General features: G+C 72.0%; 206 protein-coding genes, 1 tRNA gene and 2 pseudogenes (1 of these 209 running past the window's edge). 93 read left to right on the plus strand and 116 right to left on the minus strand.

The genetic code is table 11. The features are described 5' to 3' along the window. The 7 genes and pseudogenes from OG514_RS01065 to OG514_RS01095 form a co-directional block, all read left to right on the plus strand. On the plus strand, positions 1–646 hold the 3' portion of the coding sequence (locus OG514_RS01065; protein ID WP_266889829.1) for a metalloregulator ArsR/SmtB family transcription factor. 230 nt of this gene lie to the left of the window's left edge; 646 of the gene's 876 nt are visible here — the last part of the coding sequence; its start codon lies off the left edge, out of view; its stop codon occupies positions 644–646. Between the two features lie 8 nt (positions 647–654). Then, positions 655–1,266 (plus strand): dihydrofolate reductase family protein, encoded by a 612-nt coding sequence (locus tag OG514_RS01070; protein WP_266889831.1) that lies wholly within the window; start codon positions 655–657, stop codon positions 1,264–1,266. Positions 1,267–1,446: 180 nt separating this feature from the next. After that, on the plus strand, positions 1,447–2,901 hold the full coding sequence (gene argG / locus OG514_RS01075; protein ID WP_266889833.1) for an argininosuccinate synthase: 1,455 nt from the start codon (positions 1,447–1,449) through the stop codon (positions 2,899–2,901). Between the two features lie 302 nt (positions 2,902–3,203). Continuing rightward, a complete protein-coding gene (locus OG514_RS01080) occupies positions 3,204–4,538 on the plus strand; it encodes a M48 family metallopeptidase (RefSeq protein ID WP_266889836.1) in 1,335 nt (444 codons plus the stop codon). 87 nt (positions 4,539–4,625) lie between these two features. Then, complete coding sequence (locus tag OG514_RS01085) at positions 4,626–5,471, plus strand: sigma factor-like helix-turn-helix DNA-binding protein (RefSeq protein ID WP_266889839.1); 846 nt, start codon at positions 4,626–4,628, stop codon at positions 5,469–5,471. Continuing rightward, positions 5,456–5,629: pseudogene (locus OG514_RS01090) on the plus strand (ABC transporter ATP-binding protein); the annotation flags it as partial. The gene OG514_RS01085 and the pseudogene OG514_RS01090, both read left to right, overlap by 16 nt. A gap of 341 nt (positions 5,630–5,970) precedes the next feature. Continuing rightward, positions 5,971–6,375 carry a VOC family protein gene (locus OG514_RS01095; protein WP_266889841.1) on the plus strand — a complete coding sequence of 135 codons (405 nt, stop codon included), beginning with the start codon at positions 5,971–5,973 and terminating at the stop codon, positions 6,373–6,375. 115 nt (positions 6,376–6,490) lie between these two features. On the opposite strand, the gene OG514_RS01100 is transcribed toward OG514_RS01095, so the two are convergent. The 4 genes from OG514_RS01100 to OG514_RS01115 all read right to left on the minus strand — a co-directional run bounded on the left by OG514_RS01100 (position 6,491) and on the right by OG514_RS01115 (position 10,443). Continuing rightward, positions 6,491–7,654 carry a methyltransferase gene (locus OG514_RS01100; protein WP_266889844.1) on the minus strand — a complete coding sequence of 388 codons (1,164 nt, stop codon included), beginning with the start codon at positions 7,652–7,654 and terminating at the stop codon, positions 6,491–6,493. 141 nt (positions 7,655–7,795) lie between these two features. Beyond that, the gene (locus OG514_RS01105) at positions 7,796–8,371 is read right to left on the minus strand and encodes a histidine phosphatase family protein (RefSeq protein ID WP_266889847.1); all 576 of its coding nucleotides are present in this window, start codon (positions 8,369–8,371) and stop codon (positions 7,796–7,798) included. Positions 8,372–8,440: 69 nt separating this feature from the next. Next, positions 8,441–8,893, minus strand: a complete 453-nt coding sequence (locus OG514_RS01110; protein ID WP_266889850.1) for a GNAT family N-acetyltransferase — start codon at positions 8,891–8,893, stop codon at positions 8,441–8,443. Between the two features lie 113 nt (positions 8,894–9,006). Next, positions 9,007–10,443, minus strand: coding sequence for a PLP-dependent aminotransferase family protein (locus tag OG514_RS01115; protein WP_266889853.1), 1,437 nt, complete (start codon positions 10,441–10,443; stop codon positions 9,007–9,009). On the opposite strand from OG514_RS01115, the gene OG514_RS01120 reads away from it, so the two are divergent. Both OG514_RS01120 and OG514_RS01125 read left to right on the plus strand, forming a co-directional pair. Continuing rightward, positions 10,442–11,467 carry a DMT family transporter gene (locus OG514_RS01120; RefSeq protein ID WP_266889856.1) on the plus strand — a complete coding sequence of 342 codons (1,026 nt, stop codon included), beginning with the start codon at positions 10,442–10,444 and terminating at the stop codon, positions 11,465–11,467. The genes OG514_RS01115 and OG514_RS01120 overlap by 2 nt on opposite strands. Positions 11,468–11,595: 128 nt before the next feature. Then, positions 11,596–11,799, plus strand: a complete 204-nt coding sequence (locus OG514_RS01125) for a DUF1918 domain-containing protein (RefSeq protein WP_189832405.1) — start codon at positions 11,596–11,598, stop codon at positions 11,797–11,799. A 13-nt stretch (positions 11,800–11,812) separates the two neighbouring features. On the opposite strand, the gene OG514_RS01130 is transcribed toward OG514_RS01125, so the two are convergent. Next, positions 11,813–13,066 carry a glycoside hydrolase family 10 protein gene (locus OG514_RS01130; RefSeq protein WP_266889860.1) on the minus strand — a complete coding sequence of 418 codons (1,254 nt, stop codon included), beginning with the start codon at positions 13,064–13,066 and terminating at the stop codon, positions 11,813–11,815. Between the two features lie 198 nt (positions 13,067–13,264). Here OG514_RS01130 and OG514_RS01135 point away from each other — a divergent pair, with 198 nt between their 5' ends. After that, positions 13,265–14,125 (plus strand): 3-hydroxybutyryl-CoA dehydrogenase, encoded by an 861-nt coding sequence (locus OG514_RS01135; RefSeq protein ID WP_266889862.1) that lies wholly within the window; start codon positions 13,265–13,267, stop codon positions 14,123–14,125. 72 nt (positions 14,126–14,197) lie between these two features. On the opposite strand, the gene OG514_RS01140 is transcribed toward OG514_RS01135, so the two are convergent. The 10 genes from OG514_RS01140 to infC all read right to left on the minus strand — a co-directional run bounded on the left by OG514_RS01140 (position 14,198) and on the right by infC (position 25,732). Continuing rightward, positions 14,198–14,728 (minus strand): NUDIX domain-containing protein, encoded by a 531-nt coding sequence (locus OG514_RS01140; RefSeq protein ID WP_266900708.1) that lies wholly within the window; start codon positions 14,726–14,728, stop codon positions 14,198–14,200. A 62-nt stretch (positions 14,729–14,790) separates the two neighbouring features. Further along, positions 14,791–16,131 (minus strand): transcriptional regulator, encoded by a 1,341-nt coding sequence (locus OG514_RS01145; protein ID WP_266889864.1) that lies wholly within the window; start codon positions 16,129–16,131, stop codon positions 14,791–14,793. Between the two features lie 351 nt (positions 16,132–16,482). Beyond that, a complete protein-coding gene (locus OG514_RS01150) occupies positions 16,483–17,550 on the minus strand; it encodes a PP2C family protein-serine/threonine phosphatase (protein ID WP_266889866.1) in 1,068 nt (355 codons plus the stop codon). Positions 17,551–17,949: 399 nt separating this feature from the next. After that, the gene (gene pheT / locus OG514_RS01155; RefSeq protein ID WP_266889868.1) at positions 17,950–20,478 is read right to left on the minus strand and encodes a phenylalanine--tRNA ligase subunit beta; all 2,529 of its coding nucleotides are present in this window, start codon (positions 20,476–20,478) and stop codon (positions 17,950–17,952) included. After that, positions 20,478–21,605, minus strand: coding sequence for a phenylalanine--tRNA ligase subunit alpha (gene pheS / locus OG514_RS01160; RefSeq protein WP_189832412.1), 1,128 nt, complete (start codon positions 21,603–21,605; stop codon positions 20,478–20,480). Before pheS ends, pheT begins: the two co-directional genes overlap by 1 nt. Positions 21,606–21,782: 177 nt before the next feature. Next, positions 21,783–22,997, minus strand: a complete 1,215-nt coding sequence (locus OG514_RS01165; RefSeq protein WP_266889872.1) for an ATP-binding protein — start codon at positions 22,995–22,997, stop codon at positions 21,783–21,785. 81 nt (positions 22,998–23,078) lie between these two features. After that, positions 23,079–23,918 (minus strand): RNA methyltransferase, encoded by an 840-nt coding sequence (locus OG514_RS01170; RefSeq protein ID WP_209493914.1) that lies wholly within the window; start codon positions 23,916–23,918, stop codon positions 23,079–23,081. A 320-nt stretch (positions 23,919–24,238) separates the two neighbouring features. Further along, positions 24,239–24,625, minus strand: a complete 387-nt coding sequence (rplT, locus tag OG514_RS01175) for a 50S ribosomal protein L20 (protein WP_187622715.1) — start codon at positions 24,623–24,625, stop codon at positions 24,239–24,241. Positions 24,626–24,731: 106 nt separating this feature from the next. Further along, on the minus strand, positions 24,732–24,926 hold the full coding sequence (gene rpmI / locus OG514_RS01180) for a 50S ribosomal protein L35 (protein ID WP_024760685.1): 195 nt from the start codon (positions 24,924–24,926) through the stop codon (positions 24,732–24,734). Between the two features lie 122 nt (positions 24,927–25,048). Further along, a complete protein-coding gene (gene infC / locus OG514_RS01185) occupies positions 25,049–25,732 on the minus strand; it encodes a translation initiation factor IF-3 (protein WP_266900709.1) in 684 nt (227 codons plus the stop codon). A gap of 354 nt (positions 25,733–26,086) precedes the next feature. On the opposite strand from infC, the gene OG514_RS01190 reads away from it, so the two are divergent. Next, positions 26,087–26,473, plus strand: coding sequence for a DUF1844 domain-containing protein (locus tag OG514_RS01190; protein WP_266889881.1), 387 nt, complete (start codon positions 26,087–26,089; stop codon positions 26,471–26,473). A gap of 164 nt (positions 26,474–26,637) precedes the next feature. Here the strand turns inward: OG514_RS01190 and OG514_RS01195 are convergent, their stop codons facing one another. From OG514_RS01195 to OG514_RS01205, 3 genes are read right to left on the minus strand one after another with little or no spacing between them, the layout of a single operon-like run. Beyond that, a complete protein-coding gene (locus OG514_RS01195; protein ID WP_266889883.1) occupies positions 26,638–27,369 on the minus strand; it encodes an SseB family protein in 732 nt (243 codons plus the stop codon). 46 nt (positions 27,370–27,415) lie between these two features. Then, complete coding sequence (gene mycP, locus OG514_RS01200; protein WP_266889885.1) at positions 27,416–28,594, minus strand: type VII secretion-associated serine protease mycosin; 1,179 nt, start codon at positions 28,592–28,594, stop codon at positions 27,416–27,418. Then, a complete protein-coding gene (locus OG514_RS01205) occupies positions 28,591–29,556 on the minus strand; it encodes a hypothetical protein (protein ID WP_266889887.1) in 966 nt (321 codons plus the stop codon). The genes mycP and OG514_RS01205 overlap by 4 nt, the downstream gene beginning before the upstream one ends. A 688-nt stretch (positions 29,557–30,244) precedes the next feature. On the opposite strand from OG514_RS01205, the gene OG514_RS01210 reads away from it, so the two are divergent. Beyond that, complete coding sequence (locus tag OG514_RS01210; protein WP_266889889.1) at positions 30,245–31,447, plus strand: amino acid deaminase/aldolase; 1,203 nt, start codon at positions 30,245–30,247, stop codon at positions 31,445–31,447. Between the two features lie 7 nt (positions 31,448–31,454). Here OG514_RS01210 and OG514_RS01215 read toward each other — a convergent pair whose 3' ends face one another. From OG514_RS01215 to OG514_RS01230, 4 genes are all read right to left on the minus strand, one after another. Beyond that, positions 31,455–32,744 carry a haloacid dehalogenase-like hydrolase gene (locus tag OG514_RS01215; RefSeq protein ID WP_266889891.1) on the minus strand — a complete coding sequence of 430 codons (1,290 nt, stop codon included), beginning with the start codon at positions 32,742–32,744 and terminating at the stop codon, positions 31,455–31,457. A gap of 108 nt (positions 32,745–32,852) precedes the next feature. Next, a complete protein-coding gene (locus tag OG514_RS01220; protein ID WP_266889893.1) occupies positions 32,853–33,641 on the minus strand; it encodes a 3-oxoacyl-ACP reductase in 789 nt (262 codons plus the stop codon). 6 nt (positions 33,642–33,647) lie between these two features. Beyond that, complete coding sequence (locus OG514_RS01225) at positions 33,648–35,003, minus strand: aldehyde dehydrogenase (protein ID WP_266889895.1); 1,356 nt, start codon at positions 35,001–35,003, stop codon at positions 33,648–33,650. Positions 35,004–35,041: 38 nt separating this feature from the next. After that, the gene (locus OG514_RS01230; RefSeq protein WP_266889897.1) at positions 35,042–36,406 is read right to left on the minus strand and encodes a glutamine synthetase family protein; all 1,365 of its coding nucleotides are present in this window, start codon (positions 36,404–36,406) and stop codon (positions 35,042–35,044) included. 89 nt (positions 36,407–36,495) lie between these two features. Between OG514_RS01230 and OG514_RS01235 the strand changes: the two genes are divergently transcribed. The 3 genes from OG514_RS01235 (at position 36,496) to OG514_RS01245 (ending at position 39,545) form a co-directional block, all read left to right on the plus strand. Continuing rightward, on the plus strand, positions 36,496–37,224 hold the full coding sequence (locus tag OG514_RS01235) for a FadR/GntR family transcriptional regulator (RefSeq protein WP_266889899.1): 729 nt from the start codon (positions 36,496–36,498) through the stop codon (positions 37,222–37,224). A 118-nt stretch (positions 37,225–37,342) separates the two neighbouring features. Continuing rightward, positions 37,343–38,788: an ethanolamine permease gene (gene eat / locus OG514_RS01240; protein WP_266889901.1), complete on the plus strand. Its 1,446-nt coding sequence runs from the start codon at positions 37,343–37,345 to the stop codon at positions 38,786–38,788. Positions 38,789–38,855: 67 nt separating this feature from the next. After that, positions 38,856–39,545 (plus strand): gamma-glutamyl-gamma-aminobutyrate hydrolase family protein, encoded by a 690-nt coding sequence (locus OG514_RS01245; protein ID WP_266889903.1) that lies wholly within the window; start codon positions 38,856–38,858, stop codon positions 39,543–39,545. A 53-nt stretch (positions 39,546–39,598) separates the two neighbouring features. Here OG514_RS01245 and OG514_RS01250 read toward each other — a convergent pair whose 3' ends face one another. Next, entirely contained in the window at positions 39,599–40,690 is a 1,092-nt protein-coding gene (locus tag OG514_RS01250; RefSeq protein WP_266889905.1) for a C45 family peptidase, read from the minus strand. Next, positions 40,687–42,141, minus strand: coding sequence for a cytosine permease (locus OG514_RS01255; RefSeq protein WP_266889907.1), 1,455 nt, complete (start codon positions 42,139–42,141; stop codon positions 40,687–40,689). Before OG514_RS01255 ends, OG514_RS01250 begins: the two co-directional genes overlap by 4 nt. Positions 42,142–42,210: 69 nt before the next feature. On the opposite strand from OG514_RS01255, the gene OG514_RS01260 reads away from it, so the two are divergent. Both OG514_RS01260 and OG514_RS01265 read left to right on the plus strand, forming a co-directional pair. After that, positions 42,211–42,924 (plus strand): TetR/AcrR family transcriptional regulator, encoded by a 714-nt coding sequence (locus OG514_RS01260; protein ID WP_266889909.1) that lies wholly within the window; start codon positions 42,211–42,213, stop codon positions 42,922–42,924. Between the two features lie 67 nt (positions 42,925–42,991). Beyond that, positions 42,992–44,620 (plus strand): amidohydrolase, encoded by a 1,629-nt coding sequence (locus OG514_RS01265; RefSeq protein WP_266889911.1) that lies wholly within the window; start codon positions 42,992–42,994, stop codon positions 44,618–44,620. Positions 44,621–44,692: 72 nt separating this feature from the next. Here OG514_RS01265 and OG514_RS01270 read toward each other — a convergent pair whose 3' ends face one another. Then, complete coding sequence (locus OG514_RS01270) at positions 44,693–45,694, minus strand: LysR family transcriptional regulator (protein ID WP_266889913.1); 1,002 nt, start codon at positions 45,692–45,694, stop codon at positions 44,693–44,695. A 70-nt stretch (positions 45,695–45,764) separates the two neighbouring features. On the opposite strand from OG514_RS01270, the gene OG514_RS01275 reads away from it, so the two are divergent. Then, positions 45,765–46,937: a TDT family transporter gene (locus OG514_RS01275; protein WP_266889915.1), complete on the plus strand. Its 1,173-nt coding sequence runs from the start codon at positions 45,765–45,767 to the stop codon at positions 46,935–46,937. On the opposite strand, the gene OG514_RS01280 is transcribed toward OG514_RS01275, so the two are convergent. The 4 genes from OG514_RS01280 to OG514_RS01295 all read right to left on the minus strand — a co-directional run bounded on the left by OG514_RS01280 (position 46,864) and on the right by OG514_RS01295 (position 51,238). Beyond that, a complete protein-coding gene (locus OG514_RS01280; protein ID WP_266889917.1) occupies positions 46,864–47,604 on the minus strand; it encodes a helical backbone metal receptor in 741 nt (246 codons plus the stop codon). The genes OG514_RS01275 and OG514_RS01280 overlap by 74 nt on opposite strands. Next, on the minus strand, positions 47,601–48,152 hold the full coding sequence (locus OG514_RS01285) for a helix-turn-helix domain-containing protein (RefSeq protein ID WP_266889919.1): 552 nt from the start codon (positions 48,150–48,152) through the stop codon (positions 47,601–47,603). Before OG514_RS01285 ends, OG514_RS01280 begins: the two co-directional genes overlap by 4 nt. 175 nt (positions 48,153–48,327) lie before the next feature. Continuing rightward, a complete protein-coding gene (locus OG514_RS01290; protein ID WP_266889921.1) occupies positions 48,328–50,139 on the minus strand; it encodes an ABC transporter permease/substrate binding protein in 1,812 nt (603 codons plus the stop codon). After that, positions 50,132–51,238 (minus strand): glycine betaine/L-proline ABC transporter ATP-binding protein, encoded by a 1,107-nt coding sequence (locus tag OG514_RS01295; RefSeq protein WP_266889923.1) that lies wholly within the window; start codon positions 51,236–51,238, stop codon positions 50,132–50,134. Before OG514_RS01295 ends, OG514_RS01290 begins: the two co-directional genes overlap by 8 nt. Before the next feature lie 357 nt (positions 51,239–51,595). Between OG514_RS01295 and OG514_RS01300 the strand changes: the two genes are divergently transcribed. Then, on the plus strand, positions 51,596–52,516 hold the full coding sequence (locus tag OG514_RS01300; RefSeq protein ID WP_266889925.1) for a 5'-3' exonuclease: 921 nt from the start codon (positions 51,596–51,598) through the stop codon (positions 52,514–52,516). Between the two features lie 172 nt (positions 52,517–52,688). Then, positions 52,689–53,522 (plus strand): siderophore-interacting protein, encoded by an 834-nt coding sequence (locus tag OG514_RS01305; protein WP_266889927.1) that lies wholly within the window; start codon positions 52,689–52,691, stop codon positions 53,520–53,522. 164 nt (positions 53,523–53,686) lie between these two features. Here the strand turns inward: OG514_RS01305 and OG514_RS01310 are convergent, their stop codons facing one another. Beyond that, positions 53,687–54,319, minus strand: coding sequence for a MerR family transcriptional regulator (locus OG514_RS01310; protein WP_266889929.1), 633 nt, complete (start codon positions 54,317–54,319; stop codon positions 53,687–53,689). Between the two features lie 115 nt (positions 54,320–54,434). On the opposite strand from OG514_RS01310, the gene OG514_RS01315 reads away from it, so the two are divergent. The 3 genes from OG514_RS01315 to OG514_RS01325 are packed head-to-tail and all read left to right on the plus strand — an operon-like array spanning position 54,435 to position 56,828. Continuing rightward, positions 54,435–55,424 carry a hypothetical protein gene (locus OG514_RS01315; RefSeq protein WP_266889931.1) on the plus strand — a complete coding sequence of 330 codons (990 nt, stop codon included), beginning with the start codon at positions 54,435–54,437 and terminating at the stop codon, positions 55,422–55,424. Continuing rightward, positions 55,421–55,876, plus strand: a complete 456-nt coding sequence (locus tag OG514_RS01320; RefSeq protein ID WP_266889933.1) for an ABA4-like family protein — start codon at positions 55,421–55,423, stop codon at positions 55,874–55,876. Before OG514_RS01315 ends, OG514_RS01320 begins: the two co-directional genes overlap by 4 nt. A gap of 4 nt (positions 55,877–55,880) precedes the next feature. Then, positions 55,881–56,828, plus strand: a complete 948-nt coding sequence (locus tag OG514_RS01325) for an ADP-ribosylglycohydrolase family protein (protein WP_266889934.1) — start codon at positions 55,881–55,883, stop codon at positions 56,826–56,828. A 120-nt stretch (positions 56,829–56,948) separates the two neighbouring features. On the opposite strand, the gene OG514_RS01330 is transcribed toward OG514_RS01325, so the two are convergent. The 14 genes and pseudogenes from OG514_RS01330 to OG514_RS01395 form a co-directional block, all read right to left on the minus strand. Then, positions 56,949–57,203 carry a hypothetical protein gene (locus OG514_RS01330; protein WP_266889936.1) on the minus strand — a complete coding sequence of 85 codons (255 nt, stop codon included), beginning with the start codon at positions 57,201–57,203 and terminating at the stop codon, positions 56,949–56,951. 89 nt (positions 57,204–57,292) lie between these two features. Beyond that, a complete protein-coding gene (locus OG514_RS01335) occupies positions 57,293–58,714 on the minus strand; it encodes a cytochrome P450 (protein ID WP_266889938.1) in 1,422 nt (473 codons plus the stop codon). 190 nt (positions 58,715–58,904) lie between these two features. Beyond that, the gene (locus OG514_RS01340) at positions 58,905–61,733 is read right to left on the minus strand and encodes an RNA helicase (protein ID WP_266889940.1); all 2,829 of its coding nucleotides are present in this window, start codon (positions 61,731–61,733) and stop codon (positions 58,905–58,907) included. A gap of 44 nt (positions 61,734–61,777) precedes the next feature. After that, a pseudogene (locus OG514_RS01345) lies at positions 61,778–62,806 on the minus strand (diacylglycerol kinase). A 40-nt stretch (positions 62,807–62,846) separates the two neighbouring features. Beyond that, complete coding sequence (gene tatC / locus OG514_RS01350) at positions 62,847–63,749, minus strand: twin-arginine translocase subunit TatC (RefSeq protein ID WP_266900710.1); 903 nt, start codon at positions 63,747–63,749, stop codon at positions 62,847–62,849. Between the two features lie 105 nt (positions 63,750–63,854). After that, entirely contained in the window at positions 63,855–64,151 is a 297-nt protein-coding gene (tatA, locus tag OG514_RS01355) for a Sec-independent protein translocase subunit TatA (RefSeq protein WP_266889942.1), read from the minus strand. Positions 64,152–64,337: 186 nt separating this feature from the next. Next, positions 64,338–64,535 (minus strand): hypothetical protein, encoded by a 198-nt coding sequence (locus tag OG514_RS01360; protein ID WP_266889944.1) that lies wholly within the window; start codon positions 64,533–64,535, stop codon positions 64,338–64,340. A 51-nt stretch (positions 64,536–64,586) separates the two neighbouring features. Continuing rightward, positions 64,587–64,850, minus strand: coding sequence for a hypothetical protein (locus tag OG514_RS01365; protein WP_266889946.1), 264 nt, complete (start codon positions 64,848–64,850; stop codon positions 64,587–64,589). Between the two features lie 105 nt (positions 64,851–64,955). Continuing rightward, positions 64,956–65,909, minus strand: coding sequence for a YafY family protein (locus OG514_RS01370; protein ID WP_266889948.1), 954 nt, complete (start codon positions 65,907–65,909; stop codon positions 64,956–64,958). Between the two features lie 16 nt (positions 65,910–65,925). Then, the gene (locus tag OG514_RS01375; protein WP_266889950.1) at positions 65,926–66,882 is read right to left on the minus strand and encodes a YafY family protein; all 957 of its coding nucleotides are present in this window, start codon (positions 66,880–66,882) and stop codon (positions 65,926–65,928) included. Positions 66,883–67,034: 152 nt separating this feature from the next. Next, positions 67,035–67,415 (minus strand): FKBP-type peptidyl-prolyl cis-trans isomerase, encoded by a 381-nt coding sequence (locus OG514_RS01380; RefSeq protein WP_266889952.1) that lies wholly within the window; start codon positions 67,413–67,415, stop codon positions 67,035–67,037. A 43-nt stretch (positions 67,416–67,458) separates the two neighbouring features. After that, the gene (locus tag OG514_RS01385) at positions 67,459–68,397 is read right to left on the minus strand and encodes an FKBP-type peptidyl-prolyl cis-trans isomerase (RefSeq protein ID WP_266889954.1); all 939 of its coding nucleotides are present in this window, start codon (positions 68,395–68,397) and stop codon (positions 67,459–67,461) included. A gap of 117 nt (positions 68,398–68,514) precedes the next feature. Next, positions 68,515–69,876, minus strand: coding sequence for a Pup--protein ligase (pafA, locus tag OG514_RS01390; RefSeq protein ID WP_266889956.1), 1,362 nt, complete (start codon positions 69,874–69,876; stop codon positions 68,515–68,517). 69 nt (positions 69,877–69,945) lie between these two features. Beyond that, entirely contained in the window at positions 69,946–71,226 is a 1,281-nt protein-coding gene (locus OG514_RS01395; protein ID WP_266889958.1) for an MFS transporter, read from the minus strand. A gap of 134 nt (positions 71,227–71,360) precedes the next feature. Here OG514_RS01395 and OG514_RS01400 point away from each other — a divergent pair, with 134 nt between their 5' ends. Beyond that, a complete protein-coding gene (locus OG514_RS01400) occupies positions 71,361–72,386 on the plus strand; it encodes a LacI family DNA-binding transcriptional regulator (RefSeq protein ID WP_266889960.1) in 1,026 nt (341 codons plus the stop codon). Positions 72,387–72,453: 67 nt separating this feature from the next. On the opposite strand, the gene prcA is transcribed toward OG514_RS01400, so the two are convergent. From prcA to arc, 5 genes are all read right to left on the minus strand, one after another. Beyond that, positions 72,454–73,206 carry a proteasome subunit alpha gene (prcA, locus tag OG514_RS01405; protein WP_266889962.1) on the minus strand — a complete coding sequence of 251 codons (753 nt, stop codon included), beginning with the start codon at positions 73,204–73,206 and terminating at the stop codon, positions 72,454–72,456. A 46-nt stretch (positions 73,207–73,252) separates the two neighbouring features. Then, positions 73,253–74,092: a proteasome subunit beta gene (gene prcB, locus OG514_RS01410; protein WP_266889964.1), complete on the minus strand. Its 840-nt coding sequence runs from the start codon at positions 74,090–74,092 to the stop codon at positions 73,253–73,255. A gap of 160 nt (positions 74,093–74,252) precedes the next feature. Then, the gene (locus OG514_RS01415) at positions 74,253–74,465 is read right to left on the minus strand and encodes a ubiquitin-like protein Pup (protein WP_030213091.1); all 213 of its coding nucleotides are present in this window, start codon (positions 74,463–74,465) and stop codon (positions 74,253–74,255) included. A 159-nt stretch (positions 74,466–74,624) separates the two neighbouring features. Further along, the gene (gene dop / locus OG514_RS01420) at positions 74,625–76,136 is read right to left on the minus strand and encodes a depupylase/deamidase Dop (protein WP_266889968.1); all 1,512 of its coding nucleotides are present in this window, start codon (positions 76,134–76,136) and stop codon (positions 74,625–74,627) included. Positions 76,137–76,316: 180 nt separating this feature from the next. Beyond that, positions 76,317–78,083: a proteasome ATPase gene (gene arc, locus OG514_RS01425; RefSeq protein WP_266889970.1), complete on the minus strand. Its 1,767-nt coding sequence runs from the start codon at positions 78,081–78,083 to the stop codon at positions 76,317–76,319. A gap of 254 nt (positions 78,084–78,337) precedes the next feature. On the opposite strand from arc, the gene OG514_RS01430 reads away from it, so the two are divergent. Further along, complete coding sequence (locus OG514_RS01430) at positions 78,338–78,649, plus strand: ferredoxin (RefSeq protein ID WP_266889972.1); 312 nt, start codon at positions 78,338–78,340, stop codon at positions 78,647–78,649. Positions 78,650–78,653: 4 nt separating this feature from the next. Here OG514_RS01430 and OG514_RS01435 read toward each other — a convergent pair whose 3' ends face one another. The 3 genes from OG514_RS01435 to OG514_RS01445 form a co-directional block, all read right to left on the minus strand. Further along, a complete protein-coding gene (locus OG514_RS01435) occupies positions 78,654–79,226 on the minus strand; it encodes a hypothetical protein (protein ID WP_266889974.1) in 573 nt (190 codons plus the stop codon). 241 nt (positions 79,227–79,467) lie between these two features. Then, positions 79,468–80,355 carry a tRNA (adenine-N1)-methyltransferase gene (locus OG514_RS01440; protein ID WP_015032448.1) on the minus strand — a complete coding sequence of 296 codons (888 nt, stop codon included), beginning with the start codon at positions 80,353–80,355 and terminating at the stop codon, positions 79,468–79,470. Between the two features lie 18 nt (positions 80,356–80,373). Next, on the minus strand, positions 80,374–81,507 hold the full coding sequence (locus OG514_RS01445; RefSeq protein ID WP_266900711.1) for a site-2 protease family protein: 1,134 nt from the start codon (positions 81,505–81,507) through the stop codon (positions 80,374–80,376). A 180-nt stretch (positions 81,508–81,687) separates the two neighbouring features. Here OG514_RS01445 and OG514_RS01450 point away from each other — a divergent pair, with 180 nt between their 5' ends. Together OG514_RS01450 and OG514_RS01455 are read left to right on the plus strand one after the other, a co-directional pair. Beyond that, positions 81,688–82,590, plus strand: coding sequence for a PD-(D/E)XK nuclease family protein (locus OG514_RS01450; protein ID WP_266889980.1), 903 nt, complete (start codon positions 81,688–81,690; stop codon positions 82,588–82,590). 43 nt (positions 82,591–82,633) lie between these two features. Beyond that, positions 82,634–83,311 (plus strand): response regulator transcription factor, encoded by a 678-nt coding sequence (locus OG514_RS01455; RefSeq protein WP_266889982.1) that lies wholly within the window; start codon positions 82,634–82,636, stop codon positions 83,309–83,311. A 75-nt stretch (positions 83,312–83,386) separates the two neighbouring features. Here the strand turns inward: OG514_RS01455 and OG514_RS01460 are convergent, their stop codons facing one another. The 4 genes from OG514_RS01460 to metH all read right to left on the minus strand — a co-directional run bounded on the left by OG514_RS01460 (position 83,387) and on the right by metH (position 91,487). After that, positions 83,387–84,967: an ABC transporter substrate-binding protein gene (locus tag OG514_RS01460; RefSeq protein ID WP_266889984.1), complete on the minus strand. Its 1,581-nt coding sequence runs from the start codon at positions 84,965–84,967 to the stop codon at positions 83,387–83,389. Positions 84,968–85,043: 76 nt separating this feature from the next. After that, positions 85,044–86,636, minus strand: a complete 1,593-nt coding sequence (locus tag OG514_RS01465; RefSeq protein WP_266889987.1) for an ABC transporter substrate-binding protein — start codon at positions 86,634–86,636, stop codon at positions 85,044–85,046. Positions 86,637–87,099: 463 nt separating this feature from the next. Next, on the minus strand, positions 87,100–87,798 hold the full coding sequence (locus tag OG514_RS01470; protein WP_266889990.1) for an HAD family phosphatase: 699 nt from the start codon (positions 87,796–87,798) through the stop codon (positions 87,100–87,102). Between the two features lie 176 nt (positions 87,799–87,974). Further along, positions 87,975–91,487, minus strand: a complete 3,513-nt coding sequence (gene metH / locus OG514_RS01475; protein ID WP_266889993.1) for a methionine synthase — start codon at positions 91,485–91,487, stop codon at positions 87,975–87,977. Between the two features lie 244 nt (positions 91,488–91,731). Here metH and OG514_RS01480 point away from each other — a divergent pair, with 244 nt between their 5' ends. The 6 genes from OG514_RS01480 to OG514_RS01505 all read left to right on the plus strand — a co-directional run bounded on the left by OG514_RS01480 (position 91,732) and on the right by OG514_RS01505 (position 99,114). Continuing rightward, positions 91,732–92,496, plus strand: coding sequence for an IclR family transcriptional regulator (locus OG514_RS01480; RefSeq protein ID WP_266889995.1), 765 nt, complete (start codon positions 91,732–91,734; stop codon positions 92,494–92,496). A gap of 267 nt (positions 92,497–92,763) precedes the next feature. After that, a complete protein-coding gene (locus OG514_RS01485; RefSeq protein ID WP_266889997.1) occupies positions 92,764–93,522 on the plus strand; it encodes an MIP/aquaporin family protein in 759 nt (252 codons plus the stop codon). Positions 93,523–93,557: 35 nt separating this feature from the next. Continuing rightward, positions 93,558–95,084, plus strand: coding sequence for a glycerol kinase GlpK (gene glpK / locus OG514_RS01490; protein ID WP_266889999.1), 1,527 nt, complete (start codon positions 93,558–93,560; stop codon positions 95,082–95,084). 5 nt (positions 95,085–95,089) lie between these two features. Continuing rightward, positions 95,090–96,694 carry a glycerol-3-phosphate dehydrogenase/oxidase gene (locus OG514_RS01495; protein WP_266890002.1) on the plus strand — a complete coding sequence of 535 codons (1,605 nt, stop codon included), beginning with the start codon at positions 95,090–95,092 and terminating at the stop codon, positions 96,692–96,694. Between the two features lie 101 nt (positions 96,695–96,795). Further along, complete coding sequence (locus tag OG514_RS01500) at positions 96,796–97,857, plus strand: LLM class flavin-dependent oxidoreductase (RefSeq protein WP_266890004.1); 1,062 nt, start codon at positions 96,796–96,798, stop codon at positions 97,855–97,857. Positions 97,858–97,998: 141 nt separating this feature from the next. Then, positions 97,999–99,114, plus strand: coding sequence for a PAC2 family protein (locus OG514_RS01505; protein WP_266890006.1), 1,116 nt, complete (start codon positions 97,999–98,001; stop codon positions 99,112–99,114). A gap of 81 nt (positions 99,115–99,195) precedes the next feature. Here OG514_RS01505 and OG514_RS01510 read toward each other — a convergent pair whose 3' ends face one another. The 5 genes from OG514_RS01510 to OG514_RS01530 form a co-directional block, all read right to left on the minus strand. Continuing rightward, positions 99,196–102,282: an NPCBM/NEW2 domain-containing protein gene (locus OG514_RS01510; RefSeq protein WP_266890007.1), complete on the minus strand. Its 3,087-nt coding sequence runs from the start codon at positions 102,280–102,282 to the stop codon at positions 99,196–99,198. A gap of 116 nt (positions 102,283–102,398) precedes the next feature. Beyond that, positions 102,399–103,628: a cysteine--1-D-myo-inosityl 2-amino-2-deoxy-alpha-D-glucopyranoside ligase gene (gene mshC, locus OG514_RS01515; protein WP_266890009.1), complete on the minus strand. Its 1,230-nt coding sequence runs from the start codon at positions 103,626–103,628 to the stop codon at positions 102,399–102,401. Between the two features lie 150 nt (positions 103,629–103,778). After that, on the minus strand, positions 103,779–104,585 hold the full coding sequence (locus tag OG514_RS01520; protein WP_266890011.1) for an SCO1664 family protein: 807 nt from the start codon (positions 104,583–104,585) through the stop codon (positions 103,779–103,781). Next, complete coding sequence (locus tag OG514_RS01525) at positions 104,582–105,172, minus strand: DUF3090 domain-containing protein (protein WP_266890013.1); 591 nt, start codon at positions 105,170–105,172, stop codon at positions 104,582–104,584. Before OG514_RS01525 ends, OG514_RS01520 begins: the two co-directional genes overlap by 4 nt. Before the next feature lie 68 nt (positions 105,173–105,240). Beyond that, the gene (locus tag OG514_RS01530) at positions 105,241–105,930 is read right to left on the minus strand and encodes a histidine phosphatase family protein (RefSeq protein WP_266890016.1); all 690 of its coding nucleotides are present in this window, start codon (positions 105,928–105,930) and stop codon (positions 105,241–105,243) included. A 108-nt stretch (positions 105,931–106,038) separates the two neighbouring features. On the opposite strand from OG514_RS01530, the gene OG514_RS01535 reads away from it, so the two are divergent. Further along, a complete protein-coding gene (locus OG514_RS01535; RefSeq protein ID WP_266900712.1) occupies positions 106,039–107,031 on the plus strand; it encodes a magnesium and cobalt transport protein CorA in 993 nt (330 codons plus the stop codon). A 99-nt stretch (positions 107,032–107,130) separates the two neighbouring features. Here the strand turns inward: OG514_RS01535 and OG514_RS01540 are convergent, their stop codons facing one another. Both OG514_RS01540 and OG514_RS01545 read right to left on the minus strand, forming a co-directional pair. After that, positions 107,131–107,916 carry a ferritin-like domain-containing protein gene (locus OG514_RS01540; protein WP_266900713.1) on the minus strand — a complete coding sequence of 262 codons (786 nt, stop codon included), beginning with the start codon at positions 107,914–107,916 and terminating at the stop codon, positions 107,131–107,133. Between the two features lie 237 nt (positions 107,917–108,153). Next, positions 108,154–109,203: an LLM class F420-dependent oxidoreductase gene (locus OG514_RS01545; protein WP_266900714.1), complete on the minus strand. Its 1,050-nt coding sequence runs from the start codon at positions 109,201–109,203 to the stop codon at positions 108,154–108,156. Between the two features lie 130 nt (positions 109,204–109,333). Between OG514_RS01545 and OG514_RS01550 the strand changes: the two genes are divergently transcribed. Together OG514_RS01550 and OG514_RS01555 are read left to right on the plus strand one after the other, a co-directional pair. Next, positions 109,334–110,311 (plus strand): aldo/keto reductase, encoded by a 978-nt coding sequence (locus tag OG514_RS01550; protein WP_266890018.1) that lies wholly within the window; start codon positions 109,334–109,336, stop codon positions 110,309–110,311. Further along, a complete protein-coding gene (locus OG514_RS01555; protein ID WP_266890020.1) occupies positions 110,308–112,614 on the plus strand; it encodes a helix-hairpin-helix domain-containing protein in 2,307 nt (768 codons plus the stop codon). The genes OG514_RS01550 and OG514_RS01555 overlap by 4 nt, the downstream gene beginning before the upstream one ends. Positions 112,615–112,685: 71 nt before the next feature. Here OG514_RS01555 and OG514_RS01560 read toward each other — a convergent pair whose 3' ends face one another. Next, the gene (locus OG514_RS01560; protein ID WP_266890023.1) at positions 112,686–113,360 is read right to left on the minus strand and encodes a hypothetical protein; all 675 of its coding nucleotides are present in this window, start codon (positions 113,358–113,360) and stop codon (positions 112,686–112,688) included. Positions 113,361–113,407: 47 nt separating this feature from the next. Between OG514_RS01560 and OG514_RS01565 the strand changes: the two genes are divergently transcribed. After that, on the plus strand, positions 113,408–113,596 hold the full coding sequence (locus OG514_RS01565) for a DUF5703 family protein (protein WP_015032473.1): 189 nt from the start codon (positions 113,408–113,410) through the stop codon (positions 113,594–113,596). A 117-nt stretch (positions 113,597–113,713) separates the two neighbouring features. Here the strand turns inward: OG514_RS01565 and OG514_RS39310 are convergent, their stop codons facing one another. From OG514_RS39310 to OG514_RS01585, 3 genes are all read right to left on the minus strand, one after another. Beyond that, positions 113,714–114,559: a chaplin gene (locus tag OG514_RS39310; RefSeq protein WP_323181463.1), complete on the minus strand. Its 846-nt coding sequence runs from the start codon at positions 114,557–114,559 to the stop codon at positions 113,714–113,716. Positions 114,560–114,699: 140 nt separating this feature from the next. After that, positions 114,700–114,933 carry a chaplin ChpH gene (gene chpH / locus OG514_RS01580; RefSeq protein ID WP_030218232.1) on the minus strand — a complete coding sequence of 78 codons (234 nt, stop codon included), beginning with the start codon at positions 114,931–114,933 and terminating at the stop codon, positions 114,700–114,702. Between the two features lie 129 nt (positions 114,934–115,062). Continuing rightward, positions 115,063–116,388: a M20/M25/M40 family metallo-hydrolase gene (locus OG514_RS01585; protein ID WP_266890028.1), complete on the minus strand. Its 1,326-nt coding sequence runs from the start codon at positions 116,386–116,388 to the stop codon at positions 115,063–115,065. Positions 116,389–116,596: 208 nt separating this feature from the next. Between OG514_RS01585 and OG514_RS01590 the strand changes: the two genes are divergently transcribed. Both OG514_RS01590 and OG514_RS01595 read left to right on the plus strand, forming a co-directional pair. Further along, positions 116,597–116,684 (plus strand) — tRNA-Leu (locus tag OG514_RS01590). A 69-nt stretch (positions 116,685–116,753) separates the two neighbouring features. Further along, complete coding sequence (locus tag OG514_RS01595; protein WP_266890029.1) at positions 116,754–117,680, plus strand: pseudouridine synthase; 927 nt, start codon at positions 116,754–116,756, stop codon at positions 117,678–117,680. Here the strand turns inward: OG514_RS01595 and OG514_RS01600 are convergent. The 4 genes from OG514_RS01600 to OG514_RS01615 form a co-directional block, all read right to left on the minus strand. Then, positions 117,664–118,293, minus strand: a complete 630-nt coding sequence (locus OG514_RS01600; RefSeq protein WP_266890032.1) for an MBL fold metallo-hydrolase — start codon at positions 118,291–118,293, stop codon at positions 117,664–117,666. The two genes, OG514_RS01595 and OG514_RS01600, sit on opposite strands and share 17 nt — an antisense overlap. Continuing rightward, positions 118,293–119,378 carry an S-(hydroxymethyl)mycothiol dehydrogenase gene (locus tag OG514_RS01605; protein ID WP_266890034.1) on the minus strand — a complete coding sequence of 362 codons (1,086 nt, stop codon included), beginning with the start codon at positions 119,376–119,378 and terminating at the stop codon, positions 118,293–118,295. The genes OG514_RS01600 and OG514_RS01605 overlap by 1 nt, the downstream gene beginning before the upstream one ends. Before the next feature lie 120 nt (positions 119,379–119,498). After that, the gene (locus tag OG514_RS01610) at positions 119,499–120,956 is read right to left on the minus strand and encodes an amino acid permease (RefSeq protein ID WP_266890036.1); all 1,458 of its coding nucleotides are present in this window, start codon (positions 120,954–120,956) and stop codon (positions 119,499–119,501) included. A 248-nt stretch (positions 120,957–121,204) separates the two neighbouring features. Further along, on the minus strand, positions 121,205–121,906 hold the full coding sequence (locus OG514_RS01615) for a FadR/GntR family transcriptional regulator (protein ID WP_266890038.1): 702 nt from the start codon (positions 121,904–121,906) through the stop codon (positions 121,205–121,207). A gap of 147 nt (positions 121,907–122,053) precedes the next feature. Between OG514_RS01615 and OG514_RS01620 the strand changes: the two genes are divergently transcribed. Genes OG514_RS01620 through OG514_RS01630 form a run of 3 tightly spaced genes read left to right on the plus strand, consistent with a single transcriptional unit; the run spans position 122,054 to position 124,517 of the window. After that, positions 122,054–122,581, plus strand: coding sequence for a gluconokinase (locus OG514_RS01620; protein ID WP_266890040.1), 528 nt, complete (start codon positions 122,054–122,056; stop codon positions 122,579–122,581). Positions 122,582–122,629: 48 nt separating this feature from the next. Then, positions 122,630–124,027, plus strand: coding sequence for a GntP family permease (locus OG514_RS01625; protein ID WP_266890042.1), 1,398 nt, complete (start codon positions 122,630–122,632; stop codon positions 124,025–124,027). Positions 124,028–124,082: 55 nt separating this feature from the next. Continuing rightward, on the plus strand, positions 124,083–124,517 hold the full coding sequence (locus OG514_RS01630; RefSeq protein WP_266890045.1) for an ASCH domain-containing protein: 435 nt from the start codon (positions 124,083–124,085) through the stop codon (positions 124,515–124,517). 112 nt (positions 124,518–124,629) lie between these two features. On the opposite strand, the gene OG514_RS01635 is transcribed toward OG514_RS01630, so the two are convergent. Continuing rightward, positions 124,630–126,285 carry an FAD-binding dehydrogenase gene (locus OG514_RS01635; RefSeq protein ID WP_266890047.1) on the minus strand — a complete coding sequence of 552 codons (1,656 nt, stop codon included), beginning with the start codon at positions 126,283–126,285 and terminating at the stop codon, positions 124,630–124,632. 104 nt (positions 126,286–126,389) lie between these two features. Between OG514_RS01635 and OG514_RS01640 the strand changes: the two genes are divergently transcribed. The 5 genes from OG514_RS01640 to OG514_RS01660 are packed head-to-tail and all read left to right on the plus strand — an operon-like array spanning position 126,390 to position 129,120. Beyond that, the gene (locus OG514_RS01640; protein WP_266890049.1) at positions 126,390–127,019 is read left to right on the plus strand and encodes a TetR/AcrR family transcriptional regulator; all 630 of its coding nucleotides are present in this window, start codon (positions 126,390–126,392) and stop codon (positions 127,017–127,019) included. 20 nt (positions 127,020–127,039) lie between these two features. Then, complete coding sequence (locus tag OG514_RS01645) at positions 127,040–127,804, plus strand: glucose 1-dehydrogenase (RefSeq protein ID WP_266890050.1); 765 nt, start codon at positions 127,040–127,042, stop codon at positions 127,802–127,804. 39 nt (positions 127,805–127,843) lie between these two features. Further along, complete coding sequence (locus OG514_RS01650) at positions 127,844–128,377, plus strand: NUDIX hydrolase (RefSeq protein WP_266890052.1); 534 nt, start codon at positions 127,844–127,846, stop codon at positions 128,375–128,377. Positions 128,378–128,401: 24 nt separating this feature from the next. Then, the gene (locus OG514_RS01655) at positions 128,402–128,797 is read left to right on the plus strand and encodes a YidH family protein (RefSeq protein ID WP_073915163.1); all 396 of its coding nucleotides are present in this window, start codon (positions 128,402–128,404) and stop codon (positions 128,795–128,797) included. Then, positions 128,794–129,120, plus strand: coding sequence for a DUF202 domain-containing protein (locus tag OG514_RS01660; protein ID WP_266890056.1), 327 nt, complete (start codon positions 128,794–128,796; stop codon positions 129,118–129,120). Before OG514_RS01655 ends, OG514_RS01660 begins: the two co-directional genes overlap by 4 nt. Before the next feature lie 27 nt (positions 129,121–129,147). On the opposite strand, the gene OG514_RS01665 is transcribed toward OG514_RS01660, so the two are convergent. Then, positions 129,148–130,077: an NADP-dependent oxidoreductase gene (locus OG514_RS01665; protein WP_266890058.1), complete on the minus strand. Its 930-nt coding sequence runs from the start codon at positions 130,075–130,077 to the stop codon at positions 129,148–129,150. A gap of 151 nt (positions 130,078–130,228) precedes the next feature. On the opposite strand from OG514_RS01665, the gene OG514_RS01670 reads away from it, so the two are divergent. Next, positions 130,229–131,140: an MBL fold metallo-hydrolase gene (locus tag OG514_RS01670; RefSeq protein WP_266890060.1), complete on the plus strand. Its 912-nt coding sequence runs from the start codon at positions 130,229–130,231 to the stop codon at positions 131,138–131,140. 150 nt (positions 131,141–131,290) lie between these two features. Here the strand turns inward: OG514_RS01670 and OG514_RS01675 are convergent, their stop codons facing one another. Continuing rightward, positions 131,291–132,631 carry an enolase C-terminal domain-like protein gene (locus tag OG514_RS01675; RefSeq protein WP_266890063.1) on the minus strand — a complete coding sequence of 447 codons (1,341 nt, stop codon included), beginning with the start codon at positions 132,629–132,631 and terminating at the stop codon, positions 131,291–131,293. Positions 132,632–132,763: 132 nt separating this feature from the next. Here OG514_RS01675 and OG514_RS01680 point away from each other — a divergent pair, with 132 nt between their 5' ends. Beyond that, positions 132,764–133,783: a phosphotransferase gene (locus OG514_RS01680; protein WP_266890065.1), complete on the plus strand. Its 1,020-nt coding sequence runs from the start codon at positions 132,764–132,766 to the stop codon at positions 133,781–133,783. Between the two features lie 6 nt (positions 133,784–133,789). Beyond that, positions 133,790–135,004, plus strand: a complete 1,215-nt coding sequence (locus tag OG514_RS01685; protein WP_266890068.1) for an acyl-CoA dehydrogenase family protein — start codon at positions 133,790–133,792, stop codon at positions 135,002–135,004. Positions 135,005–135,027: 23 nt separating this feature from the next. On the opposite strand, the gene OG514_RS01690 is transcribed toward OG514_RS01685, so the two are convergent. From OG514_RS01690 to OG514_RS01700, 3 genes are all read right to left on the minus strand, one after another. Then, entirely contained in the window at positions 135,028–139,458 is a 4,431-nt protein-coding gene (locus OG514_RS01690; protein ID WP_266890069.1) for a hypothetical protein, read from the minus strand. A gap of 40 nt (positions 139,459–139,498) precedes the next feature. Then, positions 139,499–140,092 carry a TetR/AcrR family transcriptional regulator gene (locus tag OG514_RS01695; RefSeq protein WP_266890071.1) on the minus strand — a complete coding sequence of 198 codons (594 nt, stop codon included), beginning with the start codon at positions 140,090–140,092 and terminating at the stop codon, positions 139,499–139,501. A 118-nt stretch (positions 140,093–140,210) separates the two neighbouring features. Further along, the gene (locus OG514_RS01700; RefSeq protein WP_266890073.1) at positions 140,211–140,987 is read right to left on the minus strand and encodes an SDR family oxidoreductase; all 777 of its coding nucleotides are present in this window, start codon (positions 140,985–140,987) and stop codon (positions 140,211–140,213) included. A 190-nt stretch (positions 140,988–141,177) separates the two neighbouring features. Here OG514_RS01700 and OG514_RS01705 point away from each other — a divergent pair, with 190 nt between their 5' ends. From OG514_RS01705 to OG514_RS01725, 5 genes are all read left to right on the plus strand, one after another. Then, positions 141,178–142,428: a DUF1343 domain-containing protein gene (locus OG514_RS01705; RefSeq protein WP_266890074.1), complete on the plus strand. Its 1,251-nt coding sequence runs from the start codon at positions 141,178–141,180 to the stop codon at positions 142,426–142,428. A 74-nt stretch (positions 142,429–142,502) separates the two neighbouring features. Then, on the plus strand, positions 142,503–143,882 hold the full coding sequence (locus OG514_RS01710; RefSeq protein ID WP_266890075.1) for an erythromycin esterase family protein: 1,380 nt from the start codon (positions 142,503–142,505) through the stop codon (positions 143,880–143,882). A 237-nt stretch (positions 143,883–144,119) separates the two neighbouring features. After that, on the plus strand, positions 144,120–145,337 hold the full coding sequence (locus tag OG514_RS01715) for a serine-threonine protein kinase (RefSeq protein WP_266890076.1): 1,218 nt from the start codon (positions 144,120–144,122) through the stop codon (positions 145,335–145,337). Positions 145,338–145,539: 202 nt separating this feature from the next. After that, positions 145,540–146,154, plus strand: a complete 615-nt coding sequence (locus OG514_RS01720; protein ID WP_266890077.1) for a hypothetical protein — start codon at positions 145,540–145,542, stop codon at positions 146,152–146,154. Positions 146,155–146,189: 35 nt separating this feature from the next. Further along, entirely contained in the window at positions 146,190–146,933 is a 744-nt protein-coding gene (locus OG514_RS01725; RefSeq protein ID WP_323181653.1) for a 3-keto-5-aminohexanoate cleavage protein, read from the plus strand. On the opposite strand, the gene soxR is transcribed toward OG514_RS01725, so the two are convergent. Beyond that, positions 146,930–147,412, minus strand: coding sequence for a redox-sensitive transcriptional activator SoxR (gene soxR / locus OG514_RS01730; RefSeq protein WP_266890081.1), 483 nt, complete (start codon positions 147,410–147,412; stop codon positions 146,930–146,932). The two genes, OG514_RS01725 and soxR, sit on opposite strands and share 4 nt — an antisense overlap. 105 nt (positions 147,413–147,517) lie before the next feature. On the opposite strand from soxR, the gene OG514_RS01735 reads away from it, so the two are divergent. After that, positions 147,518–147,979, plus strand: a complete 462-nt coding sequence (locus tag OG514_RS01735; protein WP_266890083.1) for a MaoC family dehydratase — start codon at positions 147,518–147,520, stop codon at positions 147,977–147,979. Here the strand turns inward: OG514_RS01735 and OG514_RS01740 are convergent. The 3 genes from OG514_RS01740 to OG514_RS01750 form a co-directional block, all read right to left on the minus strand. Continuing rightward, the gene (locus tag OG514_RS01740; RefSeq protein ID WP_266890085.1) at positions 147,970–148,596 is read right to left on the minus strand and encodes a TetR/AcrR family transcriptional regulator; all 627 of its coding nucleotides are present in this window, start codon (positions 148,594–148,596) and stop codon (positions 147,970–147,972) included. The two genes, OG514_RS01735 and OG514_RS01740, sit on opposite strands and share 10 nt — an antisense overlap. Before the next feature lie 153 nt (positions 148,597–148,749). Then, the gene (locus tag OG514_RS01745; RefSeq protein ID WP_024758619.1) at positions 148,750–149,037 is read right to left on the minus strand and encodes a YiaA/YiaB family inner membrane protein; all 288 of its coding nucleotides are present in this window, start codon (positions 149,035–149,037) and stop codon (positions 148,750–148,752) included. A gap of 68 nt (positions 149,038–149,105) precedes the next feature. After that, positions 149,106–150,263, minus strand: coding sequence for an acyl-CoA dehydrogenase family protein (locus OG514_RS01750; RefSeq protein WP_266890090.1), 1,158 nt, complete (start codon positions 150,261–150,263; stop codon positions 149,106–149,108). Positions 150,264–150,334: 71 nt separating this feature from the next. Between OG514_RS01750 and OG514_RS01755 the strand changes: the two genes are divergently transcribed. From OG514_RS01755 to OG514_RS01770, 4 genes are all read left to right on the plus strand, one after another. Further along, positions 150,335–151,018 (plus strand): TetR/AcrR family transcriptional regulator, encoded by a 684-nt coding sequence (locus OG514_RS01755; protein ID WP_266890092.1) that lies wholly within the window; start codon positions 150,335–150,337, stop codon positions 151,016–151,018. Positions 151,019–151,036: 18 nt separating this feature from the next. Next, positions 151,037–151,732: a helix-turn-helix transcriptional regulator gene (locus OG514_RS01760; protein WP_266890094.1), complete on the plus strand. Its 696-nt coding sequence runs from the start codon at positions 151,037–151,039 to the stop codon at positions 151,730–151,732. A 118-nt stretch (positions 151,733–151,850) separates the two neighbouring features. Continuing rightward, positions 151,851–152,765 carry a DMT family transporter gene (locus OG514_RS01765; RefSeq protein ID WP_266890096.1) on the plus strand — a complete coding sequence of 305 codons (915 nt, stop codon included), beginning with the start codon at positions 151,851–151,853 and terminating at the stop codon, positions 152,763–152,765. Between the two features lie 214 nt (positions 152,766–152,979). Then, the gene (locus tag OG514_RS01770; RefSeq protein WP_266890098.1) at positions 152,980–153,654 is read left to right on the plus strand and encodes a TetR family transcriptional regulator; all 675 of its coding nucleotides are present in this window, start codon (positions 152,980–152,982) and stop codon (positions 153,652–153,654) included. A gap of 217 nt (positions 153,655–153,871) precedes the next feature. Here the strand turns inward: OG514_RS01770 and OG514_RS01775 are convergent, their stop codons facing one another. After that, a complete protein-coding gene (locus tag OG514_RS01775) occupies positions 153,872–154,534 on the minus strand; it encodes a TetR/AcrR family transcriptional regulator (protein ID WP_266890100.1) in 663 nt (220 codons plus the stop codon). A 122-nt stretch (positions 154,535–154,656) separates the two neighbouring features. On the opposite strand from OG514_RS01775, the gene OG514_RS01780 reads away from it, so the two are divergent. The 10 genes from OG514_RS01780 to OG514_RS01825 all read left to right on the plus strand — a co-directional run bounded on the left by OG514_RS01780 (position 154,657) and on the right by OG514_RS01825 (position 163,634). Next, entirely contained in the window at positions 154,657–155,595 is a 939-nt protein-coding gene (locus OG514_RS01780) for a DMT family transporter (RefSeq protein WP_266890102.1), read from the plus strand. A gap of 62 nt (positions 155,596–155,657) precedes the next feature. Further along, positions 155,658–156,458, plus strand: a complete 801-nt coding sequence (locus OG514_RS01785; RefSeq protein ID WP_266890104.1) for an MBL fold metallo-hydrolase — start codon at positions 155,658–155,660, stop codon at positions 156,456–156,458. Positions 156,459–156,519: 61 nt separating this feature from the next. Then, positions 156,520–157,221 (plus strand): DsbA family protein, encoded by a 702-nt coding sequence (locus OG514_RS01790; RefSeq protein WP_266890106.1) that lies wholly within the window; start codon positions 156,520–156,522, stop codon positions 157,219–157,221. Between the two features lie 221 nt (positions 157,222–157,442). Continuing rightward, entirely contained in the window at positions 157,443–158,621 is a 1,179-nt protein-coding gene (locus tag OG514_RS01795) for an aminotransferase class I/II-fold pyridoxal phosphate-dependent enzyme (protein ID WP_266890108.1), read from the plus strand. Continuing rightward, a complete protein-coding gene (locus tag OG514_RS01800) occupies positions 158,611–159,126 on the plus strand; it encodes a DUF6190 family protein (RefSeq protein WP_266890109.1) in 516 nt (171 codons plus the stop codon). The genes OG514_RS01795 and OG514_RS01800 overlap by 11 nt, the downstream gene beginning before the upstream one ends. 83 nt (positions 159,127–159,209) lie before the next feature. Then, positions 159,210–160,016, plus strand: a complete 807-nt coding sequence (locus OG514_RS01805; RefSeq protein ID WP_266890111.1) for a dihydrodipicolinate synthase family protein — start codon at positions 159,210–159,212, stop codon at positions 160,014–160,016. Beyond that, entirely contained in the window at positions 160,013–160,900 is an 888-nt protein-coding gene (locus OG514_RS01810) for an iron-containing redox enzyme family protein (protein WP_266890113.1), read from the plus strand. The genes OG514_RS01805 and OG514_RS01810 overlap by 4 nt, the downstream gene beginning before the upstream one ends. After that, positions 160,897–161,262 (plus strand): Rieske (2Fe-2S) protein, encoded by a 366-nt coding sequence (locus tag OG514_RS01815; RefSeq protein ID WP_266890115.1) that lies wholly within the window; start codon positions 160,897–160,899, stop codon positions 161,260–161,262. Before OG514_RS01810 ends, OG514_RS01815 begins: the two co-directional genes overlap by 4 nt. Beyond that, entirely contained in the window at positions 161,259–162,710 is a 1,452-nt protein-coding gene (locus OG514_RS01820; protein ID WP_266890117.1) for a cytosine permease, read from the plus strand. The genes OG514_RS01815 and OG514_RS01820 overlap by 4 nt, the downstream gene beginning before the upstream one ends. A gap of 3 nt (positions 162,711–162,713) precedes the next feature. Then, positions 162,714–163,634: a PDR/VanB family oxidoreductase gene (locus OG514_RS01825; protein ID WP_266890119.1), complete on the plus strand. Its 921-nt coding sequence runs from the start codon at positions 162,714–162,716 to the stop codon at positions 163,632–163,634. Between the two features lie 53 nt (positions 163,635–163,687). On the opposite strand, the gene OG514_RS01830 is transcribed toward OG514_RS01825, so the two are convergent. From OG514_RS01830 to OG514_RS01875, 10 genes are all read right to left on the minus strand, one after another. Beyond that, positions 163,688–164,770, minus strand: a complete 1,083-nt coding sequence (locus OG514_RS01830; protein ID WP_266890121.1) for a Zn-dependent alcohol dehydrogenase — start codon at positions 164,768–164,770, stop codon at positions 163,688–163,690. Positions 164,771–164,805: 35 nt separating this feature from the next. After that, positions 164,806–166,197 (minus strand): aldehyde dehydrogenase family protein, encoded by a 1,392-nt coding sequence (locus tag OG514_RS01835; protein ID WP_266890123.1) that lies wholly within the window; start codon positions 166,195–166,197, stop codon positions 164,806–164,808. Between the two features lie 859 nt (positions 166,198–167,056). After that, complete coding sequence (locus OG514_RS01840) at positions 167,057–167,833, minus strand: class F sortase (RefSeq protein WP_266890124.1); 777 nt, start codon at positions 167,831–167,833, stop codon at positions 167,057–167,059. Next, on the minus strand, positions 167,820–168,557 hold the full coding sequence (locus OG514_RS01845; protein ID WP_266890126.1) for a hypothetical protein: 738 nt from the start codon (positions 168,555–168,557) through the stop codon (positions 167,820–167,822). The genes OG514_RS01840 and OG514_RS01845 overlap by 14 nt, the downstream gene beginning before the upstream one ends. Positions 168,558–168,746: 189 nt before the next feature. Next, positions 168,747–170,180 (minus strand): CitMHS family transporter, encoded by a 1,434-nt coding sequence (locus OG514_RS01850; RefSeq protein ID WP_266890128.1) that lies wholly within the window; start codon positions 170,178–170,180, stop codon positions 168,747–168,749. A 119-nt stretch (positions 170,181–170,299) separates the two neighbouring features. Continuing rightward, on the minus strand, positions 170,300–172,501 hold the full coding sequence (locus OG514_RS01855) for a molybdopterin-dependent oxidoreductase (RefSeq protein WP_266890130.1): 2,202 nt from the start codon (positions 172,499–172,501) through the stop codon (positions 170,300–170,302). Positions 172,502–172,578: 77 nt separating this feature from the next. Beyond that, positions 172,579–173,301 (minus strand): TetR/AcrR family transcriptional regulator, encoded by a 723-nt coding sequence (locus OG514_RS01860; RefSeq protein WP_266890132.1) that lies wholly within the window; start codon positions 173,299–173,301, stop codon positions 172,579–172,581. 19 nt (positions 173,302–173,320) lie between these two features. Beyond that, the gene (locus OG514_RS01865; RefSeq protein ID WP_266890134.1) at positions 173,321–174,637 is read right to left on the minus strand and encodes a hypothetical protein; all 1,317 of its coding nucleotides are present in this window, start codon (positions 174,635–174,637) and stop codon (positions 173,321–173,323) included. Further along, the gene (locus tag OG514_RS01870; RefSeq protein WP_266900715.1) at positions 174,634–175,461 is read right to left on the minus strand and encodes a hypothetical protein; all 828 of its coding nucleotides are present in this window, start codon (positions 175,459–175,461) and stop codon (positions 174,634–174,636) included. Before OG514_RS01870 ends, OG514_RS01865 begins: the two co-directional genes overlap by 4 nt. 53 nt (positions 175,462–175,514) lie before the next feature. Beyond that, positions 175,515–177,614, minus strand: a complete 2,100-nt coding sequence (locus OG514_RS01875; protein ID WP_266890136.1) for a right-handed parallel beta-helix repeat-containing protein — start codon at positions 177,612–177,614, stop codon at positions 175,515–175,517. A 175-nt stretch (positions 177,615–177,789) separates the two neighbouring features. Here OG514_RS01875 and hmgA point away from each other — a divergent pair, with 175 nt between their 5' ends. The 3 genes from hmgA to OG514_RS01890 all read left to right on the plus strand — a co-directional run bounded on the left by hmgA (position 177,790) and on the right by OG514_RS01890 (position 181,318). Next, positions 177,790–179,103: a homogentisate 1,2-dioxygenase gene (gene hmgA, locus OG514_RS01880; RefSeq protein ID WP_266890138.1), complete on the plus strand. Its 1,314-nt coding sequence runs from the start codon at positions 177,790–177,792 to the stop codon at positions 179,101–179,103. A 40-nt stretch (positions 179,104–179,143) separates the two neighbouring features. Then, entirely contained in the window at positions 179,144–179,893 is a 750-nt protein-coding gene (locus tag OG514_RS01885; RefSeq protein WP_266890140.1) for a GntR family transcriptional regulator, read from the plus strand. 180 nt (positions 179,894–180,073) lie between these two features. Beyond that, the gene (locus OG514_RS01890) at positions 180,074–181,318 is read left to right on the plus strand and encodes a type ISP restriction/modification enzyme (RefSeq protein ID WP_266900716.1); all 1,245 of its coding nucleotides are present in this window, start codon (positions 180,074–180,076) and stop codon (positions 181,316–181,318) included. On the opposite strand, the gene OG514_RS01895 is transcribed toward OG514_RS01890, so the two are convergent. Next, a complete protein-coding gene (locus OG514_RS01895) occupies positions 181,305–182,042 on the minus strand; it encodes a TetR/AcrR family transcriptional regulator (protein WP_266890141.1) in 738 nt (245 codons plus the stop codon). The genes OG514_RS01890 and OG514_RS01895 overlap by 14 nt on opposite strands. Before the next feature lie 63 nt (positions 182,043–182,105). Between OG514_RS01895 and OG514_RS01900 the strand changes: the two genes are divergently transcribed. The 3 genes from OG514_RS01900 (at position 182,106) to OG514_RS01910 (ending at position 185,132) form a co-directional block, all read left to right on the plus strand. Next, a complete protein-coding gene (locus tag OG514_RS01900; RefSeq protein WP_266890142.1) occupies positions 182,106–183,044 on the plus strand; it encodes an ATP-binding cassette domain-containing protein in 939 nt (312 codons plus the stop codon). After that, positions 183,041–183,859 (plus strand): ABC transporter permease, encoded by an 819-nt coding sequence (locus tag OG514_RS01905; RefSeq protein WP_266890144.1) that lies wholly within the window; start codon positions 183,041–183,043, stop codon positions 183,857–183,859. The genes OG514_RS01900 and OG514_RS01905 overlap by 4 nt, the downstream gene beginning before the upstream one ends. 76 nt (positions 183,860–183,935) lie before the next feature. Continuing rightward, positions 183,936–185,132: a CaiB/BaiF CoA-transferase family protein gene (locus OG514_RS01910; protein ID WP_266890146.1), complete on the plus strand. Its 1,197-nt coding sequence runs from the start codon at positions 183,936–183,938 to the stop codon at positions 185,130–185,132. A gap of 215 nt (positions 185,133–185,347) precedes the next feature. Here OG514_RS01910 and OG514_RS01915 read toward each other — a convergent pair whose 3' ends face one another. Next, complete coding sequence (locus OG514_RS01915) at positions 185,348–185,620, minus strand: hypothetical protein (protein WP_266890148.1); 273 nt, start codon at positions 185,618–185,620, stop codon at positions 185,348–185,350. A gap of 312 nt (positions 185,621–185,932) precedes the next feature. Between OG514_RS01915 and OG514_RS01920 the strand changes: the two genes are divergently transcribed. Beyond that, positions 185,933–186,988: a serine/threonine-protein kinase gene (locus OG514_RS01920; protein WP_266890150.1), complete on the plus strand. Its 1,056-nt coding sequence runs from the start codon at positions 185,933–185,935 to the stop codon at positions 186,986–186,988. Here the strand turns inward: OG514_RS01920 and OG514_RS01925 are convergent. Beyond that, on the minus strand, positions 186,972–187,778 hold the full coding sequence (locus OG514_RS01925; RefSeq protein ID WP_266890152.1) for an SGNH/GDSL hydrolase family protein: 807 nt from the start codon (positions 187,776–187,778) through the stop codon (positions 186,972–186,974). The two genes, OG514_RS01920 and OG514_RS01925, sit on opposite strands and share 17 nt — an antisense overlap. A gap of 637 nt (positions 187,779–188,415) precedes the next feature. On the opposite strand from OG514_RS01925, the gene OG514_RS01930 reads away from it, so the two are divergent. The 4 genes from OG514_RS01930 (at position 188,416) to OG514_RS01945 (ending at position 192,308) form a co-directional block, all read left to right on the plus strand. Continuing rightward, positions 188,416–189,246: a glycosyltransferase family 2 protein gene (locus OG514_RS01930; protein ID WP_266890154.1), complete on the plus strand. Its 831-nt coding sequence runs from the start codon at positions 188,416–188,418 to the stop codon at positions 189,244–189,246. After that, complete coding sequence (locus OG514_RS01935; protein WP_266890155.1) at positions 189,243–190,298, plus strand: glycosyltransferase family 2 protein; 1,056 nt, start codon at positions 189,243–189,245, stop codon at positions 190,296–190,298. Before OG514_RS01930 ends, OG514_RS01935 begins: the two co-directional genes overlap by 4 nt. Then, positions 190,295–191,104, plus strand: coding sequence for a polysaccharide deacetylase family protein (locus tag OG514_RS01940; protein ID WP_266890157.1), 810 nt, complete (start codon positions 190,295–190,297; stop codon positions 191,102–191,104). The genes OG514_RS01935 and OG514_RS01940 overlap by 4 nt, the downstream gene beginning before the upstream one ends. Positions 191,105–191,189: 85 nt before the next feature. Beyond that, complete coding sequence (locus OG514_RS01945; RefSeq protein ID WP_266890159.1) at positions 191,190–192,308, plus strand: DUF5925 domain-containing protein; 1,119 nt, start codon at positions 191,190–191,192, stop codon at positions 192,306–192,308. Between the two features lie 15 nt (positions 192,309–192,323). Here the strand turns inward: OG514_RS01945 and OG514_RS01950 are convergent, their stop codons facing one another. After that, positions 192,324–192,698 (minus strand): GntR family transcriptional regulator, encoded by a 375-nt coding sequence (locus tag OG514_RS01950; protein WP_266890161.1) that lies wholly within the window; start codon positions 192,696–192,698, stop codon positions 192,324–192,326. Positions 192,699–192,772: 74 nt separating this feature from the next. Here OG514_RS01950 and OG514_RS01955 point away from each other — a divergent pair, with 74 nt between their 5' ends. Together OG514_RS01955 and OG514_RS01960 are read left to right on the plus strand one after the other, a co-directional pair. After that, positions 192,773–193,696: a GNAT family N-acetyltransferase gene (locus OG514_RS01955; protein WP_266890163.1), complete on the plus strand. Its 924-nt coding sequence runs from the start codon at positions 192,773–192,775 to the stop codon at positions 193,694–193,696. Beyond that, positions 193,677–194,156 (plus strand): DUF402 domain-containing protein, encoded by a 480-nt coding sequence (locus tag OG514_RS01960; RefSeq protein WP_266890164.1) that lies wholly within the window; start codon positions 193,677–193,679, stop codon positions 194,154–194,156. The genes OG514_RS01955 and OG514_RS01960 overlap by 20 nt, the downstream gene beginning before the upstream one ends. 44 nt (positions 194,157–194,200) lie before the next feature. Here OG514_RS01960 and OG514_RS01965 read toward each other — a convergent pair whose 3' ends face one another. The 4 genes from OG514_RS01965 to OG514_RS01980 all read right to left on the minus strand — a co-directional run bounded on the left by OG514_RS01965 (position 194,201) and on the right by OG514_RS01980 (position 197,879). Further along, positions 194,201–194,641 carry a DUF6299 family protein gene (locus OG514_RS01965; protein WP_266890165.1) on the minus strand — a complete coding sequence of 147 codons (441 nt, stop codon included), beginning with the start codon at positions 194,639–194,641 and terminating at the stop codon, positions 194,201–194,203. Positions 194,642–194,823: 182 nt separating this feature from the next. Further along, entirely contained in the window at positions 194,824–196,320 is a 1,497-nt protein-coding gene (locus tag OG514_RS01970) for a tripartite tricarboxylate transporter permease (protein WP_266890167.1), read from the minus strand. 3 nt (positions 196,321–196,323) lie between these two features. Then, on the minus strand, positions 196,324–196,854 hold the full coding sequence (locus OG514_RS01975; protein ID WP_266900717.1) for a tripartite tricarboxylate transporter TctB family protein: 531 nt from the start codon (positions 196,852–196,854) through the stop codon (positions 196,324–196,326). Between the two features lie 41 nt (positions 196,855–196,895). Further along, positions 196,896–197,879, minus strand: coding sequence for a tripartite tricarboxylate transporter substrate binding protein (locus OG514_RS01980; RefSeq protein WP_266890169.1), 984 nt, complete (start codon positions 197,877–197,879; stop codon positions 196,896–196,898). Positions 197,880–198,014: 135 nt separating this feature from the next. Between OG514_RS01980 and OG514_RS01985 the strand changes: the two genes are divergently transcribed. Further along, positions 198,015–198,683, plus strand: coding sequence for a response regulator (locus OG514_RS01985; RefSeq protein WP_266890171.1), 669 nt, complete (start codon positions 198,015–198,017; stop codon positions 198,681–198,683). Positions 198,684–198,702: 19 nt separating this feature from the next. Here the strand turns inward: OG514_RS01985 and OG514_RS01990 are convergent, their stop codons facing one another. Beyond that, complete coding sequence (locus OG514_RS01990; RefSeq protein WP_266890173.1) at positions 198,703–199,353, minus strand: hypothetical protein; 651 nt, start codon at positions 199,351–199,353, stop codon at positions 198,703–198,705. 172 nt (positions 199,354–199,525) lie between these two features. Here OG514_RS01990 and OG514_RS01995 point away from each other — a divergent pair, with 172 nt between their 5' ends. After that, positions 199,526–200,536 (plus strand): lytic polysaccharide monooxygenase, encoded by a 1,011-nt coding sequence (locus OG514_RS01995; RefSeq protein ID WP_266890175.1) that lies wholly within the window; start codon positions 199,526–199,528, stop codon positions 200,534–200,536. 59 nt (positions 200,537–200,595) lie between these two features. Here OG514_RS01995 and OG514_RS02000 read toward each other — a convergent pair whose 3' ends face one another. Then, on the minus strand, positions 200,596–201,477 hold the full coding sequence (locus tag OG514_RS02000) for a triacylglycerol lipase (protein WP_266890177.1): 882 nt from the start codon (positions 201,475–201,477) through the stop codon (positions 200,596–200,598). Positions 201,478–201,842: 365 nt separating this feature from the next. Continuing rightward, on the minus strand, positions 201,843–202,685 hold the full coding sequence (locus tag OG514_RS02005; protein WP_266890179.1) for a flavodoxin family protein: 843 nt from the start codon (positions 202,683–202,685) through the stop codon (positions 201,843–201,845). A 51-nt stretch (positions 202,686–202,736) separates the two neighbouring features. Here OG514_RS02005 and OG514_RS02010 point away from each other — a divergent pair, with 51 nt between their 5' ends. Further along, the gene (locus OG514_RS02010) at positions 202,737–203,621 is read left to right on the plus strand and encodes a LysR family transcriptional regulator (RefSeq protein ID WP_266900718.1); all 885 of its coding nucleotides are present in this window, start codon (positions 202,737–202,739) and stop codon (positions 203,619–203,621) included. 23 nt (positions 203,622–203,644) lie between these two features. On the opposite strand, the gene OG514_RS02015 is transcribed toward OG514_RS02010, so the two are convergent. Further along, positions 203,645–204,652, minus strand: a complete 1,008-nt coding sequence (locus tag OG514_RS02015) for a hypothetical protein (RefSeq protein ID WP_266890181.1) — start codon at positions 204,650–204,652, stop codon at positions 203,645–203,647. 173 nt (positions 204,653–204,825) lie between these two features. On the opposite strand from OG514_RS02015, the gene OG514_RS02020 reads away from it, so the two are divergent. Then, positions 204,826–205,035 carry an HTH domain-containing protein gene (locus OG514_RS02020; protein WP_030315760.1) on the plus strand — a complete coding sequence of 70 codons (210 nt, stop codon included), beginning with the start codon at positions 204,826–204,828 and terminating at the stop codon, positions 205,033–205,035. Next, positions 205,035–205,589 carry a Clp protease N-terminal domain-containing protein gene (locus OG514_RS02025; protein WP_266890189.1) on the plus strand — a complete coding sequence of 185 codons (555 nt, stop codon included), beginning with the start codon at positions 205,035–205,037 and terminating at the stop codon, positions 205,587–205,589. The genes OG514_RS02020 and OG514_RS02025 overlap by 1 nt, the downstream gene beginning before the upstream one ends. A 46-nt stretch (positions 205,590–205,635) precedes the next feature. Here the strand turns inward: OG514_RS02025 and OG514_RS02030 are convergent, their stop codons facing one another. Further along, complete coding sequence (locus OG514_RS02030) at positions 205,636–209,085, minus strand: DNA polymerase III subunit alpha (RefSeq protein ID WP_266890191.1); 3,450 nt, start codon at positions 209,083–209,085, stop codon at positions 205,636–205,638. 170 nt (positions 209,086–209,255) lie between these two features. Between OG514_RS02030 and OG514_RS02035 the strand changes: the two genes are divergently transcribed. Together OG514_RS02035 and OG514_RS02040 are read left to right on the plus strand one after the other, a co-directional pair. Then, on the plus strand, positions 209,256–210,305 hold the full coding sequence (locus OG514_RS02035) for a DUF3533 domain-containing protein (protein ID WP_266890192.1): 1,050 nt from the start codon (positions 209,256–209,258) through the stop codon (positions 210,303–210,305). 84 nt (positions 210,306–210,389) lie between these two features. Continuing rightward, complete coding sequence (locus OG514_RS02040; protein WP_266890193.1) at positions 210,390–211,331, plus strand: GNAT family N-acetyltransferase; 942 nt, start codon at positions 210,390–210,392, stop codon at positions 211,329–211,331. Positions 211,332–211,440: 109 nt separating this feature from the next. Here OG514_RS02040 and OG514_RS02045 read toward each other — a convergent pair whose 3' ends face one another. From OG514_RS02045 to OG514_RS02085, 9 genes are all read right to left on the minus strand, one after another. Beyond that, positions 211,441–212,289, minus strand: a complete 849-nt coding sequence (locus tag OG514_RS02045; protein ID WP_266900719.1) for a S1 family peptidase — start codon at positions 212,287–212,289, stop codon at positions 211,441–211,443. Positions 212,290–212,513: 224 nt separating this feature from the next. Next, the gene (locus OG514_RS02050) at positions 212,514–213,332 is read right to left on the minus strand and encodes a DUF1684 domain-containing protein (protein ID WP_266890195.1); all 819 of its coding nucleotides are present in this window, start codon (positions 213,330–213,332) and stop codon (positions 212,514–212,516) included. A 5-nt stretch (positions 213,333–213,337) separates the two neighbouring features. After that, positions 213,338–214,618 carry an NtaA/DmoA family FMN-dependent monooxygenase gene (locus OG514_RS02055; protein WP_266900720.1) on the minus strand — a complete coding sequence of 427 codons (1,281 nt, stop codon included), beginning with the start codon at positions 214,616–214,618 and terminating at the stop codon, positions 213,338–213,340. Positions 214,619–214,641: 23 nt separating this feature from the next. After that, the gene (locus OG514_RS02060; RefSeq protein WP_266890196.1) at positions 214,642–215,706 is read right to left on the minus strand and encodes an LLM class flavin-dependent oxidoreductase; all 1,065 of its coding nucleotides are present in this window, start codon (positions 215,704–215,706) and stop codon (positions 214,642–214,644) included. Positions 215,707–215,752: 46 nt separating this feature from the next. Next, a complete protein-coding gene (locus OG514_RS02065; RefSeq protein WP_266890198.1) occupies positions 215,753–216,724 on the minus strand; it encodes an ABC transporter substrate-binding protein in 972 nt (323 codons plus the stop codon). Between the two features lie 29 nt (positions 216,725–216,753). Then, positions 216,754–217,560 carry an amino acid ABC transporter ATP-binding protein gene (locus OG514_RS02070; RefSeq protein ID WP_266890200.1) on the minus strand — a complete coding sequence of 269 codons (807 nt, stop codon included), beginning with the start codon at positions 217,558–217,560 and terminating at the stop codon, positions 216,754–216,756. Further along, positions 217,557–218,444, minus strand: a complete 888-nt coding sequence (locus tag OG514_RS02075; protein WP_266890202.1) for an amino acid ABC transporter permease — start codon at positions 218,442–218,444, stop codon at positions 217,557–217,559. Before OG514_RS02075 ends, OG514_RS02070 begins: the two co-directional genes overlap by 4 nt. 45 nt (positions 218,445–218,489) lie before the next feature. Then, entirely contained in the window at positions 218,490–220,295 is a 1,806-nt protein-coding gene (locus OG514_RS02080) for an FAD/NAD(P)-binding domain-containing protein (protein ID WP_266890204.1), read from the minus strand. Next, positions 220,292–221,140: an amino acid ABC transporter permease gene (locus tag OG514_RS02085; RefSeq protein WP_266890206.1), complete on the minus strand. Its 849-nt coding sequence runs from the start codon at positions 221,138–221,140 to the stop codon at positions 220,292–220,294. Before OG514_RS02085 ends, OG514_RS02080 begins: the two co-directional genes overlap by 4 nt. A 445-nt stretch (positions 221,141–221,585) precedes the next feature. On the opposite strand from OG514_RS02085, the gene OG514_RS02090 reads away from it, so the two are divergent. Both OG514_RS02090 and OG514_RS02095 read left to right on the plus strand, forming a co-directional pair. After that, on the plus strand, positions 221,586–222,065 hold the full coding sequence (locus tag OG514_RS02090; protein WP_266890208.1) for a GNAT family N-acetyltransferase: 480 nt from the start codon (positions 221,586–221,588) through the stop codon (positions 222,063–222,065). Beyond that, entirely contained in the window at positions 222,062–223,039 is a 978-nt protein-coding gene (locus OG514_RS02095; RefSeq protein WP_266890210.1) for an ABC transporter substrate-binding protein, read from the plus strand. Before OG514_RS02090 ends, OG514_RS02095 begins: the two co-directional genes overlap by 4 nt. A gap of 47 nt (positions 223,040–223,086) precedes the next feature. On the opposite strand, the gene OG514_RS02100 is transcribed toward OG514_RS02095, so the two are convergent. Further along, the gene (locus OG514_RS02100; protein WP_266890212.1) at positions 223,087–224,331 is read right to left on the minus strand and encodes a DUF5685 family protein; all 1,245 of its coding nucleotides are present in this window, start codon (positions 224,329–224,331) and stop codon (positions 223,087–223,089) included. Positions 224,332–224,654: 323 nt separating this feature from the next. On the opposite strand from OG514_RS02100, the gene OG514_RS02105 reads away from it, so the two are divergent. Further along, a complete protein-coding gene (locus tag OG514_RS02105; protein WP_266890214.1) occupies positions 224,655–225,089 on the plus strand; it encodes a cell division protein SepF in 435 nt (144 codons plus the stop codon). Between the two features lie 42 nt (positions 225,090–225,131). Here OG514_RS02105 and OG514_RS02110 read toward each other — a convergent pair whose 3' ends face one another. Beyond that, positions 225,132–226,874, minus strand: coding sequence for an MFS transporter (locus OG514_RS02110; RefSeq protein ID WP_266890216.1), 1,743 nt, complete (start codon positions 226,872–226,874; stop codon positions 225,132–225,134). Between the last annotated feature and the right edge of the window lie 84 nt (positions 226,875–226,958).

Genomic DNA, 226,958 nt, shown 5'->3' on the forward strand with positions numbered 1-226,958 from the left:
CCTGGCGGCCACGCTCGCCCGGCTCGCCGACACCGTGGACCGGGCCGGCGGGCCACGCGAGACGTACGACCGGTACGGACTCAGCCTGGAGAGCGAGCGGCTCGCGGCGGAGGAGCCGGGGTGGGCGGACGACCGCTCCTTCCGGTTCCACCGACCCCTGGCCGGGGACCCCGAGGCGGTCTGGCGCCACCTGACCCAGACCGCGCCGCTCTCCCACTGGTGGACGCCCGACGACCTGCGCGTCTCCGAGCTCACCTTCGAGGCCCGGCCGGGCGGGCGGATCCTCCTGGAGTACCGCGACGCCGAGGACACCGAGGGCTCCGACCCGGTCGCCGGGCGCGGGGAGGGTGTCGTCGACGTCGCCCGACCGGGCGAGCGCCTCGCCTACCGGCTCTCTCCCCGGCTCCCCGACGGCAGCCCGGCCTTCACGGCCCACGTCGACTTCGCCCTCCGGCCGACCGACACCGGCACCGACCTCGACGTCCACTACCGGATCACCGAGAGCACGGTCGACTCCGCCGACTTCGTCGCGGGCATCGAGATCGGCTTCGGCCAGTGCCTCGACAAGCTCGTCACCGCTGTCGCCACCACCGCCGACACGGCCCACGTCACGCCCGACACCTCAGCCCGCACCGAAGGAAAGTAGGCACAGCCATGTCCCACTCCACCGGACGCAAGGTGACCGCCAACATCGCCCTCACCCTCGACGGGCGCTACAACGGCCCCGGCGGGCCCGGCGACATCGCCGCGATCCTCCCGTACGCGACCACCGAGGTCGCGCGGAACCACCTCACCCACATCTGGGAGAACGCGACGACCGCACTGCTCGGCCGCGTCAACGCCGAGGGATTCCTGGGGTACTGGCCGACGGTCGCGGCGGACGAGGACGCCGACCCCCGCGATCGCGGATACGCGAAGTGGCTCGTCGACACGGAGAAGGTGGTCCTGTCGACCACCCTGACCGAGGCCCCGGCCGACAGCGCATGGGAACGCGCGCGCGTGGTGAACGCCCCCGCCGCCGACGTCGTCGCCGAGCTCAGGGCCGACGGCGAGGGCGACATCCTGGTCAACACCAGCGCGAGCGTCATCAAGGCGCTCCTCGCGGCGGATCTGCTCGACCGGCTGTACCTGCTGATCTGCCCGGAGATCGCCGGGGGCGGGCAGCGGCTGTTCGAGGACGGCCTGCCCGGCTCGCGGTGGAAGCTCACCCGCCAGGAGACCGGCGAGCTGGGCGAGACGGCCCTGATCTACGACCGGATGCGCTGAGCGCCACCACCGCGCATGCTGGCCCCAGGACCGGCAGACGCATGCACCGCGTCCACGCCGACCCTACGGCCGGCGACCGGCCCTGAGGCACGGGCCCCACGGGGTGCCGGACGAGGCGGTTCCACACTCGCCCACCGGCACCCCTTTGCATGACCATGCGAGATGATGCATACTCTTCCTATGTCCAAGGTCCTCACCTCCCTGCCCGCCGGCGAGCGCGTCGGCATCGCCTTCTCCGGCGGCCTCGACACCTCCGTCGCGGTCGCATGGATGCGCGACAAGGGCGCCATCCCGTGCACCTACACCGCCGACATCGGCCAGTACGACGAGCCCGACATCGCCTCGGTGCCCGGTCGCGCCAAGACCTACGGTGCCGAGATCGCGCGCCTGGTCGACTGCCGCGCGGCGCTGGTCGAGGAGGGTCTTGCCGCACTCACCTGCGGGGCGTTCCACATCCGCTCCGGCGGCCGCGCCTACTTCAACACCACCCCGCTCGGCCGTGCCGTCACCGGCACTCTCCTCGTCCGGGCGATGCTCGAGGACAACGTCCAGATCTGGGGCGACGGCTCGACCTTCAAGGGCAACGACATCGAGCGGTTCTACCGCTACGGTCTCCTCGCCAACCCGCACCTGCGGATCTACAAGCCCTGGCTGGACGCGGACTTCGTGACGGAGCTCGGCGGCCGCAAGGAGATGTCGGAGTGGCTGGTCGCCCACGACCTGCCGTACCGCGACAGCACCGAGAAGGCGTACTCCACCGACGCCAACATCTGGGGTGCCACCCACGAGGCCAAGACGCTGGAGCACCTCGACACCGGCGTGGAGACCGTCGAGCCGATCATGGGCGTGCGGTTCTGGGACCCGTCGGTCGAGATCGAGACCGAGGACGTCACGATCGGCTTCTCGCAGGGCCGGCCCGTGTCCATCAACGGCAAGGAGTTCGCCTCCGCCGTCGACCTCGTCATGGAGGCCAACGCCATCGGCGGCCGCCACGGCATGGGCATGTCGGACCAGATCGAGAACCGGATCATCGAGGCCAAGAGCCGCGGCATCTACGAGGCGCCCGGCATGGCCCTGCTGCACGCGGCGTACGAGCGGCTGGTCAACGCGATCCACAACGAGGACACCCTCGCCCAGTACCACAACGAGGGACGGCGCCTCGGCCGGCTGATGTACGAGGGCCGCTGGCTGGACCCGCAGGCACTGATGGTGCGGGAGTCGCTCCAGCGCTGGGTCGGCGCGGCCGTCACCGGCGAGGTGACGCTGCGGCTGCGGCGTGGCGAGGACTACTCGATCCTCGACACGACGGGCCCGGCGTTCAGCTACCACCCGGACAAGCTGTCCATGGAGCGCACCGAGGACTCGGCCTTCGGTCCGGTGGACCGGATCGGCCAGCTCACCATGCGCAACCTCGACATCGCCGACTCCCGCGCCAAGCTGGAGCAGTACGCCGGTCTCGGCCTGATCGGCACCGGCAGCCCCACCATCGGTGCCGCCCAGGCGGCCGCGGCCGGACTGATCGGCACCCTGACCGAGCTGCCCGAGGGCGGCGCGGAGGCCATCGCCTCCCGCGGCGAGGCCGCCGAGGACGACGAGATGCTGGACCGCGCCGCGATGGAGTTCGGCACGGACTGACCCGCCGCTGCCGAACGCGGCGCTCGACACCTCCTTCGAGCGCCGTGCCCGGCACACCCCGCCGAGTGCCCTGTGCTCGACACACCCCGTCGAGCACCACGCTCGGCACCCTCCGTCGAGCGCCACGCTCGACGCCCCGGAAGGCCGGCCCGACGTCCCCCGCGTCGAGCCGGCCTTTCCGTCGTCCCGGGCCCTTGCCTCCTCCGTACTCCGCACGGAAATAATGCGTGGGGCTCCGATTGTGGAGACCGGATGAGCGGAACAGGGTGGAGCCGTGAACGGCCTGCCCAGGGGGGTACGGAATGACAGACACGGCACCTGCGGTCGCGACAGCGGTACGGGACTGCCCCGAGTGCGGCGCCCACGTGGCGGACGGCGGGCGGTACGTCACCTGGTGTGCCGCGTGCGACTGGAACGTGGACCCCGAGGTGCGGGACGAAGAGGCGCCCGGGCGCGTCGAGCGGCTGCGGCGGCGCCTGGCCCAGCGGGACGGGGAGCAGCTCCTCGCGGAGCTCACGGAACTCGGTGAGTTCCAGGACTCCCGGGAGCTCGGGGAACCAGGCGCACACCGCCCCACGTCCCGGCGCGGGGTGGCCGGCGGCCTCGCCGTGGGGCTCGCGGTGGCGGTGCACGGTGTGACGCTCGCGCTGCTCGCGGGCGGACTGTGGCTGATCGTCGCGGGCTGGGGAGAAGGCTTCCTGCCCGCCTTCGGGGCGCTGGCGCTCGGCCTCGCCGCCGTGCTCCGGCCCCGGTTCAGCAGTCTCGCGAAGGCCGGGAAGCACCAGCCGGTCCTGCGCAGGCCGGACGCGCCCCGGCTCTTCGCCCTCCTCGACGAGGTCGCGGAGGGCGTCGGCACGACGGGGGTGGTCGCCGTGGTGATCGACGCCGACGCGAACGCGTCGGTCAGCACGTACGGCGTGCGACAGCGTCGCGTGCTCCACATCGGTCTCGGCCTGTGGCAGATCCTGACCCCGCAGGAGCGCATCGCGCTGCTCGGCCACGAGTTCGGGCACTACTCCCACGGGGACACCCGGCGTTCCCTCCTCGTCGGGAACGCGTTCCACTCCCTCGGCACCTGGCGCTACACCCTGGCCCCGCAGCAGGCCGAGAGCCTGATGGACAGTTTCGTGAACCTGGTGACCGCTCCGCCCCGGCTGCTCGTCGACGGCGTCCTCGTCCTCCTGGAGCACCTGACCCTGCGCGACTCGCAGCGCGCCGAGTACCTCGCCGACTCCGCCGCCGCGCGGGCGGCGGGCACGGAGGCGGCGGCCGGGCTCATGGACCGGCTACTGATCGCCGAAAGCGTCGCCGGCGAACTCGCCCGGGAGTCCGTGGCGGCGCGGACCCGGCTCGGCGGCGCGCGCCGCGAGGATCCGGCCGAGGGGCTGTGGGAGCGCCTCGCCGCCCATGCCGCGTCGGTGCCCGAGCACGAGTACGAGCGGCTGCGCCGGGTCGCGGAGCGGCGCGGGCACCAGGTGGACTCCACGCATCCGCCGACCCATCTCCGCCACCGGAGACTGACCCGGGGCACGCGGGTCGAGGCCGGGATCGTCTTCGCCCCACCGAGGGCCGCGGAGGTGGACGCTGAGCTCGCCGAGGTCCGGCGCAGCGTCGCCCGGGAGCTCGTACGGGGCTGACTCCGTCGCCGGCGGCGGCCGGTTCTGTCACATCGCGGCGGGCCCTCACGTCAAAGCGGTGACGGACCCGACGAGGAGTGAGGCGCCATGCACGACGACACCTTCCAGACCGCCCTGACCGGGCGTTTCGACGTCCACGAGGAGCAGTTGCGGCATGTTGCGCTGCGGATGACGGGCTCGCCGGCCGAGGCCGAGGAGGCGCTCGCGGCGGCGCGGGCGGACCTGGGACGGGACGACGGGGCGTCGGTACGGGTCTGGCTCACCGCGCTGGTGGCGCAAGAGTGTGTGCGGGTGCTCCAGGAGCGGCAGGCGGGCGGCGGGCCCGGCCGTCGACGCGCGGCCGGAGAAGCGACCGGGGCGGGGGCCGGGGCCGGGGGCGGGCTTGAGGCCGCGTGGCTGGCGCTGTTCTTCGTACTGGAGTCCCTGGGGGTCGAGGAGCGGCTCGCCTACGTCCTGCACGACGTGTTCGGGTTGCCGCCGTACGAGACGGCGCGGATCACCGGTGGCTCCCCCGAGGAGGTGGCACGGCTCGCCCGGCGGGCCCGGGAGCGGGTCCGGGGCCAGGGGACCGCCCGTACCGAGGGGGGCGCGGGGCGGCAGCGGGCCCTGGTGGACCGCTTCCTGGCCGCCGCACGCGCGCGTGACGCCCGTGAGCTCGCGGCCGTCCTCGACCCGGACGTGATCGCTTATTCCGAGCGCGGCCCCGTGCACGGCGCCCCGGCCGTCGCCGAGGGGGCGGCCGCCTTCGCGCGATTCGCGGATGTGGCCCGGCCCGCGCTGGTCGACGGGGCCGTCGGAGCCGTCGCCTTCCTCGACGGACGGCCGGTCTCCGCCGTGGCGTTCACCCTCCGCCGGGACCGGATCGTCACCGTCTCCGTCACCACCGGGGAGGACCGGGTGCGTGCGCTGGACCTGGCCTTTCCCGATGGGTGACGGGGGCGGAGCCCGACTTCGGGCGGGTGGTGCGGGGGCACGGGCTGCGGCTCGGCCACTTCGCCCAGGAGCACGACACGCTCGATCCGGGCCGCACGGTCCGGGAGAACCTCGCCGACGCGGCTCCGCACCTGACGGACGGTGAGGTACGGGCGGTGTGGAGCGAGGAGTGCCGGGGGCTCGTGAGCCTGGCCTGCCGGTCGGCCGGACCGTAGACCCTGACCCGCGCGTCGGGGTCAGGTCCGTGGGAAGGCAGGGGGATCCCGGAGAGCCGGCGGAGGTGGCACGGCCCTAGGGGGTGTCTTGTCGATCAGGCCGGATCAGGGAGCGGCGTCTGGTGCATGGGGTCTCCCCAGGCCCGCAGGGGCCGAGGGGACGCATCGCAAGGCGGAGGAGGGAGGCATGGCGGAGCCATGCCGACCGACGACAACGCGGCGAGGCGCGGTGCCAGACGTCGCGAGCCCGGCCTGATCGACAAGACACCCCCTAGCCTGGAGACATGATCATCAATGCGCAGACCCATGTGCGGATCGCCCGCCCGTCACGGGACCTGGCCGCCGCCGAGCGGTTCTACGTCGACGGGCTCGGGCTCGACGTGCAGTGGCGGACCACCGAGCGGGTGTCGGGCAAGCACGATCTGCTCATGGTCGGTCCCAAGGGCGGCGGTTGGCACTTCGAGCTGACCCGTGATCCCGAGCATCCCGTGGAGCCGGACCCGACCGTCGAGGACCTGTTCGTGGTCTATCTCGGGGCGCCCGTCGAGGAGGAGCAAGTGGAGCGGCTGCTCACCGCCGGTGGCACGCGGGTGGCGGCGCACAACCCGTACTGGGACGAGTACGGCGTGACCGTCGAGGACCCCGACGGCTATCAGCTCGTCCTGTGCTCGCGCAGCTGGGGCAGATGACGGCGGGGCGCGGCCGGAAAGGCCGCGCCCCGGTCCTGGGGTCCTGTGGAGCCAGGTCGTGTCCGGAGAGTAGCGCCGTCTGCCCGCAGGCCGGGCGGGACGCTCCGGACGCGACCTAGGCCTTCCGCACCGCGCGCAGGACGACGAACTTGGAGTCGCTCGCGACCAGTTCGCTGTTGCCGAAGATCCGGCGCAGGGTGACGTGGTAGCCGAGGTGGCGGTTGCCGATGACCCACAGTTCGCCGCCCGGCCGCAGCGCGCGCCGCGCGTCGCCGAACATGCGGCGGGCCGTGCGGTCGGTGGTGGCCTGGTGGGTGTGGAACGGCGGGTTGTTGAGGACGAGGTCCACCGAGCCGTCGGGCACGTCGGCGAGCCCGTCGCCGACGAGGAACTCGGCCTTGCGCCCGTCGCCCACGTGGGTACGGAAGTTCTCCTCGGCCGAGGCGACCGCCTGGTACGACTCGTCGGTGAAGATCAGTTCCGCGTCGGGTTCGTGCAGCGCGATGGCGAGGCCGACCACGCCGTTGCCGCAGCCGAGGTCGGCGACGCGGACCCGGCCGATGCCGCCGGGCAGGTTCGCGAGGAGGAAGCGGGTGCCGATGTCGAGGCGGTCGGCGCAGAAGACCCCGGCGTGGTTGGTGACGGTCAGACCGGGGAGACCGGGTGCGGGGGTGTCCGCCGGAAGGTCGTACCGGTGCGGCCAGGGGTTCGGACGCGGGGTGATGGCGGGGTCGGGCGTGGTGTGGATCAGCCGCGCCTTCTTCACCGCGAGCGAGGTCCGGGTGGGCCCCAGGATCCGCTCGAAGAGCCGCAGGGTGGAGGTGTGGATCTCCTTGACCATGCCGGTGCCGACGACCACGGTCCCCTCGTGCACGGCGGGTGCGAGCCGGTGCAGCTGGTCCTCCAGGAGCGCGAGGCTCTTGGGGACGCGGACGAGGAGGACGTCGATCCGCTCGGGCGGCGGGTCCTGGGTGGTGAGGAGCCGGACGGCGTCCGGGGCGGCGCCGGCGCGCGCGAGGTTGGCCCGCGTGGCCTGGCGGCCGAGGTACGAGTCGGAGATCTGGACGAGCTCCCCGGGCACGGCGGCCTGGAGTGCGGTGACGAGGGCTCCCCAGCGGTCGCCGAGGACGGCGACGGTGCCGGACAGGTCGGTACCGCTCTCGGCCAGCTGGCCCAGGAGGTACTCGTCGGACGCGTCCCAGGCGCGCAGCTGATCGCGCGGGTCCTCGGGATGGCGGGTCAGCGTGAAGGCGCCCCATGACGTGGTCAAACGGTTCATCGTGCCCTCAGGCTAGCCGGTCCCGGCCACTCTCTCCCCCCGCGACGTGCTCGTCGGCGGCCGCGTCGGCGCCCTCGTGGAGCGCGACGGAGAGGTTCCGGGCGTGTCCGGGGTCGCGTCGGGGCCGCGGTGGCGGACGGTTCAGCGCAGGGCCGCGTCGAGCTGGAGGTGCCAGAGGCCGGGGCGGCCGGTGAGGGTGACGGTGGAGAGGGGGCGGACGTCGACGTTCCAGTACGTGGCGGGCGGCGCCTTCAGGGCGTACACGAGGGCGGCCCGTACGACGGAGGGTTCGGCGACGGCGACGATGGCGCCGTCGTCGGCGGGGCGGGTGTCGAGCCAGTTCCCTATTCGGGTGATGAAGGCGAGGAGCGGTTCGCCGCCGTGCGGGGCGGTGCGGGCGTCGGTGAGCCAGGCGTCGACGGCGGCCGGTTCGAGGGCGGCGACCTCGGCGAGGGTCAGGCCTCGCCAGCGGCCCATGTCGCAGTCTCGGAGGGCGGGCTGGGCGAGGGGCGCGTAGCCGAGGGCGGTGCCGGTGGCGCGGCTGCGCGGGGTCGGGGAGCAGTAGCGGAGTTCGGCCGCGCCGAGCGGGATGAGCGCGGGCGCGGCCTGCTGCACCTCGTACCAGCCGGCCTCGTCCAGTGGCCGGTCGTCGTCGAAGCGTTCGGCGAGCAGGGAGGAGCTGCGTGCCGCCGTGACGAGCGTCACCCGAAGACTCATGGGCGCGATCGTGAGGCCGAAGGCTCCGCAGGTCAAGGGGTCATTCCCCGGGGCGGGAGGGGCTCCGGTTCACTGCTGCCCGAGAGCCATCCACTTGTCCGGATTCTGGAGTGGCGTGAAACCGACCTTCTCGTACACACCGTGCGCGTCGGCGGTCGCGAGCATGATGCGGCGCAGTCCGTACGGGGCGAGGTGGTCGCGAACGGCGGTGACGAGCGCGGTGCCGAGGCCGGTGCCACGGGCCGGGCGGTCGACGTAGACGTCGCAGAGCCAGGCGAAGGTGGCGTAGTCGGTGACGACGCGCGCGTAGGCGGCCATCTCGCCGGTCTCACGGTCGTAGGCACCGAGGTTGAGCGACCCGGCGATGGCCAGGTCCTGCTTCTCCCGAGGTCGGCCGTGGGCCCAGTAGGAGTCCGTGGACAGCCAGTGGTGCACACGGGCGGTGTCGATCCGCGCGGGGTCGGCTGAGATCTCGTACGTCCCGTGCATGACGGGGTGGTCCGCGGGCGCGCTGTCGCTCATGACTGAAGCGTTCCAGTGACTCCGGGGCTTGTCAGGTGAATTTGCCGGGGGCCGGGAGCCCGGCAAGGCCGGGCGGGGACGGGCGAGGTCGCCGCGCGGCCCGCCCCGGCCGCTCAGGCGGTGAGCTCGTCGACCGCCGCCCGCAGGCGGCGCACGCCCTCCGCGATCTCGGTGGGGCCCGCGACACCCGCGAAACTCAGCCGGATGTGCCCGGCAGGCGGTTCCGCGCAGAAGTACGGGCGGCCGGGGGCCGCGGCCACGCCGGTCCTCAGGGCGGTGGCGAGGAGGGCCGGCTCGGGGACGTCGTCGGGGAGGCGCGGCCAGAGGTGGTAGCCGCCGTAGGGAATGTGCGGCAGGGCGAACATGGGGAGCTGGTGGGCGACCGCGCCGGCCAGCACGTCGCGGCGGCTCTTGAGCTCCTGGGCGACGGCCCGCAGATGGCGGTGCCAGGCGGGCGAGCCGACGAGTTCGAGGGCGGCCTCCTGGAGCGGCCGCGGGACGAAGAAGCTGTCGACGACCTGGATGGCGCGGAGCCGTTCCAGGACGGGGCCGCGGGCGGCGAGGGCGCCGACCCGCAGGTTGGGCGAGGTGGCCTTGGTGAGCGAGCAGACGTGGACGACGACGCCGTCGGGGTCCTCGGCGGCGAGCGGGGCGGGCAGCGGCGGCGCGTCCTCGTGGACGAGACGGCGGGCGAAGTCGTCCTCGACGACGAAGGCTCCGGCGGCCCGGGCGATACGGACGACCTCAAGGCGCCGCTCGGGGGCGAGCACCGCGCCCGTCGGGTTCTGGAAGAGCGGCTGGCAGACGAAGACCCGGGCGCCGGTGGCTCGGAACGCGGCCTCCAGGAGTTCGGGGCGGACTCCGTCGGCGTCGACGGGTACGGGGACGGGGCGCAGTCCGGCGGCGCGGGCGACGGCGAGCATGCCCGGGTAGGTGGGCGACTCGACGAGGACCGGGGTGCCGGGCGGGGCGAGGGCGCGCAGGGCGGTGGTGATGGCGGACTGTCCGCCGGCGGTGATGAGGAGGTCGGCGGCCGTGACGCTGCCGCCGATCTCGCGGGCGAACCACTCGCGCAGTTCGGGCAGGCCGTCGGTGGGCGGCCTGCCCCAGGCGCCGGGGCGGCGTCCCGCTCGGGCGAGGGCGTCGGCGAGGGCCCGCTCGGGCTGGAGGGAAGGGTGGAGGTAGCCGCCGTTGAACTCGATCACGCCGGGCGGGGGCGTGGCCAGGGTGGCGAGGACGCCGGAGGCGTCGACGGCCCGGGGAACGAGTTCGGTGGCCGTGTCGGCGCTGAGGGCGACCTCCTGCCAGGAGGTGTCGCCCACGACGGGGGTGGCGGCGCGGGGCTCGGCACGGAAGGCACCGGCGCCGGGGCGGGTGACGACGAGCCCCTCGGCGGCGAGCTGCGCGAGGGCCCGGGTGACGGTCACCGGGGAGACCCGATAGCGCTCGACGAGTGCGCGACTCGACGGCAGCTTTCCACCGGGAGAGTAGCGGTTGAGTTCCGCCCTCAATGAATGCGCCAGTTCCGCGACACTGCTACGCTCGATCATGAGAGCACAGGATAGCGCTACTGCCGCCATGACGATAGCGGTCACCGCGACGGACGGAAGCACCGCCGGTGATGGCGGAGGCGCCCGCACGGCAGGCACCGGCAGCTCCGCGGCGAGCACCCCCGCCGGGACCGCCCCGGCCGCCCCCGCCGACAGCCGTACCGACCCGCTCCCCCGGGGCACCCTGCTCGCCGTCCTCGGCGTGGTCTCCTTCTCGCTCACGTTCCCGTCGACCGCCTGGGGCCTGGAGAGTTTCGGCCCCTGGTCCCTCGTGGCCGTGCGTTCCACGCTCGCCGCCCTCATCGCGGGCGCGTTCCTCCTCGTCGGCCGGGTGCCGCTGCCGGAGCGGCGCCACTGGGCGGGCCTGGCCGTGGTCGCGGGCGGTGTCGTCATCGGCTTCCCGCTCCTGACGACCCTGGCCCTGCAGACCTCCACCACCTCGCACGCCGCCGTCGTCGTCGGTCTGCTGCCGCTCACCACGGCGACCTTCGCCGCCCTGCGGACCAAGCGCCGGCCGTCCCGCACCTTCTGGTTCGCGGCCGTGTCGGGTGCCGTCGTCGTGCTCGCCTTCACCGTCCAGCAGAGCGGCGGGGCCGTGTCGCAGGGCGATCTGTACCTCTTCGGCGCGCTCCTCGTGTGCGCGGCCGGATACACCGAGGGCGGCCGTCTCGCCCGGCTCATGCCGGGCTGGCACGTCATCGGCTGGGCTCTGATCCTCTGCCTGCCGCTGATGGTGGTCGGATCGGTCGTGGCACTGTCCGTGGAGCCGGTCAGCCTGAACGCCCACGGCGTGATCGGCCTGGTCTGGGTGGCGGCCGGCTCCACCTTCTTCGGCCTGTACGTCTGGTACCGGGGCATGGCCTCCATCGGCATCCCCAAGGCGAGCCAGCTCCAGCTCGCGCAGCCGCTCCTCACCCTGTTCTGGTCGGTGGTCCTGCTCGGCGAGACCCTGCCGCTGGCGGCCCCGATCGCGGCGGTGGCGGTGCTCGTCTGCATCGCGGTGACCCAGCGGGCGAAGAGCTGACCCGGGGAGTCGACGGGCCGACCCGGGAAGACGGGGGGGGCTGACGCGACGGATCGGGGTGACTCACGTCACAATGGCAGACATAGACCCCGAACAGCACATGCCGGGTCGCGAGGAGGTCACCCCCCATGCAGGCGAACGTGGGCGACAAACTGCTGGTGCACGGCCGGACCGTCGGTCACCACGACCGTACGGCCGAGGTCCTTCAGGTACTGGGGGAGAACGGCACGCCCCCGTACCGCGTGAAGTTCGACGACGACGGTCACGAGGCCCTGATGTCACCGGGCCCCGACACCGTCGTACGCCATCACCCCGAGGCAGGCGCGAGCTGAGCCCCTCCCCAGGTCAGCCCTGTCCCGGCGGCCGGACCCGGGTCGGGTAGTGATCGGCCACCACGGTGGTCATCGCCCCGATCGGGTCCGCCGCGACCTCCTTCGCGGAGAAGTAGCAGTGACCGCCGACGGCCCGGTAGCCGGCGGCCAGCTCCAGGTGCCGTGACAGCTCCTTCGGGTCCTGCCAGGCCGCGGGCTGGGCGGGATCACCCGCCTTGTAGAGGGCCTCGCCGATGTAGAGGCCGACGCCGGTTCCCCGGACCACCGCGTCCCACCAGGGCAGCAGCTTGGCGTAGTCGGCGGCGGGCAGGCCGATGTTCCAGTACAGCTGCGGTACGACGTAGTCGATCCAGCCCTCCCGGATCCATTTCCGGGTGTCGGCGTACAGGTCGTCGTAGGTCTGGACACCCGCGCGGGTGTCCGAGCCCTCCGGGTCGGTGGCGATGTTCCGCCAGACCCCGAAGGGGCTCACCCCGAAGGCCACGTGCGGCTTGAGTGCCTTGATCCGGGCCGCGGTCCCGGAGACCAGCAGATCGGTGTTGTTCCGCCGCCAGGACGCCTTGTCGGGGAAGTCCCCGCCGTACCGCGCGTACGCCTCGTCGTCGGCGAAGACCTGCCCGGCCACCGGGTACGGGTAGAAGTAGTCGTCCCAGTGCACGGCGTCGATGTCGTAGCGCCGCAGCGCGTCGAGCATCGCGTCCTGGACGAACGTCCGGACTTCCGGCAGCCCGGGGTTGTAGTAGAGCTTCCCGCCGTAGGGCAGCACCCACTCGGGGTGGACCCGGGCCGGATGGCCGGCGACGAGCCGGGTCGGGTCCGTGTGATTCGCCACTCGGTACGGGTTGAACCAGGCGTGCAGTTCGAGGCCCCGCGCATGGGCCTCCTCGACGGCCGTGCCCAGCGGGTCCCAGCCGGGATCGCGGCCCTGCGTCCCCGTGAGGTACTGCGCCCACGGCTCGTACGGCGAGGGCCAGAGCGCGTCGGCGGTAGGCCGGACCTGGAGGACCACGACGTTGAGCCGACGCTCGACGGCGGTGTCCAGGTGGGCGACGAGCTCGGCGCGCTGCTCCTCGGCGGTCAGGCCGGGACGGGAGGGCCAGTCTCGGTTGGCGACCGTGGCGATCCACATCCCCCGGAACGCGCACCGGGGACGCGGTCGCCTCGGCGCCTGGGCGTCCCGCGCCTCCGGTACGGCTGCGGCCGTACCGCCGCCCGTCACCGCTCCCCCGCCCGTCACCGCGAGCGCCGCCCCGGCCGCCCCCGTCACGAATCCTCTTCTGCCGATAGGCCGCACTTGTACCCCTCCCGTGTCGGATACGTCACACGCACCCGGACAGCATGCCCGCCCCGGACGATCGATCATCGGTTAATGAGCGGTAACGTCGTGGGGTCGAGGCGGACGCACCGGAATCACACGGAGGCCCCGCCGCCAGAGAAGAGCGAAAGGCACGAGGTGACGGACTCCATGGCCGACATTGAGCGCGTCGGAGTGGTGGGCTGCGGCCAGATGGGCGCGGGCATCGCAGAGGTGTGTGCCCGGAGCGGCCTTGAGGTGAAGGTCGCCGAGACCACCGGCGAGGCGCTGGAGATCGGCCGCACACGGCTCTACAACTCGCTGGCGAAGGCCGCCGAACGCGGCAAGATCAGCGAGGAGGAGCGGGACGCGACGCTCGCCCGCCTCAGCTTCACCACCGACCTGGGCGAGTTCGCCGACCGCGACCTCGTCATCGAGGCGGTCGTGGAGAACGAGCAGGTCAAGACCGAGATCTTCCAGATCCTCGACCAGGTGATGACCCGGCCGGACGCCATCCTGGCCTCGAACACCTCCTCCATCCCGCTGGTGAAGCTGGCCGTGGCGACCTCCCGCCCCGACCACGTCATCGGCATCCACTTCTTCAACCCGGCCCCGGTGCAGAAGCTCGTCGAGCTGATCCCGGCCCTCACCACCTCCGAGGGCACGATCAGCCGCGCCCAGGCCTTCGCCGAGAAGGCCCTCGGCAAGCACGCGATCCGCGCGCAGGACCGCTCCGGCTTCGTGGTCAACGCCCTGCTCGTGCCGTATCTGCTCTCCGCGATCCGGATGTTCGAGTCGGGCATCGCGAGCCGCGACGACATCGACAACGGCATGGAGTTCGGCTGCGCCCACCCGATGGGCCCTCTGAAGCTCTCGGACCTGATCGGTCTGGACACGATCGCCTCGATCGCCGACTCGATGTACGCCGAGTTCAAGGAGCCGCTGTACGCCGCTCCCCCGCTGCTCCAGCGCATGGTGGACGCGGGCCGGCTCGGCCGGAAGACGGGCTCGGGCTTCTACCCGTACGCCTGATCTCCCCAGGACCCCGGACGGCCCGTACACACGCACAGGTACGGGCCGTCCGGCATGTCCGCGGCCAGGAGGTCAGCCCAGCCGCAGATGGTGGAGCATCAGCAGCCCGGCGGCCATGTTGGCGGCCGGGATCTCGCCCCGGGCGATCATGTCGGGGACCTGTTTCAGCGGCACCCAGGCCCGCCGTGAGGACTCGAAGGCGTCCTCGGGCGGTCCGGTGTACGTGGCCTGCTCGGCCCAGTAGAGGTGGTGGCGGGCGTCGGTGAGGCCGTTGGACGGCTCGACGGTGAGGAGATGGCGCAGCGGCCCCGGCCGCCAGCCGGTCTCCTCCTCCATCTCGCGGGCGGCGGCGGCCTCGATGTCCTCGCCGTCCTCGACGACACCGGCGGCCAGTTCCCAGCCCCAGCTGTCGGTGATGAAGCGATGGCGCCAGAGCATCAGGACTTCGTCGGCCTCGTTGAGGGCGGTCGCGACGGCGACCGGACGGAGCCGGATCAGATAGTGGTCGAGGTGGCGGCCGTCCGGGAGTTCGACGTCCGCGAGGTTCACCCGGAACCAGCGATTCTCATAGACAGAGCGTTCGCTCAGTTTCGTCCACTGCACGTTCTTGCCACCTTCCGACTGGTCGGTGCTTGTTTGGTGGCAATATCGCAGCAGTTCGATGCTCACAGGGGAACGCGTAGCGCCCCGTCAATAAGAGCCGCCGCCTCCCGGGCATCACCTCCACCGCTCGCGAGGAGGTGCTCCCGCACCTGCCGCAGCCGGTCCCGCAGCCGCCGCGACTCCATCCCCCGCGCCCGCTCGGTCATCTCGACGGCCGTACGCGCCGCCCCGTCCACCTCCCCCCGCCGCAGCTCGATCTGACACAGCATGGCGAGCCGGTGCACCCGGCCCCGGTCGTGCGAGGGCGTCCCGACCGCCATCGACGCGTGCTCATGGGCGGCGGCGAGATCACCCAGACTGAGCAAGGCCTCGGCGACCTGGACGTTGACGAGCCCCGGCTGGACGTAGCCCGTCTCCGCCGGTTCGTCCCCCGGGCTGATCCGCTCCGCCGCGTTCTCGGCCCGCCGGATACAGGCCAACGCGGCCGCCCCGTCGCCCAGATGCGCGTACGCCTTCGCCTGCATCGCCGTCAGATCGGCGGCGAGCGCCGGAGTGATCTGCCGTCCGGCCGCCCGCAGCGCCGCCTCCGCGAACGCCACCGCCTGCCGGTACTCCCCCATGAACAGCGACTGGTTGACGAGGAGCGCGATCACATAGGCGCCGAGCCCCCGGTCCCCGCTCGCCTTCGCGAGCCGCAGCGCCTGGTGGAAATAGCGCTGGGCGAGACCGTGCGCATCGGCGTCGTACGCGCAGATGCCGGCCACCGCCACCAGTCCGCCGGTGGCCCGGTGCAGCCGCCGGCCGAGGGCATCGCTGTACGAGCCCCGCAGCAGCGGCGCGGTCTCGGTGGTGAGGAAGCCGACGATCCGGGCGCGGGTCGCGATGCCCCCGGCCTTGCGGTACATCTGCTCGTAGTGCGAACGAGCGGCGCTCAGCACGCTGATGTCGGCGGCGGAGACCGTCGTCCGGCCCGCGCGGGAGACGTCCACGTCCTCCGGCGGGTTCTCCCACTCCCACACTGGCATCACCGCCGGGGTCCCGGTCACGGCGGGAGCGGCCACTATGTGCGGCCGCTGCTGCTCGTCGGAGCGCCACAGGGCGGCCGCCCGCTCCACGAACCCGCAGAGCGGCGAACCGACCGCGAGGACGGGCCCGTCCGGCATCCCGAAGCCGATGTCGTCCAGGGTCACCTGCCGGTGCAGCCGCGCGGCGAGCACCTCGCAGATCAGGTCGGGCACCTGGCCGCGCGGCCGCTGGCCCTTCAACCAGCGGGCCACGGCGGTGTGTTCGTAGCGCAGGGTGAGACCCCTGGTCCGGCCCGCCCGGTTCACATGGGCGGCAAGGCCGGCGTTCGAGACACCCGCTTCGTCGAGCAGGGCGTCGAGCAAGGTGTTGGGCTGCATGACCGCTCCGGTCGCTCGGCTCGAGCTCGGTGAACTCAGCGTAGCGGTGGCCGATTTCGTACGGGCCGAACCACTGCGGAGAACCCCCTTCGGGTCAACCCCCGCACGACGGCGCCGGCCAGGAACGGGACGATTTCGCACGGGGTGTGAATGAAGTACTCGTTCTCCCGGTCCGCGTACTCTGCCGTGCTCGTCCCCGTACCGCTTGACTGTGCTTCTCGCCGCAAGGCGACGACCGGGCCGCCGGCTCCCCCCTCAAACAGTGCGGCCGCCCGGTCAGCGTCGCCCGCCCCGCTGATCTGCCCGACACTCCGTGGCGGGGCGGGCGACGCCGGCCCCGACCTCCTCCGCTCAACAGTGGGAGGAGGGGGCGGGCCGGGGGCGGCGCAGCCCGGGTTCGGCGGGCTGCGCCGGCACCCGGACACGGTCGTTGCGTACGACCAGCAGCGCGACGTCGTCGCCGAGCCGGCCGCCCGTGTGGTGCAGCAGAGCGGTGTGCACCCGGCGGACCAGCGCGGCGGGCGCCTCTCCGGACATCCCGGCCAGCGCGGTGTCGAGCGCGAAGAACCGGCCACGGTGGTCGCGGGCCTCCTCCGCGCCGTCGGTGTGCAGGACGAGGGTCTCGCCGGGCATCAGCCAGGCCGCGGTGTACGGCGCGAGGACGCCGGGCAGCGGCAGGACGCCCAGCGGGGGCAGCGGATCGCCGACCGGGAGCCGTTCCACCGTCCGCCCGAGCCGGTACGGGCCGGGGTGGCCGCAGTTGAGCACGGAGAGCCGCCCGTCCGACCGGACTTCCAGGAGCAGCAGGGTCACGAACTCCTCCGCCGCGGGATGCGCGGGCTCCACCCCCGACCTCGCCGGGTGCTCGTCCCGCGCCCGCTCCCGCAGATGCCGCTCCAGCGCCCGCTCGAGACGCCGCAGCACCCCACCGAGTTCGGCCTCGTCGTGGGCGGCCTCGCGAAAGCTCCCCAGCACGGCGACCACCGCACCGAGGGCGGCGAGACCGTGCCCCCGGACGTCCCCGATGACGATCCGCACACCGTAGGGGGTGGCCACCGCCTCGTACAGATCCCCGCCGACGGAAGCGCCCCGGGAGGCGGACAACTGCCCGGCGGCCAGCGCGAGTCCGTCGAGGCGGGCGGGCGGCGGGCGCAGCAGCACCTGCTGGGTGGCGTCCGCGACGGCCCGCACGGCCGCCAGCTCCCGCGCGAACCCGCGCCGCAGACCGAGCACGAGACCGGTCCCGACGGTGAGGAAGACGACACTCGTGGCGATCCTCATGGGCAGCCCCGGCTGCCGGGCCAGCGGACAGCCGAACTTCCACGCCACGGCCACCGCACCCCACACGGTGGGAAGAGCCAGCGGGCCCAGCCGGCGGAGCCGGGAGCCATCGGAGACGAACGACCTCGTACGGATCATGCACGGCCCTTCCCGAGCCCCGACAGCGCCCGAAGGCCCTGCGGCACACAGGTCCGCCCCTGCGGCCGCGTCGATTCTGCCGACCGGGCACCCCGCCGGGGAACACCCCCGGACGATCTCACCCGAAGGAGTGAGCACCCCCCACGCGCCGCCCTCCGCCAGGGCTCCGCCACGCGCACGCGTGGTCGGGCCCCGAGCGGACGACCGACCATGACAGGGGGTCGGCGTCTGCGACCGGCCGCGCGACCTGGTGCGCGAGCGTGCGGCGGAAGGCCGGCTCGGCCATCTCGATTCTGTTCGTCGGACACCGGATGTCCGCCTGATCGGCTCCGGAACGGCGGAGGGCCGCCCCGGGGAATCCCCGGGGCGGCCCTCCTGGTGCTGTTTCCGCTACGGCGCTCAGGCGCCGCGCAGGACGGCGCCCGTGCGCTCGGACGCCAGGGCCACGGCCGCGTCGCGGGCCGCGGTGGCCTCGTCGACGGTGAGCGTGCGGTCCTCGGCGCGGAACTTCAGCGCGTACGCCAGGGACTTGGTGCCCTCGTCGAGCTGGTCGCCGGTGTAGACGTCGAACAGCCGGATGGACTCCAGGAGTTCACCCGCGCCCTCGGCGAGGGCGGCCTCGACCTCGGCGGCCGGGACGTCGTCCGCGACGACCAGGGCGACGTCCTGGGTGGCGACCGGGAAGGAGGAGATACGGGGGGCCTTGAGCGGGCCCTCGTTCGCCTTCTCCAGGAGGTCCAGGTCGATCTCCATCGCGCAGGCGCGGGCCGGCAGGCCGAACGCCTTCACCACGCGCGGGTGGAGCTCGCCGGCGTGGCCGACGAGGACCTTCTCGCCGTCCACCTCGACGTGGAACGCGGCGCAGCGGCCCGGGTGCCACGGGGCGTGCTGGTCGGCGCTGATGATCAGCTCGACGCCCGCCTCGGCGGCCACGGTCCGACCGGCCTCGACCGCGTCCGCCCAGTCGGACGGACGGCCCTTGCCCCACCAGCCGGCCTGCTCGCGCGCACCGGCGAGGACGACGGCGGCGCGGCGCGGCTGCGCGGGCAGCGCGGCGTTGACCTCGGCGATCTCGGCGTCGCTGGGGCGGCGGTCGACGGGCAGCCGGACGGCGACGCCGGGCTGTCCCTCCGGCCGGAAGACCAGACCGGTCTCGAAGAGCGCCAGGTCGTGGCTGCCGCGGCTGTCGTTCCGGCGGAGCGCACCGAGCAGGCCCGGGAGCAGCGTCGTACGGAGCGCGGGCTCCTCGTCCGAGAGCGGGTTGACCAGCTTCACGAGCCGACGACGGGCGTCGTCCGCGTCGAGACCGAGGTTGTCGAGGGCCTGCTCGCCGATGAACGGGTAGTTCAGTGCCTCGACGTAGCCGGCGCCGGCCAGCGCGCGGCCCACCCGGCGGTGGACGCGCTGGCGCTCGGTGAGCCCGCGGCCGGCCGGGGGCTTGGGCAGCGTGGAGGGCAGGTTCTCGTAGCCCTCCAGCCGGATGACCTCTTCGGCGAGGTCGTTCGGCTCGTTGAGGTCGGGGCGCCACGAGGGCACGGTGACGACGAGCTCGTCCTGGCCGTAGACGTCGCAGCCGACCTCCTGGAGGCGGCGGACGACGGTCTCGCGGCCGTAGTCGACGCCCGCGACCTTGTCCGGGTGGTTCGCCGGCATGGTGATCGTGCGCGGCGCGGACGGGGCGCTGATCTCGGTGACGCCGGCCTCTGCCGTGCCGCCCGCGAGCAGCACGAGCAGGTCGACGCAGCGCTGCGCGGCGGCCGCGGCGGCCTGCGGGTCGACGCCGCGCTCGAAGCGCTTGGACGCCTCGGAGGACAGCTTGTGGCGGCGCGCGGTGCGGGCGATCGAGATCGCGTCGAAGTGCGCGGCCTCGATGACGACCTCGGAGCTGCCGGTGACGATCCCGGTCTCCGGGTCGGTCTCCGGGTCGGAGATCTCCGTGTTGGCACCGCCCATGACGCCCGCGATGCCGATCGGACCGCGGTTGTCGGTGATGACGAGGTCGGCGGCGTCCAGGACGCGCACGGTGCCGTCGAGGGTGGTGATCTTCTCGCCCGCCTCGGCACGACGGACCCCGATCGGGCCGTCGAGACGGCTGCGGTCGTAGGCGTGGATCGGCTGACCGAGCTCCAGCATCACGTAGTTGGTGACGTCGACGGCCAGCGAGATCGGACGCATGCCGGCCTTCTGGAGGCGGCGGCGCAGCCAGATCGGGGACCGGGCCTCGGGCTGCAGACCGACGACCGTACGCGCGGTGAAGCGGTCGCAGCCGATCGGGTCGGTGACCCGGACCGGGTAGCCGTAGGAGTTCGGCGCGGGCACGTCGAGGAGCGCCGGGTCGCGCAGCGGCAGGCCGTACGCGGTGGCGGTCTCGCGGGCGACGCCGCGCATCGAGAGGCAGTAGCCGCGGTCCGGGGTGACGGCGATGTCGAGGACCTCGTCGTACAGCTCCAGGAGCTTCGTGGCGTCGATGCCGATCTCGAGCTCGGGCGGCAGCACGATGATGCCGTGCGTGCCGTCGTCGCCCATGCCGAGCTCGTCGCCGGAGCAGATCATGCCCCGGGAGACCCGGCCGTACGTCTTGCGCTCGGCGATCCGGAAGTCACCGGGGAGGACGGCGCCGGGCAGGGCCACGACGACCTTGTCGCCGACGGCGAAGTTCCGGGCGCCGCAGATGATCTCCTGGGGCTCGCCGGTGCCGTTGGCCTGGCCGACGTCGACGGTGCAGAAGCGGATGGGCTTCTTGAACTCCGTCAGTTCCTCGATGGTGAGGACCTTGCCGACCACCAGCGGGCCGGTCAGGCCGGCGCCGAGCTGCTCGACGGTCTCGACCTCGAGGCCTGCCGAAATGAGCTTGGCCTGGACGTCGCGGCCGGTCTCCGTCGCCGGCAGGTCGACGTACTCCCGCAGCCAAGAAAGCGGGACCCGCATCAGATCTCCATCCCGAACGGCCGGGTGAACCGGACGTCACCCTCGACCATGTTTCGCATGTCGTCGACGTTGTGGCGGAACATCAGCATCCGCTCGATGCCGAACCCGAAGGCGAATCCGCTGTACTTCTCGGGGTCCACACCGCAGGCGACGAGCACCTTCGGGTTGACCATGCCGCAGCCGCCCAGCTCGATCCAGCCCTCGCTGCCGCAGGTGCGGCAGGGGCGGTCCGGGTTGCCGACGGACTCGCCGCGACAGACGTAGCAGAGCATGTCCATCTCGGCGGACGGCTCGGTGAACGGGAAGAAGTTCGGGCGCAGCCGGGTCTTCATGTCCGGGCCGAAGAGCGCCTGGACCATGTGGTCCAGGGTGCCCTTGAGGTCGGCCATGGTCAGGCCCTCGTCGACGGCGAGCAGCTCGATCTGGTGGAAGACCGGGGTGTGCGTGGCGTCGAGCTCGTCGGTGCGGTAGACGCGGCCGGGGCACACGACGTAGACCGGGGGCTCCCGGTCGATGAGCGTGCGGGCCTGGACCGGCGAGGTGTGCGTACGCAGCACGACACCGGACTCGTCGCCCGTGGTGCCTTCCGGCCCCTCGACGAAGAAGGTGTCCTGCATCTGGCGCGCCGGGTGGTCCGGGACGAAGTTGAGGGCGTCGAAGTTGAACCACTCCGCCTCGACCTCGGGGCCCTCGGCGACCTCGTACCCCATGGAGACGAACACGTCGGAGACGCGCTCCATGAGCGTGGTCAGCGGGTGCCGGGCGCCGGCCGGGACGCGGTCGTACGGCAGGGTGACGTCGACGGCCTCCTCGACGAGGACGCGCGCGTCACGCTCGGCCTCCAGCTCCGTCTGGCGGGCGGCGAGCGCCTTGGAGACGATGCCGCGGGCCTGGCCCACGATCTTTCCGGCGGCGGCCTTGGCCTGCGGGGGCAGGGCACCGATCTCCCGGTTGGCGAGCGCCAGCGGCGAGGTGCCACCGGTGTGCGCGGTCTTCGCGTGTGCGAGCGCGTCGAGGTCGCCCGCGGCGGCGAAGGCGGCGAGCGCCTCGTCCCGCATGCGCTCGATCTCTTCCGGTTTCAGTGCCTCGACCTCAACCGGGTCGTACGACTTATTGGGTGCGGACATCTCTTCCCGTGCTTCCGTTGGCTTGGCTGGGCGGCCCCGCTCGACGTCAAGGGCGCAAACGTGCCAAAGGACGAGTCTAACGGGGTGGGGGGATGCGAATGAGCCCGTGGGCAGGCCGGGCGGCCTCAGATCTCGCCTGATCCTGTCGGATTCCTCTCGGATTCCTGCTGGATCTCGTCAGATGAGATGGGCCGGGGTGCCGACGGGCAGGATAAATCGGAACTCGGCCCCGCCTCGGGGGCCCCTTCCGACGGTGATGGTTCCGCCGTGGGCCTCGACGACGCCCTTGACGATGTAGAGGCCGAGTCCGGTGCCGCCGCGCTTGCTGCCCCGCCAGAAGCGGGTGAAGACGCGGCTCATCGACTCCTCGGGGATGCCGGGGCCCTCGTCGCTCACGGTGACCTCCGTCCCCTCTTCGCCGTCGTCGCCCGTCCGGGCGGGTGCCACCTCGATGGTGACGGTTCCGTCCCCGTGGCGCACCGCATTTTCGAGCAGGTTCCCGAGGATCTGGTCGATCTTGTCGGGGTCGGCCCAGAGCGCGGGCAGCTGGGGCCTGATCCGTACGAAGAAGCGGTCAGGGGACTGGCCGCCGGTGGTGTGCACCTGGACGTGCCGGCCGATGGCGGCGGCGATGTCGACGGGCTGGCGGCGCACTTCGAGCCGGCCGGAGTCGATCCGGGAGATGTCGAGGAGTTCGGCGATGAGCCGCTTGATGCGGCCCGCGTCGGCGTCGACGGTCTCCAGCATCAGCCGCTTCTGCTCGTCGTTGAACCGCTCCCATTTGGCGAGGAGGGTGGCGGTGAAGCCCTTGACGGAGGTGAGCGGGGAGCGTAGTTCGTGGGCGACGGTGGCGATGAGTTCGGCGTGGCTGCGCTCGGTGCGGCGGCGGGCCTCGGTGCCGCGCAGGCTGACCACGACCCGGCGGACCGGTCCGGTGGGGCGCTCGCGGACGTACCGGGCGGAGACGAGGACCTCACGGCCGCCGGGCAGCAGCAGATTGCGCTCGGGCTGGCCGCGGCGGGTGGCGAGTCCGCCGTACGGGTCGGTCAGGGCCCACCAGCGGCTTCCCTTGAGGTCTTCCAGGGGCAGTGCCTGGTCGAGGGGGAGGCCGAGGGCCCGGTCGCCGGGGACGGCGGTGATACGGCTGGCGGCGGCGTTGAAGCAGACGACCCGGCCGGTCTCGTCGGCGACGACGAGACCGTCGGGGAGGTCGTCGGGATGGACCCCGGCGAAAGCGTCGGACGCGGTGGACGCGTCGGAATCCTTGACCCCGTCGGAGTCGGTGGCCCCGTCCGCGCCCGGCGATTCCTGTGCGCCCGGGTCCGGCGGCGGCTCCGGGGCGTGCGGCGCGGCGCTCCGTGCCTGTGCGGGACTGTCCGTGCCGACCGTCATCCCCGTACCCCACCCCTCCGTGTAGCGCAGTGGGCCCCCGAGTGCGTCACTCTACTGGGCGGGGAGGGCGGAATGGACCCCTCAGGCGGAGGTTCGGGGCCGCTGGGCGCGGGCGGAGGCGTAGAGGCAGACCGCGGCGGCCGTCGCGAGGTTGAGGCTCTCGGCCTTGCCGTGGATCGGGACGCGGACGACGGCGTCGGCGAGGGCCCGGGTCTCCTCGGGCAGCCCCCAGGCCTCGTTGCCGAAGATCCAGGCGGTGGGGCCGCCCATGGTGCCGGCGTCCAGCTCCGCGTCGAGGTCGTCCTGGCCCGCCCCGTCGGCGGCGAGGATCCGTACGCCCGCGCTCTTCAGTCCCGCGACGGCCTGCTCGACGGGGACGCCGACGGCGACCGGCAGGTGGAAGAGGGAGCCGACGGAGGCGCGGACGGACTTGGGGTTGTACAGGTCGACGGAGGCGTCGGTGAGGACGACGGCGTCGGCGCCGGCCGCGTCGGCGCAGCGCAGCACCGTGCCGGCGTTCCCGGGGTCGCGTACGTGGGCGAGGACGGCGACCAGCTTGGGGCGGGCCGCGACGATCTCCTCGAACGGCGAGTCGAGGAACCGGCAGACTCCGACGAGCCCCTGCGGGGTGACGGTCTGGGAGACCTCGGCGAGGACGGCGTCGGAGGCGTGGTGGACACGGGCTCCGGCGGCGAGGGCGGCGTCGATGATGGCGCTGTAGCGCTCGGCGGCCTCGACGGTGGTGAAGAGCTCGACGAGCGTGGGCTCTCCGGTGGAGCCGCGGTGCTCGACGGCCTCACGGACGGCCTGCGGGCCCTCGGCGATGAAGAGGCGGTCCTTGCCCCGGAAGTTGCGCTTGGCGAGCCGCCGGGCGGCGACGACGCGCGGGGAACGCGGGGAGATCAGCTCGGGGGTGACCATGAGGTGCGGCGGTTCTCTCTTCGGTGCCGGGGGCTTCGGGATCCGGGGCTTCGGTGACCGGTTTCAGCGGCGGGCTTCGGTGACCGGCTTCAGCGACCGGCTTCAGCGACCGGTTTCGATGACCGGATTCGACGACCGGTTTCGACGACCGGTTGTCGGTGACCGGGCTTCGTGACCGGCGCGGCTTCGGTGACCGGGGACGGCTGCTTCGGGCCTGCACGACCCACCTCCACCGAACACCCTCCAGGGGGCAGACGCACCCGGACCCGCCGACGCGTGCGCGCCTGCGGGTCCGGGCAGAAGTACTGCGGCCTGGAAGATCAGGCGGCGGCCTTCGGGGCGTTGACGTCGGCCGGCAGAGCCTTCTGCGCGACCTCGACCAGCGCGGCGAACGCGTTGGAGTCGTTGACGGCCAGCTCGGCGAGGATCTTGCGGTCCACCTCGATGTTGGCGGCGTTCAGACCCTGGATGAGGCGGTTGTACGTCATGCCGTTCTGGCGGGCAGCGGCGTTGATGCGCTGGATCCACAGCCGACGGAAGTCGCCCTTGCGCTTCTTGCGGTCGTTGTAGTTGTAGACCAGGGAGTGGGTGACCTGCTCCTTGGCCTTGCGGTACAGGCGCGAGCGCTGACCGCGGTAGCCGGAGGCCGCCTCGAGGATCGCCCGGCGCTTCTTGTGGGCGTTGACTGCCCGCTTGACGCGTGCCACTTGTTAACTCCTTGTAGCGGGGTCGTGGTGGTCCTCACACGACCCGAAAAACGGATGGTTCCCGGTCTTGGCCGGAAGCTCTCGTCGCCGAGAGCGGGAGATCAACTCAGATGCCCAGCATCTTCTTGATCTTGGCGGCGTCACCCGGGGCCATCTCGGCGTTGCCGGTGAGGCGACGCGTCAGCTTGGACGACTTGTGCTCGAGCAGGTGGCGCTTGCCGGCGCGCTCGCGCATGATCTTGCCGGTGCCGGTGACCTTGAAGCGCTTCTTGGCACCGGAGTGCGTCTTGTTCTTCGGCATCGCGCCGTATCTCCTCGTCAGTGGCGCTCCCCCGGTGCGGGCACCGGACATCCGGGAGCGTCAAATCTTCGTTTGGTGGTTCCGGGCGGGGCCCAGGGCTGCCTGGTTGGCAGCCCGTCGGGTCACGCCTCGGGGGTCTCGACCGGAGCCTCGACGGCCTCGGCCTCGACGACCGGAGCCTCAGCGGCCTCGGTCTCGGCGGCCGGAGCCTCGGACGTCTCCTCGGAGGCGACGCCCTGACGCTCGGCCTTGCGTGCGGCCTGGGCCTCACGCGCCTCGGCCATGGCCTCGGTCTTCTTCTTGTGCGGGCCGAGAACCATGATCATGTTCCGGCCGTCCTGCTTCGGGTTGGACTCGATGAAGCCAAGCTCCTCGACGTCCGACGCCAGCCGCTGCAGCAGCCGGAAACCAAGCTCGGGACGGGACTGCTCACGACCACGGAACATGATCGTGATCTTGACCTTGTCACCCTGCTTGAGGAACCGGACGACGTGACCCTTCTTGGTGTCATAGTCGTGCGGGTCGATCTTCGGCCGGAGCTTCATCTCCTTGATGACCGTGTGCGCCTGGTTCTTGCGCGCCTCACGGGCCTTCATGGCCGACTCGTACTTGAACTTCCCGTAGTCCATGAGCTTGCACACGGGCGGACGGGCGTTCGCCGCGACCTCGACCAGGTCGAGGTCGTACTCCTGTGCGAGCTCCAGGGCCTTGGCAAGCGGAACAATCCCGACCTGCTCGCCGCTGGGTCCGACAAGTCGCACCTCGGGAACGCGAATCCTGTCGTTGATGCGGGGCTCGGCGCTGATGGATCCTCCTCGGTAGCACCACGCGACCGCCTGGCGGACGGACGCGCATGTCTGTTTCTTTGGACCAACCGAGCCGAAACGCAAAAAACGCCCCGGACGGGACACAGGCGGGGCTCCACGGAAATACCGGAGCACCGCCGCGGTCAACCGCGGGGCGCACATCGGGCGGCTCCATCGTCCGTACGGAACGATGGTCGCCACCTGACCGGTGACCCGCCACCCGTGAGGGTGGTCAGGTGGGAGTACGGAGCCTCCACTTGTGGGCCGGGCACACACGTGTCCGGCCGGTCGTTACACAAGGTTAGCAGGACCCGGCGGTCTTCGCTAACCGAGGACCGGCATATCGTATGAGGCATGAGCGAGACGCCCCAGAACGAGTCCCCGGACTCCCCCGACTCCGCAGAGTCCCCCGACTTCGACGCCATGACCCGCGACATCGCGGAGGTCCCCGCGGTCGAGGTGATCGTGACCGTCGCCGTCAACCTGATGAGCGCCGCCGCGGTGAAGCTCGGGCTCACCGAGGAGGGCGACAAGTACAAGGACCTCGACGAGGCCCGCAAGCTGGTGCACGCGCTCGCGGGCCTGCTGGACGCCGGCGCGACGGAGGTCTCCTCCTTCCACGCGGCTCCCCTGCGGGACGGCCTGAAGTCCCTCCAGCTCGCCTTCCGCGAGGCTTCCCTGATCCCGGACGAGCCGGGCCAGGGACCGGGCGAGAAGTACACGGGGCCGGTGTACGGCTAGGACTCTTCCGGGGGTACGGGGGTCGCCCCCCGGAAGACAACGGCCACGGGGCCGGTGTACGGCCAGGCCTTGGCCGGGGGTACGGGGGTCGCCCCCCGGAAGACAACAGCCACGGGGCCGGTGTACGGCCAGGACGTGGACTTGATCGGTAGGTACGTACGTACCTACTTCTTTACGTAGAAGGGCTCGCCGGGAGGCGTGGCCGAGGCCGGCAGGAGTGCCAGGTCGAGGCCCCGCACCAGGCGGGCCCTCAGTGTTTCGTCGGCGGCCAGGGCGCGGGCCACGCGCTGGGCGGCCTCCGCCGGGGAGCCCCCCTCGGCGAGGACCAGGGCGAGGGTGCCGTCGGCGGCGCCGGGGCCCAGGTGGGCGCGGAGCACCGCGGGCTCGGCGGCGACGGCGGCCCGTACCGCTTCGCGTACGGCGGGGTCGTCGAGCGGGTCGGTGCTGGTGCGGCCCTCGGCGAGGGCGAGCAGGGCCGGTCCGGTCAGCTGGTACGGCACCGGGCCCGCGAGGTCCAGGACGACCGTGTCGGCCTTCTCGTGCGCGGCCGCCTGGAGCGCCTGGTGGAGCGGGACGGCGACGGGCCGGGCCTCCGGGTCCCAGAGGGCGAGCGAGGCGATCGAGGTGAAGGCGGGCAGGGCGCGCCGGTCACCGGCCGTGAGCGTGGGGACCGCCATGTCGCTGGTCTTCTCACGGCGCAGGCCGTTCTCGTCGGTCTCGACCTCGCCGAGGACGGCGACCACGGGGACGAGCAGCCGGGCCTCCCGCAGCGCGTCGAGGACGGGGCCGTGGGCGGTTCTGTCCTCCGCCCAGGCCGCGAGGGCCGCGGCGAGCCGCGGGTCGGCGGTGCCGTCGTCGTCGGAGAAACCGGGGTCCGGGATGTTCTTGAGCGCCACGCACCGAGCCTAACCGCCGGGCGGGGAGGCTCGGCCCGCCGGGTCGTCAGGAGGTCCGGCGGGCGCGCCGGAGGATCACCGCGGTGAGGAGGAGCAGGGCGCCGAGGCCGCCCGCGAGGGGGGCGAGGAGGCCGATGGGGTGGCTCTCCTCGGGGGCGGGCAGCGGTCCCGGGCCGAAGTACCGGCCCTGGTAGCCGGTGGCCGTGTTCTTGGGGTCGCCGCCCTTGATCTTCGCGCCGGCCTCGATCGCGGCGGCGGGGTCGACCGTCCCGTATCCCTTGGCGTCGCTGCGGCCGCCCTTCGGACGGCTGCGGGCGGTGTCGATCAGGAGCCGCTTGACCTGGGCCGGGGTGAGGTCGGGGTGCGCGGAGCGGACGAGGGCGACGGCTCCGGAGGCGAACGCGGCGGCGGCGCTGGTGCCCCAGCCCTCGTAGTAGCGGCGGTCGGGGTCGGCGATGGCGATGTCGACGCCGGGGGCGCTGACGGTGGCGTACCAGCGGCGGGTGGAGAAGGAGGCGTGGGTGCCGTAGCGGTCGACCGCGGTGACGGCGATGACGCCGGGGTAGGCGGCCGGGTAGGAGATGTGGTCGCCCTTCTCGCCGCCGTTGCCGGCGGAGGCGACGACGGAGACGCCCTTCGACAGCGCGTACTGGACGGCGGCGTCCTCGCCCGCGTCCGGGTGGGCGGACTTGGAGTCGTCGCCGAGGGACATGTTGATGACGTCGGCGCCGTGGTCGGCGGCCCAGCGGATGCCTTCGGCGAGGGCGGTGCCCCGGGTCTTGCGGGCCTTGTCTCGGGACTTGTCGGCGCCTTCGAGGATGACCCGGACGGGCAGGATCCTGGCGTCCGGGGCGATGCCGAGGACGCCGTCGCCCCCGTCGGGGCCGTGGCCGTGCCCGGCGATGATCCCGGCCATGGCGGTGCCGTGCCGGGCCCAGGCGCGGTCGCCCCGGGAGGCGCCGAAGCCGATGAGGTCGCGGCCGGTGAGGACCGAACCCGCCAGGTCGGGGTGTTCGGCGTCGACGCCGGTGTCGAGGACGGCGACCGTGACGCCCTCGCCCTTGGTCGTACGCCAGGCCTCCGAGGTGTGCATCGCTTCGAGGCCCCACTGACGGGCCCGGATGGTGTCGGCGTACGCGGGCGTGGTGGTGGCGGGCAGGACGGCGAAGGCGGTGGCGAGGAGGACGGCCGCGGGCGTACGGAGGCGGGTTCGGGGACGGATCACCGGGCGTCCTTCTCCTTGGCCGGCGGGGCGACGGCCGTGCGCAGCAGCTGCTCGAAGCGGACGGTGATGTTCTTGGCCTCGTGGCCGAGGCCGGACTGCGCGGTGGCGTCGGTGCGGCCCGCGGCCATGGCCCGGTCGGCGGGCTGCGGGCCGTCGACGGCCCGGCCGTCGGCGAATCCGGAGACGGCGGTGACGACGACGGGGAGGTCGACGGGGGCGTTCAGCCACCAGCTCGCGCGCTGCTTCGCGCCGAAGCGGGCGGCGACGGTGCCGGGGCCGGGGAGCGACGGGGGGACGTCCGCGCCGACGCGGGCGGTGAGGCCCTGGCCGAGGGTGCGCTGGGTGGTGGCGTCGGCGCGGGTGAAGACGAGACCGACGGTGATCACGCTGCTGGCGGTGGCGTCGGTGTACGTGGCGCGCAGGACGCGCTCGCAGCCGAGCGGCCGGAGGGTGGCGAGCAGGTTCTTGGCCAGAACGGCGGGCGTGCAGGTGGTGTCCGGGGCGACGACGATCCGGGTCCAGGTGCGCGCGGCGGCGCCCGGGCCGGCGCCGGGGCCGGACAGGGTGCGGGGGAAGAGGGTGTCGACGGGGGCGTTGTGCCAGAGGTCCTTGGCCTCGGTGTACCCGGCGGGTTCCGCGGGCTCCCCCGGCTCGGCGGCGGCCAGCCACACCCCGGCGAGCGCCCCGCCGATGAGCCCGATCCCGAGCACGGCGCAGACGCCGACGGCGATGGCCCGCCCGGTCCGCCGCTCCCGCACGGGCCGCAGCCGCGTGGTGGTCTCGACGGGAGCCTCGGGCGGCAGGGCGACGGCCCGGTGACCGTGGGTGTGGCCGTACGGGGTGACGGACGGCGCGTGATGCGGGACGGCCCGCGCGGCGGGCGCCGGGGCGGCGGCGGGGAGGGGACCGGCGGGTGCGTGACCGGCGTGCGCGGGAGCGGGGACCACGGGCGCCGGAGTCACGGGGTGGGGTGTCGACCGGGGCGGGGCGGGGGCTACGGGCGCGGAGGGTGCCGTCGGCGCGCTCCCCGGGCGGGGCGGAGTGGCGGGCGCCGGGCGGGGCGGAGCCGCGGGCGCCGGAGCCGCGGGGCCCGGCGCCGGACGGGACGAAGCCGGAGGCGCCGCAGTCGCCCGCGGTGGAGCCACCGGGCCGGACGCGGGCCGGGACGATGCCGCCGGTCGGGTTGTCGGGCGGGACGGAGACACGGGCGAAGCCATGGGCCCGGACACCGGAGGAAGCGGAACCCCGGGCGACGGAGCGGCCGCGCCGGAGGCCGGGAGAGGCGGAGTCGGAGCCGCCGGAGCGGCCGCGCCGGACACCGGACGAGGCGGAGCCGCCGCACTGGAGGCCGGAGCCTTCACGTCGGGCGTCGGGCGAGGCCGTGTCGTCGGCCTCGGGGGTGCCATGTCGTCCGGGCTGATCGCGCGGAGGCGGGTGGTGGTCTCCAGTTCGGACGGTTCCGGCGTGGGGTCCGGGCGGAGGCCGGGAAGCAGGGCTTCCGTGATGCGGGAGGTCGTGCCGGGGCGCTGTTCGCCGGTCATCCCCGTCCCCCCGCTCGTGTCGACAATGCCCGTCACTCTACGGGCTGTTCCCCCTGGCACGGGAACCCAGGGGCTACCCACTCGTAAACCTGTCTGGCAAGCTCGGGCCATGACTCCCCGTGCCGCCGACCGGGCCCGATACGACCGGGCCACCGCTCATCTCGACGCGCCCGTGGCGATCGTCGACCTGGAGGCCTTCGACGCCAACGCGGCGGACCTGGTTCGCCGGGCGGGCGGCAAGCCCGTCCGCGTCGCGAGCAAGTCCGTGCGGTGCCGGGCGCTCCTGGAGCGGGTGCTCGCGCGGCAGGGCTTCGCCGGGATCATGTCGTTCACGCTCGACGAGTCGCTGTGGCTGGCCCGCGCCGGGTTCGAGGACGTTCTCCTCGCGTACCCCTCGGCGGACCGCTCCGGGTTCGGCGAGCTGGCTCGGGACCCCAAGCTTGCCGCGGCCGTGACCGTGATGGTCGACGACGTGGCCCAGCTGGATCTGATCGACGCCTCCCGGGCGGGCGGGACCGAGGAGGTCCGGGTCTGCCTGGAACTGGACACCGCGCTCAGTCTCCTCGGCGGCCGGATACGGGTCGGTGCCCGCCGTTCCCCGCTGCGCGAGCCCGCGCAACTGGCGGAGCTGGCCCGCTCGGTGGTGCGCCGTCCCGGGTTCCGGCTGGTCGGGATCATGGCGTACGAGGGGCATGTCGCGGGGGTCGGGGACGCGGTCGCGGGCCGGCCGCTGCGTTCGCGGGTGATCCGGCTGATGCAGGCGGCGGCCCGCCGGGAGCTGGCCGAGCGCAGGGCGGCCGTGGTGCGTGCCGTCCGGGCGGTGGCGCCGGACCTGGAGTTCGTGAACGGCGGCGGCACCGGCAGCGTGCAGCACACGGCCGCCGAGGACGCGGTGACGGAGATCGCCGCGGGTTCGGGTCTCTTCGTGCCGCGGCTCTTCGACAACTACACCTCGTTCCATGGCCGGCCGGCCGCGCTCTTCGCGCAGCCCGTCGTCCGTCGGCCGGGGGTCGGGGTGGTGACCGTCCTCGGGGGTGGCTATCCGGCGTCCGGGGTTGCCGGGCCGGATCGGCTGCCCGTGCCGTATCTGCCCGAGGGGCTGAAGTACGACCCCCAGGAGGGTCCCGGCGAGGTGCAGACCCCGCTGATCGGCTCGCCGGCCGACGATCTGCGGATCGGCGACAAGGTGTGGTTCCGGCACGCGAAGGCCGGCGAGCTGTGCGAGCGGTTCGAGAGCCTGCAGCTGATCGAGGGCGATCGGATCACGGACACCGTGCCGACGTACCGGGGCGAAGGCCAGACCTTCCTCTAGGAGACGTTCAGAGGACCTCGGCCGACGGGAAGACCTTGTCCCGCTGGTCCGGGATCACGCTTCCGTCGGACCGCCGGACGGGCTCCGCCGTGCCGTCGCCCGCCGTGTAGCCGGTGGTGGCGCAGGGGTACGGGGTGGCTTTCCGCTGCTTCGGCTCGATGAACATGGGGTTGACGATCCAGCGGCCGTCGCCGTTCTCGTACGCCCGGCACATGAGTTCGTTCTTGTTGCGGTTGAGGACCAGACGCAGGCCGGTGGCGTCCCGCAGGAACGAGATGTCGGTGTCGGAGTCGCCCGCGGCGAACACCTGGCGCCGGGAGGCGGGCTGTACGCGCTCGGCGGCGGGGCCGCGGACGCCGAAGATCTCCTGGTTGATCCAGCAGCGCTTGCCGTCGATGTAGGTGATCGTCGTGTCTTCGCCGTCCCGTACCGTCCCACAGCCCTTGAGGTGGGCGGTGAGCCGGCCGTGGTCGGTGGTGTTCCGGATGCCGAGGGCGTGGGAGGGCGCGACGCCGACGCCCTTCGCCCAGACGTCGACGACGGGTTCGGGCGAGGCGGAGACGATCCAGACGTCGAAGCCGGCGTCCTGGAGGGTACGGATCAGGTCGCGCTGCTGTGGGTAGTAGCGGACCCAGCCGGTGACCTGGGCGGTGCCGACGCGCTGGGTGGCGCCCTGCGGGGCCGCCAGGTTCTCGGCGCGGGCGGCCGCGGCGAACGACTCGACCTGGCGGGTGGTCCAGCCGTGCAGGAGCTGGGCGAGCCAGGCGTACTGGGGTTCCATGCGGCGGTGATCGAAGCCGCCGAAGGCGGTCGCGCCTCCGGTCGTGGTGCCCGAGCCGTAGACCGAGAGGAGCTCGTCGGCGCAGCGGGTGTCGGTGGACGTGGGGAGGGTGCGGCCGCCGGTGGGACAGGCCTCGCCGAGGGCGGTGGCGGCCGCGGGGGTGAGGTGGCGACTGGTGGTGGACCAGTCGCCGTGCCGGGGCGGGCGCATGCGGTCGTTGCGGAGGAGCCAGTAGAAGGTGGCGTCTCCGACGTCGTTCTTGATGACGGTGTTGTCCCAGTCGAAGACCGCGACGGGCTTCCTCCTCTTGTCCCGGCAGTGGTCGGCCACGAGGGCGTCGATGCGGGCCTTGTTGTCGCCGTACCAGCCCTCGGAGATCTTCAGGGTGGGGCAGGGGCGAGGCGTGCGGTGCTCCCGGGGCTCGGCCTCGGCGGTGGTGGCGGAGACGAGGCTCGTCGCGGCGAGGGCGAGGGCGGCGGTGACGGCGGATGTACGGAGCCGGGCACGCTGGTTCATGATCACTCTCCTGTCGGGGGCTGCTGCGGACGCCGAACAGCCGGGCGCCTTGCGACGCCCGGCTGCCGGGTGGGGATGTGGGGGGGGTGTGGGGGGTGTGGCGGCGGTCTAGAGCGGGGTCACGTACGCGCCCGCGATGCCTCCGTCGACCAGGAAGTCGCTGGCGTTGACGAAGGAGGAGTCGTCGCTCGCGAGGAAGGCGACCGCGGCCGCGATCTCCTCGGGCTCGGCGAAGCGGCCGACGGGGATGTGGACGAGGCGGCGCGCGGCCCGCTCGGGGTCCTTGGCGAACAGTTCCTGGAGGAGCGGGGTGTTGACGGGCCCGGGGCAGAGGGCGTTGACGCGGATGCCCTCGCGGGCGAACTGGACGCCCAGCTCGCGGGACATCGCGAGCACGCCGCCCTTGGAGGCGGTGTACGAGATCTGGCTGGTGGCCGCGCCCATGATCGCGACGAAGGACGCGGTGTTGATGATGGAGCCCTTGCCCTGGCGGCGCATGTACGGCAGGGCGGCCTTGCAGCACAGGTAGACGGAGGTGAGGTTGACGTCCTGGACGCGCTTCCAGGCCTCCAGGCCGGTCTCCAGGATGGAGTCGTCCTCGGGGGGCGAGATGCCGGCGTTGTTGAAGGCGATGTCGACGGAGCCGTAGGTGTCGAAGGCGGTCTTGAAGAGCGCCTCGACCTGCTCGGGGTCGGTGACGTCGACCTTGACGAAGGTTCCGCCGACCTCCTCGGCGGCGGCCTTGCCGGCCACCTCGTCGATGTCGCCGCAGACGACGTGGGCGCCCTCGGAGGCGAAGCGGCGGGCGGTGGCGAGGCCGATTCCGCTGCCGGCTCCGGTGATGACGGCGGTACGGCCGACCAGGCGGCGGCAGACGTTCTCTTCGGTGCTGGTCATGGGTGCTCAGGCCTCCGTGCTGATGAAGACGTTCTTGGTTTCGGTGAAGGCGGTCAGGGCGTCGGGGCCGAGTTCGCGGCCGAGGCCGGACTGCTGGTAGCCGCCGAACGGGGTCCAGTAGCGGACGCTGGAGTGGGAGTTGACGGAGAGGTTGCCGGCCCGGACGGCGCGGGAGGCGCGCAGGGCGCGGCCGACGTCCCGGGTCCAGATGGAGCCGGACAGGCCGTACTCGGTGGCGTTGGCGAGGCGGATCGCGTCGGCCTCGTCCTCGAAGGGGAGGACGACGGCGACGGGTCCGAAGATCTCCTCGACGGAGCAGGGGGCGTCCTCGGCCACGCCGGTGAGGACGGTCGGCGGGAACCAGAAGCCGGGGCCCTCGGGGGCCTTGCCCCGGATGCCGGGGAGGTCGGCGGTGACGTAGGAGCGGACCCGGTCGAGTTGGGCGCGGGAGATGAGCGGGCCCATCTGGGTGCGCTCGTCGGCGGGGTCGCCGACGACGATCTCCTCGATCGCGGGGGTGAGGAGCTCCATGAAGCGGTCGTACGCGCTCCGCTGGACGAGGATGCGGGTGCGGGCGCAGCAGTCCTGGCCGCTGTTGTCGAGGAAGGCCATCGGCGCCGCGGCGGCGGCCGCCTCGATGTCCGCGTCGGCGAAGACGATGTTGGGGCTCTTGCCGCCGAGTTCGAGGGTGACCCGCTTCACCTGGTCGGCGCACTTCGCCATGATCGACTTTCCGACCCTGGTGGAGCCGGTGAAGACGATCTTGGCGATGCCTGGGTGTTCGACGAGGGCGTTTCCGGCGACCGGGCCGGTGCCGGGGAGGACCTGGAAGAGGCCTTCGGGCAGGCCCGCCTCCAGGGCGAGTTCGGCGAGCCGGAGCGCGGTGAGCGGGGTGGTCTCGGCGGGCTTGAGGAGGACGGCGTTGCCGGCGGCGAGGGCGGGTGCGGTGGCCCAGGCGGCGATCGGCATGGGGAAGTTCCAGGGGGCGATGACGCCGACGACCCCGAGCGGTTCGAGGATCGTGATGTCCAGGCCGCCGGCCACCGGGATCTGCCGTCCGTTGAGGCGTTCCACTCCCCCGGCCGCGAAGTCGAGGAGGTCGCGGACGTTTCCTGCCTCCCAGCGGGCGTTGCCGATGGTGTGGCCGGCCTCGGTCACTTCGAGCCGGGCCAGTTCCTCGACGTGCTCGTCGACGACGGCGGCGAAGCGGCGGAGCAGCCGGGCCCGGTCGGCGGGCGCCGCGGCGGCCCAGCCGCGCTGGGCGGCGGCGGCCCGGGCGACGGCGGCGTCCACGTCGGCGGGGGTGGCGGCGGGGACGGTGGCGACCGGCTCCTCGGTCGCCGGGTTCAGTACCTGGAGCAACTCAGTCCTCTCAGAGGCGTACGCGGGGGAGGTCCGGATCAGAGGCGTTCGAAGGAGCGGCGCAGTTCCCAGTCGGTCACGGCCGCGTCGAAGGCGTCGAGTTCGACCCGGGCCATGTTGCGGTAGTGGGCGACGACCTCGTCCCCGAAGGCGGCCTTGGCGATCTCGCTGGTCTCCCAGAGTTCGGCGGCCTCGCGCAGGGTGGTGGGCACGTGCGCGTACTCGGCGGTGTAGGCGTTCCCGGTGCAGGGCTCGGGGAGTTCGAGCTTCTGCTCGATGCCGTACAGACCGGCGGCGACCAGGCCGGCGACGGCGAGGTACGGGTTGACGTCGCCGCCGGGGAGGCGGTTCTCGAAGCGGGTGGAGCGGCCGTGGCCGACGACCCGGAGCGAGCAGGTGCGGTTGTCGTGGCCCCAGGCGACGGCGGTGGGCGCGAAGGAGCCGGGCTGGAACCGCTTGTAGGAGTTGATGTTGGGGGCGTAGAGGAGGGAGAAGTCGCGGAGGGCGGCGAGCTGTCCGGCGAGGAAGTGCCGCATGGTCGCGGACATGCCGTGGGCGTCGTCCCCGGCCATCACGTTCGTCCCCTCGGCGTTCTGGAGGGAGAGGTGGATGTGGCAGGAGTTGCCCTCGCGCTCGTTGTACTTCGCCATGAAGGTGAGCGAGTAGCCCTCCTGGGCGGCGATCTCCTTGGCGCCCGTCTTGTAGACGGCGTGCCCGTCGCAGGTGGCGAGGGCCTCGTCGTATTTGAAGGCGATCTCGTGCTGTCCGGGGTTGCACTCGCCCTTGGCGGACTCGACGGTGAGTCCGGCGCCGGTCATCTCGTTGCGGATGCGGCGCAGAAGGGGTTCGATGCGTCCGGTGCCGAGGACGGAGTAGTCGATGTTGTACTGGTTGGCGGGGGTGAGGCCGCGGTAGTTCGCGTCCCAGGCCTGCTCGTAGCTGTCCTGGAAGACGATGAACTCGAGTTCGGTGCCGACGTGGGCGGTGAAGCCGTGCTCCGCGAGACGCTCCAGCTGGCGCCGGAGAATCTGGCGGGGCGCCGCGACGACGGGGGTGCCGTCGCCCCAGGCGAGGTCCGCCGTCACCATGGCGGTGGCCTCGTTCCAGGGGAGGCGGCGGAGGGTGGTGAGGTCGGGGTGCATCGCGAAGTCGCCGTAGCCGCGGTCCCAGGAGGACATCTCGTAGCCGTCGACGGTGTTCATCTCGGTGTCGACGGCCAGAAGATAGTTGCAGCCCTCGGTGCCGTGGCCGAGTACCTCGTCCAGGAAGAACGGGGCGGCGAACCGCTTGCCCTGGAGCCGTCCCTGCATGTCGGGGAAGGCCAGGACGACGGTGTCGATCTCGCCGCTCGCGACGAGGGCACGGAGCTCCTCGACGGTGAGCGGGGGTTTGCGGTCTGCCACGGGATTGCTCCTCCTTCGGCCTGCCGGAAGCCATAAGGTATTGCGGAAGACCATTGCTTGGGAAGTGCTGACGAAGGGGAATCGAGAACGTGGCCAGTACGAGTGAATCGGCGGACCGGCTGACGCCCGTGCTGCGGCCGGTCCGGGCGGGCAACGGCTTCGAGGAGGCCCTGGAGCAGATCCTCCAGGTGGTGAGGCTCGGACTCGTGCCCGACGGGGAGCGGCTGCCCGCCGAGCGGGAGCTGGCCGACCGGATGGGGATCAGCCGGGTCACCCTGCGCGAGGTCCTGAAGGTCCTCCAGGAGCAGGGGCTCGTGGAGAGCCGGCGCGGCCGCTACGGCGGCACGTTCGTGCTGCCCCGCGTCCAGACCGCCGACGAGGACGAGCTGCGCCGCCGGATCGCCACCGTCGACATGGAGGACACCCTGCGCTTCCGTGAGGTGCTGGAGGTGGGGGCCGCCGGGCTCTGCGCGGCGCACGGCCTCGACGCGGCGGGCGCCGAGCGGCTGCGGACGGCCGTGGCGGCGACCCATGACGCCCCGCTGGCCGATTACCGCCGCCAGGACACCCTGCTCCACCTGACGCTGGCCGAGCTCTCCGGTTCGCCGACGCTCACCGCCCAGTACGCCGCCGTCCGGGCGACCGTGAACGACCTGCTCGACTGCATCCCCCTGCTCGTCCGCAACCTGGAGCACTCCCAGCACCAGCACACCGCACTGGTGGAGGCGGTCCTCGACGGGGACGCGGACGCGGCGCGCGAGGTGATGCGGGAGCACTGCTCGGGGACGGCGGCACTGCTGCGCGGGTTCTTGACATGAGGCGGGCGTCCCCGGGTACGTAACCCGAAAGTAACGCACGGGGGTTGCGCTCTCCCCTCGGCACCGCAAAGGTATGGCTCCAATCCATTGGGCCCGTTTGCGGGGAGCTGACGCTGCCATGACGCTCGAAGAAACCACCGGGAGCACCACCCCACCGCAGGACGACTATCTGGAGCGCCGCGCCCTGCGCCGCGGCAGCGCCGGGTGGCTGCTGCTCACCGGGCTCGGCGTCGCCTACGTCGTCTCCGGGGACTTCTCCGGCTGGAACATCGGCCTCTCCAAGGGCGGCTTCGGCGGACTCGCCGTCGCCACCGTCCTGATGGGCGCGATGTACGCCTGTCTGGTCTTCGCCCTCGCCGAACTCTCCGCCATCCTGCCCACCGCGGGCGGCGGCTACGGCTTCGCCCGCCGGGCGCTCGGCACCTGGGGCGGGTTCCTCACCGGCACCGCGATCCTCATCGAGTACATCCTGGCGCCCGCCGCGATCTCGATCTTCATCGGTGACTACGTCGAGTCCCTCGGCCTCTTCGGCCTGACCTCCGGCTGGCCCGTCTACCTGGTCTGCTTCGCGCTCTTCATCGGGATCCACCTCTGGGGCGTGGGCGAGGCCCTGCGCTTCAGCCTGATCGTGACGGCGATCGCGGTCGCCGCGCTCGTCATCTTCGCGCTCGGCGCCTTCACCGACTTCCACGTCGACGGACTGAACGACATCCCCGTCGACGGCGAGGCCTTCGGTGCCAACTCCTGGCTGCCGTTCGGTCTGCTCGGGATCTGGGCCGCGTTCCCCTTCGGCATGTGGTTCTTCCTGGGCGTCGAGGGCGTGCCACTCGCCGCCGAGGAGGCGAAGGACCCGGTGCGCTCGATGCCGAGGGCCCTCGCGATCTCCATGGGCATCCTGGTGCTGCTCGCCGTGATGACCTTCTTCGCCGCGACCGGGGCGCGCGGCTCGGCCGCCGTCCAGGAGGCGGGCAACCCACTGGTCGTGGCGCTCCAGGGCGACGGGGACCCGACGGCGCTCAGCCGGTTCGTGAACTACGCGGGTCTCGCCGGCCTGGTCGCGTCCTTCTTCTCCCTCATCTACGCGGGCTCGCGCCAGCTCTTCGCCCTCTCCCGCGCGGGCTACCTGCCCCGCTTCCTCTCCCTCACCAGCCGCCGCAAGTCGCCGTACCTGGGGCTGCTCATCCCGGGTGCGATCGGCTTCGCACTCGCCGCGGGGACCGGGGACGGGGCCCGGATGCTGAACATCGCCGTGTTCGGCGCCACCATCTCGTACGCCCTGATGGCGCTCTCCCACATCGTGCTGCGGCGCCGTGAGCCGGGCCTGCACCGGCCGTACCGCACGCCCGGCGGCGTCGTGACCTCGTCGGTGGCGTTCGTCCTCGCCCTGTCGGCCCTGGTCGCGACCTTCCTGGTGGACCGGACGGCGGCCTTCATGGCACTCGGGGTGTACGCGATCGCCCTCGCCTACTTCGCGTTCTACAGTCGACATCATCTGGTGGCCAGGGCGCCCGAGGAGGAGTTCGCGGCACTCGCGGCCGCCGAGGCCGAACTCGAACGCGACTGACCGCCCGTACCCGCCCACTCCCCCACAGCCCCGCTCCTGCACACCCCGCTCTCCCGGAGGACGTTCCGTGTCCAAGCCGCTCATCGGCGTGACCACCTATCTGGACCAGGCCCGCTGGGGCGTGTGGGACATGCGGGCCGCGCTGCTCCCCGCGCCGTACCCGCGGCTCGTCCAGGAGAGCGGGGGGATGGCGGTGATGCTGCCGCCCGACGCGCCGGAGGCCGCCGCGGCGGTCGTGGCCCGGCTCGACGGACTGGTGATCGCGGGCGGTGCGGACGTGGAGCCCGTACGGTACGGGGCCGAGCGTGACGACCGGACCGGCCCGCCGGCCCGGGAACGCGACGCGTGGGAGCTGGCCCTGATCGACGCGGCCCTGGCCTCCGGGACCCCGTTGCTCGGCATCTGCCGGGGCATGCAGCTCCTGAACGTGGCCTTGGGCGGGACGCTGGTCCAGCACCTGGACGGGCACGTCGAGGCGGTCGGGGTGATCGGCCGGCATGCGGTGAAGCCGGTGCCGGGAAGCCGGTACGCCTCCCTGGTGCCCGAGCTCACCGAGGTCCCGACCTACCACCACCAGGCCGTGGACCGGCTGGGCACGGGGCTCGCGGTCTCCGCCCACACGGAGGACGGCACGGTGGAGGCGGTCGAGCTGGCCGCCCCGGCCTGGGCCCTCGGCGTCCAGTGGCACCCGGAGATGGGCGAGGACCTGCGGGTGATGCGGGGTCTGGTCGAGGCGGCGGGGGTACGCCGGGACTGACGGTCCCCGCGCGGCACCGGTCCGCGGTGGTGGAGGGCGCACCGCCCCCGTCGTCAGCGCCGGGGCGCGGTGAGCGGGATCCAGGTCTCCCGTCCCGCCGAGCAGGGACCGCCTTCGTGCACCAGGAGGCGCCGCTCGGCGGGGTCGACCGCCACGGTGGCGAGGGTCGCCCACCGGCTGCCGAGGCGGCCTTCGGCCGGGGCGTGACAGCACACCTCGGCACCGTCTTCCCGGTGGGCGGTGAGCAGGCCGACGAGCGCGTCGGCATCGGGTGTCTCGCCGTCCTGCTCGACCGCCCGTGCAGTGAGCAGCCGGTGGCGGTCGTACGTCTCCGGCTCCCGGCGGCCGCGCAGTTCTCCGGCGACGAGGGCCGGCGCGAGGAAGTGGTTGGTGCGCACCAGCCAGCCCCGGTCGTCCGGGGCGACCACGGCCGAGCCGGCCGGGGCGAGTTCCACGGACGCGGCCCGGTCCGCGGTCACCACGGTGATGACCGTGGAGGCCGAGACGGGTGCGCCGGTCAGCATGCCGACCGCCTCGGCGAACGACCCCGCCGTGCCGAGCACCTGACGGGCCACCAGATGGACGGGGACACCGGTCGCCGCGTCGTCCGCGTGACCGAGGATGTTGAAGAGCACGCCCACCCCGGCCTCGTTGACGCCGATCTTCGCGAGGATGCCGTGTTCGGTGATCCCGGCGAAGCCCCGGACGTCCCCGGTGACGGTCTGGAGGTGCCAGGCGTCGGCGAGTTCCCGGTGCCAGTCCCAGCACTGTCCGCCGGTGGTCCGGGGACCCGTGCGGACGAGGGTGGAGCACTCGCCCGTGCGGGGCGCGCCCGCCTCGGCGAGGATCTCGGTGCGGGCGTTGAGCGCGGCGATCGTCCAGAACGGCATTCCCGCGCCCTCGGCGACCCCCTCCATCTCCTCGACGAGTTCCGGCGCCCAGGCCCGGGTCGCGTGGACGGTGCGGAGGGCGAGTGCGGGTACGTCGAGCGTCCGGCCGTTGCCGGCGGCGACGGTCGCGAAGAGCTCCTCGTACACCCGCCACGCGCGCGTGATGGCGGCGCGGGCCTGCCGGCCCCGGTCCTGGCCGCGTCGCCGGGGTGTGTCCCCCGCGATCCGGAGGGTCGTACGGCGAGGGCCGTTCACGCCTCCGCCCGGGCGGCGAGCAGGGTGCGGTCCTTGCGCATGAGGAGGGCGTAGAGGGCGGCGGAGACGATCATGCCGGAGGGGAGGGAGAGGTCGATGCCGTCGAGGGCGGCGGCGATCGGGCTGGTGTAGAGGGTGTTGACGCAGAGGGCCGCCGCGGTGACGCCGGCGACGAGGGCGAGGGCACCTGCCCGGTTGACGCCCGCGGCGTACCAGAAGGGGCTTCCGGGGGTCTCGTCCGAGAGTGCGAGGCCGTCGTAACGGGCGCGTCGCAGGAGGACGTCGGTGGCGTAGACCGCCATCAGGGGGCCGATCAGGACGACGATCATCTGGAGGGCGTTGCTGACGGTGTCCAGGAAGTTGGAGACGAGCAGCCCGTAGAGGGTCAGGGCGACGGCGACGGCCCCGTCGAAGAGGACGCTGACGGAACGGCGGATGCGGAAGCCGACGGCCTGGAGCGCGAGTCCGGCGCTGTACGCGGTCAGGGCGTTGATGGCGATGGTGCCGAGGACCAGGGCGAGCAGGAAGACCGGGACGAACCAGCCCGGCAGGATCTCCTGGAGCGCGGTCTGCGGGTCGGTCATGTCGACGGCGGTGGCGGCGAAGACGCCGAGCGAGCCGACGACGACACTGGGCAGGAAGGCGCCCAGCGCGGTCCAGCCGATGATCGCCTTCTTCGAGGCCGTGCGGGGCAGGTAGCGGGAGAAGTCGGCACTCGTCGTGTACGAGAGGGGTCCCGAGGCGATCATCGCGGTACCCGCCAGGAGCAGGGCCCAGAGGTCGACTCCGGCGAGCCGCTCGGCGGGGGCGTACGAGAAGTCGGCGTGCCGGAGGACGGCGAACGCGACGACGGTGAACGCCCCGGCGAGGACCAGGGTGATCGGCAGGTACAGCTTGATGATCAGGGCGTGCCCGTAGACGCTGATGATCAGTGTGAGCGCGGCGATGACCACGACGACGGCCACCTTGACGGGGGTGGTGGCCGTGATGCCCGCCTTCTCGACGAGGGCGAAGGCGGCGGTCGCCGCGGCGGCGAGGTTGAGGGCGAAGTAGCAGACGGAGACCAGCCAGCCGCCGACCGCGTTGTTGACACGGTTGCCGACGACGCCGTACACGGCCCGGGTGATCACCTCGCTGGGCGCGCCGGCGGCCGGTCCCGAGACGGCGAGGAGGCCGGGGAACAGCCAGAGGAGGTTGCCGACGACGGTCACGGCGACGGCCTGCCAGAGGCTCAGGCCCATCAGGACGAGGGCGCCGCCGACGACGAGGCTGAGGTAGTTGACGTTCGCCGCGGCCCACACGGAGAACAGCTCACGGGGGTGTCCGTGGCGTTCGGAATCGGGGATGTGATCGATGCCGTGGGCCTCGATCCGGCCGGGCCGGTCAGTGGCCGACGGGGTGACCGATGCGGCCGTGGAGCCTGGGAGCGGGTCGGGGATCGTGGAAGCCATGCGGCCCTCCGGAAGCGTGTGGTGCCCACCTGGTTGCTTATTGGTCGCACACTCAATAGCATCCCGGGTATGTCGTCAAGCGTCCAGCGCAAGCGAATTCGGAAGACCCCGGAAGCCCGGCGGGCGGAGATCGTGGAAACCGCCGCACGCGTGGCCCTCACCGAGGGGCTCGAATGCGTCACCCTCCGGCGGATCGCCGAGGAGCTCGCCGTAAGACCCGGTCTGATCAGCCACTACTTCCCCTCGGCGGAGGATCTGGTCGGCGAGGCGTTCAGCGTGGCCGCCACCGGCGAGCTCGACGCCCTGCTGCCCGCGGACCGCCCCCACGGGACCCCCACGCAGTACCTCGCGCGCTACTTCGCGCTCTCCGCGGGCGAGGCGTACGACGACATCAGCCGCCTCTGGATCAACGCCCGGCACCTCAGCCGCTACCGGCCCGTCCTGCGCGACCGGGTCGCCGAGCAGGAACTCGCCTCCGACGACCGCCTTGAGCGGCTGATCCACGAGGGCGTCGAGCGGGGCGAGTTCCGTACGGACGACCCGCGCGCCACCGCCATCCAGATCCTGGTGGTGCTCGACGGCCTCGGCGCCCACGCCAACACCGACCGGACCAACCGTCCGGAGGCCGTGACCCGCATGGCCCTCACCACGGCGGAACGCGAACTCGGCCTGCCGCACGGCGCGCTGACCGACGTACCGGCGCCCGCTGACCCCGCCGAGCCTGCCGAGGCCGCCGAGTCCGCTGAGCCCACTGACCCCGCCGAGCCCACCGAGCCCGCCTGACCGTCCCTCTCCCCCGAGGCCCCGCGGGCCTCTTCCCCCGTCCCCTTCCTGGAGCCCTGGAGCCACCGTGCGCACCCGACTCGTCCTGCTCTCCGCCCGTCTGCTCGACCCCGGCACGGGGGCGTTCCTGCCGGAGACCGCGCTCGCCGTCTCCGACGACGGCCGGATCGCCGCCCTGGGCGACGACCGCGAGATCCGCGCGCTCGCGGGCCCCGCCACCACCGTCGTGGACCTCAAGGGAGCCGTCGTCACCCCCGGTCTCGTCGACGGGCACATCCACCCGGTGTCCGGCGCCGAACTGACCCACGGCCTCGACCTGTCGCACTGCGCGAACCTCGACGACGTACGCGAGGCCCTCGCCGGCGAGGTCCGGATCCTCGGCCGGGGCGACTGGCTCTTCGGCTGGGGTCTCGACCCGAACGTCTTCGGCGACCGGCCCGTCGGCATCGCCCCCTTCGACGCCGTTCTCGACGGGATCCCGGCCTTCCTGCTGCTCTTCGACGCCCACTCGGCGCTCGCCAGCCGACGGGCGCTCGAACTCGCCGGGGTCGACGGGCCCCGCGCCTTCGACCAGGCGTCCGCCGAGGTCGTCTGCGACGCCGCCGGGCGCCCGACCGGACTGCTCCAGGAGGACGCCGCCTGCGAGCTGGTCGAACGGGTCGCCCCGCGTCCGACGCCCGAGGAGAGCCGGGAGCGGCTCGCGGCGGCCCTCCGGTCCATGGCGGCGGCCGGACTCACCGGCGGTCACGCCATGGACGCCAACGGCGAGAGCCTCGCGCTGTACGGGGAGCTCGACGCGGCCGGTGAGCTGGCGCTGCGGCTCCGCGTGGCCCCCTGGTGCCAGCCCGGCGCCGACGCGGACGCCGTGAGGGCCCTCATCGCGGGGCAGGGCACGGGCGGGGACCTGTGGCGGGTCGCGGGCGTGAAGCTCTTCATGGACGGGACCATCGACAACGGCACCGCGTGGCTGGAGCAGCCCGACTGCCACGGCGAGTCCACGCACGCGTTCTGGCCGGACCCCGCCGCGTACACCCACATCGTCGGGGAGCTGCACCGGGCGGGAATCGCGACCGCGACGCACGCCATCGGCGACGCGGCCGTCCGGCACGTCCTCGACGCCGTCGAGAAGGCGCGCACGTCCGGCGGGAGCGAGGTGCGGCACCGGGTCGAGCACATCGAGACCGTGCCCGACGACACCCTGCGCCGCTTCGCGGACCTCGGCGTCCTCGCCTCCATGCAGCCCACCCACTGCTGCGACTTCACCCGCGCCGACCACACCGACAACTGGTCGCGCCGCCTCGGCGAGGAGCGCGCCTCGCGCGCGTGGCGCTGCCGGGACCTGGCGGACGCCGGGGCCACGGTGGTCCTCGGCTCCGACTGGCCGATCGCCCCGTTCCCGCCGCTCGGCGTGATGGCCGGGGCCCGGCACCGGCGTCCGAGCCGCGACCTCGGCCAGGCGCCGCACGGTCCCGAGCAGGCGCTGACGGCGCTCGAAGCGCTGCGGGGCATGACGACGGCACCGGCGTACGCGGCGGGCGAGGAGCACGAGGCGGGCCGCCTCACGCTCGGCTTCCGCGCCGATCTGACGGTCTTCGCGGACAGCCCGCTGACGACGGCGGCGACGGACCTGCCGGACCTCCCGGTACTGCTCACGGTCCTGGACGGGCGGATCACGCACCGGGCGGCCGGGGTCTGATCGCCTCTCGGCGCTGTCTCTCGGCGCTGTCTCTTGCCTCTGCCTCTCGGCGCTGCCTCCCGGCTCCGATGTTCAGCCCGTCGGGCGAGCCCGGGTCAGGGACAACAGGTCGCGGGCCGGGCCCGTCGGACGGTGGCCGGTGGGCCAGACGGCCCGGAGGTCGCGGCGCAGCCGGACCCCCTGGACGGGGATCTCGACCAGCCGACGGGAGGCGAGCTCCTCGGCGATCGCCAGTTCGCTGAGGACGGCCGGGCCCGCCCCGCTCACCGCGGCGGCCTTCACCGCGGTGGTGGAGGCGAGTTCGAGGAGCGGCTGCGCGAGGCCTCCGTGGCCGGAGAGCGCCGCGTCCAGGACCTGACGGGTGCCGGAGCCGCGTTCCCGCAGGACCAGCGGAGTCGCCGCCAGCTCCGCCGGGTCCAGCGGGCTTCGGCGGCGGGCCCAAGGGTGCGAGGGTGCGGCGACGATCGCGAGCCGGTCGTGCGCGACGACGACCCCGTCGAGGCCGTCCGGCACGGCGAGCCCCTCCACGAAGCCGATGTCCGCCTCGTTCGCGAGGAGTCGTTCCGCGACCACCGCCGAGTTCCCGGCCTGCAGCGACACGGCCGTGTCGGGGCGCTCGGCGCGCAGCGCGATCAGCCAGCCCGGCAGCAGGTACTCGGCGATCGTCATCGACGCCGCCACCCGCAGTCGGGAGTCCCGCCGCCCGCGCAGCGCCTGGGCACCGGCGTCGAAGGCCTCGGCCGCCTCCACGATCCGGCGCGCCCAGTCGGTGACGAGCGCTCCGGCGTCGGTGAGCCGTGAGCCGCGCGGCGAACGGTCGACCAGGGCCACGCCGAGCTGCCGCTCCATCGAACGGATGCGGCTGCTGGCGGCGGGCTGGGTGATGCCGACCTCGCGGGCGGCGGCGCCGAGGCTCCCGTGCCGGGCGACGGCGAGGAGCAGTTCGAGCGCGCCGAGGTCCGGGACCCGGTGGTGGAGCTGGGCCCTGACCTCGGCGCCGTACGCCTCGGCCCGGCGCCCGCCCGTGGGCTGCTCCCCGTACTGATCCCCGTGCCGCTCCCCGTTGCTGCTCATAAAGCCAGCTTATGACGTCATAGCCGCAAGATCCCTGGTGGGGGCAGAGGAATCGGACGACGGTGGAGCCATGGCAAGCCTCGCACCTCCCCTTCCGGCCCTCCGCGCCACCACCCCCGGCGCCCGGCCGACGGCCTCCCCGGCCCGTTCCGTCCGTCACCTCGGACCCAACTGGTACGCCTCCGTGATGGGTACCGCCATCGTGGCCAACGCGGGCGCCGCGCTCCCCCTGGACCTTCCCGGTCTCCGTACCGCCTGCGCCGCGGTCTGGGCCCTGTCCCTCGCGATGCTGCTCGTCCTGGTCACCGCACGCACGGCGCACTGGATCCACCACCGCGACCAGGCCCGCGCCCACCTCCTGGACCCCGCCATGGCGCCGTTCTACGGCTGCCTCTCGATGGCGCTGCTCGCGGTCGGCGGCGGGGCGATGATCGTCGGCAGGGACTGGATCGGGCTCCCGGCGGCCGTGGCGCTCGACACCGTCCTGTTCACCGCCGGAACCGTGATCGGCCTGGCGGCCGCGGTGGGCATCCCGTACCTCATGGTCGTGCACCACCGGATCGAGAACGCGTCCCCCGTGTGGCTGCTGCCGGTCGTCGCCCCCATGGTCTCCGCCGCCCTCGGCCCGCTGCTCGTGCCCCATCTGCCCGCCGGTCAGGCGCAGGAGACCCTGCTCCTCGCCTGCTGGGCGATGTTCGGCGTCAGCCTCCTCGCCACCCTGGTCATGCTGCCGCTGGTCTTCGGCCGGCTCGTCACCGGCGGCCCGCTGCCCCTCGCGCTCACCCCCACCCTCTTCCTCGTCCTCGGCCCGCTCGGCCAGTCGACGACCGCCGCGAACAAGTTCGCCGATGTGGCCCCGGGCGTGCTCCCCGCCCCGTACGCCCACGGCTTCGCCTCCTTCGCCGTCCTCTACGGCGTGCCCGTCATGGGCTTCGCGCTGCTCTGGCTGGCACTCGCCGGGGCGATGGTGCTGCGGGCGCGCCGCCAGGGCATGGGCTTCGCGATGACCTTCTGGGCCTTCACCTTCCCGGTCGGCACGTGCGTGACCGGCGCCGAGGGGCTCGCCCAGCACACCGGCCTCGCCGCCTTCCGGTGGCTCGCGATCGGTCTGTACGTGATCCTCGTCGCGGCCTGGCTGGTCGCCGGGACACACACCGTGCGCGGCCTGGTCAGCGGTGCGCTGCTCGCAGGGCCCGCGCCAGCGCCCGCGGCGCCTCCGCGAGCGACGGCCCGTACCAGGTGAGGTGACGACCGTCGACGAGCGCGGCGGCGGTCCCGGGAAACGCCTCGGGACCGTCGTCGCGCGTGAAGCGGTACGGCTCGTCGGGCAGGACGACCAGGTCGGGCGCGGCGGCGCGGAGCTCGTCGAGCGGAAGGCGCGGGTAGCGCTCCGGGTGATCGGCGTACAGATTGCGGACCCCGAGGCGGGCGAGCAGGTCACCGGCGAAGGTGTCGCGGCCGAGGACCATCCAGGGGCGGCGCCAGATCGGCACGACGGCGGTGTACGTCCCCTCCGGGGTCACCGCCGCCCACGCGGCTTCGGCCTCGTCGAGCCAGCGGGGCCGCCGGGGCCCGCCGCAGGCGGCGAGGACCCGCTCCAGCTCGCGCAGGCCCTCGTCGAGGGTACGGATCTCGGTGACCAGGACGTCGATCCCGGCGGCCCGCAGCTCGGCGAGGTCGGGGGCACGGTTCTCCTCCTCGTTGGCGAGGACGAGGTCGGGACGGAGGGCGACGATCGCGCGGACGTCCGGGTTCTTGGTGCCGCCGACGCGTACGACATCGAGGTCGGCGGGGTGGGCGCACCAGTCCGTGGCGCCGACGAGTACGCCGGGCGCGGTGACGGCGACGGCCTCGGTCAGGGACGGCACGAGGGAGACGATTCTCCTCACCGTCCCGCGACCCGCGCTCATTCCTCTTCGGCCTCGACGTGCTCGGCGACGGCGACGACGAGCAGCCGGGTGCCCGCCTCGGTGGCCCGCCAGCGGTGCCGTACCCCGCCGGAGAGATAGAGGGTGTCGCCCCGGCCGAGCCGGTACGCGCGGCCCTCGGCCTCGACCTCGGCGGCGCCGTCGGCCACGTACAGCAGCTCGTCGTTGCGGTGCTGGAACTCGCGTCCGGCGTCCTGCTCGCCGGTGAACTCCAGGGCGTGCAGCTGGTGGCGGCCGCGGACGATCGCCCGGACGCCCGGGGGCAGCGCCGGGGACAGCTCCTCGGCCCGTACGACGTCGACGGTACGCGAGGCCTCGGCGGCGGCGAGGAGTTCGCCGGCGGTGGTCTCCAGAGCCTTGGCGACGAGTTCCAGGGAGCGGTGACTGGGTCTGGCGCGGTCGTTCTCGACCTGGCTCAGGAAGGGCACGGAGAGACCGCTGCGGGAGGAGACGACGGCCAGGGTGAGCTGGAGCGCTCTGCGTCGCCTCTTGACGGCCGCGCCCACGCGGGGTGATTCCTTCTCATCCATGTCGGCTCCCTCCCTCGTGCCTCGTGCGTACCCGTACCGGGCGGTTACCTGAACCTTACGCAGCTTTGGGGCGGGGTTTCGCGTCGTGACGAAAAGGGGTGGCCGCCGAACACGTTCGGCGACCACCCCTTTTCGGACAGGAGCCGCTCACCGGTCTCCGTCCGTCGTCGTGCGGCTACTGCGGGGCGAGCTTCTCCGCGAGGCCGGGGTTGCCGTCCAGCCAGGTGCGGACGGCCTGCTGCTCCTTGCCCTTACCGGTCTCCTGGATGACGGCTTCGAGGTCCGTGAGCTGCTTCTCGGTCAGCGAGAAGTTCTTCAGCCAGGCGCCGACCTCGGGGTTCTCGGCGGCGAACCCCTTACGGGCCAGGGTGTGGACCCCGTCGCCCTTGCCCCAGGAGCCCTTGGGGTCGGCGAGCTTCTTCAGGTCGTGGGCGGAGTAGGCCCAGTGCGGCGACCAGAGGGTGACGACGACCGGTTCCTTGCGCTCGTACGCCCGCTTCAGCTCGGCGAGCATGCCGGGCGTGGAGCCGTCGACGACCTTGTACTCGCCCTCCAGGCCGTACTCCTTGAGGACCTTGTCCTTGAGGATGCCCATCATTCCGGCGCTGGGCTCGATGCCGATGATCCGGCCCTTGAACTGTCCGGCCTTGCCCTTGAGGTCGTCGAGGGAGTCGACGCCCTTCACGTACGAGGGGACGGAGAGCTCCAGGGAGGTGGGGCCGTACCAGGAACCGAGGTCCTCCAGCTTGTTCTTGTACTTCTCCCAGTACTGGGCGTGGGTGACGGGGAGCCAGGAGTCCGTCTGGAAGTCGAGCTGGCCGCCGGCCAGGCCCGTGTAGAGGGCGCCGGCCTCCAGCTGCTTGGTGTCGACCTCGTACCCCCGGCGCTCCAGGAGTTCCTTCCAGAGGTACGTGGAGGCGATGCCCTCGTCCCAGGGGATGTAGCCGATGCTGATCTTCTTGCCGTGACCGCCGTTCGGGCCCGATGCGGTGGTGGAGCTCGCGCCGCCGGAGCCGAGGAAGCCGGTGCCGCCGGCGACCAGGGCGAGGACGACGACACCGACGAGGGCGGTGACGGGCTGCGGGCGGTGCGCCCAGATCTTCGCCCCGGGCCGCTTCGCGCTCAGCGCGGCGCGGGCCTTGGCGGCGGCGCGGCGGCCCAGCGGGGAGACCTGGCGGCCGAGGGCGCCGGTCATCCGGTCCAGGTACATGGCGAGGACGACGATGGAGACGCCGGCCTCGAAGCCGAGGCCGATGTCGACGTTGCCGATGGCGCGGTAGACGGCGCCGCCGAGCCCGCCGCCGCCGACCATGCCGGCGATGACGACCATGGACAGGCCGAGCATGATGACCTGGTTGACACCGGCCATGATCGTCGGCAGGGCGAGCGGCAGCTGCACGCGCAGCAGGGTGTTGCGCGGGGTGGTGCCGAACGCCTCGGCGGCCTCGACGAGTTCGCCGTCGACCTGCCGGATGCCCAGCTCGGTCATCCGGACGCCCGGAGGCAGCGCGAAGACGATGGTGGCGATGATGCCGGGGACGACGCCGACGCCGAAGAAGATGATGCCGGGGATGAGGTAGACCATCGCCGGCATGGTCTGCATGAAGTCGAGCACCGGCCGCAGCACGGCGCTGACGGTCTTGGACCGGGCCGCCCAGATGCCGAGCGGTACGGCGATCACGAGGGTCACCAGGGTGGCGACGAGGACGAGCGAGAGCGTCGCCATGGCCTCGTCCCACAGCTGGACCGAGTCGACGAGCGCGAAACCGGCGAAGGCGAGGACACCGGCGGCGAGCCCGCGCAGCCACCAGGCAACGACGGCGAGGATGCCGGCGAAGAGCAGCGGCTGGGGCGCGGACAGGACGGCGTCGATGCCGTCGTAGAGACCGGTGACACCGGTGCTGATGGCGTCGAACAGCCAGGAGAACCGGGCCTGGAGCCAGTCGACGGAGCTGTCGACCCACTCGCCGAGGGGGAGCCTAGGCACGGGCGGTCACCTCCTTCTCGTCCTTGGCGACCCGCACGGTCTCGGGGTCCTTCGCGTCGTCGGCGCTCCTCGCGCCGAGCCCGCCCATGACGGCGAGCAGTCGTTCCGTCGGTACGACTCCGAGGACGGCGCCGTCGGAGTCCTCGACGGTCACGGGGTGCGGGGCGCGGGCGGCGACGGCGCACAGGTCGGCGACGAGCGTGTCGGGCCCGACGGCCTGGCAGGCGCAGTCGGCGGGGCAGTCGGCCGGGGTGGCGCCGCCCGTCATGACGGCGGAGGCGGTGAGCACCCGGGAGCGGTCGACGTCCTGGATGAAGGAGGCGACGTAGTCGTCGGCGGGGCGGACCAGGATGTCCTCGGCGGTGCCGAGCTGGACGATCCGGCCGTCGCGCATCACGGCGATCCGGTCGCCGAGGCGCATGGCCTCGTTGAGGTCGTGGGTGATGAAGACGATGGTCTTCTTCAGCCGCTGCTGGAGGACGAGGAGCTGGTCCTGCATGTCGCGGCGGATGAGCGGGTCGAGCGCGCTGAAGGACTCGTCCATGAGGAGCAGGTCGGCGTCGGTGGCGAGCGCGCGGGCCAGGCCGACGCGCTGCTGCATGCCGCCGGAGAGCTCGTCGGGCCAGGACTTCTCCCAGCCGGCGAGGCCGCACAGTTCGAGGGCCTCGGTGGCCCGGGTCTCGCGCTCGGCGCGCGGGACGCCCTGGACCTCCAGACCGTAGGCGGCGTTCTCCAGAACGTTTCGGTGCGGGAACAGCGCGAAGTGCTGGAAGACCATGCTGATCTTGGTGGAGCGGACGGCGCGCATCTCGCGGGGGGAGAGCGCGGTGAGGTCACGTCCGTCGAAGAGGACCCGGCCGGCGGTGGGTTCGAGCAGGCCGTTGAGCATGCGGAGAAGGGTGGACTTGCCGGATCCGGAAAGCCCCATCACGACGAAGATCTGGCCGGGTTCGACGGTGAAACCGGCGTCCACGACGGCTGCTGTCGTCCCCTCGGCGCGCAGCTCCTCGCGGTCGGCGCCGGCGGCGAGCCTGCGGACGGCTTCGTCGGGTCGTCTTCCGAACACCTTGTACAGGTGGTCGGCCTGGAGCCTGGACACATAAACCTCACGGGTAGCGACGAGAACGGCCCCCGCCACCCCCGCGTGGTCGGGCCGTGGAGCGGGCGGGATCTGCCCGCGGGCCCGTCGCGTACGGGGATCCTTTTGTTGAATCCCGTACCGGGTTCCGCTCCGGGCTCGCGCCTGCCCGGCTTCACAGCGTGCAAACGCAAACGTGACGGGGGTCACGTACGGGGGTGGGGCTTCCGCCGCCCCGGGTGGTCGCGGGGCGGGGCCCGGGTGGTCGCGGGGCAGAGCCCAGGGGTTCGCGGGGCGGAGCCTGCGTGGTCTCGGGGGCGGGCCTGCGCCCCGGTTCGAAAGCGCCCCGGGAGCGACCCGAGCCCTAAAATCAGGGGGGTGACTCGACGCCTGATGCTCCTCGACACCGCCAGCCTCTACTTCCGCGCCTACTTCGGCGTGCCGGACTCCGTCCGGGCCCCCGACGGCTCACCCGTGAACGCCGTGCGCGGGCTGCTCGACTTCATCACCCGGCTCGTACAGGACCACCACCCCGACGATCTCGTGGCCTGCTGGGACAACGACTGGCGGCCGCAGTGGCGGGTGGACCTGATCCCCTCGTACAAGGCGCACCGGGTGGCCGTGGAGACGGAGACCGGCCCGGACGAGGAGGAGATCCCGGACACGCTCTCCCCGCAGGTGCCGGTGATCGAGGAGGTCCTGGCCGCGCTCGGCATCGCCCGGATCGGCGCGGCGGGCTACGAGGCGGACGACGTGATCGGGACGCTCGCGGGACACGCTTCGGGGCCCGTGGACATCGTCACGGGCGACCGGGACCTGTTCCAGCTGGTGGACGACGCGCGGGGCGTACGCGTGCTGTACCCGCGCAAGGGCGTCGGCGACTGCGACCTCGTGGACGCGGAGCTGATCCAGTCCAAGTACGGCGTGCGCCCCGACCAGTACGCGGACTTCGCGGCGCTGCGCGGGGACGCCAGCGACGGCCTCCCCGGGGTGAAGGGCATCGGCGAGAAGACGGCCGCGCAGCTGATCACGGAGTACGGGGATCTGGCCGGAGTGCGGGCCGCGGCCGAGGACCGGACGTCGAAGCTGACGCCGGCCAAGCGGCGCGGGATCGTGGAGGCCGCCGCATACCTGGACGTGGCGCCGACGGTGGTGCGCGTCGCCGGGGACGTACCTCTGCCGGAGTTCGACGCGACCCTGCCGAAGGCCCCCCGCGACCCGGCGGCGCTCGACGCCCTGGTGAAGCGCTGGGGTCTCGGCGGGGCGGTCGGCAGGCTGCTGCCGGTCCTGGAGCGCTGACGGGAACACCGGCGAGACGGCGATGGAGCCGGAAAGCCGACGGGAGTGGCGACCGGAGCACCGGCGAAAAGCTGGCGGAGTCGTACCGGCGAGAACAGGCCACGCTGGGTCGACACGGCTTCGGGATGCTAGCTTAGGCATACCTAAGTACGTCGAGTCAGGAGAGCCCCTCGTGGCAGAGCAGACCCGCAAGGCACCGAAGGCCACCGAAGCGCGTGTGGTGCGCACCGAGCGCATCACCCCGCACATGGTGCGGGTCGTCCTGGGCGGCGCGGGTCTCGACGCCTTCGAGGTCGGCGCGTACTCCGACCACTACGTGAAGCTGCTCTTCGCCCCCGAGGGCGTCGCCTACCCGGAGCCGTTCGACATGGACCGGATCCGGGAGGAGTTCCCCCGGGAGCAGTGGCCGACGACCCGGACGTACACGGTACGGGCCTGGGACCCGGTCCACCGCGAGCTGACCATCGACTTCGTGGTCCACGGCGACGAGGGCCTCGCGGGCCCGTGGGCGGCGCGCGCCCAGGCGGGCGACACGATGCGCTTCCTCGGCCCCGGCGGCGGCTACACGCCGGACCCGGCGGCGGACTGGCACCTGCTCGCGGGCGACGAGAGCGCGCTCCCGGCGATCGCGGTGGCGCTGGAGCGGCTGCCCGCGGGGGCGCGGGTGCACGCGTTCGTGGAGATCTCGGACGCCGCCGAGGAGCAGAAGTTCGCGACGGAGGACGGCGTCCACGTCACCTGGCTGCACCGGGGCGACCGACCGGCGGGCGAGGCCCTCGTCGAGGCCGTGCAGACCCTGGACTTCCCGGCGGGCGACGTGCACGCCTTCGTCCACGGCGAGGCGGGCTTCGTGAAGGACCTCCGCCGCCACCTGCGGCTGGACCGCGAGATCCCGCGCGAGCGGCTGTCGATCTCGGGCTACTGGCGCCAGGGGAAGTCGGACGAGGCGTGGCGCGCGATCAAGCGCGAGTGGAACGACCAGGTGGAGCGCGAACAGGAGAACTGAGGCGCTGAGCACGGAAGATGCTTGAGGTGCGTGGGGCCCGGGGGTGAACCCCCGGGCCCCACGCCGTTCCCCGGGCCCCACACGGGTTCCCGGGCCCCACACGGGTTCCCGGGCCCCACGCCGTTCCCCGGCCCCACGCCGTTCCCGGGCCTTCAACGCCCTGGTTACGTCGCCTGCCCGTACATGCGGTCCGAGGTGTCCGTCTGGGCCAGGCGCCGCAGCGCCGAGAAGATCGCGTCGCCGATGACCGTGCCGACGACCACGCTCTCCACGAGTTTCTCGCGCTCCACATTGCGCGCCACGTACTCCAGGTCGGCTCGCGCCACCTGCTCAGCCGCGTCCGCGTACACGTCCAGGACCTCGACGAACGTGCCGTGCCCGGCCTCTTCGACAGCTGCGAGGGCCACGGCCAGCGCCTCCGAGGCCGGGCTGCCCGGGTTCGCGCGCCAGCCGCGCGCGGCGATCAGCTCCGCGACCTGCTTCCGCGCCTCCTCGATGCCGGCACCCGGCTCGCGTGCGTAGCGCGGGACCAGCCCCGAGGCCACCGTGCCCAGCAGTTTGTGCACCGGCCGTTCGGGGTCGTCGACCTCGACGATCACCTCGCGGATGTTCGCGACCGACAGACCGCCCACGTCGAGAAGCGCCCGGATCAGGCGGAGGCGCTGCACATGCGCCTCCCCGTACGAGGCCTGGTTCGGGCTCGTCAACTCCCCGGCCGGCAGTAGTCCTTCCCGTACGTAGAACTTGACCGTCGGCACGGACACCCCGGTCCTGCGACTCAACTCTCCGATGCGCACGGCGTATTCACCTTCCTGGTCCTGCAACGGCCTTGCCGACCGACACCCCCATCATAGATAGTGGCGCTATCAGATAGCGGCTAGTGCCGCTATCCATACTTCACGGGGGATCCGTATGTCCTCGCTCAACCCACCCACCACCCGGCTCCACCGACCACTGGTCTGGTTCGCCGGCTCCATGGGCGCGCTCGCCCTGGTCTCCGCCGTCGGCATCTTCGTCGACGACCGCGTCCTGGTCGGCGTGCCGATCTGGACCAAGCCGTTCAAGTTCTCGGTCTCGTTCGTCGCGTACGCGCTGTCGCTCGCCTGGATGCTCTCGTTACTGCCCCGGGGCCGCCGGGTCGGCTGGTGGGCCGGGACCGTGATCACCGTCGCCAGCGTCGGCGAGATGGTGCTCATCACCCTCCAGGTGATCCGCGGCAAACGGAGTCACTTCAACCAGGCGACTCCCTTCGACAGCACCGTCTTCCAACTCATGGGCGCCACCATCGTCGTGCTGTGGCTGGGCGCGCTGGTCATCGCAGTCCTCCTGCTGCGCGCCAGGATCCTCGACCGGGCCATGGCCTGGGCCGTCCGGCTGTCCTCGCTGATCGCCCTGGCGGGCGCCGCCTTGGGCTTCCTGATGGTCCAGCCGACCCCCGAACAGCTGACGGTCGACGACTCCCCGATCGTTGGCGCGCACGCCGTCGGAGTACCGGACGGCGGCCCGTCGATGGGGCTGACCGGCTGGGCGAGCAACGGCGGGGACCTGCGCATACCGCACTTCTTCGGCATGCACGCCCTCCAACTGCTCCCCCTGCTGCTGCTCGTCCTGAGCGCACTCGCACCGCGCTTCGCCCGCCTCGCGGACGAACGGGTACGGCTCCGGCTCACCCTCACGGCCTCGGCCGCCTACACGGCGACCTTCGTCCTGCTGACCTGGCAGGCACTGCGCGGCCAGGCGCTGTTCGCACCGGACGGAGCGACGCTGGGGGGCGCGGCGGCGATCGTGCTGCTCGGCGGAGCAGCCGCGACACTCTCCCTCCGGGGGCCCTCCTCCCCCTCCCCCTCCGCCCCTCCCTCCCCCTCCCCCTCGCGCGCCCCCTCGGAGGACGTCACCTCATGACAGGCTTCCTCTTCGAGCTGACGTTCTTCCTCGCCGCGCCGGTCTGGCTGCTGATGATCCTCGCGCCGGCGTGGCGGATCACCGAACGTGTCGCGGGCTCGCCCCTGACCGTGCTGCCGATCCTGGCCGTCTGGGCGGTCCTGGCCGCCCCGGTCGCACCCGAACTGTGGACGGCGGTCAGCAGTCCCGACATCGACACCTTCCGCGATCTGATGGACAACGCGAACGGCGCCGGGGCGATCTGGGCCCAGATCATCGCCTGGGACCTGCTGCTCGGTCAGTGGATGTACCGAGAGGCCCGTCGCCTCTCGGTACCACCCCTGCTGATGGCTCCTCTCCTCGTCCTGACGATCCTTCTCTCCCCCCTCGGCCTGCCCCTGTTCCTGGTGGTCCGGGCGCTGTGGACGACCAGGGCGCGACAACGACGGCCCGAACCGGCTGTTCTACGCTGACCGGATGCGAGACACCGACCGGTCCGTGGGCGCCGTCCTCGGCTCCGCCGCGGGCGACGCCCTCGGCGCCCCTTTCGAGTTCAGGCTCCCGGGGGTCTTCCGGGAGCACTTCCCGGACGGTGTCGGGGAGTTGTGCGGGGGCGGCGGCTGGGATCCGGGCGAGGCGACCGACGACACGCAGATGGCCGTCCTCGTCGGCGAGTCACTCCTCGAACAGGGCGGCCTCGACCTGCCGGACATCTTCGACCGGTTCCGCCGCTGGGCCGCCGCCGACCCCAAGGACATCGGTCTCCAGACCGAGCAGGTGCTGCTCGGCGGTGACCCCTGGGACCTGGCCGCCGCGATGCACTTCCAGATCAACGCGCGGGCCGCGGGAAACGGTTCGTTGATGCGGGCCTCGACCTCCGCCGTGTACTTCGCGGCCCGTGGACGGGCGGAGACGATGGACGCGGCCCGCCGGATCAGCGCGCTGACCCACGGCGACGGCGCCGCCTGGGAGGGTACGGCGATCCTCCACGAGCTGATCCGTGTCGCCCTCCTCGGCGAGGACCCGGTCGCCGCCCTGCCCGCGACCCTCGCCGAGGTGGCCCCGGCGCACCGGGAACGCTGGGCGAAGGTCCTGGCACCCGGCTGGCATCCGGACGACGCCACCGAGTTCAACGGCGCGGTCTGGCCCTGTCTCGGTTCGGCGGTGTGGGCGCTGCGCACGACGTCCACCCTCGAAGAGGCCGTCGTGGCGGCGGTCGACCTGGGCGGGGACACCGACACGGTCGCGGCCGTGACCGGCATGCTGGCCGGCGCCGTCCACGGCGCCGCCGCGATCCCCGCCCGCTGGACGTCCACCCTCCACGTTCCCCTGCCCGGCTTCGGCGACCGGGTCCTGGCGGCCGACGACCTCCGGGACCTGGCCACGGCCCTGGCGAGTCGCGGTCGTGCGGCGGGGACTCTCTAGCGGTCAAGTCCCGCGTCCGGGTGGGGCGGCGTGCACTCGCGCTGCCTGCCGAGCCGTCCTGGAGCGCCTCGACCCCAGCGTCACCGGTCCCCGGAACAGGCGCGGGCACCACCCGTTCCGTCAGCCGCGGCGGGCGGCCCGTCCGTCGGTCCCACCCCCGGAGTCGGTGCGCTTCCGTGCCGTCAGTTGGAACAGTCGCGCGGTGTGCATGTACGGCGCTCGCGCGGTGGTGGCGAGTTCCAGTCGCTCCAGGTCGTCGTAGTAGGTCTGGTCGTACCTGCGGGCGTCGTCGGTGATGTAGTCGCAGAAGCTGCGGATGCCGTAGTGCCGGACGTCGTGGCACCCCAGGTCCTCAAGGACCGGGCCTCCTGCCATTCCTGCCAGGCGGTCATCGCGGTGTCGAACTTCTCGGGATCTGCAGACATCCGGTGACGATAGCCGCACCCGGAAGCCCGGACGGTGCGTCAGCCCCGTGCCCGCACCGTCGCCAGGACGTCGCGGTCCGGTTGGAGGGTGAGGCTCGGGACCGGGAGGATCTCGTCGGTGGTGAGGTCCAGGTGGTAGCGGCGGGCCAGGACCGCGAGGACCAGGACGGCTTCGACCAGGGCGAAGCGGGTGCCGAGGCAGACGCGGGGGCCGCCGCCGAAGGGGAACCAGGCGTACTCGGGTATCTCCTCGGCGGGTTCGTCGTCCCGTTCGATCCAGCGCTCCGGGCGGAACGCCTCGGCGTCGCCGTACCAGCGGGGGTCCCGGTGTGTGGCCCACTGGCTGGACCAGACGCGGGTGCCTGCGGGGACGGGTGTTCCGCCGAGGGTGGCGCCTTCCTTCGCGAGGCCGGTGATCAGCCAGATCGTGGGGTAGAGGCGGAGGGTCTCCTTGATGACCGCCTGGGTGTAGGTGAGGGAGGCGTAGTCGTCGTAGCCGGGTTCGTGGTCGGCGAGGACCCGGTCGAGTTCCTCGGTGAGGGCGTCGCGGACCTGGGGGTTCCGGGAGAGCAGGTACCAGGCCCAGACGAGCGTGGAGCTGGTCGTCTCGTGGCCGCCGATGTAGAGGGTGACGGTCTCGTCGCGGATCTCCTGGTCGGAGAGGGGTGCGCCGGTCTCGTCGCGGGCGGCGAGCAGCCGGCTGAGGAGGTCCGGGCGTTCGGTCTCGCCGTCGCGGTGGCGGGAGACGACGCGGGAGACCTCCGCGTCGATGACGGTGGTGGCGCGCTTGATGCGGGCGCGTCCGGGGGTCGGAAGCCAGTCGGGCAGTACGGCTCCGATGCCGCTGAACTCGGCGCCGATCTCCTTCTGTGCGACGTCCATGGCCTGCCCGATGGCTTCGGCGTCGGCGGCGGTGTCGACGCCGAAGATGGTGCGGACGGCGATGAGTTGGGTGAGGGCCGCCATCTCCTTCTTGATGTCGATGGGCTGCCCGTCGGTCCACCGGTCGGCGAGGGCGACGGCGCATTCGGTCATGGTCGACGCGTAGGAGCGGACCTGCTTGGGCCGGACGGAGGGCTGCACCAGGGAGCGCTTGCGGCGCCAGTCGGCGCCCTTGGAGACGATGACACCGTTGCCGAGGAGGGTGCGGAAGGCGATGCCCAGGTCCGGCTGGTCGAAGGAGCGCTCGACCTCGGTGAGGAGTTCGCCGACGGTGTCGGGGTGGGCGATGAAGAGGGAGGGCTTGCGGCCGAAGCGCCAGCGGACGAAGTCGCCGCGGTCCCGGAGCTGTTCGAAGAAGGCCAGCGGGTTCTTGCCGAAGGCGGGCAGGCTGCCGAGGAGGGGCACGCCTCGCGGCCCGTCGACGACAACCGGAATCGCTGCCGGCGCCACTGCCCGCGCCTCCGTCGGCTGCCCCTCGCCCTGTGTTCCGGCGTGCGGATGACCGGCTTGCGTGGTCATGAACGTCCCCTCCCCAACTGGCCTTCCCTGCTTGTGAGTCCATGCAATCGGAATGCCCCTGCCTGCGCCACCCCTGTGGACGACGGCCTGTGGACAACCGCGTTCCGGCGTCCGGAAAAGGCCGAGTGCCCGTGGCGTGATCGCCACGGGCACTCGGCCTGAAGGGAGGGAAGGGAGGGATCGGGAGCCGTCAGCCCACCGAGCTGTAGGCGACGACACCTCGCAGCAGCGCGTCCACTGCCTTCCTGGCGTTCTTGGCGACGGTGCTGTTCTCCCTGGGCGCCGCCGCGGCGATCTGTCCGAGGACGTCGATGACCTGCTTGCACCAGCGGACGAAGTCACCGGCGGGCATCTCGGCCTCGCGCAGTACCTCGTCGAGGCCCTTGTCGGAGGCCCACTGGTAGGCGGCCCAGGCGAATCCGAGATCGGGTTCGCGCTGGCCGACCCCCTCCGCCTGGTTGATCTTGAATTCCTCTTCGAGTGCGTCGAGGCGGCCCCAGATCCTGACCATCTCGCCGAGCGCCGCCTTGGCGTTGCCCGCGGGCAGCTTGGGTGCGACGGCGTCGTCGGACTGGCGCGCCTCGAACACCAGCGCCGAGACGCAGGCGGCCAGTTCGGCCGGGGTCAGGCCCTCCCAGACACCGTCGCGGAGGCATTCGCTGGCCAGCAGGTCGAGTTCGCCGTAGAGCCGGGCGAGCCGCTTGCCGTTCTCCGTGACCTCGTTGCCGCGCAGGTAGTCGAGCTCGGTGAGGAGCGCGACGATCCGGTCGAAGGTGCGCGCGATGGTGTTGGTGCGGCCCTCGATGCGCCGCTCCAGCTGCTGGGTGTCGCGCTGGAGACGGTGGTAGCGCTCGGCCCAGCGGGCGTGGTCCTCGCGCTCGTCGCAGCCGTGGCAGGGATGGGCGCGGATCTCGGTGCGCAGCCGGGCGATCTCGCGGTCGTCGGCGGCGGCGGAGCGCTGCTTGTGGTGACGCTCGGGGTTGATGTGTCCGGCCTTGCTCCGCAGCGCGGAGGCGAGGTCGCGACGGGACTGCGGGGAGCGCGGGTTGAAGGACTTGGGGATCCTCATCCGCTCCAGCGCCTCGACCGGGACGGGGAAGTCGATGGAGGCGAGTCGCTTGACCTGCCGCTCGGCGGTGAGGACGAGGGGGCGTGGCCCGTCGTGGTGCTCGAAGCCGCGGTGGCCGTTGGTGCGGCCGGCCGGGATGCCCGGGTCGAGGACGAGGGCGAGTCCGGCGAACTTGCCGGTGGGGACGTGGATGACGTCGCCGGGCTTGAGCTTCTCCAGGGAGCCGGCGGCCTGGGCGCGGCGCTGTGCGGCGCCCTGGCGGGCCAGTTCGGTCTCGCGGTCCTTGAGGTCGCGGCGGAGCCGCGCGTACTCCTCGAAGTCTCCGAGGTGGCAGGTCATGCCCTCGCGGTAGCCGTCGAGGCCCTCTTCGTTCTTCTGCACCTGCCGGGAGATGCCGACGACGGAGCGGTCGGCCTGGAACTGGGCGAAGGACGTTTCGAGAAGCTCGCGGGAGCGGTGTCGGCCGAAGCCTTCGACGAGGTTGACCGCCATGTTGTACGACGGCTTGAAGCTGGAGCGCAGCGGGTACGTGCGCGTGCCGGCGAGTCCGGCGAGGTGGTCCGGGTCGAGACCGCGCTGCCAGAGGACGACGGCGTGGCCCTCGACGTCGATGCCGCGGCGGCCGGCACGGCCGGTGAGCTGGGTGTACTCGCCGGGGGTGATGTCGGCGTGCTGCTCGCCGTTCCACTTGACGAGCTTCTCCAGGATGACGGTGCGCGCGGGCATGTTGATGCCCAGGGCGAGCGTCTCGGTGGCGAAGACGGCCTTGACGAGGCCCTTCACGAAGAGGTCCTCGACGACCTCCTTGAAGGTCGGGAGCATGCCGGCGTGGTGGGCGGCGATGCCCCGCTCCAGGGCTTCGAGCCACTCGTAGTAGCCGAGGACGTGGAGGTCCTCGCTGGGGATGGCGGCGGTGCGCTCCTCGACGATCTCGCGGACGCGGCGGCGCCCCTCGTCGTCGTTGAGCCGGAGTCCGGCGTAGAGGCACTGCTGGACGGCGGCCTCGCAGCCGGCGCGACTGAAGATGAAGGTGATGGCGGGCAGGAGCCCTTCGGCGTCGAGGCGCTCGATGACCTCGGGGCGGCCGGGGGTCCAGATGCGGGAGCGCTGGCGGCGCTCGCGCTCGCGGTCCGCCTCGCGGACCATCTTGCCGCGTCGCCGGTCGCGCGGGTTGTACGTGCGCGTGTTCTCGGTGCGGGCGAGGCGCTGGAGGTCGGGGTTGACCTCGCGCCGGGAGGCGCCGCGGCCGCCGTGGTCGGTCTCCTCCTCGAAGAGGTCGTACATCCGGCGTCCGGCGAGGACGTGCTGCCAGAGCGGGACGGGGCGGCTCTCGGAGACGATGACCTCGGTGTCGCCGCGGACGGTGTCGAGCCAGTCGCCGAACTCCTCGGCGTTGGACACGGTCGCGGAGAGCGAGACGAGGGTGACCGACTCGGGGAGGTGGATGATCACTTCCTCCCAGACGGCGCCGCGGAAGCGGTCGGAGAGGTAGTGGACCTCGTCCATGACCACGTAGCCGAGGCCGGAGAGGGCCTGGGATCCCGCGTACAGCATGTTGCGGAGGACTTCGGTGGTCATGACCACGATGGGCGCATCGCCGTTGACGCTGTTGTCACCGGTGAGCAGGCCGACCTTGTCGTTGCCGTACCGCTTGACGAGGTCGGCGTACTTCTGGTTCGACAGCGCCTTGATCGGGGTCGTGTAGAAGCACTTGCGGCCCTGGGTGAGGGCGAGGTGGACGGCGAACTCGCCGACGATGGTCTTGCCGGAGCCCGTGGGCGCGGCGACGAGTACGCCCTTGCCCGACTCGAGCGCCCGGCAGGCCTCGATCTGGAAGGGGTCCAGATCGAACTCGTACATCTCGCGGAAGGGGGCCAGCGCGGTGGCCGCTTCGGCGTTGCGGGCTTTCGCGGCCGCGTACGCCTGGGCTGGTGTGAGGTCCTCTGTCATCTTGATATCGAGCCTACCCGCCCCCTGTGACAGTGACGCGATCTTTATCGAGGGGATGTGGAGGGCCCGGTTCCGGGGTCCTCGGCGGCTCCCTCGGCGGAGGCGGGAGCAGGGAGCGGGGCCAGGACGCGCAGGGCGCCCGGGACGCAGAAGACGGTGAGGGGCAGCGGGCCGAGGGGCTCGCCGTCGGCGTATCCGGTGGTGTCGGGGGCGTCGAGGGTGAGGGAGCGGACCCGGTACGTGGTGACCTTCGGGTGGCTGAGGTGGGTGCCCTTGTAGACGCGGGGGAAGACCTTGATCAGGGTCCTGCGGTCACAGTCGCCGACGACGGTGACGTCGAGGAGTCCGTCGTCGGGGCGGGCGTCGGCGCAGATCCGCATGCCGCCGCCGTAGGAGCTGCCGTTGCCGACGGCGACGAGGGTCGCGTCGGTCTCGACGACGCGTCCGTCGTCGAGGGTGAGGCGGTACGGGACGGGGCGGAAGCCGGCCAGTTAGGCGAGGATCGCGAGGTCGTACTTGAAGCGTCCGGCGGGGATGCGCATGCGGTTGCCACGGTCGTTGACGCGGGAGTCGAAGCCGGAGGCGAGGACGGTGCCGTACCAGCGGCCGACGGCGGAGTCCCCGGCAGCCTCCTGGACGTCGTCGGATTCCTCGGCGTCCTCGGCGTTCTCCGCACGGCCGATCCGTCCGAGGTCGATGCTCCGGGCGCCCGTGGACCGGAGGAGCTGTGCGGTGACGCGTGCCGCCGCGGCAGGGTCGCGGACGGGCAGGCCGAGGGTCCGGGCGAAGTCGTTGCCGGTCCCCGCGGGGATGATTCCGAGGGGGGTACGGGTCTCGGCGACGGCCTGGAGCGCGAGGGAGATCATGCCGTCCCCGCCGACGGTGACGAGGGCTTCGGTGCCTGCGGCGACGGCTTCACGCGCGCGTAGCAGGGCGTCGGCGGCGTCGTGCCCGAGGACGGTACGGACGGAGAATCCGGCGTCCCGGAGGATGCGGGCGGCGGATTCTGCGGCGTGGGCGCCGCGGCCGCGGCCCGCGGTGGGGTTGACGAGAAGGGTGAGCTCGCTGGTCATGGGGGTCCCCCCGGACGGAATCTGGGGGGACCCGACAAGATCAGGTGATGTCGTCGTAACCGTTGGCCCGGTGCGCGATGGTCCCGCCCGGCTCTCCGGTGGCCTGCTCGGGCAGGGCCCGGGAGGCGCCGACCGGTTCGATGGCCCCGACGGTCTCGGGGGTCAGGTCCAGCGCCGAGGCCTCGTCGTCGTCGAGTTCGGCGTCGGGGTTGTTGCGCTTGCGTCGCCGGTCGTTGAGGAGGGCGAAGCCGACGGCCCCGAAGTACAGCACGGTGATGGGCCCGGCGAGGGCGATCATGCCGACGGGGTCGGTGGTCGGGGTGATGACGGCGCCGAAGACGAAGACGCCCATGATCACGCCGCGCCACCAGCCGGCCATCCGGCGTCCGGTGAGGACACCGGTGAGGTTGAGCATCACCAGGACGAGCGGCAGCTCGAAGGCGAGGCCGAAGACGAGCACCATGCGCAGGGTGAAGTCGAGGACGTCACCGAGCGAGAGGAGGTTCGCCGAGCCGGCGGGCGTGAGGCTGATGAGCACCTTCACGCTGATGGGGAGGATCAGGTACGCGAGGTAGGCGCCGGCGGAGAACAGCGGCACGGCCGCGCCGACGAAGGCGTACGTGTACTTCTTCTCGCTCTTGTGCAGTCCGGGCGCGACGAAGGCCCACAGCTGGTAGAGCCAGACGGGGCTGGCGATGACGAGTCCCGCGGTCAGCGACAGCTGGATCGTCGTGCTGAAGGGGGCCATCAGCGTGTTGAAGACGACCTGCGCGCAGTTGCCGCCGTCACTGGTGACGCCATCTGGGCACTTGGGCACCGGATCCGCCAGGAACTGCATGAGCTCCTCGCTGTACACGAGGGCCACGATCGTCACCGCGGTGATGGCGAGGAGTCCCTTCGCCATGCGGTTGCGGAGTTCGCGCAGGTGCTCCACGAGGGGCATCCGGCCCTCGGGATCCTTCTCCTGCTTGCGGGCAGACTTGGGCAACCCACGTCCTCATCTCGTGCGGCAGGCCGCCGCAGGGTGCGGCGGCCGCGGCGGACCGGGTCAGCGCTTGGTGGTGTCCGAAGGCTCGGTCACGGGACGCGAGCTGGTCACGTCTCCGGGAGCGGCCTGGATGGTGCGCGCGGCGGGCTGGTCCTGGGCGGTCGTCCCGGTGCCGGCGTGCGGCGGGTCGGCGGGGGCGCTCTGCTGGTCGTCCGACTTCATCGCCTTCGCCTCGCTCTTGAGGATGCGGGCGGACTTGCCGAGCGAGCGGGCCATGTCCGGAAGCTTCTTGGCGCCGAACAGCAGGATGATGACGACGAGGATGAGAATGATCTCGGTGGGGCCGAGCCTACCCATAGCTGTTTACCTTCTTCACCGAGGCGACATGGAGTGCGGTGCCCGGCGGGTCGGACAAGCGTCCGGCCACCGCGCTGTCTGCGATCGTAACCCGCAGGAGTAAACGCAGGGCAATGCCCTTGCATACTCCCGATTGCGTCCCGCGAGCCCGGTTCAGGGCCACTTCAGGCAGCGTACGGCACCGATTCAGCGCAGGGACTCGCCGGTTCGGGCCAGACCGGTGGCGGCTGTTTCGAGGTCCTCGGCGGCCTGATTGATCCGCTGTGTGGTGCGGGCCACTTGACGGCCGAGGCGCTGGACCTCGACGAAGACCCTGATGGCGAGGACGCCGAGGACGGCGATGCCGAGGAACCCGAGGGCGATGGCGAGCATGGGCCAGAACATGAGCTGAGCCTAGACGTTGGGCGCGGCGGACCCGGTGGCCGGGCCGCGCGCTCAGACGGTCGTGTGGAGCCTCAGGGTCCGGACGCCGCCCCCGGTGAGGAGTTCGACGATGCGCTCGCCGGCGGGCTTGCGGACGGAGCTGCCGCACTCGGGGCAGGTGAAGGAGTAGAAGGTGGTGCGGCGGCTCGCCCCGATGGCGAGCCGCAGGGCGCTCGCGGAGAGTTCGAAGCGGGAGCGGCAGTCGGGGCAGGCGGCTTTGAAGAGGACCGGGGCCATCGCCGCCGAAAAACCGTGCATCACGGACATTTCCCTCATCTCTCGACTCCCGCGCCCCTCGTACGTCCGCGCCCGCCTCGGCGCGCCGCGTCCGTCTCCGGGCCGGTCACTACGTCAGTAACAGCGTCTCCCGAGCGGGGAACGTCACTCGCTCTCGTACGCGGCCAGCGCGGCGGCGGCCGCGGTCCTGGCGTTGTCGGCGAGCTCCTGCGGCGCGACGATCCGCCCGTCGCTGCCCAGCCGCAGCGCCAGCCGGCGCAGCGAGGCCGGGTCCGGCGTGCGCAGCGTGATCCGCAGCCCGCCGCCGGTCAGCTCCTCGGCCCGGTCGTGCGGGTAGTACTCGGCGACCCAGCGCCCGCCGGGGCCGACCTCGACCACCACCTCGGGGTCGTCGGCGGAGGGCTGGACCAGACCCGCGGAGAGGTCGCGCAGCTCCAGCTCCGGCGGCGCCGCGTGCTCGTCGAGGATGCGGATCTCGGCCACGCGGTCGAGCCGGAAGGTACGGCGCGCCTCGGAGAGCCGGCACCACGCCTCCATGTAGGTGTGGCCGACGGCGAACAGCCGGATCGGGTCGACCTCGCGCTCGGTGAGCTCGTCGCGCGCGGGCGAGTAGTAGCGCACCCACAGGCGGCGGCGCTCGGAGATCGCCCGGTCGACCTCGGCGAAGACCCCGCCCTCGGACTCGAAGGTCACCGAGAGCCGGGAGCTGGCCCCGGCGGCCTCGCCGGCGGCGGCCTCCAGCTTGGCGGTGGCGCGGAGCAGCGCCTCCCGGTCGCTCTCGCGGAGCCCCGGGAGGGTGGCGACGGCGCGGGCGGCGACCAGGAGGGCGGTCGCCTCGTCGGCGGCGAGCCGCAGCGGCGCGGCGACGTCGTCGGGGTTGTGCCACCAGATCCGGTCGCCGTCGGTGTCGATGTCGAGGAGGTCGCCGCCCCGGAAACTGGTGCCGCACATGGGCAGCACGTCCAGGTCGGAGATCAGCTCGTCCTCGGTGATCCCGAAGGCGCGGGCGACATCGGTGACGTGGGCGCCGGGGCGCTCACGGAGATAGGTGACGAGCGAGAGCATCCGCCTCGTCTGGTCGATCGCGTTGGCAGCCATGCGGTACGTCTCCCCCTCAGCCCTTGGCCACGGCACGCAGCCGGTCCACCACATCGGCGCGCAGATCGGCCGGTTCCAGTACGACGACATCGGGGCCGAACTCGACGAGCCAGGCGTCGAGCCCGTGCCCGTACGGGATCTCCAGCTCGTCCCAGCCGTCGGTGCCCTCGCTCACGGACTGGGCGCGGGCCCGCAGCGGATAGCCGCAGCCGGTGCGCAGCCGGATCCGGGCCGAGCGGGTGGCGGTCTCGCCCGCCCAGCTCTCCACGGTCTCCCGGACGGTGACGACATCGGGCACGGGTGCGGTGAAGGCGCCGGCCCGGGAGCGGACCTTGCCGGTGATCCGGGAGAGCCGGAAGACGCGCTCGGCGCCGCGGTCGCGGTCCCAGCCGGCCAGGTACCAGTGGCCGCGCCAGCATTCGAGGGTCCAGGGCTCGACCTGCCGGGCCTCGGGGCGGGCGGCGTTGGCCTTGCGGTAGTCGAAGGCGACGGGCCGGCGGTCGCGGCAGGCCAGCATCAGCGGCTCGAAGGCGGCCTCGTGGACGGGGATCCGCGGTTCGAGGGCGCTGGGCTGCGTGTCGTACGAGTCCTCCGCCTCCGGCATGCCGGCGGCGCGGAGCTTCTGGAGGGCGCCGCTGGCGGCGCCGGCGAGGCGGGCCTGCTGCCAGACCTTGGCGGCGAGGCCGAGCGCGGCGGCCTCTTCGGCGTCCAGGGTGATGGCCGGCAGCCGGTTGGAGTCGCGGCGGGCGAGGTAGCCGGTCTCGCCCTCCAGGTTCTCGACGGTCTCGATGACGAGGCCGAGCTCGCGCAGATCGTCCTTGTCGCGCTCGAACATCCGGTTGAAGGCGTCGTCGCCGCTCGCTTCGAGGTAGGCCTCGATGGAGCCGCGGAGTTCCCGCTTGCTCAGGGGACGGCGTGTCCCGAGCAGGCACAGCGCGAGATTCATCAGCCGCTCGGACTTGGCAATCGCCATCGACGCCCTGCACCCTTCCGCCGGATCCACTTCTCGGACGTCCGACCGTACCGCCCCGGGGTGTCGCGGCCAAAGCCGAGGGCCCCCGCCAGGGATGGCGGGGGCCCTCGGACGACCTTCACCGGCCGGGACAGCGCCCGGCCGGTACCGGGTCAGCGCTTCTTCACGTCCACGAGGTCGCAGACGAAGATCAGCGTCTCGCCCGGGGCGATCTTGCCGCCGGCGCCGCGGTCGCCGTAGGCGAGGTCCGCGGGGATGACCAGCTGGCGGCGACCGCCGACCTTCATGCCCTGGACGCCCTTGTCCCAGCCCTGGATGACCTGGCCGGCACCGAGGTGGAAGTCGAGCGGGGCGCCACGGTTCCAGGAGGCGTCGAACTCCTCGCCGGAGTCGAAGGACACACCGACGTAGTGGACCTTCACGAAGTCACCGGCTTCGGCGAGCTCGCCGTCGCCCTCCCAGATGTCCTTGATCTCCAGGTCCTTCGGCGGCTCGCCACCCGGGAAGTCGATCTCGGGCTTCTCGATGCTCACTGAACTGCTCCTCATACTGATGAACTACGCGATCGGGACAGTCTTACATCTTCGTCAGGATGTCCACGGCGAACACCAGCGTGGAGTTCTTGGGAATGCCCTGCTTCTCCTCGTTGCCGAACGCCAGGGCCGGCGGGGCGACGATGAGGACGCGGCTGCCGATCTTCTTGCCGACGAGACCGTCCTTGAGACCCTTCAGCGTGAGCTGCGGGAGCGGGAAGTTCGCGGGCTTGCCCGTGGTGTACGTCGAGTCGAAGACCTTGCCGTCCTTCCAGAGGGCGGCGACGTAGTTCACGACGACCGTGTCGGTGGCCTTCACGACCTCGCCCTTGGACTCGAGCACGTAGTTCGAGACGAGCTTCGTCGGCGGGTCGACCTTGGGAACGGTCAGCGAGGGCGCCTTGCCGTCGGTGTTCGTACCGACCTTCGGCAGGTCCTTGTTGTCCTGCGCGACCGGGGTGCCCGTGGCGGACTTCGGGATCGTGACGGACTTCAGGATGTCCACGACGAAGACGAGGGTGGCGTTGGGCTTGATGTCGCCCTGGCCCTGCGCGCCGTAGCCGAGCTCCGGCGGGATGCCGATCTCGACACGGCTGCCGACCTTCTGACCCACCAGGCCCTGGTCCCAGCCCTTGATGACCTGGCCGGCGCCGAGGGTCAGGTCGAACGGCTGACCGCGGTCGAAGCTGTTGTCGAAGGGGGTCGTGGAGTCCCAGGCCTGACCCAGGTAGTTCACCTGGATCGCGTCGCCCTTCTTCGTCACCGCGCCCTTGCCCTCGCTGATGACGTTGACCTTGAGTTCCTTGGGCGGGTTTCCCTCACCCTTGGCGAGGGTCGGCTTCTCCCCGAACTTCTCACCCGCGGTGATGGCGGGCAGTCCGTTCTTCATCGAGGCGGAATCGGAGCCCTTGTCGTCGCTGCCGCACGCCGCTGTCGAGAGCAGCAGCAGCGGGACGACGAGAAGGCCGGCAAGTCGGCGCACGTGTTCCTCAGATCTCAGACGGCACAGTAGTTGTCCCGACACTCTAGGGGACCCTCCTGTCACGCCGAAGGGCTCCGCACGTTTGACGTGCGGAGCCCCATGACCGGTATGACCTGCTTACATTCCCGCGATCAGCTTTTCGACCCGGTCGTCGACGGAGCGGAACGGGTCCTTGCACAACACCGTGCGCTGTGCCTGGTCGTTCAGCTTGAGGTGGACCCAGTCGACGGTGAAGTCCCGCCGCTGCTCCTGGGCGCGGCGGATGAAGTCGCCGCGGAGCCGGGCCCGAGTGGTCTGCGGGGGCACCGACTTGCCCTCGAAGATCTTCATGTCGTTGCAGATCCGGGCCGCCTGGCCGTTCTTCTGCAGCAGGTAGTAGAGCCCACGCCGGCGGTGGATGTCGTGGTAGGCGAGGTCTATCTGCGCGACCCTCGGGTTCGACATGGTCATGTTGTGCTTGGCCCGGTAGCGCTCGATGAGCCGGTGCTTCATGACCCAGTCGATCTCGGTCTCGATCTTGTCGAGCCGCTCGCTCTCGATCGCGTCGAGCGTACGGCCCCACAGCTCCAGGACCTGGGCGACGGTGCCGGACCGGATCCCGCGGCGGTCGACGAAGTCGACGGCCTTCTCGTAGTACTCGCGCTGGACCTCCAGGGCGGACGCCTCGCGGCCGCTGGCGAGCCGGACCTTGCGCTGGCCGGTGATGTCGTGGCTGACCTCGCGGATGGCCCGGATCGGGTTCTCCAGGGTCAGGTCGCGCATCACCGTGCCGGCCTCGATCATGCGGAGCACCAGGTCGGTGGCGCCGACCTTGAGCAGCATGGTCGTCTCGGACATGTTCGAGTCGCCGACGATGACGTGCAGCCGGCGGTAGCGCTCGGCGTCCGCGTGCGGCTCGTCCCGGGTGTTGATGATGGGGCGCGAGCGGGTGGTCGCGGAGCTGACGCCCTCCCAGATGTGCTCGGCGCGCTGGGAGACGCAGAACACCGCGCCCCGCGGGGTCTGGAGGACCTTTCCCGCGCCGCAGATGAGCTGGCGGGTGACCAGGAACGGAATGAGGATGTCCGCGAGCCGGGAGAACTCTCCGTGCCGGGCGACGAGATAGTTCTCGTGGCAGCCGTAGGAGTTTCCGGCCGAGTCCGTGTTGTTCTTGAAGAGGTAGACGTCGCCCGCGATTCCCTCCTCGTGCAGGCGGCGTTCGGCGTCGACGAGAAGGCCCTCGAGAATGCGCTCACCGGCCTTGTCGTGGGTGACCAGTTCGGTCACGTCGTCGCATTCCGGTGTGGCGTATTCCGGATGCGATCCCACGTCCAGGTACAGGCGGGCGCCGTTCCGCAGGAAGACATTGCTGCTGCGGCCCCATGACACGACACGGCGGAAGAGGTAGCGCGCCACTTCGTCAGGGGACAGTCGGCGCTGTCCCCTGAACGTGCACGTGACGCCGTACTCGTTCTCCAGCCCGAAAATGCGGCGGTCCATGTCTGAACATTACGCCTGACGGCCTGTGCTGAAACCGGGTTGGACGTTCCCGTTTCGATCATTTTCCGATCAGTGCGTGTTCTTTTCGCTGTGTACGGAGGTGGGGGCGCCTGCTCCGACGGCGTGTCGCGGCTCGGTCCCGGGGGTTTCCGGGGCGGCGGGCGCGGCGAGGACGCGGCCGGTGGCGAGCAGGACGAGGAGGGCGACCAGGCCGCCCACCCCGGCGACGGCGAATCCCGCGACCGTCCCGGCGAGTTCGACGGCGGGTCCGGCCACGGCGGAGCCGAGGGCCGAGCCGACACCGAAGGTGGTGACGAGCCAGGAGAAGGCCTCGGTGACCGTGCCGCGCGGCGCGTGCCGGTCCACGACGATGAACGCGCAGGCGAGGACGGGCGCCAGGAAGAGCCCGGAGAGGGCCGCGAGGCCGGTCATGGCGACGGGGCCGGGCGTGAGCACCAGCGGCAGGTAGCAGACCGCGAGCAGCAGCACGAGGACGCGCAGCCGCCGCTCGGGCGGTCCGGACCACCGGCGGGCGCCGTAGGTGACGCCGCCGAGGAGGGCGCCGAGGCCGAGCGCGGCCATCAGCCAGCCGTAGACGGACGGGTTGCCGCGGTCGTCGGCGTACGCGACGGCGGCGACGGTGATGGAGCCGAGCGCGAGGCCGACGAAGAAGAACGAGCCGAGGAGGGCGAGGAGCCCGGGTGAGCGCAGGGCGCCCAGCCAGTGGGCCTCACGGGGCGCGGAGCGCCAGGTCCGGGAGGGCTCGGAGAGGACGACGGCGAGGGCGCCGAGGACGCCGAGGACGTTGATGACCAGGAGGGCCGCGGCGGGCGACCGGAGGGAGACGAGCAGGGTCAGCAGCAGCGGGCCGACGGTGAACATGACCTCCTGCGCGACCGCGTCCATGGCGTACGCCCGGTGGACCCGGTCCTCGCTGCCCAGGACGCTCGGCCACAGGGCGCGGAGGCCGCCCTCCAGGGGCGGCGTGAAGAGCCCGGCGACGACCACGGCCGCGTAGGCGAGGCCGAGGTGGCCGATGCCGGTGAGGGCGAGCAGGGCCATGCCGAGGGCGGAGAGGACCGCGGCGGGCAGCTGGACCCGGGGCTGGCCCTTGAGGTCGACGGCTCGGCCGAGGAGGGGCTGGCCGACGGCGGTGGCGACGCCGTAGGCGGCGATGAGGCCGCCGGCCAGGGTGTAGCTGCCGCCCTGGTCGCGGACGAAGAGGGTGATGGCGATGGGACCGACGCCGTTGGGCAGGCGCCCCACGAGGGTGCCGGCGAGCAGCCGGGCGGCGTGCGGCGCCCGGAGTATGTCGAGATAGCCGCCTCGTGCCGGGGCCTCGGTGGCCATGTGGTCTCCCCTCGCCTCGGAGCGCCCCGAGGTTTTACGTATAACTTCCGTGGTCATACGTACCATGTCAGCTGTATCCCGGTCCACCCCGCGTACAGTGACCGGCTCGTGGACCGCCCGACGCGGAGGCTTGTGTGCAGACCCCGGAGCCGCTCGGCGGCACCCGCCCCACCAGCCGGGACGTCGCCCGGACCGCCGGCGTCTCCCAGGCCACGGTCTCCCTCGTCCTCGGCGACAAATGGCGCGGCCGTGTGTCGGAACGCACGGCCGGGACCGTGCGGGAGGCCGCCCGGGCCCTCGGCTACCGGCCCAACCTCGCCGCCCGCAACCTCCGCCTCGGCCGCACCCGGACCGCGCTCCTGGTCGTCCCGGCCCTGACGAACGAGTTCTTCGCCCGGGTCTACACGGGCGCGGCCACCGTCGCCGCCCGGCACGGCTTCGGCGTCGTGCTGTACCCCTCCCCCGACGGCGTCGGCCCCGCCCGGGACCCCTTCGCCTCGGCCCGCGCCGCCCTCGACGGCGTCATCGCCTCCTCGATGGCCTCCGACGCCCTCAGCGCCTTCCGGGGCACCGACCTGCCCCTGGTGATGCTCGACAGCGACCCGGCGGACAACGGGGCCGCCGCCCACGTCAACCTCGACATCGCGGACGGCATGCGCCAGGTCACCGGGCACCTGCTCGCCCTCGGCCACCGGCGCTTCGTCCACCTCGCGTCGGCCGTGCCCTCCTGGACCTTCGACGTCCGGGCCGCCGCGCTCGCCGAGTGCCTCGCCGGGGTCTCCGTACGGACCGTCCGGGCACCCCTGGACGTGCACGGCGCCATGGCCGCCACCGAGCGCGCCCTCGCCGCACCCGGCCCGCGCCCCACCGCCATCGTCTGCGACGACGACATCCTGGCGGCCGGCGCCTGCAAGGCCCTGCGGCGCATCGGGCTGCGGGTCCCCGAGGACGTCTCGGTCACCGGCTTCGACGACCTGGCGCTCGCCACCGCCGTCGAACCCGAGCTGACCACCGTCGCGCTGCCCGCCGAGCGCATCGGGGAACGGGGCATGGAGGCCCTCCTCGCCGTTCTGACGGGCGAACCCGGGCGTCCGGACCAACTCCCCGTCACCCTGGTCGAACGCGGCTCCTCGGGCCCGGCACCGGCCTCGGACGACTGAGCCGCCGGAAACGGCTCAGGGCCCCGGTGCGCCGAAGCGCACCGGGGCCCTGAGGCGGAATCGGGGACTACTCCTCGGGAGCCTCGTCCGAGGGCTCGTCCGTCTTCGCGACCGCCGCGTTGTCCGCCTGCAGGAGACGCGACAGCTGACGGCCGATGATCCGCTTGAACTTGCGCTGCTGCGGGCGCGTACGGTCCAGGACCGCCACCTCCAGGCGCTCCGCGGGGATCTCCCGCTCGCTGCCGTTGGTGTCCCGCGACAGGGCCTGTACGGCCAGCTTCAGCGCCTCGGCGAGGGACATGCCGTCGCGGTGCCGCTGGTCGAGGAAGGTACTGATCTGCTCCGCGTTCCCGCCCACCGCGACCGAGCCGTGCTCGTCCACGATCGAGCCGTCGTGCGGCAGCCGGTAGATCTGGTCGCCCGACGGCTCGGTGCCGACCTCGGCGACGACCAGCTCCACCTCGTACGGCTTCTCCCCCGCGCTGGAGAAGATCGTGCCCAGCGTCTGGGCGTACACGTTGGCCAGGCCGCGCGCGGTGACGTCGTCCCGGTCGTAGGTGTAGCCCCGCAGGTCGGCGTAGCGCACACCGCCGATGCGGAGGTTCTCGTACTCGTTGTACTTGCCGGCGGCCGCGAAGCCGATCCGGTCGTAGATCTCGCTGAACTTGTGCAGTGCGCGCGACGGGTTCTCGCCGACGAAGACGATTCCGTCGGTGTACTGGAGGACGACAAGGCTGCGGCCTCGGGCGATGCCCTTGCGGGCGTACTCCGCCCGGTCGGCCATGGCCTGCTGGGGTGAGACGTAGAACGGAGTGGACACCGGCGGTCCGTCCCTTTCTTCTGGGCTTCAGTCGGGCGACGAGTGGTCAGAGCAGGGCGGCGCGGGGCCCGTCGGGCTCCTCGAGACGCCTCTCGGTGACCGCCCGGGCCAGCGCGGAGGACTCGTCCTCCGTGAGCCTGCGGTAGCCCTCGTCCGTGATGACCGTGACGATCGGGAAGATCCGGCGCGCCATGTCCGGACCGCCGGTCGCCGAGTCGTCGTCCGCCGCGTCGTAGAGCGCCTGCACGACCAGCGTGGTGGCCTGCGGCTCGGTCAGATCGGCACGGTAGAGCTTCTTCATCGAGCCGCGCGCGAAGATCGAGCCGGAGCCGGTGGCGGCGTACCCGTGCTCCTCCGAGCGGCCGCCGGTCACGTCGTAGGAGAAGATCCGGCCCTTCTCCTTGCCCTCGTCCCAGCCCGCGAAGAGCGGCACGACGGCGAGACCCTGCATGGCCATGCCGAGGTTGCCGCGGATCATGGTGGAGAGACGGTTCGCCTTGCCCTCCAGGGAGAGGGTGACGCCCTCCACCTTCTCGAAGTGCTCCAGCTCCAGCTGGAAGAGCTTGACCATCTCCACGGCGAGTCCGGCGGTGCCGGCGATGCCGACGGCGGAGTACTCGTCCGCGGGGAAGACCTTCTCGATGTCCCGCTGCGCGATCATGTTGCCCATGGTGGCCCGCCGGTCACCGGCGAGCACGACCCCACCGGGGAACGTGGCCGCCACGATGGTCGTCCCGTGCGGGGCCTCGACGATCCCCTCGGGCAGCTTTCGCCCGCCCGGCAGCAGATCCGGCGAGTGGCTCGCCAGGAAGTCGATGAACGAGGACGAGCCCGGCGTCAGGAAGGCCGCCGGTAGACGCCCGGTGCTACGAGGGTTGGCTTCCACGCGATTCCTTCCGGGTGGGAGAGTCGGCCCGCCGTGGGAAGCGCCGGCCGATCTTGCTTGCTGTGCACGGACCTTACCCGTGCCACCGCTTGTCATCCGTCCCCGGGCCCACGGCTTTCGCCGGGGCTCCGGGGACGGAGACGACAGACGCGTGGGGCGACTACTCGCCGCCCTTTTGCACAAATGACCGAACGAAGTCCTCGGCGTTCTCCTCAAGGACGTCGTCGATCTCGTCCAGGACGGAGTCCACGTCCTCGCTCAGCTTCTCCTGGCGCTCCTGGAGGTCTGAGCTCGCCTCCGTGGTGGTCTCCTCGACCTCCTCCGTGGAACGCGTCGCCTTCTGCTGTCCGCCGCCGGTGTCCTTGGTCGCCATATCCCTCACCCCGCTCGAATCGGCCCGCTCGGTTGAGTCCGTACAAGATCAGACCCTATAGGGCGGGTCCGATATCGGCCCCGCAGTTTCCACAACGTCCGAGCACTGTTTCCATGATTCCCAGCGCCGGAGCATTTCAGGCCCGTGTCGGGCCCCCGATCAGCCGCCGGACAGCACCCGCACCAGTTCCTCGGCCGTGCGGCAGCGGTCCAGGAGCGACTTCACATGGGCCTTGGTGCCGCGCAGCGGCTCCATGGTCGGGACGCGCTGGAGCGAGTCCCTGCCCGGCAGGTCGAAGATCACCGAGTCCCAGGAGGCCGCCGCGACGTCGTCGGCGTACTGCTCCAGGCACCGGCCCCGGAAATAGGCCCTGGTGTCCTCGGGAGGCGCGGTCTCGGCCCGCTCCACCTCGGTCTCGTCCAGGAGCCGCTTCATGCGCCCACGGGCCACCAGACGGTTGTAGAGGCCCTTCTCGGGGCGTACGTCCGCGTACTGGAGGTCCACCAGGTGCAGGCGCGCGGCGTCCCAGTCCAGACCGTCCCGGCGCCGGTAGCCCTCCATGAGCTCCCGCTTGGCGATCCAGTCGAGCTCGCCGGCCAGGCTCATCGGGTCGTTCTCAAGCCGGTTGAGCGTGTCCTCCCAGCGGATCAGGACGTCCTTGGTCTGCTCGTCGGCGTCCGCCCCGTACCTCTCCTCCACGTACTTCCTGGCCAGCTCGAAGTACTCCATCTGAAGCTGCACCGCGGTGAGTGTCCGGCCGCTGCGGAGCGTGACCAGGTACTGGAGGGTCGGGTCGTGCGAGACCTGGTGGAGGGTGCGCACCGGCTGGTCGACGGCGAGGTCCACGGTGATGAACCCGTCCTCGATCATCGAGAGGACCAGGGCGGTGGTGCCCAGTTTGAGGTAGGTGGAGATCTCCGAGAGGTTCGCGTCGCCGATGATCACGTGCAGCCGGCGGTACCTCTCGGCGTCGGCGTGCGGCTCGTCCCGGGTGTTGATGATGGGCCGCTTGAGGGTGGTCTCCAGGCCGACCTCCACCTCGAAGTAGTCGGCGCGCTGGCTGATCTGGAAGCCGTTCTTCCGCCCGTCCTGGCCGATGCCGACCCGCCCCGCGCCGGTCACGACCTGACGGGAGACGAAGAAGGGGGTGAGGTGGCGCACGATGTCCGAGAAGGGGGTCTCCCGCTTCATCAGGTAGTTCTCGTGCGTGCCGTAGGACGCGCCCTTGTTGTCCGTGTTGTTCTTGTAGAGGTGGATCGGCTGGGCCCCGGGGAGCTGGGCGGCCCGCTCGGCGGCCTCCGCCATGATCCGCTCGCCGGCCTTGTCCCAGAGGACGGCGTCGAGCGGGTTGGTGACCTCGGGCGAGCTGTACTCGGGGTGCGCGTGGTCCACGTAGAGGCGGGCCCCGTTGGTGAGGATCACGTTGGCCAGGCCGATGTCCTCGTCGGTGAGCTGGCTGGAGTCTGCGGCCTCGCGGGCGAGGTCGAAGCCGCGGGCGTCCCGCAGCGGGTTCTCCTCCTCGAAGTCCCAGCGGGCGCGGCGCGCCCGGTGCATCGCCGCCGCGTAGGCGTTGACGATCTGGGACGAGGTGAGCATGGCATTGGCGTTCGGGTGTCCCGGGACGGAGATCCCGTACTCCGTCTCGATGCCCATTACTCGCCGTACGGTCATGCGGCCCTCCTTGCCCGGCGGCGCTCACTGTGCGCGACTCGGCGGTACCGATGAGCCTAGAGCGGCTCCGCGCTGGTGGGGAGATCAGTTGCGTATTTCCCTGTGATGCCGGGGGAAATGCTGGATGAATGCGTCGGCTGCGGATGCCCGGTTTCCGGACATCCGCAGCCGGTGGGCGTTTTACAGGTACTGACCGGTATTGGCCACCGTGTCGATGGAGCGTCCGGTGTCCGCGCCCTGCTTTCCGGTGACGAGCGTGCGGATGAACACGATCCGCTCGCCCTTCTTTCCGGAGATTCGGGCCCAGTCGTCGGGGTTGGTGGTGTTGGGCAGGTCCTCGTTCTCCTTGAACTCGTCCACGCACGCCTGGAGGAGGTGGGAGACCCGGATGCCCTTCTGGTTGTGGTCGAGGAAGGCCTTGATGGCCATCTTCTTGGCCCGGTCGACGATGTTCTGGATCATCGCGCCGGAGTTGAAGTCCTTGAAGTAGAGGACTTCCTTGTCGCCGTTGGCGTACGTGACTTCGAGGAAGCGGTTCTCCTCGGATTCGGCGTACATCTGCTCGACGACGGACTGGATCATTCCGTGGGCGGCGGCGGCCTTGGAGCCGCTGTGCTCGGAGATGTCGTCGGAGTGCAGCGGCAGGGTGGCGGTGAGGTACTTCGCGAAGATGTCCTTCGCGGCCTCGGCGTCCGGACGCTCGATCTTGATCTTGACGTCGAGTCGGCCGGGTCGCAGGATCGCGGGGTCGATCATGTCCTCGCGGTTGGAGGCGCCGATGACGATGACGTTCTCCAGGCCCTCCACACCGTCGATCTCGGCGAGCAGCTGGGGGACGATGGTGTTCTCCACGTCCGAGCTGACACCGGAGCCGCGGGTGCGGAAGAGGGATTCCATCTCGTCGAAGAAGACGATGACGGGGGTGCCCTCGCTCGCCTTCTCCCGGGCACGCTGGAAGACGAGGCGGATGTGCCGCTCGGTCTCACCGACGTACTTGTTGAGGAGCTCGGGGCCCTTGATGTTGAGGAAGTAGGACTTCCCCGCGGGCTGGCCGGTCACCTCGGCGACCTTCTTGGCCAGGGAGTTGGCCACGGCCTTCGCGATCAGCGTCTTGCCGCAGCCCGGCGGCCCGTAGAGCAGGATGCCCTTGGGCGGCCGCAGTTCGTGCTCCTTGAAGAGGTCCGGGTAGAGGTACGGAAGCTCGACCGCGTCGCGGATCAGCTCGATCTGGTTGCCCAGACCGCCGATCTTCGTGTAGTCGACGTCCGGGACCTCTTCAAGAACGAGCTCTTCGACCTCGCTCTTGGGGACCACTTCGTAGACGTAGCCGGACCTGGAGTCGAGCAGCAGGGCGTCGCCGGGGCGGATGGTCACGTCCAGCAGAGGCTCGGCGAGCCTCACCACCCGCTCCTCGTCGGTGTGCCCGACCACCAGGGCGCGCTCGCCGTCCTCGAGGATCTCCTTGAGGGTGACGATGTCCCCGGCGCGCTCGTACTCCATGGCCTCGACCACGTTGAGCGCTTCGTTGAGCATGACTTCCTGGCCGCGCTTGAGCTCTTCGAGCTCGATGCTCGGGCTGACGTTCACCCGGAGCTTGCGGCCCCCGGTGAAGATGTCGCACGTGCCGTCCTCGTTGGCCTGCAGGAAGACACCGAAGCCGGCCGGCGGCTGTGCGAGCCGGTCGACCTCCTCCTTGAGTGCCACGATCTGGTCGCGGGCTTCACGGAGCGTGTTCGCCAGTCGTTCGTTCTGGGTGGACACGCCGGCCAGGTTGGTCTGCAGCTCGACGATCCGCTCTTCGAGAATCCTCGTGTGTCGCGGAGAGTCGGCGAGCTTGCGGCGCAGGACGGCGATTTCCTGCTCGAGATAGGCAACCTGACCGGCGGGGTCTTCAGACCCCCGCCCCGGCCGGATGCCGCGGTTGATGTCGTCGTCGTGGGCTGCCACGGTCCTCACCTCCTCCAAGGGGAGCTGGACGCTTCCTGACCCTACCTGCGTGGGTGGTGATTGAAACCCCTAGATCAAAAAGACTCCGAGGTGTGTCCGATCTTCACCCTTGCGCTTCCCCTGTCGACAGGGGAATACCCACCCTTTCACTGCTTGAAAGCGGGCGGTTGTATCGTCGTCATGGGTCAACACCCGTCAGAGGTGGCCCGACTTACCCGCGAGAAGCGATACGAGAAGCAGAAACGGCAGGAGATATGACCGTGCAGCACGAGGCTCCGTCCACGGGCGCCGCAGAGGCGCTGGAGGTCTGGATCGACCAGGACCTGTGCACCGGGGACGGGATCTGTGCGCAGTACGCTCCCGAGGTCTTCGAGCTGGACATCGACGGGCTCGCGTACGTGAAGAGCACCGACGACGAGCTTCTTCAGGACGCCGGTGCCACGACGCCGGTCCCGCTGACGCTGCTCCAGGACGTGGTGGACTCGGCGAAGGAGTGCCCGGGCGACTGCATCCACGTGCGCCGGGTCATGGACAAGGTCGAGGTGTACGGCCCCGACGCGGAGTGACGGTTCAGACGCCGCGCGCGTCGGCCTGTCCGGCGCGCACGAAGGCGCCGCCCTTCCAGCGCCAGCTGACCTGCTCCTTCTCGTCGGGGCAGCAGCTGGGGACGTCGGGGGACGAGTAGCCGAGCAGGGTGGCGTGCACGGCTCCGTCGCGTACGGCGAAGTCGGTGACGGTCCTGAGGAGCTCGGGTGCGACGAGCGTGGCCACCACGCGCGCGGGTGCGCCGGCCTCCTTGCCCCGGGTGAGGACGTAGACGCCGCTCGGTGGGGTGCCGGAGCCCGCTTCGCAGTGCACGACCGCAACGGTCTCGGGGTTCCCGTCCCCGTCCAGGTCCCCCGCGGCCCGCTTGGCGACCTTGTGGGCCACTCCCCCGCAGTCGATGGGGTAGTCGGCTCCGGTGGCCTCGGGTGCGGGGCGCGGGGCGGCGGTCGGGGCCGCGGTGGCTCCGGCGGGGCCGGGCTGCAGCAGGCCCGCGAGGGCGACGACCGCGGCGGTCGCGGTGGCGGTGGCCAGCCAGTGGGCCGACCGGGCGTGGGTGTGTGCGAGGTCCGCGAGGTCCGGGGCGGCGGAGGGCTGCACGCGAGACGTCTCCTGTGGGGGTGGTGCGGCGGGTTTCCGGCATCGTGCCACACGTCACAGGGGGACGGAACAGCTGGGGTCGCCTCGTACGAGGGGGATGCCCGCCGAACACGCACGGTCCGCCGAAGACGCACTGCGCCTGTCGAACACTCACGGCGCTCGCCGAACATGAGGACGCCGCCGTCGAGTTCCCTCCCGCGGGTGGGGAACTCGACGGCGGCGCACCGTGGGTGTCGGGACGTCAGCCCTTGTTGGGGCCTTCGTAGTCCTCGCCGTAGGCGCCCTTGGCGGGGCGGCGGCGGCGCATCGGGGGCTCGACGCCGTCCGCGAGGCGGCGGGCGGTGACGAGGAAGCCGGTGTGGCCGATCATGCGGTGATCGGGGCGGACGGCGAGGCCCTCGACGTGCCAGTTGCGGATCATGGATTCCCAGGGCTGCGGCTCGGCGTAGCAGCCGAACTCGCGGATGGACTCCACGGTGCGGGCGAGCTGGGTGGTGGTCGCCACGTAGCAGCAGAGGATGCCGCCGGGGACGAGGGCCTTGGAGACGGCCTCCAGGCACTCCCAGGGGGCGAGCATGTCCAGGATGACGCGGTCGACGTCGGTGTCGGACAGGTTGTCCTGGAGGTCGCCGACGGTCAGCTGCCACGCGGGGTGGGGACCGCCGAAGTAGCGCTCGACGTTGCCCTTCGCGATCTCGGCGAAGTCCTCGCGGCGCTCGTAGGAGTGCAGCATGCCGCTGTCTCCGATGGCGCGCAGGAGGAAGCTGCTCAGCGAGCCCGAGCCCACCCCGGCTTCCACGACGCGGGCGCCGGGGAAGATGTCGGCGAAGGCCAGGATCTGCCCCGCGTCCTTGGGGTAGACCACGGCGGCGCCGCGGGGCATGGACAGGACGTAGTCGGGGAGCAGGGGGCGCAGCGCGAGGTAGGCGACGTTTCCGGTGGTGCGGACAACGCTGCCCTCGGGGGCGCCGATCAGTTCGTCGTGCGGGAAAGAACCCTTGTGGGTGTGGAAGTTCTTTCCCTCTTCGAGCGTGAACGTGTAGTGACGGCCCTTGGGGTCGGTCAGCTGAACCTGGTCCCCGACCTTGAAGGGCCCGCGTCGGCGGGCGGCACCGGTCGGTTCGGACATGTGACCAGAGTACAAGGACTACGACGAGGGTCGTGCCATGGCCTGGACGAAGGCGCGCTCGACGTCGGTGGTGGAGAGGACTCCGTAGATCTCGCCGGTCTCCTCGACGACCAGGTATTCGGTGGCCGGGCTGGCGCGGAGGTGGTCGAGGAGGGGCTGGCCGGTGAGTTCGGCGGGGACGCGCATGCCGGCGGCGAGGTCCTGGGCGAGGGTGCTGACGGCGACCCAGGGGCGGCGGTGCTGGGGGACGGCGGCGATGGCGGCCTCCCGGACGATGCCGGTGGGGTCGCCGGTGGGGTCGACGACGACGAGGGCGCGGGCGCCCGCCTCGTTGGCGCGGCGGAGGGCCTCGGAGAGCGGGGTGGCGGGTTCGACGGGGATGGCACGGCGGGTGAGGCTGCGGGCGCGGAGCTCGGGGAGGTGTTCGCGCAGCCGGGCCATGCGGAGGCTGTTGCCGGCGCCGGTCCAGATGATCGCGGCGAGGATCGCGGCGAGCAGGGCGTCGGTGACGGTGTCGAGGCCGCTGATGTCGTCGGTGGAGTTGCCGAGGAGGCCGGTGCGGGTGAGCAGGGGCAGTCCGACGAGGACGAGGACGGCGAGGGCGCGGCCGACCCAGGCGGCGGCGATGGTGCCGCTCATGGGCTTGCCGGTGATCTTCCAGACGACGGCGCGGAGCATGCGGCCGCCGTCGAGGGGGAGCCCGGGCAGCAGGTTGAAGATCGCCACGATGAGGTTGGAGATCATCAGGCCGGCGAGGAGGACGCCGGGGACGGTGCCGGGCTCGACGGCGTACATGGAGAGATAGAACACGCCGGCGAGGGCGAGGGAGAGGAGGGGGCCGACGAAGGCGAGGACGAATTCGCGGCCGGGGGTCTCGGTCTCCTTCTCGATCTCGGAGACACCGCCGAAGAACTGGAGCTGGATGCGGCGCACCGGGAGTTTGAAGCGGAGCGCGGCGATGGTGTGGGCCAGTTCGTGGACGAGCACGGAGGCGTAGAAGGCGACGGCGAAGAACAGGGAGACGAGGTAGCGGGCGGCCCCGAGTTCGGGCAGGACGCGCTCGATCTGGTCGCCGAAGACCCAGGTGATGAGGGCGGCGACGAGGAACCAGCTGGGGGCGACGTAGACGGGCACGCCGAAGGGCCGGCCCATGAGGATCCCGCCGCCGGGCTCCTCGGTCCGCTGCGGCTTGGGCTCGTCCTGGTTCACGGGTTCCTTTCGTCGCGAGGTGTGACCCACGTCGGTGTGTCACGGTTCGATCATGCAGTGCGACGGGGTCCCAGGTCGATGGTATTCCGCTCGCTGTCGGTGGCGGGTCGTAGGGTCTTCGTCATGAGTACGAGCGAGCAGGTGCCGGCGGAGCCCCGGGCGCCCATGTCGTTGTCGCCGTCGCGGGCGAGCGATTTCATGCAGTGTCCGCTGCTGTACCGGTTCCGGGTGATCGACCGGCTGCCGGAGAAGCCGAGTGCGGCGGCGACGCGGGGCACGCTGGTGCACGCGGTGCTGGAGCGGCTCTTCGACGATCCGGCGGTGGAGCGGACGGCTCCGCGGGCGCGGGCGATGGTTCCGGGGCAGTGGGACCGGCTCCTGGAGTCGAAGCCGGAGCTGGGCGAGCTGTTCGCGGAGGACCCGGACGGCGAGCGGCTCGCGGGCTGGCTGGCGGAGGCGGAGCGGCTGGTCGAGCGGTGGTTCACGCTGGAGGACCCGACGCGTCTGGAGCCGGCCGAGCGTGAGCTCTTCGTGGAGACCGAGCTGGATTCGGGGCTGCGGTTGCGCGGAGTGATCGACCGGATCGATGTGGCGCCCTCGGGCGATGTCCGGATCGTCGACTACAAGACGGGCAAGGCGCCCCGGCCGGAGTACCGGGACGGCGCGCTGTTCCAGATGACGTTCTACGCGCTGGTGGTGTGGCGGCTGAAGCAGGTGATCCCGCGGCGGCTGCAGCTGGTGTATCTGGGCAGCGGGGAGGTGCTGTCGTACGACCCGGTGGAGGCGGATCTGCTGCGGGTGGAGCGGAAGCTGCTCGCCCTGTGGGAGGCGATCCGGCTGGCGACGGAGACGGGTGACTGGCGGCCGCGTCCGACGAAGCTGTGCGGCTGGTGTGATCACCAGGCGGTGTGTCCGGAGTTCGGGGGGACTCCCCCGGTCTATCCGCTGAAGATCGTTCCCGCGCGCCCGCCGGAGTCGGGCGAATCGGGTCAGGGCAGAATGGACCTGGCCCCGCCGGCGCCGTAGCGCCGGCGTACCTCGTGAGCTCAGGTCCTCTGAAGGAGCCCTTGTGACGATCCGCGTCCTCTTGGTCGACGATCAGCCGCTGCTGCGCACCGGCTTCCGGATGATTCTGGAGGCGGAGCAGGACATCGCGGTGGTGGGTGAGGCCGGGGACGGTCTCCAGGCGCAGGACCAGGTGCGGGCGTTGCAGCCGGACGTGGTGCTGATGGACATCCGGATGCCGCGGATGGACGGGGTCGAGGCGACCCGGCAGATCACGGGTCCGGGCCGGGACGGTCCGGCGAAGGTCCTGGTCCTGACGACGTTCGACCTGGACGAGTACGTGGTGGAGGCGCTGCGGGCGGGGGCGAGCGGTTTCCTCCTGAAGGACGCCCCGGCGACCGAGCTGGTGCAGGCGATCCGGGTGGTGGCGGCCGGTGAGGCGATGCTGGCGCCGTCGATCACGCGCCGGCTGCTCGACAAGTACTCGGCGCATCTGCCGACGGGCGAGGAGCAGATGCCCGACACGCTGAACACCCTGACGGACCGTGAGGTCGAGGTGCTGAAGCTGGTGGCGCGGGGTCTGTCGAACGCGGAGATCGCGGCGGACCTGTTCGTCAGCGAGACGACGGTGAAGACGCATGTGGGGCATGTGCTGACGAAGCTGGGCCTGCGGGACCGGGTGCAGGCCGCGGTGTACGCGTACGAGAGCGGTCTGGTGCGGCCGGGCGCCAACGGGCAGTAGTCCTTACGGGTACGACGAGAGGGGCCCGGTGCGCGTGACGCGCGCCGGGCCCCTCTCGTCGTGTCCTGAGGCGGGTCAGCCCTTGCGGATCTCCCAGAAGCGGAAGACCGTCGAGGAGTCGAGCGTCCATTCCAGGCCCGTGACGTCCTGGCGGGCGACGGCGTACTGCTTGCCCTGCCAGAGCGGCAGGAGGGGCAGCTGCTCGGCGACGAGGTCCTGGAGCTTGCCGTACTCGTCGGCGGTCGCGGCGCGGTCCGTGACGGCGGCGGTCCCGGGAAGGAGCCTGCCGGTGATGGTGGCGTTCTCGTAGTGGTTGCCGAGGACGTTGCCCTCGCCGAAGAAGGGGGCGGTGAAGTTGTCGGCGTCGGGGTAGTCGGGGACCCAGCCCTTGACGTAGACGCCGTACTTGCCGGCCGCGATGTCCTTCTCGTACTCGTCGTAGGCGACGGACTTGACGTCGGCGTCGAAGAGGCCGCTGGCGTTGAGCTGCTCGGCGATGGCCTTGAGCTCCTCGTCGGTGGACGGGCCGTAGCGGCTGGGGGTGGACCAGAGGGTGAGCTTCACCTTGTCGGTGATGCCGGCCCCGCGCAGGGCCTTCTTGGCCTTCGCCTTGTCGGGGGTGCCGTAGGTGTCGAAGAAGGCGGTGTTGTGTCCGGCGATGCCGGCCGGGACGATCGAGTACAGCGGCGTGGCCGTCGACTTGTAGACGCCTTCGACGAGGGCCTCGCGGTCGACGAGGTGGGCGATGGCCTGGCGGACGCCGAGCTTGCCGACGACCGGGTCCTTCATGTTGAAGACGAGGTGCTGGACCTCGGCGCTGCTGCCCTGGATGACCTGGATGCCCTTGTCGTCCGTGGTCTCGGAGGTTTCGAGGGCGGCGATGTCCTCGGCGGAGAGGCCTCGGTAGGCGACGTCTATCTCTCCGTCGGTGAGGGCCTTGGAGAGGGCGGAGCGGTCGCCTCGGTAGAGCTTGAGGGTGATGCCGTCGTTCTTGGCCTTCGCGGTGCCCCGGTAGCCGGAGTTGGCGGAGAAGGTGGCCTCGGTGTCGCCGAAGGAGTCCAGCTTGTAGGGGCCTGAGCCGGTCGCCTTGCCGTCGGTGCGCAGGGCGTCGGCGGGGTACTCGCGGTGGTCGACGATGGAGCCGGCGCCGGAGGCGATCTTGCTGGGGAAGGTGGCGTCGGGGACCTTGAGGTGGAAGACGACGGTCCGCTCGTCCGGGGTCTCGATGCTCTTGATGGTGGAGAGCAGCGGTGCGGGGCCGGAGGGGTCGGCGATCCTGAGGGCCCGCTCGAAGGAGAACTTGACGTCCTCCGAGGTGAGCTTGTTGCCGTTGGAGAAGGTGAGGCCGTCCCGCAGGGTGCAGGAGTACACCGTGCTGCCGGTGGAGAAGCCGCACTTGTCGGCGGCCTCGGGCTCGGGGACGGAGCCGCCCTTGGGGAAGGCGAGCAGGGACTGGAAGACGTTGTTGAACAGCAGCCAGGAGCCGGGGTCGTAGCCGGCCGCCGGGTCGGTGGCGAGGATCTCGTCGGACATGCCGACGCGTACGCCGTTGACGGAGTCGCCCGAGCCACCCTGCTCGGTGCCGCAGCCGCTGAGGAGGGCGGCGGACAGGCCGGCGGCGAGGGGGGCCGTCAGCCACTTGTTGTGCGTCTTCACAGAACGTGCCTCGTGATCTCTTGTCAGGCCGGCCGCGCGCGGGTGCGCGGCCGGTGTAACCGATCCAGTCGACGGGTTATGCGGTGGTGCCGCGGCCCAGTTCCCAGAGCAGGAGGTCGGAGGACGTGTTGAGGGCGTACTCGACTCCGTTGAGGTCGTCGCGGGCGGCGACGTACTGCTTGCCCTGCCACAGGGGCAGGACGGGTACGTCCTTGGCGACGATCTTCTGGATCTGGTTGAAGACGGGGCTCGCGGCGGTGCGGTCGGCCTGTCGGCGCGAGCGCGGGATGAGCTGGTCGCGGACGACCTTGTTCACGTACGGGGTGTTGAGGAAGTTGTCGCTGTCCAGGAACGGCGCGATGTAGTTGTCCGGGTCCGGGTAGTCCGGGAACCAGCCGAGTCCGTAGACGGCGTAGTCGCCGCGCTTCTGGGCGGTGCGGAACGTCGACCACTCGGCGCCCTGGACGGTGGCGTGGAAGAGTCCGCCGGCGCCGAGCTGCTTCTTGAGCGCCTCGAACTCCTGGGCGGTCTCGGCGCCGTAGTGGTCGGTGGTGTAGTTCAGGGTCAGCTCGACCGGGGTCTTGACGCCCGCGTCCTTGAGGAGCTTGGCGGCCCGGGCGTGGTCGGGCTCGCCGTACTCGTCGAAGAAGGGGGTGGCGTGGCCGGTGATGCTGGAGGGGATCAGCGAGTACAGGGGCTCGGCGGTGGGGCCGTAGACCCCGTTGACGAGGGCGCCTCGGTCGACGACGGCGGCCATGGCCTGGCGGACGGCCTTCTCCTTGACGGAGGGGGCGTCGGTGTTGAAGCCGAGGTAGCGGATCTCCAGGCCGGGGACCTCGGAGACCTTGATGCCTTCCGTGGGCTTCTCGGTGAGGTCCTTGATCTGCTGCCGGGTCAGGGAGCGGGCCATCATGTCGATGTCGTCGCTCTCCAGGGCCTGGCCCATGGAGTTCGCGTCGGCGTAGGGGCGCAGTTCGACCTTGTCGTTGCGCAGGGTGATGTCGCCCTTGTAGGCCGGGTTCTTGCTGAAGACGAAGCGGGTGGCCTTCTCGCCCTCGCGCTCGACCTTCATGGTGTACGGGCCGGAGCCGTCGACGTCGAAGCCGTCGCGGAGCTTTCCGGCCTCGTACTTGTTCTTGCTGAGGATGCCGGCGACCGGGGTGGAGAGCTTGTACGGGAAGGTGGCGTCGGGGGTCTTCAGGTGGAAGACGACCTCGTCGGTGCCCTTGGTCTCGACGGTGTCGATGTTCGCGAGGAGGGCGGCGGTGCCGTTGTCCGACTTGATCTTCAGCACGCGCTCGATGGAGAACTTGACGTCCTCGGCGGTGATCGGGGTGCCGTCGGAGAAGGTGAGTCCGGCGCGGAGCTTGCAGCGGTAGCTCTCGCTGGCCTTGTCGGAGAATCCGCAGCTCTGTGCGGCCTCGGGGACGGGCTCGCCGCTCTCGCGGGGCACGTGCATCAGGGTCTGGACGGTCTGACGCAGGATGTTCCAGGCGCCGGTGTCGTAGGCGAAGGCCGGGTCGAGCGGGGCGGGGGCGTCCGCCGTGGCGATGAACTGGTCCGTGGTGCCGACGACGATCGCTCCACCGTCCTCCGTTCCGCCACAGGCGGCGAGCAGGGGGGCGAGCAGTCCGGCCACGGCCGGCAGCACCAGGGTCTTGCGGTTCATCAGGGACGATCTCCTCATCCGGCACTGGGATACAGCGGTCAGTGGAACTCCGCCGCCGGCCGCCCGGTCGGGGCGGGAGCGATCGGGCCGGGTGTTGCGATCGGTCCTGTGTTCACGGCGACTTGGGTGTGCGCCGGTGCACGCGGGTTATGCGGCGAAGTACTCGCGAAAGATTAGTGGGCGGCGCCGCTATTGCCGGACCACGGGCGGCAGCGGGGGTAATCGCAGAGTGATCATGAATGCGGGGGCCTCGATAGTCATGCGTCGGATGATGCGGACGGTGGCGTCCGAATCGGGACACAAGGGGGCGCCGAAACGTGCACTTTTCGGTCATGGAACGCACGAAGGCCACCCACCGTCAGGCACTCTGCGTGACCAAGGTCACGCAGAGGCCTTTTCGGCGAATGGCCTGATCGTTTTCCCCGGGCGAAAGCGCATTCCGCGGGGGAACCTCAGGTAAAGCTCAGATTCCGGTGATCAGTGTGCGAAGGAAGGGCACGTCGACCTCTTCCAGGGAGCGCACGACGACCCGGCCCGGGGAGGCCGCGATCGGCGCGACGGAGGGCACCGCGACGACCCGGCAGCCCGCCGCCTCCGCGGCCGCCACTCCGGTCGCCGTGTCCTCGACGACGGCGCAGAGCGTGGGGTCGGCCCCGACGCCGCGGGCGGCCGTCAGATACGGCTCGGGGTGCGGCTTGGTCCGGGCGACCTCGTCCCCGGCGATGGTGAGGGTGAAGCGGTCACGGCCGAGCGAGTGGAGGACCCGGTCGATGATCCGCCGGTGCGAGGCGGAGACCAGTGCGGTCGGGATGGAGTGCTGGGCCAGCTCGGCGAGCAGCCGCTCGGCGCCCGGCATGAGGGGCACTCCGCGCGCGATGCGGTGCTCGAACTTCTCGTTGAGCAGGACCGTCAGCTCGGCGACCGTGATGTCGGCGCCGGTGGACTCGATGAGGTAGCCCGCGCTGCGGGTCATCGGGCCGCCGACGACGACGTCCTTCCAGGCCTCGTCCAGCCGGTGCCCGAGGTCGGCGAAGACCTCCACCTCCGCGTCCCACCAGAAGCCCTCGGTGTCGACGAGGGTCCCGTCCATGTCGAGGAAGACCGCTTGCAGGGCGGAGCTGCCGTTGGTACGGAACAGGGACGCGGGGACCGTACTGGTCATCCGGCACACCTCCATGGAGGGACGAGAAGGCCGGCCCCCCTCCCCGGTACGGGGAGGAAGACCGGCCTGCACTGGACCGATAAGTGTACGTCCGGATCACCGAAGAAGCGCGGATTTACCGTGGCGGGTGTCTTCTCCGGTCACCGAGCGTGTCGACGGGGGTGCCGACGGGCATGTCACCGGGCGTTGAAGTACTTCGCCTCGGGGTGGTGGATCACGATGGCGTCGGTGGACTGCTCGGGGTGGAGCTGGAACTCCTCCGAGAGGTGCACGCCGATCCGCTCCGGACGCAGCAGCTCCGCGATCTTCGCGCGGTCCTCCAGGTCCGGGCAGGCACCGTAGCCGAGCGAGAAGCGCGCGCCGCGGTACTTGAGGTCGAACATGTCCTCCACGTTCGCCGGGTCCTCGCCGCCGAAGCCCAGCTCGGCGCGGACGCGCGCGTGCCAGTACTCGGCGAGGGCCTCCGCGAGCTGCACGGAGAGGCCGTGCAGCTCCAGGTAGTCGCGGTAGGAGTCGGAGGCGAACAGCTCGGCCGTGGCCTCGCCGATCCTCGAACCGACGGTGACGACCTGGAGGCCGACGACATCGGTCTCGCCGGACTCCTCCGGGCGGAAGAAGTCCGCGAGGCAGAGGCGGCGGCCCCGGCGCTGGCGCGGGAACGTGAAGCGGGTCTGCTCGTTTCCGGCCTCGTCGAGGATGATCAGGTCGTCGCCCTTGGAGACGCACGGGAAGTAGCCGTGGACGACGGCCGCCTCCAGGAGGTTCTCCGTGTGGAGGCGCTCCAGCCAGCCGCGCAGCCGCGGCCTGCCCTCGGTCTCGACGAGCTCCTCGTACGAGGGTCCGTCACCGGCCCGGTTCTGCTTGAGGCCCCACTGGCCCTTGAAGAGGGCGCCCTCGTCGAGCCAGGAGGCGTAGTCCTTCAGCGGGATGCCCTTGACGACCCGGGTGCCCCAGAACGGCGGGGTCGGCACCGGGTTGTCGACGGAGACGTCGGAGCGGCCGCCGGGCTCCGGTTCGGCGACCTGGAGGGCGGCGGTGTCCCGCTTGACGACCCGGCGCTGCTTGAGCTCGGGGAGTACGGCCCCGGGGACGCCGCGCTTGACGGCGACGAGGGCGTCCATGAGGCGCAGGCCCTCGAAGGCGTCGCGGGCGTAGCGGACCTCGCCCTGGTAGATCTCGTGGAGGTCCTGCTCGACGTACGCCCTGGTGAGGGCGGCGCCGCCGAGGATCACCGGGTACTTGGCGGCCAGCTCGCGCTGGTTCAGCTCCTCCAGGTTCTCCTTCATGATCACGGTGGACTTCACGAGGAGGCCGGACATGCCGATGACGTCCGCCCGGTGTTCTTCCGCCGCCTCCAGGATCGCGGAGACCGGCTGCTTGATGCCGATGTTGACGACGTTGTAGCCGTTGTTGGAGAGGATGATGTCGACGAGGTTCTTGCCGATGTCGTGGACGTCACCGCGGACGGTGGCGAGGACGATCGTGCCCTTGCCGTCGGCGTCCGTCTTCTCCATGTGCGGTTCGAGGTACGCGACCGCCGTCTTCATGACCTCGGCGGACTGGAGCACGAACGGCAGCTGCATCTGACCGGAGCCGAACAGCTCGCCGACCGTCTTCATGCCGTCGAGCAGGATCTCGTTGACGATCTCCAGAGCGGGACGGATCGTCAGGGCCTCGTCGAGGTCGGCCTCCAGGCCGTTCTTCTCGCCGTCGATGATCCGTCGCTTCAGACGCTCGTCCAGCGGCAGGGCGAGGAGCTCCTCGGTCTTGCCGGCCTTCATCGACTTGGTGTTGACGCCCTCGAAGAGGGCCATCAGCTTCTGCAGCGGGTCGTAACCCTCGGCGCGCCGGTCGTAGATCAGGTCGAGCGCGGTGGTGACCTGCTCGTCGCTGAAGCGGGCGATCGGCAGGATCTTCGAGGCGTGGACGATCGCCGAGTCGAGGCCGGCCTTGACGCACTCGTCGAGGAAGACGGAGTTGAGCAGGATGCGCGCGGCCGGGTTCAGGCCGAAGGAGATGTTGGAGAGACCCAGGGTGGTCTGGACGTCCGGCCGGCGGCGCTTCAGCTCGCGGATCGCCTCGATCGTGGCGATGCCGTCCTTCCGGGACTCCTCCTGACCGGTGCAGATGGTGAAGGTCAGGGTGTCGATGAGGATGTCCGACTCGTGGATGCCCCAGTTGCCGGTGAGGTCCTCGATGAGCCGCTCGGCGATGGCGACCTTGTGCTCGACGCTGCGGGCCTGGCCCTCCTCGTCGATGGTGAGGGCGATGAGCGCGGCGCCGTGCTCCTGGGCCAGCCGGGTGACCTTGGCGAAGCGGGACTCGGGGCCGTCGCCGTCCTCGTAGTTGACCGAGTTGATGACGGCCCGGCCGCCGAGCTTCTCCAGGCCGGCCCGCAGGACCTCCACCTCGGTGGAGTCCAGGACGATCGGCAGGGTGGAGGCGGTGGCGAAGCGGCCGGCGAGCTCCTCCATGTCGGCGACGCCGTCGCGGCCGACGTAGTCGACGCAGAGGTCGAGCATGTGCGCGCCCTCGCGGATCTGGTCGCGGGCCATCTCGACGCAGTCGTCCCAGCGCGCCTCCAGCATGGCCTCGCGGAACTTCTTGGAGCCGTTGGCGTTGGTGCGCTCGCCGATCGCCATGTACGCGGTGTCCTGCCGGAACGGCACGGTCTGGTAGAGCGAGGCGGCGCCGGGCTCGGGGCGCGGGTCGCGGGTGCCGGGGGTGAGGTCCCGGACGCGCTCGACGACCTGGCGCAGGTGCTCGGGGGTCGTACCGCAGCAGCCGCCGATCAGGGAGAGGCCGTACTCGCGGACGAAGGTCTCCTGGGCGTCGGCGAGCTCGCCGGGGCCGAGCGGGTAGTGGGCGCCGTCGGAGGTGAGGACGGGCAGGCCGGCGTTGGGCATGCAGGAGAGCGGGATGCGCGAGTGGCGGGCGAGGTAGCGGAGGTGCTCGCTCATCTCGGCGGGGCCGGTGGCGCAGTTCAGGCCGATCATGTCGATGCCGAGCGGCTCCAGGGCCGTCAGGGCGGCTCCGATCTCGGAGCCCAGGAGCATAGTGCCGGTGGTCTCGACGGTGACGGAGACGATGAGCGGCAGGTCGATGCCGAGGACGTCCAGGGCGCGGCGGGCGCCGATGACGGAGGCCTTGGTCTGGAGCAGGTCCTGGGTGGTCTCGACGAGCAGGGCGTCGGCGCCGCCGGCGATGAGGCCTTCGGCGTTCTGCTGGTAGGCGTCGCGCAGCAGGGGGTACGGGGCGTGGCCGAGGGTGGGGAGCTTGGTGCCGGGGCCGATGGAGCCGAGGACCCAGCGCTGGCGGCCGGTGGTGGCGGTGAACTCGTCGGCGACCTCGCGGGCGATGCGGGCGCCGGCCTCGGAGAGTTCGTGGACGCGCTCGGGGATGTCGTACTCGCCCAGGGCGGCGTGGTTGGCGCCGAAGGTGTTGGTCTCGACGCAGTCGACGCCGGCGGCGAAGTACTCCTGGTGCACCGAACGGACGATGTCGGGCCTGGTGATGTTCAGGATCTCGTTGCAGCCTTCGAGGTTCTGGAAGTCCTCAAGGGTGGGGTCCTGTGCCTGGAGCATGGTGCCCATGGCGCCGTCGGCGACGACGACTCGGCTGGCGAGTGCCTCGCGGAGGGCTGCGGCGCGGTTCCGGCTGTCAGCGGAAGGGGTCGGCAACGAGGCCATGGATGAGCTCCCTGGGATGCGACGGCTGTCGGCTTTGCACCTTCGGAGGAGGGTGCACGGGGTCAGCGTAACCGCGCAGGGGCCGGGGTGGACACGGCGTCTCGCGGGGCGGACGGCATCCTGTGTGCGGGGACTCCCGGTTCGGCCCGTTCTTGACTGACACTGTCATGTGTAACGCAAGGTCGGCATCGACCGATAGTGTTCAGCATTGTCGAACAGCGTGAGAGGGAGAAGGGGTCGGGCGATGGCGAAGAACATCCAGTCGCTTGAACGGGCGGCGGCCATGCTGCGACTGCTCGCGGGCGGCGAGCGCCGGCTCGGACTGTCCGACATCGCGTCCTCGCTGGGGCTCGCCAAGGGTACGGCCCACGGCATCCTGCGCACCCTCCAGGCGGAGGGCTTCGTGGAGCAGGAGGCGGCCTCGGGCCGCTATCAGCTCGGAGCGGAGCTGCTGCGGCTCGGCAACAGCTATCTGGACGTGCACGAGCTGCGCGCGCGGGCGCTCGTCTGGACGGACGACCTGGCGCGGTCCAGCGGCGAGAGCGTCCACCTGGGGGTGCTGCACCAGAAGGGCGTCCTGATCGTGCACCACGTCTTCCGGCCGGACGACAGCCGCCAGGTCCTGGAGGTGGGGGCCATGCAGCCGCTGCACTCCACGGCCCTGGGCAAGGTCCTGTCGGCATACGACCCGGTGGCCCACAGCGAGGTCCTGGAGATCGAGCGGGAGGCGTTCACGCCCCGTACGACCACGATCCTGGGGGACTTCGAGTCCCTGCTCGACATGACGCGGGCCAAGGGGTGGGCGGCGGACGTGGAGGAGACCTGGGAGGGAGTCGCCTCGGTGGCGGCGCCGATCCACGACCGGCGGCGGATGCCGGTGGGCGCGGTGGCGGTGACGGGCGCCGTGGAGCGGCTGTGCCCGGCCGGGGAGCTGCGTCCCGAACTCGTCGCGGCGGTACGGGACTGCGCCCGCGCCGTCTCCCGGGATCTGGGAGCCGGGCGCTTCTGACCCTGGGCGACCACGCCCCTCGACCTGAGTGAACCCGCCGGTAACGATCGCGTTATCGGCGGGTTTTTCGCTTCCCGGGGCCTTGACGTGCTGTTAACCCGAGGGCAAAACTTCCGTTCATCGGTCGGCAATGCCGAACACCTAACGGCAATAGACGCTAGAGTGTGGCAGTGCCAAGGGCCGGAAACAGCCCTCACACGAGGGTGCGGACCTCCGGAGGGACCCGGGGTTCGCCGTTCCCCTGGACGAAGGACAAAGGAGTCGCGGGTGTCCAGCTCCGACATCTTCCTCGGCGAGACCATCGGTACCGCCGTTCTGATTCTGCTCGGCGGCGGCGTGTGCGCCGCCGTCACGCTCAAGGGCTCCAAGGCCCGCAACGCGGGCTGGCTCGCGATCACCTTCGGGTGGGGCTTCGCCGTCATGACGGCCGTCTACATGACGGCTTCCCTCTCGGGCGCCCATCTGAACCCCGCCGTCACGGTCGGAATCGCGATCAAGGACGGCGTCTGGGACAACGTCCCCGTCTACATCGCGGGCCAGATGCTCGGCGCCATGATCGGTGCGGCACTGGTCTGGGTGGCCTACTACGGCCAGTTCCAGGCTCACCTCACCGACGCCGAGGCCGCCGCCAAGACGCCGATCGAGGGCCCCGGCCCGGTGCTCGGCATCTTCTCCACCGGCCCCGAGATCCGGAACACCTGGCAGAACCTGGCAACCGAGATCATCGGCACCGTGGTGCTCGTCCTGGCCGTGCTCACCCAGGGCCTCAACGACAGCGGCAAGGGCCTCGGCGTCATCGGCGCCCTGATCACCGCGTTCGTCGTGGTCTCCATCGGCCTCTCGCTCGGTGGGCCGACCGGCTACGCGATCAACCCGGCACGTGACCTCGGCCCGCGCATCGTGCACGCCCTGCTCCCGCTGCCGAACAAGGGCGGCTCCGACTGGAGCTACGCCTGGATCCCGGTCGCCGGTCCGCTGATCGGTGGAGCCATCGCGGCGGGTATCTACAACATCGCGTTCGCCTGAGCCGTCCTTCTCCCAGACCTCCCTTGGAGCACACCGTGACCGACGCACACACCTCCGGCCCGTTCATCGCGGCCATCGACCAGGGCACCACGTCCTCGCGCTGCATCGTCTTCGACAAGGACGGCCGGATCGTCTCGGTCGACCAGAAGGAGCACGAGCAGATCTTCCCGAAGCCGGGCTGGGTCGAGCACGACGCCGCCGAGATCTGGACCAACGTCCAGGAGGTCGTCGCCGGCGCCCTGACGAAGGGCGGCATCGCCGCCTCCGACGTCAAGGCCATCGGCATCACCAACCAGCGCGAGACCACGCTGCTCTGGGACAAGAACACCGGTGAGCCCGTCCACAACGCCCTCGTCTGGCAGGACACCCGCACCGACGCCCTCTGCAAGGAGCTCGGCCGCAACGTCGGCCAGGACCGCTTCCGCCGCGAGACCGGCCTGCCGCTGGCGAGCTACTTCGCCGGCCCGAAGATCCGCTGGATGCTCGACAACGTCGAGGGCCTGCGCGAGCGCGCCGAGGCCGGCGACATCCTCTTCGGCACCATGGACTCGTGGGTCATCTGGAACCTCACGGGCGGCACCGACGGCGGCGTGCACGTCACCGACGTCACCAATGCCTCGCGCACCATGCTGATGAACCTGCACACGCTGGCCTGGGACGAGAAGATCGCGGAGTCGATGGGGGTCCCCCTCAACGTCCTCCCCGAGATCCGGTCCTCCGCCGAGGTCTACGGCCACGTCAAGGACGGCGCCCTCGCCGGTGTCCCGGTCGCCTCGGCGCTCGGCGACCAGCAGGCCGCCCTGTTCGGCCAGACCTGCTTCGCCGAGGGCGAGGCCAAGTCCACGTACGGCACCGGCACCTTCATGCTGATGAACACCGGTGACAAGATCATCAACTCCTACAGCGGCCTGCTGACCACGGTCGGCTACCAGATCGGCGACCAGAAGCCGGTCTACGCCCTGGAGGGCTCGATCGCCGTCACCGGTTCGCTGGTGCAGTGGATGCGCGACCAGATGGGCCTCATCAAGTCCGCCGCCGAGATCGAGACCCTCGCGTCCTCGGTCGAGGACAACGGCGGCGCCTACTTCGTGCCGGCCTTCTCCGGCCTGTTCGCCCCGTACTGGCGCTCCGACGCCCGCGGTGTGATCGCCGGCCTCACCCGGTACGTCACCAAGGCGCACATCGCCCGCGCCGTCCTGGAGGCCACCGCCTGGCAGACCCGCGAGATCACCGACGCCATGACGAAGGACTCCGGCGTCGAGCTGACCGCGCTCAAGGTCGACGGCGGCATGACCTCCAACAACCTGCTGATGCAGACCCTCTCGGACTTCCTGGACGCGCCCGTCGTGCGTCCGATGGTCGCCGAGACCACCTGCCTCGGTGCCGCCTACGCCGCCGGCCTGGCCGTCGGCTTCTGGCCGGACACCGACGCCCTGCGCGCCAACTGGCGCCGCGCGGCGGAATGGACCCCTCGCATGGACGCCGACAGGCGTGACAGCGAGTACAAGAGCTGGCTCAAGGCCGTGGAGCGGACCATGGGCTGGATCGAGGACGAGGAGTAAGACACATGACCACCCTGCAGAGCGTCCCTGCCCTTGGGACGCACCCGGCGTCCGGCTCCCTCCCGAGCCGCGCCGAGACCCGGGACCAGCTTTCCAAGGCGACGTACGACCTCCTGGTGATCGGCGGCGGCATCCTGGGCATCTCCACCGCCTGGCACGCCGCACAGTCGGGCCTGCGGGTGGCCCTGGTGGACGCCGGCGACTTCGCCGGCGCCACCTCCTCCGCGTCCTCGAAGCTGCTCCACGGCGGTCTGCGCTACCTGCAGACCGGCGCGGTGAAGCTGGTCGCGGAGAACCACTTCGAGCGGCGTGCGGTCTCCCGTCAGGTGGCACCGCACCTCGCCAACCCCCTCACCTTCTACCTGCCCGTCTACAAGGGCGGCCCGCACGGCGCGGCCAAGCTCGGCGCCGGTGTCTTCGCCTACAGCGCCCTCTCGGCGTTCGGTGACGGCGTCGGGCACCTGCTCTCCCCCGCCAAGGCCGCACAGGACGTGCCGGAGCTGCGCACCGACAACCTGAAGGCCGTGGCCGTCTACGGCGACGACCAGATGAACGACGCCCGCATGGCGCTGATGACGGTCCGCGCGGCGGTCGACGCCGGTGCCACCGTCCTCAACCACGCCGAGGTCACCGGGCTGCGCTTCACCAAGGGCCGGGTCACCGGTGCCGAGCTCAAGGACCGCACCAGCGGCGACGAGTTCGGCGTCACCGCCCGTCTCGTGCTCAACGCGACCGGCCCGTGGGTCGACCACCTGCGCAAGATGGAGGACCCGAACGCGGCCCCCTCCATCCGCCTCTCCAAGGGCGCGCACCTGGTCCTCAAGCGGACCTCGCCGTGGAAGGCCGCCCTGGCCACCCCGATCGACAAGTACCGCATCACCTTCGCCCTCCCCTGGGAGGACATGCTGCTGCTCGGTACCACCGACGAGGAGTACGAGGGCGACCCCGGCCAGGTCGAGGTCACCGAGAAGGACACCGCCCAGATCCTGGACGAGGCCGCCTTCTCCATCCGCGACCAGCAGCTGTCGCGCGATCTGATCACCTACGCCTTCGCCGGTCTGCGGGTACTCCCGGGCGGTCCCGGCGACACCTCCAAGGCCAAGCGCGAGACGGTCGTCACCGAGGGCCGCGGCGGCATGCTGTCGGTGGCCGGAGGCAAGTGGACGACCTTCCGCCACATCGGCCGTACGGTGATGAAGAAGCTGGAGCAGCTCCCCGGCCACCCGCTGGGCGAGGACTACGAGTCGGTGTCGACCCTGCCGAAGCGGCTGCCGCTGCCCGGCATAGCCAACCCGAACGCGGTCGCGCACCGGCTGCTCGTCGACGGTCCGGCGCCCGGCCCCCGGATGGCCGCCGACACCGCCAAGCACCTGGCGACGCACTACGGCTCGCTCTCCTTCGACATCGCGCGCATGGCGAACGAGAACCCGGACCTGGCCCGCCGCATCCACCCGGACGCGCCGGAGATCTGGGCGCAGGTCGCCTACGCCCGCGACCACGAGTGGGCCGAGACGGCGGACGACGTGCTGCGCCGCCGTACGACGCTGACCATCCGCGGTCTCGCGACGGACGAGGTCCGCGCCGGCGTCGAGGCGATGCTGAAGAAGTAACTCTGCTGGTTTCAGGGGCGGTTCCTCTTCGAGGAGCCGCCCCTGAGGCGTGCCACACGCCGTCCACACCGCCGCAACACTCGGCACGCAGAGTGGAACGCATGAAGTTTCAGGTGCTCTCGATCGTCCACCACTCCCCGCACCCGCTGACCGGCGAACTCCTCTCCGCCGCCGACCGGTTGGAGCAGGTCGTCACGCTCGGCGAGACCGCCGAGCGGCTCGGCTTCGACGCGTACGCGGTCGGCGAGCGGCACGCGGGCGCGTTCCTCTCCTCCGCCCCGACCGTGCTGCTCGCCGCGCTGGCCGCCCGCACCACCCGGATCAGGCTGCTCACCGGCGTCACCGTGGTCGCGATCCTCGACCCGGTCCGGGTCGCCGAGGACTACGCCACCCTCGACCAGCTCTCCCGAGGCCGGCTCGAAATCGTGGTCGGCAAGGGTGCGGAGGCCGGCCACTTCGACCTCTTCGGCCTGGACGAGGAGCGTCAGTGGGACCTGCAGAAGGAGAAGTACGAGCTGCTCCGCAGGCTCTGGACGGAGGAGGGCGTCGACTGGGAGGGCGAGTTCCGGCCCCCGCTGAAGGGCGTCACCACGGTGCCCCGCCCGTACGACGGTCCGCCCCGGATCTGGCACGGCTCGGCCACGAGTCTCCACTCCCCCGAACTCGCGGCGAAGCACGGCGACCCGCTCTTCACCGCCAACGCGATCCAGCCCCGTGCGGCGTACGCGAAGCTCATCGCCCACTACCGGGAGAAGTTCGAGGAGTACGGGCACGACCCGGCCCACGCGCGCGTGGCGGCCGGTTCCGGGGGCCTGCTCATCGCCGACACCGCCGAGGAGGCGGTCTCCCGTTACAAGGACCTGTACGAGGCGAAGGTGCGGCAGAGCTTCAAGCCGCATCTGGAAGGAAAGGCCGGTTACAACACCCCGTTCCGCACGATCGAGGACGCCGTCGCGGACGGTCCCCAGCTGATCGGTTCGCCACAGCAGATCATCGACAAGATCCTCGGCTACCACGCCCATTACGGGCACGACCTGCAGTCCGTCACGGTCGACACCTTCGCCCAGTCGACAGCCGAGCAGATCGAGACGCTCCAGCGCTTCGCCGAGGAGATCGCGCCGGTGGTCCGGAGGGAGGCGCCGAGCACGCTCTGGGAGGAGTGAGACCGCCGTGTGCGGAGGCGAGTTCCTGGGTAGTCGATCAAGGCCGCACGGGTTTTCGGGGATGTCCGGGGGCTGCGGACGGACCTGAAGAAAGCCGTAAGGTTGGTCCGTACGACAGGAACTTCGAAAAGGAGGCGCTGGGTGATCGAGCTCGAGGGGGTACCCGAGCTGATCGACCCGGTCATGGTGGCCGCGTTCGAAGGCTGGAACGACGCCGGCGACGCCGCCTCCACCGCGGTCGCCCACCTGGACCGGGAATGGAAGGGCGAGGTGTTCGCGGCGCTCGACGCCGAGGACTACTACGACTTCCAGGTCAACCGGCCCACGGTCTTCCTGGACAACGGCGTCCGGAAGATCACCTGGCCGACGACGCGGCTCTCCGTGGTCCGGGTCGGCGGCGACAAGCCCCGTGACCTGGTGCTGGTGCGCGGGATCGAGCCGTCGATGCGCTGGCGCTCCTTCTGCAACGAGATCCTCGCCTTCGCCCACGAGCTGGGCGTGGAGATGGTCGTGATCCTGGGCGCGCTGCTCGGGGACACCCCGCACACACGGCCGGTCCCGGTCAGCGGAGTGACCTCCGACCCGGACCTGGCGCGCACGATGGACCTGGAGGAGACCCGGTACGAGGGCCCGACGGGCATCGTGGGCATCCTCCAGGAGGCGTGCACCCACGCGGGCGTGCCGGCGGTGAGCCTGTGGGCGGCGGTGCCGCACTACGTGTCGCAGCCCCCGAACCCGAAGGCGACCCTGGCGCTGCTCAACCGTCTTGAGGACCTGATCGGTCTGCGCATCCCGCTGGGTGAGTTGCCCGAGGACGCGCGGGCCTGGCAGGTGGGCGTGGACCAGCTGGCCGCCGAGGACAGCGAGGTCGCCGAGTACGTGCAGACGCTGGAGGAGGCCCGAGACACGGCGGAGCTGCCGGAGGCCTCGGGCGAGGCGATCGCCCGGGAGTTCGAGCGGTATCTGCGGCGGCGCGAGCCGGGCACGGGGCCGGGCGGCCCGGGGGTGGCGATGGAGGGCGGCGACACGCCGTTCCTGCGGGACACCGGGAGCGGCCGTACGCGCCCGCCGAAGCCCGAACGGCCGGGACCGGAGGCGGTACCGGGGACGGACGCCGCCGAGGGCGCCGAGGACCCGGAGGGAGCGGAGACCGAGCCGACCGCGGAGGCCCCGGAGGCCCCGGAGGCCCCGGAGGCAGCCTCCGACGCCGTCGACGGGGACACCGACACCGACACGGACGGCGAGTCCGAGAAGTAGCGGCGCGCGGCAGGCAGGACGGAACGGGAGGGGTGCCACGAAGGCACCCCTCCCGTCGTCGCGTCGGACGCGGATCAGGTGTCAGGCGCAGCCGAACCGGGCCGCCGCCCAGTCCCCGTGGTCGCCGCTCTTGGACCCGTTGGTGTCCGTGATCTTCAGCCGGACGTGCCGCGCGCCGGTCACGTCGACGTTCACGGGCAGGGTCGCGGAGGCGCCGGTGAGCCGGGGCGAGGTCCACAGGACCTTGCCGTCGGCCTCGACGGAGAAGGCCACGTCGCCGTAGCCGTTGATCTCGTCGTCGATGCCGACGTCGGCGGTGAAGGTGGTGCAGCGGCCGCCGAGGTAGACCTCGATGTCGGAGTCGGCGTGGCCGCCGATGCCCTTCTCGTAGGTCGTACCGGCCAGGGTGAGGGTCCGGCCGTCGGTGGCGCCGGACTCGCCGTTGGAGCGGTCGCGTTCGGGCGGGCCCCAGCCGTTGGTGGAGCGCAGCCAGACGAGGTCACTCGCCCAGGCGTCGCCGGTCGGCGGCGGGGGCATCACGCCGACCGCGAACCGCTGGGTGGCGGTGCGGTCGGTGCCGGCCGCGCGGTGCCGGGCGGTCGCGGTGAGGGTGGCCTCGCCGGGCTTCGCGTCCGGAGCGGGGGTGACGGTGACCTCGACCCGGCGGGTGGTGCCGGCCGGGACGCGGCCGATCGGTGCCGCCGGGGTGACCTGCCAGCCGGCCGGGGCGTCCAGGGAGACCCGTACGTCGGTGGCGTCGCGGGTGCCGGCGGTGACGTCCACGGCGACGGTGCCGGGGGCCCCGGCGCCGAGCTCCTGCGCCGAGGGGACGGCGAGGGCCGCGGAGGCGCCCGGTACGGCACCGCCGACCGCGCTGGTGTCGGTCAGCTTCAGTTCGAAGCCGCGGCCGGTGGACAGGGCGGCCGTCTTGACCCGGACCACTCCCCCGCGCTCGTCGCGGTCGTACCACCAGCCCTGGCCGGCGGCGTCGAAGGCGGCACGGGAGGCGAGGGCGGGCAGCTTGCGCCCGTCGAGCTTCACGTTGCCGGGGGCGTCGCCGGTGTGGACGGTGAAGGCGTACGGCCGGGCGGCCGCCTTGCCGGTGTACGAGCCCTTGCTCGCGCCGATGAGGACGGTGACGTCGCCGGGGCCGCCGTTCGGGGCGCTGACCTCGGCGCGCTGGGTGGCGTACCGGCCGGTGCGGTGTTCGCGGGTGACGCCGTCGTCCTCGTACAGATCGAAGGAGGAGCTGCCCTTCGGGTAGATGTCCCAGGCGATCGGGTCCCCGGGGGCGCGGTCGGTGTACGAGCGGATGTCGCCGGGCCACATCGGGACGGCCGCCCCGGCCCGTACGAAGAGGGGCAGGGTGTCGAGCGGGGCGCTGTAGTCGTCGACGGTGACGGGACCCTGGTAGGTGCGGCCGGACCAGTAGTCGATCCAGGTGCCCTTGGGGAGGTAGATGCCGTCGCGCTCCACGGCGTCCTGGTAGACGGGGGCGACGAGGAAGTCCTCGCCGCTGAGGAACTCGTACTTGGCGGCGTCGGTGGAGGCCTTGGGGTCGTCCGGGTACTCCAGGGCCAGCGGCCGGGCGAGGCCGACGCCGGTCTTCGTGGCCTGGTGGGCGTGGCTGTAGATGTACGGGAGCAGGGCCTCGTGGAGCTTGAGGGAGGCGCGGTTGATGCTGGTGTAGGGCTCGCCGTAGCGGAAGGGCTGCTTGTCGTTGGCGGCCCATCCGTCCATGGTCATCGTGACCGGCAGGAAGGTCTTCCACTGGAGGTCGCGGGTGTACGTCTTGGCGCTGCCGCCGAAGATGCCGTCGACGTCACCGGTGGTGTAGGCGAGTCCGGACATGGACGCGCCCGCGTAGGTCGGGATCTGCCAGCGGATGTACTCCCAGGTGCCGGACTGGTCGCCGGACCACTGGACGCCGCAGCGCTGGGCGCCGGACCAGCTCTCGGGGGCCCAGGTGAAGCCGCGGGCGTCGCTGTGGGCCTCGATGCCGGCGTGGGCGTCCTTGCAGCCGTCGAGGGCGAACTTGTAGCCCTCGCCGACCCAGGCGACGTCGAGCTTGGCGACCCGCTGGCCGGCCTTGACCTGCTCTTCGAGCTTGTCGATGCCGTCCTCGGTCCACAGGCCGAGCTTCATGCCGCGCTCGCCGAGTCCGGCGGAGGCCTCGGCGAGGTTCTCGTAGCCGCAGCCGTAGCCGTCGTTGACGAGCATCCAGCCGTTGGGCATGTCGTTGGCGACGTAGCCGTCGGCGACCTTCAGGGCGTCGAGGGTGCGGCGCTCGCCCCGGTTGGCGTTGTGGAGGTAGCAGTCGGCGTCGCCGATCTCCAGGCCGTACACGGGCGGCATGAAGGGCTTGCCGGTGAGCCGGGTGTACTGGCCGATGACGTCCTTGGCCGCGTCGCCGCCGGTGCCGGCGAAGTAGTAGGCGTCGAAGCGCTGTTCCTTCGCGCTGGTGGTGACGGGCTCGGTGAAGGCGTAGGTGTTCGGCGCGTAGGTGTTGCGGTAGACGCCGTATCCGGCGGAGGAAAGGTAGAAGGGGACGGAGTTGGGGTGGCCGCCGTCGTTCCAGTTGTAGTCGACCCCGACCTCGACGGTCTTGTCGCGGTGGGAGGTGTTGCCGCGGCCGTTCTGCATGCCGGCGCCGTAGAACTGCTCGTCGGCGCCGCGGGCGAGGGTCTGGGTGGTGCGGTCGGCGGTCCAGCTGAGGCCGCGGGCCTCGCTCCAGAGCGGGGTGCCGTCGGCGCGTACGGCGGCGAAGCGGAGCGGTGACTTGAAGGCGCGCAGGGTCACCTGGCTGCTGCTCAGTTCGTAGCGGTCGCCCAGGTCGCGCCAGCGGGTGGCCGGGGGCGGGCCCTGGGGCAGCGTGATGTCGGTGCCGGTGGGGTCGGTGAACTTCCCGTCGGGGGCGAGTTCGATGCGGAAGGTGTCGGCGGTGACGAAGCTGACCCGGGCCTGGGCCCGGCCGGCGGTCAGCCGGTAGACGGACCCGTCGGCGGCGAACCCGGTGAGGTCGCCGACCGTGGTGTCGGGCTCCTGTGCCGTGGTGTCGGCCCTGTCGGTGGGGAGGGCCGACGCGGTGGTGCCGGGTCCCGCGAAGGCCGCGAGGAGCCCGAGGACGGCTCCGGCGAGTGCAACTTTCATGCGTGATGATGATTGCATGGAGCTTATTTAGCGCAGGAACGAGCATTCCCGCCAGGACAAAACGGAACCGCCCTTGGACTTCGGCAAGAAGTCCAAGGGCGGTTGCCTGAAACGGAGTTGTTCGGTCGTGCTCGTTACAGTGCCACACCGAGCAGCGCGTCGACGGCACGGGAGACGAGACCGGGGGCGGAGTCGTCGGCACCGCCCTCGGCCGTCTGGAGCGCTGCCCAGCGGTCCACCGCGGCGAGCGCGGTGGGGGTGTCGAGGTCGTCGGACAGGGCCTCGCGGAGCTCCTCCACGAGCGCGTCCGCGGACGGGCCGTCGGGGCGCGAGACGGCGGCGCGCCACCGGCCGAGGCGCTCCAGGGCGTCCTGGAGGACCCGGTCGGTCCACTCCCAGTCGTCACGGTAGCGGTGGGAGAGGAGCGCGAGCCGGATGGCGGCCGGGTCGACGCCGTCACGGCGGAGCTTCGAGACGAAGACGAGGTTGCCGCGGGACTTGGACATCTTCTCGCCGTCGAGGCCGACCATGCCGGCGTGGACGTACGCCTTGGCCATGGGGAACTCGCCGGTGAGCGCCTGCGCGTGGGAGGCGCCCATCTCGTGGTGCGGGAAGATCAGGTCGGAGCCGCCGCCCTGCACGTCGAAGCCCATGCCGAGGTGGTCCAGGGCGATGGCGACGCACTCGATGTGCCAGCCGGGGCGACCCGCGCCGAGGCTCGCGCCGTCCCAGCTCGGCTCGCCCTCGCGGGCGGCCATCCAGAGCATCGGGTCGAGCGGGTTCTTCTTGCCGGGGCGCTCCGGGTCCCCGCCGCGCTCGGCGGAGAGGTGGCGCATCAGCTCATTGGTGTAGTTCGAGACCTGCCCGAAGTGCGGGTCGGCGTCGACGGAGAAGTAGATGTCGCCTTCGAGCTCGTAGGCGGCGCCGGCGTCCCGGAGTCGCTCGACGAGCGGGACGATGCCGGGTATGGCTTCGACGGCGCCGATGTAGTGCTGCGGGGGCAGCATCCGCAGGGCGGTCATGTCCTCGCGGAAGAGGGCGGTCTCCCGCTCGGCGAGGCCGACCCAGTCGATGCCGTCGCGGATCGCGCGCTCAAGGAGCGGGTCGTCCACGTCCGTGACGTTCTGGACGTAGTGCACCTGCCGCTTGGTGTCGAGCCACACGCGCTGAACGAGGTCGAACGCGTTGTAGGTCGCCGCGTGACCCATGTGGGTCGCGTCGTACGGCGTGATGCCGCAGACGTAGATACGGGCGACGGGGCCGGGGGCGAGGGTGACTCGTCCGCCGGTCGCGGTGTCGTGGATCCGGAGGTCGCGGCCCTTGCCAGGAAGGGCGGGGACCTCAGAAGCGGGCCAGGCATGCATGACCCGAGCGTAACCGGACAGGTGTTCCGGATACGAACCGGATCCGGGATCTTGACCGATTAGGCGCTCTTGCGGGTCGGAGGCTTGCATGCATACCCCCCAGGGGTGCATGCCCCTCGGCGAGGGGTTGGCCGAAAGCTTTCGGCCCGGTCAGACCGGCGGCCAGGGGATCGACGGCCACTGACCCGAGGGCTCCGGGTGCCGTCCGGTGGCCCGCAGCGCCTCCACACGGGCGCGTACGGCCGCGACCTCGGCTTCGGTGAGCAGTTCGGCCAGACGGGCGGTGAGAGGCGCTCCCGGCGCCAGGGAGCGGTCGAGGGCGTCGAGCACCCCGGCCGCCTCGGCGGGCAGCTCCTCGCCCGCCCAGCCCCACAGCAGGGTGCGCAGCTTGTCGTCGACGTGGAAGGTGACCCCGTGGTCGATGCCGTAGAGCCGGCCGTCGGGGGCGGGCAGCAGGTGTCCGCCCTTCCGGTCGCCGTTGTTGATGACGGCGTCCAGGACGGCGAGCCGGCGCAGCTCGGGGGTGTCCGCGTGGACGAGGAGCGCGGTGCGGTCCTCGGCGACCTGGGCGGGTCCGACGGCCTTCCAGCCCTCGCCCGCCTCGTCGTCCTCGGTGAGGGCGAGGAGACGCGCTTCGGGGTCCGCCTCGATCCACAGCTGGACCATGCCCTCCCCGTACGGCCCGTCGCGGAGCACGGTCGGCGGGACCAGGCCCCAGCCGGTGGCCTCGGAGATCTCGTACGCGGCGACCTCGCGCTGGGCGAGCGTGCCGTCGGGGAAGTCCCACAGCGGCTGCTCACCCGCGACCGGCTTGTAGACGCAGGCCGCTTCCCGTCCCCGGTAGGCGACGGAGCAGTAGAGCACGGCGTTGGAGGCCTCGCGGACCCGGCCGCGCACGGTCAGTTCACCGTGGGCGAGCAGCTCGGCGTCCGGGGGCGTCGTGAGGCTGCTGCTCATGCTCCGCGGCGGTATCCGTTCTGGCGCGGGCAGACGTGGCCCTCGGGGTCGAGCGGCAGGCTGCACAGCGGGCAGGGCGGCCGGCCGGCGTTGACGACGTCGAGGGCGCGCTTCGCGAAGGCGCGGGCCGCGGCGCCGCTGAGGCGGACGCGGAGCATCGGCGGGCCGTTCTCCTCGTCCTGGAGCAGCCGCTCCTCGGCCTCGGCGAGGTCCTCCTCGGAGTCCACGTCGAGTTCGACGAGCGCCTGCGCCTCGACGATCATGCGCTGCTCCTCGCCGTCCCAGGCGAGGGCCATGGTGCCGACCCGGAACTCCTCCTCGACGGGTGCGTCGAGGGGGGCGGTGTCGGAGACCTCGGCGGGGGCGACGGCGGGGACCGGCGCGTTGCCCCCGGTGCGGCGGACGACCTCGTCGAGGAGTTCGTCCATGCGCTCGGCGAGGGCGGCGACCTGTGTCTTCTCCAGGGCGACGCTGGTGACCCGGCCGCCGGCGGACGCCTGGAGGAAGAACGTACGGCGGCCAGGCAGCCCGACCGTACCGGCCACGAAACGCTCCGGTGGGTCATAGAGGAACACCTGACGGGACACGTTTCCCGGCTCCCTTGCGTCTCGACAGTCGTACTACAGCGGCGCGTCCACCCTACTGCGCGTAGGGATCACGGTGCGCCCGCACCACCCCCGACCTCGGCGGTCCCGCTGGTGTCGGGGTGCTCGCGGGGCGCGAAACCGGCGAAGTCCCCGGTGTCGCCGAGGCGGACGAGGAAGGGCCGCAGGCGCGTGTAGCGGATCACGGTGACCGAGCAGGGGTCGACGTGGATGCGCTGGAAGAGGTCGAGGTGGAGTCCGAGCGCGTCCGCCACGATCGACTTGACGATGTCGCCGTGGGAGCACATGACGTAGGCGGCGTCCTCGCCGTGCTCGGCCTCGATCCGCGCGTTCCAGTCGTGTACGGCGTCGACGGCGCGGGCCTGCATCGCGCGCATGGACTCGCCGCCGGGGAAGGCCGCGGCGGAGGCGTGCGCCTGGACGACCTCCATCAGCGGTTCGTCGTTGAGTTCGGCCAGCTTGCGGCCCGACCAGTCGCCGTAGTCGCACTCGTTGATCCGGTCCTCGACGTGCAGCGGGAGGTCCGGCCGGGCGTCGAGGAGGGGTCGCACGGTCTCCCGGCAGCGCTGGAGGGGGCTGGAGACGACGGCGGCGAGCGGGACGTCCGCGAGGCGCCCGGGAAGCGCGGCGGCCTGGGCGGCACCCCGCTCGTCGAGGGAGACCCCGGGCGTGCGCCCGGCGAGGACCCCGGAGGTGTTGGCGGTGGAGCGTCCGTGCCGGACGAGGATCAACGTGGCCATGCCGGCCAGCCTAGGCGGTGCCCCGGGGAACCCGGTGGGCCCGGCCGGATGGGGTCGGACGGCCTCGGGCCGGATCCACGCGTGCGTGGTGGGGCCGTTCGATGGAGAATACGGCCCGTGATCGTGGACTCTGCCATCTACCGGGACGGGCGCCGTACGGACGGACCCGCCGACCTCTCCGACGCGCTCGACGAGGCGCGGGCCACCGGGGACGCCTTTCTGTGGGTGGGGCTCCACGAGCCCACGGAGGCCGAGTTCGACCATGTCGCCTCGGAGTTCGCGCTGCACCCGCTGGCCGTCGAGGACGCCCTCAAGGCCCACCAGCGCCCCAAGCTGGAGGTCTACGACGACTCCCTCTTCGCGGTGCTCAAGCCGATCGTCTACGAGCCGGAGAGCGACCGGGTCTCCTCCGGCGAGCTGATGCTGTTCATGGGCGACTCCTTCGTGGTGACGGTCCGGCACGGCGAGGGCGCGCCCCTCGCCGAGGTGCGCCGGCGCCTCGAAGCCGATCCCGAGGTGCTGAAGCACGGTCCGACGGCGGTGCTGTACGCGGTGAGCGACGCGATCGTGGACCACTACCTCGATGTGACGGGCGAGCTCCAGGTCGACCTGGAGGAGCTGGAGGCGGACGTCTTCGCGCCCACCGGAGGCAATCCGGCGAACACCGCGGAGCGGATCTACACGGCGAAGCGGCAGGTCCTGGAGTTCCGGCGGGCCAGCGGTCCGCTCGCCGGACCGCTGGCCCGGCTCACGGCCGGTTCGGTGCCGTTCGTGAACGAGGAGGCGCACCCGTTCTTCCGGGACGTCAACGACCATCTGCTGCGCGCCAACGAGCAGGTGGAGGGGCTGGACCGGCTCCTGTCCGACGTGCTGTCGGCCCATCTCGCGCAGATGGGGGTCCGGCAGAACGACGACATGCGGAAGATCTCGGCGTGGGCGGCCATGGCCGCGGTCCCCACGATGGTCGCGGGCGTCTACGGCATGAACTTCGAGCACATGCCGGAGCTGCACTGGGTGGCGTCGTACCCCGTGGTGATCGTGGTGATGGCGGGCATCGTCATGACCCTGTACCGGATGTTCAAGCGGCGCGGCTGGATGTGAGGACCGGCCCCGCCCGGAAGGCAGGGCCGGGGACAGGGCCGGACCGGGGACAGGGGCGGACCGGGGACAGGGCCGGGGACAGGGGCCTCTCGGAAGGTCTCAGAAGGCCGGAGCGGGGGTCGCGGGCCCGCCGAGGGCGTCGAGGCGTGCGGGCATCTTCAGGCCGACCATCCGGTGCCAGCCGGCGGCGCGCTCGTACGCGTACATCCCGCGGATGCCCGCGGCGAGGACGGCCGCCTTGGGCCGGGGCCAGCGCAGGATCCGTCCCATGTGACCCATCACGGCGAGGCTGACGTCGCGGTAGACCTGGATCTCGACGAGGGCCGATTCACGCAGGGTCCGCTGGATGAGCCGGCCGTGTCCCTCGCGCGCGAGGCGGAGGAGTTCCTCGTGGCAGTAGGCGAGGTGGTTCGCCTCGTCGTTGTCGATCATGTGGATGGCCTTGCCGAGTTCGGGGTGGTCCCCGAAGTACGTGACGAGCATGTCCATCTGGTCGGCGGCCCGCTGCTCGGTGACCCGGCTGTGGGCGAGGTAGACGATCACGTCGTCCTCGGTCAGCGGCTCGTCGCGGCGCAGCTTGTCGTGCGCGAGGCCGATGCCGCGCTGTTCGAGCAGCATCGTGTAGTCGGTGCCGGGCGGTACGGGGACGGGTTCCAGGCCGCGCTTCTTCATCAGGGCGTTGAAGATCCGGCCGTGCTTGTCCTCGTCGGCACCGTGCCGGGTGATCTTGGGCGTGAGCTCGCTCATACCGGGCGCGACGAGGGCCGCGATCCGGCCGTTCTCCCAGCCGCCCTGGGTCTCGCCGCTCGCCGCGATCGAACAGAAGAGCCGGAAGGACTCGTCGTTGTCGATGATTTCCTGGAACAGACCCTTGGCCGTGAGCATCGCCGCCACCTCCGTGCGCATGTCCGCACTCCGTCCGGCCCCCGGGAGAACGAGTCAAATGCGGTCCGGGGCGAGGGGCAACAGGAGGGCCGGGCGACTCGGCCGAAAGAGTGAGTCCCCAGGGCGTAACCGGGGGCCCCGTGGAGCCGTTGTGCTGCATGACGGCCGTGGCGGGGAAGACCCCCGAGCCCCCACCACGGCCGCGGAAACCTCTCGGTCCCGCCGACGGCGGAACCGCTACGCGAGGCCCGCCCGCTCGGCCGCCTCCACGCCCGCCCGCAGGGCCGCCAGCCGCTCGTCCAGGGTGAAGCCGGCCGGGGCGAGGGTCAGGGTGGTGACACCGGCCTCCGCGTAGGCCGTCATCCGCTCGGCGATCCGCTCGACGGAGCCGAGCAGCGAGGTCTGGTCGATCAGGCTCTGCGGTACGGCCGCGGCGGCACCCGCCTTGTCGCCGGCCAGGTACTTGTCCTGGATCTCGGCGGCCTCCTTCTCGTAGCCCATGCGCTGCGCGAGCTGGTTGTAGAAGTTCTGCTTGCGGCTGCCCATGCCGCCGACGTACAGCGCGGTGTACGGGCGGAACACGTCGGCGAGCGCGTCGACGTCGTCCCCCAGGGCGAGCGGGACGGTGGGACAGACGTCGAAGCCGTCCATCGTCAGCCCGGCCTTCTCGCGGCCCGCGCGGATGTGCCGGAGCGCCGTCTCCTCCAGATGGGCGGCGGAGGGGAAGATCAGCAGCGCGCCGTCGGCGATCTCGCCGGTCTGCTCCAGGTTCTTGGGACCGATCGCGGCGATGTAGAGCGGGATGTGCTCGCGCTCCGGGTGAACGGTGAGCTTGATCGGCTTGCCGGGGCCGCCGGGGAGCGGCAGGGTCCAGTGCTCGCCCTCGTAGCTGAGGCGCTCCCGGGTCATCGCCTTGCGGACGATCTCGACGTACTCGCGGGTCCGGGCGAGCGGCTTGTCGAACTTCACGCCGTACCAGCCCTCGGAGACCTGCGGTCCGGAGACGCCGAGGCCGAGGCGGAAGCGGCCGCCGGTGAGCGAGTCGAGGGTGGCGGCGGTCATCGCCGTCATCGCCGGCTGCCTGGCCGGAATCTGCATGATCGCGGAGCCGACGTCGATCCGCTCCGTCTTCGCCGCGACCCAGGCGAGCACGGTGGGCGCGTCGGAGCCGTAGGCCTCGGCGGCCCAGCACACGTCGTAGCCGAGGCGGTCCGCCTCCTGGGCGACGGCGAGATTGTCGCCGTCCATGCCCGCACCCCAGTAGCCGAGGTTGATGCCGAGCCGCATGTCCACGCACCCCTTACCCATCGGTAACGTCCTTGTGGGCGGGACTCTAGCGCGCGGTCGGGGCTTCCGTCAGGAAGCGGTTGTCCACAGGCTCTCTCCGCGTGGTGCCATGGCCAGTAATCTCGCGCCCATGGAGCAGAGGCATCTCGGACGTACCGGCCTGCGTGTGTCGCGCATCGGACTCGGCACCCTCACCTGGGGCCGGGACACCGACGAGCACGACGCCGCCGAGCAGTTGAAGACGTTCTGGGACGCGGGCGGCACGCTCGTGGACACCGCCGACGTGTACGGCGGGGGCGAGGCGGAGTATCTGCTCGGGCGCCTCATGGAGCGGCTCGTGTCCCGGCAGGACCTCGTCCTGTCGACCAAGGCGGGCAGCGTCCCGGACCCCGACCGGCGGACGGACGGCTCGCGCGGGCATCTGCTCGCCGCGCTCGACGCCTCCCTCGCCCGGCTCGGCACGGATCACGTGGACCTGTGGCAGCTGCACGCCTTCGACCCGTACACGCCCCTTGAGGAGTCCCTCCAGGCGCTGGACATCGCCGTACGCAGCGGGCGCGCCCGGTACGCGGGCGTGGCGAACTTCTGCGGCTGGCAGCTCGCCAAGGCGGGCACCTGGCAACTCGGCGGCGACCGGACCCGGCTCGCGGGGGCGCAGCTCGAGTACTCGCTGCTCCAGCGGGGTGTGGAGCGCGAGGTGCTGCCGGCCGCGCAGGACCTCGGGATAGGTCTGCTGCCGTCCTCGCCGCTCGGGCGCGGGGTCCTGACGGGCAAGTACCGCAGCGGGACCCCGTCCGACTCGCGGGGCGCGTCCGAGACCATGGCGCCGTTCGTGGAGCCGTACCTGGACGAGGCGGCGAGCCGGATCGTGGACGCGGTCACGACGGCGGCCGACGGGCTGGCGACGACCCCGCTGCACGTGGCGCTCGCCTGGGTCCGCGACCGGCCCGGGGTGACCGCCCCGATCGTCGGCGCGCGCACGGCACGGCAGCTCACAGCCGCGTTGTCGGTGGAGACCCTTAGTCTTCCTGACGAGATCTGTCGGGCGCTGAACGATGTGTCGGCGCCCGTGCACCGCTATCCGGATCACGACTGGAGCACCTTGTGACCGAGCCTTCCGGGGAGACCGCGCCCGAGGCACCCGAGGACGTGGAACCCACCGAGGACGTCCAGGAGGACGTACAGGAGGGAGCCGCCGAGCCCGAGGGGCCGGGGACGGCCGAGGAGCCGACGACGGCCGAGGAGCCCGCACCGGCCGAGGAGCCGGCGACGGCTCAGGAGCCCGACGCGGCCGAGGCGTCGGAGGAGTCCGGCACGCCCGAGCCGGCCGAGGAGCCCGAGGAGTCCGCCACGGCCGATTCTGCCGACGCCGATGCCGATGCCGATGCCGACGAGGAGTCGGGCACGGTGGGCGAGGCCGACGCCAAGAGCTCCGACACGCCCGAGTTGAGCGACGCTCAGGCCGAACTCGCCGCGCAGCGGGAGCTGCGGGCCAGGATCGAGGCGCGGAAGGCCGAGAAGGAAGGGCCCCTGGCGAGCGGCGCCAAGCTGAGCGGCACGGCGGCCGACCTGCTCGCGGCCGTCCGGGCCGTGGAGGGCGGCGCGTCCTCGGGCAGCACGTTCTACGAGGCCCCCGAGCCCGCACCCCGGCGCCCCGCCCCCGAGACGGCCCAGGTCGCGACCGTGCGCCCCGCCGTACCGGCGCAGGCGCCCGTACCGGCGCCCGGCACCACGGCCGCCGTGCGGGAGGTCCTGGCCAAGGGCGGCGCTCCCGAGGCGCTGGCCGGGCAGGTGGCCGCCGCGCTCGGCGAGGGCGCGGCCCAGGCCCTGCTCGACGACCCGTGGCAGCTGCTCGCGGTCCCCGGGGTGCGCCCCGAGCAGGCCGACGGCTTCGCGCGGGCGCTGCTCGGCGCCGCGTGCGGCCCCGACGACCCGCGCCGGACGGTCGCCCTGACGGTGTGGCTCCTGGAGCGGGCCGCGCTCCAGGGACACACGGCACTGGAGATCGGGACCGTGCGCGCCGGACTCACCGGGCACGCGGTGCCCGATCCGGAGTCTGCGGTCGACGAGGCCGTGTCCGCGGGCGCCGTCCTCGTCTTCCAGGAGGAGGCCGAGGAGGAGCCCGAAGGGGACGAGGAGCCGACGGAGGCCGCAGAGGCCGTCGCCGAGGAGCCGGCCTCGCCCGTGCTGCTCGGACTCGACCGCTACGCGATGGCGGAGGAGAGCCTCGCGGACGGCCTCGCCCGGCTGGTCAAGACGGCGACGGCCGACACCTGGGAGGGCTCCGAGCTCGAACGCGCCGTCGGCGCGCACGGACTGGTCCTGCACACGGGCGGCGAAGCCTCCCGCGCCGAGCCGGTGGCGCTGGCCACCGCGGCCCGCGAGCGCGGGCTGCGCGCCCTGGTCGCCGTCCACGCGGACGGAGGGCGGCGCGCGCTGGGCCCCGCGGGGGCGGACGCGGTGACGGTCGCCGCGCTGCTCTCCGGGGCGGCCGGGCCCGGCCGGGACGAGGAGGGCGCGTTCGCCCTGGACCTCCTGGTGGTGCTCGACGCGCCGCAGCTGGACGTGGAGACGGCCGCGGTGCTCGTGGAGTCGCTGCCCGACGGCTGCCGTCTGGTGCTGAGCGGTGACCCGGCGGTGCTGGGCGCGCCCGGTGCGGGCCAGGTCTTCGCCGATGCCCTGGCGGCCCGGGTGTGCCCGCGGATCGCCTCGCGGGTGCCCGACCCGGGGCCCCTCGGCGAGCTGGTCTCGGGCATCGGCGCCGGGGAGCTGAACCAGGTCGAGGCCCCCGGCAAGGAGATCGTGATCGTCCCGGTGCGGGACGCCGGCGAGGCCGTGCACCGTACGGTCCAGCTGGTGGCCGACTCGGTGCCGCGGGCGATCGGAGTGCCGTCCGAGCAGACGCAGGTCGTCACGGTCGGCCACGGCGGCTCGGCCGGTACGCGTGCGCTGAACGCGGCCCTCAAGCAGCGGCTGAACCCCGGCCCCGGCCGGTTCGGCGGCTACGACCCCGGGGACCGGGTGGCGTACGCGCCCGTGCCGGGGCGGACGGTGACGGGCACGGTCCTGTCGGCCGACGCCGAGGGGCTGCGGCTGCGGTGCGGGGACGAGGAACTCCTCGTACCCAAGGAGCGGGTGGAGTCGGCGCTTCGGCACGGCTGGGCGCTCACCGCGCACCAGGCAACCGGGGCGCGCTGGCCCGCGGTGGTCGTGGTGCTGCCGGGGGACGCCGCCGGCGGTCTGAGCAGGCCGTGGGTGTACACGGCCTTCGGCCGGGCGGAGCGCCATCTGTCGGTCGTGCACGGCGTGGACCAGGCATTGGCCCGCGCGGTGGCCGAGGGCGTGGCGCCGCAGCGCACGACGCGGCTGCGGCCGCTCCTGGAAGCGCTGCTCGCCACGCCCGAGGAGTAAGGGCCCGGAGAGCGGAACGGCGGAGGGCCGGGACACCGATCGTGGTGTCCCGGCCCTCCGCCGTCTCCCCCTCAGGAGTCGGAGCCGCCGGCCCCTTCCTCCTCGTGATCGTCGTCGCCGTCTCCGTCCTCGTCCTCGTCGAAGACGGAGCTGACGTCGAAGCGGCAGATGATCCGCTCCGGATCGGCGTGCTCGAAGGGGGTGTTGAGCCACTCCCCCGGTTCCGGAAGCTCCTCGGCCGCGGTGACCCAGAGCGTGGAGTCGCCCTCCTCCAGGCCGAACTCCTTGTGCCGGGAGGCGATCTCGTCCGGTTCGTACTCGCCGAAGAGCACCCCGAGCGCGGCGAGCGGCGAGACCCCGGCCCTGGCGGCGGGGCCGGTGGTGTCCGCCTCGCCGTCGATCTCGGCGACGCGGCGGGCCTGGGCGAGCAGACGTTGCGGTTCCGCCACGGCGTAGTCGCGACGGATCAGCAGGCTGAGGGCATGGGGTTCGTCAGGTCCGGCGTACGGCGGCAGCGCGCCGTCCGCTCCGGGGATCTCGAAGGGAGTGACCTCGTCGTAGCGGTCGTAGAGGATCTCGTCGTACTCCTCGGCCGCCGCGGCAAGGGCGTTGAAGGCTTCGTAGACGGCCGTGTCGTCGTCCCCCGTGCGGCGTTCGACCGCCGCGAGGTGACGGTCCAGTGCGGCTTTGACCGCCTCGGCGGCGGCACGTACCTCGGCAGCGGTGGGCTGCGCAGCATCAGACATGGGACGCACGCTATCCGTAGCGGGCCGGTGCCCGCACAATAGATGCGATGCCGGAATACGAATTTGTCGACGTGTACGTGCCGCGCGGTGTCTCCCGCAAGGAGGCGACGCGGCTGCTGACCGACCATGCCGAGTACGGACACTGGGAGTTGGACCGTCTGAGCCTGCACCGGGACGGGAGCCGCAGAGTGCGGTTGAAGCGGCGGATCATCCGCCAGGTCCGGGCGACCTGGTAGGAGCGACGAGAAGGGGCCCCGCGGTCTGCGGGGCCCCTGTGCGTGGTGCGTCGTACGGGTTCGGTCGTACGGGGTGTGCCTCGACCACCCGTCGTGCGCCTCGGTCGGCGCGACGGGTCAGGCGGCGCTGCGGGCGCGGCGGTAGATCAGCGAGCCGGCGAGCAGCAGACCGGCACCGGCGGGGACGATCACGCCGAGGGGACCGGAACCGGTCTCGGCGAGCTCCTCGACGGCACGGGGCGGAGTGACGCTGTGCGCACCCGGGGTGTTCGGCCCGCCCTCGTCGCCGGGGGTGCCGGGAGTGCCCGGGTTACCGGGCGTGCCGGGCGTACCCGGGGTGGTGGGCGTGCCGGGGTTCCCAGGAGTACCGGGGTTGCCGGGGTTACCCGGATTCCCAGGGTTGCCCGGATTCCCGGGGTTGCCGGGGTTACCGGGGTTACCAGGATTGCCCGGATTTCCAGGGTTCCCGGGGTTCCCAGGGTTCCCGGGGTTGCCCGGATTCCCGGGGTTGCCCGGATTCCCCGGATGCGTCGGCTCGATGCCGCTGCCGCAGTTGTTGCCCGCGGCGGCGTTGCCCAGGCCGATGCCCGTGACGCTGTTGCCGCACACGTTGACCGGGGCGTCGATCGGCACCTGGACGGTGTTGCCCGAGCCGACCCCGGGAGAGTTACTGGTGTGCCCACCGGCGGAGGAGCCGCCGCCCGGCTTGCCCGGCTTGGAGGTGTTGGCGCACTTGTTGCCCATCGCCGGATTGAGCAGTCCGACGACGTTGACGGTGTTTCCGCAGGCGTTCACCGGTACGTGCACCGGAACCTGGACGGAATTTCCGGACGCGACGCCCGGGGAATTCGTGGCCGCACCGTTCGCACCGGAATCGGCGTGCGCATAACCGCCGCCCACAGCGGCGAAAACGCCTCCGGCTGCCGCAAAGGTGACCAGACCCTTGCGCGTGACCTGTCGCATAGCTTGTTCCCTGCCTGCTCGGCTTCGAAAGAGTGCCACCGGGCGGAACACCCGGGGCGGAAATGGCCACCGGCCCCGGAGTGCATGGCACGCACTCCGGGGCCGGACCGGCTCACACCCTCACGGGGCGAGGCACAACGTCAGGCGTTGACGCAGGTGTTGCCGAAGGCGGGGTTCAGCAGGCCGATCACGGAGACCGTGTTGCCGCACAGGTTCACCGGGACGTGAACCGGCACCTGGACGACGTTGCCCGAGAGGACACCGGGGGAACCGATGGCGGCACCCTGGGCACCCGCGTCGGCAACGGCCATGCCCGCACCCGCGAGAACGAGACCGCCAGTGGCAGCCGCAGCAGCGACGACCTTCTTGATCATTATTCCTCCTAGTTGGCAATGCGGCCCCAGCCGCGGACCGCACCACCTGTAACGAGGGGGAATGGAGGGGGCTACGAGCCCCCGAGTTCATTCACTCTTTCCGGGCACATGCAAACGCGCGGACGAATTTCAGCAGGCGTCGATGAAACGGTCCAGGACGCGGGCGCCGAACTTCAGGCCGTCCACCGGAACCCGCTCGTCCACGCCGTGGAACATGCCGGCGAAGTCGAGCTCCGGCGGCAGCTGCAGCGGGGCGAAGCCGAAGCAGCGGATGCCGAGGTCGTCGAAGGACTTCGCGTCGGTGCCGCCGGAGAGCATGTACGGCACGGCACGGGCGATCGGGTCCTCGGCGCGCAGCGCCAGCTGCATGGCGTCGACCAGGGCGCCGTCGAAGCTGGTCTCCAGGGCCTTGTCGCCGTGCACGTCCTCGCGCTTCACGTTCGGCCCGAGGATCCGGTCGAGGTCGGCGAGGAACTCCTGCTCGTACCCGGGCAGGAAGCGGCCGTCGACGTGCGCGGTGGCCTGGCCGGGAATGACGTTCACCTTGTAGCCGGCGCCGAGCATGGTCGGGGCGGCCGAGTTCCGCAGGGTGGCGCCGACCATCTTGGCGATGCCGCCGAGCTTGGCGAGGGTGCCGTCCATGTCCTCGGGGTCGAGGGGGGTGCCGAGCGCGTCGGAGAGCTCGTCCAGGAAGGAACGGACGGTCTTGGTGACCCGTACCGGCCACTGGTGGCGGCCGAGCCGGCCGACGGCCTCGCAGAGCTCGGTGATGGCGTTGTCGTCGTTGGTCATCGAGCCGTGACCGGCCGTGCCCTCGACGGTCAGCCGCATCCAGTGCATGCCCTTCTGGGCGGTCTCGACCAGGTAGAGGCGGAGGTTCTCGTTGACGGTGAAGGAGAAGCCGCCGACCTCGCCGATGGCTTCGTTGACCCCGTCGAACAGGTCCCGGTGCTTGTCGACCAGGTGCCGGGCGCCGTAGGTGCCGCCCGCCTCCTCGTCGGCGAGGAAGGCGAGGACGATGTCGCGCGGGGGCTTGCGGCCGCTGCGCAGCCGGTCCCGAACGACCGCGAGGGTCATCGCGTCCATGTCCTTCATGTCGACGGCGCCGCGGCCCCAGACGCAGCCGTCGGCGATCTCCCCGGAGAAGGGGTGGTGGGTCCAGTCCTCGGCGTTGGCCGGGACGACGTCGGTGTGGCCGTGGATGAGCAGGGCGGGCCGCGACGGGTCCTCACCCTCGATGCGGGCGACGGTGGAGGCCCGCCCCTGGTGCGACTCGATGATCTTCGGCTCGAGTCCGACCTCAGCGAGCTTCTCGGCGATGTACTCCGCCGCCGCCCGCTCGCCCGGGCCGGAGTGGTCGCCGTAGTTGCTGGTGTCGATGCGGATGAGGTCGCGACAGAGGTCCACCACCTCGTTCTCGGCGGTGACGCTTCGGCCGGTGTTCGACTCGCTCACGCTGCTTCCTCCCACTACGTGCCCCACGTGATTGCTTCGGTGCTCGTCCCATCCTCCCGCGTGCCCCCCTCCCGACCCAAGGGCGGCCCTCGGCCGACATGCGGCTGTCACACGACGGGGGCGACCGGGGGTGGTGATCGGCCACCCCGAATGTTTGCTATGGTTTTCCTCGTCGGAAGGGCCCAGCGGCACGGAAGACAGACACCTTGTCCGGGTGGCGGAATGGCAGACGCGCTAGCTTGAGGTGCTAGTGCCCTTTATCGGGCGTGGGGGTTCAAGTCCCCCCTCGGACACCACACGAAGTCCCGGTCGATCTCATCGACCGGGACTTTCGGCATGAGTACGTGCAGTCATGAGGCGGAGCCGTGAGACGGAGAGCGAAGGCGCCGGTCGCGCCGTTGCCGCAGCGGGACGGGGTCGATCCCGTGCGACTTCGGCTGCCGGAGGACCCGGGCGGGTCCTGGGAGACCGTACGGGAGCATCTGCTGGAGCGGTACGGGGCGGCCGTCGGGGTCGGGCGGGTCGAGGAGATGCTCGGCGAGGGCCGGTTCGTCGGGGTCGACGGGCCGGTGGCCGGGGACGATCCGTACACCGCGGGCCGGTACCTCTGGTTCCACCGGGACTTTCCCGTGGAGGAGCCGGTGCCGTTCCCGATCGGAGTGGTGCACCGGGACGAGCGGATCGTGGTCGCGGACAAGCCGCACTTCCTCGCGACCATGCCCCGGGGGCGTCATGTCACGGAGACGGCGCTCGCGCGGCTCCGGCGGGAGCTGGGGCTTCCGCACCTCCAGCCCGCGCACCGGCTGGACCGGCTGACGGCGGGGCTGGTGCTCTGCGTCGTACGGCCGGAGGACCGGGGGGCGTACCAGACGCTGTTCCGGGACCGCCTGGTCGGCAAGGAGTACGAGGCGGTGGCACCGTACGACTCCGGGGTGGAGCTGCCGATGACGGTGCGCAGCCGGATCGAGAAGGAGCGCGGGGTGATGGCCGCCCGGGAGGTGCCGGGCGAGCCGAACAGCGAGAGCCGGATCGCGCTCGTGGAGCGGCGGGGCGGGCTCGGGCGGTACCGGCTGGTGCCGGAGACCGGGCGGACGCATCAGCTGCGGGTGCACATGAACGCGCTGGGGTTGCCGATCCTGCACGATCCGATCTATCCGGTGGTCCGTGAGGACGGGTCGGAGGACTTCGGGCGTCCGCTGCAACTGCTGGCGCGGACGCTGGAGTTCACCGACCCGTTCACGGGTGCGGAGAGGCGCTTCGAGAGCCGGTTGCGGCTCAGTGACCTCGGCTGATCCATTCCTGGAGGTGCGGGGCCTCGGCGCCGATCGTGGTGCTGTCGCCGTGGCCGGTGCGTACCACCGTCTCCGGCGGCAGGGTGAGGAGCTTCTCCCGGATCGAGTCGACGATCGTCGGGAAGTCCGAGAAGGACCGGCCGGTGGCGCCGGGGCCGCCCTGGAAGAGGGTGTCCCCGGTGAAGACCGTGCCCAGGTCCGCGGAGTACAGGCAGACGCCGCCGGGGGCGTGGCCCGGGGTGTGGAGGACCGTGAGGTCCGTGCCGGCGATGGTGAGGACCTGACCGTCGGCGAGATCGCCGTCGGGGCTGTGGTCGGGGTGGGTCTGCTTCCACAGCGGCTGGTCGGCGGGGTGGAGCAGGATGCGGGCGCCGGTGGCGGCCGCGAGCGCCGGGGCCGCGTCGATGTGGTCGTTGTGGGCGTGGGTGCAGACGATGGCGCGCAGGGCGCGGCCGTCGAGGGCGGCGAGGATGGCGTCGGCGTCGTGGGCGGCGTCGATGACGATCGCCTCCGTGTCGTCGCCGACGATCCAGACGTTGTTGTCGACGTCCCAGGTGCCGCCGTCCAGGCTGAAGGTACCGGAGGTGACGACGTGGTCGATGCGGGCGGCCATCAGAACACCACCACCGAACGGAGGACGTCGCCCTCGTGCATGCGGGCGAAGGCCTTCTCGACCTCGCCGAGGCCGATGGTCTCGGTGACGAAGGCGGCGAGGTCGATGCGACCCTGCTGGTGCAGGTCGACGAGCATCGGGAAGTCGCGGGAGGGAAGGCAGTCGCCGTACCAGGAGGACTTGAGCGCGCCGCCGCGGCCGAAGACGTCGAGGAGCGGGAGTTCGAGCTTCATCTCGGGGGTGGGGACGCCGACGAGGACGACGGTGCCGGCGAGGTCGCGGGCGTAGAAGGCCTGCTGGTAGGTCTCGGGGCGGCCGACGGCCTCGATGACGACGTCGGCGCCGAAGCCGTCGGTGAGTTCGCGGATCGCCTCGACGGGGTCGGTGGAGCGGGAGTTGACGGTGTGGGTCGCGCCCATCGCCTTCGCCGTCTCCAGCTTCCGGTCGTCGATGTCCACGGCGATGATCTTCGCGGCTCCGGCGAGGCGGGAGCCGACGATCGCGGCGTCGCCGACGCCGCCGCAGCCGATGACGGCGACGGTGTCGCCGCGGCCGACGTTTCCGGTGTTGATGGCGGCGCCGATGCCGGCCATCACACCGCAGCCGAGGAGGCCCGCGACCTCGGGGGCGACGGCGGGGTCGACCTTGGTGCACTGGCCGGCGGCGACCAGGGTCTTCTCGGCGAAGGCGCCGATACCGAGGGCCGGGGAGAGCTCCGTGCCGTCGAGCAGGGTCATCCTCTGCTTGGCGTTGTGGGTGTCGAAGCAGTACCAGGGGCGGCCGCGGCGGCAGGCGCGGCACTGGCCGCACACCGCGCGCCAGTTGAGGATCACGTAGTCGCCGGGCTCGACGTCGGTCACGCCCTCGCCGACCGACTCGACGACTCCGGCGGCCTCGTGGCCGAGGAGGAAGGGGAACTCGTCGTTGATCGCGCCCTGCTTGTAGTGGAGATCGGTGTGGCAGACGCCGCAGGCCTGGATCTTCACGACGGCCTCACCGGGGCCGGGGTCGGGGATCACGATCGTCTCGACGCGTACGGGTTCGTTCCTGCCGGGGGCGATGACCCCCTGGACGTGCTGCGGCATCGCGAACTTCCCTTCCTCCGACCGGATCTTGTAAGGCTCTTGCGTACCACTATCTCCTGACAAAAGGCGAGTCCCCCGCAGGCCGTGCCTGTGGGGGACTCGCCGTTCCCGTGGGGGAGGTCAGTCGCGGTTCGCCGCTGCGGTCGTACGGACCCGCTTGCGGACGAGGAACCAGCCGCCGACGAGGGCCGCCGCGATGAGCGGCAGGCAGTTGACGGTGGTGCGGCTGATGCCGCCGTCCATCCACATGAGGACGAGGACGGAGCCGAGGAAGACCAGGGTCACGATCTGGGTGTACGGGGCCCAGGGGAGGTTGTAGCCGGGGCGGGTGAGCTTGCCCTGCTCAGCGTTGCGCCAGAAGAGGAGCGAGCAGACCATGATCATGGCCCAGGTGCCGATGATGCCGATGGAGGCGAAGTTGAGGACCAGCTCGAAGGCCTCGCCGGGCATCACGTAGTTGAGCGCGACACCCATGACGCCGAAGGCGGCGGTGAGCAGGATGCCGCCGTAGGGGACGCCGCCCTTGTTCATGACGCCGGTGAACTTGGGCGCGGAGCCGGAGAGCGACATGGAGCGCAGGATGCGGCCGGTGGAGTAGAGGCCCGAGTTGAGGCTGGAGAGCGCGGCCGTCAGGACGACGAGGTTCATCACGCCGGCGGCGCCGGGGATGCCCAGCTTGTCGAAGACGGTGACGAAGGGGCTCTGGTCGCCGGAGTACGCGGTGTACGGGAGGATCAGCGCGAGCAGGACGACGGAGCCGACGTAGAAGAGGCCCACGCGCCACATGATCGAGTTGATCGCCTTCGGCATGATCTTCTCGGGGTTCTCGGTCTCGCCGGCGGCGACGCCGCAGAGCTCGACGGAGGCGTAGGCGAAGACGACGCCCTGGATGAGCAGCAGCATCGGCATCATGCCGTTGGGGAAGATGCCGCCGTTGTCGGTGATGTTGGCGAGGCCCGGGGTGCTGCCGCCGACGTCGTGCGAGGTCACGACGAGGAAGATGCCGATCAGCATGAAGGCGACGAGGGCGCCGACCTTGATGATCGCGAACCAGAACTCCATCTCGCCGAAGTACTTCACGGAGATGAGGTTGGCGGCGAGGACGACCGCGAGGGCGATCAGGGCGAGGATCCACTGCGGGACGTCGCTGAACATCGACCAGAAGTGGGCGTACGTCGCGGCCGCGGTGATGTCGGCGACGGCGGTGGTCGACCAGTTGAGGAAGTACAGCCAGCCGGCCGTGTAGGCGCCCTTCTCCCCCATGAACTCACGGGCGTAGGAGACGAAGGCGCCGGACGAGGGGCGGTAGAGCACCAGCTCGCCGAGGGCCCGCACCACGAAGAAGGCGAAGACGCCGCAGACCGCGTACGCGATGAAGAGGGAGGGGCCCGCCTGGGACATCCGGCCACCGGCGCCCAGGAAGAGGCCGGTGCCGATCGCGCCACCGATGGCGATCATGTTGATGTGGCGGGACTTGAGGTCCTTGCGGTATCCGGCGTCGCCGGCGTCGACGTGGGGGGCGGCCGGGTTCGCCTTGGCGGCGGACAGCGGGTCGGCCGCGATGACGCGGTCACTCATGGAGTTGTTCGCCTTCGTGAGGGGGCTGTGCGGTACCCGGCCGTGCCTGGTGGGGGGTCACCCCGGCACGGCCAGCGCACATCCTCACGGCAAGGGACGGGAACTGACTGTGGCGCATGTCACTGAACGCCCATATTTGAGCTAGTTCAGAGCTTTACCGGCGCTTTACGGAGTGGTTTGCGGGTGTTCTCCCACGCGGCCTACCGCGCGCTCCACCTCGTGACCTGCCTCGTGACCCACCGCGCGCCTTACGGAGCGAGGACGTCCAGCTCCTGGAGGGCGCCGACCGCGATCTGGCGGGTCAGCTCCTCGGCGCGGACCGCGTCCCGCTCCCGCACGGCCTCGGCGACCTGGACGTGGAGGGTGACGGCGGCCGGGTCGGGGTCCTCGAACATCACGTGGTGGTGGGTACGGCCGGTGAGGACCTCGGCGACGACGTCGCCGAGGCGGGCGAACATCTCGTTCCCGGAGGCGTTGAGCACGACCCGGTGGAAGGCGATGTCATGGACGAGGTACTCCTCAAGACGCCGGCCGCGTGAGGTGGCGACCATGCCGAGGGCCTGCTCGGTCAGCTCGCGGCACTGCTCGGGGGTGGCGTTCACGGCGGCCAGGCCCGCGGCGACGGGTTCCACGGCCGAGCGGAGCACGGTGAGCGAGCGGAGCTGGCGGGGGCGGTCGGCGCCGGCCAGCCGCCAGCGGATGACCTGGGGGTCGTACACGTTCCAGCTGGCGGTGGGGAGGACGGTCACGCCGACGCGGCGGCGGGACTCGACGAGGTGCATGGACTCCAGGACCCGGACGACCTCGCGGATCACGGTCCGGGAGACGTCGAAGCGCTGGGCGAGCTCGTCGGTGCGCAGCACGGTGCCGGGCGGATACTCCCCTGCCGCGATCGCGAGACCCAGGGTGGCGAGGACGTGCGAGTGAAGCCCCTGGGCCGGTGTCGTCATGGTGGCAAGCCTATGCGCGCTCGCGCGGGTGATCACATCGAGAATTAAAAGTACTACTTTTACGTCACAGTCTCTTGAATACGTCGTACCCAATGGGTTTCATGGGCGCGACGGATCGATGTCGAAGAAGACAGCGAGGCACCACCCATGAGCACCACCCCCCAGCCCGGGACAACGGCGGTCGTCGTCGTGATGGGCGTCGCCGGGACCGGCAAGACCACGATCGGACCGCTGGTCGCCGAAGCCCTCGGCCTCCCCTACGCCGAGGGCGACGACTTCCACCCGGCGACGAACGTGGCCAAGATGTCGGCCGGCGTCCCCCTGGACGACAGCGACCGCGAACCCTGGCTCGACGCCATCGGGACGTGGGCGCACGACCGGGCCGGGCTCGGCGGTGTGGTGAGCAGCTCCGCGCTGAAGCGCAGCTATCGGGACCGGCTGCGCGCCGCGGCCCCCGGTGTGGTCTTCCTCCATCTGACCGGTGACCGGGAGCTCATCGAGCAGCGCATGGGGGCCCGCAAGGGCCACTTCATGCCGACGGCGCTCCTGGACTCCCAGTTCGCCACCCTGCAGCCGCTGCAGGAGGACGAGGCCGGCGTCGCCGTCGACGTCTCCGGCACCCCCGAAGAGATCTCCGAGCGGGCCGCCGCCGCGCTGCGCGCCCTCGCCGGCTGATCTCAGTCCCCCGTCCCCCGTTCCCCCGCTCGTACGAAGGACTCCACCGTGCCCAGTCTCAGCGTCGAGATCCTGGCAGCGGACGCCGCCGAACCGATCACCTCGGCAGGCAACGCCCAGCTCGGCATCGCCGTACTCGCCGGCATCGCCGTCATCGTCGTGCTCATCACCAAGTTCAAGCTGCACGCGTTCCTGGCGCTGACCATCGGGTCGCTCGCGCTCGGCGCGTTCGCCGGTGCGCCGCTCGCGGACACCATCAAGTCCTTCACCACCGGCCTCGGCAACACCGTCGCCGGCGTGGGCGTCCTGATCGCCCTCGGCGCGATCCTGGGCAAGCTGCTCGCCGACTCGGGCGGCGCCGACCAGATCGTCGACACGATCCTGGCGAAGGCGAGCGGCCGGGCCATGCCCTGGGCCATGGTCCTGATCGCCTCGGTGATCGGTCTGCCGCTCTTCTTCGAGGTCGGCATCGTCCTGCTGATCCCGGTCGTCCTCATGGTCGCCAAGCGCGGCAACTACTCCCTGATGCGGATCGGCATCCCGGCCCTCGCCGGACTGTCCGTGATGCACGGCCTCATCCCGCCGCACCCCGGCCCGCTCGTCGCCATCGACGCGGTCGGCGCCAACCTGGGCGTCACCCTCGCCCTCGGACTCGTCGTCGCCATCCCGACCGTGATCATCGCCGGCCCGGTCTTCTCCCGGTACGCCGCCCGCTGGGTGGACATCCAGGCCCCCGAGAACATGATTCCGGCCCGGCCCTCCGAGGACCTGGAGAAGCGTCCCGGCTTCGGTGTCACCGTCGCGACCGTGATGCTGCCCGTCGTCCTCATGCTGGTGAAGGCGCTCGTCGACATCGTCGTGGACGACCCGGAGAACGGCGTCCAGAAGGTCACCGACGTCATCGGCTCCCCGCTGATCGCGCTGCTCGCCGCCGTCATAGTCGGCATGTTCACCCTGGGCCGGGCGGCCGGTTTCACCAAGGAGCGGCTGTCCTCGACCGTCGAGAAGTCCCTCGCCCCGATCGCGGGCGTCCTGTTGATCGTCGGCGCGGGCGGCGGCTTCAAGCAGACCCTCATCGACCTCGGCGTCGGCCAGATGATCCTGGACTTCTCCGAGAACTGGTCCATCCCGGCCCTGCTGCTCGCCTGGCTGATCGCGGTGGCGATCCGGCTGGCGACGGGCTCCGCGACGGTGGCGACGATCTCGGCCGCCGGGCTCGTGGCTCCGCTGGCGGAGGGCATGTCGACGAGCGAGTCGGCGCTGCTCGTCCTCGCGATCGGTGCGGGTTCGCTCTTCTTCAGCCATGTCAACGACGCCGGGTTCTGGCTGGTGAAGGAGTACTTCGGCATGACCGTCGGCCAGACGATCAAGACCTGGTCGGTGATGGAGACGATCATCTCGGTCGTGGGCATCGTGTTCGTGCTGCTGCTGTCGCTGGTGTTGTGACCTGAGCAGCTCCGTACGCCGGTGAGGGCCGGTCGTGACTGACAGACTGTCGGCCATGACCGGCCCTCACGCGCTCAAGCCCCTCCTCCTCGCCTTCCCCGGCCCCCTGCGGGACCAGCTGGTCGCGGCGGTCCTGTCCGGCGAGAAGGTCGCCACGACGGGCCTCCTCGTGGAGTACGAGGTCGAGAACGAGGAACTGCCGGAGGCGGGCGAGCGCTCGGCCCTCATCGACTCGGACGGTCGCGAGATGGCGGTCGTGGAGATCACCGAGGTCGAGGTCCTGCCCTTGGGCGAGGCGGACCTGCGGCTCGCGCTCGACGAGGGCGAGGGGTACCTGTCGGTGCCGGAGTGGCGCGAGGCACACGAGCGCTTCTGGCACAGCGAGGAGATGCGGGAGGGGTTGGGGGACCCGGGGTTCGTGGTGGACGACTCGACGATGGTGGTGGTGGAGCGGTTCAGGGTGGTGGAGTTGCTTCAGGGGGGCAGGTGAGAGGGCCCTGGACCGAGGCCCCCTCCGCTGTCCGGCGCGCCTTCCGCCGTGCGAGAAGTGGTGGGAGCCGGCGGGGTGTTCGTACCGCCGACGGTCCTGATCACCACGTCCGTCAGCTCACCGCCCTGGCCGCCGCCCGGCCCGCCGCCCGGCCCGAGAAGATGCAGCCGCCGAGGAAGGTGCCTTCGAGGGAGCGGTAGCCGTGGACGCCTCCGCCGCCGAAGCCGGCCGCCTCGCCCGCCGCGTACACGCCTTCCAGGGGTTCGCCGCCCTCGGTGAGGACGCGCGAGTCGAGGTCGGTCTCCAGGCCGCCGAGGGACTTGCGGGTGAGGATGTTGAGGCGGACGGCGATCAGCGGGCCCGCCTTGGGGTCGAGGATGCGGTGCGGGGACGCCGTGCGGATGAGCTTGTCGCCGAGGTACTTGCGGGCGCCGCGGATCGCCGTGACCTGGAGGTCCTTGGTGAAGGGGTTGGCGATCTCACGGTCGCGGGCGGTGATCTCGTGGCGCAGGGCGGTCTCGTCGATCAGGTCCTCGCCGGTGATCCGGTTCATGCCGCGGACGAGGGCGGAGAGGTCGTTCTCGACGACGAAGTCGACGCCCTTGTCCATGAACGCCTGGACCGGGCCCGGCACGTCGGCGCGGGCGCGGCCGATCACGTCGCGGACGGACTTGCCGGTGAGGTCGGGGTTCTGTTCGGAGCCGGAGAGGGCGAACTCCTTGCCGATGATCCGCTTGTCGAGGACGAACCAGGTGTGGTCGTGGCCGGTCCGCATGATGTGTTCGAGCGTGCCGAGGGTGTCGAAGCCGGGGAAGAGCGGGACGGGCAGCCGCTTGCCGGTGGCGTCCAGCCAGAGGGAGGACGGGCCGGGGAGGATGCGGATGCCGTGCTTGGCCCAGATGGGGTTCCAGTTCTCGATGCCCTCGGTGTAGTGCCACATCCGGTCTCGGTTGATGTGGTGGGCGCCGGCCTTCTCGGCGATGCCGAGCATCAGCCCGTCGACATGGGCGGGCACTCCGGAGAGCATCCGGGCGGGCGGGGTGCCGAGCCGCTCGGGCCACTGGGCGCGGACGAGCTCGTGGTTGCCGCCGATGCCTCCGGAGGTGACGATCACGGCCTGGGCGCGCAGTTCGAAGGTGCCGGTGGCCTCGCGGCTGCTGGCGGTGCCGCGCTCGGCGGTGGAGGGTTCCAGGATCTCGCCGGTGACGGTGTCGACCGCTCCGGCGGTGCGGCCGAGGGCGGTGACCCGGTGGCGGAAGCGGAGCTGGACGAGGCCGCGGGCGACGCCCTCGCGGACCTTCCGCTCGAAGGGGGCGACGAGGCCGGGGCCCGTACCCCAGGTGATGTGGAAGCGGGGGACCGAGTTGCCGTGGCCGTTGGCGTCGTAGCCGCCGCGCTCGGCCCAGCCGACGACGGGGAAGAACCGCACCCCGCGCGCGTGGAGCCAGGAGCGCTTCTCGCCGGCGGCGAAGTCGACGTACGCCTCGGCCCACTTCTTGGGCCAGTGGTCCTCGGTCCGGTCGAAGCCCGCGGTGCCGTACCAGTCCTGGAGGGCGAGGGCGTGGCTGTCCTTGACGCGCATCCTGCGCTGTTCGGGAGAGTCGACGAGGAAGAGGCCGCCGAAGGACCAGTGGGCCTGGCCGCCGAGGGACTGTTCGGGTTCCTGGTCGAGGAGGATCACGGTTCGGCCGGCTTCGACCAGCTCGGCGGTGGCGACGAGGCCGGCGAGGCCGGCCCCGATCACGATCACATCAGCGTCGTAGGACATGGACCGCATCTTGGATACACGAATGTATCGAGTCAACCTTTTCGCCGTGCCGCCCTGATCCGTGCCCCCTCCCGTTTTCTAATGCTGGGCATTAATATGGATGCATGGCGAGGACATCGGGGCCCGAGACCCGGGACAAACTGATCCGCGCGGCCGAGGAACTCTTCGCCGCCCAGGGCGTCCACGGCGCACAGCTGCGGGACGTCGTGGCCCGTGCCGGGCAGGCCAATCCCTCCGCCGTGCAGTACCACTTCGGCTCGCGCGCCGGGTTGCTCGACGCGGTGATGGCCGGCCGCCAGGCCCGCACGGAGGGCGTTCTCGCCCCGCTGCTCGCGGCCGCGCCCGACGAGCTGCACGCGCTGACCGCGGCCCTCGTCACGGCCGAGGCGAGCGAGCTGAGCACCGACCGGGGCCGGCGCTGCCTGCGGATCTCCGCTCAGCTCAGCCATGAGAGCGGTGTCCGCACCCGCACCCCTCATCCGACGCTCGCCGGCACCGGTTACTGGCGCCTGATCGAGCGGATCGCCGACCGGCTGGCCGCCGACGGGCTGCCCGAGCCCCTGCTCCTGGAGCGCCTCGACCTGGCGCTGACCGTGGTGGGCGCGGCGATGGCGGACCGGGCCCGGCAGTACCTCGACGGCACCGAACCCCTCACCGGTGAGGCGCTCTTCCTCGCCGATCTGGTCGAGACGACCACCGCGCTTCTCCGGGCCGCACAGCCCCGGAGCGTCTGAAGAACCCGAAGGGACCTTTCATGAACAACCTGACCGGCAGGACCGTCCTCATCACCGGCGGCGCGCGCGGGCTCGGCGCCGAGGCGGCCCGGCAGGCGGTGGCGGCCGGCGCGAACGTCGTCGTCACCGACGTCCTCGACGAGGAGGGCAGGGCGACCGCCGAGTCGCTCGGCGAGCGGGCGCGATACTTCCACCACGACGTGACCTCCGAGGAGGAGTGGGCGGCGGCCGTCGCGTACGCCGTGGCGGAGTTCGGCGGGCTGCACGGCCTGGTGAACAACGCGGGCATCTCCACCGGCGCCTTCCTGGAGACCGAGTCCGTCGAGCACTTCCGCAAGGTCCTCGACATCAACCTGACCGGTGTCTTCATCGGCATGAAGGCCGCGATACCGGCGATGAGGGAGGCCGGCGGCGGCTCCATCGTCAACATCTCCTCGGCGGCGGGCCTGATGGGCCTGGCCCTGACCGCCGGGTACGGCGCCTCCAAGTGGGGCGTGCGCGGTCTGACGAAGATCGGCGCGGTGGAGCTCGGGACGGCGAGGATCCGCGTCAACTCCGTCCACCCGGGCATGACGTACACCCCGATGACGGCCTCCGTCGGCATCGAGCGCGGCGAGGGCAACTACCCGAACACGCCGATGGGCCGGGTCGGCGAGGCCGACGAGATCGCCGGCGCGGTCGTCTTCCTGCTGTCGGACGCGGCCTCGTACGTGACGGGCGCCGAGCTGGCGGTGGACGGCGGCTGGACCACCGGCCCGACGGTCAAGTACGTCATGGGGCAGTGAGTCCGCTCCCCCGTCGGCCGGTCCTGCTTGGATGACGGGATGAGTTCCGCTGAAGAGATTCTCGATGTCGTCGACGAGCACGACCGGGTGATCGGGCAGGCTCCGCGCGGCGAGGTGTACGCGCGGGGCCTCATCCACCGCTGCGTCTTCATCCGGGTCCGGGATGCCGAGGGCCGGATCTTCGTCCACCGCAGGACGCCGACCAAACTGGTCTTCCCGTCCCTGTACGACATGTTCGTCGGCGGGGTCGTGGGCGCGGGCGAGTCCTACGACGAGGCCGCCCTGCGCGAGGCCGAGGAGGAGCTCGGGGTGCGGGGCCTGCCCCGGCCCGAGCCCGTCATGACGTTCTTGTACGACTCCGCGGGCGTGGCCGGCAAGTGGTGGTCGGCGGTCTACGAGGTGCGGTGCGAGCTGCCGGTGAACCCGCAGGTGGAGGAGGTCGCCTGGCATGCCTTCCTCACGGAGGAGGAGCTGGCCGCGCGGCTCGGCGACTGGGAGTGGGTACCGGACGGGCTCGCCGCGTACGAGCTGCTGCGGGCGGGCGGGGCGGCGGACGGCGGTCGGGCGGGCTGATCACCCGAACGTTAGGGTGCGCGTGTGAGCGATTTCGTACAGAGTCTGCGGCTGTGGTTCGCACCGCAGCGGATCCGGGACGAGGGAGACACCCCCGACTACCGTTTCTCCCTCGCCAACGAGCGGACCTTCCTCGCCTGGATCCGGACCGCGCTCGCCCTGGTCGGCGGCGGCTTCGCCGTCGACCAGTTCCTGCCGGACCTGCGCTGGGGAGTCCGGGTGGGACTCGCGCTCGCGCTGCTCGCGGCCGGGGTGCTGTGCGCGCTGCGGGCGGTGAACCACTGGGTGCGCTGCGAGCGGGCGATGCGGCGCGGCGAGGACCTGCCGGGATCCCGGTTCCCCGCGGTGCTGAGCCTGGTGGTGGCGGTGGTGGCCGTCGCCATGGTGGTGGTCGTGCTCTTCGGCTGGGCGGGACGGTGACGGAGACCGCCTCCGGGATCGACGCGCGTGATCCCGGGCTCCAGCCGGAGCGGACGCGGCTCGCGTGGCGGCGGACGACCCTGTCGTGCACGGTGGTGGCGGTGCTCGCCGTCAAACTGGCCGTGAGCGACGAGATCACCGCCGTCGGGCTCACCGGGCTCGCGCTGTCGGCGCTCGTGTGGATCGGCTTCCTCGCCGTCGCGCACCGCCGGATCCGCTCCCTGAGCCCGGCCAGGCCGCAGCCCCTCTCCCACCGGGGCGCGCTGCTCGCGGCCTCCTGCACGATCGCTCTGGCCGTCTTCGGGGCGGCGATGATCTGGTGATCCGCCCTGGGCGTCGCGGGGCGCGCTTCAGGGGACGGTGACGACGACCTTGCCGTTCAGGCCGCCCGCGGCGTTGGCACGCTGGGCGTCCGCCGCCTGTTCCAGCGGGAACGTCCTGGCCACCCGTACGGTGAGAACGCCCTCGTCGACCAGGTCCGCGAGGGCCGCGAGGTCGACCGGATCGGGGCGGACCCAGAAGTAGCGGCCGCCGAGCGCGAGGACCTCGCCGTCGGCGATCGAGGCGAGCCGGCCCTGGGGGGCGAGCAGCCCGGCGGAGATCCGCAGGAACGGTCCCCCGATGGTGTCGAGGACGGCGTCCACGCCCAGCGGGGCGAGGGCCCGGACCTGGTCGGCGAAGGTCGCCTCGTCGTAGCCGACCGGTTCGGCGCCCAGCTCGGCGACGCGTTCGAGGCCGGCGTCCCGGGCGGCGCCGATGACCCGGCAGCCGAGGTGGCGGGCGATCTGCACGCCCATGGAACCGACCCCGCCGGCCGCCGCGTGCACCAGGACGGTGTCGCCGGGGCGGACCGTGAGGGCCTGGTGGAGGGCCTGGTAGGCGGTGAGGCCGACGAGCGGCAGCGCGGCGGACTCCTCGAAGCCGACGGAGCGCGGCTTGCGGGCGAGGGTGCGGACGGGGGCGGCGACGTACTCGGCGAAGGTGCCCCGGGAGAGGAAGTCCTCGCGGACGTAGCCCATGACCTCGTCGCCCTCGGCGAACTCGGTGACGGAGACTCCGGGCCGCACGACGACACCGGAGACGTCCCAGCCGGGGATGACGGGGAAGACCGCGTCCATCATTCCGTCGAGGTACCCGGCCTGGCACTTCCAGTCGACCGGGTTGACCGCGGCGGCCCGCACCTTGATCAGGACCGCGTCGGGTCCGATCTTGGGGTCGGGCAGCTCGCCGTACTCCAGGACCTCGGGGCCGCCGTACCGGCTGTAGCTGATCGCCTTCATACCCCGACCCTCGGTGCACCGGTGTCCGCCCGCAAGCCGGGGAGGTACGGGCGGGTCAGCGGGTCGAACGCCCGTACAGTCGCCTTTCCCCCGGCCCCCGCCAACTGGCACTCTTCCCCTGTCCAGTTGGGCTCTCACCCGGGGGAATCCCTTGTCTGCCACCGATCCCTACGTCGTCGCGCTCGCGCCGAACGTCCACGCCTTCGTCCAGCCCGACGGCGGCTGGTGCCTGAACAACGCCGGCTTCCTCGGCGACGCGCGCGAATCGCTGCTCGTCGACACCGCCGCCACCGAGCGCCGGGCCCGGCTGCTGCGGGAGGCGGTCCTCGCGGAGGGCCTCCCGCTGCCGAGGACGATCGTCTCCACCCACCACCACGGCGATCACACCTACGGCAACGGGGTCTTCCTGCCGGAGGCTCGGATCGTCGGCCACGAGAACTGCCGGAGCGAGCAGCTGGCGGCCGGACACCAGCTCCATCTGCTGTGGCCGCAGACCGACTTCGGGAAGGTCGACATCCTGCCGCCGTCCATGACGTACCGCGAGCGCCTGACCCTGTACGTCGGTGACACCGAGGTACGGGTGATCCACCCGGGGCCCGCACACACCACGGGCGACTCGATCGTGCACCTTCCGGAGCACGGCGTCGTCTTCACCGGCGACCTGGTCTTCCACGGCGGGACGCCCTTCCTGCCGATGGGTTCGCTCGCCGGGTCGCTGCGGGCGCTCGACCTGCTGCGCTCGCTCGACGCGCCGACGGTGGTGCCGGGGCACGGCCGGGTGACCGACCCGTCGGCGTACGACGCGACCGAGCGGTATCTGCTCTGGGTGCGCGAGCTGGCCACGGAGGGGTACGCGAAGGGCGCGACGCCGCTGGAGACGGCGCGGCGGGCGGAGCTCGGCGAGTTCGCCGCGTGGCGGGAGAGCGAGCGCCTGGTGGCCAACCTGCACCGGGCGTACGCGGAGCTGGAGGGCCTGCCGGAGGCGTCGCCGCTCGACCCGGTCACGGTCTTCGGCGACATGGCGGCGATGAACGGCGGGGTGCCGGTGGCCTGCCACGCGTAGCCCTTGGGCGGGCGGCGGGGTGGTGACGGTGGTGGTGGTGGTGGTGCGGACCGTGTGCGGGCGGGCCTTGCGGATGCCGGCCTTGCTCGGGCGGGCCTCGCACGGCGGGACCTTGCGGGTGCGGGCCTCGCGCGGCGGGGCCCCGTGCGGCTACCAGCGTGGGACCTTCGGCGTGTGCCACTCCGGGTCGGCGACGCGCATCGCCGCCGCGTCGTCGCGGTCCCGCAGGCTGCCGTCGTCGTCGAGCCAGCGGCGGTGCAGGGCGGCGAGCGCGGCCCGGTCGAGTTCGACCCCGAGGCCGGGCGCGTCGGAGACGGTCAGCCGCCCGGCCCGGAAGACCGGGCGGGTGGTGACGACGTCCTCGGACTGCCACGGGTAGTGGGTGTCGCAGGCGTGGTGGAGCTCCGGCAGGGTGGCGGCGACCTGGGTCATGGCGGCGAGGCTGATGCCCAGGTGGGTGTTGGAGTGCATGGAGAGCCCGACGCCGTACGTCCGGCAGAGCGCGGCGAGTTCGCGGGTGCGCCCGAGGCCGCCCCAGTAGTGGTGGTCGCAGAGGACGATCTCTACCGCCCCCTTCGCGAAGGCCTCCGGGACCTCCTCGAAGGTCGTCACGCACATGTTGGTGGCGAGCGGGACCTCGGTGCCGGCGGCGATCTCGGCCATCGCGTCGGTGCCGCTCGCCGGGTCCTCCAGGTACTCCAGCACGTCCTTGAGTTCGCGCGCGACGGCGAGGGAGGTCTCCACGGACCAGGCGCCGTTGGGGTCCAGGCGGAGCGGGCGGCCGGGGAACGCCTCGGCGAGCGCGCGGATCGCCGCGATCTCCTGCTCCGGCGGGAACACCCCACCCTTGAGCTTGAAGGACCGGAAGCCGTACGCGCGGTCGAAGCGGCGGGCCTGGGCGACGATGCCTGCGGGGTCGAGGGCCGCTCCCCAGTCGTCGACGGGGCCCGTGGCCGGGTGGGTGGCCCAGCGGTAGAAGAGGTACGCGCTGTACTCGACGGTGTCGCGGACCTTGCCTCCGAGGAGGGCGTGGACGGGCAGGCCGAGCGTCTTGCCGAGGGCGTCGAGGCAGGCGGTCTCGAAGGCGGAGACGACGGAGAGTCGGAGCTTGTCGGCGGTACGGACTCCGCGCAGGCCGCCGGCATCGACGCCGCTCGCCTCGCCCGGGCCGGGGGCCGGATCGGTGGTCGGGCCGGGGGCCGGATCGGTGGTCGGGCCGGTGGTCGGATCGGTGGCTTCCGCGAGCGCGAAGAGGTCGTTCACGTCCGTGACCGAGCGCCCCCGGAGCGTCTCGGTAAGGGGGCGCGCCAGGTCCAGGTAGACGCCGTCGCCGTACGTCTCCCCCAGGCCGCTCACCCCTCCCCTGGTGATCACTTCGACCACGAGCCGGGGCGTGTACGGCTGGTGAACCCCCTGGACGTTGAGGAGAGGCGGGTCGGAGATGAGGATCGGGGTCAGCCGGACTTCGTCGACGATCAGCTTCGCATCCATATGTGAACCCTATTCATGGATGGGATCGATGACCAGAGGGCGTAGGGCCGTTTCACGACTCCCCTCTGGACGACATACCGACTGGTCGGTCATCATGAACGCCGACCGAAGCCGATCCGGAGGTACGCACGTATGAGTTCCGCCCCGCCGCCAGGTCTCGACCCCGAGCAGCTGCGCCGCTTCCTCGACCGCGAGCGCCCCGGCCTGGTGTCCGGCCCCCTCGAAGCCCGACTGATCGAAGGCGGCCGGTCGAACCTGACGTACGTCGTGACCGACGGCGCCGGCCGCTGGGTCGTCCGTCGGCCGCCGCTCGGTCACGTCCTCGCCACCGCCCACGACATGCGGCGTGAGCACCGCGTCATCAGCGCCCTGCACACCACGGACGTGCCGGTGCCGGAGACACTGCTGCTCTGCGAGGACGACTCCGTGCTCGGGGCGCCCTTCTACGTCATGGAGTTCGTCGACGGGACGCCGTACCGCTCGGCCGGAGAACTCGCCGCGCTCGGCCCCGACCGCACCCGCGCCGCCGTCCTCGGCCTCGTCGACACCCTCGTCGACCTGCACGCGGTGGACCCGGCTGCCGTCGGGCTCGGCGACTTCGGGCGCCCCGAGGGCTTCCTCGACCGGCAGCTGCGCCGCTGGGGCAAGCAGCTCGACGCCTCGCGCGGCCGTGAACTGCCCGGGATCGACGAGCTGCACGCCGCCCTCGGCCGTGCGCTGCCCGCATCGCCGGCGCCCACCGTGATCCACGGCGACTACCGGCTCGACAACGTCCTCATCGACGACGACCGCATCAGGGCCGTCCTCGACTGGGAGATGTCCACCCTCGGCGACCCGCTGACCGACCTCGGCCTGCTCGTCATGTACAGCACGCCGCTCGATCTGCCGGGCTCCCCCATCTCCACCACCGCCACGGCCCCCGGGCACCCCACCGCCGCCGAACTGGTCGAGCGCTACGCCGCCCGCTCGGGCCGCGACACCTCCGGCCTCGCCTGGTACACCGCCTTCGCCTGGTTCAAGCTCGCTGTGATCCTGGAGGGCATCCACTACCGCTGGACCCTCGGGCAGACGGTCGGCGCGGGCTTCGACCGCATCGGCGAGCTCGTCCCCGTCTTCATCGAGCACGGCCTGACCACCCTTCAGGAGGGCTGAACCACCATGGACTTCGCCTACGACGCACGCACCGAGGAACTCCGCGCGAAGCTCCTCGCCTTCATGGACGAGCACGTGTACCCGGCCGAGCGGACCGCCGAGGAGCAGCGCGCCCTGCTCGCCTCCCCGTGGGACACCCCGGCGGTCGTCGAGGAACTGAAGGCGGAGGCCAAGCGGCAGGGTCTGTGGAACCTCTTCCTCCCGGACGCGGAGTACGGTGCCGGGCTGACCAACCTCCAGTACGCGCCGCTCGCCGAGATCACCGGCCGCAGCCCGCACCTGGCCCCGACCGCCCTCAACTGCGCCGCCCCGGACACCGGGAACATGGAGCTGCTCGCCCAGTTCGGCGACGAGGCGCAGAAGAAGCAGTGGCTGGAGCCGCTCCTCGCCGGCGAGATCCGCTCGGCGTTCGCGATGACCGAGCCCGAGGTCGCCTCCTCCGACGCGACGAACATCGAGACCCGGATCCGGCGGGACGGCGACTCGTACGTCGTCGACGGCCGCAAGTGGTACATCTCCGGGGCCATGAACCCCGACTGCAAGATCTTCATCGTCATGGGCAAGACCGACCCCGACGGCACGGACCTCCGCCGCCAGCAGTCGATGATCCTCGTGCCGCGCGACACCCCCGGCGTCGAGGTGCGGCGGGCGATGCAGGTCTACGGGTACGAGGACCACTCCCACGGCGGCCACGCCGAGGTGATCTTCGACGACGTCCGCGTCCCCGCCTCGCACCTCATCGGCGAGGAGGGCGGCGGCTTCGCCATCGCGCAGGCACGGCTCGGCCCCGGCCGCATCCACCACTGCATGCGGCTCATCGGCATGGCCGAACGGGCCGTCGAGCTGATGTGCCGCCGCGCGGTCTCCCGTACCGCCTTCGGCAAGACGCTCGCCCAGCAGGGCGTCGTGCAGAACTGGATCGCGGACGCCCGGGTGCAGATCGAGCAGCTGCGGCTCCTCGTCCTCAAGACGGCCTGGCTCATGGACACCGTCGGCAACCGGGGCGCGCACACCGAGATCCAGGCCATCAAGATCGCGACCCCGCGCGCGGTGGTCGACATCATCGACAAGGCCGTGCAGGCGCACGGGGCGGGCGGGGTCTCGCAGGACTTCCCGCTGGCCGAACTGTGGGCGGCGGCGCGGACGCTGAAGCTCGCGGACGGGCCGGACGAGGTGCACCAGCGGTCGCTGGCGCGGCGGGAGCTGAAGAAGTACCTGTAGCGCGGGCGCGGCGGCGGGTCCCCTCAGCCGAGTCGGAGGATGAGGGGGCCCGTCGCCGTCAGGACCGCCAGGTGCGTGTCGTCGACCCATTCGATGTCCTGTACCTCGCAGCCGAGTCGGATGCGGAGCAGCACCTCGGTGGTGTCGGCGGTGAACAGGGTCAGAGTGCCGCCGGCGGTGGCCGTGAGGACGGTGGGTCTGTCCTGCCGGGTCTGCAGCCGGAAAGCGCTGATCCGGGCCGTGTCGGGTCGCTTCACGGCACGTTCCGTACCGGACGTGCCACCGGGGCCGCCCGGCCAGGTGCGCACGGTGAGGGTGTCGTCGGCGAGGACGCCGACTGCCGGGCCGCCGGGCCAGAGGCCGAGGTCGAAGGGGACGGGGTCGAAGGTCGCCTCCTCCTCGTCCCCTCGGGCGTCGAGCTGCAAGAACTTCTCGCAGTGGATGTCCGCGCCGGGCAGGGCGAGCACCACCAGATCATGCGCCGTGACCGTGAGCGTCAGGTCGCTCACGTGGGTCTCCCCGTCCGGGCTTGAGTCGACGAATCGCTCCCTACTGGTGACCGCGTGCGTCCCGGTGAACGCGACGACGACTCCCCGCCCCACCGGGACCGCCTTGGCCGGGCTCCGCCTGGAGAAGGCGGTGTGCGTCGGGCCGGCTCCGGACGCGCCGTCCCCGTCCAGGGCGAAACGGCTTCCGCCGCGCCCGTGATCGCGGAGCACGGCGGCACGATGCGCCTTTCCGGGGAGGCCGATGACCCAGTCACGGGGGCTCCCTACGGTCACGCCACGCTTGCTGCTCGGCCTGCTCCCAGGGCGCCACGCCTCCACGTCCTCCCGCGCGGCGGCCGGAACCCTCCACCGCAGCACGGGCATCCCGGGATGGGCGGAGACCTCCCACAGGGCGTCGGGGTCGTCCTCCTCCGCCAACGACTCGCCGCTCACCCCGTCCCGCATGCGCAGGCCCGTGGCCGTGCGGGTGATCACGACCGGCTTCCGGTCCGCGAGGCCGGTCCGGAGGGACAGCACCCGGCTGCCCGGGGCCTCGTCGGGCTCGCGGGAGGAGGCCGGGGGCCACACCTTGGCCGTCAGGGCCTCGTGCCCGAGGGAGACGAGCAACGACGCGCGGCCGTCGGGCCCCTGACGCACCGCCAGCAGCAGGCGGACGGGGGCGTCCGTCCTCGTGCTGCCCACCCAAGCGCCCTGCGCGTCCCAGGTCTTCACCGAAGACGCGGTCGCCTGGTGGCAGAGCGGATCGCCGCCCGGCTCGTCCGGCGGCCCGAGCAGCAGCACGGGAGCGGCGCCGAACCCCACCCACTCCACGACGCGGAGCCCGTTCGCCTCGGTCGTCCTCACCGTGTGCCCGTCCTCACCACGGTGTGAGGGGCCGCCGACCGCGACGACGGAGCCGTACGCCTCCAGGGCGGTCACACCCCTCGTCCTCAGCCGTCGGCGGAGCACGCGGCACGCCGCGAAGCCCGATTCCGCGGCGTCGTCCGGGGAGACGTCCCACACGTTCAGGCGGGAGGGCCACCGTCGCCCGCGCCCCAGGACGACCGCCACCAGCAGGTCGCCGTCGTCCCGCTCCGCCACGGCGAGACGTTCGCCGCGCAGGACGCGCCCGCCCGGGAGGACGAGCGGGGCCCGGTCGGACGTCACGTGATGCAGGGTGACCCCGTCGCTCCGGTCGAGCACGGCGAGCACGCAGGCTCCGGCAAGGTCTGCCAACGCCCAGTCCGCCGCGTCGCCCCTCGCCACGGCGCCGAGGACGTCGCCGCTCTCCACATCGCACACGAGGACGCGCTCGGCGGTCCCGAGCGCGACCCATGGCCGGGACCGGTGGCCCCGCACCGTGTCGACCGCACCGAACCCGGCGGGGAACTCGGCGCGGAAGCCGCCGCCCTCGACGTCCCAGGCCCGGACGAGGCCGTCCTGCCCGACGCCGACGAGCGTGGGCCCGCCGTGCACCGGGACGACGACGGCCTCGGTGACGGGGTGCGGGAAGGTGCCCACGGTCGCGTACGACACCGGCTCCACGTCCGCCCACTCGGTGTCCCAGGGAAGTTCCGGGTAGCGGTCCCGCACGGCGGCCGCGAGCTCGCCCGCGCCCGACTGGAAGGCGGAGAGGCGCAGATGGGCGGCGCGGACTCCCGGGTCGGTGTCGCTGTGCAGAACGGCGGCGCAGTGCGCGACCGTTCGGGCGGTGGTCCGCGCGGGCCCCGTGGTGGCCCGGTCGAGGACGCGCTGGAGGGCGGGCATGTCGGCGGTGAGCAGATATTCCGGGTCCAGGGCGAGGGTGTCGAGCAGTGTGGTGCCTTCGGCGTGCTCGGCGAGGTGGCGCCGGAGGTAGGGGGGCGCCTCGCCCCAGCGCGGGCCGCCCGGGCCGTCGGGGACGACGGTGGCGAGGTGGTCGGCGACCCGCTGCCGGACGCCGGAGTCGAACGTGCTGCGCAACGCGTCCGCGTACGCCTGGTGGTAGAGGCGGTAGACGGAGCGGCCGTCGGCGTCCAGGTCCTCGACGAGGTACTCGCCCGCCGTGTCGAGCAGCCAGGCCAGGTCCTCCCAGGCGAAGGTCGTGCCGGGTTCGGGGTGGCAGGCCGCGGCGACCGCGCGCCAGACCTGGTCCGGGGGCAGGCCGGCGCCCTCGGACAGGGCGAGGGCCCCCAGGAGGGCGAAGCCTCGTTCGGCGTCCGGGCCCAATCGGTGGCGGAGGACCCGGAGGAAGGTGTCGCCGGGGCTTTCGCCGACCTCCGGTACGCGGGTGCGCCAGTCGGGGGCGGTCGTGTCGATGGCGCGGGCCGCGCGGCCCAGGTAGCGCGCGGCGATGCGGGCGGAGAGGAAGCCGCCGTGGACGCGGGCGGCGATCTCCTCGGCGACCGTCTTGGCGGCGGCGTCGTCGTACGGGCCCTTGCTGGCGGGGCCGTCGGGGGCCTGGAGCAGGCGGCGGGCGTAGTCGGCGACGTCCTGGGCGCTGCTCTCCCGGGTGTGGTCGAGGTCCAGGACCGCCGGGTCGCCCTCGAACGCGTCCACGACATGGGGGCGCATGCCGACGAGGAGCCGTACACAGGGAATCCGGAGCAGGGGGCGCAGCAGGTCCTGCGCGATCCGCCGGGCCTCGGTGTCGTCGCCGTGGGCCTCGCCCGCCTCGTCGAGGGCGTCCACGATCAGGTGGAGCGGGGCCCTGCGGGTCGCGAGGGAGCCGAGGAGCGCCTGTGGGGTGGCGGCGGTGATCCCCGCGGCGTCGGCGACCGCGGCCACGAGGTCTTCGAGGTAGCGGTGCCGGGCGTGGATGGCGGTGGGGGCGGGGGCGTTCGCCGTAAGGCCGCCGGAGCGCAGCAGTACCTTGCCGAGGAGGGCCGACTTGCCGACGCCGGGGCCTCCGGTGACGATCAGGCCCCGGCGCCACTTGGCGTCGCCGTGGGCCAGCCAGGCGCTGATGCGATCGACTTCTTCGGTGCGGCCGGTGAAGTAGGAGGCATGCCGTCCGGGCGCGGTGTGTTCGAAGCCCTGGCCGCGCGGGGCGAAGTGGGTCTCCAGGTCGGCGCGCCTGCGCTGCGCCTCGGCGCCGTCGCCTGCGGCGGCGAATCGGGCGGCCAGTTCGGCGACGTCACCCTCGTCGTACCGGGCCTCGGGGCGGTAGCCGGTGTTCTCGAAGCGGAAGAAGGAGTGGCTCTCGCTCTCGATGGCGCAACGGGCCCTCTGGCGGATCCGGGCGGCCTCGAAGATGTGGTTGACGGTATCCACGACCTGGCTCACCGAGAGGTACTCCTGCTTCTGGGAGACGGCGAGCCGGGCGAGGGCCGTTTCGAGGACGGAGGCGAAGACCATCGAGGAGGCGGGTTCCCCGGCTCGGGCGACGGCGATCGCGGCGAAGTCGGTGAGTCGACGGCCGTCGGAGGCCGGGCGGCCCGCGAGGCGGTCGACGGCGCCTCGCTTGAGTGCGGCGTGCAGCTGTTCGGCGACGGCGGCCGCGTCGGTGCCGCCCTGTCCCGCGTCGCAGGTGTCGACGACGAGCAGGACCCGTTCGGCGCCGGAAGCCAGGACGATGCGGGTGAGGTCCTCGGCGGCGAGTGCCGTGCCGACGAGCCGGTCGCGGTGGCTGTCGGCGCAGAGCAGGTAGTGACGGTCGGCGGTGCCGATGCCGTGCCCCGTCCAGTACACGACGACGGAGGTCCCGGTGCCTTCGGTGCGGTAGGCCCAGTCGCGGAGCCGCTTCTGGGTGGTGACGAGGTCGGCGTCGGTGACGCGTTCCTCGATGTGGTAGCCGAGCCCGCCGAATACGTGGACGGCGACACCCAACTCCTCGGCCACCCAGGGGAGTTCGGGCTCATGTCGGTATTTCGCGGTGCCGACGACGACGAGCCTGCGGTGGATCCCGGCCGCCCCGCCGTCTGCCGGGTTCTCGCCGCCGGCCCCGGCCGTTCCGTCCGTCCCGCCCACCCCGACCACCCCGCTCACGAGGCCAGTTATACCCCGAAGCCCCGGGGTCCCGAAGGCCTCAGGGCCGCAGTGCCCGCAGCAGCAGGTCGGCGAGGTGGCCGGCGACCTGCTCGGGGGTGAGCGGGCCGTCCGGGCGGTACCAGGTGGAGAGGTGGTGCACCGAGCCGAAGTGGTAGTCGACGACCAGGTCGGCGGGGGTGGCCGAGGAGAACACCCCGGCCCGCTGCCCCTCCTCGATCAGGGCGCGGAACCGCTCGTGGTAGTGCCGCCGCTCCGACCTGACCTGCTTGTTCTTCTCCGGGCTGAGGTGGTGCATGGAGCGGAAGAAGATGGCGGCGTCGTCGAGGTTCTCGATGGTGGTGACGACGACGTCGGCGGCGGCTTCGCGCAGCCGGTCCTCGATGGGCGCGTCGGCGTCCGCGAAGGCGTCGAGGCGCTCCTGCTGGAGGCGGAGGACGCGGGAGTAGACCTCCTGGAGGAGGTCCTCCTTGGAGCCGAAGTAGTGGTAGAGCGCACCCTTGGTGACCCCGGCCGCCTCGACGATCTCCTGGACGGAGGTGCGGTCGTACCCCTGCTCGGCGAAGAGCCGGGTGGCGGCGGCGAGGAGCCTCTGGGGGACGGGTGTGCCGCTCCCGTCCGTCGTCCTGGCCATGCTCCGCCGCCTTCCGGTCGTTCTCGGTGGTCGTTCTGGGGTGATGGTGCTCGGTGATTGTTTTCGGTCAAGGGAACGCGTTCCCGCCGGTAGATCTTCGCATCCGCCGGGGCGTCTGCTAACGGGTGCCCGTCTCCCAGGTCTGCTGGACGTGGTTCATGGTGCCGAGCCAGCGCTCGGGGTCGGCGGCCCGGTTCCGGTAGTAGCCGGCCACCTCGGGGTGCGGCAGCACGAGGAAGCGGTCGGCGGCGATGGCGTCGAGGAGGGCGTCGGCGACGTCCTCGGGCTCGATGGCGGTGGGGGCCAGGACGAGGTCGCCGGCCGTTCCGGCGGCCGTGAGCATGTCCGTACGGACGCCCTGCGGGCAGATGGCGTGGACGGCGAGGCCACGGTGCCGGTAGGTGAGGGAGAGCCATTCGGCGAAGGCGTACGCGCCGTGCTTGGAGACGCTGTACGGCGCCGCGCCGATCATGGTGAGCAGTCCGGCAGCGGAGACCGTGGACACGAACCGGCCGCTGCCGCGCTCCAGCCAGTCGGGGAGCAGGGCGCGGGCCGCGCGGACGTGGGCCATGACGTTGACGTCCCAGGCGGCGGCCCAGACGTCCTCGTCGGCGAAGGCGTCACCCGGCGAGGAGAGTCCGGCGTTGGCGCACCAGATGTCGACGGTGCCGCCGAGGGCCTCGCGGGCCTCGTCGACGACGGCGGAGGCGTCTCCGGGGACGGCGAGGGCGCCGATCTCCTCGGCGACGGCCTTGGTGCGGACGGGGTCGAGGTCGTTGACGACGACCCGGGCCCCCTCGGCGACGAACCGGCGCGCGAGGGCGGCGCCGATGCCTCCGCCCGCTCCCGTGACGACGACTCCGGCGCCCTGGACCTGGTTCGTGCCCTCGCTCATGGACCCACCTCTCCGTATGACGGCTTGACGACCTGCGGCGACCTGTGACGACGCGGACAGACTAACCAGTCGGTATGGAAAGACGGAAGAGTGTCGGCCGCATGCCTCGTTCCCGTGGGCGGTCAGGACGGCTAGCGTGCGTGCCCATGTCACGCGCCCCGGCCGGGGACGGCGATCGAGGAGGTTTCGCATGGGCCTGTCGCGACGGAGTCTGCTGGCCGCCGGGGGCGCCCTCGGGGCGGCGGCGGCCACCGCGCCCACCGTCTCGGCGGCGGGGCAGCCGCACGGGCACGGGGGCGTACGGACCGGCTTCGAGCGGCTCGCCGACGACGGGTACGCCCTGCTCGCCGGCGAGCGGGTGGGCATCGTCACCAATCCGACCGGCATCACCCGGGACGCCCGGCACATCGTGGACGTGATGCACGCCGACGAGCGGGTGGACCTGGTCGCCGTCTTCGGCCCCGAGCACGGCTTCCGGGGCACCGCGCAGGCGGGCGGCTCCGAGGGGCGGTACGACGACCCGGCGACCGGACTGCCCGTCTACGACACGTACCTGAAGAGCGGGCAGCCGCTCGCGGACGTCTTCACCGCCTCCGGTGTGGACACGGTCGTCTTCGACATCCAGGACGCCGGCGCCCGCTTCTACACCTACATCTGGACGCTGTACGACTGCATGGTGGCCGCGGCCCTCGCCGGGAAGCGGTTCGTGGTCCTGGACCGGCCGAACCCGGTGACCGGACGGGCAGCGCTCGGTCCCGTCCTGGACCGGGCGTTCGCCACCTTCGTCGGACGCGAGCCGATCGCCCAGGCGCACGGCATGACGGTGGCCGAACTGGCCCGCCTCTTCAACGGCGAGTTCCTGGCGTCGCCGGTCGCCCTGGAGACCGTACGGATGACGGGCTGGCGGCGCACCGACTTCTTCGACGCGACCGGGCTGCCCTGGGTGCCGCCCAGCCCCAACATGCCGACCCCGGACACCGCGCTCGTCTACTCGGGGACCTGCCTCTTCGAGGGCACGAACCTCTCCGAGGGGCGGGGCACCACCCGCCCCTTCGAGCTCCTCGGCGCCGAGGGGATCGACCGGCGGTGGGCGGAGGCGGCGAACGCGCTCGCACTGCCCGGGGTTCGGTTCCGCGAGGCGTACTTCGCGCCGACCTTCTCCAAGTTCCAGGGGAAGACCGTGGGCGGGGTGCAGCTGCACGTCCACGACAGGGAGGCCTTCGATCCGGTACGGGCCGGGATCGGGCTCCTGGTCACCGCCCGCAGCTCCTGGTCCGGCTTCGCGTGGCGGGCGGACAACTGGATCGACAAGCTGACCGGTTCGACCCGGGTACGGACGCTGATCGACGCGGGCGCCGGGGTGGACGAGGTCGTCGGGGCGTGGCAGGCGGACCTGGCGGCCTTCCGGGCGGTGCGGAAGGAGTATCTGCTGTACCGCTGAAGGGGGTTGCCCCCCGCTGCACAGGGGTGGAGGCCGGATGTTCCCGAGGGTGTCCGGCCGACCACGCTTGCCCCATGAACCTCTCCACGCCCTCCACGCCCTCCATGCCCTCCTCGCCTCCCTCGCCCTCCTTACGGCGCCGTCTTCCCCTCGTCGGGCTGCTCGTCGCCGCGTGCCTCGGCACCCTGGCGCCCGCCGCCGGGGCGGCCGGCTCCCCGGCCGTCCCCGATCCCGCGCGCGAACTCGCCCGCACCTCACAGCCGTTGACCGATCTGCGCCCGCTCGACCGGATGATCGGCTCGGCCAAGGTCGTCGGCATCGGTGAGGCCACCCACAGCTCGGCGGAGTTCTTCACCGCCAAGCACCGGATCTTCGAGCACCTCGTGGAGCGCAAGGGCTTCACCACCTTCGCCCTGGAGGCCAACTGGTCCACCGGGCTGCTCGTCGACGAGTGGGTGCGCACCGGCCGCGGCGACATCCGGGCGATCATGCGGGACGAGTTCCAGGAGTCGTACCGCCTCTGGAACACCGAGGAGTACCTCGACCTCTTCCGCTGGATGCGGCGGCACAACCAGCTCCACCCCGGCCACCAGGTCCGCTTCATGGGCAACGACCTCGGCTACGCGGGCGCGAACCTCTTCGACGAGGTGACCTCCTACGTGGCCCGCACCCACCCCGCGCTCCTCCCCCGTTTCCAGGAGCTGTACCGGACCTCGCGCCCCACGGGCGAGGTCGAGGCGTGGATGAAGGGGTACATGACCAGGCCGCGCCCCGAACGGCAGCGGATGGCCGCCGATGTGAACGCCGCTCTCGCCCTCCTGGAACGACAGCGGCCCGGAAAGGGCGCACGCGCGCGTGAGGCGGCGGAGTGGGCGGTGCAGCACGCGCGGGCCATCGCCCAGGTCGGCACCGAGTTCGCCCACGACATGTTCACGGACGCCGGGGCCGCCGAGGCGATGCTCTACCGCGACCGGGTCATGGCCGAGAACACCGTGTGGTGGCAGCGGCGGACCGGGGACCGGATCGTGCTCTCCGCGCACAACGGACACGTCGGCTACGAGACCACGAATCCCGAGCAGTACCCGCGGCTCCAGGGCGCCTTCCTGCGGGACGCCCTCGGCCGGGACTACGTGAGCGTCGGCGCCTCCTTCGGACAGGGCTCCTTCAACGCGCACGACACCGAGGCCCCCGGCGAACCACTCCGGGCCTTCACCGTCGGACCCCTCGGCCCCGACAGCAGCGCCCACACCCTGGACCGGGTCTCGCCCGGCGCCTTCTACCTGGACCTGCGGCACACGACGCCGACGGCGCGCGACTGGCTCGGCACGCACCGGACGAGCCGGGTCATCGGGACGGCGTACCCCTGGGTGGGCACGGAGGCGCAGGTGCGCCTGTCCACGGCGTACGACCTGCTCATCCACTTCCCCCGGATCACGGCGGCCCGGCTGCGCTGAACGGGGCACGCGCGCGTGGCCCGGCCGGCACCGGGCGGGGCACGTACGCGTGACGCCGCTGCGCCGAGTGGGGCACGCGCGCGCCGTACGACTGCGCCGACGGAGGTACGGGGCCCGGTCGAGGTCTGACCGGGGCCCCGCCCGGGCATGCTGGCCCTTGGAGCCGCCGCCCGCGCGGAGCGCGCCCTGGGCGCGGCGGCCACCTCGACGTGGAGGGACGGTCGGACCGTGACCGGGATGAGTGTGGAGCCGTACCGGGAGATCACCTTCGACAAGGAGGGCGACGGGCCCGCGGGGCAGTCCGCCGCCCTCGCCGCACTGGCCCGGCAGGGTCTGACCGACCTGGTCGTGTTCGCGCACGGGTGGAACAACTCGCCTTCCGGCGCCACCCGGCTCTACTCCGACTTCTTCGAGCCCTTTCCCGGTCTGTTCGCTCCCGGGGAGGAGGTCGGGTACGCGGGGGTGATCTGGCCCTCGATGATGTTCACGGGCGAGCCGGTCCCGGACTACCGGGCCCTCGTGTCGGTCCTGCCGGAGAAGGAGTCCGTCCTCGACCGGCTCACGGAGCTCCTCGTGACGGAGCCGGCGGAGGAGGCCGCGTTCGCCGAGTTCGGAGAGCTGCTGCGGGAGCTGACGGACGTGTCCGCCGGTGGTGGCGACCGTGAGGGCGCCGCCGGGGCCCGGGAGCCGGTGCCGGAGTTCCTGGTCGGGGACCCGGTGGAGGTGTGCGCCCTGTTCACCGAGGCGCTCGGGGCGGACGCCGTCCCGCCGGAGGGTTTCGGGGAGGGGCTCAAGCGGTACTGGAAGGGGGCCCGCGAGGCCCTGCGGCAGGCCACGTACTACGTGATGAAGAAGCGGTCCGGGCGGGTCGGCGAGTTCGGCCTCGGGCCCCTGCTCGGCGAGGTCGCCCGCGCCGCCCCCGGCCTCCGCGTCCATCTGGTGGGTCACAGCATGGGCGCCCGGCTCGTCGCGTACGCGCTGAAGGGGCTGCCGTCGGGAGCCCGTCCGGTCGCCTCCGTGACCCTCCTCCAGGGCGCCTTCTCGCACTACGCGTTCGCGGCGCGGCTGCCGCACGACCCCGGTCGCCCGGGCTCGCTGCGCGACATGCAGCAGCGGGTCCGGGGGCCCGTGGTGGCCTGCTACTCGCGGCACGACACCGCGCTCGGGGTGATGTATCCGCTGGCGTCCCGGCTCGCGGGCGACGACTCCGAGTCGTTCGCCGCGACGACCGGACTGCTCGGCACGGACGATCCGCGCTGGGGGGCGATCGGGCACGACGGCGTCCAGGCGGTGCCCGGGACGGTGGCACGGAACCTTGCGGCGGTCCTGCGCGAGGGAGTGCCGGCCTCGGGGTGTGTGAGCGTCGACACGGCGGACGTGGTCCGCTCGCACAGCGACATCCGCCGGGCCGAGCTGGCCCGGGTGGTGGTGTCGGCGGCGAGGACGGGCAGGTAGAGGGGGGTGCGGGACCTCCGCCGGCTCTCACCCGGACTCCGCCCCCACCTCGTCCGCACCCCAGCGGACTCTTCGGTTCCGCCCTCCCCCGGGGCCTCTCGCGCACTGCTGATGGCTGCCATCGGAATTTCGATGGAACACGGCGGGGCGCTCGTTCGTCCCTCTGATATCGCGGAAGGACCAGCGACGGAGGTGGCGGGAGATGGCCGGTTTCCGGAGTCTCGCGAGACAGGTGCGCGATCCGGGGTGCGACACGGCGCTGCGCAGGTACTCGCTGCGCAAGTGTCTGGAACGGTTCGCGCCGTACGGGCACCGGGCTACGTGGGACCACCTGTGCCGCAGGCACAGGTTCGGACCCGAGGACCGGGAGCTCGATCCTGGGCGGCTGATCGCCGCGCTCGACGAGCTGGAGGAGGCGCGGGCCGTGTGGCTCGCGTACGAGGAGGAGTTCGCCGCCCGGCGGCGGCGCGAGAAGCACGAGGGGCTGCGCGGACTCGGCGCGGTCGACGACTGGCACCGCCGGGTCTGGGGCGGCAACGGCGTGGTGCGGTGCGGCGATCCGGCCGTGCATCCGTCGGACCCACTGCCCGAGGTGCTGCGGCGGCTGATCACCGCCCTTGAACAGGGACCCGGCGAGCGGTGCCCGGTGTGCGAGGGGCCGCGCATCGAGTGGGCCGGTCCCGGCGACACGTACGAACCGTGGCTCGGGCCGGTCTGCGGGGACTGTGGGGTGGGTGTGCCGCGTGCGGTGCTCACCTCGGGAGCGCTGGCCCGGGCACGCGAGGAGCGCAACCGGTCGCTGGCGTCGGCGGCGTGAGCCCTGGGGGCACCGACGGGCCGGCGCCGCGCGAACTGCAGGCACCCTCGGTGCTGCCGGTACTGCAGGTGTGTCTCAACGGGGCACGGGGGCCCGGGGATTCGGCCGTGGTACCGATGTCGCCCGCGTCGCTCGCGGAGTCCGCGGCCCGTGCGGTGGCGGCGGGCGCCGGGGAGGTGCGCGTGCATCCCCGTACGCCGTGCGGGGGTACGTCGCTCTCGCCCCGGGTGCTCGCACCGGTCCTGACCTCTGTCCGGGCGGCGGTGGGCAGACCCGTCCGGGTCACGACCGCCATGGCCGCCGAGTCCGATCCGGGGCGCCGGGTGGAGCGGATCCGCTCCTGGGACGTACTGCCCGACCTGGTGTCGGTCGACTGGCACGAGCCGGACGCGGAGGAGACGGCGGCGGCGCTCCTGGAGCGCGGGATCGGGGTCGAGGCCGCGCTGTGGTCGCGTACGGACGGCCCCGCCCGCTTCGCGCGCTCGCCGCTCGCGCCCCGAGTACGGCGCGTCCTCGCCAAGGTCCCGGACGCACAGCCTGCGACCCGGGCCGAGGAAGGAGCCGGGGACGCGGCGCGTTCGCTCCTGTCCACACTCGAACTCCCGCCCCTCATGACCGTGTTGCTCCACGGCGAGGACGGGGGCGCGTGGCCTGTGCTGCGGCTCGCCCGCCGTCTCGGTCTCGCCGCCCGGATCGGCCTTGAGGACACCGTGCTGCTTCCGGACGGCACACGGGCGCGTTCGAACGCGGAGCTGGTGACCGCGGCCCTGTCCCCCTAGCCGTTGCCGTCGTCCGGGGCGGGGTTGCGTACGGGCAGCAGGCGGGAGCCGGCCATCCGCTCACCGAAGGCGTCGTCGGGGTTGGACAGGACGCAGGTCTCCAGGGAGAGGCAGCCGCAGCCGATGCAGTCCGTCAGGTGGTCGCGGAGCCGGCCGAGCTGCTTGATGCGCTCGTCCAGTTCGGTGCGCCAGGCCGCCGAGAGCCGGGCCCAGTCGTCGTTCGTGGGCGTGCGCTCCTCCGGGAGCTGGGCGAGCGCCTCGCGGATGGTGGCCAGCGGGATCCCGACCCGCTGCGCGGCGCGCACGAAGGCGACCCGGCGCAGGGTGTCACGGCCGTAGCGGCGCTGGTTGCCGCTGGTGCGACGGCTGCTGATGAGCCCCTTCGCCTCGTAGAAGTGGAGGGCGGAGACGGCGGCCCCGCTACGGGCGGAGAGCTGGCCGACGGTGAGCTCGTGGATCTTCTCTGGAATCTGCGGCACTCCGCGACCCTACTGGTCCGTTGACAGCGGCCCGCTCACCCCACATGCTGAGCAAGCGCTTAGATACCGACCGTTGGGTATGTCGTACCAGAAGGGAACAGGAACATGGCCGAGCCGAGGATCTTCACCTCCGCCGAGGAGCTGCGCGCGGGGGTCGGCGAGCAGCTGGGGCACAGTGACTGGGTGGAGATCGACCAGAAGCGGATCGACCTCTTCGCGGACGCGACCGGGGACCACCAGTGGATTCACGTGGACCCGGAGCGCGCCGCCGACGGGCCGTTCGGCACCACGATCGCGCACGGCTATCTGACCCTGTCGCTGCTCCCGCTGTTCGTTCCGCAGGTGCTGCGGGTCGAGGGCATGAAGATGGGCCTCAACTACGGCACGGAGAAGGTGCGTTTCCCCGCTCCGGTCCCGGTCGGCTCGCGGCTGCGCGCCACGGCCGTCCTGACGAAGGTCGAGGAGGCGGGCGGCGGCGTGCAGGTGACGGCGGCCGTGACGGTGGAGCGCGAGGGCTCCGAGAAGCCGGTCTGCGTCGCCGAGTCGGTCTCCCGCTACTACTTCTGAGCGCCGACCATCCTGAGGACGAGGTCGGCGTAGAGCGCGCCGACCTCGTCGGGCGTCCGGCGGCCCTGGGTGGTGAACCAGCGCGAGACGTCGATGCAGAGCGAGAGCACGGCGACCGTGGTGCCGGGGACGTCCGGCACGTCGAACTCGCCTGCCGCCACGCCCTCGTCGATGATGCCGCGCACGGCCGCGTCGGACTCGCGGCGCAGTGCCACGATCTCGGTGCGGTGGTCGGAGCCGAGGGCGTCGAGCTCGTACTGGACGACCCGCGCGGTGGTGTGGCGCTCGGCGTGCCAGCGGACGAAGGACCGGACGGCGTCGGCGAGGCGCTCGGCGGCCGTGCCGTCGCCGTCGGCCGCGGCCCGGAGGATCTCCAGGGCCTTGTCGTGACCGATGCGGCTGATCCGGTGGAGCAGCTCTTCCTTGGTCTTGTAGTGGATGTAGAGCGCGGCCGGGCTCATCCCCGCGCGGCCGGCGATGTCCCGGGTGGTGGTGGCGTGGTAGCCGCGCTCGGCGAACGCCTCGACGGCGGCCACCAGCAGTCGCCGGGCCGCCTCGGGCGTGACCTCGCCCCAGGGCATGTCCTCGCCCCCGGGCGTCTCCTCCGCCGCGCTCATCCCACACTCCCTCTCGGTCCCCGTCAGGACGAACACCATACAACGAGGGTGAGCAAGCGCTTAGCGATCTGCGGCTCCGGGATCGGTAGCTCCGGAGATCCGTGGCTCCGGCGTCGGTAGTTCCGGAGATCGGTGGCTCCGGAGATCAGCGGCTCAGAGCTTCTGGAAGGGGTCGTGCTCGGCGAGCAGCTTCTCCAGCCGGGCCTGGTCGACCCGGCTGACGATCTGCCCGGCCTCCTGGCGGTCGCGGACGACCTTGGCGAGCGTGAACGCGGAGGTGGTGAGGTAGAGGACCGCGACGGCGAGGAAGGCGCGGACCCAGGCACTGGCCTCCAGCTGAAAGATGCCGATGGCCACGGCCGCGAGGGCGATCCCGAAGGAGAGGACGGCCTGCATGTAGTAGGCCGCGGTGTTCTGCTGCTTGACCGGTGTGTCGCTCATGGGCACAGCATGGGCCGGATGTGGCGGGTGCCACATCCGCCCGCGTACTCAGAGACGTACTCAGGTGCTCAGAAGGCGGAGACCCCCGTCAGCGCCCGGCCGATGATGAGCTTCTGGATCTGGCTCGTGCCCTCGTAGAGAGTCATCACGCGCGCGTCGCGGACCAGCTTGCCGACCGGGTACTCGTCGATGTAGCCGTAGCCGCCGAAGACCTGCAGGGCGTTGTTCGCGGCGCGGACGGCGGCCTCGGAGGCGTACAGCTTGGCCTTGGAGGCGGCAGTCGCGAAGTCCTGGCCCCGGTCGATCAGATCGGCGACCCGCCAGGTGAGCAGCCGGGCGGCGTCCACGTCGACGGCGATGTCGCTGATCAGCTCTTGCACGAGCTGGTAGGAGGCGATGGGCTTGCCGAACTGCTCCCGCTCCCCCGCGTACCGCACGGCCGCGTCGAGGGCGGCCTGGGCGATGCCGACGCAGCCGGCGGCGACGGACATGCGGCCCTTGGCGAGGGCGGACATGGCGACGGCGAAGCCCTTGCCCTCGGGGCCGAGCATCGCGGCGGCCGGGACGCGGACGTCCTCCAGGACCAGTTCGGCGGTGGCCTGGCCGCGAAGGCCGAGCTTGCCGTGGACGGGGCGGCGGGTGAGGCCGGGGGTGTCGGTGGGGACGAGGAAGGCGGAGACGCCCTTGTGGCCGGGGGTGTCGTTGGTGCGGGCGAAGAGCAGGACGACATCGGCCCAGGTGCCGTTGGTGATGAACATCTTGGTGCCGTTGATCACGTAGTCACCGGCGCCACCCTCCCGCACCGCGCGCGTGGCGAGGTTCCCCGCGTCGGAGCCGGTGCCGGGCTCGGTGAGGCCGAAGCAGCCGAGCGCCTCGCCGGAGGCGAGCCGGGGCAGCCACTCCCGCTTCTGCTCCTCGTCACCCCAGGCGGCGACGGTCTTGGCGACCAGGCCGAGGGAGACGGAGACGATGCCGCGCACGGAGGAGTCGCCGCGGCCGAGTTCCTCGGTCACCAGGCAGTACGCGAGGTGGTCGCCGCCGGAACCGCCGTACTCCTCCGGGATCGTGAGCCCGAGGAAGCCGACGGCACCGAGCTTCTTCACGATCGCCCGGTCCACCTCCTCGGCGCGGTCCCACGCCGTGGCGTGCGGGGTGACCTCGCGTGCGACGAAGTCCTCGGCGAGCCGCCGTACGGCTTCCTGCTCCTCGCTGAGTTCCAGATTCATACGGCGCCCACCTCACCCGACCAATTAATTACCACTGCTAGTTTTTGCGGTGCAGGCCTACTATGTGCGCCATGGCCCGACCGCGCAAGCCCCTGCTCAGCCGAGACCGCATCGTCGAGACGGCGGGCGCACTCGTGGACGCGGAGGGCCTCGGGGCGCTCTCGACGCGGCGGCTCGCGGCCGAGCTCGGGGTGAGCGGGCCCTCGCTCTACAACCACTTCCGCACCAAGGACGAGATCCTCGACGCCGTCGCCGACGCGGTGAGCACGAAGATCGATCTGTCGATGTTCGCGGAGGACGACGGCCGCGACTGGCTGACGGCGCTGCACGACTGGGCCGTCTCCTACCGGGCCGCCCTCGCCGACCACCCGCACATCGTCCCGGTCCTCGCCCAGGGCCCCGGCCGCCGCCCGGCCGGCCTGCGCGTCGCGGACGCCGTCTTCGGCGCGATGGTCCGCGCGGGCTGGCCGCCGGCCCAGGCCACCTCCATCGGCGCGCTGATGCGGTACTTCATCACCGGCTCGGCCCTCGGCTCCTTCGCCCGTGGCTTCGTCGACGACGAGACGGCCTACGACCCGGCCGACTACCCCCACCTCGGCCAGGCGCACCGCCTCGCCGAGCACCGGCAGAAGGTCGACGAGGGCGCCTTCGACACGGGCCTGCGGGCGCTGCTCGACGGGCTGCGGCTCCAGTACGAGGCCCGGACGCCGGAGCCCGCGACTCCGCACGACATGTCGGCCACCACCGAAGCGTGAGTGCGGGACGCTGGACGCATGGCAGCCAGTGACCTCGCCGCGCTCGCGGCGCTCTTCGCGGACGAGACCCGCGCCGCGTTCGTACTCGCCCTGCTCGACGGCCGGGCCTGGACCGCCGGGGAACTCGCCCGGCACGCGGGCGTGGCGCCGTCCACCGCGAGCGAGCACCTCGGAAAGCTCGTCACCGGCGGGGTGCTCACGGAGGAACGCCAGGGGCGGCACCGGTACGTGCGCCTCGCCGACCCCGGGATCGCGCATCTCGTCGAGGACCTGGCCACCCGGTCCGAGCCCGCGGTGGCCTCACCGCCGCGCTCGCTGGGCGCCGCGAACGCCGGGCGGGCGATGGCCCGGGGCCGGACGTGTTACGACCATCTCGCCGGGCGGCTCGGCATCGCGATCACCGAGGCGATGACGGTGCGCGGGCTGCTGCGCCAGGACACCGGGTTCGCGCTCACGGACCGGGGTCTGGCCTGGTTCGACCAGCTGGGCGTCCCTCTCGTACGCCGGGGGCGGCGGCCCGTCGCGCGCGGCTGTCTCGACTGGACCGAGCGGCGGCCGCACCTCGCGGGGATCGCGGGAGCCGCACTGTGCCGGCATGCGCTGGACGCCGAGTGGTGCGTACGGATCGGGTCCGAGCGGGCCGTGAAGGTGACCGGGCGGGGCGAGAGCGAGCTGTACGCGCACCTGGGCATCGCGCCGGAGGACCTGCGATGAGGCCACTGCCGCCCGACGGCTCCCGCCCGGGCCCAGCCCCGACCCCGACCCCGACCCCGACCCCGACCCCGCGGATATTGCGGTGAGCGCCGAAGGGTCCGCGTCCTACGGTCGGGGCATGCAGAAGCAATCCTCGCGGCTCGCGCTCGCCGCCGCCGGTGTCACGGTCGTCCTGTGGGCCTCCGCCTTCGTCTCCATCCGCAGCGCCGGAGAGGCCTACTCCCCGGGCGCGCTCGCGCTAGGGCGGCTGCTCGCCGGGGTCCTTGTCCTCGGGGCCGTCCTCCTGGTCCGGCGGGAAGGGCTGCCGCCCCGGGCGGCCTGGCCGGGGATCGTGGTCTCGGGCCTGCTCTGGTTCGGGGTGTACATGGTGGTGCTCAACTGGGGCGAGCAGGAGGTCGACGCGGGCACGGCGGCGATGGTGGTGAACATCGGACCGATCCTGATCGCGCTGCTCGGCGCCCGGTTCCTGAAGGAGTCGCTGCCGCCCAGACTGCTCGCGGGCATGGCGGTGTCCTTCGCGGGCGCGGTGGTCGTGGGCCTCTCGATGTCCCGCGCCTCCGCCGGCGCGCACGCCTCGCTGCTCGGGGTCCTGCTCTGCGTCCTCGCGGCGATGGCCTACGCGGGCGGGGTCGTGGCGCAGAAGCCCGCGCTCGCCCACGGCAGCGCGCTCCAGGTGACGACCTTCGGGTGCCTGGTGGGGGCGGTCGCGTGCCTGCCGTTCGCGGGGCAGCTGGTCGAGGAGGTGGGCCGGGCCCCGCTGTCGGCGACCCTGAACATGCTCTACCTGGGGGTGTTCCCGACCGCGCTCGCGTTCACGACATGGGCCTACGCCCTGGCCCGTACGACCGCGGGAAGGATGGGCGCGACGACGTACGCCGTGCCCGCTCTCGTCGTACTGATGGCGTGGCTGTTCCTGGGCGAACTGCCGGGGTTGCTCACCCTCGCCGGGGGCGCGCTGTGCCTGGCCGGTGTGGCCGTGTCCCGCTCTCGCTCGCGGGCCGCCGCCGGCACCGGAACGGCCGAATCCACCTGACAGGGCATGGCCCCGGTTCCGGTCACTTCACACACGTCCGACGCCGGGTGTGCGCCCGCGACCTGGAACGGACACAGCCGTCAAGCCCCAGTTCCGGCCGGTCGGACGAGAAGGCACGTTTCATGGGCTCCCGGCCGGATAGTTTCGAGTCGGTCACAGGCGCGGGCCGGAACATCACGCTCCGGCACCTTCTGGCAAGCCGACGGGGGAGCTCATGGCGATTCAGCAGCGGGCGGAACGTACTAGACAGGAGATCCTGTCGGCGGCCGCAAGGGTGTTCGACGGGCAGGGCTACGAGCGGGCGTCGCTGGCCAGGATCGCCGGCGAGGCCCGGGTGACCACCGGCGCGCTGGTCTTCCACTTCGCGACGAAGGCCGATCTGGCGACGGCGGTCAGGGGACGGGCCCGAGCGGTCACCCGGATCACGGTCGAGTCGGCCTGCCTGTCGACGGAGGGGGTCGGCGGCACGGCGATCGACAAGCTGGTGATCGCCACGCACGCACTGATCCGGCTCTTCGAGACCGACCCCATGGCACGGGCCGGCGAACGCCTTGCGCGGGAACTCCAGTTGACCGACCCCGGGCTCTCCGGGAACTGCCCCTGGCGGCGCGAGGTGGCGCGCCTGGCGCGCTTCGCGGAGGCGGAGAAGGCCCTGCGTCCCGGCGTGGACGCGACGGCGGTCGCCGCGCTGATCGGCTATGTGATCACCGGGGTCGAGCTGGAGATGCGCTGCCCGAACGGCCCGACCGACGAGTGCTGGCCGCCGGACGAGCCGAGGACGACCGAGAACGGCGCCCTGCGCGGGCCCGCCGAGCAACGACTCGACCGCATCTGGAAGTTGATCCTGCCGGGCCTCGTCCATCCGGCCGGCCGGCGGCCCGGCGCCTGAAGCGTGCCGCAGGGGGCACGGGAGCGGACGGCCGACGGGCCTTCCCCCGGCACCGGCCGGACCCCCTGCCATGACGACGGCCACCTCGACCGGACCCTTGCGGGGGTGACGTTGGGCCCGGCCGGAGCCACGCCGAGGTGACGGCGGGCCCGGCCGGAGCCACGCCGAGGTGACGGCGGGCCCGGCCGGAGCCACGCCGCCGCCGACCGACCGCGCCTCACTCCCCCGAACGCAGGAGCTGGCGGGCGAAGTCCGCCAGGGAGCGGCCGATGCGCTCGGTCGACAGGCCGAGTTCGTGCCGCTGGAACTGGAACAGCTCGGGTGACAGCGGGCTGAGCGCGATGTCGATCAGCGGGTCCGGGTCCTGGATCCCGTGGTCGACGAGCAGCGTGCGGACGTGGACGCGCCAGAAGCCGTAGGCCCCCGTCCGGAAGCGCGCGGGGCCGGTCTCCGCCCCCAGGGCCAGCGGCAGATGGCGTTCGAGCAGATCGAGCATCGCCAGGTAGAACGCCGCCAGCCGCTCCCCCGCGGGTGCGCCGGGACCGAGCGGCGGCGGGCCGTAGATGAGCTGGCCCTGGAGCAGGCGCTCGTGCTCGTCGAGCAGCGCGACGGCGACCGACGACGGATCGGGGAAGCTCCGGTAGAGCGTGGCGCGGCCCACCCCGGCGGCCTTGGCGATCCCGTCCATGGTGACCGTCCGCGGATCCTGCTGGGCGAAGAGCTGCTCGGCCGCGGCCAGGATCTGAGCCCGGTTGCGTTCCGCGTCCGCGCGTCTGCGCGGGGCGACCGGCTGGTCGTCCACGGCCTGAAGATCGCCGAGGAGCCCGCCGACCCGGTGGACGGAGGCGGCTCCACGACCCCGCTGCTCGTCGTCGCTCATGGACCAGACCTTACTTCCCTTGAGGCTAAGTGGACACCTTGTCCGTTTGCCATGCCCCGTGGCATGCTAAACGGACTCAGTGTCCACTTAGCCTTTCGCCTTCCCGCCCCAGGGAGATCAAGATGCACACCGCGCTCCTCGCCGCGGCCCTGCTGGTCGGCTGCCTCCTGGCCGTCCAGGCCTCGGTGAACCTCCAGCTCAACTCGGCCGTCGGCACCCCGTACGGCGCCTCGACGATCCAGCTCAGCGTCGCGACCGGTCTGCTGACCGTGCTCGCGGTGGCGGCCGGAGCGCTCGGCGCGCTCGGCAAACTGCCCGATGTCGAGCCCTGGCAGCTCCTGGGCGGACTCGCGAGTCCGCTCTACATCACCAGCGGCATCCTGCTCTTCCCACGGCTCGGCGCCCTCGCCGCCGTCGGGCTCTTCGTCACCGGCCAGATGTTCGCCTCGCTCGCGCTCGACCTCTTCGGTCTCCTCGGCCTCGAACAGCAGGACCTGAGCGTCGGGATCGTCGTCGGCGCCGTGGCCGTGCTCGCCGGAATCGTCGTGATCATCCGGGGCATGAAGGCCGCGGCTCCCCCCGGCGCACCGAAGATGTCGAGCGCCGGCCGCGCCGGCTGGCTCGCCCTCGGCGTGCTCGCCGGAGCCGTGCTGCCCGTGCAGGGCGCGGTCAACGCCCAACTGCGCGCCCAGCTCAAGGAGCCCGTCACCGTCGCCGTGATCAGCTTCGCCGTGGCGACCTTCACCATCGCCGTCGTCCTGCTCGTGCTGTACGCGACCCGGAAGACGCCGAAGCCCAAGATCGCCCCACTGAAGAAGATGCCCTGGTGGGGCTGGCTCGGTGGCGCCTGCGCCGCCGCCTACGTCACCGGCACCTTCCTGCTCATCCCCGAGATCGGGGCGGCGGTGACCATCGCGCTCACCGTGACGGGGCAGCAGCTCACCTCGGCCCTGATCGACCACAAGGGCCTCTTCAAGCTCCCCCAGCGCTCCCTCACCAAGGCGCGCACCCTCGGTCTCGCCCTGCTGATCGCCGGCTCCCTGACCATCCAGCTCGTCTGACGGCAGGCGCTCTGACCGTCCGGCTCGTCCGACCGTCGGTTTCCCCGACCGAAAGGTGTGTCATGAAAGCGTCCTACTCCGCCGGGCCGGACCTCCACGTCCTCCCCTCGGCGCTGCCCATCCCGGGCCTCGGCGACCAGCCGGTGAACGCCTTCCTCCTCCGGTCCGGCCAGCCGCTCCTCGTGGACACCGGCATGCCCGTCGACCGGGAGGGCTTCCTGGACTCCCTCTGGTCGCTGATCGAGCCGGCCGATCTGCGCTGGGTCGTCGTCACCCACGACGACCGCGACCACACCGGCGCCCTGGCCTCGATCCTGGAGGCCGCGCCGAACGCGAAGGTGCTCACCAACGCCATATCGCTGACGCGAATATCGGAAGAGTTCGCCATACCGCAGGAACGGGTGGTCACCGCGAACCCGGGAAGCCGTGTGAAAGTCGGCGACCGCGAGCTGAGTTTTCACCGGCCTCCCACGTTCGATTCACCCGGAACCCTCGCCGTGTTCGACCATTCCGATGGAACGCTATACAGCTCCGACAGCTTCGGAACCGTCGTCGAAGAAATCAGCCAGGACTTCGCCGACCTTTCCGAGGAGGAATTCTTCCACGGCTTCGAGGTCCTGAACCGGGCGATAGCGCCGTGGACCGCGCTCGTCGACGAGGCGAAATTCCTCCGGCCGGTGCGCGAACTGGCCGCCCTGCGCCCCGCGAAGCTGCTCAGCGCCCATGGGCCGACCGTCCGCGAGGAGGCCGTACCGCGGCTCTTCGAGGCGATGGCCCGCATCCCCTCCCTGCCCGCCTGGCTGCCCGACGCCGACCTCGACCTGGAGGCGGCGCTCGACGCCGTCGAGTCCCCGGCCGCCTGAGCCGATCGAGTCCCGACCGGCCGAGCCCTCCGCTCCGCCCGTGTACGAACCGAGGAGAACCATGTCCGACCCGACCACCGCCGACCTGACGCCGCCGCGCGGAGTCGTCACCGTCTTCTCCGACATCTGGTGTTCCTTCGCGCACATCGCGATCCACCGGCTGCACACCACCCGGGCCCGCCTCGGCCTGGAGGAGCAGGTCTCCTTCGACCTGCGCGCCTTCCCGCTCGAACTGCTCAACGACGCCCCGAGCCCGCGCCCCGGCACGGACAGCGAGGTCGCCCGGATGGGCAGCCTGGAGCCGGCCGCCGGCTGGCAGCTGTGGCAGGCCAAGGACTGGCTCTACCCGTCGACGACCCTGCCCGCCCTGGAGGCGGTGCTCGCCGCCAAGGAGCAGAGCCTGAACGCCTCGGAGCAGCTCGACCTCGGGCTGCGCCGGGCCTTCTGGGCCGAGTCGCGCTGCATCAGCCACCGCAAGGTGATCCTGGACGTCGCCGCGGAGACCGGCGCCGTCGACGTCGACGCCCTCGCCGAGGCCCTGGACGACGGGCGCGCGCGCCGGTCGCTGGCGGACCAGGCGGCGCTCGCCAAGAGCGACCGGGTGAACTGCAGCCCCCATCTGTTCCTGCCCGACGGCTCCGACCACGCCAACCCCGGCATCGACGTGGGCTGGGAAGGCGCGTACGGGATCGGCTGGCCGGTGATCGGCTCGGACGACCCGAAGGTGTTCGAGGACATCCTGCTGAGGGCCGCCACTGAATAGTTGAAAAGGCCTCCAAAAGGCGGCCGTACAACCGGAACGACGGCCAGGCATTCCTGTACGAGGAATGCCTGGCCGTCGTTCCTTTTTTTCGCCGGCAGAACATCGCGGTGATTATTAATTGCGTGACCCGGCCGTTATTCGCAAGGCCGGTCGAAGCTCCTACAGTCATTCACGCCGCCGGAATTCCGGACGGAGATTCGTATCGACAGCGGGAGTTCTTCATGTCGTTGACCGACAAGGCAGACGTCAGCACGTTCGTCGACCTCACCCAGCACGAGATCGAAGCCCTGAAGACCCGGTTCAACCTGGCCGACGCGCACACCCACCAGCGGCAGTCCGCCACCCAGGAGCGGATCGTCTCCCGGCTTCCCGAGCTGTGGCACGAGTCCGAGTCGAAGCAGCAGGCGCACTTCGAGCGGCAGTTCCTGGACGCCTTCTTCCGGCTGCACCAGCAGCCCACCGCCCGTGCGATGGGCCGCACGCTCCTTTCCTACTCCGCCAGCGTGTCGACCATGGTCGCCGGCATGTTCCTCAAGCAGCGCGGCATGTCCGTGCAGTTGGTCGAGCCCTGCTTCGACAACCTGGTCGACCTGCTGCGCAACATGCAGGTGCCGATCGCCCCGTTCGCCGAGTCCGCGCTGCACGACAAGGACGCGATCTACGAGCGGCTCGTCGAGGAGATCACCGCGGACGCCATCTACCTCGTCGACCCCAACAACCCCACCGGGTTCACCCTGCTCGCCGAGAAGCTGGAGGGCTTCCGCGAGGTCGTCCGCTACTGCGTGGACCACGACAAGGTCCTGGTGATGGACTTCTGCTTCGCGTCCTTCGCGCTCTGCGACGAGGGCGTCGGCCGGGTGGACATCTACGAGCTCCTGGAGCAGTCCGGCGTCACGTACATGGTCATGGAGGACACCGGCAAGACCTGGCCCATCCAGGACGCCAAGTGCGCCATGATCACGGCCAGTCGGGACATCCAGGAAGAGGTCTACAACCTCCACACCAGCGTCCTCCTGAACGTCTCGCCGTTCGTCCTCAACATGGTCACCCAGTACGTCGAGGACTCCATCACCGACGGCTTCGCCTCGGTGCGCGACATCATCCGCACCAACGGCGAGGCCGCCCGCGACGCCCTCAGCGGCACCATCCTGGAGTTCCAGGAGCCGGTCGTCGGCACCAGCGTCGCCTGGTTCCGCATCAAGCCGGAGCACCTGACCGCCACCCAGCTCCAGGCCGTCCTCTTCGACGAGGAGGTGTACGTCCTGCCGGGCACCTTCTTCTACTGGAACACCAAGGAGAAGGGCGAGCGCTTCGTGCGCCTGGCCCTGGCCCGCGAGCCGGAGCTGTTCGCCGGCGCGATGGAGCGGATGCGGAAGGTGCTTGAGCGCTATGCGGTCTGACACGAACCCGGTGGTGTTCATCGACGCCACGCTCTTCATGGGCATGCACAGCAAGGACGATGTCGTCCGCCTGGCCGCCAAGGCCTTCTTCGCGGGCCGGCTGGCCGCGGGTGAAGCGGGCGGGGTCGTCATGAGCTGGGAGCAGGTCGGCCGCTGCGACGACCTCGTGTGGGGATACGAGCGAGGGGTGCAGGACGACTACTACCCCTTCATGGACGTCCTCCACACCGACCTGGCCATCGAGCGGGCCGCCTACGAGGAGGCGGACGTCCGCCGGGCGTTCACCACGCCGGAGCTCGAAGGCCTGCCCACGCACGAGCGTCTGCTGCTCGCCCAGGTCATCGGCCGCGAGGGCGTGCTGCACACGGCGAGCCCGCGGCTGCTCCGGACGACCGGCCTGCCCGTCGTACCGATGGGCCCCGGCGAGGAACACTCGTTCCCGGCCTATCTGGAGGACCTCTACCAGCGCTCGCTGGTGCTGACGGTCGACTCCGAAAGCCTCTGAAGAACCCTCCGAAGAACCTTCTGAAGACCTCCGAAGGCCCCTCCGCAGACCCCTCTGTAGACATTCCGAAGGGCACCCCACTCATGCCTGGCACCTACTCCGGGACCGTCGTCCCGCTGATCACCCCCTTCGACGAGCACGGCGTCGTCGACGAGCAGAGCGTCGTCCGTCTCCTGGACCACATCCGCGCCGAGGTCAACGGCCTCATGCCGGCTCTGACCTCCGGTGAGGGCTGGAAGCTCGACGCGCGGCAGTGGCAGGACGTCGTGACGTACACCGTGCGGCACTCGGGCGGCCTGCCCGTGCTCGCCGGCATCCAGCTCCCCGACACCGCCGCGGTGATCGACCGGGCCCGTACCGCGGCCGCGATCGGCGCCGACGCCGTCGTCGTCACCACGCCGTTCGGCGCGGACGTGACGCAGGACGGGATCGTCGAGCACTACGAGGCGATCCGCGCGGCCCTCGACATCCCGATCTTCCTCTACAACGAGGAGGCGCTCTCGGGCAATCGGATCGAGTTCGAGACCCTGATCCGGATCTGCGAGGAGATACCCGGGATCGTCGGCATCAAGGAGTCCAGCGGCGACGCCGCGTTCACCCGGAAGATGGCCGGGGCCGGCACCGGCATCCCGGTCTTCGAGGGCTGGGAGAACCTCCTCGTCGACGCCACCGGCATCGACGGCTTCATCGGCCCGCTGGCCAACCTCGAACCGGGCCTGTGCAACGCGATGCTCGTCGACCCGACCCCGGACCGCCAGACGGAGATCAACACCGTCTGCGAGCGGTACGGCGTCTTCAAGGACGACTGGTACCGCTGGGTCAAGAAGGAACTGCACCGGCGCGGCGTGATCGCTTCCCCCACCGTGCACGAGGAGGCGAAGGCGGCATGAGCGCGATCCCCGCCGCTCCCTCCCCCGCTCCCTCCGCCGTCCCGGTCGCCGCGCACTCGATCACGGCCCCGGCCGCGACCGCGCAGCGCGAACTGCACAGCCTCTACCGGCGGGTACCCAACCTCGGCGACTACGGTTCGATGGCCGCGATCGAGGAGCGGTGGATCCTGCCCAAGGCGCGGGCGTACGAGGCCTCCGCGCCCCGGTTCGGCTCGGCCGGCGAGCTGCTCCAGGCGCTCAAGGAATTCCTCGCCGAGGAGGAGGCCTCGCTCCCGGAGAGCGCGACCTTCCTCGCCGAGGAGGCGACGCTCGATCAGTTCAAGGTCGTGGTGCGGCAGTTCGCGCTCGACGGCCTCACCGAGTCCGAGTCGCTGCTGCCGGTCGTGCCCCGGCTGCCGTACCGCTCGGCGATGGCGGTCTTCCGCGTCCTCATCGACGAACTCGGCTGCGGCAACGAGGAGAAGGCGCACTCCCAGCTCTACCGCGACCTGCTCACCGAGCTCGGCATGAGCCTCCGCCTCGACGACTACCTCGACGAGACGTCCCCGGAGTGCTTCGCCTACGTCAACATGTTCCACTGGCTGGCGAGCCGGGCGCCCTCGCCCCAGTACTTCCTGGGTGCGTACGCCTACTTCGAGACCAGCGTGCTGTACGCCTTCCAGAGCTTCGCGCGGGCGGCGCGGCGGCTCGGGATCGTCCACGACGCCTACTACACCGAGCACCTCTACATCGATGCGTACCACAGCAGTCATATGCGTACGGCGATCCGCGCGCTCGAAGAGCCGGACCTGGCGAAGATCTGGGCGGGCGTGCGGCTGGCCTCCGACATCGTGGGTACGGCCACGGAGACGGCCCTCGCGCGGGCGCGGGAGACCGTCGCATGACGGCCGTGCCCGCGGGGCGGCGGCGGGACTCCGACGAGCCCACCGTCCGCCAGGTGACCGAGGAGCTGGTCCTGGTCGAGGTGGGCGGCCGCAAGGTCCTCGCGGCCGCCGTCTGCCCGCACCGCGGGGGCCGGCTCAAGTACGGCAGGGTCGACGGGGACAGGCTGCGCATCACCTGCCCCCTGCACCACACGACCTTCGACCTGGCCAGCGGGGAGCGCCTGTCGGGCGCGGCGTGCGCGGCGCTCCGGGTGGTCGACGTACTGCCGGGTGACCTCTCCGTTCCGGAACAGCGCGACCCGGCGCACGACCGAGAGGTCGCGCCGGCATCGGGAACCGCCCCCGCCGGGGGCGCCTCATGACCACCACACCGACCGGGGCGGCGTCCACCGTGACGCCGCCCCGTGCGGCGGTCGACCACGACGGCATCGCTCCGGTGCCCGAAGCCGAACGCACCTCGAAACCGGGCGACTTCGGCTGGATCTGGCCCTCCGCGCAGTTCTCCTTCGGCACGGTCGTCCTCGGCGCGCTGCCCGTCGTCTTCGGCCTCGGCTGGTGGGCCTCGGCGAGCGCGATCGCCGTGGGCGTCGCCGTCGGCACGGCGCTGCTCGCGCCGCTGGCCCGGTTCGGCGTCCGCACCGGCTCCAACGATCCCGTGGCGAGCGGGGCGCACTTCGGCGTCCGGGGCAGGGTCGTCGGCAACGTCCTCACGGTGGTGACCGCGCTCGGCTTCTTCGCGATCGCCGTGTGGACGGGCGGCACCGCCGTCATGGTCGCCGGCCACCGGCTGCTCTCCACCCCCACCGGCCCCGGCGCGCTGACCGCCGCGATGTTCGTGACGGCGGCGGCGGTCGCGCTGGTCGCCGTGCGCGGCCACGAGACCCTGGTCCGTACGTACCGGGTCACGGCGGTCACCGGGGGCGTGGTCCTGCTCGGCACCGTGCTCGTCCTGGCCCCGGACTTCGACGCGGGATACGCCGGCGGGACGCTCGCCCTCGACAGCACCCTGCACACCTGGCTGCTCGCGGCGACCGCGTCCGCCGCCGTGCCCCTGTCGTACGCCACCTTCCAGGGCGACTACACCCGCTTCATGCCCGCCTCCACCCCCACCGGCCGGGTCGTGCGGGCCAGTGGGATCTCCATGTTCCTCAGCAGTCTCGCCGCGCTGCTCACCGGCGCGTACGTGACGACCCTCTTCCCCGTCCCCGACGCTCCCTGGCTCCAGGGCCTGACGGACGCGGTGCCCGGCTGGTTCGCGGTCGCCGTCGTGGTCTTCGGCTTCGCGGGCACCCTGCCGCAGGCGGGGCTCTGTCTGTACGCGGCCGGGTTGTCGGCCAACTCGGTGTTCTGGCGCTCCTCACGGGCCGCCGTGACCACGGTGGTCGCGCTGCTCGCGGCAGCCGTGCTGTACCTCGGGGCGGTGGTGTACGACGCGATGGACGCGATGTCGGCGTTCGTGACACTGCTGCTCACGGTCGTCGCCCCCTGGGCGGCCGTGCTGTTCGTCGGATACGTGCTCCACCGGGGCCGGTACGACGCGGAGGCGCTGCGTACGTTCACCACGGGCGGCGGCGGACGGTACTGGTACACCGGTGGGGTCAATCCGCGGGCCGCCACGGCCTTCGCGGTCGGCTCGGCCGTCGGGGTCCTCTGGGTCAACAATCCGCTCTACACCGGCCCGTTGACCGAGCTCACCGGCGGCGTCGACCTGAGCCTGCCGGCTGCCTTCGTGGTCGCCGCCGTGCTGTACGGGGCGCTGTGCCGGGTGTGGCCGGAACCACTTCTGCCGCCGTCGCGAACTTCGAGGTGACGCATGTCCAATGCCCTGCTCACGGTCCGGTCGGTCGTCCGGGAGGCCGAGGGCGTCCTGGGGCTCCTACTCGCCGATCCCACGGGCGCCGTGCTGGCCCCGTGGGAGCCCGGCGCGCATCTGGAGGTGACGCTGCCGTCCGGTGCGGTCCGGCACTACTCGCTCTGCGGTGACCCGGCGGACCGGAGCGCGTACCGGCTCGGGGTGCTGCGGGAGCCTGCCGGCCGGGGCGGATCGGAGGAGATCCACACCTCCGTCGGCGAGGGCACGGTCCTCGGGGTCCGGGGCCCGTTCAACCGCTTCCCGCTCGTGTCCGCCGAGCGGTATCTGTTCATCGCCGGGGGCATCGGCATCACCCCGCTGCTGCCGATGGTCCGCTCCCTGCCGCCGGGGTCGTGGTCGTTGCTGTACGGCGGCCGGAGCCTGGCGGCCATGGCGTACCGCGAGGAGCTCGCCGCGCTCCCCGGGGTCACGCTCGTCCCGCAGGACACGGCGGGGCTGCCCGACCTGGACTCCGTCCTCGCCGGGATTCCGGCGGAGACGGCCGTGTACTGCTGCGGCCCGGAGGGGCTGCTGCGGGCAGTGGAGGAACGGTGGCCCGGTTCGCTGCACACGGAACGGTTCGGCGCGGCGCCGGCCCGGGACTCCGGGGGCGGTGACGGCTTCGAGGTGGAGCTGCGGCGGAGTGGGCGGACCGTGCGCGTCGCGCCCGGTCGTACCCTGCTCGACGCGGTTCGTGAGGTGGTTCCCGGCGTCGCGTACTCCTGCGAGGAGGGCGTCTGCGGTACCTGTGAGACGAAGGTGATCGCCGGGACGCCCGAGCACCACGACTCCGTCCTCGGCGAGGACGAGAAGGCCTCGGGGGCGACGATGATGATCTGCGTGGGCCGCTCGCGCGGCGGCCGTCTCGTGCTGGACCTGTGACGCGTGGAAGCCCGTACCGGCGTACCGGTACGGGCTTCCACGTGTGCGTGCTGTCAGGGGAAGACCACCAGGGCCCGGCCGCCCTTGCCCGCGAGCATGTTCTCGAAGGCGCCCGGGATGCCGTCCAGGGTGATCCGCTCGGTGACGAGAGCACCCAGGTCGAGCCGGCCGGCCCGGATGTGTTCGGCGAGGACCGGGAGGTCGACGGCCGGGTTCGAGTTGCCGTAGACGCAGCCCGCGAGGGTGCGGCCCCAGTGGAAGAGCTCCAGGGCGTTGAAGGTGACCTGCTGGTCCTTGCCACCGATGCCGACGATCGTGGTGCGGCCGCCGCGCCGGGTGGAGTCCCAGGCGGTACGGATGGTGACGGCGCGGCCGACGCATTCGACGGCCACGTCCACGCCCTGGCCGCCGGTCAGCTTCCGTATCTCCTTCGCCGTGGTCTCGGAGGCGACGACGTACTCGGTCGCACCGGCCGCCCGTGCGAGCGCCTCCTTCTCCGGCGAGACGTCCACGGCGACGATCGTCGAGGCGCCCGCGATCCGGGCGGCCTGAAGGGTGGCGAGGCCCACCCCGCCGACGCCGAACACCGCGACGGTCTCGCCCTCGCGGACCCGGGCGGAGTGGTGGACCGCGCCCCAGCCGGTGAGGACGGCGCAGCCGAGGAGGGCGGCGTCGGCGAGCGGTACGCCGTCGGGCACCGGGAGGACGCAGCCGGCGGCGACGACCGTCTCCTCGGCGAAGGCGGCGACGTTGAGTCCGGGGTGGAGTTCGGTGCCGTCCTGGGTGCGGGCGTGGATGTTCGCTGCGCCGGTCAGGGCGTTGGCGCAGAGCCAGACCTCGCCGAGCGAGCAGGGGTGGCAGCTGCCGCAGGAGGGAGCCCAGTTGAGGACGACGCCGTCGCCGGGGGCGACATGGGCGACGCCCTCGCCGACGGAGACGACGGTGCCGGCGCCCTCGTGGCCGAGGACGGCGGGGACCGGGACCCGCATGGTGCCGTTGGAGAGCGAGAGGTCGGAGTGACAGACCCCGGCGGCGGCGAGCCGGACCCGGACCTGACCGGGGCCGGGCTCGGGGAGTTCGATGCCGGTGATCTCCAGCGGAGAGCCGACGGCGGGCAGGACGGCGGCGCGGATCACGCTCGTTGCTCCTTCTGCGCTCGGGAGGGGAGGACTCAGAACTGGAGGGACTTGGTCTGCAGGTACTCGGAGAGGCCGTGCGCGCCGAGTTCCCGGCCCACGCCGGACTGCTTGTAGCCGCCGAAGGGGGCCAGCGGGTTGAACCGGCCGCCGTTGATGTCGACCTGGCCGGCCTCCATCCGGCGGGCGAAGGCGACGGCCTCCTCGGGGTCGCCCCAGACCGCTCCGGCGAGGCCGTAGACGGTGCCGTTGGCGATGGCGAGGGCCTCGTCCTCGTCCTCGTACCGGAGGAGCGAGACGACGGGTCCGAAGATCTCCTCCTGGGCGATGGTCATCTCCGGGGTGACGTCGGCGAAGACGGTCGGGGAAACGTAGTAGCCAGTCCCGAGCGGGGCTTCGGGGCCGCCGGCGACGAGCCGGGCGCCCTCCTCGACGCCCTTCTCGATGTAGCCGCGGACGCGCTGCTGCTGCTTGGCGTTGACCAGCGGGCCGAGGCGCTCACCGGGGACGTACTTGGTGACGGCCTCGGCGGCGAGCGCCACCGCCTCCTCGTAGCGGTCCGCGGGGATCAGCATGCGCGTCCAGGCGCTGCACTTCTGACCGGAGTTGGACATGACGTTGGCGATGCCGACGGAGACGGCCTGGGCGAGGTCGGCGCTCGGCAGGATCACGTTGGCGGACTTGCCGCCGAGTTCGAGGGCGACGCGCTTCACTGCGCCGCCCGCGAGCGCGCCGATGCGGCGGCCGACGGCGGTGGAGCCGGTGAAGGAGACGAGGTCCACGTCCGGGTGCTCGGCGAGGGCCTGGCCCGCGACCGGGCCGAGGCCGGTGACGAGGTTGAACACACCGGCGGGCAGGCCCGCCTCGTGCACGGCCTCGGCGAAGAGCTGGGCGGTGAGCGGGGTGTCCTCGGCGGGCTTGAGGACGGTGGTGCAGCCGGCGGCGAGGGCGGGGGCGATCTTGGCGACGACCTGGTGGAGCGGGAAGTTCCAGGGGGTGATCGCGGCGACGACGCCGACGGGCTCGGCGTAGACGGTCGAGTTGCCGACCTTCTCCTCGAAGGGGTGGGTCGCGGCCAGTTCCGCGTACGTGCCCGCCACGACGATCGGCAGTCCGGCGTGCACGGCGGCGGCGAGCTGCGGCGGGGCGCCGAGTTCGGCGGTGACGGTGGCGGCGATCTCCTCCGCGCGGGCGGCGAGCGCGTCGCGCAGGGCGGCGATCCTGGCGCCGCGCTCGGCGGGCGGGGTCGCGGCCCAGCCGGGCAGCGCGGCGCGGGCGGCGCGTACGGCGGCGTCGACGTCCTCGGCGGTGCCGGCCGGGACGTGGCCGATGACCTGCTCGTCCGCCGGGTTGATGACGGCGATCGTGTCGGGGCCCGCGGCGGGGCGCCACTCCCCGCCGATGTACATCGCGTCGTGCGCCTTCATCCGCTGTCTCCTCACGCTGCCGACCGGATCGTCGCCGGCCGGTTGGTCACCGACCGGTTCGCCACCGGCCGGTACGTCGTCCACCAAACTAGCGCTGTTAGTTTTCCGGCGCCAGGACCTCGGAACGTGCCCCCCGTCTCAGTCCCGGGCCGCACAGGGAGCCTCCGGGCCGTCGAGCAGCGAGCCGCGTACCCAGCCGATCGTGCCCCGCCCGCCCCGGCGATGTCCACGGGCACCCCTGACAGCCGGACACCCCCCGAACTGACAGAAGCCTCCTTGCCCACCGGTCATTCCCCGGTATCGGCCGGGTCCTGGCGACCGCGACCGTTCGGGTACGGATGCGGGAAGCCGGAACCGCGGCCGGGGCGGGAGCGCGGGCCGGTGGGAGCGAGCTGCTCGAACCACCGAGCGGACGGCGCCGACCCAGGGCGACCGTCAGGGCGTGTTCGAGGTGCGATCGGCGCGGGCCGGGGCGGCGGTACGGGAGGGCCGACCGGCCGGCCGGAGGAGACGCTGCGGCTGCCGCCCGAGTACCGGGAGGCCGGCATCCCACATCTGACGGCCTGGGCGCTGCTGTTTTTTCGTGCGGGCGGCCCGAGGAGGCCGTCGAGGTGCGCGCGCCGGGGTCGAACGGGCGGGGCCGGCCGGGGAACGGCTCGCGGAGACAAAGACGGAGACGGAGTCCCTCAGGTGTGCGGCGCCGGCGCGCTCGCGGCGGCGGGCCGGGACCGGGAGCCCGCGGAGGGCTTCGGCCGGGCGGCGGTGCTCGCGGCGGAGTGGCCGTATCCGGCGGGCGCACGCCGGATGGCGTGGGCCCGCCGGGGCGGGCAGAACGGCGGACGCGGCTGGGGTCCGCCGTTCAGATCTTGCGGGCGATATCGGTGAGGTGGGCGAAGACGACGATGTTCGCCTCGTAGCCCGTGCTGCGGTCGAAGGCTCCGCCACAGGTGAGCAGCCGGAGTTCGGGCCGCCCGGTGGCGCCGTACACCTCCTTGTCGGGGAACTCGGCCTTGGCGTACGTACGGACGCGGTCGACCGTGAAGACGGCGACCTTGCCGTCGGCGCGGGCGACCCGGACGGTGTTGCCGGGGCTGAGCGAGTCGAGGTTGAGGAAGACGGCGGGCCCGGTGCGGGTGTCGCGGTGACCGACGACGACGGCGGTCCCGCGCTCACCCGGGGTGGCCCCCTTCGCGTACCAGCCGGCGACCAGGGGGTTGTCGACGGGCGGCGTGGCGAGGCGTCCCGCCGCGTCGAGACCGAGTTCGACCACCGGGGCCTCGACGGTGATGGCCGGTACGGCGACGGTGGTCGGACGTGAGCGGGCCAGCGGTGCGGGCGGGGGCGACGGTCGGGGCGAGGGAATGGCCTTCGGCCGCGCCCTGGGCTTCGCCTTGTGGTCGAGGGCGGCCGGCGCTCCGGCCCCCGCGTCCGCCCCGGCCGCCCCGGAGGCGGCCGGGGCGGACGCGGGCCGACCGGGAGCGGCCGGGCCTGCGGCGAGCACCGGCTCGGCCGGTTCCTCGTCTCCGGCCCACCAGACTCCGCCGGTCACCAGGACCACGGTGACCGTCACGGTCCTGGCGAGCCGGAACAGGCGCCGGCGCCGGCGCGTGAGGCGGGAGGACCTACGCCGCGCCATCGGTGCGGCGGCGCGAGCGGCGGATCAGGACCAGTCCGGCCGTACCGGCGAGGCCGGCGGCGACGGCCGCCCCGATGCCGAAGTTGGAGGAGTCGTCGGCGGCGATCTCCGCGCTGCCGCCGCCACCGGCACCGACCGGGCCGTGCGGGGGCTTGCCGTGGCCGTGGCCACCGTTGCCGCCGTTACCGTTGCCCCCGTTGCCGTTCCCGCCGTTGCCGTTGCCGCCGTTACCGTTCCCGCCGTTGCCGTTGCCCCCGTTGCCGTTGCCGCCGTTACCGTTCCCGCCGTTACCGCCGTCCGGGCAGGTGACCCGGAAGACCTTCGACTTGGCCGCGCCGTTCTGGCCCACCCACGTCCATTCGACCTTGTACATGCCGGACGGCAGGCCGGTGATGTCGTCCGTGTGTCCGTCACCGGTGCTGTTGACGGCGATGCTGCCGTTCTTCAGCGACGGGTCCTGGTTGCCTGGCAGGCCCGGCTGCTCGTAGATGTTCCACTGGATGCTCTGCAGGCCGTCGAAGTTGAAGGCCGCGAACCGGAAGATGCACCCGACCTGGGGCTGGTTGGCCTCGCTGGTGTCGGGTGTGCCCTGCCGGTGGACCTTGACGTCGCCGTTGTCGCCGGGCGCGGCGAAGGCCGTCGGAGCGCCGGCGAGGGTCACGCCGCCGAGCGCCAGGGTGGCCAGCGCCGCGCGGAGCAGAGTGCGGGTGGGGGGAGTCGTCATGGTGCGGGTCCTCCAGTCGTGAGCACGTCGGATACTTAGTGCGATAATCCGACTATCTGTCACGACATGGACACGGAGGGTGGCGACAGGGCCGCACCACCCTCCGGCTCCACCCGTCCGGCCCACCCTCCGTCACCGCGCCACCGACGCCCGGGTCGGATCGGGCCGCGCCGGGAGCCCGGGAGCGGATCAGATGATGCCGAAGAGGATCCCCGACGCGAGGACGACCAGCGAGGTCAGCGCCGCCCACTTCACCGTGAACTTGGTGTGGTCGCCGAACTCCACCTTCGCCATGCCGACGAGGACGTACACGGCGGGGACCAGGGGGCTCGACATGTGCAGCGCCTGGCCGACCAGGGAGGCCCGTGCGATCTCCAGGGGCGAGACCCCGTGGGCGGCGCCCGCCTCCGCGAGGACCGGGACCACGCCGAAGTAGAAGCCGTCGTTCGACATGAAGTAGGTGAGCGGGATGCTGAGGACACCGGTGACCAGGCCCATGTGCGGCCCCATGCCCTCGGGGATGGCCCCGACGAGCCAGTCGGCCATGTGCTTGACCATGCCCGTACCGGTGAGGACACCGGTGAAGACGGCGGCCGCGAAGACCATGCCGGAGACGTTGAGGACGTTGTCGGCGTGGGCGGCGATGCGCGCCTTCTGCTCTGCCATCTTCGGGTAGTTGACGGTGAGCGCGAGCGCGGCGCCGAGGAGGAACAGCACCGGGATCGGCATCAGTTCGAGGATCATCGCGGCGAGCAGCGCGACCGTCAGACCGGCGTTGAACCAGTACAGCTTGGGCCGGAGGGTCGCCCGGTTCGGGTCGAGTCCCTGGAACCCCTCGTCCTCGCCCGCACCGGAGCCCTTGTCGGAGCCCGCGCCGGTGCCCTGGGCCGCTCCGGGCGCGTCACCGGCACCGCCGACCGGCTTCTTGGTCAGGTCCACACCGCCACCGCCACCGGCCGTGACGAGCACCGTGTCGGTCTCGGGCACCAGGACCTCGTCGAGCGTGAGGTAGCCGATGCGCTTCCGCTCACGACGGCCGAGGACGTACGCGAGGACGAAGACGAACAGCAGGCCCATGCCGAGCGCGGGGATCATCGGCACGAAGACGTCCCCGGCGTCCAGCTTCAGCGCGGTCGCGGCGCGGGCCGTGGGGCCGCCCCAGGGCAGGGTGTTCATGACGCCGTTCGCGGTGGCGGCGACACCCGTCATGACCACCAGGCTCATGCCGAGCCGCTTGTAGAGCGGATACATCGCCGAGACGGTGATCATGAAGGTGGTGGAGCCGTCGCCGTCCAGCGAGACGATCGCGGCGAGCACCGCCGTACCCACGACGATCCGCACGGGGTCCGCCTTGCAGAAGCGCAGGATGCCCCGGACGATCGGGTCGAACAGGCCGACGTCGATCATCACGCCGAAGTAGACGATGGCGAACATCAGCATCGCCGCCGTCGGTGCCAGCTTGCCGACGCCTTCGATGACGTAGTCGCCGAGCTGGGCCCCCTGCCCCACCACCACACAGAAGAGCGCGGGGATCAGCACGAGCGCCGCGATCGGCGACATCTTTTTCATCATGATCAGGACCAGGAAGGTCGCGATCATGGCGAAGCCGAGGACGGTCAGCATGGAGGACACCTCACGTTCACCGTTGAACAGCCGCCGAGCGGCGGTCCGGATGACGGTAGGTGCCCTCTTCCGCCGTTAACAAGATGTTGACGCGTGAGCAATACGAGCAAAACCCCAGGTCAAGGCAGGGGTGACACGTCCACGGGGAAGCCGTTCAGAACGGCGGTGCCCGACAGGGGGTCGAGCCGGGAGCCGTCGAGCAGCTGGTTGACGTTGACTCCGGGGCGGGCGGACGCCACGGACAACCGGGTGCCCGGCCGGTCGTGGCCCCAGCCGTGCGGCAGGCTCACCACCCCCGGGCGCACCCCTTCGGTCACCTCGACCGGCACCTCCAGCTCGCCGCCCTCGCCCTTGATCCGGGCGAGGCCGCCGTCAGCAAGCCGCAGCCGGGCGGCGTCGTCGGGGTGCACCTGGAGGGTGCACCGGTTGGAGCCGCCGCCGAGCGCGGGGGTGTTGTGCAGCCAGCTGTTGTTCGAGCGCAGGTGGCGTCGCCCGACGAGCTGGAGGGTGCCGGGGTCGGGTACGGCATCGAGCGCGGCGCGCAGCCTGGGCAGGTCGGCGGCGAGCGGCGCGGGGCACAGTTCGATCCGTCCGCTGACGGTCTTGAGCAGCTGGGGCACGCGCGGCTTCAGCGGGCCGAGGTCGATGCCGTTCGGGTGGGCCCGCAGCTCGTCGAGCGTGAGCCCGTACGGGCCGAGGCGCAGCATCAGGTCGAGCCGGCGCTCAGGTCCCGTGTCCCCCGTGAGCCGGGCCGCGAACTCCTTGGGGTCCGCCCCGTACGCCGGCGAGTGCTCCTGGGTCACCGCCTTGGCGAGGGTGGTGTCGATCGCGAGCTGGTCGACGGCGGACGGCGGAGCCCCGTGCATCCCCGAGACGGCGAGGATCAGCCGGGCGTGGATCTCGCACTCGTCCATGCGGCCCGCTTCGACGGGGAGCACGGCCGGGGTGTAGCGGGCCTGGTCGCGGACCGCGAAGCCGTTGAAGGCGAAGTCGAAGTGGGAGCTCTGCGAGGGCGGGGGCGGGGGGAGCAGGACGTCGGCGTGCCGGGTGGTCTCGTTGAGGTACGGGTCGACGGCGATCATGAGGTCGAGGGAGCCGAGTGCCGCATCCAGGCGGTGTCCGTCGGGCGCGGACAGGACGGGGTTGGAGGCGACGGTGATCAGCGCCCGGATGCGGCCCTCCCCCGGGGTCTCGATCTCCTCGGCGAGCGCGACCATCGGCAGCTCCCCCTTGACCTCGGGGTGGCGCGAGACCCGGCTGTGCCGGCGGCCGAGGGTGAAGCCCCTGCCGGGTCCCGCGGGGCGCGGGGCGGGCGCGGTGGCGGAGAGCGGGAAGAGTGCGCCGCCGGGCCGGTCGAGGTTGCCGGTGAGGATGTTGAGGACGTCGACGAGCCAGTTGGCGAGGGTGCCGTAGGCCACGGTGGAGCTGCCCATCCGCCCGTAGACGGCGGCGGTGGGCGCGGCGGCGAGTTCCCGGGCGAGGGCGCGGATGGTGTCCGCGTCCACGTCGCAGGCGTCGGCGACCGCCTCGGGGCTGAACTCCCGTACCGCGGCGCGCACCTCCTCGCTCCCCTCCACATGGGCGGCGAGCGGGCCGAGGTCGGTGAGCCCCTCCTCGAAGAGGGTGTGGACGAGCGCGGCGAGGAGGAACGCGTCGGCGCCGGGGCGGATCGCGACGTGCCGGTCCGCGAGGCGTGCGGTGCGGGTGCGCCGGGGGTCGACGACGGTGAGGGTGCCGCCGCGTCGGCGCAACGCCTTGAGCCTGCCGGGGAAGTCGGGGGCGGTGCACAGGCTTCCGTTGGAGTCCAGCGGGTTGGCTCCGAGGATCAGCAGGTGATCGGTGCGGTCCAGGTCCGGCACGGGGATCGCGAAGGGGTCTCCGAACAGCAGGCCGCTGGAGACGTGCTTGGGCATCTGGTCGATCGTCGACGCCGTGAAGAGGTTCCGTGTGCGCAACGCGCCGATCAGCAGGGGCGGGTAGAGGGCGCCGGCGATCGTGTGCACATTGGGGTTGCCCAGGACGATACCCACGGCATCCGGCCCGTACTCCTCGATCAGCGGACGAATTCCGGCGGCGATCGTGTCGAACGCCTCCTCCCAGGTGGCCTCCTGGAGCCGGCCGTCCTTCCTGACCAGGGGGCCGCGGAGCCGGTCGGGGTCGGAGTCGACCTGGGGGAACGCGGCGCCCTTGGGGCAGATGAACCCCTGGCTGAAGACGTCGTCGCGGTTGCCGCGCGCGCCGGTGACCCGGGCCCCCTCGATCGTCAGCGTCAGTCCGCAGGTCGCTTCGCAGAGGGGGCAGATGCGCAGGGCGGTGGACATGGCGTCTCCCTGGGGCGGCGTCGGGTGGCGCCGAGCATACCGACCGGTAGGCACGTGCGGGAGGGGTCTGCGGGAGGTTACGAGAGCGAGGGCGCCAGATACGCGTAGAGCAGCTGACGGGTCTCGTCGACGATCGCCGGATCGCCGGCGGGGTCGGTGCGGAAGGCGAGCCGGACGAGGGCGTCGGCGGTCTCCACGCCGACCAGCACCTTCCGCCGCAGGTCGTCGTCGGCCGGTCGGTCCAGGTGGGTGGCGAGGAGGGCGCAGAGCCGTTCGGCGACCAGGCGGTTGGGGTCGTCGACGGCACTCGCCGCCACGTCCTCGCCGTGGTCCGCACCGTCGTCGGCGCCGCCTCCGTCGACGCCGCCCGCTCCTCCGCCGCCACCCGCGCTCTCGCCCGGTGCGGCGGCGGGCACGCCGAAGTCGACGAGGGCGAAACCAGGGACGGTCCGCTTCATCTCGATGAACTCGTCCAGGACGCCGTCGATGGCCCCGTGGGGGTCGAGGCGCGGCTCGGCGGTGAGACGGGCGGAGACCCGCTGGGCGTACTCGTCGAGGTTGCGGTGCGCGAGGGCGGCGACCATCGCCCGCTTGTTGCCGAAGAAGCGGTAGACGGAGCCGATGGGGACTCCGGCGCGGACGGCGACGGCACGGGTGCTCAGCTGCTCGTAACCGGTCTCGTCGAGGAGTTCGGCGCAGGCGCCGAGAATCCGGGCGAGCCGCTCGGCGCTGCGCTGCTGGACGGGGGCCCGGCGGAGCGCGGACGGGGACTGGGGGCTGGTCTGGGGCACGGGGACCATGATGCCGCTCCGGTCGGGCTCAGGCGATCAGCAGGCCGATGCCGCCGAGGGTGTACGCGATCATCAGCGCGAACAGCGGGAGTTGGCCGGCGACCGCGCGGTCGGGCGGGAAGAGGCGCACGGACCGGTCGTGGGCGGCGACGACGCCGAGGACGTGACCGGTGACGATCGCGGCGACCTGAAGCGTCGCGAGGCCCCCGGGACCCAGGAACGGGGCGGGTGCGAGGGCGTTGTCAGTGCCCCCTGCCATCATGACTGTACGTGGCCCTTCGGTGACGTAGAGCGAGAAGTAGTGGGCGACGAGATAGCCGAGCGCGATGGGCAGGAGCGAGTGGGCGAAGGAGGTGAGGGGGGTGGTGAGGGCTCGGTTCATCAGGCGGAGGGCGCCCGCGCAGAGTCCGTAGCAGGCGGCGACGAGGGCGACGGCGGCGAGGAGGCCGAGCGTGGCGGTGAGGGTGGGGCCGAGGGGTGAGGTCTGGAGGGTGGTGATCCAGCGGGGGTTGTCGGAGAGGCCGTCGTAGGCGGTGGAGCCGAGGAGGACACAGACGGTGGCGACGAGGCCGGGGGTCTGCGGGGTGGCGTCCAGGCCGTGGAAGGGGGAGCGCAGCACGAGACGGCCTTCGGCGCGGCGGCCCAGCGGCGAGAGCCGGGCGAGGAGGGAGGAGTAGACCTCGAAGGGGTCGGCGTGGGCGAACCATCGGTCGCCGTAGCGGGCGGCGCCGATGAGCAGGACGCCGGTGGGGACGGCGACGGCGATCAGGAGGGTGGTGGTGGAGGTGTTGTCGGGGGCGACGAGTTCGAGCCAGGTGAAGAGGAGGAGACCGAGGGCGGCCGGGCGGATGCCGACGGCGGCGGGCAGCGGACGGGGGTTCCGGGGCGGGTGCAGGGCGTGGAGGGCGCGCAGGGGGTTGAGGAGGCGCCAGACGGGGCCGAGGAGGAGGGAGGCGGGGACGAGTCCGACCCAGAGCAGGACGTAGAGGGCGCCGGGGGCGGGATTGCGGTCCGGGTCGTCCGGGCCGAGAAGGAGGTGGAGGAGGAAGACGAGGGCGGCGACGGCGCCGAGCAGCCGGAGCGCGGTGCGGGTGGCAGGGGCGTCGGCCGCCCGCTGGAGGACGGCGGGGAGCGGGCGTCCTGACAGGTCGCCGCGGAAGCGGGAGGAGGACCAGAGCAGTCCGAGGGCGAGGAAGGAGATGAGGAGCGCGGCGAAGGCGCCCGCGTAGGCGTAGAAGGGCGAGAGGGGGAGGTCGTGCCGGGAGCCCACGCCGTGGGCGAGTGGAAGACCGAGACCGATGTCGGGGACGTGGGCGTGGGCGGCGTCGGCGGGGAGACCGGTCATCGGACGACGAGTTGGGTCAGGAGGAGTCCGGACTCGTGGGTCTCCACCTCGAAGAGGCCGGTGCGGTCCGCGGTGAGGGTGAGGGTCGCGGGTGTGCCGGGAGAGAGGGGCAGTTCGCGGTCGTAGCCGTGCACGTGGAGCGTGTCGGCGCGGTCGCCGGTGACACGGAGGGTGAGGCGTTCGCCCTTCTTCAACTCGATGCGGGAAGGGGGTGGCGAGACGGTCTTGCCGGTGATGGTGAGGGTGACGGTCCGTCCGGGATCGGGCGTGCGGGAGTCGGGCGGGCGGGAGTCGGTCGGGCGGGCGGGCGCGGGCGGCGCGGAGGTACCGGGACTCGCGGGGGCGGATGAGGCAGGGGTGCCGTCCAGGCGGACGGTGGTCTGGACGGGGGTGCCGGCGGCGGCCCAGACCGTGTGGTCGTCCGCGTGGAGCCGGACGGTCAGGGTGCGGGCGCCCGCCGGTACGTACCCCCACGGGCCGTAGAGACGGGTGATCTCCCGGCCGTCGATCAGGAGGCGGGCGTGGCCGCGGCCCGGGAGGGCCGCGCCGCCGGTGCTCTCGGGGGTGAAACGGAACCTCTCCACCGTGAGGTGGACGTTCCAGCCGCCCTCGCTGTCGGGGCGGGCCTCGGCCCGGACGGTGGGTGCGTCCGCCGCCGGGAGCTCCCTGAGCCGATGCCCGCCCTCGTCCCGGGCCGTGAGCAGGGTCCCACTGCTCCCGGTGGCCTCCTGGTGGCTGGTGCCGGGCTTGTGATGGGTGGTGGCCCGGCCGCCGCAGCCCGCGAGGGCGAGGGCGGCGGCCAGGACCAGGGCCAGGGGCGCCACCGCGACCCGGAGCGGCTTGGGCGTGTACGGGTCCGTCACGCGGTTCGCGCCGTTCACGCGGTTCCCTCCCCGTGCGACCGCGCCTCGGTGGCCGGTTCGGGCTCGGTGCTCGGTCCCGACTCGGGCTCCTGGTCTTCACCGGCCGGGTGCGGCTCGCGGGCTCCCGCCGCGACCACCGCCCACAGGACCCAGACCACGCCCAGCAGGAGACGGAGCCAGGCCGGGCTCAGGGGGATGCCGGGGACCATCAGGACCGCCTTGTCGAAGGCGTCGAGGAGGGTGAGGGCACCGAGGACCACGGTGGTCCAGGCCAGGACGGGGCGGGTGGGCCGGAGGGCCAGGCCGAGGACGGTCCACCAGATGCCGGTGAGCAGCAGCGCGAGGGCCGGGACGACGGTCGGGGTGAGGGCGAGGGTCGAGCCGGCGACATCCAGGGCGAGGCCCGCGAGGCCGATGAGGGTGGCCGCGCCGGCGAGGCGGTTGCCGCGCAGGCGGCGCCACCAGAGGGCGAAGCCGGCCAGGGCGAGGACGAGGGAGCTGCCGAGGGCGAGTTGGGTCTCGACGCGCTGGAGCCCGCGGGCGCCGTACCAGTCGCAGCCTGCCGGGAGGCGGCGTGCCTGGACGTTGTAGTCGGCGCAGACGAGGAGCTGGGCGAGCTTGACGGGTTCGCCGATGAGCCGGTCGGTGTCGCCGGAGACGTCGCCGCGGCGCGCCCCGCAGTCGGGCAGGGCCCCCGGGGTGGCGGCGCCGGCGTCGGACTGCCAGCAGTTTCCGCCGCCCTGGCCGTCCCACCACACGTCGCTGCGGTTGGGGCGGGAGGCGCCGGACTTGTCGACGCCGAGGTGGTTGGCGGCGTAGCGGTTGTGGTGGGAGGTGTCGGTCTGCTTGCCCCAGGCGGACTCGCCGCGGATGAAGGCGGGGACGGCGCTGAGGTAGAAGGCGGCGCGCTGGTGGCCGTAGACCCAGTTGTTCTCGTAGAGGTTCCAGTTGCCGCCGGCGGTGATGATGCCGGTGCCGGGGGGCATGGAGATCTGGGGGCAGACGACGCCCTGTTCGTAGCCGCGCTCGACGGGCGGCTTGGCGCAGGTGCCGTCGGCGACGTACGGGTAGTAGTTCTGGTTGTTGTCGTGGATCAGGTTGCGTTCGAAGCGGGCGTGGTTCTGGGGCAGTCCGGGGTGGCCGGGGAAGGCGGAGTCCATGGAGGCGCCGCCCATGTTGTGGTCGAACTCGTTGTCGTGGACGTAGACGGAGTCTCCGGCGGTGCCGGAGTAGCCGACCATGTTGTGGTGGCTGCGGCAGCCGGTGATCTCGATGGAGTAGCGGGGGACGTCGTAGCCGTGTTCGTCGTTGATGTCGGAGGCCGAGCCGGGGTAGATGCCGGAGTCGCCGTTGCCGTAGGACTCACAGTTCTTGTAGAGGCCGTGGTCGGAGGCGAAGGTGAGGAAGCCGTACTCGTCGTTCCAGCGGGTGAGGACGTCGTCGATGACGAAGCCGTCGGCGGCGAGCACGTACAGCGAGTTGAAGGTGGTGCGCTGGGCGGTGAAGTTGCGGAAGTAGACCCCGTCGGTGCCGTCGGCGCGCAGCCCGTTGAGTTTCTGGTACTTGGCGTCGATGACGACGTCGAGGCGGGAGGCTCCGGTGCCCTCGATCTGGAGGTTCTTCTTGCCGAGGATGGCGACGAGGTTCTGGTTGTGCGGGCACTGCAGCTGCTGCTCGTAGCTGAGGATCTGGTAGCCGAGCGAGGACTTGGGCGCCTTGAGCGTGGCGCAGGCCCCGGTGGGCGGCGGCAGCGAGGGCTCTTCCTCGTACAGGCCGGGGAGGATCGCGATGGTGAGTCCCGGCCGGTCGACGGCGTCGACGGCCTGCTGGAGGTGGCGGTAGCCGTCGCGGGCGCAGCGCTGGTGGAGGGCGAGGTTGCGGGCCTTGAGGGTGGCCGGGAAGCCGGAGATCCGGCGTGCGAAGTCGGCCCGGTCGGTCTTGCAGACGAGAAGGTCGGGTTCTCCGGTGCGGAGCTTCGGCACGGTGCCGGAGCCGTCGGGGAAGGTGACGGGCCGCTCCTCGTGGGCCTGGGCCCCGGGAGCGGTGAGCAGGGCCGCGGCGAGTGCCGCGAGCACGACCGTGAGCGCGAGGACGAACCTTCGGGTCCAGGACATGCGCGTGAGAGTAGAGCATTGTTCATCTTTTTTGACCCCCTCGCGCGGCACCCGGTTTCCGGGCGCCCCGCCACCGGAGGCAGATGCACCGTTGACGGGAGGCGCGCGGAATCCTACGGTCATCCATAGGATTCCCTTATGGGTTTCCCTTGTGGGCTCAGGACAGGAGCGGGCGATGACCACGGAGCAGGCCAGGAAGACGGCCGATGCGCTCAGCTACAGCACCGGTTTCGGCAACGAGCACAGCTCGGAGGCGATCCCCGGCGCACTGCCGCACGGCCGTAACTCGCCGCAGCGCGCACCCCTCGGTCTCTACGCCGAGCAGCTCAGCGGCAGCGCCTTCACCGAGCCGCGGGCACACAACCGCCGGTCCTGGCTCTACCGGATCCGCCCCTCGGCCGCGCACCCGCCGTTCACCCGGATCGACAACGGGGCGCTGCGCGGCGCCCCCTTCACCGAGACCGTGCCCGACCCCAACCGGCTCCGCTGGAACCCGCTGCCCGAACCGGCGCCGGGCACCGACTGGCTGGCCGGTCTGTGGACCCTCGGCGGCAACGGCGACGTGACCCAGCGCACCGGCATGGCCGTGCACCTGTACCACGCCAACGCCTCCATGGAGCGGGTCTTCGGCGACGCGGACGGCGAGCTGCTGATCGTCCCGGAGCGCGGCGGCCTCCTGCTCCGTACCGAGCTCGGCCTGCTCGCCGTCCACCCCGGCGAGGTCGCGCTGATCCCGCGCGGGGTCCGCTTCCGCGTGGAGCTGCTCGACGAGACCGCCCGCGGGTACGTCTGCGAGAACTACGGCGCCCCGTTCCAGCTCCCCGACCTCGGCCCGATCGGTGCCAACGGCCTCGCCAACGCCCGTGACTTCCGGGCCCCGGTCGCCGCCTACGAGGACGTCGAGGGTCCCGTCGAGGTGGTCAACAAGTACTGCGGCAACCTCTGGTCGGCGACGTACGGCCACTCCCCGCTGGACGTCGTCGCCTGGCACGGCAACCACACGCCGTACGTCTACGACCTGCACCGTTTCAATGTCATCGGGACGATCTCCTACGACCACCCCGACCCGTCGATCTTCACGGTCCTCACCTCGCCCTCCGACACCCCGGGGCTCGCGAGCGTGGACTTCGTGGTCTTCGCCCCGCGCTGGCTGGTCGGCGAGGACACCTTCCGGCCGCCGTACTTCCACCGCAACGTGATGAGCGAGTACATGGGCCTCATCGAGGGCGCCTACGACGCCAAGGCGGAGGGCTTCGTGCCGGGCGGCGGCTCCCTGCACAACATGATGTCCGCGCACGGCCCGGACCGGGAGACCTTCGACCGGGCCAGCGCCGCCGAGCTGAAGCCGCAGAAGATCGACGACGGTCTTGCCTTCATGTTCGAGACCCGCTGGCCGGTGACCGCGACCCCGCAGGCCGCGGACGCCGACCACCTTCAGAAGGGGTACGACGACGTATGGCAGGGTCTTGAGCGCCACTTTCGGCCGTAGTGTCTCGGCCGTAAGCCCGTAGCCTTCGTACGGAGAACCCGTGACCGCCTTCGCTCCCGACTCGCTGGTCCTGAACCGCAAGCTGCCGCTCTGGTATCAGGTCTCGCAGTCGCTGCGCGCCTCGATACTGGGGCGCACGCCCGACGCCTCGCTGCGGCTGCCCACCGAGGAGCAGCTCGCGGCCCACTACGGCGTGAGCGTGCTGACCATGCGCCAGGCCCTCAAGGAACTAGAGGAGGAGGGCCTGATCAGCCGGCACCGACGGCGCGGGACCTTCATCGAGCCGGGCGCCCGGCGCTCCACCCCGCGCCGACTGCTCGGCTCGATCGACGCGATCGTGGCCCAGCAGTCGGGCGAGGCGACGACGGTCCTCGGGCACGGCACCGAACCGGTGCCGGGTGAGCTCGCGGAGTACTTCCCCGACCTGACGGAGATCGTGGCGTACCGGCGGCTGCGCCGCGACGGGGAGAGCGGCGAGCCGACGAACTGGGCGGAGAACGCGGTACTTCCCGAGCTCGCCGCGGCGATCGACCCGGCCGATCTGGAGCGCTGGCCGATGACGAAGGTGCTGCGGGACGTCGTCGGGGTGCGGATCAGCCGCATCACGGACACGGTCGAGGCGCGCCTCGCCGACCCTGAGACGGCGGCCCTGCTCCAGGTCCCGCTGCTCTCGCCGATCCTCCACTACACCGGCGTGACCTACGACGCGGACGGCCGGGTCGTCGACGTGGCGCGCATCCGCTACCGCGGCGACCGTTTCTCCTTCACGGTGACGGTCGAGGCCCAGTAGAAGAGGCGCCTCGGCGCTGGAAGCCCACGGACGGCGGTCGTTAGCATGCGGGGCGTGACGGAAGCCCCCGGAGCGAACGACGCCGACCTGCCCCGCCTCGACGAGCCGACCTGCGCCGACGACCCGCCCCTCCTCGACGGCACGGCCCCCGTCGACGACCTGCCCCTCCTCGACGACCTCATGCCGTGGTCCGTCGCGCCGCTGCGCTTCGGCCGTACGTGGATCGTGGCGCCGGACGCGCGGACGCTGCGGTCCCGCTGGGACCGTCTGGTGGCTGCCGAGGGTGCCGAGCGGGAGTCTCTGTTCCGGCCCAGCCGCGCGCGGACCCCGGCGAGTGCGGTGGCCGCGCTGCCGGGGCAGCGGACCGGGACCGTGCGCTGGGCCCGCGAGTCGGGGCCGTGCCCCGCGCCCGTACGGGTCGCGCGCGGGCCGTTCGACGAGCAGTGGCTGCTGCCCGACCACCGGCTGATCGACACCGCACGCCCGGAGCTGTGGCGGGTCGCCGGGGAGCCGCAGCTCTTCGCCGTCGAGCAGGGGTACGTGCCGGGTGCGGCCGGTCCCGCCCTCCTGGTGACGGCCGCGCTTCCCGAGGGCCGCTCCCCCGCCGGTCGACCGGGCCGGATCCGCCCACTGTTCCGGCGCCCCGGGGGCCTGGAGCCCAATCTCGCCCCCGGTCTCCTCGATTTCCTCGCGGAGCGGTACGGGCACGAGGTCGACGCGCTGGAGTGGCTCGCGTGGACGGTGGCGGCGGCCCGGCCCTCCCCCGCGGGGTGCCGGGTCCCGCTCCCCGAGGACCCGGAGGTCTGGGCGGCGGGCGTGGCGCTCGGCCGGGACCTCGTCGACGTACAGGTGCGGGGTGCGCTGACCGGGACGAAGCCGAGGCTGCCGGGCGGTCGGCGGCCCTATGTGCGGGCCGCCGTCCCGCCGCGCCCCGGGGCGATGACGTACGACGCCGGGGACGAGGCCCTGTGCCTCGACGAGGGCCGCATCTCACCCGTATCGGCGGAGGCGTGGGAGTTCAGCGTCGGCGGGACGCGGGTCCTGGAGCAGTGGTTCGCGCACCGTACCGCCCCGGCGGAGCCCGGCTCCCTTGAGGCGATCGGCCCGGCGGACTGGCCGCAGGAGTGGACCTCGGAGCTGCTCGACCTGGTCACGGTGCTCGCGCTGCTCGGGGCGCGGGAGGCGGAGCGGGCCGCGTTCGCTCCGGAAGGGGAGGAACCCACCGGCCGGACGAAGGGACTCGCGGGCCGGACGAAGGCATCCGCGGGCCCGGCGGGGGGACCCACGGGCCTGACGAAGGGATCCGCGGGCCAGGCGGAGCTGCGGGCGGCGGGCGTGCTGCCCCCGCCGCCCGGGTCCCGTCGCCCCGCCTCCGTCCTCGACCATCAGGAGGAGGGCCCGGAGGGTCAGTTCATGCTCCTGTGACCGGGGCGCCCGGCGGCGCGAAGGAGTCGAGGAGCCGGCCGATGGTCAGGGCGAAGATCTCGTCCGCGTCGACGGGCGCGGCGGGGGCCTCGGCGAGCAGTCCGGCGAGGTGCGGGTACCGTCCGCTCGCCACCTGCCCCATGAGGTAGGCGCCGCGCACCGCCTGCTCCTCCGCCTCGGACCAGGGCAGTCCGCGGGCCCGTTCGGCGATGGCCTGCTCGTTGGCGACGGTCGCCATGACCGTGCCGTTGACCATGGCGATCAGCTGCATCTTCAGCCCGGCGGGGACGTCCAGGGGGACGAGGCAGCCGAGGCACCACTCCAGGAAGCTCAGGGCGTTGGGGCTGAACCCGTAGGCGGTGGTCATCACCCGGGCCAGCCAGGGGTGCCGGTACATGATCGCGCGGCTCTGGTGGGCGATCATGGTCATGTCCGCGCGCCAGTCGCCGCTGGGCGTCTCGGGGAGTTCGTACTCGCCGCTGACCGCGTCGACCATCAGCTCGTACAGGTCCTCCTTGCGGGGGACGTAGTTGTAGAGCGACATGGTGCCGCAGCCGAGTTCGGCGGCGACGCGGCGCATGGAGACCGCGTCGATGCCGTCCGCGTCGGCGATGCGGACGGCAGCTTCCACGATGTCCCGCCGGCTGTACGCCGGTTTCGGGCCTCGGCCCGCGCGCTCGGGGCGCGCCCAGATCACTTCCGGTTCGGCCGATCGGCCCGCCATGGATCATCACCTCGCTCTCCATCGTAGTTACGTACGCCGTACGTAGTGGGGTATGGTCACGCCATGACGACTACGTACGCTGTACTTAGTAAGGGTCTGCAGAAGCGATACGGCGACGTGCACGCCCTCCGGGGCCTCGACCTCGCCGTCCCCGAAGGCTCGGTATGCGGCGTCCTCGGCCCCAACGGCGCCGGAAAGACCACCGCCGTCCGTGTGCTCACCACCCTCGTCAGGCCCGACGCGGGCAGCGCGCTCGTCGCGGGCCACGACGTGGTGCGCGACCCGGCGGGGGTGCGGAAGCGGATCGCGGTCACCGGGCAGTACGCCTCGGTGGACGGGGATCTGACCGGCGCCGAGAACCTGCGGCTCTTCGCCCGGCTGCTGCGCGCCCCGCGTGCCCGCGCCGACGAACTCCTGGAGCAGTTCGGCCTCGCCGCGGCCGCCGGACGACCCGCCCGCACCTACTCCGGCGGCATGCGGCGCCGGCTGGACCTGGCGGCGAGCCTGCTCGTACCGCCCCGGGTCCTCTTCCTCGACGAGCCGACGACCGGGCTCGACCCGCACAGCCGCAACGGGATCTGGGACGCCGTACGGCGGTTGGCGTCCCAGGGCACGACCGTGCTGCTGACCACGCAGTACCTGGAGGAGGCCGACCAGCTCGCCGACGACATCGTCCTGATCGACGAGGGACGCGCGGCCCAGCGCGGCACTCCGGCCGAACTCAAGGCGCTCGTCGGCAGCTACGCCGAGGTCGTCGTCGCCGACCCCTCGGCCCTCGAAGCGGCCGCGGCCGTCCTCGACCGACTCACCGGCTCGGCGCCGGTCCTGGACGCCGAGCGACACACGGTCGGCGCGGTGACCACGGACACCACGCTCACCCTCCCCCGGATCGTCCGCGAGGTCGACGCGGCCGGGGTCCTCATCGTCGACGCGTCCCTGCGTCCGCCCACCCTCGACGAGGTGTTCCTGCGCCTCACCGACCGGAAGGAGCTCGCCGCATGACCACCGCGCTCGTCCACGAGGACGAAGCCCGTCGCACGGGCACCGCGCTCGTCCACGACGGGGCCGCCGTCCTCGGCCGTCACCTCCAGCGCATTCGGCACGCGCCCGCGATCACCGTGATGACGCAGACGATGCCGATCGTGTTCCTGCTGTTCTTCGGGTACGTGTTCGGCAGCGCGCTCGCCATGCCGGGTGCCGAGTACCGGTCCCAGCTGGTGCCGGGACTGCTCGTGGCGACGGCCGCGGGCGGTCTCATGACCGGCATGTTCCAGGCCGCGCAGGACTCCCACCGGGGTGTCATGGACCGCTTCCGGACCATGCCCGTGAGCCGGTCCGCCGTCCCCCTCGGCCAGGCGCTCGCCGACCTGGTGGCCAGTGCCGTCGGCACCGTCCCGCTCATCCTGGTCGGGCTCGCGATGGGCTGGCGGATCGAGGGGACGGCGGCCGAGGCCCTGGGCGCCTTCGGGCTGCTGCTGCTGTTCCGTTTCGCGACGACCTGGGTGGGCATCCTGCTCGGCCTCGCGTCGAAGAGCGAGGAGGCGGCGGGGCAGCTGGGCAGCGCCACGTTCATGCTGCCGCTGCTCTCCAACGCGTACATCCCGACCGACAACATGCCGGACTGGCTGCGGACGGTCGCCGAGTGGAACCCGATCTCGGCGGTCACGACGTCGGTGCGCGTCCTCTTCGGCAACGCCCCCGTCCCGGCGGACGCGGCCTGGCCGGTGGCCCACCCGGTCGCCGGGGCGCTCCTCTGGTCGCTCGGTCTGATCGCCCTCTTCGCCCCGCTCGCGGTCCGCCGCTACACCCGGGGCTGACGATCCCCGCACACCACGAGGGGTGACATACCCCCCTGGTGACAAGGAGCGGCCCCACAGGGTAGGCAGGGCTTCCATGAGCACCCAGCCACTCCCCCTCGACGGGATCACGGTCATCGCCGTCGAGCAGGCCGTCGCCGCCCCCTTCGCCACCCGGCAACTCGCCGACCTCGGCGCCCGCGTCGTCAAGATCGAGCGGCCCGACGGCGGCGACTTCGCCCGGGGGTACGACACCGCCGCCCGGGGCCTCGCCTCCCACTTCGTGTGGTGCAACCGCGGCAAGGAGTCCGTGGCGGTCGACCTCAAGGACCCGCGGGGTCTCGCCCTGGTCCGGCGGATGGTGGCAGGCGCCGACGTCTTCGTGCAGAACCTGGCCCAGGGGGCGGCGGCCCGGCTCGGTCTCGACGCCGCCGCCCTGTGCGCCGAGCACGCGCGGCTGATCGCCGTGGACATCTCCGGGTACGGGGCGGAGGGGCCGTACGCGCACAAGCGGGCGTACGACATGCTCGTCCAGTGCGAGGCGGGCCTGGTGTCGGTGACGGGGACGCCGGAGCAGCCGGTGAAGTCCGGGATCCCGGCGGCCGACATCGCCGCCGGGATGTACGCCTTCTCCGGTGTCCTCGCCGCTCTCGTCCGGCGCGGCACCACCGGCCGGGGCGGTCCGGTGGAGGTCTCCCTGTTCGACTCGCTCGCCGAGTGGATGGGACATCCGTTGCACCATGGGTTGCACGGGGGCACACCCCCGGCGCGAACGGGGCTCGCGCACGCGGTGATCGCGCCGTACGACGCCTATCCGACGGCGGACGGGGGTCTGGTGCTGCTCTCCGTGCAGAACGACCGGGAGTGGCGGCGGCTCGCCGAGCAGGTTCTCGGCCGGCCCGAGCTGGCCGAGGACCCGGCCTTCGCGACGAACACGGCGCGGGTGGCGGGCCGCGCGGCGACGGACGCGGCGGTCGCGGCGGCACTGGCCCCGCTGACGGCTCCCGAGGCGCTGGCCCGGCTCGACGCGGCGGGCATCGCCTGTGCCCGGCTCAACTCGGTCGCGGAGCTCGCGGACCATCCCCAGCTGACGGCCCGTGACCGCTGGCGGGAGGTGGAGTCGCAGGTCGGGCCGCTGCGCTCGCTGCTGCCGCCGATCGTCTTCCCGGACGCGCCGGAACCGCGCATGGACCGGATCCCCGCCCTCGGACAGGACACCGCCGCGGTGCTCGCCGAACTCGGAGTGCCGGAAGCGGAGATGAAGGAGCTGAGGGGTGCGGGAGTGATCGCCTGACCCGGCGTGCGGCGTCGGGCCCGGTGCGGATCCTGGTCCCGGGTACGACTGAGCGCCGGACGGGCGGGGACACGTCCGGCGGTGTCGCAGTCGTCACGGTCGACGCAGCCTTGACAGTCGTGACGGGCGTGACAGTCGAAGTCGTGCGGGCCACCGGGCAACCGGGCGGAAGCGGGCGGGAACCTCGGGGGTGCTCGGCCCGGTGCGCCCGGTTCCTAGCGGCGCGTTCCGAAGAGGGAGCGGCGCAGGCGGCGGAGCGGGGCGAAGAGCGAGACCCGTGCGCTGCGGCTGCGGTGACCGTGCACCGGAACCTCGGGCGTACGCGATGTCAGTTCACGCATCAGCAGCGTCGCCTCGGCCACCTCGCGCTGAGGCACGGCGGGGCCGCCGAGCACCGCGAGATGACGGTCGAGCCGCGAACTCGTCGCGCTGCTCCCGCAGGTGATGGCAGGCACTCGCGGCCTACTGCGCATTGCTATCTGTTCCATGTCACTCCCCACCCGTACAAGGGCACCCGACCCAGGGCAGGTTAACCCTATCGCCCCGCGGTGACACCCGTGTATCCCGGCGACGGGATACACGGCACTCGTACGGGGGTTGACGGTCACCGTCCGAATCCATCTGATTCCAGGGCGAGTTGGACAGGATTCGAACACCTGCCGAACCGTCACGAACCATCCTGCCTTCCGGACCCTCATCCATGAACATCCGGACCGGTGTGATCTCCACCACCAAGATCGTCCCTGTCGCCCCGCCGACGGAACGGAGCCAGGACGACCCCCCTCGGCTACCGTGGATCCATGACGGTGATCGCGGGTCGTTACCGGCTTCTGGACGTCCTCGCCGAGGGGGCGACGGGCACCGTCTGGCGCGCCCTGGACGAGACGGACCGCCACGAGGTGGCCCTCAAGGAGTTCAAGGCCCCGGACGGGCTGCCGGCCGACGAGGCACTCCTCCTGTACGCGCGGCGCGAGCGCGAGGTGCGGGCCGCCGCCCGGATCTCCCACCCCGCCGTCGTGCGGGTCCTCGGGGTGGCCACCGAGGACGGCCGGCCCTGGGCCGTCATGGAGCTCGTACGGGGGCTCACTCTGGCCGAGACGCTGGAGGCGGCCGGTCCGCTGCCTCCGCGCGAGGCCGCACGCGTCGGCGCCGAGGTCCTCGCCGGACTGCGGGCGGCGCGCGAGGGGGGTGTCCCGCACCGGGGCGTGGATCCCGGGCACGTCCTCCTCGCCAACGACGGACGGATCGTCGTGACCGGCTTCGGTACGGCCCCGGGGGACGATCCGGGTCCGGCGGCGGAGCTGCGCGCCCTGGGGACGCTCCTCGACGCGTCGGCCTCGGCCCTGCCGTCGGCGCCGCCCGCGAAGGACGACCGGGCAGGGACGCTCCGCACTCTGACCGAAGGGCTGCTTCGCGAGGACCCGGAGCACTCCCCGGACGCGGACCGGGTCGAGCGGGAACTGCGGCGGTTGGCGACGGGCGGGGCCGGATCCGCGCGGAGGGAGTCGCATCCCGGTGCGTCCTCCGTTCCGGCGGACGCACCGGCGGACACGCGGACGAACGCTCCGGCGGGAGGCGAGCCGGGCCGGCGGAGCGGGAGCAGGGGCGCCAACACCCCTGCGGGAGACATGAGTTCGGTGCCGGAATCCCGTAGGCGCAGGGCACCTCGCCGGGCCCACGTCCTCCTCGCCGGACTGATCGGCGCGCTCCTCATCGCGGGAGCACTGGCGTACCACCTCGTCCGGGACGACGAGCGAGGCGCCGGGCCCGGGCCGGGCGGTGTCACGAGCACCGCTCCGGCCGGCCCCGGCGCCACGGACGGCGCGGGTGCGGGTCCGGTCAGACCGCGTTCCTGAAGCTGGGGAGATAGCCGCCGGACTGTCCGGAGGCCGTCGGGTGGTAGGACTCCCCGATGTTGAGCCAGTTGACGCTGTGCAGCCAGGAGGAGCTGGAGCAGATCTCGTGTCCGGTGAAGGCCGGCACGACGCTGGAGAAGGTGTAGCCGTGGTCGGCGGCGCGCTTGGCGACGGCCGCGTTCAGGTAGTCGGAGGCTCCGTTGATGGCGCTGCGCTCGTTCTCGCTGAGGCCGGCGACGCAGCCGCCGCCCAGCTGGTAGAAGCGCGGGTAGCCGAGGACGACCACGTGGGCGGCGGGTGCCTTGTTCCTGATCGCCGTGTAGACGGAGTCGAGTTTGCCGGGCAGCGTCGAGTCGACGTAGCTCTTGGCCTGATTCACGCGACTGATGCAGGTGGCTTCGGACTGCAGCACACAGGTCGTCATGACGTCGGCGAAACCGGCGTCATTTCCCCCGATCGTGATGGAGACCAGGTCAGTGGCGGACGTGAGCGGTCCGAGCTGATTCGCGGTCACATCACCCGTTCGGGCGCCCGAGCAGGCGGTGAACGAGAAGGACGAGGGGGCGTTCGCGTTCTTCCACAGGACCGGGAACGCCTTCGTGGAGCGCTTGCAGTCGCCGCTGGCGCTGTCGTAACTCCCGGAGCCGACACCGGAGGAGTACGAGTCGCCAAGGGCCACATAGTCGAGTGCGGCGGTCTCCGCGGCCTGGGCGGCGCCCGCCCCGGTGAGGGCGAGGACGGCGCCGAGGAGCAGCGAGGACGAAAGGGCGGCAAAGCGGGACAGTCTCATGGAACCTCCCTGTAGCAGGATCTCTGCGCTACCAGGTAGTAGCATCGGATCCGCCGCACCGGAAGTGTTCATGTCAAAACTGGGGATGAACGTCGTCCGATCCTCCGTCAGAGACCGTCGAGATCCGGCCATCACAGGAAGCGGAAGTTCCGGTCCCGCCAAACGATCGAACGCGGTCGCGACACATTCACACAACAAAGCTCAGAAGCGTGATCCCGAATCACTGTTCCCTGCATGCAAACGGATTGATCAAATCCGATCGGGACGCTTGCACATCTGACCGTCGAAGCTTCGCCAAACTACGGAAAAGCGGGCCACAGATCCGGGACTTGCCATACAGTCCCATTCATCAATACCGTCGTACATCTCACCCGCACCGGTCCATCACGCAAGCGGCTCAGGGGAGGGCTCTAGCGTCGCTGATGGTCCCGGAGCGGGGCGCGGTAGGGGGGTGCCGTGCTCGGTGTTCGAACGTGCGCCGAGTCGCGGGTACCGCGCGGCCAGACATGCCAACTCGCCGATCCCGCAAGGAGATCGTTTCTGTGCGGGCGGGGCGAGAACCCCCCTTTCGAACCGGACACACCATCGGACCGCCCAAGGGGTGGGCGGCCCACCGGACGAGAGGGAGACCAGACCCATGAGCTCGTTCCTGCGCCCATCCGCCTCGGGCCAAGAAATGACCGAGCCGAGTCGAATAGCCGCCCAGTACCGGGCCATCACCTCACACCTGGCGATCACTCCGCCGGTGAGTGTCGTCATTCCCGCGATGAACGAAGCCGAAAATCTTCCGTACGTGTTCAAGACACTGCCGGAATGGATTCACGAAGTCGTCCTCGTCGACGGAAATTCCACCGACAACACGGTGGACGTCGCCCGTGAACTCCGGCCGGACGTCAAGGTCGTCAAGCAGGTCGGCAAGGGCAAGGGCGACGCGCTGATCAGCGGCTTCGCCGCCTGCACGGGCGACATCATCGTCATGGTCGACGCGGACGGCTCGGCCGACGGCCAGGAGATCGTCTCCTATGTCTCCGCCCTCGTCGGGGGTGCCGATTTCGCCAAGGGCTCCCGTTTCGCCAACGGCGGCGGCACGGACGACATGACGACCATCCGCAGACTGGGCAACTGGGCCCTCTGCTCGCTCGTCAACCGCAAGTTCGGCGCCCGGTACACCGACCTCTGCTACGGCTACAACGCCTTCTGGCGCCACTGCCTCGACAAGATCACCCTCGACTGCACCGGATTCGAGATCGAGACCCTGATCAACATCCGGGTCGTCACGGCCGGCCTCAAGGTGCAGGAGGTGCCGAGCCACGAATACAACCGCATTCACGGCGTCAGCAACCTCAACGCCGTCCGCGACGGCATCCGGGTCCTCAAGGTCATCCTCAAAGAGAAGGCCGTCAGCAAGGCCGCCCGCCGCCGGCCCGCCCCGTTCTCGGTCAACATCCCCCGGGGAGAGGTGTCTTGAACGACCGCACGTCCCCGCACGGCTTCTCCGTGGTGATCTGCGTCTACACGGAGGAGCGGTGGGAGGACATCCTCGCCGCCGTGGACTCCGTACGGAAACAGTCACTGCCCGCCCTGGAGACGCTGCTCGTGGTCGACCACAACGAGCGGCTCCTCTCCCGGCTGACCGAGGAGTACGCGGAGCAGCGGCTCGGCGACGAGGTGCGGGTGCTCGCCAACGCGGGCCCCCGCGGCCTCTCCGCCGGCCGCAACACCGGAATCGCCGCCGCCCGCGGCGAGTTCGTGGCCTTCCTCGACGACGACGCCGTCGCCGAGCGGGACTGGCTCCACCACTTCGCCGCCGCCTACGACGACCCGCGCGTCATGGCCGTCGGCGGCCGGACCCTGCCCGCGTGGGAGTCCGGCGGCCGCCCGGCCTGGTTCCCGGAGGAGTTCGACTGGGTCGTCGGCTGCACCTACCGGGGCCTGCCCCCGGGCCGCGTCCCCGTGCGCAACGTGCTCGGCGGCAACGCCTCCTTCCGCCGTACGGCCTTCGACGCGGCCGGCGGATTCGCCACCGGCATCGGGCGGGACGGCGACCGGCGGCCCCTCGGCGGCGAGGAGACCGAACTGTGCATCCGGCTCTCCAAGGCGCTGCCCGAGGCGATCCTGCTCATCGACGACCGCGCGGTCATCCACCACAAGGTGCCCGCCGTCCGCCGGCGTTTCGGCTACTTCCGCACCCGGGTCTACGCCGAGGGCCTCTCCAAGGCGCTCGTCGCCCGCAGCGTCGGCGCGCAGAAGGGCCTGGAGTCCGAACGGCGGTACACCACACGGGTGTTGCCCGCCGGAGTGCTGCGCGGAATGCGCGACGCGCTGCTCGGACGCTCCGGCGGCGCGGGCCGGGCCGGGGCGATCGTGACCGGTGTGACGGTCGCGGCCGGCGGCTACGCGCTGGGTTCGCTGCGGGCCCGGAGGAGCGGGACGACGTTCTCCTGGGGGCCGATCGAGCGGGCCGGATCCGGGGAGACGGATCCGGTCGACGCCGGGGCTCCCGAAGGAGCGGCCCGATGACGGAGACCGCGGCCGGGACCGCCGCCGTACCCGTCCTCATGTACCACGCGGTCGACCCGGACCCCGCTCCCGCGACCCTCGGGCTCTCCGTCACCCCCGAGGCCTTCGCGGCCCAGATGGAAGTGGTCGCCGAGCGCGGGTTCACCCCGCTGACCACGGCGGCGCTCGCCGCCGCCTGGCGCGGCGACGGCGGGCCGCTGCCCGCGCGGCCGCTCCTCGTCACCTTCGACGACGGGTACGAGGGCGTGCACCGGTACGCCCTGCCGGTGCTCGCCAAGCATTCCTTCGCCGGCACCGTCTTCGTCTCCACCGGCTGGCTGCGCGGCAGGCACGAGACCGGCGGGGCGCTCGACACCATGCTCGACTGGGCGCAGGTGCGCGAACTCGCCGACGCGGGCACGGAGATCGGCGGACACAGCCACACCCACCCGCAGCTCGACCAGCTCGACGCCCGGCGGCTCCGGTTCGAGACGCTGCGCTGCCGGGAGATCGTGGCCGAGGAACTCGGGACGGCTCCGGCCTCCTTCGCGTACCCCTACGGGTACTCCAGCCGCCGGGTCCGCCGTACGGTCCGGGAGGCCGGCTTCACCCAGGCGCTCGCCGTCGGCAACGCGCTGGCCAGGCGCAGCCAGGGGCCGTACGCCCTGGAACGGGTGACCGTGCGCCGGTCCACCGGTGTCGAGGAGTTCACGCGGCTCGTGGAGGGCCGGGCGATCGCCCGGAACTTCGCGGCGGACCGGGTCATGACGAAGGGGTACGCGCTCGCGCGGCGCGCCCGGGGCGCGGTGCGGGGACACTGGATCTGAAGCCGCTGGTCCGGCTCCGGGACGCGGCCGTCCGCGGAGGGGTCGCGTTCAAAACCCGGTGCACGCCATGCCCGGTTGCCGGATCATGGGCGCCATGGCTGACACCCCACCGGTACCGTCCGAGCCGCAGCGGTCGCTGCCGATCCGGCTCAACCTCGACGACAGCGACTCGCCTTCGGACGTCGTGGACGCGCTGTTCCTCGGCCGCTTCGCGACCGGGGAGCAGCCCCACTCGCACAGCACCACCGTGGACCGGGTCAAGCCCGAGGCGACGCTGCTTCCCGCCGGGGCCACGGTGCTGCGGGCCGCGAAGGACGACGACCGCAGCGCCGTGCTCGCCGAGGGCGAGGGCTGGACGCTGCTGATCTCCCGCTGGAACCGGGGCGCGGACGTCACCGTCACGGCCGCCGACGCGGACCTCGCCGAGCGGGTCCTGAAGGAGGCCACCGACGGGGCGAAGGACGAGCCGGAGCCCCAGCCGGAGAACGTGACGATGGGGTTCTGGTACGTCTCCCCCCGGCGCGGCCCGCACCGGACGACCCGGCAGATCAGCGCCGGGACCTGGGACGAGGTCCGGCCCAACTACTCGGCGCCGGTGGCCGATTCCATGGACCGGCTGATGAAGGTGACGCCCGACTCGATCGCCGGCCGCCTCCTGCTGCTGCACGGCCCGCCGGGGACGGGCAAGACGTCCGCGCTGCGGACCCTGGCGCGGTCCTGGCGGGACTGGTGCCAGGTGGACTGCGTCCTCGATCCGGAGCGGCTCTTCAACGACGTCGGCTATCTGATGGACATCGCCATCGGGGAGGACGAGGGCACCGCGAAGGGGCGCTGGCGGCTGCTGCTCCTGGAGGACTGCGACGAACTGATCCGGGGCGAGGCGAAGCACACGGCGGGTCAGGCCCTGTCGCGACTGCTGAACCTGACGGACGGTCTGCTCGGCCAGGGGCGCAACGTCCTGGTCGGCGTCACCACCAACGAGGACCTGGAGCGGCTCCACCCGGCCGTGGTCCGGCCGGGCCGCTGCCTGGCCCGGATCGAGGTGGGACCGCTGAGCCGGGCCGAGTCCGTGGAGTGGCTCGGGCGCGAGGAGGACGTGCCGCGCGAGGGCGCGACGCTGGCGGAGCTGTTCGCCCTGCGCCGCGGCACGCCCCCCACGGAGCTCCCGGAACCCCGCACGGCGGGGGCGGGCCTGTACCTCTGAGGACGCTCGGGCGGGTCAGCTGTCGTACGCGGCGCGCAGGGCTTCGCTGAGCGCCGCCTCGGCCGCCTCGCGGCTGAGACCGAGGCGGCGGGCCTCCTCGGCGTACTGGGCGGCAGCGGTGGCGGCCCGGCGGGTCGCCGCGTCCCCGGCGGCCGCGACGAAGGTGCCGTGACGCCCGCGCGTCTCGATCACCCCGTCCGCCTCCAGTGCCTTGTACGCCTTGGCGACCGTGTTCGCGGCGAGGCCCAGCTGCTCCGCGAGCCCTCGTACCGTCGGCAGCTTGTATCCGACCGGCAGTCTGCCCGACCGGGCCCGCTCCGAGATCTGGGCACGCAGCTGTTCGTACGGAGCGGTGGTGGATTCGTGGTCCACGGCGATGGTGAGTGTCACCCCGCCGATTCTGCCCCCACCCCACCGGAAAATGGGAGGCGGCGGCGCACCCCCGGCCCGTAGCGTGCGACCACATGACTGTGATCGTCCGTGATGTACACGCCGAGGACGCCGAGGGTTTCGCCCGCGTACGGCGGGCCGCCCTCCCGTTCATGCTCGCGACCGCCGAGCAGCTCGTGTTCGACTGGGCGCACGCCCATCCCGACAGCCACAACCGTCCGCTCGTCGCCGTGACCGAGGACGGGGTGATCGTCGGGACCGCGCAGGTGGGGATCGCCCATGACTCCCCGGAGCCCGGCATCGGCAGGGTCAACGTGTACGTGGACCCCGGGTACCTGGGGCGGGGAGCCGGGACGCTGCTGCTGCGGGCCGGCGAGGAGCATCTCGCCGAGCAGGGGGCGCGGACCCTGTACAGCTGGGTTCTGGACGCGCCGGAGAACCTCGCCTGGGCCGGGCGGCGGGGCTACTCCGCCAGCCGTTCCGCGTACTTCCTCCGACTCGACCTGGCCACGGGCGAGCTGCCGCCTCTCCAGGCGCCGCCGGCCGGTGTCGAGCTGCTGACGGGCGAGGACTTCGCGGCGGACCCGCGGCCGCTCTTCGAGCTGGACGCGGTGTCGACGGCCGACGAGCCGGGCGACGTGGCGGTCGAGATGGACGACTACGCGCACTGGCGGGCGACCGTCTGGGAGCACCCTCTCTTCGATCAGGCGCTGACGACGGTCGCGGTGGTGGACGGCGTACCGGCGGCGTTCAGCGCGGCGCAGACGGACGGCCTCGGCCGGTACAACTCCGGGATGACGGGCACCTCGCCCGACTTCCGGGGCCGCGGGCTCGCGAAGCTCGCCAAGAACACGTCGCTGCACCGGGCCCGCGCGGCGGGCTGCACGGAGGCGTTCACCGGGAACGACACCGGGAACGGGCCGATGCTGGCGATCAACAAGTGGTTCGGTTACGAGGTAGGAGCACGGGAGGTACGGCATGTCCGGACGATCGGTTGAGGTCACCCTGACGAAGGCGGGCCGGACGAAGATCCGCTACCCGGCGGAGGTGCTCACGGAGGACGCCGCCGGGCTCTCGGTGCGCGCCCCGTGGGCGGCGGAGGGCGTGCGGGACTTCGGCTTCGTGCGGTTCGAGCCGGGCGATGTCTTCGTGGAGCACTTCTGGCGCGACCGGTGGTTCACGGTCAAGGAGGTGTGGTCCGCCGACGGCGCCCTGAAGGGCTGGTACTGCGACATCACCCGGCCGGCCGTGATCGACGGCTCGGGGGTGGTGGTCGAGGACCTGGACCTGGACCTGTGGGTGTCGGCGGACGGCAGCGAGGTGCTGCGGCTCGACGAGGACGAGTTCGCGGCGAGCGGGCTCGCCGCCTCCGATCCGGAGGCGGCGGCGTGTGCCGTGGTCGCCCTCGACGAGCTGGAAGTGCTGGGGCGCGAGGGCCTGATCGCGCTGCTGGGCTAGGTCGTGTCCGGCAATCGGCCCTGACGGGAATCGCCGGACAGGCCCTAGCGCAGTTCGACGTCCGACTCCTCGACGGCGAGGAAGTCGGGCGTCGGCAGGCCCGTCCCGCCGCTCGTGAGCTGCATGAGCGTGGCCTGCACCCTGGCCGTGCCCTGCCGGTAGGCGGGGTCCTTCACGACGGAGGTGTTGACCCACTCGTGGAGGTGCCCGTCACAGACGGCCCGGGTGCCGCCGATCCCGGCGGAGCGGTCGCCCTGGACGAGGGTGGAGCTGACGAAGACGGGGCCGGCGCTGTCGTCGAGGCAGCGGTACGTACCGGAGAGGGTCACGGTGCTGTCGTCGGCGACCGTTCCGTATCCGAAGACGGAGAGGCCGTCGGCCCCTTCCGAGGCGGAGAAGACGTCGGCCCCTCCCGCGTGGGCGAGAGGGGCGACGGCGGCGGAGGCGAGCAGAACGCCTGCGGCGAGGACGAGTCGGGCGCGCATGAGCGGGGTCCCTTCGGGGTGGGGGATGGTGCTGCCCGCCAGGGATACCGGATCCGGCCGCCGCGCGGCCGAAACTCACCCTATTGGGGGCGAGTTGAGGGCCTTTCGGTAGGGGATACGGTCGTACGGTCCGTCCACGCGACACTCGACGGCCTCGGAGCCGTACCGCTCGTGGTCCTGTGTCATGCCGACACGTGACGACGTCCGGCGATCACCTTCCTCACCAGCGGCCAGGCGAGCAGGAGCACGACGACCGCGTACACGGTGAGCGAGAACGGGGTGTTCACCAGGCCGGTGAGGGAGCCGTCGCTGATCTGCAGGGCGCGGCGCAGCTGCTGCTCGGCGGCCGGGCCGAGGATGACCCCGATGACGGCCGGCAGGACCGGCAGTCCGTAGCGTCGCATGCCGAGCCCGATCAGGCCGATGACCAGCAGGATGACCAGGTCGAGCGCCTCGCCGCCCACCGCGTACGCGCCGACGGCGGCGAAGAAGAGGATGCCGGCGTAGAGGTACGGGCGCGGGATGCGCAGCAGCTTGGCCCAGACGGGTGCGAGCGGCAGGTTGAGCGCGAGCAGCAGCACCATGCCGACGAACAGGGAGGCGATGAGCCCCCACACCAGGTCGGGCTCCCGCTCGAAGAGCAGCGGGCCGGGCTGGATGCCGTACTGCTGGAACGCGGCCAGCATCACGGCGGCGACGGCCGTCGTGGGCAGTCCCAGGGTCAGCATCGAGACGAGCGTCCCGGCGGCCGAGGCCGAGGCCGCCGACTCGGGTCCCGCCACACCCTCGATGGCGCCCTTGCCGAACTGCTCCTTGTGCCGGGAGAGACGCTTCTCCGTCACGTACGAGAGGAAGGTCGGGATCTCCGCGCCGCCGGCCGGGATCGCGCCGAACGGGAAGCCGATGAGGGGCCCGCGCAGCCAGGACTTCCAGGTGCGCTTCACATCGTCCCCGCCCAGCCAGGGACGGCCGACGGGAATGGCCTCCCCCGCCGTGCGGCGCAGGTGCGCCGCGACCCAGAGGGCCTCGCCGATGGCGAAGAGTCCGACCGCGACGATGACGACGTCGACGCCGTCGGCGAGCTGGAGCGAACCGAAGGTGAGGCGCTGCTGCCCGGTCATCTGGTCGAGGCCGACCAGACCGATCGTGAGGCCGATGAGCAGGGAGGCGAGACCGCGGATGCGGGAGGAGCCGAGGACCGAGGTCACCGCGATGAAGGCGAGGACCATCAGGGCGAGGTAGTCGGGGGCGCCGATGTCGACGGCGAGGGCGGCGACCGTCGGGGCGAGGACGACGAGCAGGATCGTGCCGATCATGCCGCCGGCGAAGTGGCCGATGGCGGCCGCGGCGAGCGCCTGCGCGCCCCGGCCCGCCTTGGCCATCGGATTGCCCTCGATGGCGGCGACGACGGCCGCGCTCTCCCCGGGGGTGTTGAGGAGGATCGAGGTGGTGGAGCCGCCGAACATGGCGCCGTAGTAGATGCCCGCGAACATGATGAACGCGCCGGTCGGTTCGAGTCCGTAGGTCACCGGGAGCAGCAGGGCCACGGCCATGGCGGGGCCGATGCCGGGCAGGACGCCGATGGCGGTGCCGAGGAGCACGCCGATGGCGGCCCAGAGCAGGTTCATCGGGGTGAGGGCGGTGCCGAAGCCGTCGATGAGGGAGTTCAGGGAATCCATGGGTCAGATCACTCCCATCAGCGGACCGCCGGGCAGCGGGACGCCGAGCAGCTTGTCGAAGACGACGTAGGTCAGGAGCGAGAGGGCGGCCGCGATCAGCGGGTCGCGGTGGTAGTGGCGGCTGCCGAGGGCGTAGGCGGCGCCCCAGAAGAGGAGCGCTCCGGCGACGGGGAAGCCGACGGGTCCGATGAGGACGGCGAAGGCGAGGAAGACCCCGGCGAGGAGCAGGACCGTGCGCCAGTCGGCGGGCTCGGTCAGGTCGACGTCCTCGCCGGCCTCGGCCTCGCCGCGGCCGCCGCGCAGGACGTCGACGGAGAGGAGGACGGCGACGACGAGCAGTCCGCAGCCGACGACGAGGGGGACGGTGGCGGGGCCGACGGGGCCGCGGCCCGCGAGGTCGGCGTCGAGGGTGAGGGCGTCGGTGAGGACGAGGACGCCGAGGGCGAACAGCAGGACGCCGACGCCGAGTTCGGACCGCTCACGCAGCCAGGACGCGAAGTTCTCCCTCTTGGTGCCCGAGGATGTGGTCTTCACGGATTCGGTGCTCGCGGATTCGGTGCTCGCGGATTCGGTGCTCACAGGCCGAGCTCCTTCAGTACGGAGCCGACGCGGCGGTCCTGCTCGGTGAGGAAGGTGCCGAACTCCTCGCCGGGCAGGAAGGCGTCGTTCCAGCCGTGGGTCTTCAGCGACTCGCGCCACTGCGGGGAGTCGTGCAGTTCGGTCACCAGGGTGACGAGCTTGTCGCGTTCGGCGTCGGAGAGGCCGGGCGGGGCGACGATGCCGCGCCAGTTGGTGAACTCGGTGTCGAGGCCCGCCTCGCGGAGGGTGGGGGCGTCGAGCCCGGGGACCCGCTTCGGTCCGGTGACGGCGAGCAGGCGCAGCTCGCCCGCCTTGATCTGGTCGAGGTACTCGCCGACGCCGGAGACGCCGAAGGCGACCTTGTCGCCGAGGATCGAGGCGAGGAGCTCGCCGCCGCCGTCGAAGGGGACGTAGTTGACGTCCTTCGGGGCGATCCCGGCGGCCTGGGCCATCAGCATCGGGGCGAGGTGGTCGGGGCCGCCGGGCGAGGAGCCGCCGCCGACGGGGAGCTTGCCGGGGTTCTTCTTCCAGGCCGTGAGGAGGTCCTGGATGGTCTTGTACGGGGAGTCCTTGCCGACCACGACGATGTCCTGCTCTTCGGTGAGCCGGGCGATCGGGGTGGTGTCGGCGAGGGTTCTGGGGGTCTCGTTGGTGTGGACGGCGCCGACGACACCGAGGCCCATGGACATGGCGAGGCGGCCGTTGCCGCGTTCGCCGACGAGCCGGGTGAGGCCGACGGTGCCGCCCGCGCCGGGCAGGTTGAAGACCTCGATGTCACTGGTGAGGCCGGCCTCCTCGGCGTTCTTGGCGGCGGTGCGGGCGGTGATGTCGTATCCGCCGCCGGGGGTGTTGGGGACCATGAACCGCAGGCCGGGTATCTGGGTGCCGGTGTCGGAGCCGCTGCCGGGACTGAGCAGTGGCGGACCCACCAGCACCAGGAGCGCGGCCCCGAGGAGGGCGAAGGGGGTGCGCAACCGCACGTGTGCCGCCTCTCAGGTTGAAGGGAAATGGGGGTGTGAGGTGGCCCACATGTTGCCCTCGCGTTAAGAAGCTGTCTCTCTTCCGCAATCAACGGACGTTGTGGTCGTTGTGGTCGGGACCTAGCGTGGGTCGTCGTGACGAACGTGCTGGTGGTGGACGACGACTTCATGGTCGCCAAGCTGCACTGCCGCTATGTGTCGGCGGTGGCGGGCTTCACGGTGTCCGGGGTCGCGCACAGCGGCGCCGAGGCGCTGCGGGCGGCCGAGCGGCTCAGGCCCGACCTGGTGCTCCTCGACGTCTTCCTGCCGGACATGGACGGCATCCAGGTGCTGCGGGAGCTGCGCGCGGCGGGCCTGGGCATGGACGCGCTCTTCATCACGGCGGCGCGGGACGTGGGCACGATCCGCGCGGCGCTGCGGGCGGGGGCGCTGCACTATCTGATCAAGCCGTTCAGCCAGGCGGCGCTGCACGAGCAGCTCCGCCACGTGGCCTCGCTCCGCAGCCGCCTCGACGAACTGGACGAGGCCCGCCAGGAGGACGTCGACCAGATCTTCGGCACTCGCCCCCGCGGCTCCCGGGAACTCCCGAAGGGCCTCGCCGCCCATACGGCCGACCTGGTCGACTCGGTGCTGCGCGCGCACCCGGAGGGCCTGTCGGCCACGGAGTGCGCGGAGGCCGGCTCGCTGTCCCGGGTGAGCGCCCGCCGCTACCTGGAGTACTTCGCGGAGACGGGCCGCGCGGAGATCACGCTGCGGTACGGGGGGACGGGGCGGCCGGAGCGGCGGTACCGGCGGCTGGGCTGACGCCCGTCCCCGGTGTGCGTCACTCCTCGGGGGCGAGGCCGAAGCGGAGGTTCCTGGGCCGGGTCTCGTCCTCGCGAAGGTCCTTGGCGATCCACTCGCGGGTCTCCTCGTCGACCTCCGGGTCCACGGCGAGGGCGTTCAGGGCCGCACGGGCCGAGTCCAGGGTGCGCACGTTGAGGAGGGCGAGGGTCGCCTGCTCGACGGCCATCCGCCGCCGGATGTGGAGCGCGGCGAGCTCGGGGAACCAGGGGTCGAGGGCGTCCACGTCGTCCGCGAGGCCGCACCAGTACAGGGCCGGTTCGACGATCCACCCGGCGATCCGCCACTTCCAGCGGCCCTCCCGGAAGTCGGTGGTGTCCAGGCCGTCGGCGGCGCAGGCGGCCTCGACCTCGGCCAGCCGGCCGACGGTGAGACGGGGCAGGTCCTTCACCTTCTCGCGCAGGATCTCGTGGCAGAACCAGTCGTCCGGCGGGACCTCGTCGTCGGCGAACATCTTGGGCTTCTCGTAGACGCGCGGCTCCGGCTCGTCGAGCCGGGCGGGCGGCAGGCCCGCCGCCAGGACGCCACGGACCAGGGCCCACCGTTCGGCGGTCTCCTCGTCGGGCCAGTTGCCCCAGGTCCTGGGGAGCGCCCTCAGGCCCTCCGGGAAGATCGGGGTGTCGTCGGTCATCCGGCCTCCTCCCGGCGGGGTCCGGAGGCTGTTCCTCAGCCGCCTCTTACCTGCGCCTTAAAGCGATCCTAAGGATCGCCATCTTCCGCTCTCCAGCGGGTTCTTCGCGGATTCGGGCAGCTAGCTTTCTGGGCAACCCCCCACACCACCCTCGTGAAGGAGCTGTCCCCCCATGACTTCTCGCCGTACCGCCGCCGTCACCGCCACCGCGGTTCTGGCCCTCTCCGGGCTCGCCTCCGCGCCCGCGTTCGCGCACGGGTCGATGACGGATCCCGTCAGCCGGGTCTCGGCCTGTTACGCGGAGGGGCCCGAGGCGCCGAAGTCGGCGGCGTGCAAGGCGGCCGTGGCGGCGAGCGGGGCGCAGGCGTTCTACGACTGGAACGCGGTGAACATCGCCAACGCCGCCGGGAAGCACCGTGAGCTGATCCCGGACGGCAAGCTGTGCAGCGCGGGCAACGACAAGTACCGGGGGCTCGACCTGGCGCGGGCCGACTGGCCGGCGAGCAGCATGAACTCCGGTGCGCACACCTTCCGTTACAAGGGGACCGCGCCGCACCGGGGTTCGTTCGAGCTGTACGTGACGAAGGACGGGTACGACCCGTCGAAGCCGCTGAAGTGGTCGGACCTGGAAGCTCAGCCGTTTGCGACGGTCACCGACCCGCGGATGGAGAGCGGTGACTACGTCTTCCAGGGAACCGTGCCGAAGAAGTCCGGCCGGCACCTGATCTACTCGATCTGGCAGCGCTCCGACTCCCCCGAGGCCTTCTACACCTGCTCGGACGTGGTGTTCGGGAAGGACAGCGGCGGTACGGCCCCGGCGCCGACCGCGTCCGCCCCGAGCGACGAGCAGATCGAGGAGGGCCAGGACGAGTCCTCGGTCGAGCACGGCGGGCACGGGGACGGTGATGCCTCCACGGGCGCGGGCACCGAGGAGACTTCGGCGGCGCCCGAGCCGAGCCGGGAGCCGAGCCGGCCGGCCGAGCCCGAGGGCGTCGAGACCTCCTCCGCCGCGCCCAACGCGCCCGCTCCCGCCGCCGGTTCGGACTCCGGCTCCGGTGAGGTGCTCGCCGAGACCGGTGGCGACGCCACCACCCCGTATATCGCGGTGGGTGGCGCCGCCGTGCTCGCGCTCGGTGCGGCCGTGCTCTTCGGGTCGGCCCGGCGGCGCCGCACCCAGGGCTAGGGGCTGTCCGGCAATCGGCCCCGCGTGGAATGGTCGGACAAGCCCTGGGGCCGGAAGGGCTAGCCGATCACCGAGAGGCAGGTGGTCGGGGTCGCGTGGGCCGGGTCGAGGGCGTTGGCCACCTCGTGGAAGGTGACCCGGTCCACCGTGCCGATCGCCACGTGCTCGGACAGGTCGAGCGCGCACTTGTCCTGGATGAGGACGTTGGTGACGTTCGGTCCGGTGAGGAACTGCGAGCGGTACGGGGTGACCACCTCGTCGTACTGGGTCGCGATGACGTGGTAGCGGACCCCGGGCACGGTGTCGCCGCCCTCGTTGAGCTTGGTGATGAACGGCGAGCCGGCGATCTGATCGGCGAGGCCCGGGGTGTTGGCCTTGATCAGGTCCTCCGCGCCGGGGAAGTACGGCAGGAGCTTGGTGAGGCCGAGCAGGGTGGTGCCGTGGTTGTCGGGGGCGATCCCGACGAGCGCGTTCACCTTCTCGGCCCCACCGAGGAACTTGAGGTACCAGCGGGGCATCATGCCGCCCTGCGAGTGTCCGACGATGTCGGCCTCCGGGGCACCGGTGGCGGCGAGGACCCGGTCGACGTAGGTGTCGAGCTGTCCGGCGGACGCGGCGATGGGCCCGAGCCCGTGGAAGAACGGCACGTTCGGCAGCTGGCCGTAGTCGAGCGAGAAGACGCAGTAACCGCGGTTGACCAGGTAGGGCGCGAGGGCGAGCCAGTTGTCGACGGAGTTCCCGAGGGTTCCGTGGACGAGGACGACGGGGCGCGGGTGCGCGGCGGAGGGCTTGCAGGAGTAGTCGTTCCAGCCCCTGCTGGTGGTGGCGGTCTCGGCCTGGACGGAGGCGGAGGCCGAGGCGGCGGTGGTCGGGGCGAGCGTGGCGGCGGCGGCCAGCAGCAGGACGGACAGCGCTCTGACGGCGTGTTTCCAGGGCAGCATCGGGCGATCTCCTTGCGGCTCAAGGGGATGGTGGGGGTGCTACGCCCTGCGGTCCGGACCACAAGTGGGGATGCGCGATGGGGATGCGCTTCAGCCAAGCTACGCACGGGTAGCCTTGGCTGGGAAGTTACGCGTCGGTAAAAAGTGATGTGTCGTCATGAGTGCCTGGTGAAACGACCGTCGGGCCGCGTCTCGGGGCGCCGGTGCAGGTTGCCGGGCCGCGCCCCGGGTCGCCGGCGAGCCGTTCGACACGGCCGTCGGGCCGTGCTCCGGGCCGCCGGCGAGCCGTTCGACACGGCCGTCGGGCCGTGCTCCGGGCCGCCGGCGAGCCCCGCGGCACCGCCCGTGGGCCGGATTTCGTGGGGTCAGGCGTCGGCCAGGGCCGCCGATGCGCCGTCCGTCTCCCGGAGGGAGGCCGACAGGGCGCGGGCCTCGTGTTCGGTCATCCGGGGAGTGTCGTACGGCACGGCGTTGACCCAGCGCTGGGTCAGCCGGGCGATCCGCTCGCCGTACCGCTCCGCGGTGATCAGGTCGCCGCGCGATCCGGCGTCCTCCGACCCCTGGTCGGCATGGCTCTGGCTCATCAGACCCAGCCACGAGCCCAGCCGGTTCACATCGTCGCGGGAGCCACCGCTCCAGTTGTTGCCCGGCATGTCGCCCACGCCGATCCACTGCATGCCCAGCTGCGCGCCGAAGACCGCCAGCTGTTCCAGGACCGCCAGCTTGTCGCCGCTCTGCGAGGCGGACATGGTGAACCCTCCGGCCAGCTTGTCCTTCCACGCCTGCGTGACGAACGGTGTGAACGCCGCCTCCATGAACGCCTTGAACACCGCCGACACGCTGCCCATCAGCGTCGGGCAGCCGAGGACGATCGCATCGGAGCGGTCGAGCAGCGCCAGTACCTCCGCATCGTGCCAACGGCCGGCGACGACGTCCTCGGGCCGGATCTCGACAAGGTGCACCCGGGCGCCCGGCACGAGGCGCGCCCCGTCGGCGAGGTGCTCGGCCAGGACCCGGGTGTGCCCGTGTACCGAGTGGTAGACCACCGTCACCGTGGCCGTCGGCACCGCGGCCGTCGATGCATCGTGCTCACGTTCAACGTCATTGACTGTCATGTGCTGTTCGCCGCTTCCGGTCGTGGGGAGATCCCTGCTTGCCCTGCCATCACAGCCTGCGTACGGCACGGCATCAACGCCGAAGATCGGCACGCAGCGATCGGTCGCACCGATCGATCGCGTTAGCCTGGCCCCGTGGACAGGATGGAACTGGAAGCATTCGTGGCCGTCGCGGAAGAGCTCCACTTCGGCCGCGCCGCCGCGCGCCTGCACCGGGGGCAGCCGACCGTCAGCGACGCCGTCAGGCGGCTGGAGGGCACCCTGGGCGGGCGGTTGTTCCACCGCACCAGCCGCCGGGTGTCACTGACCGATCTCGGCGAGGCGCTGCTGCCCGACGCCCACGCCACCCTCGCCCAGCTGCGCCACTTCAAGGAGCGCGGGCGCTCCCTGGCCGCCGGCGACCGGAGCCGTACCACCCTCGTCGTCGCCCACGCCGAATACACCGGCCACCAGCTGCTGTTGCGCTGCCTGCCGCAGCTGCGCGACCGTTTCCCCGACGTGACGATCGTGCCGGAGACCATGCCGACCACGGCCCAGCTCACCGCCCTGCGGGCGGAGACGATCGGGCTCGGCATCGGCTGGGCGACCGGCGACGTGAACGGCGTGAACGCGCGGGTGCTGTCCACCGAGAGGTTCATGGCGCTCGTCCCCGAGGCCCACCCGCTCGCCGGGTACGCCGAGCTGAGCGCGTCCGAACTGTCCACCGCCGGCCTGCTCACCTGGCCCCACCAGATCAACAGCGGCCTCTGCGACCGCCTGCTGTCGGCCTTCCGGATCGGCGGAGCCGACCTGCGGATCATCAGGACCGCCGACAGCGTGCACGCCATCGCCGCTCATGTCGCCGCGGGAACGGGCATCGGCATCACCGTCGAATCCGCACTCGACCACCGGCCGCCCGGCCTGCGGATCATCCCCCTCACCGGCCCTTCGACCACCGCCGACCAGGTCGTCCTCACCTCCACCGACCCGTCGGACACCGCCACGGCACTGCGCGACCTGCTGCTGCACGCCTCGGCAGAGCTGCCCTAGGGGGGGCCGAGGGGGAGCCAGGGCTACGCCGCGTTGCGGAACGTGGCGGCCGGGCGCACCGCGTGGGCTCCGAACCGGGCGTTCGCGCAGTCGACCGCCGCCTCCACCGCCAGACGGGCTTCGTGCGCGGGGTCCAGCGACATCTGCCGGGCCACGCACTCGGCCCCGACGAGCTCCTCGGCACGCAGCACCATGCCGGTCAGCCGGGCCCGCTGCAGCCCGGCCGCGTCCATCAGCTGATACGTCACGGCCCGCAGGTCCTCGTTGTGCGCGGACGGCTCCGGGAGCCGCCGGGTCTTCTCCCACTGCGGGCCGCCGGCGAACTGCAGCCTCAAGGACACGCCCCGGGCCGCCTGTCCACGGTTGCGCAGCATCGCCCCCAGCCGCACCACCAGACCGAGAAGGGCCGCCCTCGCGGAGCTGCCGTCGAGTTCCTGCCGGGAAAACCTGTGCCTGACACCGGCCGACAGCGGCAGGTCCTTCGGCACGACCTGGCGCACGTCGACGCCGCGGGCACGCTGTGCGGCCAGCCGCCCGGCTCCCCGCCCCAGGACCCGTTCGACAACTCTCTGCGGAGCCTCGGCGAGCGCGCCGATCGTGTGCAGGCCGTACTTTCTCAGCAGCTCCGCCTGCCGGGGGCCGATGCCGTGCAGCGTCTCCACCGGGAGCGGGGCCAGGAAGGCGCCCACCGCGTCATCGGGCACGGCCAGGACGCCGCCTGACTCCGTCATGTGGCCGGATGCCATCGCCGCCACCGTCTGCGTCCCGGCGACCCCGATGCGTACGTCCGTACCGAGCCGAGCCAGTGCGCGAAGCCGCACCAGCTCCGCGATGTGTTTGGCGTCCGCTCCGAAGTACCGCTGCGCGCCTCGCACTTCCACCAGTGCCGCCCCGGGCGGAACGGCCTGGACGAGGGGGGAGAACTCGCGCAGCAGCTCCAGCACCGCCCGGTAGCCGTCCTCCGGCAGCCGCGGGGCGCATCGCACGTGCAGGATGCTCGCCGAGTCGTCGCGCTGCCCGACATCGCTCACGGATACCTCCTCCTCCCCCACATTCACATCCCTTTTGCACCCCTATGCCCCCACCTGCCCTCCCACCCTAAAGCATGTTCGAATATTTGTGCGAGCGAATTGAGTCGCAGCCCGCCTCACCCCACCCGTCAACCAGAGTTGACACGAAGAGGGTGTCAACATACGTTGACACCATGACCGATGCGACCGATCTCGCCGCACGGGCGGGCGACCGCGACCCCCGGGTCGGGCTACGGGCCGTCTCCGCCCTGCGGCGACTGCTGGAACAGCTGGAAGCCGTCCAGGTGCGCAGTGCGCGCAACCAGGGATGGTCGTGGCAGGAGATCGCGACCGAACTGGGAGTAAGCCGACAGGCCGTCCACAAGAAGTACGGGAGGCAGTGATGTTCGAACGGTTCACGAAGGCCGCACGCGCCGTGGTGAAGGGGGCGGTCGAGCACGCGGAGCGGGGTGGCGCGACGGTCGTCACCGAGGAGCACCTGCTGCTCGCCCTGCTCGACGGGGAGGGCACCCGGGCGTCGGACGCGCTGCGCACGCTGTGCCCACCGGACCGCCGCCCGTCCCTGGTGGCAGCCCTGACCGACGCCCGGCGCCGGGCGGGACTCTCCCGGGCGGACGAGGAGGCCCTGGCGGACCTCGGCATCGACGTCGGCGCGATCGTGGCGCGGGTGGAGGAGACCCACGGCGCGGGCGCGCTGGCGGGTGACCGCAAGGGCTCCGGGTGGTGGTCCGGCCGCCGGTCCTTCTCGCGGGCGGCCAAGACCGTCCTGGAGAAGTCCCTCCGGGTGGCGCTGGCCCGCAAGGACCGGGAGATCGGCGACGAACACATCCTCCTGGCGCTCACCACGACCGGCGGGGTCGTCTCGGAGGCCCTGGCCGACCACGGCGTGACGTACGCCTCCGTCGACACGGCGGTCTCCGGCGCGACGGCCCCCTGACCCCCGCCCACGCTGCCCACCCGCCCGTATCGCCCGGGGAGCCGGCTCAGCCCGCGCTCCCCGGGCTGCTGTGCCACAACTTCCGCCCGCTCGGGGCCCCTTCGCCCGCCGGCTTGAGGTCGGCCCAGGGGTTCATCTCGTAACCGGTGGACATCCTGATGCGGCGGCCGGAGTCGCCGTTCGCCCCGGTCGGGGCGGGTTCGGCGAGCAGGTCCCCCACCGCGCCCGGGCCGCCGGACGCCCGGAGTTCGACCAGTTCGGCGAGGTTCCAGGCGGCGGCGCCGACCACGCTGACGCTGCGGGGGCCGCGCCGCTGGACCACGCCCCTGACCAGGAGCAGCCAGGAGTGGAAGACGGTGTGGGCGCAGCGCTCGTGGGCGTCGTCGAAGAAGGCGAGGTCGACCAGGCCGGTGCCGTCGTCGAGGGTGGTGAAGATGACCCGCTTGCCGGAACGGATGGGCGGGGTCTGGGTGGCGGCCTTGGCGCCCGCGACGAGGACGGTCCGGCCGTGCGGGGTCTCGCGGAGGCGCTGGGCGGAGACGACGCCGAGTTCGCGGAGGAAGGCGTGGTGGTCGCCCATGAGGTGGCGGGAGGCGTCCATGCCGAGGATGCCGAGTTCGGCGCTGAGGCGTTCCGTCTCGTCGAGGTCGGGCAGGCCGAGGGGGGCCGTCTTCCCGCCCTGCGCGAGCGGGAGTTGACCTCCGTGGGAGGCGGCTCCCCGCTGGACGCGCCGGAGTTCGGTGAGGTGCAGGAGGAGGTCGCGGCGGTTGGCGCCGAAGGCGTCCAACGCGCCGACCTGGGCGAGTCGTTCGGCGACGGGGGTGCGGGGGCGGGCCCGTTCCCAGAAGTCGAGGAGGGAGGCGTACGGCTGCCCGGCCTCGATCCGGGCGCTCTCGGCCTCGCTGATGCCGTGCACGTCGGTGAGGCCCAGCCGGAGCCCCCACCGCTCAGGGGAATCAGACACCAGTTCGATGCGGTGGGCGACCGCCGATCTGTTCACGTCCAACGGCAGCACCGCCACCCCCCGCCGCCGCGCGTCCGCGAGCAGCAGCCGCTTGGGGTACATGCCGGGGTCGTGGGTGAGCAGCCCGGCGTAGAAGGCGGCCGGGTGGTGCGCCTTGAGCCAGGCCGACTGGTACGTCGGTACGGCGAAGGCCACGGCGTGCGCCTTGCAGAAGCCGTACGAGCCGAAGGCCGCCACGATCTCCCAGGTACGGGCGACGACCTCGTCCTCGTATCCGCGCGCGGAGGCCTGCCGGGCGAACCAGAGCTTGATCCGGCCCTGCGATTCGGCGTCCGAGAGTCCGCGTCGCACCTGGTCGGCCTCGTCGCGGCGGCAGCCGGTCATGATCCGTACGATCTCGATGATCTGCTCGTGGAAGACGACCACGCCGTACGTCTCCCGCAGGGTCTCCTCCAGGTCGGGATGCGGGTAGCGGACGGGGGCGCGGCCGTGCCGGGCCTCGATGAAGGGGCGGACCATGTCGGCGGCGACCGGGCCCGGCCGGAAGAGCGAGATGTCGACGACGAGGTCGTGGAAGGTGGCGGGCTGGAGCCGGCCGACCAGGTCGCGCTGGCCCGGCGACTCGATCTGGAAGCAGCCGAGGGTCTCGGTGGAGCGGATGAGCCGGTACGTCTCGGGGTCGCCCTCCGGGACCGCGTCGATGTCCGGGCGGATGCCGGTGGCCCGCTCGACCTCGGCGACGGCGTGGGCCATCGCGGACTGCATCCGCACCCCGAGGACGTCGAGCTTGAGCAGCCCGAGGTCCTCCACGTCCTCCTTGTCGAACTGGGACATGGGGAAGCCCTCCCCGCTGGTGGGCACCACGGGGGTACGGGCGAGCAGCGAGGCGTCCGAGAGCAGGACCCCGCAGGGGTGCATGGCGGTGCCGCGCGGCAGCGCGTCGAGGGCTTCGACCAGCTCCCAGAGACGTCCGAACTTCTGGCGCTCGCCCGCGAGTTCGCGCAGTTCGGGCAGTTCGTCGAGGGCGGCGAGCGCGTCGCGGGCGCGGATGTGCGGGAAGGCCTTGGCGAGCCGGTCGATCTCGGCGGGGTCCATGGAGAGGGCCGCGCCCACGTCCCGTACCGCGTGGCGGACCCGGTAGGTCTCGGGCATGGAGACGGTGGCGACGCGTGCGGTGCCGAAGCGGTCGATGATCGCCCGGTAGACCTCCAGGCGGCGGGCGGACTCCACGTCGATGTCGATGTCGGGCAGGGCGGTGCGGCGCTTGGAGAGGAAGCGTTCCATCAGCAGTCCGTGCTCGACCGGGTCGGCGTGGGCGATGCCGAGGAGGTGGTTGACGAGGGAGCCGGCGCCGGAGCCGCGGGCGGCGACCCGGATGCCCATCTTCCGGACGTCATCGACGACCTGGGCGACCGTCAGGAAGTAGGTGGCGAAGTGGTGGTGGGCGATGACGTCCAGTTCGCGGTGCATCCGGTCCCAGTAGGCGCCGCGTTTCTCGTACCCCTTGAGGATCATGCCGGCGGCGGCCCGGGAGGCGAGGACGCGCTGGGCGGTGCGGTGCTCGGCGCCGACGAGGTGCGGTTCGGGGAAGTGCGCGGAGCCGATGCCGAGGTCGTCCTCGGGGTCGACCAGACAGGCGGCGGCGACCGTCGCGGTCCGTTCGAGGAGCCGGTGGGCGGCGTCCCGGCGGAAGCCGGCGGCCTCGACGATCCGTTCGGCGGCGGCCAGCATGTCGTCGGCACCCTTGAGCCAGGCCTCGCCACTGTCGAGCTCCTTGCGGGGGTCGACGGGGACGAGGCGGCGGGCGGAGTCGAGGACGTCGGCCACCGGGCCCTGGCCGGGGTCGGCGTAGCGGACGGAGTTGCCGATGACGGGCGGGACGCCCTGTTCGGCGGCGAAGCCGACGGTACGGGCGGCGAGCCGCAGGGAGCCGGGCCCGGTGCCGGAGCGCCTGTGGTCGACGGCCGCGAGGCGCAGCGCGTCGCCGTACCGCTCGCGCCAGGGGGCGAGCAGCCGGGCGGCCCGGTCGGGGCGGCCGGCGGCGAGGGCGCGTCCGACGTCGGAGTCGGGGCCGAGGAGGACGAAGACGTCTTCCTCGCACAGGGCGGACCGGGGCAGCAGGGGCCGCTCCCCTCTCCCGGCGTGGGCGGCGGTGATCATCGCGCAGAGCGAGGCCCAGCCGGTGCGGGAGCGGGCGAGGAAGAGGGCGCGGGGCGCGGACTCGTCGACGAAGGCCCCGCCCCTGACGGGCACCCGCCGTACGTCCCGCGTACCCTCGGGCCCCGGCACCCGCCCCGGGGCCGGCGCGGGCACCGTCGCCTCGTACGCGAGGTCCACGCCGAACAGCGGACGGACGCCCTCCTTCGCGCATGCCTTGGCGAAGCGGATCGTGCCCGCGAGGGTGTCGCGGTCGGTCAGGGCGAGTGCGTCCATGCCGCGCTCGGCGGCACGCGCGGCCAGTCGTTCGGGGTGGGAGGCGCCGTAGCGCAGGGAGTAGCCCGACGCGGTGTGCAGGTGCGTGAATCCCGGCATGGCGCACCTCCCGGCTCCCGCATCGAAATCGTACGTATGTTCCCACCCCCTCGTTCTTCACCATAGCCCATTTCGAACGTCCGTACGATAAGCGTGCCGGGCCGTCCTCCGGTCAGCCATTCGGGCGCATCCCACCTGCGGAAACACCCCCTGCACCCGAGCGTGGGGGCATGAGCCTCGTCGACGAACTGAAAAGCGCCGTCACCCCCCGAGCCGCCCTCCTTGTCGTCGGCGTCCTCGCTCTCCAGCTCCTCTTCATCACCTCGTACGTCGGGGCCCTGCACCACCCCAAGCCGAGGGACGTCCCCTTCGGCGTCGTCGCGCCCCCGAGGGTCTCCGCCCAGCTCGTCGAGCAGCTGGACCAGCTCCCCGGCGCCCCGCTCGACCCCCGTACGGTCACCGACGAGGCCACCGCACGGGACCAGATCCTGAACCGGGACATCGACGGCGCCCTGATCGTCAACCCCGCCGGCCGCACCGACACCCTGCTCGTCGCCTCCGGCGGCGGCACCGCGCTCTCCCGCACCCTGCAGGCGATCTTCACCAGCGTGGAGGAGGCCCAGCAGCGCACCGTACGGACCGTCGACGTGGCCCCCGCGTCGAGGGAGGACTTCAACGGGCTCTCTGCCTTCTACCTCGTCGTCGGCTGGTGCGTCGGCGGCTACATCTGCGCCGCGATCCTGGCGATCAGCGCGGGCTCCCGGCCCGCCAACCTCGAACGAGCGATCATCCGCCTCGGGGTCCTCGCGCTCTACTCGGTCCTCGGCGGACTCGGCGGCGCGATCATCGTCGGCCCGATCCTGGGCGCCCTGCCCGGCAGCGTCGCCGCCCTGTGGGGCCTGGGCTCCCTGGTCGTCTTCGCCGTCGGTGCCGCCACCCTCGCCCTGCAGGCGGTCTTCGGGATCGTCGGCATCGGCCTGGCGATCCTGCTCATCGTGATCGCGGGCAACCCCAGCGCGGGCGGCGCGTTCCCGCTGCCGATGCTGCCCCCGTTCTGGAACGCGATCGGCCCCGCCCTGCCACCGGGCGCGGGCACCTGGTCGGCGCGCTCGATCGCGTACTTCAAGGGCAACGACATGACCGGCTCGATGCTGGTCCTCTCGGCCTGGGCGGTCGTCGGCACGGTGATCACCCTGGTGATGTCCTCCCTGAAGCGCAAGCCCGAGTCGGAGCCCATCGCGGAGGAGCTGGACCCCGCGAACGGCGCGCCGGCCCACTGAACCGAAAACCCCTGGCCCAACCCCTCATCGGCCGTTACGTTCGCGGGGCACCGCCCCACCACCCCCGAACCGACAAGGCTCTCCGTGACATTCGTCCGCCCCGCCCGTCCCGACGAACTCCCCGCCCTGGTCGAACACCCCGACGCCCCGGAACGCAACGCCGCCACCCGCGCGTACCTCACCGAGCTCCTCGACAGCGGGTGCACCCGGCCCGAGTGGTGCCTGGTCGCCGAGGACGGCGACGGACGACTCACCGGCAGCGTGGTGCTGTGGACCATACCGGGGCACGAAGTCCCGCTCGCCTTCGTGCTGTTCGAGGCGCCGGAGGACTCGGCGGAGACCGGGGCCGCGCTGCTCGACGCGGCGACCGCCAAGGCCCGGGAGCTGGGCGCGACGGAGCTGGAGCACGTCGTCGACTCCCCCGCCCAGGCCCCGCAGTTCCAGCGGGACCCGGAGCGCCGGGGCGAGCTGCTGCGCGCATCCGGATTCGAAGCGGTCCGCGACGGGCGCCGGTTCAGCCTTCACGCCCCCGGCATGCCGGACGGGCCGCCCGCCGACGACCCCCGGCTCACCTTCCGCTCGCTCGCCGAACTCGGCCCCGAGCCCTTCGTCGCGGTCCTCGCCGAGCTGCTCGCGGACACCGCCGACGCCCGGCTCGCGGCCGACGTACGGCAGCACGGCGCCCGCCGCGCGGCCGAGCTGCTCTTCGAGGAGACGGCCGAGCTGAAGCACGAGCCCGGGTGGTGGGAGCTCGGCTACGACGCGGACGGCACCGTCGCCGTGATCAGCCTCCCCGCCGAGAACCCCAGCGTTCCGGTGATCGGCTTCGTCGGCGTCGCACCCGCCCACCGCGGCAAGGGATACGCCACCTCGGTCGTGGTCCGGGGCACGCGTGTCCTGGTCGCCGCCGGGGCGACCGAGATCCGCGGGGACTGCGACGCCGCGAACGTGGCGATGGCCAGGGCCTTCGAACGCGCCGGATACGTGAACTTCGCCGACCGGCTGGAGTTCGCCCGCACCCTCTGAGCCGTACGTACGGCATACGGCACGAGGGCGGAAGCGGGCCTGCGGGGAGGGACCGGAAGCCCCTTTGCGCCCATGCGCGAAGGGGCTCCGGTCCGGTTTCCCGGTTCGGCTAGAAGACGCTGACGCCGTAGGCGCTCAGCGCCTCCGTCACGGGCTGGAAGAAGGTCGTCCCGCCCGAGGAGCAGTTGCCGCTGCCGCCCGAGGTGAGGCCGATCGCGCGGCTGCCCGAGTAGAGCGGGCCACCGGAGTCGCCGGGCTCGGCGCAGACGTTCGTGCGGATCATGCCGTAGACGATGTCGCCACCGCCGTAGTTCACGGTGGCGTTGAGGCCGGTCACCGAGCCGCTGTGGGTGCCGGTGGTGGAGCCCCGGCGGGTGACCGACATGCCGACCGTGGCGTTGGCGGCGCTGGTGATGTCCACGCTGCCGACGGTGCCGGACTTGGTGACGGTGCTGTTGGTGTAGCGGACGATGCCGTAGTCGTTGACCGGGAAGCTCGACCCGGCCGTACTGCCGAGGACGGTGGTACGCGAGGAGTTGGAGTACCAGCTGCCCGCTCCGTCGGTGCAGTGGCCGGCGGTCAGGAAGTAGTAGTTGCCCGCGCTGTCCCGGACGTTGAAGCCCAGCGAGCAGCGCCAGCTGTCGGCGTAGATCGCGTCCCCGCCGGAGATCAGCTTGCTGAACTTCCCGGGGGTCCGCTCGACCCGGATGGCGCCCGCGTTCGCCCCGGCCTGGCGCTTGATCTTCGCGATCTCGGCCGGGGAGACGGTGGAGTCGGCGGTGACGACCACCGAGCCGGTGGCGGTGTCGACGTGCCAGGCGGTACCGGCCACGTCGGCGGCGAGCACGGCGTCGCCGGTCGCCGAGAGGGCGGCGGCGTCGTAGACGCGTGCGCTCTGTGCGGTGTCGGCGCTCGCGGTGGGGACGGCGAGCGCCGCGGCGGCGGCGAGTCCCGCCATGACGGCAAGCAGCCGGACGGTTCTCGTGGGGGTGGTGCGCGTGGTCCTCACTTCTGTTCCTCCCGAGGGGAATCGGGGGACCGCCGTGGGGTGACGGGCCCGTGAGGCGCGGCCAGGGGCCTGCGCTGTGGGGGAGTCTCGGGCCGTACGACTTCACGCCGCAAGGGCGCCTTTCAGCCGTACAGCCCTCAACTACCCAGCATTCCACCCGAGTTGAGCAGCGCTCAGACCTCGCTCAGCCGCCTCTCCCCCGCCGGGACGGCGGTGTCCAGGGTGTTCCCCGGCGGCGGGAAGGGGCAGATGAAGTGGTCGGCGAAGGCGCACGGCGGCAGCAGCGCGCGGTTGAAGTCGACGGTCACCGAGCCGTCCGCCGCCGGGGCGGCCGGACGCAGGAAGCGGAAGCGGTAGCTGTCCCGGCCGCTGGTGGCGTCCGCGAAGACCGCCCACAGGGAGCCGTCGTCCTCGACGGCCACCTGAAGGGTGTGCTCGCCGCCGTGCAGGTCGAAGACCAGCTCCCCGGCGAGCCCGAGGCCACGCTCGACGCCGTCGGCGTTCTCCACCCGTACGCTGCGCGCCTCCTCGTACGGCCGGAAGACGCCGGGCACCACCCAGCGCTCGTCGTACGGGGTGGCCTCGACGCCCCGGAAGGCGCTGCGGGCCTCCGAACCGGGGTCGAAGTCCCGCACGGCCCAGAGCCCTTCGCGCCGCAGCACCACGAGCCGCCGGCCCGCCGACTCGACCCGGGACTCGTGGATCGGGCCGTGGTCGGCGGTGAGCCGGACCGTGCCGGTGAAGGACTTGCCGTCGACGGTGACCCCGTCCTCGGCGCCCGCGCTGAGGAGCACCTCGTCGCCGTCCTCCCGCCACTCCCCCGGAACGGCCGGAATGCGACCCTCCGGGTGGTCCGAGAGCCAGTGGGTGCCCGTGAGGGAGAGGGGACCGTACGAGGAGGAGACCGCGGCCTCCCGCTGCTCGTGCCAGCGCTGCCACTCCCGCCGGGGGTCCGTGCCCGTACCCGCGTCGGTGTCGTTGTGCGTGCTCATGGTGCTCAACCTTTCCATACGGGCTCGGGAAGCCCGAGGTGCGACCGCAGCGTCGTGCCGGAGTACTCCGTACGGAAGACTCCGCGCTCCTGGAGCAGCGGGACCACCCGGTCGACGAAGTCGTCGAGGCCGCCGGGGGTGAGGTGCGGGACCAGGATGAAGCCGTCGGCGGCGTCCGTGACGACGAACTCCTCCAGGGCCGCGGCCACCGTCTCCGGGCTGCCGACGAAGGACTCCCGGCCGGAGGTCTCGATCACCGTCTGACGGATCGACAGACCCTTGGCCTCGGAGAGCGCCCGCCACTTCCTCGCCACCGCCACCGGGTCGGCGACCCGCACCCGGCCCTGGACGAGGGTCGAGTCGGGGTCGGGGTCGACGTCCGGGAGCGGTCCGTCCGGGTCGTAGCCGGACAGGTCGCGGCCCCAGATCTGCTCCAGGGCGAGGATCGCGTTCTGCGGGGAGACCTGTCGGAGACGGATCTCGGCGGCCAGTTCCTGCGCCTCGGCGTCGGTGTCGCCGAGCGCGTACGTGACCGCCGGCATGATCTTCAGGTCCTCGGGCGCGCGGCCGTACCGGGCGAGCCGTCCCTTGGCATCGGCGTAGAACTCCCGGGCGGCCTCCGGGGTGGAGTGCCGGCTGAAGATCACGTCGGCGGCCGAGGCGGCGAACTCCCGGCCCTCCGGGGAGTCCCCGGCCTGGATGACGACCGGATGCCCCTGCGGGGAGCGCGGGACGGTGAACTCCCCCTCGATCCCGAACTGCGTCCCGCTGTGGGCGAAGGGGCGCCGCTCCCCGTCCGGGGTCCAGGAGTCCCACAGCTCCCGGGCGGTGGCGAGGAACTCGGCGGCCCGGGTGTACCGGTCGGCCCGGTCCAGATAGCCGCCGCGCCGGAAGTTCTCGCCGGTGAAGGCGTCCGAGGAGGTGACGACGTTCCAGGCGGCCCGGCCCGCGCTGAGGTGGTCGAGCGAGGCGAGCCGCCGGGCCAGTTCGTACGGCTCGTTGAAGGTGGCGTTGACCGTACCGGCCAGGCCGAGCCGGTCGGTGACGGCGGCGAGCGCGTTGAGGACGGTGATCGACTCGGGCCGGCCGACGACGTCGAGGTCGTGGATGCGCCCGTTGTGCTCGCGCAGCCGCAGCCCCTCGGCCAGGAAGAAGAAGTCGAACAGGCCGCGCTCCGCGGTCCTGGCGAGGTGCTCGAAGGAGGAGAAGTCGATCTGCGAGCGGGAGCGCGGATCGGCCCAGACGGTGGTGGAGTTGACGCCGGGGAAGTGCGCGGCGAGGTGGATCTGCTTCCGTCCCTTGTGGGTGCTCACGCGTGCACTCCCGTCGTCGCGTACTGGCTGACCGGGCGGGTGAGCCCCAGGTGGTCGCGGAGGGTGACGCCCTCGTAGGTCTCGCGGAAGAGCCCGCGGTCCCGCAGCCGGGTCACGGTCTCGGCGGTGAACCGCTCCAGGTCCCGTTCGGGCACGGCCGGCACGAGGTGGAAGCCGTCGACCGCCCCGCCGCCGTGCCAGCCCGCGATCAGTTCGGCGAGCGCGCCGGGCCCGCCCTCGTACGCGTCGAGGTCGACGGTCGCCGAGAGCAGGACGCGCAGCTGACCGGGGTCCCGGCCGTGGGCGCGGGCCCCCTGGCGCAGTTCGGCGCGCAGGGCCGCGGCCTCCTCGGCGGAGGAGGCCCGGATCAGGGCCACGTCGGCGTGGTGGGCGGCGGTGTCCCGGGCGTCGGAGCGGGTGGCGTCGACGACGGTCACCGGATTGCCCTGCGGGGGCCGGGGGACGATCGAGGGGCCCTTGACCGAGAAGGTGGCGCCCTGGAAGTTCACATGGTGCAGCTTGCGGCGGTCGATGAACCGCCCGGTCGCCACATCGCGTATCTCGGCGTCGTCCTCCCAGCTGTCCCACAGCTTGCGGGAGACCTCGGCGACCTCGCCCGCCTCCTGCCAGAGCTCGGCGGTGGCCGGGACCGGACGGCGGCCGAAGAGCCGGGCCTCGGCCCCGGTCGGGGAGACCGCGATCCGCCAGCCCGCCCGGCCCCGGCTCACCCAGTCGAGGGTGGCGACCGCGGCCTGGACGTGGAAGGGCTCGGTGTGGGTGGTGGTCACGGTCGGCACGAGCCCGACGGACCGGGTCTCGGGGGCGACCCGGGCGAGGACGGCGAGCGCGTCGAGGCCGGGCCGGGCGAAGGAGTCGTCGTGGGTGAGGAAGTCGAGCCCGGCGGCTTCGGCGAGCCGGGCGAGCGCGACGGTACGGGCGGCGCTGTCGGTGACGGTGTGTGCGGCCGTGCGGACGGCGGCAAAGGACGCGGCAGTGGGCGGGAAGTCGCCGGATCCCGGGGCGAGTTCGGCTGCCAGGTGGAGCGTTCGGGTGCTGGTCATGCGGTCTCTCTCGAAGCGACGTGAAGCGAACGGAGCGGCGGACGGGTCAGTTCTCGGTGCGGGGCAGCCCGGGCGGGTTGATCTCCGACTTCGTCACGGCCTCGCTTTCGAGGCCCCACCGCTTGAGGACCTGGGCGTAGGTGCCGTTCTCGACGAGGTGGTCGATCGCGGCGGCGTAGGCGGCGACGAGTCCGCTGTCCTTCTTCGTGGTGGCCGCGATCTTGCCCTGGAGCCCGGCGCCCGCACCGGAGAACGTGCCGACGATCTCGGTCTGTCCGGCGGAGAGCACGTGGTAGGCGGCGACGGGGTTGGGGCCGAGGTAGCCGTCGATCCGGCCGGACTGGAGCGCCAGGTAGTAGTCCGAGGTGTTCTGGTAGTACTTGATGTCGACCGGCTCGCGGCCTGCCTTCTCGTTCTGCGCGGACCAGTCGACGAGGATCTTCTCCTGGTTGGTTCCGGAGCCGACGGCGATCACCTTCCCCGCCACGTCCTCGGGGCCCTTCACCGTCCAGCCGGAGCCCTTCTTCGCCTCGAAGGCCAGGTCGTCCAGGCGGTAGGTGGCGAAGTCGTACTTGTCCTTGCGCTCCTCGGTGACGGTGACGTTGTTGAAGACGGCGTCGTACTTGCCGCTGTCGAGGCCGACGAAGAGGTTCTCCCAGGAGACCGGGTTGAACTCGGGCTTCAGACCGAGGGCGTCGGCGACCAGGGTGGCGAGGTCGACCTCGACCCCGATCAGCGTCCTGTCGTCGGTGGCGTGGAAGGCGAGCGGCGGATTGCCGGTCGCGGAGACGCCGAGGATCAGGGTGCCTCTCTTGCGGACGGCCTCGGGCAGCCGGGCCGCGAGGGCGTCGACCTTGGGGGTGTGGACGCGGTTCTGCTCGGGGCTCAGGTTGATGCCGCCGGTCTTCCCCTCGGACTTGATCGTTTCGGTGGAGGCGTCACCCGCGCCGCAGGCGGTGAGGACCCCGAGGGTGGTGAGCGAGGCGAAGGCGGCGAGGACGGGGCGACGGGTCTTCATGGCGGTGCTCCTGAAAGGGAAGGGGGTGGTCAGAGGACCTTGGAGAGGAAGGCGCGGGTGCGTTCGTGGCGCGGGCTGTCGAGCACCTCGGCCGGCGGTCCCTGCTCGACGATCCGGCCCTCGTCCATGAAGACCACGGTGTCGGCGACCTCACGGGCGAAGCCGATCTCGTGGGTGACGACGATCATGGTGGTGCCGGAGGCGGCCAGGTCCTTGATGACGTCGAGGACCTCGCCGACCAGCTCGGGGTCGAGCGCGGAGGTCGGCTCGTCGAAGAGGAGCAGGCCGGGTTCGAGGGCGAGCGCGCGGGCGATGGCGACCCGCTGCTGCTGTCCGCCGGAGAGCTGCTTGGGGTACGCCTCCGCCTTGTCGGCGAGTCCGACGCGTTCGAGCAGGGCCCGGGCCGCGGCCTCGGCGTCCTTGCGGGGGCGCTTCAGAGCCGAGACGGGGGCCTCGACGATGTTCTCCAGGACGGTGAGGTGCGGGAAGAGGTGGAAGTTCTGGAAGACGAAGCCGATCCGGGTGCGCTGCTTGAGGATGTCCCGCTCGCGCAGCTCGTAGAGCTTGTTGCCGGAGCGGCGGTAGCCGACGAGGGTGCCGTCGACGCTGACGGTGCCGCTGTCGACCTTCTCCAGGTGGTTGATGGTCCGCAGGAGGGTGGACTTCCCGGAGCCCGAAGGGCCGAGGACGACGGTGACCTCGCCGGCGCGGACGTCCAGGTCGATGCCGCGCAGCACGTGGAGGGGGCCGAAGGTCTTGTGGACCGAGCGGATCTCGACCTTGGCGGTGGTGGTGGCCGCGGATTCGACGGCCGGGTCGACGGTGACGGAGCTCATCGGGTGCTCCCCTTCGCGTAGTGGCGTTCGACGTAGTGCTGGACGACGGAGAGCGCGGTGGTGAGCAGGACGTACCAGGCGGTGGCGACCATCAGGAGCGGGACGACCCGTCCGTTGCGGCCGTAGACGACCTGGACCTGGTAGAAGAGTTCGCCGATCGCCATGACGGAGACGATCGAGGTGCCCTTGAAGAGCGAGACGATCTCGTTGGCGGCGTTGGGCAGGATCGAGCGCATGGCCTGCGGCAGGACGATCCGCCGCACCTGCCGGAGCCGTGGGATGCCGAGGGAGGCCGCGGCCTGCAACTGGCCCTCGTCCACGGCGAGTACACCGCCGCGGACGATCTCCGCCGCGTAGGCCGCCTGGTGCAGGGCGAGTCCGAGGACGGCGGCGCTCATCTCGCCGACCAGGCCCATCGTGTCGAAGGAGAGGAAGCTCGGCCCGAAGGGGATGCCGATGCTCAGTTCCTTGTAGAGATAGGCGAGGTTGAACCAGAAGAGCAGCTGGACGATGAGCGGGATCGAGCGGAAGGCCCAGATGTAGCCGAATGCGACGGACCGCAGGAACGGGCTGGCCGACAGCCGCATGAAGGCGAGCACGATGCCGATCGCGAAGCCGAGCGCGGTGCCGTGGAAGGTGAGCTGGAGGGTGACCCAGACGGCCCGGAGGACCGTCTCGGTGGTGAAGAACGCGGCGAATACGTCCCACTCCCAGCCGGGGTTGGTGACGAGCCCGTGGACGAACTGGACGAGCAGTACGGCGGTGACGGCGACGGCCACCCAGCGCCAGGGGTGGCGCACGGGGACGACCACGAGCGCGGGGCCCGCCGCCGGTTCCTTCACGACGGCGGCTCTGGTGACGGGCGGATCGCTGGTGAGAGACATGGCGGTTCCTCGGAAAGGGGTCGGGCAGCGGGAGCGGGGCGGGGATCAGGCGCTCAGCGGCGCCGGAAGCCGACACTCCCGGTCGCGCAGGGACGTCAGCGCGGCCCGCGCGGTGACGTCGTTCTGCCGGAAGACGAACCCGCCCGTACGGGGCCGGGTGAAGGCGCTGTCGGCCCGCGCGGTGGTGTGCGGACCGAGCGCGAAGCGGCGCGGGTGCGGGCGTCCGTCGTGCTCCAGGACCCGGCCGTCGGCGGGGTCGACGACGAGAAGACCGCTCGTGGTGGCCCGCGCGCCCTCCTCGTGCAGGGCGCGGAGGAGCGGGCTGCCGGTGAGTTCGAGGGTGGGGTCGGGGAGCCGGGCCTCGACGAGGGCGCGGGCCTCGGTCCACTCCCCCGGTACGGCGGCGGACGCGGCCCGGAAGACTCCGCGTTCCCCGTCGGCCTCGACGGTGACCTGGGGACCGAGGAAGCGGACGACTCCGGCGCGGGAGAGGGCGAGGAGCTGGCGCAGCCGGGGCCCGGGCGGCCCGGAGGCGAGATAGCTGAAGAAGCCGTGCCACCAGCCGCCGAGGTCGACGCGGTCGCCGAGCCGCAGGAGCTGTCCGTAGACGGAGAGCAGGCCGGCGAAGACGGCGGCGTCGGAGCTGTGGGCGGGATCGTGGCGGCGGGTCAGGTCGTCGGTGATGTAGTCGCGCAGACCGTGCTGGAGGGCTTCCGTCGAGGTGAAGCGGATGCCGTCCAGGGGGTGGTCGAGGGCGTCCAGGTCGAGCCGGTCGGCGGGGTCGGGGACGGCCGCGGCGACGACGGCGGCGAGTTCGGCTCCGCGCGGCGGCGATGCCGCGTAGGCCCGCTCGAAGTCGGGCCGGGCGAGCGTGGTCCGCTCGGGGTGGGTGGAGAAGAGCCGGTGGTAGTGGGCCCAGCCGAGTTCCTTGTCGATGAGGGGCCACACGTCGCGCCGGAAGTCGATCGGTTCGCTCCGCCTCAGCAGGGCGTCGGTCTGCTCGGTGCCGAAGAAGCGGGGCAGCGGGGGCCGTTCGCCGTCGAGGACGTAACCGATCTTCGAGTGGTACGGGACTCCCCGCCGCGATCCGACGTGCAGCACCGGCTCCTTACCGGAGGGGACGTAGACGAGCGCGTCGCCCTCGCCCTCGTACCGTCCGCCGCGGCCCTCGGTGAGCAGCACCATGAGGTCGACGAAGGCGAGTCCGAAGCCGCGGACGAGGACGGGTTCACCGGCGGGCAGTGCGCTGAGGTCGCTGTCGGCGGTGAAGTCGGGCGGCAGGTGGACGAGGCCGTGGCGGGCGGCGAAGTCGGTCAGGGCCCGCTGTTCCGGGTCGGGTTCGGCGTCGAGGTGGCCGACGGTGAGGACGACGAGGTCGGCGAGGAGGGGCGCGGCGGTGCCCTCCAGCCAGACCCGCTGGCGCCCCTCGCGGGGGCCGCTGATCCGCACGGCGGTGGTGCGGTGTTCGTGGACGGCGACGGAGGCGGGCAGCGCGGCGCGGGCCCGCTCGTACACCCAGCGCAGATAGGCGCCCTGCTGGGGGCGGGTGGGGAAGGTGCGGCCGTCGATGCCGGCCCATTCGGCGACGGTGGGTCCTGGCCGGACGGGGCCCGCCAGGTCCACGGTCTCGTCGGTGAACATGGTGACGTCCTCGGCCCGGGAGTTCATCCAGAGCAGCGGGGACTGCGCGGTGCGCCAGATCCGGCCGGGGCCGGGCGGGTGCGGGTCGACGAGGTGGACGTCGAGGGGGCCGTCGCCGTACACCTCGGGCAGGTTGGCGGCGAGCCGTTCGAGGAAGCCGGTGCCCCGCGGCCCGGCGCCCACGATCACGATCGAGGGACGGGGGCTCATCGCGCACCGGCCGTACCGCGGGCGTAGTGCCGCTCGACGTAGTACTGGCCGAGGCTGAGGACCGAGGTGACGGCGACGTACCAGAGCGTGGCGACGAGGAGCAGCGGGATGATCTCGTACGTGCGGTGGTAGACGAGCTGGGTGGAGTAGAGCAGGTCCTGGACGGCGATCACGGAGACGATCGAGGTGCCCTTGAGCGTGCCGATCAGCATGTTCCCGGCGGGCGGGACGATGGCGCGCATGGCCTGCGGGAGCACGATCCGGGAGAGCCGGCGCCACCGGCCGAGTCCGAGGGACTGGGCGGCCTCGATCTGGCCGCGGTCGACGGAGAGGATGCCGCCGCGCACGACCTCGGCGGCGTAGGCGGCCTCGTGCAGGGTGAGGCCGATGACGGCGACGGAGACGGGGCCGAGGAGGTTGACCGTGTTCACGCCGAGGATCTGGGGGTAGAGCGCGCCGATGTTGAACCAGAAGAGCAGCTGGACCAGGATCGGGGTGGACCTGAAGAACCATACGTAGCCCCAACTGACCGCGCGGAGAACGGGGTTGGCGGAGAGCCTGAGTACGGCGAGCAGGGTCCCGAGGACGAAGCCCAGGGCCATGACGAGGGCGGTCAGCCACAGGGTGAGGCCGAGTCCGCGGAGGACGGAGGCCGAGGTGAAGTACTCGGCGACCACGTCCCACTGGAAGGCCTTGTTGCGGACGACCGAGACGAGGCCGAGGGCGAGCAGGACGAGGACGAGGCCCGCGGCGGTCCACTGCCCGGCGCGGCGGGTGGGGACGACGCGGGGCGGCGGTTCGGCCGGCGGGGCCGTGGAGGGGGTTTTGACCAGGGTCGCGGACATGCGAAGACTCCGTGGATGCCAGAGGCGGATCGAACACGGGGGTGCGCCTTCACACGCACTGAGCACGGAACCGGGCCCCTCAGCCCGATCCGCCCTTCGAGGCTATGCGGTCAACACGCCCTGCTGTCAAGGGTGTCCGCACTGTGAGCCGTACGTCTCATCGTGGTTGACGCGGGAACGGATGCCTGTTCCACTGAGGCCATGCATTCGCAGCAGCTGGTCACGCGCTCCCACATCGACTTCGGTCGCGTGTGGTCCTCTTCCTGTTGAGCCGACCCTCTGCTCGATGAGCCGGCCCCCGGCTCCGCCCCGCCCGCGTGCTGTTTTCCGCGGCGCCTTCACACACAGGCCCCTCGTGGATGCCTGAGCTCTTCCCTCCCCTCGCTCTGCCACGCCGCCCTCCTTCGTCCTGAAGGGCTGCCCTCCTTCGCCCTGAAGGACCGTCATGACCTTCGCGTTGTCCGTTCACCGGACCACGACCACCGACCCCTTGGCGCGCCCGCTCCTCGACGAGCTGGCGTACGAGTACACGACCCGGTACGGCTCCGCGCACGATCTGAGCCGCTACCCCGCGGAGGAGTTCGCCCCTCCCCACGGCGCCTTCCTGCTTCTCCTTGAGCAGGGCCGGCCCGTGGCGGGCGGCGCGTACCGACGCTACGACGACGACACCGCCGAGCTGAAACGCATCTGGACCCACTCGGCGCACCGCAGGCGCGGACTCGCCCGCCGGGTCCTGACCGTGCTCGAACGGGAGGCCGCCACCCGCGGCTACTCCCGCCTCTATCTCACGACCGGACCGCGCCAGCCGGAGGCCAGGGGCCTCTATCTGGCGAGCGGCTACCGCCCGCTCTTCGACGTGTCCGCCGATCCCGAGTCGATCGGCCCGCTGCCGTTCGAGAAATTCCTGGAGAACCCGAAGCCATGACCACGCGCACGCGTCCCGGCACCGCTCGCTCCACCGTCGTCTTCGCCCTCATCACGGGCGCCGCGCTCGCCCTCACCTCCTGCGCGGGCGGGGACCCCGCGACGGCCCCGGCCGGAGCGTCGGGGGCGCCGGGCGCCGCGAAGGGCTCACTCCCGACCGAGGACCTGGTGTCGGCGGTGAGGAAGAACGAGGCCGCGGCGAAGCTGCTGCCCGCCGACGTCCGGCAGCGGGGCAGCTTCACGATCGCCTCCGCCGTCGCCACCCCGCCCAGCTCGGCGTATCTGCCCGACGGCAAGACGGTCGTGGGGGTCGACGCCGACTTCGCCGCGGCCGTGGCGAAGGCCCTCGGCCTGGAGCTGAAACGCGAGGTGGTCGGCTTCGAGGCGATCCTGCCGGCGCTCGGCAGCGGCAAGTACGACGTGGGCACCGGGAACTTCGGCGTGACCGAGGAGCGGCGCAAGGCCATCGACTTCGTGACGTACATCAACGACGGCCAGGGCTTCGCGAGCCGCGCGGACAGCCCGCTGAAGGCGGTCACCGACCTCACCCAGCTGTGCGGCCTGAACGTGGCGGTGAACGCCGGCACCACCTTCGAACGGACCCTGGAGCAGAACAAGGGCCGGTGCGCGGAGGCGGGCGAGCAGCCGTACGAGGTGAACGTCTACAGCGAGACCGGGGCGGTCTGGATGGCGCTCCAGCAGGGCCGCAGCGATGTCGTGATGAACACGATCAACGGCGTGCGCTACGCGGTGACGCAGCAGAAGAACGTGAAGTTCCTCAACGAGTACCGGCGGCTCGACGTCGGCTTCGCCTTCAAGAAGGGCACCCCGCTCGCGCCCGCCTTCCAGGCCGCGGTGAACGGCCTGAAGGCGGACGGGACGTACGACCGGATCCTGAGGAAGTGGGGCGTGACGGGATCGGGCATCGCCACGTCGCGGATCTCCCCGCCGGAGCTCCCGGCGCCGAAGAAGTAGCGGGGCGGGGCACCGGCGAGGCGGGGATCCCGTGGGCCGACGGAGCGTCAGCAGCCGTCGCAGGGGCAGCAGCAGTCGCAGCCGCCGCAGTCACCGTTGCCGCAGTCGCAGTTCTGGCAGCAGCCCTCGCGCTTCTTGCGGGACCAGGGACCCTCGTACTCCTTGGCGCAGCAGATCTGGCAGGTGCAGAAGAGCCAGGTGAACATGGCGCACCCCGCGAGGAAGCCGCGCGGCTTGGGTGCCTGCGGGGCGCCGCCGCCGAACTGCGGCGGCAGCCCGCCGGGACCGCCCGGTCCGCCGAAGCCGCCGCCACCACCGCCGTGAGGGTTCCCGCCGCCCCCGTAGGGGTCGTACGGGCCCGAGGTCCCGCCCGCGTACGGATTGCCCGGCACCGGACCCTGGCCCGGTCCCGGTCCCGGTGCGCCATGGGCGCAGCGCGTCGTGCCGAAGGCGCGGTCCACCGAGGTGCGCAGTTCGTGGGCGAGCAGGACGTGGGCGAGCTTGCCGTCGGCGAACTCGGCGTCCTTCAGGGCGAGGCGGATGCCGTGCAGGGCGTCGTCGGCGAGCCGGCGGGCCTCCTCGCGGGAGGTGCCGGTCGCGGTGAGCGGGTTCCAGGCGCCGCTCTCGGCGTCGGCGGTCTGGTCCTCGACTGCGTCCAGGAGGTGCGCGAGGCGGCCGAAGAGCCGGCCCGCCTCGGCGAGCGGCTCCGCGTTCCCGGGCCGTCCGGCGAGGACGGCGGTGTGCGCGAAGGCGGCCGCGGTCGCGGTCTCGGTCGGTTCGGTGACGGCGAGCAGGGAGGTGCCGGGCCCGGCGAGGGCCTCGATCCCGGTCTGGCGGTCGACGGCGTCGACGAGGAGGGCGGTGTCGAAGCCGAGGGCGCGGCCGGTCCTGGCCCCCGCCTTGTCCCAGGAGCGGGCGACGCGGCGGGCCGCGGCGGCGACGGGCCGGCGGGCCAACAGGCCGTCCCGGTCGGCGACGTGGTCCCGTACCTTCGCCGAGGCGAGGACGAGCGAGACGGTGGCGGCGAGCCGGGCGCCCTCGCCCCGCGCCACGGGGGCGGTCCGCATCCCGCGCAGCGGGCAGGGTCCGGCGGTGCGCCGGCCGCTCTCCACCGCGCCGGTCTGAGCCTCCGTCAGAACGGAGACGATGAGCCCGTCGTAGTTGGTGACGACCCGGGCGAACTGGCCGTGGTCGGCGCGAAGTGCCAGGCAGAGGCCGCAGAGGTGGGCCATCCACTCGGTCTTGAGGCCGTCGGTGAGCCGATGGGTGCAGGGTCTGACGATTCCGAACATGGACTCCCCCGTGAGTCGTGAATCTGGGCCGGGCTATGGACCGCCGGGCGGCCTCGCGGCATCGTAGCGAGCGGGTCCGTTCACCCGTACGCGCCCATCGTCACCCTTGTGACCCGACTTTCATATTTTCAGCTACATGGCCCTCCCTCAGGGCCCGCATACCGCAAGTTTCCTGACGAATCGCCAGGAAACGGTGCTCACGTTCTGCACCAGTACCGTCACGAATCCCCTGCGCGCCGACTATCCACTTGGCGCGCGATCCGCATCATGAAGGACGATAGGGATTGCGGAACCACAAGTGACCGCGCTGAAAGGAGGCGTCCATGGGATCGGTGCGCAAGGCGAGTGCCTGGCTGGGACTCGTCGAGGACAACGACGAGCGTTACTACGACGACGAGTACGCCGACGGTGCCGAGGGCGGCGACGCCTGGGTGACGGACCCCCGGGTCCGGGTGGCCACGGACACCGCCGAGGAGCAGGGCCGCCGGATCGCCACCGTCTCCCCCGACGGCTTCCGGGACGCCCGGGGCATCGGCGAGCTCTTCCGTGACGGCATTCCGGTGATCGTGAACCTGACCGCGATGGAGGGGAACGACGCCAAGCGCGTGGTCGACTTCGCCGCCGGTCTCGCCTTCGGCCTGCGCGGTTCGATCGAGCGTGTGGCGACGCGGGTCTTCCTGCTGACCCCCGCCGACACCCAGATCATCACCGGCGAGACGGGCCGGCGTCAGCAGGACGGTTTCTTCAACCAGAGCTGAGCGGGTCCGCCGGCCCGGCCGGGCACCACCCGAGGGATCGGGTCAGTGCGCCGGACGCCCCGAGGCGGCGGGCTCGATCGCTTCCCGGGTCGCGGGCACCCGCGGCTCGGACGGATCGGCGAGCGGGGAGAACCCCGGGGCATCGGCCTGCTTCGACAGCACCACCGACTCCGCCGCGACCGGGGCGGACACCGCCCCCGCCGTCTCCGCCGCCACCGAGGTCTCCTCCGGCCCCTCCGGATCCGCCGGGCACTCCATCACCCGGGGCAGCCGCCGGGCCATCGCCGCGCCGATCAGCAGCAGCCCCGCGCTCACGAAGAGCGTGATGTGCAGACCGTTCACGAAGGCGTGCCGGGCGGCCTGGTGCAGTGCGCCGCCCGCCGCGCCGCCGAGCTGTTCGGCGACCTGATAGGCCTCGCCGAGCGAGTTCGCGGCAGCCCGGCCCGCCTCGGCGGGCACACCCGGGACCGCGGCGAGCCCGGGGGCGTACGCCGCGTTCATCACACTGCCGAGCAGCGCGGTGCCCATGCCCGCGCCGAGCTGGTACGAGGTCTCGCCGATCGAGGCCGCGGCACCCGCGCTGCGCTGCGGCGCCTCGCTGAGCATCGACTCGTACGCCGAGAAGAGCGTGGTCTGCAGGCCGAAGCCGAGCAGCACGAAGCCCACCGTGAGCAGCAGCGGCCGGTCGTGCTGCCCCATGAAGGTGAGCAGCAGCACGGCGGCGGCGGTGAGGACGAAGCCCCAGCCGACCATCCGGCGCGGCCCGATCCTGCGCAGCGTGTACGAGCCGGTGGCGCCGGCGGCCATGGCGGCGAAGGTGAGCGGAAGGAGCCTGAGGCCGGTCTCCAGGGGGCTCAGGCCGAGGACCAGCTGGAGGTACTGGACGGCGATGAGCTGCAGGCCGACCAGGGCCAGCATGGCGAGCACGATGCAGCCGACGGAGGTGGTGAAGGCCGCCCGGGAGAAGAGCCGCATGTCGATCAGCGGGTGCGGGCGCCGCTTCTGCCGTCGTACGAAGAGGACGAGGAGCCCTGCGCCGATCAGCAGCGGACCGGCGGTCGGGAGGACGAGGAGCGGTTCGCCGGCCCCGGCGCGCTTGACCCCGAGGACGCAGCCGAGCACACCCGCGGCGGCCATGAGCGCGCCGAGGACGTCCCAGGGCCCGTCGGCGGCGCCCCGGGATTCGGGGAGGAGGCGGCGGCCGAGCGGCAGGATCAGCGCCATCAGCGGGATGTTGATGAGGAAGACGGAGCCCCACCAGTAGTTCTCGACGAGGAAGCCGCCGAGGACGGGTCCGGTGGCGGCGCCGATCGCGGCGGTCGCGGTCCAGATGCCGATGGCGGTGGCGCGCTCCCGCCGGTCGGGGAAGACCGCCCGGAGGATGGAGAGCGTGGCGGGCATGATCATGGCGCCGCCGACGCCGAGCAGCACCCGGGCCCCGATGAGGACCGAGGGTTCGGTGGCGAGCGCGGCGACCGCCGAGGCGACGCCGAAGAGCGCGTAGCCGAGGAGGAGGACTCTGCGCCGTCCGACCCGGTCCCCGAGGGTGCCGAAGAGGATCAGGAGCGAGGCGCAGACCAGGGGGTAGGCGTCGACGATCCAGAGCAGCGCGGTGGAGCTGGGGCGCAGGTCCTCGGTGAGCGAGGGGATCGCGACGTGAAGGATGGTCGCGTCGAGGGCGACCACGAGAAGGCTGACGCAGAGGACGACGAGGACGACCCAGCGGTTGGCTCCGCCACCGGCGGCGGAGCGCGGTCGTGCTGGGGCCGTGTTCGTCCGCGACATGTACGTACCTCCCAGTGAAGCTCTCGCGCTCGGCGGGCCCCGACCAGGGCTTATACCCCTGGGGCGGCCCGGCATCGACGGGCG

The organism is Streptomyces sp. NBC_00572 (assembly GCF_026341815.1).
In the GTDB taxonomy this organism is placed as follows: domain Bacteria; phylum Actinomycetota; class Actinomycetes; order Streptomycetales; family Streptomycetaceae; genus Streptomyces.

Coding starts and splice junctions, on each gene's coding strand:
- OG514_RS01275 (WP_266889915.1), top strand. CDS start 45,765: ATGGCAAGCCTCGCACCTCCCCTTCCGGCCCTCCGCGCCACCACCCCC.
- OG514_RS01120 (WP_266889856.1), top strand. CDS start 10,442: ATGAGAGCACAGGATAGCGCTACTGCCGCCATGACGATAGCGGTCACC.
- OG514_RS01465 (WP_266889987.1), bottom strand. CDS start 86,636: ATGAACCGCAAGACCCTGGTGCTGCCGGCCGTGGCCGGACTGCTCGCC.
- OG514_RS01280 (WP_266889917.1), bottom strand. CDS start 47,604: ATGAGCGCGGGTCGCGGGACGGTGAGGAGAATCGTCTCCCTCGTGCCG.
- OG514_RS01840 (WP_266890124.1), bottom strand. CDS start 167,833: ATGGCGCGGCGTAGGTCCTCCCGCCTCACGCGCCGGCGCCGGCGCCTG.
- OG514_RS01775 (WP_266890100.1), bottom strand. CDS start 154,534: ATGAGCGACGACGAGCAGCGGGGTCGTGGAGCCGCCTCCGTCCACCGG.
- OG514_RS02025 (WP_266890189.1), top strand. CDS start 205,035: ATGTTCGAACGGTTCACGAAGGCCGCACGCGCCGTGGTGAAGGGGGCG.
- OG514_RS01415 (WP_030213091.1), bottom strand. CDS start 74,465: ATGGCGACCAAGGACACCGGCGGCGGACAGCAGAAGGCGACGCGTTCC.
- OG514_RS01820 (WP_266890117.1), top strand. CDS start 161,259: ATGACCACCACACCGACCGGGGCGGCGTCCACCGTGACGCCGCCCCGT.
- OG514_RS01150 (WP_266889866.1), bottom strand. CDS start 17,550: ATGATCCGTACGAGGTCGTTCGTCTCCGATGGCTCCCGGCTCCGCCGG.
- OG514_RS01315 (WP_266889931.1), top strand. CDS start 54,435: ATGTCCTCGCTCAACCCACCCACCACCCGGCTCCACCGACCACTGGTC.
- tatA (WP_266889942.1), bottom strand. CDS start 64,151: ATGGGTAGGCTCGGCCCCACCGAGATCATTCTCATCCTCGTCGTCATC.
- OG514_RS01270 (WP_266889913.1), bottom strand. CDS start 45,694: ATGAGCAGCAACGGGGAGCGGCACGGGGATCAGTACGGGGAGCAGCCC.
- OG514_RS02090 (WP_266890208.1), top strand. CDS start 221,586: ATGACCTTCGCGTTGTCCGTTCACCGGACCACGACCACCGACCCCTTG.
- OG514_RS02095 (WP_266890210.1), top strand. CDS start 222,062: ATGACCACGCGCACGCGTCCCGGCACCGCTCGCTCCACCGTCGTCTTC.
- OG514_RS01325 (WP_266889934.1), top strand. CDS start 55,881: ATGCGAGACACCGACCGGTCCGTGGGCGCCGTCCTCGGCTCCGCCGCG.
- OG514_RS01845 (WP_266890126.1), bottom strand. CDS start 168,557: ATGACGACTCCCCCCACCCGCACTCTGCTCCGCGCGGCGCTGGCCACC.
- OG514_RS01905 (WP_266890144.1), top strand. CDS start 183,041: ATGACCACCGCGCTCGTCCACGAGGACGAAGCCCGTCGCACGGGCACC.
- OG514_RS01100 (WP_266889844.1), bottom strand. CDS start 7,654: ATGAACCGTTTGACCACGTCATGGGGCGCCTTCACGCTGACCCGCCAT.
- OG514_RS01540 (WP_266900713.1), bottom strand. CDS start 107,916: ATGCTCACGGCCAAGGGTCTGTTCCAGGAAATCATCGACAACGACGAG.
- OG514_RS01920 (WP_266890150.1), top strand. CDS start 185,933: ATGACGGTGATCGCGGGTCGTTACCGGCTTCTGGACGTCCTCGCCGAG.
- OG514_RS01520 (WP_266890011.1), bottom strand. CDS start 104,585: ATGAGCAGCAGCCTCACGACGCCCCCGGACGCCGAGCTGCTCGCCCAC.
- OG514_RS01745 (WP_024758619.1), bottom strand. CDS start 149,037: ATGAGCGACACACCGGTCAAGCAGCAGAACACCGCGGCCTACTACATG.
- OG514_RS01785 (WP_266890104.1), top strand. CDS start 155,658: ATGAAAGCGTCCTACTCCGCCGGGCCGGACCTCCACGTCCTCCCCTCG.
- OG514_RS01645 (WP_266890050.1), top strand. CDS start 127,040: ATGAACAACCTGACCGGCAGGACCGTCCTCATCACCGGCGGCGCGCGC.
- OG514_RS01635 (WP_266890047.1), bottom strand. CDS start 126,285: ATGTCCTACGACGCTGATGTGATCGTGATCGGGGCCGGCCTCGCCGGC.
- OG514_RS02070 (WP_266890200.1), bottom strand. CDS start 217,560: ATGAGCTCCGTCACCGTCGACCCGGCCGTCGAATCCGCGGCCACCACC.
- OG514_RS02000 (WP_266890177.1), bottom strand. CDS start 201,477: ATGCTGCCCTGGAAACACGCCGTCAGAGCGCTGTCCGTCCTGCTGCTG.
- OG514_RS01440 (WP_015032448.1), bottom strand. CDS start 80,355: ATGTCCGAACCGACCGGTGCCGCCCGCCGACGCGGGCCCTTCAAGGTC.
- OG514_RS01615 (WP_266890038.1), bottom strand. CDS start 121,906: ATGACGACACCGGCCCAGGGGCTTCACTCGCACGTCCTCGCCACCCTG.
- OG514_RS01095 (WP_266889841.1), top strand. CDS start 5,971: ATGATCATCAATGCGCAGACCCATGTGCGGATCGCCCGCCCGTCACGG.
- OG514_RS01930 (WP_266890154.1), top strand. CDS start 188,416: ATGAGCTCGTTCCTGCGCCCATCCGCCTCGGGCCAAGAAATGACCGAG.
- OG514_RS01640 (WP_266890049.1), top strand. CDS start 126,390: ATGGCGAGGACATCGGGGCCCGAGACCCGGGACAAACTGATCCGCGCG.
- OG514_RS01875 (WP_266890136.1), bottom strand. CDS start 177,614: ATGTCCTGGACCCGAAGGTTCGTCCTCGCGCTCACGGTCGTGCTCGCG.
- OG514_RS01510 (WP_266890007.1), bottom strand. CDS start 102,282: ATGCAATCATCATCACGCATGAAAGTTGCACTCGCCGGAGCCGTCCTC.
- OG514_RS01995 (WP_266890175.1), top strand. CDS start 199,526: ATGACTTCTCGCCGTACCGCCGCCGTCACCGCCACCGCGGTTCTGGCC.
- pheT (WP_266889868.1), bottom strand. CDS start 20,478: ATGCGGGTCCCGCTTTCTTGGCTGCGGGAGTACGTCGACCTGCCGGCG.
- OG514_RS02075 (WP_266890202.1), bottom strand. CDS start 218,444: ATGTCTCTCACCAGCGATCCGCCCGTCACCAGAGCCGCCGTCGTGAAG.
- metH (WP_266889993.1), bottom strand. CDS start 91,487: ATGGCCTCGTTGCCGACCCCTTCCGCTGACAGCCGGAACCGCGCCGCA.
- OG514_RS01720 (WP_266890077.1), top strand. CDS start 145,540: ATGGCCGGTTTCCGGAGTCTCGCGAGACAGGTGCGCGATCCGGGGTGC.
- OG514_RS01990 (WP_266890173.1), bottom strand. CDS start 199,353: ATGACCGACGACACCCCGATCTTCCCGGAGGGCCTGAGGGCGCTCCCC.
- OG514_RS01210 (WP_266889889.1), top strand. CDS start 30,245: ATGACTCCCCGTGCCGCCGACCGGGCCCGATACGACCGGGCCACCGCT.
- OG514_RS01910 (WP_266890146.1), top strand. CDS start 183,936: ATGAGCACCCAGCCACTCCCCCTCGACGGGATCACGGTCATCGCCGTC.
- OG514_RS01800 (WP_266890109.1), top strand. CDS start 158,611: ATGCGGTCTGACACGAACCCGGTGGTGTTCATCGACGCCACGCTCTTC.
- mshC (WP_266890009.1), bottom strand. CDS start 103,628: ATGCATGCCTGGCCCGCTTCTGAGGTCCCCGCCCTTCCTGGCAAGGGC.
- OG514_RS01855 (WP_266890130.1), bottom strand. CDS start 172,501: ATGTCCACCGCCCTGCGCATCTGCCCCCTCTGCGAAGCGACCTGCGGA.
- OG514_RS01085 (WP_266889839.1), top strand. CDS start 4,626: ATGCACGACGACACCTTCCAGACCGCCCTGACCGGGCGTTTCGACGTC.
- OG514_RS02030 (WP_266890191.1), bottom strand. CDS start 209,085: ATGCCGGGATTCACGCACCTGCACACCGCGTCGGGCTACTCCCTGCGC.
- OG514_RS02035 (WP_266890192.1), top strand. CDS start 209,256: ATGAGCCTCGTCGACGAACTGAAAAGCGCCGTCACCCCCCGAGCCGCC.
- OG514_RS01895 (WP_266890141.1), bottom strand. CDS start 182,042: ATGGCGGGCCGATCGGCCGAACCGGAAGTGATCTGGGCGCGCCCCGAG.
- OG514_RS01900 (WP_266890142.1), top strand. CDS start 182,106: ATGACGACTACGTACGCTGTACTTAGTAAGGGTCTGCAGAAGCGATAC.
- OG514_RS02060 (WP_266890196.1), bottom strand. CDS start 215,706: ATGACCAGCACCCGAACGCTCCACCTGGCAGCCGAACTCGCCCCGGGA.
- OG514_RS01740 (WP_266890085.1), bottom strand. CDS start 148,596: ATGAGCGCGGCGGAGGAGACGCCCGGGGGCGAGGACATGCCCTGGGGC.
- OG514_RS01360 (WP_266889944.1), bottom strand. CDS start 64,535: ATGTTCTGGCCCATGCTCGCCATCGCCCTCGGGTTCCTCGGCATCGCC.
- OG514_RS01685 (WP_266890068.1), top strand. CDS start 133,790: ATGGACTTCGCCTACGACGCACGCACCGAGGAACTCCGCGCGAAGCTC.
- OG514_RS01560 (WP_266890023.1), bottom strand. CDS start 113,360: ATGTCTGATGCTGCGCAGCCCACCGCTGCCGAGGTACGTGCCGCCGCC.
- OG514_RS01780 (WP_266890102.1), top strand. CDS start 154,657: ATGCACACCGCGCTCCTCGCCGCGGCCCTGCTGGTCGGCTGCCTCCTG.
- OG514_RS01915 (WP_266890148.1), bottom strand. CDS start 185,620: ATGGAACAGATAGCAATGCGCAGTAGGCCGCGAGTGCCTGCCATCACC.
- OG514_RS01790 (WP_266890106.1), top strand. CDS start 156,520: ATGTCCGACCCGACCACCGCCGACCTGACGCCGCCGCGCGGAGTCGTC.
- pafA (WP_266889956.1), bottom strand. CDS start 69,876: ATGGACCGCCGCATTTTCGGGCTGGAGAACGAGTACGGCGTCACGTGC.
- OG514_RS02100 (WP_266890212.1), bottom strand. CDS start 224,331: ATGTTCGGAATCGTCAGACCCTGCACCCATCGGCTCACCGACGGCCTC.
- OG514_RS01445 (WP_266900711.1), bottom strand. CDS start 81,507: ATGGGCCGGCCCTTCGGCGTGCCCGTCTACGTCGCCCCCAGCTGGTTC.
- OG514_RS01700 (WP_266890073.1), bottom strand. CDS start 140,987: ATGAGCGAGGGCACGAACCAGGTCCAGGGCGCCGGAGTCGTCGTCACG.
- OG514_RS01735 (WP_266890083.1), top strand. CDS start 147,518: ATGGCCGAGCCGAGGATCTTCACCTCCGCCGAGGAGCTGCGCGCGGGG.
- OG514_RS02105 (WP_266890214.1), top strand. CDS start 224,655: ATGGGATCGGTGCGCAAGGCGAGTGCCTGGCTGGGACTCGTCGAGGAC.
- OG514_RS01365 (WP_266889946.1), bottom strand. CDS start 64,850: ATGAGGGAAATGTCCGTGATGCACGGTTTTTCGGCGGCGATGGCCCCG.
- OG514_RS01835 (WP_266890123.1), bottom strand. CDS start 166,197: ATGAAGGCGCACGACGCGATGTACATCGGCGGGGAGTGGCGCCCCGCC.
- OG514_RS02045 (WP_266900719.1), bottom strand. CDS start 212,289: ATGGCGGGACTCGCCGCCGCCGCGGCGCTCGCCGTCCCCACCGCGAGC.
- OG514_RS01750 (WP_266890090.1), bottom strand. CDS start 150,263: ATGAATCTGGAACTCAGCGAGGAGCAGGAAGCCGTACGGCGGCTCGCC.
- OG514_RS01215 (WP_266889891.1), bottom strand. CDS start 32,744: ATGAACCAGCGTGCCCGGCTCCGTACATCCGCCGTCACCGCCGCCCTC.
- OG514_RS01145 (WP_266889864.1), bottom strand. CDS start 16,131: ATGCAGCCCAACACCTTGCTCGACGCCCTGCTCGACGAAGCGGGTGTC.
- OG514_RS01165 (WP_266889872.1), bottom strand. CDS start 22,997: ATGACGGTCGGCACGGACAGTCCCGCACAGGCACGGAGCGCCGCGCCG.
- dop (WP_266889968.1), bottom strand. CDS start 76,136: ATGACCGTACGGCGAGTAATGGGCATCGAGACGGAGTACGGGATCTCC.
- OG514_RS01665 (WP_266890058.1), bottom strand. CDS start 130,077: ATGAAGGCGATCAGCTACAGCCGGTACGGCGGCCCCGAGGTCCTGGAG.
- OG514_RS01825 (WP_266890119.1), top strand. CDS start 162,714: ATGTCCAATGCCCTGCTCACGGTCCGGTCGGTCGTCCGGGAGGCCGAG.
- OG514_RS01675 (WP_266890063.1), bottom strand. CDS start 132,631: ATGGATGCGAAGCTGATCGTCGACGAAGTCCGGCTGACCCCGATCCTC.
- OG514_RS01860 (WP_266890132.1), bottom strand. CDS start 173,301: ATGGTCCCCGTGCCCCAGACCAGCCCCCAGTCCCCGTCCGCGCTCCGC.
- OG514_RS01925 (WP_266890152.1), bottom strand. CDS start 187,778: ATGAGACTGTCCCGCTTTGCCGCCCTTTCGTCCTCGCTGCTCCTCGGC.
- OG514_RS39310 (WP_323181463.1), bottom strand. CDS start 114,559: ATGCGACAGGTCACGCGCAAGGGTCTGGTCACCTTTGCGGCAGCCGGA.
- OG514_RS01110 (WP_266889850.1), bottom strand. CDS start 8,893: ATGAGCGACAGCGCGCCCGCGGACCACCCCGTCATGCACGGGACGTAC.
- rpmI (WP_024760685.1), bottom strand. CDS start 24,926: ATGCCGAAGAACAAGACGCACTCCGGTGCCAAGAAGCGCTTCAAGGTC.
- OG514_RS01340 (WP_266889940.1), bottom strand. CDS start 61,733: ATGACAGAGGACCTCACACCAGCCCAGGCGTACGCGGCCGCGAAAGCC.
- OG514_RS02110 (WP_266890216.1), bottom strand. CDS start 226,874: ATGTCGCGGACGAACACGGCCCCAGCACGACCGCGCTCCGCCGCCGGT.
- OG514_RS01285 (WP_266889919.1), bottom strand. CDS start 48,152: ATGGATGAGAAGGAATCACCCCGCGTGGGCGCGGCCGTCAAGAGGCGA.
- OG514_RS01970 (WP_266890167.1), bottom strand. CDS start 196,320: ATGGATTCCCTGAACTCCCTCATCGACGGCTTCGGCACCGCCCTCACC.
- OG514_RS01375 (WP_266889950.1), bottom strand. CDS start 66,882: ATGGCGATTGCCAAGTCCGAGCGGCTGATGAATCTCGCGCTGTGCCTG.
- OG514_RS01260 (WP_266889909.1), top strand. CDS start 42,211: ATGTCGTCAAGCGTCCAGCGCAAGCGAATTCGGAAGACCCCGGAAGCC.
- OG514_RS01650 (WP_266890052.1), top strand. CDS start 127,844: ATGAGTTCCGCTGAAGAGATTCTCGATGTCGTCGACGAGCACGACCGG.
- OG514_RS01530 (WP_266890016.1), bottom strand. CDS start 105,930: ATGGCCACGTTGATCCTCGTCCGGCACGGACGCTCCACCGCCAACACC.
- OG514_RS02050 (WP_266890195.1), bottom strand. CDS start 213,332: ATGAGCACGCACAACGACACCGACGCGGGTACGGGCACGGACCCCCGG.
- OG514_RS01960 (WP_266890164.1), top strand. CDS start 193,677: ATGTCCGGACGATCGGTTGAGGTCACCCTGACGAAGGCGGGCCGGACG.
- OG514_RS01450 (WP_266889980.1), top strand. CDS start 81,688: ATGAGTACGAGCGAGCAGGTGCCGGCGGAGCCCCGGGCGCCCATGTCG.
- OG514_RS01705 (WP_266890074.1), top strand. CDS start 141,178: ATGGGCCTGTCGCGACGGAGTCTGCTGGCCGCCGGGGGCGCCCTCGGG.
- OG514_RS01430 (WP_266889972.1), top strand. CDS start 78,338: ATGACCGTGCAGCACGAGGCTCCGTCCACGGGCGCCGCAGAGGCGCTG.
- OG514_RS01945 (WP_266890159.1), top strand. CDS start 191,190: ATGGGCGCCATGGCTGACACCCCACCGGTACCGTCCGAGCCGCAGCGG.
- OG514_RS01795 (WP_266890108.1), top strand. CDS start 157,443: ATGTCGTTGACCGACAAGGCAGACGTCAGCACGTTCGTCGACCTCACC.
- OG514_RS01620 (WP_266890040.1), top strand. CDS start 122,054: ATGAGCACCACCCCCCAGCCCGGGACAACGGCGGTCGTCGTCGTGATG.
- OG514_RS02065 (WP_266890198.1), bottom strand. CDS start 216,724: ATGAAGACCCGTCGCCCCGTCCTCGCCGCCTTCGCCTCGCTCACCACC.
- OG514_RS01470 (WP_266889990.1), bottom strand. CDS start 87,798: ATGACCAGTACGGTCCCCGCGTCCCTGTTCCGTACCAACGGCAGCTCC.
- OG514_RS01765 (WP_266890096.1), top strand. CDS start 151,851: ATGCAGAAGCAATCCTCGCGGCTCGCGCTCGCCGCCGCCGGTGTCACG.
- argG (WP_266889833.1), top strand. CDS start 1,447: ATGTCCAAGGTCCTCACCTCCCTGCCCGCCGGCGAGCGCGTCGGCATC.
- OG514_RS01805 (WP_266890111.1), top strand. CDS start 159,210: ATGCCTGGCACCTACTCCGGGACCGTCGTCCCGCTGATCACCCCCTTC.
- OG514_RS01550 (WP_266890018.1), top strand. CDS start 109,334: ATGGAGCAGAGGCATCTCGGACGTACCGGCCTGCGTGTGTCGCGCATC.
- OG514_RS02010 (WP_266900718.1), top strand. CDS start 202,737: ATGGAACTGGAAGCATTCGTGGCCGTCGCGGAAGAGCTCCACTTCGGC.
- OG514_RS01170 (WP_209493914.1), bottom strand. CDS start 23,918: ATGGTCACCCCCGAGCTGATCTCCCCGCGTTCCCCGCGCGTCGTCGCC.
- OG514_RS01850 (WP_266890128.1), bottom strand. CDS start 170,180: ATGCTGACCGTCCTCGGCTTCGCCATGATCGCGACCTTCCTGGTCCTG.
- OG514_RS01890 (WP_266900716.1), top strand. CDS start 180,074: ATGCCGTGGTCCGTCGCGCCGCTGCGCTTCGGCCGTACGTGGATCGTG.
- OG514_RS01965 (WP_266890165.1), bottom strand. CDS start 194,641: ATGCGCGCCCGACTCGTCCTCGCCGCAGGCGTTCTGCTCGCCTCCGCC.
- OG514_RS01370 (WP_266889948.1), bottom strand. CDS start 65,909: ATGGCTGCCAACGCGATCGACCAGACGAGGCGGATGCTCTCGCTCGTC.
- OG514_RS01495 (WP_266890002.1), top strand. CDS start 95,090: ATGACCACCCTGCAGAGCGTCCCTGCCCTTGGGACGCACCCGGCGTCC.
- OG514_RS01190 (WP_266889881.1), top strand. CDS start 26,087: ATGAGCGAGACGCCCCAGAACGAGTCCCCGGACTCCCCCGACTCCGCA.
- OG514_RS01500 (WP_266890004.1), top strand. CDS start 96,796: ATGAAGTTTCAGGTGCTCTCGATCGTCCACCACTCCCCGCACCCGCTG.
- OG514_RS01480 (WP_266889995.1), top strand. CDS start 91,732: ATGGCGAAGAACATCCAGTCGCTTGAACGGGCGGCGGCCATGCTGCGA.
- OG514_RS01680 (WP_266890065.1), top strand. CDS start 132,764: ATGAGTTCCGCCCCGCCGCCAGGTCTCGACCCCGAGCAGCTGCGCCGC.
- tatC (WP_266900710.1), bottom strand. CDS start 63,749: ATGCCCCTCGTGGAGCACCTGCGCGAACTCCGCAACCGCATGGCGAAG.
- OG514_RS02020 (WP_030315760.1), top strand. CDS start 204,826: ATGACCGATGCGACCGATCTCGCCGCACGGGCGGGCGACCGCGACCCC.
- OG514_RS01815 (WP_266890115.1), top strand. CDS start 160,897: ATGACGGCCGTGCCCGCGGGGCGGCGGCGGGACTCCGACGAGCCCACC.
- OG514_RS01630 (WP_266890045.1), top strand. CDS start 124,083: ATGACCGGCCCTCACGCGCTCAAGCCCCTCCTCCTCGCCTTCCCCGGC.
- OG514_RS01955 (WP_266890163.1), top strand. CDS start 192,773: ATGACTGTGATCGTCCGTGATGTACACGCCGAGGACGCCGAGGGTTTC.
- OG514_RS01080 (WP_266889836.1), top strand. CDS start 3,204: ATGACAGACACGGCACCTGCGGTCGCGACAGCGGTACGGGACTGCCCC.
- OG514_RS01335 (WP_266889938.1), bottom strand. CDS start 58,714: ATGACCACGCAAGCCGGTCATCCGCACGCCGGAACACAGGGCGAGGGG.
- OG514_RS01220 (WP_266889893.1), bottom strand. CDS start 33,641: ATGACCAGCACCGAAGAGAACGTCTGCCGCCGCCTGGTCGGCCGTACC.
- OG514_RS01715 (WP_266890076.1), top strand. CDS start 144,120: ATGAGTGTGGAGCCGTACCGGGAGATCACCTTCGACAAGGAGGGCGAC.
- hmgA (WP_266890138.1), top strand. CDS start 177,790: ATGACCACGGAGCAGGCCAGGAAGACGGCCGATGCGCTCAGCTACAGC.
- OG514_RS01545 (WP_266900714.1), bottom strand. CDS start 109,203: ATGCGGCTCGGCATCAACCTCGGCTACTGGGGTGCGGGCATGGACGGC.
- OG514_RS02085 (WP_266890206.1), bottom strand. CDS start 221,140: ATGTCCGCGACCCTGGTCAAAACCCCCTCCACGGCCCCGCCGGCCGAA.
- OG514_RS01115 (WP_266889853.1), bottom strand. CDS start 10,443: ATGATCGAGCGTAGCAGTGTCGCGGAACTGGCGCATTCATTGAGGGCG.
- OG514_RS01865 (WP_266890134.1), bottom strand. CDS start 174,637: ATGACCGGTCTCCCCGCCGACGCCGCCCACGCCCACGTCCCCGACATC.
- OG514_RS01070 (WP_266889831.1), top strand. CDS start 655: ATGTCCCACTCCACCGGACGCAAGGTGACCGCCAACATCGCCCTCACC.
- OG514_RS01255 (WP_266889907.1), bottom strand. CDS start 42,141: ATGGCTTCCACGATCCCCGACCCGCTCCCAGGCTCCACGGCCGCATCG.
- pheS (WP_189832412.1), bottom strand. CDS start 21,605: ATGTCCGCACCCAATAAGTCGTACGACCCGGTTGAGGTCGAGGCACTG.
- OG514_RS01710 (WP_266890075.1), top strand. CDS start 142,503: ATGAACCTCTCCACGCCCTCCACGCCCTCCATGCCCTCCTCGCCTCCC.
- OG514_RS01695 (WP_266890071.1), bottom strand. CDS start 140,092: ATGGCCAGGACGACGGACGGGAGCGGCACACCCGTCCCCCAGAGGCTC.
- OG514_RS01755 (WP_266890092.1), top strand. CDS start 150,335: ATGGCCCGACCGCGCAAGCCCCTGCTCAGCCGAGACCGCATCGTCGAG.
- OG514_RS01940 (WP_266890157.1), top strand. CDS start 190,295: ATGACGGAGACCGCGGCCGGGACCGCCGCCGTACCCGTCCTCATGTAC.
- eat (WP_266889901.1), top strand. CDS start 37,343: ATGACGCTCGAAGAAACCACCGGGAGCACCACCCCACCGCAGGACGAC.
- OG514_RS01760 (WP_266890094.1), top strand. CDS start 151,037: ATGGCAGCCAGTGACCTCGCCGCGCTCGCGGCGCTCTTCGCGGACGAG.
- OG514_RS01320 (WP_266889933.1), top strand. CDS start 55,421: ATGACAGGCTTCCTCTTCGAGCTGACGTTCTTCCTCGCCGCGCCGGTC.
- OG514_RS01610 (WP_266890036.1), bottom strand. CDS start 120,956: ATGAGTGACCGCGTCATCGCGGCCGACCCGCTGTCCGCCGCCAAGGCG.
- OG514_RS01135 (WP_266889862.1), top strand. CDS start 13,265: ATGGCCGACATTGAGCGCGTCGGAGTGGTGGGCTGCGGCCAGATGGGC.
- OG514_RS01395 (WP_266889958.1), bottom strand. CDS start 71,226: ATGGCCACCGAGGCCCCGGCACGAGGCGGCTATCTCGACATACTCCGG.
- chpH (WP_030218232.1), bottom strand. CDS start 114,933: ATGATCAAGAAGGTCGTCGCTGCTGCGGCTGCCACTGGCGGTCTCGTT.
- OG514_RS02080 (WP_266890204.1), bottom strand. CDS start 220,295: ATGAGCCCCCGTCCCTCGATCGTGATCGTGGGCGCCGGGCCGCGGGGC.
- OG514_RS01105 (WP_266889847.1), bottom strand. CDS start 8,371: ATGAGTCTTCGGGTGACGCTCGTCACGGCGGCACGCAGCTCCTCCCTG.
- OG514_RS01770 (WP_266890098.1), top strand. CDS start 152,980: ATGGCGATTCAGCAGCGGGCGGAACGTACTAGACAGGAGATCCTGTCG.
- OG514_RS01605 (WP_266890034.1), bottom strand. CDS start 119,378: ATGCCGCAGCACGTCCAGGGGGTCATCGCCCCCGGCAGGAACGAACCC.
- OG514_RS01600 (WP_266890032.1), bottom strand. CDS start 118,293: ATGGCCGCCCGCATCGACCACGTCGTCACCTCCGGTACCTTCAGCCTG.
- OG514_RS01330 (WP_266889936.1), bottom strand. CDS start 57,203: ATGGCAGGAGGCCCGGTCCTTGAGGACCTGGGGTGCCACGACGTCCGG.
- OG514_RS01565 (WP_015032473.1), top strand. CDS start 113,408: ATGCCGGAATACGAATTTGTCGACGTGTACGTGCCGCGCGGTGTCTCC.
- OG514_RS01810 (WP_266890113.1), top strand. CDS start 160,013: ATGAGCGCGATCCCCGCCGCTCCCTCCCCCGCTCCCTCCGCCGTCCCG.
- OG514_RS01125 (WP_189832405.1), top strand. CDS start 11,596: ATGCAGGCGAACGTGGGCGACAAACTGCTGGTGCACGGCCGGACCGTC.